Source organism: Candidatus Nanopelagicales bacterium (genome assembly GCA_037045355.1).
Classification (GTDB): domain Bacteria; phylum Actinomycetota; class Actinomycetes; order S36-B12.
On the sequence record JBAOHO010000026.1, the window covers coordinates 288,356 to 498,925 of the forward strand.

Annotated in this window: 194 protein-coding genes, 1 tRNA gene and 5 pseudogenes (1 of these 200 running past the window's edge); 109 read left to right on the plus strand and 91 right to left on the minus strand. The window is 65.2% G+C overall.

All coding sequences use genetic code 11. The features are described from left to right. The 3 genes in view from recD to recC are tightly spaced (each overlapping or abutting the next) and all read right to left on the minus strand, a layout consistent with a single transcriptional unit that may run on beyond the window. Positions 1-655, minus strand: the 5' portion of a protein-coding gene (gene recD, locus V9E98_14015) for an exodeoxyribonuclease V subunit alpha (GenBank protein MEI2718080.1). 1,247 nt of this gene lie to the left of the window's left edge; the window shows 655 of its 1,902 coding nt (coding positions 1-655); the start codon lies at positions 653-655; the stop codon falls past the left edge of the window. Beyond that, positions 652-3,999, minus strand: a complete 3,348-nt coding sequence (locus V9E98_14020; GenBank protein MEI2718081.1) for a UvrD-helicase domain-containing protein — start codon at positions 3,997-3,999, stop codon at positions 652-654. The genes recD and V9E98_14020 overlap by 4 nt, the downstream gene beginning before the upstream one ends. Beyond that, positions 3,996-7,505 carry an exodeoxyribonuclease V subunit gamma gene (gene recC, locus V9E98_14025; protein ID MEI2718082.1) on the minus strand — a complete coding sequence of 1,170 codons (3,510 nt, stop codon included), beginning with the start codon at positions 7,503-7,505 and terminating at the stop codon, positions 3,996-3,998. The genes V9E98_14020 and recC overlap by 4 nt, the downstream gene beginning before the upstream one ends. An 83-nt stretch (positions 7,506-7,588) precedes the next feature. On the opposite strand from recC, the gene V9E98_14030 reads away from it, so the two are divergent. Continuing rightward, positions 7,589-8,500, plus strand: a complete 912-nt coding sequence (locus V9E98_14030; protein ID MEI2718083.1) for an oxygenase MpaB family protein — start codon at positions 7,589-7,591, stop codon at positions 8,498-8,500. 107 nt (positions 8,501-8,607) lie between these two features. Next, positions 8,608-9,009, plus strand: coding sequence for a hypothetical protein (locus V9E98_14035; GenBank protein MEI2718084.1), 402 nt, complete (start codon positions 8,608-8,610; stop codon positions 9,007-9,009). 80 nt (positions 9,010-9,089) lie between these two features. Here the strand turns inward: V9E98_14035 and V9E98_14040 are convergent, their stop codons facing one another. From V9E98_14040 to V9E98_14050, 3 genes are all read right to left on the minus strand, one after another. Further along, on the minus strand, positions 9,090-9,860 hold the full coding sequence (locus V9E98_14040) for an SGNH/GDSL hydrolase family protein (protein MEI2718085.1): 771 nt from the start codon (positions 9,858-9,860) through the stop codon (positions 9,090-9,092). Between the two features lie 349 nt (positions 9,861-10,209). Next, a complete protein-coding gene (locus V9E98_14045; protein ID MEI2718086.1) occupies positions 10,210-10,884 on the minus strand; it encodes a type II toxin-antitoxin system prevent-host-death family antitoxin in 675 nt (224 codons plus the stop codon). Between the two features lie 200 nt (positions 10,885-11,084). Then, positions 11,085-11,798, minus strand: coding sequence for a DUF308 domain-containing protein (locus tag V9E98_14050; GenBank protein MEI2718087.1), 714 nt, complete (start codon positions 11,796-11,798; stop codon positions 11,085-11,087). A gap of 322 nt (positions 11,799-12,120) precedes the next feature. On the opposite strand from V9E98_14050, the gene V9E98_14055 reads away from it, so the two are divergent. Further along, a complete protein-coding gene (locus tag V9E98_14055; GenBank protein MEI2718088.1) occupies positions 12,121-13,002 on the plus strand; it encodes a PepSY-like domain-containing protein in 882 nt (293 codons plus the stop codon). Between the two features lie 366 nt (positions 13,003-13,368). Then, the gene (locus V9E98_14060) at positions 13,369-13,593 is read left to right on the plus strand and encodes a DUF1232 domain-containing protein (protein MEI2718089.1); all 225 of its coding nucleotides are present in this window, start codon (positions 13,369-13,371) and stop codon (positions 13,591-13,593) included. Positions 13,594-13,610: 17 nt separating this feature from the next. Here V9E98_14060 and adh read toward each other — a convergent pair whose 3' ends face one another. Continuing rightward, the gene (adh, locus tag V9E98_14065) at positions 13,611-15,134 is read right to left on the minus strand and encodes an aldehyde dehydrogenase (protein ID MEI2718090.1); all 1,524 of its coding nucleotides are present in this window, start codon (positions 15,132-15,134) and stop codon (positions 13,611-13,613) included. 81 nt (positions 15,135-15,215) lie between these two features. Beyond that, positions 15,216-16,529: a hypothetical protein gene (locus V9E98_14070; protein MEI2718091.1), complete on the minus strand. Its 1,314-nt coding sequence runs from the start codon at positions 16,527-16,529 to the stop codon at positions 15,216-15,218. Between V9E98_14070 and V9E98_14075 the strand changes: the two genes are divergently transcribed. From V9E98_14075 to V9E98_14090, 4 genes are all read left to right on the plus strand, one after another. Next, positions 16,528-17,352, plus strand: a complete 825-nt coding sequence (locus tag V9E98_14075) for a hypothetical protein (protein MEI2718092.1) — start codon at positions 16,528-16,530, stop codon at positions 17,350-17,352. The two genes, V9E98_14070 and V9E98_14075, sit on opposite strands and share 2 nt — an antisense overlap. A 66-nt stretch (positions 17,353-17,418) precedes the next feature. Beyond that, positions 17,419-18,042, plus strand: a complete 624-nt coding sequence (locus V9E98_14080; protein ID MEI2718093.1) for a TetR/AcrR family transcriptional regulator — start codon at positions 17,419-17,421, stop codon at positions 18,040-18,042. Between the two features lie 67 nt (positions 18,043-18,109). Next, positions 18,110-20,842, plus strand: a complete 2,733-nt coding sequence (locus V9E98_14085) for an aminotransferase class I/II-fold pyridoxal phosphate-dependent enzyme (protein MEI2718094.1) — start codon at positions 18,110-18,112, stop codon at positions 20,840-20,842. Between the two features lie 4 nt (positions 20,843-20,846). Then, a complete protein-coding gene (locus tag V9E98_14090; protein MEI2718095.1) occupies positions 20,847-21,365 on the plus strand; it encodes a hypothetical protein in 519 nt (172 codons plus the stop codon). Positions 21,366-21,390: 25 nt separating this feature from the next. Here V9E98_14090 and V9E98_14095 read toward each other — a convergent pair whose 3' ends face one another. The 3 genes from V9E98_14095 to V9E98_14105 all read right to left on the minus strand — a co-directional run bounded on the left by V9E98_14095 (position 21,391) and on the right by V9E98_14105 (position 24,757). After that, positions 21,391-22,509: a CoA transferase gene (locus V9E98_14095; protein MEI2718096.1), complete on the minus strand. Its 1,119-nt coding sequence runs from the start codon at positions 22,507-22,509 to the stop codon at positions 21,391-21,393. Positions 22,510-22,571: 62 nt separating this feature from the next. Further along, complete coding sequence (locus V9E98_14100) at positions 22,572-23,753, minus strand: acyl-CoA dehydrogenase family protein (GenBank protein ID MEI2718097.1); 1,182 nt, start codon at positions 23,751-23,753, stop codon at positions 22,572-22,574. Positions 23,754-23,854: 101 nt separating this feature from the next. Then, a complete protein-coding gene (locus V9E98_14105; protein ID MEI2718098.1) occupies positions 23,855-24,757 on the minus strand; it encodes a CPBP family glutamic-type intramembrane protease in 903 nt (300 codons plus the stop codon). A 117-nt stretch (positions 24,758-24,874) separates the two neighbouring features. On the opposite strand from V9E98_14105, the gene V9E98_14110 reads away from it, so the two are divergent. Beyond that, the gene (locus V9E98_14110) at positions 24,875-26,335 is read left to right on the plus strand and encodes an aminotransferase class V-fold PLP-dependent enzyme (GenBank protein MEI2718099.1); all 1,461 of its coding nucleotides are present in this window, start codon (positions 24,875-24,877) and stop codon (positions 26,333-26,335) included. A 60-nt stretch (positions 26,336-26,395) separates the two neighbouring features. Further along, positions 26,396-27,163, plus strand: coding sequence for a methyltransferase domain-containing protein (locus tag V9E98_14115; protein ID MEI2718100.1), 768 nt, complete (start codon positions 26,396-26,398; stop codon positions 27,161-27,163). Positions 27,164-27,172: 9 nt separating this feature from the next. Here the strand turns inward: V9E98_14115 and V9E98_14120 are convergent, their stop codons facing one another. Genes V9E98_14120 through V9E98_14130 form a run of 3 tightly spaced genes read right to left on the minus strand, consistent with a single transcriptional unit; the run spans position 27,173 to position 29,535 of the window. Continuing rightward, positions 27,173-28,048, minus strand: a complete 876-nt coding sequence (locus V9E98_14120) for a sucrase ferredoxin (GenBank protein MEI2718101.1) — start codon at positions 28,046-28,048, stop codon at positions 27,173-27,175. After that, positions 28,041-29,276 carry a cupin domain-containing protein gene (locus V9E98_14125; GenBank protein ID MEI2718102.1) on the minus strand — a complete coding sequence of 412 codons (1,236 nt, stop codon included), beginning with the start codon at positions 29,274-29,276 and terminating at the stop codon, positions 28,041-28,043. The genes V9E98_14120 and V9E98_14125 overlap by 8 nt, the downstream gene beginning before the upstream one ends. Next, entirely contained in the window at positions 29,251-29,535 is a 285-nt protein-coding gene (locus V9E98_14130) for a hypothetical protein (GenBank protein MEI2718103.1), read from the minus strand. Before V9E98_14130 ends, V9E98_14125 begins: the two co-directional genes overlap by 26 nt. A gap of 388 nt (positions 29,536-29,923) precedes the next feature. On the opposite strand from V9E98_14130, the gene V9E98_14135 reads away from it, so the two are divergent. After that, positions 29,924-30,697 carry a methyltransferase domain-containing protein gene (locus tag V9E98_14135; protein ID MEI2718104.1) on the plus strand — a complete coding sequence of 258 codons (774 nt, stop codon included), beginning with the start codon at positions 29,924-29,926 and terminating at the stop codon, positions 30,695-30,697. Between the two features lie 93 nt (positions 30,698-30,790). Here V9E98_14135 and V9E98_14140 read toward each other — a convergent pair whose 3' ends face one another. Continuing rightward, complete coding sequence (locus V9E98_14140; protein ID MEI2718105.1) at positions 30,791-32,317, minus strand: MFS transporter; 1,527 nt, start codon at positions 32,315-32,317, stop codon at positions 30,791-30,793. Positions 32,318-32,484: 167 nt separating this feature from the next. Between V9E98_14140 and V9E98_14145 the strand changes: the two genes are divergently transcribed. Then, a complete protein-coding gene (locus tag V9E98_14145) occupies positions 32,485-32,916 on the plus strand; it encodes a DUF805 domain-containing protein (GenBank protein ID MEI2718106.1) in 432 nt (143 codons plus the stop codon). A gap of 11 nt (positions 32,917-32,927) precedes the next feature. On the opposite strand, the gene V9E98_14150 is transcribed toward V9E98_14145, so the two are convergent. From V9E98_14150 to V9E98_14170, 5 genes are all read right to left on the minus strand, one after another. Continuing rightward, complete coding sequence (locus tag V9E98_14150) at positions 32,928-33,365, minus strand: nitroreductase family deazaflavin-dependent oxidoreductase (GenBank protein ID MEI2718107.1); 438 nt, start codon at positions 33,363-33,365, stop codon at positions 32,928-32,930. Positions 33,366-33,404: 39 nt separating this feature from the next. After that, positions 33,405-34,064, minus strand: coding sequence for a GAP family protein (locus tag V9E98_14155; protein ID MEI2718108.1), 660 nt, complete (start codon positions 34,062-34,064; stop codon positions 33,405-33,407). Between the two features lie 29 nt (positions 34,065-34,093). Beyond that, positions 34,094-34,777, minus strand: a complete 684-nt coding sequence (locus tag V9E98_14160; GenBank protein MEI2718109.1) for a class I SAM-dependent methyltransferase — start codon at positions 34,775-34,777, stop codon at positions 34,094-34,096. Beyond that, positions 34,774-36,267, minus strand: coding sequence for a sigma-70 family RNA polymerase sigma factor (locus tag V9E98_14165; protein MEI2718110.1), 1,494 nt, complete (start codon positions 36,265-36,267; stop codon positions 34,774-34,776). The genes V9E98_14160 and V9E98_14165 overlap by 4 nt, the downstream gene beginning before the upstream one ends. 103 nt (positions 36,268-36,370) lie before the next feature. Further along, positions 36,371-37,003, minus strand: coding sequence for a hypothetical protein (locus tag V9E98_14170; GenBank protein ID MEI2718111.1), 633 nt, complete (start codon positions 37,001-37,003; stop codon positions 36,371-36,373). A gap of 212 nt (positions 37,004-37,215) precedes the next feature. Here V9E98_14170 and V9E98_14175 point away from each other — a divergent pair, with 212 nt between their 5' ends. After that, on the plus strand, positions 37,216-39,048 hold the full coding sequence (locus tag V9E98_14175; protein ID MEI2718112.1) for a hypothetical protein: 1,833 nt from the start codon (positions 37,216-37,218) through the stop codon (positions 39,046-39,048). A gap of 49 nt (positions 39,049-39,097) precedes the next feature. Here the strand turns inward: V9E98_14175 and V9E98_14180 are convergent, their stop codons facing one another. Then, positions 39,098-40,075: a GGDEF domain-containing protein gene (locus tag V9E98_14180; GenBank protein ID MEI2718113.1), complete on the minus strand. Its 978-nt coding sequence runs from the start codon at positions 40,073-40,075 to the stop codon at positions 39,098-39,100. Between the two features lie 146 nt (positions 40,076-40,221). Between V9E98_14180 and V9E98_14185 the strand changes: the two genes are divergently transcribed. Continuing rightward, complete coding sequence (locus V9E98_14185; protein MEI2718114.1) at positions 40,222-40,725, plus strand: hypothetical protein; 504 nt, start codon at positions 40,222-40,224, stop codon at positions 40,723-40,725. Between the two features lie 122 nt (positions 40,726-40,847). Next, entirely contained in the window at positions 40,848-43,031 is a 2,184-nt protein-coding gene (locus V9E98_14190) for a hypothetical protein (GenBank protein ID MEI2718115.1), read from the plus strand. Positions 43,032-43,045: 14 nt separating this feature from the next. Here V9E98_14190 and V9E98_14195 read toward each other — a convergent pair whose 3' ends face one another. The 6 genes from V9E98_14195 to V9E98_14220 form a co-directional block, all read right to left on the minus strand. Further along, the gene (locus V9E98_14195; GenBank protein MEI2718116.1) at positions 43,046-43,615 is read right to left on the minus strand and encodes a TetR family transcriptional regulator; all 570 of its coding nucleotides are present in this window, start codon (positions 43,613-43,615) and stop codon (positions 43,046-43,048) included. Then, positions 43,612-43,770 carry a rubredoxin gene (locus V9E98_14200; GenBank protein MEI2718117.1) on the minus strand — a complete coding sequence of 53 codons (159 nt, stop codon included), beginning with the start codon at positions 43,768-43,770 and terminating at the stop codon, positions 43,612-43,614. The genes V9E98_14195 and V9E98_14200 overlap by 4 nt, the downstream gene beginning before the upstream one ends. After that, positions 43,767-44,945, minus strand: a complete 1,179-nt coding sequence (locus V9E98_14205; protein ID MEI2718118.1) for an alkane 1-monooxygenase — start codon at positions 44,943-44,945, stop codon at positions 43,767-43,769. Before V9E98_14205 ends, V9E98_14200 begins: the two co-directional genes overlap by 4 nt. Before the next feature lie 83 nt (positions 44,946-45,028). Beyond that, positions 45,029-46,510, minus strand: a complete 1,482-nt coding sequence (locus V9E98_14210) for a biotin carboxylase (protein MEI2718119.1) — start codon at positions 46,508-46,510, stop codon at positions 45,029-45,031. A gap of 79 nt (positions 46,511-46,589) precedes the next feature. Then, a complete protein-coding gene (locus tag V9E98_14215; protein MEI2718120.1) occupies positions 46,590-47,843 on the minus strand; it encodes a serine hydrolase in 1,254 nt (417 codons plus the stop codon). A 27-nt stretch (positions 47,844-47,870) separates the two neighbouring features. Then, positions 47,871-49,547 carry a SulP family inorganic anion transporter gene (locus V9E98_14220; GenBank protein ID MEI2718121.1) on the minus strand — a complete coding sequence of 559 codons (1,677 nt, stop codon included), beginning with the start codon at positions 49,545-49,547 and terminating at the stop codon, positions 47,871-47,873. 73 nt (positions 49,548-49,620) lie between these two features. Here V9E98_14220 and V9E98_14225 point away from each other — a divergent pair, with 73 nt between their 5' ends. Next, positions 49,621-50,427, plus strand: a complete 807-nt coding sequence (locus V9E98_14225; GenBank protein ID MEI2718122.1) for a sulfite exporter TauE/SafE family protein — start codon at positions 49,621-49,623, stop codon at positions 50,425-50,427. A 7-nt stretch (positions 50,428-50,434) separates the two neighbouring features. Here the strand turns inward: V9E98_14225 and V9E98_14230 are convergent, their stop codons facing one another. The 4 genes from V9E98_14230 to V9E98_14245 form a co-directional block, all read right to left on the minus strand. Then, on the minus strand, positions 50,435-51,589 hold the full coding sequence (locus V9E98_14230) for an ATP-binding cassette domain-containing protein (GenBank protein MEI2718123.1): 1,155 nt from the start codon (positions 51,587-51,589) through the stop codon (positions 50,435-50,437). Further along, the gene (locus tag V9E98_14235) at positions 51,586-52,374 is read right to left on the minus strand and encodes an ABC transporter permease (protein MEI2718124.1); all 789 of its coding nucleotides are present in this window, start codon (positions 52,372-52,374) and stop codon (positions 51,586-51,588) included. Before V9E98_14235 ends, V9E98_14230 begins: the two co-directional genes overlap by 4 nt. Positions 52,375-52,376: 2 nt before the next feature. Then, entirely contained in the window at positions 52,377-53,036 is a 660-nt protein-coding gene (modA, locus tag V9E98_14240) for a molybdate ABC transporter substrate-binding protein (protein MEI2718125.1), read from the minus strand. 125 nt (positions 53,037-53,161) lie between these two features. Beyond that, complete coding sequence (locus V9E98_14245) at positions 53,162-53,566, minus strand: TOBE domain-containing protein (GenBank protein MEI2718126.1); 405 nt, start codon at positions 53,564-53,566, stop codon at positions 53,162-53,164. Positions 53,567-53,676: 110 nt separating this feature from the next. Here V9E98_14245 and V9E98_14250 point away from each other — a divergent pair, with 110 nt between their 5' ends. The 4 genes from V9E98_14250 to V9E98_14265 all read left to right on the plus strand — a co-directional run bounded on the left by V9E98_14250 (position 53,677) and on the right by V9E98_14265 (position 56,531). Further along, positions 53,677-53,835, plus strand: coding sequence for a DUF5993 family protein (locus V9E98_14250; protein MEI2718127.1), 159 nt, complete (start codon positions 53,677-53,679; stop codon positions 53,833-53,835). Further along, positions 53,835-54,479: a disulfide bond formation protein B gene (locus tag V9E98_14255; protein MEI2718128.1), complete on the plus strand. Its 645-nt coding sequence runs from the start codon at positions 53,835-53,837 to the stop codon at positions 54,477-54,479. The genes V9E98_14250 and V9E98_14255 overlap by 1 nt, the downstream gene beginning before the upstream one ends. 77 nt (positions 54,480-54,556) lie before the next feature. Then, positions 54,557-55,684, plus strand: a complete 1,128-nt coding sequence (locus V9E98_14260) for a serine hydrolase domain-containing protein (protein MEI2718129.1) — start codon at positions 54,557-54,559, stop codon at positions 55,682-55,684. 28 nt (positions 55,685-55,712) lie between these two features. Next, on the plus strand, positions 55,713-56,531 hold the full coding sequence (locus V9E98_14265) for a sulfotransferase (protein MEI2718130.1): 819 nt from the start codon (positions 55,713-55,715) through the stop codon (positions 56,529-56,531). A 16-nt stretch (positions 56,532-56,547) separates the two neighbouring features. On the opposite strand, the gene V9E98_14270 is transcribed toward V9E98_14265, so the two are convergent. Next, positions 56,548-58,149 carry an FAD-binding oxidoreductase gene (locus tag V9E98_14270; protein MEI2718131.1) on the minus strand — a complete coding sequence of 534 codons (1,602 nt, stop codon included), beginning with the start codon at positions 58,147-58,149 and terminating at the stop codon, positions 56,548-56,550. Between the two features lie 86 nt (positions 58,150-58,235). Here V9E98_14270 and V9E98_14275 point away from each other — a divergent pair, with 86 nt between their 5' ends. The 3 genes from V9E98_14275 to V9E98_14285 all read left to right on the plus strand — a co-directional run bounded on the left by V9E98_14275 (position 58,236) and on the right by V9E98_14285 (position 64,808). Then, entirely contained in the window at positions 58,236-59,471 is a 1,236-nt protein-coding gene (locus V9E98_14275) for a serine hydrolase domain-containing protein (protein MEI2718132.1), read from the plus strand. 103 nt (positions 59,472-59,574) lie between these two features. After that, positions 59,575-61,536 carry a trypsin-like serine protease gene (locus V9E98_14280; protein ID MEI2718133.1) on the plus strand — a complete coding sequence of 654 codons (1,962 nt, stop codon included), beginning with the start codon at positions 59,575-59,577 and terminating at the stop codon, positions 61,534-61,536. A gap of 179 nt (positions 61,537-61,715) precedes the next feature. Beyond that, positions 61,716-64,808, plus strand: a complete 3,093-nt coding sequence (locus tag V9E98_14285; GenBank protein MEI2718134.1) for a S8 family serine peptidase — start codon at positions 61,716-61,718, stop codon at positions 64,806-64,808. 88 nt (positions 64,809-64,896) lie between these two features. On the opposite strand, the gene V9E98_14290 is transcribed toward V9E98_14285, so the two are convergent. After that, positions 64,897-65,736 (minus strand): hypothetical protein, encoded by an 840-nt coding sequence (locus tag V9E98_14290; GenBank protein ID MEI2718135.1) that lies wholly within the window; start codon positions 65,734-65,736, stop codon positions 64,897-64,899. A gap of 231 nt (positions 65,737-65,967) precedes the next feature. Here V9E98_14290 and V9E98_14295 point away from each other — a divergent pair, with 231 nt between their 5' ends. Then, a complete protein-coding gene (locus V9E98_14295; GenBank protein ID MEI2718136.1) occupies positions 65,968-66,756 on the plus strand; it encodes a hypothetical protein in 789 nt (262 codons plus the stop codon). A gap of 37 nt (positions 66,757-66,793) precedes the next feature. On the opposite strand, the gene V9E98_14300 is transcribed toward V9E98_14295, so the two are convergent. The 3 genes from V9E98_14300 to V9E98_14310 all read right to left on the minus strand — a co-directional run bounded on the left by V9E98_14300 (position 66,794) and on the right by V9E98_14310 (position 72,288). Continuing rightward, positions 66,794-68,431, minus strand: coding sequence for a hypothetical protein (locus V9E98_14300; GenBank protein ID MEI2718137.1), 1,638 nt, complete (start codon positions 68,429-68,431; stop codon positions 66,794-66,796). Between the two features lie 138 nt (positions 68,432-68,569). After that, positions 68,570-70,474, minus strand: a complete 1,905-nt coding sequence (locus tag V9E98_14305; GenBank protein MEI2718138.1) for an ABC transporter ATP-binding protein — start codon at positions 70,472-70,474, stop codon at positions 68,570-68,572. 80 nt (positions 70,475-70,554) lie between these two features. Beyond that, positions 70,555-72,288, minus strand: coding sequence for an ABC transporter ATP-binding protein (locus V9E98_14310; GenBank protein MEI2718139.1), 1,734 nt, complete (start codon positions 72,286-72,288; stop codon positions 70,555-70,557). Positions 72,289-72,444: 156 nt separating this feature from the next. On the opposite strand from V9E98_14310, the gene V9E98_14315 reads away from it, so the two are divergent. Beyond that, the gene (locus V9E98_14315) at positions 72,445-73,104 is read left to right on the plus strand and encodes a hypothetical protein (protein MEI2718140.1); all 660 of its coding nucleotides are present in this window, start codon (positions 72,445-72,447) and stop codon (positions 73,102-73,104) included. Positions 73,105-73,213: 109 nt separating this feature from the next. On the opposite strand, the gene V9E98_14320 is transcribed toward V9E98_14315, so the two are convergent. Further along, complete coding sequence (locus V9E98_14320) at positions 73,214-75,181, minus strand: hypothetical protein (protein ID MEI2718141.1); 1,968 nt, start codon at positions 75,179-75,181, stop codon at positions 73,214-73,216. A gap of 345 nt (positions 75,182-75,526) precedes the next feature. Between V9E98_14320 and V9E98_14325 the strand changes: the two genes are divergently transcribed. The 3 genes from V9E98_14325 to V9E98_14335 are packed head-to-tail and all read left to right on the plus strand — an operon-like array spanning position 75,527 to position 78,149. After that, positions 75,527-76,420: an ABC transporter substrate-binding protein gene (locus V9E98_14325; GenBank protein MEI2718142.1), complete on the plus strand. Its 894-nt coding sequence runs from the start codon at positions 75,527-75,529 to the stop codon at positions 76,418-76,420. 23 nt (positions 76,421-76,443) lie between these two features. After that, positions 76,444-77,373 (plus strand): amino acid ABC transporter permease, encoded by a 930-nt coding sequence (locus V9E98_14330; protein MEI2718143.1) that lies wholly within the window; start codon positions 76,444-76,446, stop codon positions 77,371-77,373. Beyond that, on the plus strand, positions 77,370-78,149 hold the full coding sequence (locus tag V9E98_14335) for an amino acid ABC transporter ATP-binding protein (protein ID MEI2718144.1): 780 nt from the start codon (positions 77,370-77,372) through the stop codon (positions 78,147-78,149). The genes V9E98_14330 and V9E98_14335 overlap by 4 nt, the downstream gene beginning before the upstream one ends. A 4-nt stretch (positions 78,150-78,153) precedes the next feature. On the opposite strand, the gene V9E98_14340 is transcribed toward V9E98_14335, so the two are convergent. The 5 genes from V9E98_14340 to V9E98_14360 form a co-directional block, all read right to left on the minus strand. Continuing rightward, positions 78,154-78,669, minus strand: coding sequence for a hypothetical protein (locus V9E98_14340; protein ID MEI2718145.1), 516 nt, complete (start codon positions 78,667-78,669; stop codon positions 78,154-78,156). A gap of 33 nt (positions 78,670-78,702) precedes the next feature. After that, positions 78,703-79,089 (minus strand): hypothetical protein, encoded by a 387-nt coding sequence (locus tag V9E98_14345; GenBank protein ID MEI2718146.1) that lies wholly within the window; start codon positions 79,087-79,089, stop codon positions 78,703-78,705. A gap of 10 nt (positions 79,090-79,099) precedes the next feature. Continuing rightward, the gene (locus tag V9E98_14350) at positions 79,100-79,594 is read right to left on the minus strand and encodes a sulfotransferase domain-containing protein (protein MEI2718147.1); all 495 of its coding nucleotides are present in this window, start codon (positions 79,592-79,594) and stop codon (positions 79,100-79,102) included. A 218-nt stretch (positions 79,595-79,812) separates the two neighbouring features. Next, entirely contained in the window at positions 79,813-81,687 is a 1,875-nt protein-coding gene (locus V9E98_14355) for a serine hydrolase domain-containing protein (GenBank protein MEI2718148.1), read from the minus strand. A 120-nt stretch (positions 81,688-81,807) separates the two neighbouring features. Further along, on the minus strand, positions 81,808-82,749 hold the full coding sequence (locus tag V9E98_14360) for a carotenoid biosynthesis protein (GenBank protein MEI2718149.1): 942 nt from the start codon (positions 82,747-82,749) through the stop codon (positions 81,808-81,810). A 138-nt stretch (positions 82,750-82,887) separates the two neighbouring features. On the opposite strand from V9E98_14360, the gene V9E98_14365 reads away from it, so the two are divergent. The 4 genes from V9E98_14365 to V9E98_14380 all read left to right on the plus strand — a co-directional run bounded on the left by V9E98_14365 (position 82,888) and on the right by V9E98_14380 (position 90,124). Continuing rightward, positions 82,888-85,479 carry a PAS domain S-box protein gene (locus tag V9E98_14365; protein MEI2718150.1) on the plus strand — a complete coding sequence of 864 codons (2,592 nt, stop codon included), beginning with the start codon at positions 82,888-82,890 and terminating at the stop codon, positions 85,477-85,479. 169 nt (positions 85,480-85,648) lie between these two features. Further along, positions 85,649-86,152: a DUF6790 family protein gene (locus V9E98_14370; protein MEI2718151.1), complete on the plus strand. Its 504-nt coding sequence runs from the start codon at positions 85,649-85,651 to the stop codon at positions 86,150-86,152. Between the two features lie 88 nt (positions 86,153-86,240). Continuing rightward, a complete protein-coding gene (locus V9E98_14375) occupies positions 86,241-88,685 on the plus strand; it encodes a PAS domain S-box protein (protein ID MEI2718152.1) in 2,445 nt (814 codons plus the stop codon). 137 nt (positions 88,686-88,822) lie between these two features. After that, a complete protein-coding gene (locus V9E98_14380) occupies positions 88,823-90,124 on the plus strand; it encodes a UTP--glucose-1-phosphate uridylyltransferase (protein ID MEI2718153.1) in 1,302 nt (433 codons plus the stop codon). A gap of 91 nt (positions 90,125-90,215) precedes the next feature. Here the strand turns inward: V9E98_14380 and V9E98_14385 are convergent, their stop codons facing one another. The 6 genes from V9E98_14385 to V9E98_14410 form a co-directional block, all read right to left on the minus strand. After that, positions 90,216-90,719 (minus strand): hypothetical protein, encoded by a 504-nt coding sequence (locus tag V9E98_14385; GenBank protein ID MEI2718154.1) that lies wholly within the window; start codon positions 90,717-90,719, stop codon positions 90,216-90,218. Further along, complete coding sequence (locus V9E98_14390; GenBank protein ID MEI2718155.1) at positions 90,697-91,764, minus strand: hypothetical protein; 1,068 nt, start codon at positions 91,762-91,764, stop codon at positions 90,697-90,699. The genes V9E98_14385 and V9E98_14390 overlap by 23 nt, the downstream gene beginning before the upstream one ends. A gap of 44 nt (positions 91,765-91,808) precedes the next feature. Beyond that, positions 91,809-92,726 (minus strand): ABC transporter ATP-binding protein, encoded by a 918-nt coding sequence (locus tag V9E98_14395; protein MEI2718156.1) that lies wholly within the window; start codon positions 92,724-92,726, stop codon positions 91,809-91,811. 17 nt (positions 92,727-92,743) lie between these two features. Continuing rightward, on the minus strand, positions 92,744-94,162 hold the full coding sequence (locus V9E98_14400) for an NAD(P)/FAD-dependent oxidoreductase (GenBank protein MEI2718157.1): 1,419 nt from the start codon (positions 94,160-94,162) through the stop codon (positions 92,744-92,746). 159 nt (positions 94,163-94,321) lie between these two features. Next, on the minus strand, positions 94,322-95,593 hold the full coding sequence (locus tag V9E98_14405) for a diguanylate cyclase (GenBank protein ID MEI2718158.1): 1,272 nt from the start codon (positions 95,591-95,593) through the stop codon (positions 94,322-94,324). Beyond that, on the minus strand, positions 95,590-97,074 hold the full coding sequence (locus V9E98_14410) for a glycosyltransferase family 2 protein (protein MEI2718159.1): 1,485 nt from the start codon (positions 97,072-97,074) through the stop codon (positions 95,590-95,592). The genes V9E98_14405 and V9E98_14410 overlap by 4 nt, the downstream gene beginning before the upstream one ends. A gap of 145 nt (positions 97,075-97,219) precedes the next feature. On the opposite strand from V9E98_14410, the pseudogene V9E98_14415 reads away from it, so the two are divergent. Then, a pseudogene (locus V9E98_14415) lies at positions 97,220-97,423 on the plus strand (4a-hydroxytetrahydrobiopterin dehydratase). A gap of 51 nt (positions 97,424-97,474) precedes the next feature. Continuing rightward, a complete protein-coding gene (locus V9E98_14420) occupies positions 97,475-97,825 on the plus strand; it encodes a VOC family protein (protein MEI2718160.1) in 351 nt (116 codons plus the stop codon). Positions 97,826-97,832: 7 nt separating this feature from the next. Here the strand turns inward: V9E98_14420 and V9E98_14425 are convergent, their stop codons facing one another. Further along, a complete protein-coding gene (locus V9E98_14425) occupies positions 97,833-99,167 on the minus strand; it encodes a hypothetical protein (protein ID MEI2718161.1) in 1,335 nt (444 codons plus the stop codon). A 798-nt stretch (positions 99,168-99,965) separates the two neighbouring features. Next, positions 99,966-100,418 (minus strand): hypothetical protein, encoded by a 453-nt coding sequence (locus V9E98_14430; GenBank protein ID MEI2718162.1) that lies wholly within the window; start codon positions 100,416-100,418, stop codon positions 99,966-99,968. A gap of 56 nt (positions 100,419-100,474) precedes the next feature. Between V9E98_14430 and V9E98_14435 the strand changes: the two genes are divergently transcribed. The 5 genes from V9E98_14435 to V9E98_14455 all read left to right on the plus strand — a co-directional run bounded on the left by V9E98_14435 (position 100,475) and on the right by V9E98_14455 (position 106,525). Further along, positions 100,475-102,082: a putative Ig domain-containing protein gene (locus V9E98_14435; protein ID MEI2718163.1), complete on the plus strand. Its 1,608-nt coding sequence runs from the start codon at positions 100,475-100,477 to the stop codon at positions 102,080-102,082. Between the two features lie 162 nt (positions 102,083-102,244). Then, entirely contained in the window at positions 102,245-102,514 is a 270-nt protein-coding gene (locus V9E98_14440) for a hypothetical protein (protein MEI2718164.1), read from the plus strand. 416 nt (positions 102,515-102,930) lie between these two features. Next, positions 102,931-104,583, plus strand: a complete 1,653-nt coding sequence (locus V9E98_14445; GenBank protein MEI2718165.1) for a hypothetical protein — start codon at positions 102,931-102,933, stop codon at positions 104,581-104,583. A gap of 31 nt (positions 104,584-104,614) precedes the next feature. After that, positions 104,615-104,812 (plus strand): hypothetical protein, encoded by a 198-nt coding sequence (locus V9E98_14450; protein ID MEI2718166.1) that lies wholly within the window; start codon positions 104,615-104,617, stop codon positions 104,810-104,812. Between the two features lie 120 nt (positions 104,813-104,932). Beyond that, positions 104,933-106,525 carry a metallophosphoesterase gene (locus V9E98_14455; protein ID MEI2718167.1) on the plus strand — a complete coding sequence of 531 codons (1,593 nt, stop codon included), beginning with the start codon at positions 104,933-104,935 and terminating at the stop codon, positions 106,523-106,525. A 74-nt stretch (positions 106,526-106,599) separates the two neighbouring features. On the opposite strand, the gene V9E98_14460 is transcribed toward V9E98_14455, so the two are convergent. The 3 genes from V9E98_14460 to V9E98_14470 all read right to left on the minus strand — a co-directional run bounded on the left by V9E98_14460 (position 106,600) and on the right by V9E98_14470 (position 108,123). After that, positions 106,600-106,956 carry a hypothetical protein gene (locus tag V9E98_14460; GenBank protein MEI2718168.1) on the minus strand — a complete coding sequence of 119 codons (357 nt, stop codon included), beginning with the start codon at positions 106,954-106,956 and terminating at the stop codon, positions 106,600-106,602. A gap of 40 nt (positions 106,957-106,996) precedes the next feature. Further along, positions 106,997-107,494 carry a hypothetical protein gene (locus V9E98_14465; protein MEI2718169.1) on the minus strand — a complete coding sequence of 166 codons (498 nt, stop codon included), beginning with the start codon at positions 107,492-107,494 and terminating at the stop codon, positions 106,997-106,999. Between the two features lie 101 nt (positions 107,495-107,595). Next, positions 107,596-108,123 carry a DUF4440 domain-containing protein gene (locus V9E98_14470; GenBank protein MEI2718170.1) on the minus strand — a complete coding sequence of 176 codons (528 nt, stop codon included), beginning with the start codon at positions 108,121-108,123 and terminating at the stop codon, positions 107,596-107,598. A gap of 201 nt (positions 108,124-108,324) precedes the next feature. Between V9E98_14470 and V9E98_14475 the strand changes: the two genes are divergently transcribed. Continuing rightward, positions 108,325-109,809 carry a serine hydrolase gene (locus V9E98_14475; protein ID MEI2718171.1) on the plus strand — a complete coding sequence of 495 codons (1,485 nt, stop codon included), beginning with the start codon at positions 108,325-108,327 and terminating at the stop codon, positions 109,807-109,809. A gap of 96 nt (positions 109,810-109,905) precedes the next feature. Further along, complete coding sequence (locus V9E98_14480) at positions 109,906-111,198, plus strand: MFS transporter (GenBank protein ID MEI2718172.1); 1,293 nt, start codon at positions 109,906-109,908, stop codon at positions 111,196-111,198. A gap of 36 nt (positions 111,199-111,234) precedes the next feature. Here the strand turns inward: V9E98_14480 and V9E98_14485 are convergent, their stop codons facing one another. Both V9E98_14485 and V9E98_14490 read right to left on the minus strand, forming a co-directional pair. Next, positions 111,235-111,375, minus strand: coding sequence for a hypothetical protein (locus V9E98_14485; protein ID MEI2718173.1), 141 nt, complete (start codon positions 111,373-111,375; stop codon positions 111,235-111,237). Between the two features lies 1 nt (position 111,376). Then, positions 111,377-111,628, minus strand: coding sequence for a hypothetical protein (locus V9E98_14490; protein ID MEI2718174.1), 252 nt, complete (start codon positions 111,626-111,628; stop codon positions 111,377-111,379). Between the two features lie 179 nt (positions 111,629-111,807). On the opposite strand from V9E98_14490, the gene V9E98_14495 reads away from it, so the two are divergent. Then, positions 111,808-112,437, plus strand: coding sequence for a fasciclin domain-containing protein (locus tag V9E98_14495; GenBank protein ID MEI2718175.1), 630 nt, complete (start codon positions 111,808-111,810; stop codon positions 112,435-112,437). Between the two features lie 163 nt (positions 112,438-112,600). On the opposite strand, the gene V9E98_14500 is transcribed toward V9E98_14495, so the two are convergent. Together V9E98_14500 and V9E98_14505 are read right to left on the minus strand one after the other, a co-directional pair. Continuing rightward, positions 112,601-112,810, minus strand: coding sequence for a hypothetical protein (locus V9E98_14500; protein MEI2718176.1), 210 nt, complete (start codon positions 112,808-112,810; stop codon positions 112,601-112,603). A 43-nt stretch (positions 112,811-112,853) separates the two neighbouring features. Beyond that, a complete protein-coding gene (locus tag V9E98_14505) occupies positions 112,854-113,027 on the minus strand; it encodes a hypothetical protein (GenBank protein ID MEI2718177.1) in 174 nt (57 codons plus the stop codon). 280 nt (positions 113,028-113,307) lie between these two features. On the opposite strand from V9E98_14505, the gene V9E98_14510 reads away from it, so the two are divergent. Then, a complete protein-coding gene (locus V9E98_14510; GenBank protein ID MEI2718178.1) occupies positions 113,308-113,799 on the plus strand; it encodes an anti-sigma factor in 492 nt (163 codons plus the stop codon). Between the two features lie 64 nt (positions 113,800-113,863). On the opposite strand, the gene V9E98_14515 is transcribed toward V9E98_14510, so the two are convergent. Further along, positions 113,864-114,076 (minus strand): DUF5302 domain-containing protein, encoded by a 213-nt coding sequence (locus V9E98_14515; protein MEI2718179.1) that lies wholly within the window; start codon positions 114,074-114,076, stop codon positions 113,864-113,866. A gap of 83 nt (positions 114,077-114,159) precedes the next feature. Here V9E98_14515 and V9E98_14520 point away from each other — a divergent pair, with 83 nt between their 5' ends. The 5 genes from V9E98_14520 (at position 114,160) to V9E98_14540 (ending at position 120,811) form a co-directional block, all read left to right on the plus strand. Next, complete coding sequence (locus tag V9E98_14520) at positions 114,160-115,803, plus strand: nitrilase-related carbon-nitrogen hydrolase (protein ID MEI2718180.1); 1,644 nt, start codon at positions 114,160-114,162, stop codon at positions 115,801-115,803. Between the two features lie 87 nt (positions 115,804-115,890). Next, on the plus strand, positions 115,891-116,577 hold the full coding sequence (locus V9E98_14525) for a response regulator transcription factor (GenBank protein MEI2718181.1): 687 nt from the start codon (positions 115,891-115,893) through the stop codon (positions 116,575-116,577). 7 nt (positions 116,578-116,584) lie between these two features. Next, positions 116,585-117,127 (plus strand): heme NO-binding domain-containing protein, encoded by a 543-nt coding sequence (locus tag V9E98_14530; protein MEI2718182.1) that lies wholly within the window; start codon positions 116,585-116,587, stop codon positions 117,125-117,127. A 21-nt stretch (positions 117,128-117,148) separates the two neighbouring features. Then, a complete protein-coding gene (locus V9E98_14535) occupies positions 117,149-118,825 on the plus strand; it encodes a response regulator (protein ID MEI2718183.1) in 1,677 nt (558 codons plus the stop codon). A 186-nt stretch (positions 118,826-119,011) separates the two neighbouring features. Further along, positions 119,012-120,811, plus strand: coding sequence for a fibronectin type III domain-containing protein (locus tag V9E98_14540; GenBank protein ID MEI2718184.1), 1,800 nt, complete (start codon positions 119,012-119,014; stop codon positions 120,809-120,811). An 88-nt stretch (positions 120,812-120,899) separates the two neighbouring features. Here the strand turns inward: V9E98_14540 and V9E98_14545 are convergent, their stop codons facing one another. Together V9E98_14545 and V9E98_14550 are read right to left on the minus strand one after the other, a co-directional pair. Further along, positions 120,900-122,516, minus strand: a complete 1,617-nt coding sequence (locus V9E98_14545; protein ID MEI2718185.1) for an alkaline phosphatase family protein — start codon at positions 122,514-122,516, stop codon at positions 120,900-120,902. A gap of 43 nt (positions 122,517-122,559) precedes the next feature. Further along, positions 122,560-122,632 (minus strand) — tRNA-Thr (locus V9E98_14550). Between the two features lie 75 nt (positions 122,633-122,707). Between V9E98_14550 and V9E98_14555 the strand changes: the two genes are divergently transcribed. Next, the gene (locus tag V9E98_14555; GenBank protein MEI2718186.1) at positions 122,708-123,493 is read left to right on the plus strand and encodes a Pr6Pr family membrane protein; all 786 of its coding nucleotides are present in this window, start codon (positions 122,708-122,710) and stop codon (positions 123,491-123,493) included. 13 nt (positions 123,494-123,506) lie between these two features. Continuing rightward, entirely contained in the window at positions 123,507-124,403 is an 897-nt protein-coding gene (locus V9E98_14560; protein ID MEI2718187.1) for a DUF6159 family protein, read from the plus strand. A gap of 51 nt (positions 124,404-124,454) precedes the next feature. Here V9E98_14560 and V9E98_14565 read toward each other — a convergent pair whose 3' ends face one another. The 3 genes from V9E98_14565 to V9E98_14575 form a co-directional block, all read right to left on the minus strand. Then, entirely contained in the window at positions 124,455-124,790 is a 336-nt protein-coding gene (locus V9E98_14565; protein ID MEI2718188.1) for a hypothetical protein, read from the minus strand. A 13-nt stretch (positions 124,791-124,803) separates the two neighbouring features. Then, entirely contained in the window at positions 124,804-126,591 is a 1,788-nt protein-coding gene (locus V9E98_14570; GenBank protein ID MEI2718189.1) for a M1 family metallopeptidase, read from the minus strand. 241 nt (positions 126,592-126,832) lie between these two features. Further along, a complete protein-coding gene (locus V9E98_14575; GenBank protein MEI2718190.1) occupies positions 126,833-127,663 on the minus strand; it encodes a DUF6544 family protein in 831 nt (276 codons plus the stop codon). Positions 127,664-127,879: 216 nt separating this feature from the next. Here V9E98_14575 and V9E98_14580 point away from each other — a divergent pair, with 216 nt between their 5' ends. Both V9E98_14580 and V9E98_14585 read left to right on the plus strand, forming a co-directional pair. After that, complete coding sequence (locus tag V9E98_14580) at positions 127,880-128,368, plus strand: DUF2505 domain-containing protein (GenBank protein ID MEI2718191.1); 489 nt, start codon at positions 127,880-127,882, stop codon at positions 128,366-128,368. Positions 128,369-128,389: 21 nt separating this feature from the next. Continuing rightward, the gene (locus V9E98_14585; protein MEI2718192.1) at positions 128,390-129,148 is read left to right on the plus strand and encodes a CPBP family intramembrane glutamic endopeptidase; all 759 of its coding nucleotides are present in this window, start codon (positions 128,390-128,392) and stop codon (positions 129,146-129,148) included. An 18-nt stretch (positions 129,149-129,166) separates the two neighbouring features. Here the strand turns inward: V9E98_14585 and V9E98_14590 are convergent, their stop codons facing one another. Then, the gene (locus V9E98_14590; protein MEI2718193.1) at positions 129,167-129,688 is read right to left on the minus strand and encodes an inorganic diphosphatase; all 522 of its coding nucleotides are present in this window, start codon (positions 129,686-129,688) and stop codon (positions 129,167-129,169) included. Between the two features lie 150 nt (positions 129,689-129,838). On the opposite strand from V9E98_14590, the gene dacB reads away from it, so the two are divergent. Genes dacB through V9E98_14615 form a run of 5 tightly spaced genes read left to right on the plus strand, consistent with a single transcriptional unit; the run spans position 129,839 to position 134,861 of the window. Continuing rightward, a complete protein-coding gene (gene dacB, locus V9E98_14595) occupies positions 129,839-131,191 on the plus strand; it encodes a D-alanyl-D-alanine carboxypeptidase/D-alanyl-D-alanine-endopeptidase (protein ID MEI2718194.1) in 1,353 nt (450 codons plus the stop codon). A gap of 18 nt (positions 131,192-131,209) precedes the next feature. Next, positions 131,210-132,253 carry a zinc-dependent metalloprotease gene (locus V9E98_14600; protein MEI2718195.1) on the plus strand — a complete coding sequence of 348 codons (1,044 nt, stop codon included), beginning with the start codon at positions 131,210-131,212 and terminating at the stop codon, positions 132,251-132,253. Continuing rightward, positions 132,250-133,209, plus strand: coding sequence for a tRNA lysidine(34) synthetase TilS (tilS, locus tag V9E98_14605; protein ID MEI2718196.1), 960 nt, complete (start codon positions 132,250-132,252; stop codon positions 133,207-133,209). The genes V9E98_14600 and tilS overlap by 4 nt, the downstream gene beginning before the upstream one ends. Positions 133,210-133,227: 18 nt before the next feature. Next, positions 133,228-133,770: a hypoxanthine phosphoribosyltransferase gene (gene hpt, locus V9E98_14610; GenBank protein MEI2718197.1), complete on the plus strand. Its 543-nt coding sequence runs from the start codon at positions 133,228-133,230 to the stop codon at positions 133,768-133,770. Beyond that, positions 133,767-134,861 (plus strand): amidohydrolase family protein, encoded by a 1,095-nt coding sequence (locus V9E98_14615; GenBank protein MEI2718198.1) that lies wholly within the window; start codon positions 133,767-133,769, stop codon positions 134,859-134,861. The genes hpt and V9E98_14615 overlap by 4 nt, the downstream gene beginning before the upstream one ends. Here the strand turns inward: V9E98_14615 and V9E98_14620 are convergent. Together V9E98_14620 and V9E98_14625 are read right to left on the minus strand one after the other, a co-directional pair. Further along, complete coding sequence (locus V9E98_14620) at positions 134,850-135,317, minus strand: nitroreductase/quinone reductase family protein (protein MEI2718199.1); 468 nt, start codon at positions 135,315-135,317, stop codon at positions 134,850-134,852. The genes V9E98_14615 and V9E98_14620 overlap by 12 nt on opposite strands. A gap of 30 nt (positions 135,318-135,347) precedes the next feature. Beyond that, positions 135,348-138,080: a hypothetical protein gene (locus tag V9E98_14625; GenBank protein ID MEI2718200.1), complete on the minus strand. Its 2,733-nt coding sequence runs from the start codon at positions 138,078-138,080 to the stop codon at positions 135,348-135,350. Between the two features lie 107 nt (positions 138,081-138,187). Here V9E98_14625 and V9E98_14630 point away from each other — a divergent pair, with 107 nt between their 5' ends. The 5 genes from V9E98_14630 to V9E98_14650 all read left to right on the plus strand — a co-directional run bounded on the left by V9E98_14630 (position 138,188) and on the right by V9E98_14650 (position 144,625). Then, complete coding sequence (locus V9E98_14630) at positions 138,188-139,657, plus strand: DUF222 domain-containing protein (GenBank protein ID MEI2718201.1); 1,470 nt, start codon at positions 138,188-138,190, stop codon at positions 139,655-139,657. Positions 139,658-139,783: 126 nt separating this feature from the next. Beyond that, complete coding sequence (locus V9E98_14635) at positions 139,784-142,276, plus strand: ATP-dependent Clp protease ATP-binding subunit (protein MEI2718202.1); 2,493 nt, start codon at positions 139,784-139,786, stop codon at positions 142,274-142,276. Positions 142,277-142,368: 92 nt separating this feature from the next. Beyond that, a complete protein-coding gene (locus tag V9E98_14640) occupies positions 142,369-143,166 on the plus strand; it encodes an A/G-specific adenine glycosylase (protein ID MEI2718203.1) in 798 nt (265 codons plus the stop codon). Between the two features lie 27 nt (positions 143,167-143,193). Further along, the gene (locus V9E98_14645; GenBank protein ID MEI2718204.1) at positions 143,194-143,949 is read left to right on the plus strand and encodes an SDR family oxidoreductase; all 756 of its coding nucleotides are present in this window, start codon (positions 143,194-143,196) and stop codon (positions 143,947-143,949) included. Between the two features lie 49 nt (positions 143,950-143,998). Next, positions 143,999-144,625 (plus strand): hypothetical protein, encoded by a 627-nt coding sequence (locus V9E98_14650; protein MEI2718205.1) that lies wholly within the window; start codon positions 143,999-144,001, stop codon positions 144,623-144,625. On the opposite strand, the gene V9E98_14655 is transcribed toward V9E98_14650, so the two are convergent. The 3 genes from V9E98_14655 to V9E98_14665 all read right to left on the minus strand — a co-directional run bounded on the left by V9E98_14655 (position 144,612) and on the right by V9E98_14665 (position 148,149). Next, on the minus strand, positions 144,612-145,805 hold the full coding sequence (locus tag V9E98_14655) for a phage tail tip lysozyme (protein MEI2718206.1): 1,194 nt from the start codon (positions 145,803-145,805) through the stop codon (positions 144,612-144,614). The genes V9E98_14650 and V9E98_14655 overlap by 14 nt on opposite strands. Before the next feature lie 69 nt (positions 145,806-145,874). Continuing rightward, complete coding sequence (gene radA, locus V9E98_14660; GenBank protein MEI2718207.1) at positions 145,875-147,308, minus strand: DNA repair protein RadA; 1,434 nt, start codon at positions 147,306-147,308, stop codon at positions 145,875-145,877. 13 nt (positions 147,309-147,321) lie between these two features. Continuing rightward, on the minus strand, positions 147,322-148,149 hold the full coding sequence (locus V9E98_14665; GenBank protein ID MEI2718208.1) for a hypothetical protein: 828 nt from the start codon (positions 148,147-148,149) through the stop codon (positions 147,322-147,324). Between the two features lie 34 nt (positions 148,150-148,183). Here V9E98_14665 and V9E98_14670 point away from each other — a divergent pair, with 34 nt between their 5' ends. The 12 genes and pseudogenes from V9E98_14670 to V9E98_14725 all read left to right on the plus strand — a co-directional run bounded on the left by V9E98_14670 (position 148,184) and on the right by V9E98_14725 (position 159,494). Continuing rightward, complete coding sequence (locus V9E98_14670) at positions 148,184-149,113, plus strand: Ppx/GppA phosphatase family protein (protein MEI2718209.1); 930 nt, start codon at positions 148,184-148,186, stop codon at positions 149,111-149,113. A 200-nt stretch (positions 149,114-149,313) separates the two neighbouring features. Next, positions 149,314-149,911: pseudogene (locus V9E98_14675) on the plus strand (hypothetical protein). Between the two features lie 78 nt (positions 149,912-149,989). Next, positions 149,990-151,471 (plus strand): HAD-IC family P-type ATPase, encoded by a 1,482-nt coding sequence (locus V9E98_14680; GenBank protein MEI2718210.1) that lies wholly within the window; start codon positions 149,990-149,992, stop codon positions 151,469-151,471. Further along, entirely contained in the window at positions 151,468-152,439 is a 972-nt protein-coding gene (locus V9E98_14685; GenBank protein ID MEI2718211.1) for a sugar phosphate isomerase/epimerase, read from the plus strand. The genes V9E98_14680 and V9E98_14685 overlap by 4 nt, the downstream gene beginning before the upstream one ends. Before the next feature lie 4 nt (positions 152,440-152,443). Next, positions 152,444-153,034: a TetR family transcriptional regulator gene (locus tag V9E98_14690; GenBank protein ID MEI2718212.1), complete on the plus strand. Its 591-nt coding sequence runs from the start codon at positions 152,444-152,446 to the stop codon at positions 153,032-153,034. A gap of 94 nt (positions 153,035-153,128) precedes the next feature. Then, entirely contained in the window at positions 153,129-154,058 is a 930-nt protein-coding gene (locus V9E98_14695) for a proline dehydrogenase family protein (protein MEI2718213.1), read from the plus strand. 2 nt (positions 154,059-154,060) lie between these two features. Continuing rightward, a complete protein-coding gene (gene proC, locus V9E98_14700; protein MEI2718214.1) occupies positions 154,061-154,858 on the plus strand; it encodes a pyrroline-5-carboxylate reductase in 798 nt (265 codons plus the stop codon). A gap of 3 nt (positions 154,859-154,861) precedes the next feature. Beyond that, on the plus strand, positions 154,862-156,058 hold the full coding sequence (locus tag V9E98_14705; protein MEI2718215.1) for an acetoin utilization protein AcuC: 1,197 nt from the start codon (positions 154,862-154,864) through the stop codon (positions 156,056-156,058). 68 nt (positions 156,059-156,126) lie between these two features. Further along, the gene (locus V9E98_14710) at positions 156,127-156,225 is read left to right on the plus strand and encodes an AURKAIP1/COX24 domain-containing protein (protein ID MEI2718216.1); all 99 of its coding nucleotides are present in this window, start codon (positions 156,127-156,129) and stop codon (positions 156,223-156,225) included. A gap of 4 nt (positions 156,226-156,229) precedes the next feature. Further along, on the plus strand, positions 156,230-157,324 hold the full coding sequence (locus V9E98_14715; protein MEI2718217.1) for an SDR family oxidoreductase: 1,095 nt from the start codon (positions 156,230-156,232) through the stop codon (positions 157,322-157,324). A gap of 2 nt (positions 157,325-157,326) precedes the next feature. Continuing rightward, positions 157,327-158,265, plus strand: coding sequence for a lysophospholipid acyltransferase family protein (locus tag V9E98_14720; protein MEI2718218.1), 939 nt, complete (start codon positions 157,327-157,329; stop codon positions 158,263-158,265). A 62-nt stretch (positions 158,266-158,327) separates the two neighbouring features. After that, positions 158,328-159,494 carry a L,D-transpeptidase gene (locus tag V9E98_14725; protein MEI2718219.1) on the plus strand — a complete coding sequence of 389 codons (1,167 nt, stop codon included), beginning with the start codon at positions 158,328-158,330 and terminating at the stop codon, positions 159,492-159,494. Here the strand turns inward: V9E98_14725 and V9E98_14730 are convergent, their stop codons facing one another. Then, complete coding sequence (locus tag V9E98_14730) at positions 159,495-160,367, minus strand: HAD-IB family hydrolase (protein ID MEI2718220.1); 873 nt, start codon at positions 160,365-160,367, stop codon at positions 159,495-159,497. Between the two features lie 42 nt (positions 160,368-160,409). Between V9E98_14730 and V9E98_14735 the strand changes: the two genes are divergently transcribed. Genes V9E98_14735 through ilvA form a run of 3 tightly spaced genes read left to right on the plus strand, consistent with a single transcriptional unit; the run spans position 160,410 to position 163,352 of the window. Continuing rightward, positions 160,410-161,909, plus strand: a complete 1,500-nt coding sequence (locus V9E98_14735; GenBank protein MEI2718221.1) for an AMP-binding protein — start codon at positions 160,410-160,412, stop codon at positions 161,907-161,909. Beyond that, on the plus strand, positions 161,906-162,148 hold the full coding sequence (locus V9E98_14740; protein ID MEI2718222.1) for a glutaredoxin family protein: 243 nt from the start codon (positions 161,906-161,908) through the stop codon (positions 162,146-162,148). The genes V9E98_14735 and V9E98_14740 overlap by 4 nt, the downstream gene beginning before the upstream one ends. Then, a complete protein-coding gene (gene ilvA / locus V9E98_14745; GenBank protein MEI2718223.1) occupies positions 162,141-163,352 on the plus strand; it encodes a threonine ammonia-lyase in 1,212 nt (403 codons plus the stop codon). The genes V9E98_14740 and ilvA overlap by 8 nt, the downstream gene beginning before the upstream one ends. On the opposite strand, the gene V9E98_14750 is transcribed toward ilvA, so the two are convergent. The 5 genes from V9E98_14750 to V9E98_14770 form a co-directional block, all read right to left on the minus strand. Further along, positions 163,345-164,145, minus strand: coding sequence for a DUF4190 domain-containing protein (locus tag V9E98_14750; GenBank protein ID MEI2718224.1), 801 nt, complete (start codon positions 164,143-164,145; stop codon positions 163,345-163,347). The two genes, ilvA and V9E98_14750, sit on opposite strands and share 8 nt — an antisense overlap. Further along, positions 164,142-164,939, minus strand: a complete 798-nt coding sequence (locus tag V9E98_14755; GenBank protein ID MEI2718225.1) for an ABC transporter permease — start codon at positions 164,937-164,939, stop codon at positions 164,142-164,144. The genes V9E98_14750 and V9E98_14755 overlap by 4 nt, the downstream gene beginning before the upstream one ends. Beyond that, entirely contained in the window at positions 164,936-165,904 is a 969-nt protein-coding gene (locus V9E98_14760) for an ATP-binding cassette domain-containing protein (protein ID MEI2718226.1), read from the minus strand. Before V9E98_14760 ends, V9E98_14755 begins: the two co-directional genes overlap by 4 nt. A 14-nt stretch (positions 165,905-165,918) precedes the next feature. Continuing rightward, positions 165,919-166,404 (minus strand): transcription elongation factor GreA, encoded by a 486-nt coding sequence (gene greA / locus V9E98_14765; protein ID MEI2718227.1) that lies wholly within the window; start codon positions 166,402-166,404, stop codon positions 165,919-165,921. Between the two features lie 61 nt (positions 166,405-166,465). After that, a complete protein-coding gene (locus tag V9E98_14770; protein ID MEI2718228.1) occupies positions 166,466-166,909 on the minus strand; it encodes a DUF4307 domain-containing protein in 444 nt (147 codons plus the stop codon). 96 nt (positions 166,910-167,005) lie between these two features. Here V9E98_14770 and V9E98_14775 point away from each other — a divergent pair, with 96 nt between their 5' ends. The 7 genes from V9E98_14775 to V9E98_14805 all read left to right on the plus strand — a co-directional run bounded on the left by V9E98_14775 (position 167,006) and on the right by V9E98_14805 (position 172,045). After that, positions 167,006-167,224 (plus strand): hypothetical protein, encoded by a 219-nt coding sequence (locus tag V9E98_14775; GenBank protein MEI2718229.1) that lies wholly within the window; start codon positions 167,006-167,008, stop codon positions 167,222-167,224. Then, entirely contained in the window at positions 167,221-167,973 is a 753-nt protein-coding gene (locus V9E98_14780) for an SURF1 family protein (protein MEI2718230.1), read from the plus strand. Before V9E98_14775 ends, V9E98_14780 begins: the two co-directional genes overlap by 4 nt. Before the next feature lie 9 nt (positions 167,974-167,982). Next, a complete protein-coding gene (locus tag V9E98_14785) occupies positions 167,983-168,342 on the plus strand; it encodes a DUF3817 domain-containing protein (protein ID MEI2718231.1) in 360 nt (119 codons plus the stop codon). Positions 168,343-168,436: 94 nt separating this feature from the next. Then, the gene (locus tag V9E98_14790) at positions 168,437-169,198 is read left to right on the plus strand and encodes an isoprenyl transferase (protein MEI2718232.1); all 762 of its coding nucleotides are present in this window, start codon (positions 168,437-168,439) and stop codon (positions 169,196-169,198) included. Positions 169,199-169,224: 26 nt separating this feature from the next. Beyond that, positions 169,225-170,220 carry a permease gene (locus V9E98_14795; protein MEI2718233.1) on the plus strand — a complete coding sequence of 332 codons (996 nt, stop codon included), beginning with the start codon at positions 169,225-169,227 and terminating at the stop codon, positions 170,218-170,220. Beyond that, positions 170,217-170,888 carry a TIGR03943 family protein gene (locus V9E98_14800; GenBank protein ID MEI2718234.1) on the plus strand — a complete coding sequence of 224 codons (672 nt, stop codon included), beginning with the start codon at positions 170,217-170,219 and terminating at the stop codon, positions 170,886-170,888. The genes V9E98_14795 and V9E98_14800 overlap by 4 nt, the downstream gene beginning before the upstream one ends. Beyond that, positions 170,885-172,045 (plus strand): YibE/F family protein, encoded by a 1,161-nt coding sequence (locus V9E98_14805; protein MEI2718235.1) that lies wholly within the window; start codon positions 170,885-170,887, stop codon positions 172,043-172,045. The genes V9E98_14800 and V9E98_14805 overlap by 4 nt, the downstream gene beginning before the upstream one ends. On the opposite strand, the gene V9E98_14810 is transcribed toward V9E98_14805, so the two are convergent. Beyond that, positions 172,008-172,739: a hypothetical protein gene (locus tag V9E98_14810; protein MEI2718236.1), complete on the minus strand. Its 732-nt coding sequence runs from the start codon at positions 172,737-172,739 to the stop codon at positions 172,008-172,010. The genes V9E98_14805 and V9E98_14810 overlap by 38 nt on opposite strands. Before the next feature lie 5 nt (positions 172,740-172,744). Next, positions 172,745-173,824, minus strand: coding sequence for a hypothetical protein (locus V9E98_14815; GenBank protein MEI2718237.1), 1,080 nt, complete (start codon positions 173,822-173,824; stop codon positions 172,745-172,747). A gap of 97 nt (positions 173,825-173,921) precedes the next feature. On the opposite strand from V9E98_14815, the gene V9E98_14820 reads away from it, so the two are divergent. Beyond that, positions 173,922-175,235, plus strand: a complete 1,314-nt coding sequence (locus V9E98_14820; protein MEI2718238.1) for a PhoH family protein — start codon at positions 173,922-173,924, stop codon at positions 175,233-175,235. Between the two features lie 79 nt (positions 175,236-175,314). Here the strand turns inward: V9E98_14820 and V9E98_14825 are convergent, their stop codons facing one another. After that, positions 175,315-176,976 (minus strand): fumarate hydratase, encoded by a 1,662-nt coding sequence (locus tag V9E98_14825; GenBank protein MEI2718239.1) that lies wholly within the window; start codon positions 176,974-176,976, stop codon positions 175,315-175,317. Between the two features lie 28 nt (positions 176,977-177,004). Between V9E98_14825 and V9E98_14830 the strand changes: the two genes are divergently transcribed. The 3 genes from V9E98_14830 to V9E98_14840 all read left to right on the plus strand — a co-directional run bounded on the left by V9E98_14830 (position 177,005) and on the right by V9E98_14840 (position 178,244). Continuing rightward, entirely contained in the window at positions 177,005-177,697 is a 693-nt protein-coding gene (locus V9E98_14830) for a DUF1707 domain-containing protein (protein ID MEI2718240.1), read from the plus strand. A gap of 243 nt (positions 177,698-177,940) precedes the next feature. Beyond that, on the plus strand, positions 177,941-178,066 hold the full coding sequence (locus tag V9E98_14835) for a hypothetical protein (protein ID MEI2718241.1): 126 nt from the start codon (positions 177,941-177,943) through the stop codon (positions 178,064-178,066). Then, entirely contained in the window at positions 178,041-178,244 is a 204-nt protein-coding gene (locus V9E98_14840) for a hypothetical protein (GenBank protein MEI2718242.1), read from the plus strand. Before V9E98_14835 ends, V9E98_14840 begins: the two co-directional genes overlap by 26 nt. Positions 178,245-178,365: 121 nt before the next feature. Here V9E98_14840 and V9E98_14845 read toward each other — a convergent pair whose 3' ends face one another. Next, the gene (locus V9E98_14845) at positions 178,366-178,638 is read right to left on the minus strand and encodes an exodeoxyribonuclease VII small subunit (GenBank protein ID MEI2718243.1); all 273 of its coding nucleotides are present in this window, start codon (positions 178,636-178,638) and stop codon (positions 178,366-178,368) included. Continuing rightward, complete coding sequence (gene xseA, locus V9E98_14850) at positions 178,635-179,933, minus strand: exodeoxyribonuclease VII large subunit (GenBank protein MEI2718244.1); 1,299 nt, start codon at positions 179,931-179,933, stop codon at positions 178,635-178,637. Before xseA ends, V9E98_14845 begins: the two co-directional genes overlap by 4 nt. Positions 179,934-180,006: 73 nt before the next feature. On the opposite strand from xseA, the pseudogene ispH reads away from it, so the two are divergent. Further along, positions 180,007-180,777: pseudogene (gene ispH / locus V9E98_14855) on the plus strand (4-hydroxy-3-methylbut-2-enyl diphosphate reductase). A 184-nt stretch (positions 180,778-180,961) separates the two neighbouring features. On the opposite strand, the gene V9E98_14860 reads toward ispH, so the two are convergent. Both V9E98_14860 and V9E98_14865 read right to left on the minus strand, forming a co-directional pair. Next, on the minus strand, positions 180,962-181,429 hold the full coding sequence (locus tag V9E98_14860) for a DUF6542 domain-containing protein (protein ID MEI2718245.1): 468 nt from the start codon (positions 181,427-181,429) through the stop codon (positions 180,962-180,964). A gap of 142 nt (positions 181,430-181,571) precedes the next feature. Then, complete coding sequence (locus V9E98_14865) at positions 181,572-182,858, minus strand: DNA recombination protein RmuC (protein ID MEI2718246.1); 1,287 nt, start codon at positions 182,856-182,858, stop codon at positions 181,572-181,574. Between the two features lie 73 nt (positions 182,859-182,931). Here V9E98_14865 and ychF point away from each other — a divergent pair, with 73 nt between their 5' ends. After that, the gene (gene ychF, locus V9E98_14870) at positions 182,932-184,014 is read left to right on the plus strand and encodes a redox-regulated ATPase YchF (GenBank protein MEI2718247.1); all 1,083 of its coding nucleotides are present in this window, start codon (positions 182,932-182,934) and stop codon (positions 184,012-184,014) included. 50 nt (positions 184,015-184,064) lie between these two features. Here ychF and V9E98_14875 read toward each other — a convergent pair whose 3' ends face one another. Further along, entirely contained in the window at positions 184,065-185,213 is a 1,149-nt protein-coding gene (locus V9E98_14875; protein ID MEI2718248.1) for a site-specific integrase, read from the minus strand. Continuing rightward, positions 185,210-185,746, minus strand: a complete 537-nt coding sequence (locus tag V9E98_14880; protein ID MEI2718249.1) for a hypothetical protein — start codon at positions 185,744-185,746, stop codon at positions 185,210-185,212. Before V9E98_14880 ends, V9E98_14875 begins: the two co-directional genes overlap by 4 nt. A 105-nt stretch (positions 185,747-185,851) precedes the next feature. Between V9E98_14880 and V9E98_14885 the strand changes: the two genes are divergently transcribed. From V9E98_14885 to V9E98_14895, 3 genes are all read left to right on the plus strand, one after another. Further along, positions 185,852-186,064: a helix-turn-helix domain-containing protein gene (locus tag V9E98_14885; GenBank protein ID MEI2718250.1), complete on the plus strand. Its 213-nt coding sequence runs from the start codon at positions 185,852-185,854 to the stop codon at positions 186,062-186,064. A 351-nt stretch (positions 186,065-186,415) separates the two neighbouring features. Continuing rightward, complete coding sequence (locus tag V9E98_14890; protein ID MEI2718251.1) at positions 186,416-186,610, plus strand: hypothetical protein; 195 nt, start codon at positions 186,416-186,418, stop codon at positions 186,608-186,610. Positions 186,611-186,740: 130 nt separating this feature from the next. Continuing rightward, positions 186,741-189,821 (plus strand): putative transposase, encoded by a 3,081-nt coding sequence (locus V9E98_14895; GenBank protein ID MEI2718252.1) that lies wholly within the window; start codon positions 186,741-186,743, stop codon positions 189,819-189,821. 418 nt (positions 189,822-190,239) lie between these two features. Here V9E98_14895 and V9E98_14900 read toward each other — a convergent pair whose 3' ends face one another. The 3 genes from V9E98_14900 to V9E98_14910 form a co-directional block, all read right to left on the minus strand. Beyond that, the gene (locus V9E98_14900; protein ID MEI2718253.1) at positions 190,240-190,596 is read right to left on the minus strand and encodes a hypothetical protein; all 357 of its coding nucleotides are present in this window, start codon (positions 190,594-190,596) and stop codon (positions 190,240-190,242) included. Positions 190,597-190,675: 79 nt separating this feature from the next. Then, complete coding sequence (locus V9E98_14905; GenBank protein ID MEI2718254.1) at positions 190,676-190,876, minus strand: hypothetical protein; 201 nt, start codon at positions 190,874-190,876, stop codon at positions 190,676-190,678. 659 nt (positions 190,877-191,535) lie between these two features. Then, positions 191,536-191,880: a hypothetical protein gene (locus tag V9E98_14910; protein ID MEI2718255.1), complete on the minus strand. Its 345-nt coding sequence runs from the start codon at positions 191,878-191,880 to the stop codon at positions 191,536-191,538. 925 nt (positions 191,881-192,805) lie between these two features. Between V9E98_14910 and V9E98_14915 the strand changes: the two genes are divergently transcribed. From V9E98_14915 to V9E98_14930, 4 genes are all read left to right on the plus strand, one after another. Continuing rightward, positions 192,806-193,618 (plus strand): hypothetical protein, encoded by an 813-nt coding sequence (locus tag V9E98_14915; GenBank protein MEI2718256.1) that lies wholly within the window; start codon positions 192,806-192,808, stop codon positions 193,616-193,618. Between the two features lie 404 nt (positions 193,619-194,022). Next, entirely contained in the window at positions 194,023-195,399 is a 1,377-nt protein-coding gene (locus V9E98_14920) for an IS1380 family transposase (protein MEI2718257.1), read from the plus strand. A 212-nt stretch (positions 195,400-195,611) separates the two neighbouring features. Next, a complete protein-coding gene (locus V9E98_14925; protein MEI2718258.1) occupies positions 195,612-197,621 on the plus strand; it encodes a hypothetical protein in 2,010 nt (669 codons plus the stop codon). Beyond that, positions 197,596-197,979, plus strand: coding sequence for a hypothetical protein (locus V9E98_14930; protein MEI2718259.1), 384 nt, complete (start codon positions 197,596-197,598; stop codon positions 197,977-197,979). The genes V9E98_14925 and V9E98_14930 overlap by 26 nt, the downstream gene beginning before the upstream one ends. 698 nt (positions 197,980-198,677) lie before the next feature. On the opposite strand, the gene V9E98_14935 is transcribed toward V9E98_14930, so the two are convergent. After that, positions 198,678-198,956, minus strand: coding sequence for a nucleoside triphosphate pyrophosphohydrolase (locus V9E98_14935; GenBank protein ID MEI2718260.1), 279 nt, complete (start codon positions 198,954-198,956; stop codon positions 198,678-198,680). Between the two features lie 357 nt (positions 198,957-199,313). On the opposite strand from V9E98_14935, the gene V9E98_14940 reads away from it, so the two are divergent. From V9E98_14940 to V9E98_14995, 12 genes and pseudogenes are all read left to right on the plus strand, one after another. Further along, positions 199,314-199,775 (plus strand): hypothetical protein, encoded by a 462-nt coding sequence (locus V9E98_14940; protein MEI2718261.1) that lies wholly within the window; start codon positions 199,314-199,316, stop codon positions 199,773-199,775. A gap of 1,053 nt (positions 199,776-200,828) precedes the next feature. Then, positions 200,829-201,356: a hypothetical protein gene (locus V9E98_14945; GenBank protein ID MEI2718262.1), complete on the plus strand. Its 528-nt coding sequence runs from the start codon at positions 200,829-200,831 to the stop codon at positions 201,354-201,356. Continuing rightward, positions 201,353-202,162, plus strand: coding sequence for a hypothetical protein (locus V9E98_14950; protein MEI2718263.1), 810 nt, complete (start codon positions 201,353-201,355; stop codon positions 202,160-202,162). The genes V9E98_14945 and V9E98_14950 overlap by 4 nt, the downstream gene beginning before the upstream one ends. Positions 202,163-202,326: 164 nt before the next feature. Then, entirely contained in the window at positions 202,327-202,485 is a 159-nt protein-coding gene (locus tag V9E98_14955) for a hypothetical protein (protein MEI2718264.1), read from the plus strand. Positions 202,486-202,511: 26 nt separating this feature from the next. Beyond that, positions 202,512-203,168 carry a recombinase family protein gene (locus V9E98_14960; protein ID MEI2718265.1) on the plus strand — a complete coding sequence of 219 codons (657 nt, stop codon included), beginning with the start codon at positions 202,512-202,514 and terminating at the stop codon, positions 203,166-203,168. Positions 203,169-203,227: 59 nt separating this feature from the next. Beyond that, a pseudogene (locus V9E98_14965) lies at positions 203,228-203,410 on the plus strand (hypothetical protein). A 169-nt stretch (positions 203,411-203,579) separates the two neighbouring features. Then, the gene (locus tag V9E98_14970) at positions 203,580-204,047 is read left to right on the plus strand and encodes a dual specificity protein phosphatase family protein (protein MEI2718266.1); all 468 of its coding nucleotides are present in this window, start codon (positions 203,580-203,582) and stop codon (positions 204,045-204,047) included. Between the two features lie 346 nt (positions 204,048-204,393). Beyond that, positions 204,394-204,702: a hypothetical protein gene (locus tag V9E98_14975; GenBank protein MEI2718267.1), complete on the plus strand. Its 309-nt coding sequence runs from the start codon at positions 204,394-204,396 to the stop codon at positions 204,700-204,702. A gap of 445 nt (positions 204,703-205,147) precedes the next feature. Then, complete coding sequence (locus V9E98_14980) at positions 205,148-205,312, plus strand: hypothetical protein (GenBank protein ID MEI2718268.1); 165 nt, start codon at positions 205,148-205,150, stop codon at positions 205,310-205,312. Positions 205,313-205,501: 189 nt separating this feature from the next. Continuing rightward, positions 205,502-206,443: a hypothetical protein gene (locus V9E98_14985; GenBank protein ID MEI2718269.1), complete on the plus strand. Its 942-nt coding sequence runs from the start codon at positions 205,502-205,504 to the stop codon at positions 206,441-206,443. Positions 206,444-206,502: 59 nt separating this feature from the next. Continuing rightward, positions 206,503-206,883, plus strand: a complete 381-nt coding sequence (locus tag V9E98_14990) for a hypothetical protein (protein ID MEI2718270.1) — start codon at positions 206,503-206,505, stop codon at positions 206,881-206,883. After that, a complete protein-coding gene (locus V9E98_14995; GenBank protein ID MEI2718271.1) occupies positions 206,880-207,956 on the plus strand; it encodes a DDE-type integrase/transposase/recombinase in 1,077 nt (358 codons plus the stop codon). The genes V9E98_14990 and V9E98_14995 overlap by 4 nt, the downstream gene beginning before the upstream one ends. A gap of 164 nt (positions 207,957-208,120) precedes the next feature. Here V9E98_14995 and V9E98_15000 read toward each other — a convergent pair. The 3 genes and pseudogenes from V9E98_15000 to V9E98_15010 all read right to left on the minus strand — a co-directional run bounded on the left by V9E98_15000 (position 208,121) and on the right by V9E98_15010 (position 210,214). Beyond that, positions 208,121-208,516, minus strand: a pseudogene (locus V9E98_15000) (recombinase family protein). Positions 208,517-208,760: 244 nt separating this feature from the next. Further along, positions 208,761-209,837: a DDE-type integrase/transposase/recombinase gene (locus V9E98_15005; GenBank protein ID MEI2718272.1), complete on the minus strand. Its 1,077-nt coding sequence runs from the start codon at positions 209,835-209,837 to the stop codon at positions 208,761-208,763. Next, positions 209,834-210,214: a hypothetical protein gene (locus V9E98_15010; GenBank protein MEI2718273.1), complete on the minus strand. Its 381-nt coding sequence runs from the start codon at positions 210,212-210,214 to the stop codon at positions 209,834-209,836. The genes V9E98_15005 and V9E98_15010 overlap by 4 nt, the downstream gene beginning before the upstream one ends. Between the last annotated feature and the right edge of the window lie 356 nt (positions 210,215-210,570).

Here is a 210,570-nt window from a genome sequence, read left to right on the forward strand (position 1 = left end):
CCACGATGCCCGCGATGGTGGTCGTCTTCCCCGTTCCGGGACCTCCGGCAAGGATCGTCAGAGGTCCGGCCAAGGCGGTTGCGACGGCGAGGCGCTGTCGATCCGGTGCGCCACCGGGGAACAGGAGTTCCAGCGCCGTGCGTGCTGCCTGTGGATCCAAGGGCGGTGGCGGGTGGAGGAGCCGTTCGACCAACTGGTCGCGGATGGCAGTCTCGCGCTGCCAGTACTTCTGCAGGTAGAGCCGCTCTCCCGCCCAGCGCAAAGGTCGATTCTCGCCTCCAGATTCCCCGACAGCGACTGCCGGAGAATCGCTCAGCGCCCTTGCCCAGAAGTCGAACTCCGGCCACGGGAGCTCGGCAACGGCGGTGCCGTCGTCCGTCATGTTCTGGGTCCGCTGCGCAGCCTCGAGAGAGATCGCGATGGAACCGTGACGCAGTGCCCGTACGCACAAGGCGGCGGCGAGTGCGACGGCCTCATCGTCCCGGTCCGGCCCGTTACCGGTCGCGATGCGCACGAACGCATCGCCCGCCTGGACGTCGGCGGTGGTGAGGACTCCTGAAGTGTTGAAGTCCGCGAGCAGCCCGCGGGCCCGCACGCTCCGGGAGCTGTCCGTGGGAGTCGTCAGGAGTCGGGACAGCGGCAGATCGGTTTTCATGACCGGCCCCTCAAGAGGTCGGAGACGTCGGCGATGAGGGCGGGCGGTGGGCGCCAGTCGAAGACCCCGTACGGACTGTCGCCGTCGACTTCGGTGTCAGCGCCGCACATGCCCCTGACGAACAGGTACAACACGCCGCCGAGGTGAGTCGCGGGATCGTAGTGCGGTAGGCGCCACCTCAGGTAGCGGTGCAGTGCCACTTGGTAGAGCAGCGCCTGCAGGGGGTAGTGCGCCGTCATCATGGCGTCCGCCATCGCAGCGCGGCTGTAGTCCTGCGCGTGCAGGATGCGCCGGGACAGCGATCCGCCGATCCAATTGGTCTTGTAGTCCGCGACCACGAACCGGGGGCGGGCCGGTGTCCCGACCCGCAACACAGCGTCGATACTGCCGGCCAAGAAGCCCACGAGGCGTTGCCCGGTGAACGGGTCGGTGGTGAGGTGATCGGGATATGCCCCAAGGTCGTCATCGGTCGGCAGGTGGTCGCTCAGGCAGCCCGCGAGATCGGCCACAGTCGCGGGACGTCGTGGGTGGTCGCCCCCAGCAAGCGGTAGTTCGAAGTCCAGTTCGGTCAAGCGATCCCCTGCCGCAATGGCGGAGAGGTCGCGGTTGTCGGTCAGCGGACCGAGTGGTGTCGTCAGGCTGGGCATCATGGCCGTCGCCAGAGTCGCGGGGTCAAGGTCGGGTATGGGACGGTCGCGCAGCGCGTCTGCCGCGCATCTACACAGATGCGCCGCAGGGTCGGCGACATCGGGGTCGAAGGTCTCGTAAATCTTGTGGACGATGAGGCCGAACGTTGTTCCGGTCGGTAGATCGGCCATGGGTGAGATCTGTCCGACGTGTGTCCGGGGAGCAAGGCTGGGATCGTCGGTCACCGCCCCCTCGGGTTCGTCGTCCTTCCGCAGGTGCTCGGTGTCATCGAGGTAGGCGGACTCATGTGCCGCTGCTGTGATTGCTGAGTAGGAAGTCCGCCGCCACGAAGTGTCGACGGTTCGGGAGTAGGTTGCCGCAGTCAGTGGGGGAGCTGGCGCGGGACTCGAGACGGACGGGGCGGCAGCCGGGGGGCTTGCCACTTCGACCGGGAAGCCAAGGGCCTGCTCGACTTGCGCCAAAGTCAGTGTGTAGGTCTGGCTGGGAGCCTCGTGTCCTTCGAGCCGGGCCCCCAGCAGGCGCTGCAAGGGGGAACTCGCTGTGGTCCGACTCGGCAGCCACCACATCGTCACCCGGGAACTGGCGCGCGTCATGGCGACGTACGCCTTACGCAGGCTCTCCCCCGAGTCCTCAAGGAGGTGTCGCTGCCGGTTGTGGCTCCAGTGAGGACCGGTGCGGCCGCGGACATCGAGCACTCTGCGCCCGCTGTCGTCGTGGAGACGCAAGGTGTCAGGGTCCCGGTCGACCCACCGCGACCAGAGGAACGGCAGATAGGTGATCGGGAACTCCAGGCCTTTGCTGCTGTGGATGGTCAGAATCTGGACAGCATCGGCACCGATATCGAGGCGTCGCGCGGCTTGCTCACTGTCGCGGGCGCTGTCGGCGATCCGCTGCCGGAGCCAGGTGATCAGACCCGCGAGTCCGCGGACGCGGGACGCCGCATGGAGTTCCTCGGCAATGTGACGGACATCGGTCAGCATCCGCTCCCCATCGGGACGCGCGAGGATGGTCGGCGTCATCCGCGGGGCCATGCCGCCCAGCACCCCGGCGATCCCACTGTCGGGGAAGCGCGCTGCCCAGGTGCGCAGGTCGGCGGCAGCGCGGTCGGCCACGTCTGCGTTCAGCACCAGATCGGCGAGTTGGTAGCCGAGTAGGGGGGTGATCATGGCAGTACGGACAAGTTCCGGGCGCTGGGGATTCGCTAGGGCGTGCAGCACGGTCAACCAGTGCTTGGCCGCGGGGGTGCTGAACACGTTCTGTGTGCCGGTCACGACCGCGTTGATTCCCGCGGTTCGCAACGCGTCGTGCACGCGGTCGGCGTCCGCGTTGCGATCGACGATGACCGCGATATCACGCGGTTCGACGGGGCGTTCTCCGTCCGCTGTGACGATGGTTGTTCCGCTGGCGATCATGGTGGCGATGTCCTGGGTCAGGTCGTCACTGACCAGGGCCCGAAGTGTCTCCATTCGCGCGGAACCGTCCACATCGGGCAGCGTCCGAACCCGTAAGGGGGCCGGGTGAACCCCGCCGTTCACCCGCCGGCGATGATGGCGAGAGGTCACGGGTCGGACGCGGATGCGCGGGTCGCCGAGGTCGATGTCACGGAAGAGGTCCGAGACTTCGGCGACGAGTTCGCTGTCGGTGCGGTGGTTCACCATCAGCGTGGCTTGTCGATCAGCGCATCTCTGCGCTGTCAGGTAGGTCGCGACATCCCCGCCGCGGAATGCGTAGATCGCCTGCTTGGGGTCGCCGATGAGCACCAGGGTGCTGTGGCCGTGGAACGCACGCTGCAGGATGCGCCACTGCAGTGGATCAGTGTCCTGGAACTCATCCACCATGACCACCGAGTAGCGCTCCCGCAGCAGGCGGCAGGCGGTGTCGCCGGTGACGGGATGGTGCACCGCGGCATCCACCCGGGTGATCAGGTCGTCGTAGGTCACTGACCCGGCCATGCGGCGACGCCGCAGTGACTCAGCGCGTACCCGCTCGGCGAACATCTGGCGATCGGCGCACACTTGACCAGCGACCACGGGTCCCGCGTCCAGCGACGCGAGGGGATCGCCGAGAGCTGCCCGGGCGATGCTCTTCGCCTTGGCGAAGTTCATTCCCGCGGGTGGCTCGTCGTCGGGATAGGTCGCCAGGTACATGTCGGTGACGACTCCGTCATCGAGGTCGGTGGTGTCGGTGATGAACGACTCAAGGGGATCGGTGTCGGCCGTCAGGCCCAGCGCAGCCAGGGTCTCTTGACAGAAGGAGTGGGTGGTCGCGATCGAGGCCCGCTCGAATGTCGCCAAGGCGTCACGGAGGCGCTGCTGCCGCTCGGCACGCATAGGCCGTGATCCTCTGCGCAGCACCTGGACGATCGGATCGTCACTCGGTCGCTCGTCGGTGAGATCACGCACTGTGCTCGCCAGCCGTTCTCGCACTCGCTCGCGCAGCTCGCGGGTCGCGGCTCGGGTGAACGTGATCAGGAGAAGTTCCGGCAGGGAACAGGCACCCTCGGCGATGTAGCGAACGGCCAGCCCGGCCATGGTGTACGTCTTTCCGGTCCCCGCGCTGGCTTCGAGCAACAGTGTTCCGCTGGGCAGGGTCCCGGTGAGGTCGTACTCCTCGGGTTGGAGGTTGTACTCCTCGGGTTGGAGGTCGATCTGCTCCGGTTGGAGGTCGGACTGCTCGTTGCCGGTGGCGCCGTTCATGCGTGGTCCTCGCCGGCAAGCAGGGGGCGCCACACAGTGAGGGCCGAGTCGGCGAGTCCACCCTGTCCGTCGCTGCCCGGGGTGGCCAGGAGATCGAAGGAGTCGCGGGTCCCCCACAGCAGCGTGACAGCGGGATCGGCCGCCTCGTGACCGGGCTTGCCTTCGCCCGACTGCCACAGGTGACGAGCGGCCGCCAGCGCTCGATCCGGTCCCCCTCGCAGGTACTCGGTCGCGTAGCGCCTGCCCACCTCGGGCATCAGCGGGATCGGGACGGTCCCGCCCCGGGCCATCAGCCCGGTCAACTGATCGAGTGCGACCACAGCCTGTTCGGCGGGGATCGGCCGGAATGTCCATCGCGCCACCGGATCGGAGTCGCTGGAGCCTCGGGCGAACACGGTCGCCGATAGGGGCGCCGATAGGGGCGCCGAGAGGGGCGCCGATAGGGGCGCCGACAGGGGCGCCGACAGGCTCGTGGATGGTGGGTCGGGGCTCATCGCGGATACCGCCAGGAAACGTACCCACAGCCCGAGGATGCCCTTGGCTTTCAACCGGGAGTACGAGACCTCGATCAGTTCTGTCGCTGTGATCCCTGAGACCACCCCGGTCAGGCGGCTTCCACTCGGAAGAGCGACGCGGACCGGGATCTCGCTGGTCAGGTCGCTCGTCGAGTGGCGTTTCGCGTGCTCCGCGATGGCCCACGCCTCTCGACCGATGTCGAGGAACACTTGACGTCCGATGGCGCCTGGGGGCAGATCGCCCCTCAGGGACTCCGCTCTTTCGATAGCCGCCGGTTCGTGGTTGTGCAGCAGGTCCCGCAATACCCGGTCGCCGACCGTCCACCGGGCCAGACCGTCGAGCTCGACGCAGAGCTGATCGGGCGCAGGATCGTGGTCGTCACCGATCACGACTCCGAGTCGCTCCCGGACGAAGAAGCCCGGCGGGTTGGCCAAGAAGCGAGCCAGATCCGCGACATCGACATCGAGTCCGGCACTGGCACCGGCACCGACACCCGCACCGGAACTGGCCGTCGACTCGGACAGTGCCGGGATCGGAGATCGCGCGGGGGCGCCGCCGGGGGCGCTCAAGGCTTGGGCCCCGGCGAGAGCGACCCGATCGTGGCTGAAGATCCGTTCGGGCATCAGCGCTCCGTCAGTGAAGTTGGCGGGGTCGAACGGCTGCAACGGATGCCGCACGGGGATGTCCGTCGGCGCCACCCCGGTGACGTGGGCAACGGCGTCGATCAACTCCGCGACAGGTTCGGCCGGGGGGCGAGCTCGGTTGGTGTGCGGATCGCGGCCGGTGTACGTCACCACCAAATGACCCCGTGCCGCCATGATGGCGTCGAGGAGCAACTGCCGGTCTTCCGCCGCTGGGTCGCGTTCACCGATCCGAGGTGTGACGGCGGTGATGTCGTCGCCATCGCGGACCGATTTTCGGGGGAAGAGGTCGTCGTCGAGTCCCAGCAGGCAGACCACCCGATAGGGCACCGCCCGCATCGGGGCCAGCGAGCAGACGGTCACGCCACCGGTGCGGAAGTTGCTGCGCGTGGGCCGGCCGGCGAGCAGATCGGCCGCCCAAACTCTGATGTCACCTGAGTCCAGACTCGCGGTGGTCCCGGCGCTGTCTGTGCGCAGGGCGGCAACGGCAGCGAGCGCCGCGGGCATGTGCCACGACTGAGTCCCTTCGCTGATCGCTGCCAGGCCGTGGCTCAGCAGGTCGGCCCACTTGCCGGGTGGATGTGACCCCCGCAGTTGTCCCGACAGGCCGCGCAGCCGGTCGAGCAACTCGGCCAGGGCACCCACTAGGTCGGTGTCGGCGCCGGTGAGGGCTCCGTAAGGCAGGACCCTGCTGCAGTCGTCGAGGTTCTGGTCGGTCATGGCGATCCCGAGCAGAACGCGGTTCACCCCGGAAACCCATGTGTTCTGGGCGATGGGAACTCCGAACCGACGCCGGTCATCGGTGTCAAGACCCCACCGGATGCCCGCGCTCGGAACGAGTTCGTTGAGTCGCTGCAAGTCGGTGTCGCTGAACGCGAACTTGGCTCGGACGGCAGGAAGTGAAGCGAAGTCCAGCACGGCACTGGCCTCGAACCGGCCGTGGACCATGCTGAGTAGCCGATCGAGTGCGACGAGTACGTCGTTGTTCTGAGCTGATGTCCGATCAGCCACTCGGACTCGCAGGTTCGTTCCCGGGTCGTCGGGACCGCGCCCTGCGACATCGAAGGTCGCCGTGACGAGCGGGGCGAACGCGGTCACGTCCGGGCACATGATGATGATGTCGCGGGGCTCCAAGGTGGGGTCGGACTGCAGCAGCGCGAGGAGGGTCTCGCGCAGGACCTCTACCTGGCGGGGGCGACCGTGGCAGTCGTGGATCTGGACTGTGGTGTCTGGCGGCGAGGTGTCCGGCATCTCGCCGGTCGTGGTGGCGGACACTGGGATGTCGGATGTCGTGGGATCCGCGAGCACACCACCTGCGTGGGTGTGGGGATCGTCGGCCCTGATCGCGGCTTGGAGTTGTCCCAGGGCCCCGGCGGCGGTGGGAGTGGGGTCGGACTCGAGTGGCCCGGTGGCCGCCCCGATGGTGGCGTTCAGTCGCCAGGTCAACTCCCCGGAATCTTGGCCGAGGGATCGGAGCAACGGATGATGCGCATGCCGCAGTGCGGGACTTTCTCTGCGGGGGGGCGGGTCGCCTCTGACGACTGATGCGGCGATTGAGCGCCACCGGGCCGGAGAGGGGTCTGGAACCCATAGGTGGACGTCGCGCTCCAGTGCCAGTGCTCCGAGCACCCGCAGGTGCAGTTCCGGGATCCGGGTGGGGCCGAAGATCGACAGACGCGCGGGCAGGGTGTCGGCCGCCACGGGAACGCGGTCTGAAGGCGGCGGGATCGCGATCCGCTCGACCAGAGCACGCCACAGGTGGGGCTGCCACGCGTGATCCGCACCGACAGCCGCTCCGTATCCGTCGCTCTGGCCGCCGCGCGACCAGTCGCGCAGCATGTCCGGCCGCTCCAGGCCGTAGCGGTGGAAGAGTCGCGCGATCCGGCGGGCCAGGGCCATCCTTCGCCCGGGGCGGGTGGTGTCGGTGGCGGACTGCCCGGTGGCGGACTGCCCGGTGTCGGACTGCCCGGTGTCGGACTGCCCGGTGTCGAAATGGAGGTGGGTGCGCAGAGGCAACGCCCAGTCCCGGTCGAGCGACGATGTGATGGTCTCCAGCAGCGGCCAGGCCATGCGCTGCGGCAGCCAGGTGTCGTCGCCGATGTCCAGGACCTGGTTGGCCAGGTCGTCCAGTGACCAGAATTCCAGGTTGGCGCAGACGCCGTCGGTCGCGTCCTGCTGAGAGATTCCGAGCAGCTGGCCTAGTTGCTGCGACAAGAACCGCTCGACTCCCCGCGTGGGGACCGCGACTATGTCCGGCGTGAACGGATCCGATGGGGGCTCTGCGAGGAAGTGGGCAATCTCCGACACCAAGAGGTCGGCGCGGGAGTTCGGGTGCAAGTGCAGCGGCATCACTGTCAACTTAACCCTGATCAAGTTCTCCTCGGTGGAGCCCGCGAAGTGCGGACCTGTGGCCCTCATGCCAGCCTGTGCCTGTGGCCCGGTCGATCCTGGAACCCCTCGCGGCATCTGTACGCCAGGTGCTGGCCGGCAGCGACGATGGCCGGTCCACGGCGGTGACCGGGATCGAGGATCCGCCGGGGGCACCGGGTTGGTTCACCCCTGGGGATGCCGTGTGGACAGTCCACGGTTCGGTGGCGACGTTCCTCGGCGGTATCCGCTCGCTGCTGCTTCAGTCACTGCATCCCTTGGCTCTCGCCGGAGTGGAACAGCACTCGAACTACCGCGACGATCCCTTCGGGCGCCTCCAGCGCACCGGCGCGTTCATCGCCGTCACCACATACGGTCCGGAGAAGCTGGCTGATCGGACAGTGGCTCGGGTGCGGGGCATGCACCGTCGGGTTTCCGGCGTGACGCAGGACGGTAGGGCCTACACGGCCCAGGATCCACGGTTGCTCGAATGGGTCCACGTCGCCCTGGTGGATTCGATGCTGACGGCCTACCTCGAGTACGGTCACGACGGCCGGATCGACCCTGACGAGTATGTGCGCAACATGGCCGTTGTCGGTGCGGCTACAGGCGTCACGAACCCACCTTGCACCGTCACGCAGTTGCGTCGGTCGATCAACGGCTTTCGATCAGAACTCAGCGGCGGGCCAGACGTCCAACAGATGAAATCGTTCGTCATGGCTGCCCCACTTCCGGTGGCACTGAGGCCTGGCTACGGTCTGCTCGCACGAGCCGCACTGGATACCCTCCCGGACTGGGCGGTGATCATGCTGGGGGAGAGGCCAGTGCCCGGACCTGTCCGTCGCGCTCGAGCGGTTGTGGCGGACTCTGCCCTGCGGACCCTGTCATTCGCCCTCGTGCGCTCGCCCGCCCAGATCGCCGGAGAGCGGCGACTGCAGGCGGCGGCACCTGCGTCACCAGTGACCGTGAGTCCCTGATCGCAGGGCTGCGCTCAGTTCCCCGAGCGTTGTCGCCCCCGGAAGCCGGCGTCAGCGACCGCCAGGGAGTCGTTCACCGCGGGACCTGGCGGGCTACAGTCGCCGGGATGAACGTTGTGCTGTTCGCGTTCGTGGTCGTTGCCGGGCTGCTGGGGCTGGCGGCGCTGGTCGGCTTCACACTGAGTCGCACCGTTGTGCGGGGAAATGCCGAGAAGGCCCGCGCTTCTCTGGGTCCTGGGCACCCGCAAGATCACGAGGAGTCCGCAGCCATGCTCGCACCGGACTCCTCTTTCGGGGTCTTACGCCTGACTGTGGCTGACCTGCTCTACGCGGACGGGGCGGGGACGATCGTCACGATCGACCGAACCTCCATCATGGCCGCGGCCACCGTCGATTCAGGTTCCGCGGGGCGCGCTTTGCGCCGCCCGGCGCTGGCCATCAGTTCCGATGATGGGGCCTGGGTGTTCGCCGTCGGAGACGTGCACGAATGGTTGCGGCGACTTGAATGAGGAGACTCGGACGGGTCTCGACTGCTGGTTCGACTGTCCGGGGACAACCCTTGTGCGACACCACGGTTGCGCCGAACCCTTCAGCCGAGCGTGGCGGCGGGAACCGGTCGAGGGTACTTGGGCTGAACTCCATCGCCCGAGCTGCGGCCCAGGATGCGCCGTCCGATCCAGGGGGCGAGGTGGGTTCCCATCCATGCGGCATCCGAGCCGACCCGGCCGACAACCGAGGGAGGATTCTCGTGGGGCAGCGGGGCGCGCCAGTCCCATGTCGGTATTCCCAGGTCCTCGAGAACCGCCGCGGCCACCCGTTCATGACCGGACGAATTCAGATGGAGGCGGTCCGCAGCCCACAGCCGTGGATCATCGAACACCCACGCGTACCAGAAGTCGGTCACTGTGCATCCGTGCCGACGGGCGAGATCGAGGATGACGTCGCGGTAATCGCGCAACCGGTTCTCGACGGCGCCCAGTGCCTTGGACCGGCGCGACGGTTGCCCGAACGTGACGATCACAACGTCCGCGCCACCGGATCGAGCCTGCGCCAATCCTGCGTCCCAGGCGGTGGTCATGGCCGCGAGATCCCAGTGGGGCCGCAGGGCGTCATTGACGCCACCCGCGATGGAGATCAGGTCCGGCTCCAGGGCCAAGGCGGTGGGCAGTTGGTCAGCAAGGATCGGTGCCAGCAGTCGGCCACGGATCGCCAGGTTGGCGTACTCGAGATCCGGGTTGGAGCGAGCCAGTTCGCCGGCCACCCGGTCGGCCCAGCCGACGTGACGGTCCCCGGAACCCGGATCCTCGAGTCCTTCGGTGAACGAGTCACCGATCGCCACGTACCGCCGCCACTGCGACATTCTGCCTCCTGTCGACGATTCTGCGGAGAGCCTAGTGCCCGTGCCGGGCACCCCTGGAACGTGCGTTCATCGGAAGCCGAGATGCCAGGCGGATGACGATTGCAAAGCGCGTCTTTCGTGAGGAGACCCTTTCGTGAGCAGGACCTTTCGTGGGCAGGACCTTTCGTGAGCAGGACCTTTCGTGAGGAAGACCCGGTAGTCCTTGCGGGCGGGCACGTGGTCAGGGACGTCGTGGAGCGGTCATGGAACGTCGTGGATCGCTGTGTCGAGATGTCCCCGGTCACGTCGGTCACGCTGATCGTCGCCAGTCGGACGGTTGGGCAGTTGCCAGGCAGCGACCCCTGCCCTATCACCCCTCGGCGATCGGGTCGAGGTAGTCCAGTCCCACTGCTGTCAGGATCTGTTTCAGGTGGCTGTCATTGGTCACCACCACGGTCCCGCTCCCGAGCAGAACTGCGGAGGCCACGTGGATGGCATCGAGGGTCCTGACGTGTTCGCTGATCGACTCCGCGGTCGTCAAGACCGCCTCGGTGATGGGAAGAAGCGCGAGATTGTCCAGGATCTCGTCCGCCTCGGGTAGTGGATGACCCTCCCGGCGTAGTACCCGGATCAGTTCGGTCTGGAGGAGTCGCGATGACACCAGACCGTGCATGGCGCTCGCTGTCGCCCGGTCGAACCAAGCTCTCGCTGCGGGGGTACCTGCCAGTGCATGGACGGCCACCGAAGTGTCGAGGTAGTACCGCCGGGTGATCGTTTGTGTCACCTGTCGGAATCCATGTCGGCAAGCAGGTCGGCGATAGTTGCCGCCGTCTTTAGCTGCCAGGCACGTCGACTCGATAGGTGGGCGGGACGGGGGTGGTTTCGCGGGTATCAGTGCGAGCAAAGTCCGGTTGCTGTCGTCGGGTGGCACCAGCTTCGCAACGGGGCGCCGATGTCGGGTCACCACGTAGGTCTCCCCAGACTCGACGTCTGCCAACGCCTCGGTGGGGTTCTGGCGCAGCTGTGCGACAGTGATGGTCTTCATGGGACAAGGGTAGGGAAGAGATCTACCTAGATCTACTTTCGAGACCGCTATTCGAGGATCCGTTCTCAAGGGCCTTGGCGAAGCCAAGGCATGCTGTGCGCCACCCGAGACCGAAACTGCGACCGGGAATGACTCTGCCCAGACCCCAATGGCGGGCCCGGGCAGAGTCGCAGAGTCGCCAATGAGTGGCGAGGGGTCAGCTACTTCGCCAGGATCTTGCCGAACCTGCGGATCTGGAATGCGCGGATGATGTTGATGATCCCCTCCATCAGGGCCCAGGCACCGGCGAAGATCAACAAGGTGTAGGCCCTCTCGATGAGGAACTGCCCGGACACCCAGAACGCGATGATGATCATGATGATCGCGGCCACGAGGCTCAGCCACCACAGGTCGTTGTTCCCCTTGGTCGAGAACGCCTCGATAGCCCAGAAGACTCCGACCAGGAGGAACAGGAAGCCCAGCGAATCCGCGAGGGCGAGGAATGTCGCACCGGGATTGAACAGGGCCCAGAGGCCGGCGAGAACGAACAGAATGCCGAAGAGCACCCACACCCACTTCCAGCCCTGGACGACCGACGCGAGCACGAACTGTTGGATGCCGGTGAAGAGGAACATCGCGCCGACGACGATGCCGACTGTCGCGGCCGATTCCGTGTTGAACTGGAGTACCACGAGGGCGATGATCAGCCAGGCGATCCCGATGACGAGCCACAGCCACCACATCTTGGCCATGCCGCTCAACTCCGCCTTGACGTCGGCGGCCAGCGCGGCCCGCTCCTCGGGACTGGCTTCGACCGCCTCCTCCATCTCGATGAGGGCCTCAGCAGGGTTCTCGACCCGGCTGGTGTTGTCGTCCGGGGCGGTGGTTTCGCCCGGCCTGGTGTTCTCGTCGGTGTGGACGCTGTCGTCTGCCATGGGTTTCGACTCCTTGTCTCGTGCTTGGGCGGCCGGCGCTTGGTCCAGCCGTGACTGCTCGTTCACATCTAGCAGGGTCGGCCGGTAGGTCTGGCATGCCACGCCGCCGCCGACAACGACAGTCGGGTCACGAATTCGGGTCACCAACTGCGTCAGGGCATGAGTGGAAGGACTCCTCGGAACGAGACAATGTTGTCAGCCCAGAAGCGAGCGAGCCAGGAAGCGAGCAGCCAGAAACAGTGGAGGGGACCCGAATCGGATTCACAGCCGATACTCAGGTTGGCGCGGGATGGTCAGGTCATCGACAACACGAGGAGTAGACATGGAGACCAAGTCGATCGCGATCGTGGCCGGTGCGGCCGCTGCCGGTGGAGTACTGGCGCTGGCGGGTTTGAACCTGGCCACTGCGGCCACGGGTTCCCAGGATGCTGTCATGGGTCAACGTGCCCCGATGGCCGGCCAATACGGCATGGGCCAGGGAGGCCCGGGCGGACCGCATGGCACGCCGGTGACCGGTGAGGCGGCGGACAAGGTGACCGCAGCGGTGCAGGCGCAGTATCCCGACGCGACGGTGATGTTCGTCGAGGAAGAAGACGGCGGTTATGAGGCGCATGTGCGCAAGTCCGAAGGGACGATGGTCCATGTGACGTTGGATGCCGACTTCCAGATCACGGGCGAACACACGGGCCCCGCGATGGGCCCCGGCGGTCCGGGCGGACCGCATGGCACGCCGGTGACCGGTGAGGCGGCGGACAAGGTGACCGCAGCGGTGCAGGCGCAGTATCCCGACGCGACGGTGATGTTCGTCGAGGAACAGGACGGCGGTTATGAGGCGCATGTGCGCAAGTCGGACGGGACGATGGTCCATGTGACGTTGGATGCCGACTTCCAGATCACCGGCGAACACACCGGCCCGGCTATGGGTGGTCCCGGCCGCATGGGTCCGGGGCACCACGGGAAGCCGGTGACTGGCGCCAAGGCCAAGAAGGTGAGGGCGGCCGCGAAGGCCGAACTGCCCAGCGCCACTGTCATCCGGGTCGAGAAGGACCGCAACGGATACGAGGCTCATATGGTCAAGACCAACGGAACCCACGTGCTGGTGTCCGTCGGAAAGGGATTCCGGGTGACGGACGTCGAGACGTTCCCCGCGCCCGGTCAGATGGGCCGGTCACCGGCAGTCGAGTCCGATCCCGCCTCGGCCTGACGCCGACTCATCCGCAGCAGCCCCCGCCGCAGCATCCACCGCCGGCGGGGGCCTCGGGCGATCCCAGACCTCTCACGGCGCCGGCCACGGAGAGCAGGCGAACGGTGTCCGGATGGCCGCTCGGGCACGTCGCCGGATCACCGGAGTCCTTCATCGGTCGGGACTCGGTGAACGTGTCCCCGCAGGAACGGCAGCGGAATTCGTACGTCGGCACGGGGCCAGGGTATCCGGGGAAACGATGCCCCCCGGGGTTTCGGTCCCATCGGGCGCGGGAATCAAGAAGCGCATGGCACTGTTTCATGCAGTGGAGCGCGGCTGTTCGGGCGTGGAACTCGAGCACCGGGCCTTACCTGGGGAGTGTGGCGGATGTCGAGGTTGACGAAACCTGACCTGACGATCATCGTCCTGGCGCTGCTTTACGTCTTGATCCCGGTGGATTTCATCCCTGAGATCATCACGGGGCCGATTGGCCTGACCGATGACATGGCGGCTCTGGCTGTGATTCTGGCGACCGTGCTGCGGGCCCGCGATCGCGAGCCCGCAGCAGTAGTGGTCCCGGCCACTGTCACGCACGAGTCGTTCGAGCGCTGACCGAGTTCCGCTCAGGATCAGAAGAACCCCAGTTTCTGCGGAGCGTACGACACCAGCAGGTTCTTCGTCTGCTGGTAATGGTCCAGCATCTGGGCGTGGGTCTCGCGCCCGATCCCTGATCCCTTGTAGCCGCCGAATGCGGCATGTGCCGGGTAGGCGTGATAGCAGTTCGTCCACACGCGACCGGCCTGGATGGTGCGACCCGCCCGATACGCGGTGTTGATGTCGCGGCTCCACACACCGGCCCCCAGCCCGTACAGCGTGTCGTTCGCGATGTGCATGGCGTCGTCGAAATCGCTGAACGTGGTCACCGACACGACGGGCCCGAAGATCTCCTCTTGGAAGATCCGCATCGAGTTCTTGCCCTCGAAGATTGTCGGGGCGACGTAGTACCCACCGGAGAGGTCCCCACCGAGATCCACGGACTCACCACCACACACCAGACGGGCGCCCTCGTCCTGCCCGATCCTGATGTAGTCGAGGATCTTGTCGTGCTGCTCCTTGCTGGCCTGAGCGCCGATCATCGTGTCGCTGTCCAGTGGATCTCCTTGGACCACCAGTTTGGTGCGCTCGGTGGCATCGGCGATGAACTTGTCGTAGATCGACTCCTGGATCAGGGCCCGGCTCGGGCACGTGCAGACCTCGCCCTGGTTCAGAGCGAACATCGTGAAACCCTCGAGTGACTTGTCGTAGAAGTCGTCGTCCTTCATCGCGATGTCATCGAAGAAGATGTTGGGACTCTTCCCGCCCAGTTCCAGCGTGACCGGGATGATGTTCTCGCTGGCGTACTGCATGATCAACTTGCCGGTCGTCGTCTCGCCGGTGAAGGCGATCTTGGCGATCCGGTTGCTCGAGGCCAAGGGCTTTCCCGCTTCGAGGCCGAAACCGTTGACAATATTGAGGACGCCGTCCGGCAGGAGGTCGCCGACGAGGTCGATCCACCACATGATCGAGGCCGGAGTCTGCTCAGCCGGCTTGAGCACGATGGCGTTGCCGGCGGCCAGGGCCGGGGCGATCTTCCACACGGCCATCAGCAGGGGGAAGTTCCAGGGGATGATCTGGCCGACCACTCCCAGCGGTTCGTGGAAGTGGTAGGCGACAGTGTCGTCGTCGAGTTGCGACAGTGTGCCTTCCTGGGCGCGCAGGACCCCGGCGAAGTAACGGAAGTGGTCGATCGCCAATGGGATGTCAGCGGCCAAGGTCTCACGGACCGGCTTGCCGTTGTCCCACGTCTCGGCCACGGCAATGGCCTCGAGGTTCTGTTCCATGCGATCGGCGATGCGGAGCAGGATGTCGCCACGCTCGCCGGCCGAGGTGCGGCCCCAGACGGCTGCCGCGGCGTGGGCGGCATCCAGTGCCAGTTCGATGTCTTCCGCAGTGCTGCGGGCGATCTCGCAGAACGGCTTGCCGTTGACCGGCGAGATGTTGTCGAAGTACTGGCCTTTGACAGGGGCGACTCGCCGACCATCGATCCAGTTGTCGTAGCGGGACTCGTAGGACACGACGCTTCCCGGGGATCCGGGCGGGGCGTAAACCGTCATGTGATGACCTCCTGATCGGCCGGTTGTTCCGGTGCCCGTCAAGTTAGGCCGCGCGACGTTGCAGCAACGTTGCAGTTTCTCCTATCGAGGTCGGGAGTCTCCAGATCGCGGAGTGGGCAGCCCGAACAAGGCGTTGACCCGGTCGATCCGCGCCAGAACGCCGAGGCGTTTCGGGGAGTCCGTGGGAAGAGCTCGCAACGCGGCCCGCAGGACATCGAGGTCGTCCCTGCCGTCTTCGTGGGTGGCGAATGACAGAAGGACGTTCGGGTCAGAGCCGGCCAAGGCGGCGCGTCGCAGCCGAGCCCGGACTTCACCGCGCAGTTCTGCCACAGCGGGGGATTGCGAAGACGGCAGGACCGGTCCGCGGTAGGCACGAAGGGCACCTGAGATGTCGCCCTGATCCACGGCGGCGAGCACCTCACCGACGTCGGTCCGCAGTTCACTGGTGAGCCGATAGGGACGGGATTGCACCATGCCCGCCCCCACTATTCGGCGCAACCTCGTCATCTCGGCTCGCACTGTTACCGGGGAGACGTCTTCCTCGCGCAGCAGTAGCGCGAGATGGTCCCCGCTCAGACCGCCCGGATTGACAGCCAGGAGCAGGAGGAGCTCGGAATGACGGCGACTGAGCTGCCGAGATGTTCCCAGGGCATGCAGCACGGCGCGGTCGCGGCCCAGGACTTCGAGGCGCGCAGTCTCCGCCGTCCGCGGCTGCGGTAGCGCGAGCATGCTTTGCTCCACCGCGACCACCGTCGAGCGAACCATGGCGAGCGCGATGGCTGAGGCGACGTGTTCACCTCCCGTCACGTCGATCACGCCGATCACGTCGCCGGTCGCCGGGTCGTGGATGGGGACGGCGGTGCAGCTCCAATGCTGCACGGCCCCGACGAAGTGCTCATGTGTGTGGATCTGCACGGCTTGATCGATGGCCAAGGCCGTTCCCGGTGCGTTGGTCCCGGCGGCTGCTTCGCTCCACAGAGCCCCCTCGTTGAAGCCCATCCGCTCTGCCCGAGTCAGCAACTGTCGATCCCCGTCGACCCACAGCAGGCGTCCGTCCGCGTCGCCCAGCGCCACCAGGTGCCCGGCTTCGACCGCCGCGTCTGTCAAGAGCGATCGAATCATTGGGAGGGTCGCAGCGAACCTCACTGATTCCCGGGCATGGGACAGTTCGTCGTCCGTCAGCACCACAGGAGCGGCAGCAGCGGCTGGATCGACGCCGCGCGCAAGACTCCGGCGCCACGACTCGGCGACGATCGCGCGCACTTGGGGACTGGCGATCCGACCCCGCGAGACGAACTGCTCATGGGCTCGCGCAACGTGCTCACCGGCCCTCGTGACCTGCTCACCAACGCGCGCCATGGCGGCCGGTACCCCTCGGGTCGGGCGGCTCGACATGAACAGACCATACGCCTGGGTGGACTCTCATCCATTGGGAAGTGGATCGGCCAATCGGGAAATGGGGGACTGCTGGCTGCGCACTGATGGGGACTGCTGGCTGCGCACGGATGGGGACTGCTGGCTGCGCACGGATGGGGACTGCTGGCTGCGCACGGATGGGGACTGCTGGCTGCGCCAGTATGGGGACTGCTGGCTGCGCCAGTATGGGGAAATGAAGTTGTATGCGGACACCTCAGCGCGACGGCATCGGCAGATACTGGCCGACCTCGGATTCGTCCTGTGGTCCCTCGTGTGGATCTGGCTCGCGACTCGCTTGTTCGACTTGGTGTTGCTGCTCGGGGCGCCGGGGGAGGCGATCGAATCCGCCGGGACCAGCCTGGCTGAGAATATGAACAGTGCGGGTGAAGCCATCAATGGGCTGCCGGTCGTCGGCGACACCGTGCGAGGACCCTTCGACCGAATGAGCGACGCAGGGGCCAACATCGCGGATGCCGGTCGCGGTCAGGTTGAGGCTGTCACTCGGCTGGCGTGGTTCACGGCCATCATGTTGGCGGTCGGGCCCATCGCGACACTGGCTGTGATCTGGTTGCCGCTACGCGTCCGGTTCGTGCGCAGAGCGGCGGCGGCGCAGCGGTTCGTCGACTCTGACGATGATCTCGACCTGTTCGCGCTGCGGGCTCTCGCGCGTCAACCTTTGCGTGTTCTGGCCGGAATCGATCCCGATCCGGCGGGCAAGTGGCGCAGACGAGATCCGGCGATCGTACGCGCGCTGGCTGAACTGGAACTACGTGACGAGGGATTGGCCCCACCGCGGCGATGACCGTGCATCCAATGCCTGTCGACGATTCCTCGCCTATCGTGTTCTGGTAACGGGGAGGAGTCGGTCATGCAGGAAATGGCAAAGTCCGGCCGTCAGCGGCGTCGTCCGGTGCAGCAGCGTTCCAAGAAGACCTTCGAACGGATCTGTTCCGCTGCGTCGGAGATCCTGGCTCAGGACGGACTCGAGGCCCTGACCACGAATGCTGTAGCCGCACGGGCCGGGGTGAGCATCAACGCTCTGTACTCGTACTTCCCGGACAAGTACGCCATCATGCTGGAGTTGTTCCGGCAGTCCGAGCAACGCAGAGAGGAGGCGCTGGCCCCCTACGTGAGGGAAGCCGCGGAAACCAACGACTGGAGTGCCCTGATCAGGCGGACCACGTTCGCCGCGGCCCGCCTGCGTGTGCAGGACTCCGACTACCTCGCATTGCGCCCCGTGATCAGCGCCGTATCAGAGTTGCGTGCGGCCCAGCGCGAGGTCGATGACGGCACGGTGCAACGGGTGGCGGGACACCTGCAGCGACGAAAACCGACGCTGAGCAAACAACGCGCCCATCGGGCTGCAGTCGTGGTCAGCATCACCCTCACCGCCGCACTCGACGAGGCCACGCGGGACGGGCGGGTGCAGCGGGCGCTGTTGGATGAGGCGATCCGGATGGTGGAGCTGTACGTCAGCGACGTTTTGAGTTGAACGCTGACCGGGAGGCTACGACGAATCGGTGTGACTAGGCTCGGAGCTATCGACCAGGAGTACGTCCATGTCCACTGCTCAAGCCGAATCCACCCCCGACCTCGCTGCCGAGACGATGCCCGAGGTGCACGTCAACACAGCCCAGTTGCGTTTCGACCACTGGGCGCGAATTCGCGAGGCCGCCGACCGGATGCGCGTCGAACCGGAGTCGGCCGACGAGATCATCGCTGAGATCAACCATCACCTGGCGGTGCTGGAACCGTTCGAAAGCTTCTTCGCCTTCCCCGGTATCGACGAGATCCAAGTCATCCGGCGGCTCATGGCGGGACGCGATGTCGAGCTGCTGGCGGCCGAAACCGATCGGCTCGACATCCTCTTGAGCCAGTTGGGCGATGCTGCCGCGATCCTCGATGATGCTTTCGACTTGACCCTGGATGTCGACGACCTGCTCGCCGAGGGCAAGCGTCGCCACTACTTCACCGTGTTGGTGGCGGACACCCTGAGCCCGCGGCAGTTGCGGGAGATCCGCCGCGACATGCACGAGGCCCGGACCCGGGACGATGATTTCGTCTTCGAGTTGCTGCAAGTCCCCTCGGTCGAGGACGCCATGGCGGCCGTGGCCGCGAATCCGCAGATCCAGTCGGTGTGGATCCGCGGTGATCTTCCGTTGCGTTCCGAACGCCCCCTGGCGATATTCCGGGATCGAGCCAATCTGCTGCTGCGCATTGAACGTGCGATCGGAGTTCACCTGCACGGGCCGATGCTGGCGCGGGCCATCAGCGACCTGCGACCGGAGCTCGATCTCTATCTGACGCTGGATGCCGAAGGTCACCTCGCCGATTCGGAGGACCAGTCCGTCTTCCGGCGCATCTTCTACCGTCGCGAGCACCCCAGCGAGATGCACATGGCGACGCTGGACGGGGTCCGCAGCAGATACCGAACGCCGTTCTTCGACGCGCTGAAGAAGTACGCCCAGCGTCCGATCGGCAACTTCCACGCCCTGCCGATTGCACGCGGGAACTCGGTCTTCAACTCCGAGTGGATCGAGGACATGGCGGAGTTCTACGGAGAGCAGATCTTCCTCGCCGAGACCTCTGCGACCGTCGGAGGCCTCGACTCGCTGCTGTCGCCCACCGGAACCCTGCGCGATGCCCAGGAGGCCGCCGCCCGCGCCTTCGGGGCGAAGGAGACCTTCTTCGCCACCAACGGGACGTCGACTTCGAACAAGATCGTGGTGCAGGCACTGTGCCGCCCGGGCGATATCGTCCTGATCGACCGCGACTGCCACAAGTCCCACCACTACGGGCTGGTGCTGTCGGACGCCTACCCGGTCTACCTGGATGCCTACCCGTTGCCCGAGTACGGCATCTACGGCGGGGTTCCGGTGCGTGACATCAAGGAACAGTTGCTCGCCTTCAAGCGCGCGGGTCGGCTGGATGAAGTGCGCATGCTCCTGCTCACCAATTGCACATTCGATGGCATCGTCTACCACCCCATGCGGGTGATGCAGGAGGTCCTGGCCATCAAACCGGACATGGTGTTCCTGTGGGACGAAGCGTGGTTCGCCTTCGCGCAGTTGCATCCCACCCTGCGTCGGCGCAATGCGATGTGGGCGGCCACGAATCTGCGCAACCTGCTCGACACCCACTACTACCGACGCCAGTACGCAGAATGGCGGCAGTGGTTCGACACCTTGGACCCGGACGATGACGCCACATGGTTGGACAACGCACTGCTGCCTGACCCCAATGAGGTCGCGGTGCGTGTGTACGCCACGCAGTCCACCCACAAGTCCCTGTCCGCACTGCGACAGGGATCGATGATTCACCACTGGGATGAGCACTTCGCGTCGGATGTGTCCGAGTCGTTCCATGAGGCCTATTTCACCCACACGACGACATCACCGAACTACCAGATCTTGGCGTCGTTGGATCTCGCGCGCCGGCAGGTCGAACTGGAGGGGTACGGACGGATCAGCAACGCGATGCAGATGGCGTTCGTGGTGCGCGATCAGGTGGCGACCGATCCCCTGCTGAGCAAGTACTTCAGCGTGCTCGACCCGGATGACATGATCCCGGCCGAGTACCGGGAATCAGAGCTGAGCTATCGAGATAAGGCGGGCATGCGTGGTCCAGTCGACGTCATGCGGGCGTTCTTCACGGATGAGCTCGTACTCGATCCGACCCGACTCACTTTGTACATCGCCAACACCGGTATGAGCGGCGACGACTTCAAGGTTGGTGCTCTGATGGACCGTTTCGGAATCCAGGTGAACAAGACCGCGACGAACAGTGTCTTGCTGATGACGAACATCGGGACCACGTGGTCGTCCATCGACAACCTGCTGTCAGCCCTGAGGGACATCGCCCGTCAGTTGGATGAGGACGAGCTCGAGAGCAGTCCGGCCGAGTTGGCCATGCACGCCGAGCGCGTGCGGGCGTTGCGGGACGACGTGCCGCCACTGCCGGACTTCAGCGAGTTCTATTCGGCGTTCCGACCGAATCCCGCAACACCGGAGGGCAACATTCGGCGCGCGTTCTTCCTTGCCTACAAGACGGAGAACCACGACTACGTCCCCCTGGGTGACGCGCTCGCCATCATCGAGTCCGGCAAGGTCCTGGTGTCGTCGAAGTTTGTGATCCCGTACCCGCCGGGATTCCCGGTCTTGGTGCCGGGTCAGGTCATCAGTCGGGAGATCATCGAGTTCCTGCAAGAGCTCGACATCGAAGAGGTGCATGGGTACCGGCCCGAGCTCGGGCTGGCGGTCTTCTCGGAAGCGGCGCTGGAATCGGTCGGTTGACCAGGTGGACAACGCGTCGTTCGCTGCGGATGTAGCCACCTGGCAGTCGGCGTACGTCCTGATCGGGGGCATGGCGGCGACGCTGACTGGTCTGCTCTTCGTCGCTGTCTCGATCAATCTGCGCACCGTGATGAGTCGCGCCAACCCGGAACTGCGACACAGCGCCATCCGCACGTTCAATCAGTTCGTGCTGATCATGGAATTGGCGATCGTGTTTCAGATCCCGCAGCAGGTTCCGGTCACGCTGGGGGCCAGTGTCATCGTCTTGTCGGTCGTGGCGCTCGGGATCATCGTCACCGCGACCCGGGAAGCGGGGACTGGCAGCGCGTCATCGCTCCGGACCTCATGGCCGAGTTACGCGCTCTTCCTGGCGTTCGCCGCGGTCGGGGGCCTGATCACGACCGGGCAATTCGAGTTGCTGTTCGTCATGGTCTCGCTGGTCATCGGAACGTTGATCTCGGCTGTGTTCAGCGCCTGGCAGTTGATGGTGGAAGTCGGCCAGGACGATCAGGCAGCGGCGTGAGCGAGGTCCGGGTCGCGGCTTCGGGTCACAGATCAGACGGCAGGTCCGGTGGAGGCGTGTCGTAGCGTGCGGGAGTCCGCGAGTACCGCACGGGGTGGGCGACTTGAGGTCGGACATCGCCGAGGGAGTCGACCAGTTCGACCACGGGATCAAGCCCCAGATCGGCGGCCAGGTCGAACGCTTCCGCGATCGTGTTGACCGGCCCAGCCGGCACGCCCGCCTGAGTGAGTTCCGCCAGCCAGGTGGCAGCAGGTCGGCTGGCGAGGATCTGCTCAAGGGACGTGACCAGTTCGGGTCGATGGGAGACCCGGGCTGCGTTGGTCTGGAATCGCTCATCGGACGCGAGCTCCGGATCACCGATCACCGTGCACAGGGCCGCGAACTGCCGGTCGTTGCCTGCGCAGATCATGATCTGGCGATCGGCGGTCGCGAACGTCTCGAAGGGGGCGATAGACGGGTGTTCGTTGCCGCGCATGTGCGGCACGACGCCCGCCCCGACGTGCGCCTGGGCCTGGTTGGCCAAGGCGGAGAGCAATGACTGCAGCAGGTTGACCTCGACGATTTGGCCTTGTCCGGTGATGTCTCGGTGTCGCAGCGCGGCCAGGATTCCCATGCCGGCGTGCAAGCCGGCGATGATGTCGACGAGGGCTACTCCGGCCTTGCTCGGGTGGGCGGCGTCCGGCCCGGTGATGCTCATGAGCCCGCCCACAGCCTGAACGACAGGATCGTAGCCCGGCATCCCGGCACCTGCTCCAGCGCCGAAACCGCTGATAGAGCAGTAGACCAGCTGCGGCCTGAGGGATCGGAGCTCGTCGTACCCCAAGCCGAAGCGTGCCATTGTCCCGGGTGCGAAGTTCTCGATGACCACATCGGACCGCAGCGCCAACGATCGGGCCGACGCCCGTCCGTCGCGTGTGGCCAGGTCGAGCGCCACGGACGTCTTGTTGCGGTTGACCGACTCGAAGTAGGTGGCCCGGCCGCGGTCGTCGAACGGTGGGCCCCAATGCCGAGTGTCGTCGCCCGTGCCCGGGCGCTCCACCTTGATGACCTCGGCACCCAGGTCCGCCAACAGCATCGTGCAATAGGGGCCGGCCAGGATCCGGCTGAAGTCCGCGATGACGATGCCGTCGAGCGCTCCTGTCATCGGCGGTAGGCCTCCTGTCATCGGCGGTAGGCCTCCTGTCATCGGCGGTAGGCCTCCTGTCATCAGCGGTAGGCAGGGATTCCGGTCAGCGCTTGGCCGACCACCAAGGTGTGCATCTCGTTGGTCCCCTCGTACGTGAACACCGACTCGAGGTTGTTCATGTGCCGGATGACGGGATACTCCAGCGTCACGCCGTTGGCTCCGAGGATCGAGCGGGCCTCGCGCGCGATGTCCAGCGCCACTCGGGCGTTGTTCAGCTTGCCGACGCTGACTTGTTCGGACCGAATCCGGCCGGTGTCCTTGAGTCGGCCCAAATGCAGGGCCAGCAGCATCCCATTTCCCAACTGGACTGCCATGTCGGCGAGTTTGCGCTGGGTCAGTTGGAAGCCTGCGAGGGGGCGATCGAACTGGTCGCGGCTCAGCGAGTAGTCGACCGCAGTCTGCAGGCAGTCGCGGCCCGCGCCAAGGGTCCCGAACACAATGCCGAAGCGTGCCTCGTTCAAGCAGGACAGTGGTCCCTTCAAGCCGGTGACTTCGGGCAGCACGGCGTCGGCGGGCAGGCGCACTGAGTCGAACACCAACTCCGAGGTGACTGACGCGCGCAGCGACATCTTCTTGTGGATCACGTTCGCGGTCACGCCGGGGGTGTCCATGGGAACGACGAAACCCCGGATCCCCTCATCGGTCCGGGCCCACACAACTGCCACGTCGGCGACATTCCCGTTGGTGATCCACATCTTGGATCCGTTGAGGACCCAGTCGCCGCCTTCGCGTCTCGCTGACGTGCGCATGCCTGCCGGATTGGACCCGAAGTCGGCCTCGGTGAGGCCGAAACATCCCAGCGCCTCGCCTGTCGCCAAGCGGGGCAGCCACTGCTGTTTGTGCTCCTCGGAGCCGAACGTGTGAATCGCGAACATGGCCAGCGACCCGGTGACGCTGACCAGGGAACGGATTCCCGAGTCACCGGCCTCGAGTTCGAGGCAGGCCAGGCCGTAGGCCACCGCGCTCATCCCGGCACAGCCGTAGCCGGTCAGGTGCATCCCGAGAAGTCCCAGATTCCCCATTTCGCGGGCGAGTTCGCGGGCCGGGAGCTCGCCGGACTCGAACCAGTCGGCGATGTCCGGTTTGATCCGGTCGTCGACGTAGCGACGCACCGTGTCGCGGATGGCCCGCTCCTCGTCATCGAGGAGGATGTCGATGTCGTAGAGCTCGAAGGGGGTCTGGGGGACAGGGGGCTGGGGCATGCACTACACCTCCGGGATTGCCCCGACCATACCTGATCACTATCGGAATCGTTATCCGAAAGCGCTGGAACCGTGGGCCAAAGGCGATGTGATGTGCTGAATCAGTGGACCGCCCGGATCTCAAGATGCTGATACCGCAGAGCCAGGCGCACGCCGACGACGATCAGAACCAGTGTCACCACCGGACTCGCCAAGGGTCCTGCGGCACCCCCGGACAGCCAGCTCGCCGATGTCGGGACGAGATGGAGGACCGGGTCCGGACCGCCGATCGCGGCCATGCCCAGAAGTGTGGATTCCAGCCAACTCCAGCCGGCCTGGAGCCCGACCACCAGCCACAGGGAGCCGCGCTTCAGGGCCACCAGGGCGAGGACAACGCCCACAAGGACGAGATTGGCCAGTGTCATGACGTCGATGTCGCCGCGCGCAGCAGCCCGCACGATCGCCCACAGAACCGCCTGCCCGGTGATCGCCGCCCATGCGCTGATCTGGAGCCCGGTCACCTGCAGCAGGAATCCCCGAGACAGCGCCTCTTGCACAGCAGCGAGGAAGAGCCAGACGACAACCATCACGAGCGCGGGCAGGAGCGCCCCCCAACGCACAGGGCCACCCTCGGCAGGGGTCAGGTGGACCGATCCAAGCATCAGCAGCACGACGACGATCCCGAACGCCACCGCGGCCCCGAGACCGAAACCACGCAGCACGTCCCTCCTACCCGCGCCCAGGAATCCCACAGTGCGAGTGGGGCGCTGCTCCCACCACTTGATCCAGGCGACGATCAACGCCAGCAGCACGGCGTGCAGCAAGATGACCGGGATCTGGCGCACCAGTGAGAGAGACGCGGAGTCGAAAGCGGGAGCCACCGGACTGACGATCAGGGCGGCGATGATCACCATGAGGAACGCCAACGGGTACGCGAGCCACCAGCGGGTGAGTCTGACGGCGATCCCCGCGGCCTGGACCAGCGCGGAACTCACGATCGAGATCTGTCCGGGGTGACGCGTCATCTGATCCTCTGGCGGGCTGCTTCCGGGGTTGGGCGACGCCTACGGTAACCCGGACGCCGTCGGGAGTCGGAATCCGATGTGCGGTAGGACTGGGGGATCACCTGCGAGGAGGACGTCATGGGTCTGCCACCACTGCCCGAACAGGGCATCTCACCAGCCGAGACTTTGGCGGGTATCGCCGAGTTGCGAGCGCGCGACCTGGATTTCACCAAGGCCACGAGTTATCACTTCGACACCGGCGAGGAAGTGGTGCGTGAGGTCTCCACGGCGGCTGCGGCCACCGCATGGGGACGCAACGGGCTGGACCCCACCGCCTTTCCCAGCATCGCTGCCATAGAGAACGATCTGGTCGCGGCCGCGATCGAGTTACACGGTGGCGGCCCGGACGCCGTGGGCACGGTCACCAGTGGCGGGACGGAGTCCTGCATGCTGGCCGTGCTCGGCGCCCGCGAGCGGTGGCGGCGCAACCACGAGGGAACACCGCAACTGCTGCTCCCCGTCACCGCTCACTCGGCGTTCCGCAAGGGGGCGTATCTGTTCGACCTAGAGGTCGTCGATGTACCCATGGACGACCATTTCCGGGCGGATGCCACCGCCATGATCGACCTGATGTCGGACCGCACCGCACTGGCCGTCGTATCTGCGCCGAGTTATGCGCATGGGGTGCTGGATCCGGTGAGCGAGGTAGCGGCTGCAGCCGCGGACCGGGACATCCTGTGCCACCTGGATCTGTGCATCGGGGGTTGGGCGTTGCCCTTCGTCCTCGAGGCGGAAGGCCGTCCCCCGGTGGACATGTCCGTCCCCGGGGTGACCTCGACGTCGATGGATCTGCACAAGTACGGCTACGCGCCCAAAGGTGTGTCGATCATCCTGAACGCCAACTCCGAGTTGCGCGCCTTCCAGTGGTTCGCCGACGCCGCATGGCCCGGCTATCCCCTGATCAACAACACGCTCCTGAGCAGCCGATCGGTCGCGCCCGCTGCCTCCGCATGGGCGGTGTTGCATGTACTTGGCAGGGAGGGACTGCGGCGCATGGCGCTGCAGGCGCGGGCCGGGGTGTTGCAGTTGGCTGAGGGGGTGGAGCGGATTCCAGGGCTGGCAGTGGTGGCAGCACCTGAGGCGACTCTGCTCGCCGTCACCGACACAGGTGCCCCTCAAGGTCCCGATGTCCGCATCGTGGCCGACGAAGCAAAACGGCTCGGTTGGTCGCTACAGGTGCAGCCCGCCCGCCATGGGGGGCCGTCCAACATCCACATCACCGTCTCGGCCGGCATCGCGGCCCGGGTCGACGAACTGCTTGACGTCTTGCGCCGCGCGTCCGAAGCCGCTACCGGCCAGGGTCGGGCCGATCCAGACCCCCAGCTCGCTGCGGCGGCGGGCATGATCGACGTCGCCGCTCTGGACCAGGACGCCGTTGCGGGGCTGCTGCAACTTGCAGGTTTCACCGGTGACGGGGGCGCCGTGGGGTTGCCCGACGAGATGGCCGGAATCAACGCCTTGATGGAGTCGGCACCGCCGGCGCTGGTCGAGGTGCTGCTCAAGGCCGTGTTCGGCGAGGTGTTCACGCCACCCCGGTGAGCGCCCGCGATCGGGGCAGCCGCGTGGCGAGACAGGGCGCGGGTGCACCATGCTCAGGTCGTGACCGATCACCGCACCGACGCCGCCGTGAATGCCGACCTGTGGCGTCACGTCAACCAGCAATACACGGACCAGCAAGCCGACGAGATGTGGTCCCGCCCTGACATCGGTTGGGGGATCTTCTCGATCCCCGACTCCGATGTGGGTGCGATCGGCGATGTGGCCGGCCTCGACATCGTTGAGTTGGGCTGTGGCACCGCCTACTTCTCGGCGTGGCTGGCGCGTCGTGGCGCTCACCCGGTCGGCGTCGATGTCTCGGCCGAGCAACTGGCCTCGGCTGCCCGGTGTCAGCGGCAGTACGGCCCCTCTTTCCCGCTGGTGCTCGCTGACGCGGTGGCAGTGCCGCTGTCCGACGACTCGTTCGATCTGGTGATCAGTGAGTACGGTGCGAGCCTGTGGTGTGATCCCGCCGGCTGGATCGGCGAGGCCGCCCGGTTGTTGCGGCCCGGAGGTCGTCTGCTCTTCCTCACGAACAGCGTCTTGGTCACCTTGTGTGTCCCTGAGGACGAGGGTCCGGCAACCGAGGTACTGCAACGCAGTCAGCCCGATGTCCGCCGAATCCATTGGAGTGACGGCGGGATCGAGTTCCACCCCTCACATGGCGAACTGATCGAGATCCTGAGTCGGCACGGATTCCGGGTGGAACGCTTGCGTGAACTCTATGCTCCCCCGGGGGCACAGGAGCATTCCTACTACCAGATCGCCGTGCCGCAGTGGGGAGAACGCTGGCCGGTGGAGGACCTGTGGGAGGCGACGCTCAGGGGATGACGAGTGTGGTCATGCGTCCAGGGCGCTCACCCGTTCGGCGCGGTGTTCCACCATCGTCACCGGCCTCTCGTGTGCGCAGGTGAATCGCTGGTCAGGAACCCGATGCGCGACCACATCGACCTGCAGGGTCAATCCCGACCCCGCCAGGGTGATCCTCCAGTTCGCGGGAGCGACCCGCTCGCTGCTCATGACAGTGAATGCATCGATGCCGCGCAGCCCGGTCTCCTCGTAAGCAGCTGCGCGGGCTGCCTGCACCGGCGCCGGGTCCGTTGAGCGACCGCGCAACAGCGACAGTCGCACATCCCCGCGCTCGGTGGCCGCCACCACCGATCCCGCATCGAGCGGACCCACGTAGCCGTAGTAGAGGCTGTGGGGAAGGACCAGGACGTTGGCCGCGAATCTATCCCCGCCCAAGTGCGAACACTCCCACGAATGGTCGGGGCGCAGTTCGGCCAACTCGCGGGCAACGGGTCGACCGGCGATGGCGCAGCAACGGTCGTGCCGCCCATGTGTGCACACGAGATAGATCGGCTGGTTCATCGCAAACCCCTGCGACCAGTCGTGTTCCAGAATCTCGCCCAAGTCCCGGTAGGTGCCCCACGACACCTGGCGTGTTTCCGAGTTCACGAACGCGAAGATGGCCGGCGCTCCCGTCGCGGCGGCGCGCCCGTGCCGACGTATCAGCAGCGGTCGAGCCCCCATGCGACGGGCGCGGGCGGCCAACTCCGGGCCGGCCGGATCATCAAGGTCGGCGAGGGCGCCTTTCGGCCACGGTCCGCCATGTTCCACCAGCAGATAGCCGGTGGCAGGAGCCGCTGTCGCGCTCAGCGGATCTCCCCGCTCGCGCGCGGCGGCACCGCAGCGGAAGGGTGTCGAATCACTCAACGGGAACGACCAACGACTCGACGAGCAGGCGGTGGATCAGAGGGGTCGCATCCGCAGATCCCGGGGCGGTCGCGGAGCAGAGAACTCCTCCGTCCAGCAGCAATCGAAGGGCGGGCTCGAAATGCTGTGGCGCCTCCACGCGGTGTGCTCCGGCGGTCACGGTGACCCGGTCGGCCGAGACATGTATCTCAGGACGTAACCCAGTGCGCCAGCGCACCGCAACCGTGGCCGGGTCGGCCTGCAACTGTCCCAGGATCGGGATCGGTTCGCATGGGGTGTCCTGGTCGAAGCCCTCCACCAGCACTGCCGCCACCTCGGTCGGCGCAAGGGCGGACACCGCAACCGAGATCTCCTTCAGGATCGGTTCGACCATGGCGGTCAGCGCTTCATCGGACGAACCGGCTCCCAGAGGAAGGTTGCGCCGCAGCTCCGGGTCGCGAGCGACTCGATCAAGTGCCGCTCGCGTCACGTCCCGGCCGGACAGGGTGTGGACGCCGACAGTGAGGTGGATCGATACGCCCGCTGCGGTGGCCGCGCTGTGGAGCCAGCCGCGCGGCAAGTACAACGCGTCACCCGGGGAGAGGTCGGTGGCCAGGAACGGCTCCTCAGCGGCGCGGTCAGCGACAAGGCCCCGGTACTTCTCCCACTCCTGGCCCGGCAGTGGGTGTTCCGTGACGGGGTTGTGGAGGGTCCAGTGCTTGGTGCCCGCCACTTGGAGAACGAAGACATCGTGCGTGTCGTAGTGCGCGGCGAAGCCCTGCGATTCCGGCGGGGTCACATAGGCATTGATCTGTATCGGATGCCCGATCTCGTGGGTCAGTTCTGCCGCGAATTCGCGTAGTGGCGGCCAGACCCGGTGCAGCGCCTGGAGGACAAGGGTCGCGCCCGCGGTCATGAGGGAGTGGATTTTGGCGCTGTCCGCCTGGTCTGCGATCCGCGCGCCAGCGCCACCGCCTGACGTGTACTGCGCCGCCGGAAGGACACTTCCGCCCCGGGCCATGCGCAAGAACGGAGTCCGCAGACCCCGGACGGCGATCACCTCATCGACTGCCGCAGCGCTGAACAGGTCCCCGAATCCCGCGGTGTGGGACAGCAGTGGTCGCTGCCCCCAGTAGTTCGCTTCGAACTGGGCGAGGTCGATGTTCAGACACCGCATGACGGCAGGCCGCAGGGTGACCTGAGGCCCGCCGTCACTTGTGGCATCAGGCGCCTGCGTCGGCTCCGCCATCCGCGCCTCCGTCGGCTCCGCCGTCCGCGCCTCCGTCGGCTCCGCCATCCGCGCCTCCGTCGGCTCCGCCGTCCGCACCGCCGTCGGCTCCGCCGTCCGCACCGCCATCGTGGCCGGCGCCTCCGTCGGCTCCGCCGTCCGCGCCGCCGTCGGCTCCGCCGTCCGCGCCGCCGTCGGCTCCGCCATCATGTCCACCTGGGTTGGCGCCGCCGTCGGCGACTCCCTCGCTGCCGGTGATGCCTTCGTCGTCAATAGCCATGGGTGTCCCTTTCATCGATCTATCGCAGCCTAGGGCGGCTGCCTGGCACGTGCCACCCTGCGATTGCCTCCGTCGGGCGATTTCCTTCGTCGGGCGATTTCCTTCGTCGGGCGATTTCCTCCGTCGGGCGATTTCCTCGGTGGGCTCCGCGCAGGTTGGCGCGATCGGAAGAGGTCCACAGGCGCGGTTGGCCCGGGGTGCCCAGCGCAGGCTCCACGCGCGTGATGGCCCATCGACGGGCGACACTATCGACCGTGACACTGAGGCCGATCACATCACCTTCGCAGGGGGACCCGCGGTGGGAGAGCGTCGGAGCGAGACCGGCGGGAAGTGGCCTTCGAAGGAAGGCTCGGATGTGTGCCCGGATGGAGGCGCGAAGGGAGGCTGTGTGGCCCGACGAATCGTCGGCGACTACGGGATTGACGCGCCCTACCTCCCGATCTTGAGCGCGGTGGCCGGTGCGGGTCTGCTTGGCTACGGACTCTTCGCGGGCGGGAGCCCGATCGTGCTGGTCATTGCGGCCATCCTGTTCGCCCAGGCGGCATTGAGTCTGTACGGGGCCAAAGGTGACAAGCTCACGGTGTGGCGTGAACTGGTCGATGGCCTCCAGTTGGTGGGAAATGAACGGGTTCTGGATATCGGTTCCGGTCGCGGCCCGGTCCTCATCACGCTTGCACGTGAGTTGCCTGGAGGGCGAGCTGTCGGCGTCGATGCGTGGACTTCCCGCGATCACAGCGGCAATGGCGACGCGGTGATCCTGGCCAATGCTGCGGCGAATTCGGTGGCTGACCGAGTCGCACTCGTCTGCGGGGACGTGCCGGCTCTGCCGTTTCCCGACGATTCGTTCGATGTCGTCACAGCCGGAAGTGTCATCCAAGGGTTGACGGACTCGATGAACCGGGACCGAACGATCCGTGAGATGTTCCGAGTCACCAGACCCGGCGGACAGATCCTGATCGTGGACATGAAGTACTCCGATCAGTGTCAGAAGGTCTTGGTGGGTGCCGGGGCCTCGCAGGTGGAGTGCCACGGATTGGGTGTGCGGGTGATTCTGTCCCGGCCTTTTCTGGTGTCCCGGCCCCTCTTCTTGTCTCGAGTGGTGCGCGCTGTCAAGCCGATGCGACCCCGATTGATCTCACCGGAATCCAAGTCCCGTGGTTGACAAGGACTTCGCTCAAGTGCGAACTGAGGGCTCAAGTGCGAACTGAGGGCTCAAGTGCGAACTGAGGGCTCAAGTGCGAACTGAGGCTCGGGCTCAGTGTTTGGGTAGTTCGGCGACCTCGTCGTCCTTGCCGGGCAGCAGTCGCCAGGTGACCACAGCTCCGATCACAAGAATGGCGGCACCCACGAGAGTCGTCACGCTGAGCGCATGGGTGAAGGCGGTCTGGACAGCGGTCACTACTTCTTCGGCCAGCGCCGGGGGAGCGGCGGTAACAGACTCGAAGGCCTCGCCAGGGGATTCCTCGGCCGCTGCCGCAATACGTTCGGGTACACCACTTGGCAGTCCCAGTGTCGCCTGGTAAACCGCCGTGAGCACGCTGCCGAGCAGTGCAATTCCCAGTGCGGTCCCCAGTTCGTAGCCGGTCTCCGACACTGCCGACGCGGCACCGGCGCGGTCTTTCGGAGCCACTGCGAGCACTGTGTCCGACGCGATTGTCAACGCCACACCGTCTCCCGCCCCGATCAGGATCAGGGGGATGGCGAACAGCAGGAAACTCGGGCTCTCGAGCAACAGAGCGACAGCGGCCATGCCCACGCCGATCGCGAGCAACCCGACGGCGGTCACAGGTCCTCGACCGAATGCGCGCATGAAGCGACCGGCGACCAGAGCGGCGATCAGAGCCGCGAGTGTGGCGGGGAGTTCGAACAGACCAGCTTGCAGCGGCTCGAGTCCGAGAACGAACTGGAGGTACTGAGAGAAGAAGAACAGCGCTCCGGCCAACCCGAACACCGAGAGGAGCATTCCCAGAACGGCACCGGTGAACGGGCCGCTGGCGAAGAGCCGGACGTCGACCAGAGGATGCTTCAGCCTGCGCTGACGCAGGATGAACCAGACCAAAGCGGATGTTCCTACGACACCTGCAACGTAGTAGGGGGCGGAGGGTCCGTGTACTGCGGTCTCCTTGATCGCGTACACGATGCCGAGGATCCCGACCATCGACAAGGCGACGGAGAGGACGTCGAGAGGTCCGGGGTCAGGGTCTTTGGACTCACGCAAGGTCGGCAGCCCGATGAGCAGCACCAGCGCCATGATCGGGACGTTGATCAGGAAGACCGAGCCCCACCAGAAGTTCTGCAGCAGGATGCCGCCGAAGAGGGGACCCGCAGCCGCTCCGGCGGCACCCATCGCACTCCAAACGCCGACGGCGAAGCTGCGCTCGCCTTCATCTGTGAACGTGCTGCGCATGAGCGCCAATGTGGAGGGCATGAGGGTGGCCCCCGCGACTCCGAGCAACGCGCGCATGATGATCAGGGTCTCCGCGTTGGCGGCATAGGCGGCGGCGATCGAGATGACGGCGAACAACGTGCCGCCCATCAGCAGCATGCGTTTGCGGCCCCAGCGGTCTCCGAGGTTCCCCATCGTGATGAGGAGCCCGGCCAGGACGAACGAGTAGATGTCGCCGATCCACAGGATCTGGGTGGCCGTGGGTTGGAGGTCCTTGACGATACTGGGGGTCGCCAGGCTCAGTACGGTTCCGTCGACGGCGACCAGGAATATCGCCAGGCACATCGCGGACAACGCCCACCAGCGCCGGGGATCCCGGGGGTGTGCTTCGGTCATCGGTGCGCTCCACGAACGGCACTGGGCGAAGTGCCGCAGGGGGATGGTGGCAGCGAAGTTCCCCCATACGCAATGCGGGACATGTCATGATCAAGCGAGGGGCCATGATCAGGGAGGGGCCATGATCAGGCGAAGGGCCATGATCATGTGAAAGGCAAGGAGGAACCATGGGTTTCGGACAGTCGATCTCATCGGGGTTCAGCAAGTACTTCACGTGGAGCGGTCGGGCGTCACGCAGCGAGTTCTGGTACTGGATCTTGTTCACCATCATCGTGTCCATCGTCGCCTGGATCCTGGACAGCATGTTCGGGCTCCATGTCTACAAGTTCTCTGATGTCGGAGCAGACGGCGGGATGGTCATGGTCCAGTACGCGAGCGTCGGATGGATCCAGACCTTCACAAGCCTGCTCCTGTTCCTGCCGACGATCGCCGTCACGGTCCGCCGCCTGCATGACACCGATCACTCCGGTTGGTGGTGGTGGTTGCAGCTGCTGAACTTCCTGTGCTTCATCGGCACGCTGATCTTGATCTTCGGTTTCTGGATCAAGCCCGGCGACCCCGCCGAGAACCGCTACGGGCCGCCACCGACCACAACCTGATCTGGGGCCGCTCAGTCCGCCCGGGTCAGTACCAACACCGGTATGACCCGGTCGGTCTTCTGCGCGTAGTCGGCGTATGGCGGGAAAGCCGCCACACACCGCTCCCACCATTGCTCCCGTTCCGTCCCTGTGACCTCACGCGCGTGGTAGTCGTGGCGCTCGGGGCCGTCCTGCAGTTCGACAAGAGGATGACTCACGAGGTTCTGATACCAGGCGGGGTGGTCCGGTGCTCCTCCCTTCGAGGCGACGACGGCGTACTCGCCGTCGTGTTCGACGCGCATCAGGGGCGTCTTGCGCACCCGCCCCGACTTGGCGCCGAGTGACGTCAGGATGATCACCGGCAGGCCCTGCATGGTGCCACCCTCGGCGCCGCCGGTGCGTTCGTAGTCGTCCACCTGCTGGCGAACGAAGGGGGTGGGGCTCGGTTCGTATTCTCCGGTCAGCGGCATGGGTTCAGTGAAGCGTGTCTACGCCGTCGAGTCGCGCTGTCAGGGTTTCAGTCCGCTGTATACGAGTAGAGCGGCGAACAGGAAACAGATTCCGGCGTTGATCTGCTGGGCGTGCGCGGTCGTGAATCGGTTCAAGGAAGCAAGCGCCGGATCGGCATGGGAGCCCGCAAGTGTGAGCAACAGGACCGGGAGCAATGCGGGGGCGATGGCGCACAGCAGAATGAGGCCCATCATCGTGGCGATCGTGCTGCTTGTCGCATCCGAGTTGATGGTGATGTGAACGGCCGGGAGGATCAGGACGAGTGAGGACAGGTTGCCCCACATGGCGGCGAATCCGATGCCGAAGAAGTCGCGGAGCGGCGCCTTGGCCAGTTTTTCGTCCCGAGCCTGGATCTTGGCCGGGTCCCGCTTCTTACGCAGTGCGTGGACGCCCAAGAAGAGCAGGCCGGCGGCGGCGACGAGTTTGACGATTCGTTCGACGTCCGACTGGTTGGACGAAGCAAGGACGATGCCACGAGCGATAGTGGCAAGCACGACCATGTAGATGACGGTCGTGACGAAGACGCCTGCGGTGTAGGCCCAGCCGCGGGGAACGGGCCGACTCTTGCCGGCCAGGATCAGTAACTGGATGGTCAACAGAGCCGGGCTTACGGCGGCCCCAAGCGCGAGAGGGACGACGGTCGGCCAGACGCTAGTCATTGTGGGACCAGACTACGGAAATCGGGGTGTCAGTGGCGGTCGGCCCGCCGGGCAACGGTCCACAGGAACTGCTGGGTCCCCCCAGACGGCGTGGTGTGCATGGCAGGGGATGACGAGAGAACCTCGAACTCGGCTCCCAGCAGTTCCGCTACAGATGTCGAGTCGTAGCGCCTCACCGGAAGTCCGGAACAAGTCGTCGGGCCGTCGGGGCCGAACACGCCGAGGATCACGGTGGAGTCCACATCCGTGGCGGCGCGCAGCGCTCGGACATAAGCGGCCCGATCCGACTGCTCGGTCAGGAAGTGAAGCACGGCGCGGTCGTGCCAGATGTCGTAGGTGCGCTGCGAACTCCAGGAGCGGATGTCCGCGGTCATCCATGTGACATCGGCGGCAGCGGAGCCGAGACGGTCGCGTGCGATCGCCATGCCGGCGTCGGACACGTCGAGCACTGTGATGTCGCCACATCCAGCTGCGATCAGATCGTCAACCAGTGTCGAGGCGCCACCGCCGACGTCGACGATGCTGCGGCCGGCGGGGTCGCCGATCAACTCCATCGAGTCGCGGGCGTGGACCTGGTACCAACTCTTGGCGGTGTCCCCTGGTGCGTAGGCGCTATCCCAATGGGCGCGCGCGGCGCCTGGATCCCAATGGGCGGCGCGCGCGGCGCCGGGATCCCAATGGGCGGCACGCGCAGCGCCGGGGTCTCCGGTCATTTGATCACCGGCCCATCGTCCGGCTGGTTCGCGGTGGCAGGGGGTGCATCGGAGACCTCCGGTCGCTTGGTGGGCCGGGGTGTCGGGTCCGGCTCGGGCTGTTTCGTCTGTTCTGGTTCGGGTTCCGGGTCCGGCTGTTTCGTGGGTGGATCGGGCTGCGGTGGATCGGGGTGCTTGGTCGGCTCGTCGGTCCCAGGCGGTGTTTCGGGTTCCGCATCGGGAGCGTTGCCGTTGCCGTTGCCGTTGCCGTTGCCGTTGCTCGGTGACTTGGTCTTGGTATCCGACGGGCGTTTCGCGGGGTCCTCGTTCGTCGGGGCAGACGACCTCCCAGTTGATGTACTCCCGGTGGATGTACTCCCGGTTGATGTACTCCCGGTGGATGTAGTGGTGGCGGACGGCGAGGCCGTGGCCGAGGACGCTTCGGTGGGGGTCGGAGAGGGGCTCGCTGCGTCCCTGGTTGGCGCTGGATCAGTCCGGGAGGGGTCCGTCGGAGACTGTGTCGCTGACGCCGCCGGACCCGTCAGCGCCATCATGGACGGCTCGGGCTGCGGCTGGGAAGATCCGCGCCACCATGCCCCTCCGACCACAATCACCACCACGGCTGCCGCGCCGGCCGCGATGAGGGGGCCACGCGAAGAAGAAGCGGTGGCTTCTCGGACAGGGCGGGGGAAACCGTCGGAGGTCCATGAACCCACGTCCGCCATGACTCCGGGGTCGAGGTGAGCGAGCATCTCGTCGGCTCGGGCCCGGGACAGTGAGGACAGTGCGATGACGGCGGGCAGGCTGAACGCCGACACGTAAGCGGTGGCTCGTTTGGTCCCCCGCTCGGAGCAGTCCGGGCAGGTCTTGGCGTGTTTGGCGACGCGCTTTCGGATCAGCGGGGTCCACTCGCGCTCGAAGCCGGCCAGGGCGGTGGCCAGTCCGGTGCAGGACCCACGGTCACGGGCGAGGAGTAGTCCGGTGACCGATGCTGTCAGCGCAGCTTTGGCGCGCGATATGCGCGCTCGGGCAGTGGGTTCGTTGGCGCCCATGGCGGCGGCGACCTCGGATACGTCGAGGTCGTGGCGCAGCGCCAGCGCCAGCGAATCGCGGTCGGCTGGGGCCAATCCCGTGAGAGCGGCTTGGACCAACGCGGAGGACTCGCCGCGTTCGAGTTCCGCGGTGGGGTTGGAGTCAACGGGGATCATGGCCAGCGTCTCGTCGTCGTGGGCGAAGCGGCTGCGCTCCCGCACCACGGACAGACAGCGGTTGCGGGTGATGGCGAACAGCCAGGGTCGAAGTCGGCTGGGATCCCGTAGTCGACCGATGTTGGCCACCGCCGACATGAGGGATTCATGCGTGGCGTCCTCTGCCGCGCTGCGATCCCGGACGACCGTGACCGCGTAGGCGAACAGCCGCTCGGCGTAGTGGCGGTAGAGGAGGTCGAAGCCTGCGCTCCGGTCGGAGCGTAAGGCCTCGACGATCCGGGTATCGGTGGCTGCGTCGGGCACGCCGGTCTCCTTCCCGCGGGATCAGCATAGGGTCCGTGCGGACCGGTCGAACATGCCGAACGCGGTGTTCCGACTCCTTCGCCGGAACACCGCCTCGACCTGGTCACTGCTTGACGACACCCTCGATCAGTGGCCAGCAGCCGTCATCCCCGGTGGCGTTGCGGTAGTCGGAACCGGACTGAAGCGGAGGCTGGTAGAGCAGCGTGTTGTCCCCGCCTGACGAGCATCGCACTGCCGACGTCTTGGTCGAGACCATGCTCAGGCGCCAGCCCTTCTTGATGTGCATGTTCACCGGGAACTTCTCGACCCGGTAGGAATCGTTGTCCCAGTTGGCGTCGCCCTGGCCGACCACAGTGATCTCGGGTCCGGTCGCCTTGACCTTCGCCTGCCATTCGCCGGCGATCTGGCGGGCTTTGACCAGTTGCAGCTGGAAACTGCCGGCAGTGCCGGAGATGACCCGGACCTTCTTGAGTGTCCCGGTCACCGGGGACTTCTCGCCCCCGTCCGGGCGGCCGTAGGCCTCGTTCATCACGAACGAACACGTTGCTGCGAGATTCAGCGGATCGCAGTACAGGCCCGGCACCGAGTTGGATGGTTGCACAGTCGCATCGAGGGTGGATCCGAACTTCACCTTGGGCCCGGCCTGGGCGGCGCCTGGGATCAGTGTCCCGGCGAGGGTCAGGGCGGCGGCGGTGCCGGCGATGGCGATGGACCGCTGAGTGGTGGACTTCTTCATGGTGTGGCTCCTTGGACCGGGGCCCCGGTTGGGCCCTACACAGGAGAGACATCCGGCTCACCGGAAGCGAAACACTTTTCCCGAACAGTTCTCGGCGGGTTTCTGGGCCATACGTCGTGGCCGGGACCTTGGTCCCCCATCCCGGCCCGAAACTGTAACTGTGAGTAAGACAAAGACTACGCTGAGAAGCGAGACGAAAGTCGGTGGTCGTCATGCACTCACGCGCGGTTCTGGTCGGAAGTGCGGTTCTGCCGCTGGCAATGACGTTGGCGGTGCCCGCGCAGGTGGCGCAGGCTGCCAAGGACGTCAGCGGACAGTTGACCGGTGCCGGGTCCGGCATGACGGTGCTGGCGCTGGCCGACAACGGCACGTCGGTGAGCGCCACGGTCGCCGGCAACGGGCGGTTCACGTTGAAGCCGGGGAAGTTCGCCAACCAGATGTTCCCGGGTCGAGGGTCGGGCCCCACTTTGCACTTGCTGCGAAACGGCGAGTACGTCGGTCCGGTCGTGCTGGGCAAGTTCACCAAGAAACCCCAGAAGGGAAAGAAACCCCAGAAGGGAAAGGAACCCCAGAAGGGAAAGGAACCCCAGAAGGGAAAGAAATCGGTACAGGGCTACACCCGACTGGCAGCCAAGCAGGCCAAGGCCGTGAAGCTGGGCAAGATCGCGTTCAAGAAGAAGGGCTACGCCGTGGTGACCGGGAAGCTGGCCACCAAGTTGCTGGATACCAAGCGGACCGTTCCGTTGATCAACGGAGTGCCGGCCGGAGCCGGTAACCAAGGGGCCGCCGGTCCTATCGCAAGTTCGCGGGCCATTGTGCTCGGTCGTGCCGCTGGCGAGGCGATGCCGGCCAACGCCAAGACCCTCGGTGCCGACGCCGACAAGGACGGCGTGCCCAATCTCGCCGATGTCGACATGAACGGCGACCAGATCCTTGACGCTGCCCAGGCCGAGAGCGCCCTGCCGGTCGCCACCGGCGGCACGCTGACGGGCGACGAGGTGTTGGCGGGGCGCCCGCAGACCGTCGTGCAGTTCGCCAAGATCCTGAATTTCGACGCCAACCAGGCCATCAATACCAACCGCAACCCGACGCTGAGCTGGGCGACGCTGCAGCAATACCTCAGTTCGAACCTGCAGATCGAGGCGTTGGCCGCCCGGGGTGATCTCAGCAGCCTGCTGTGCGAGGGCAACCCTGCCGGATGTGCGGCGGGTGAGGCGCTCGCTTCCCTGCTGATGGACTGCCGTCAGTTGAGTTACTGCCAGGCAGGTTCGGCTGCAGTGATCGTGGCTGAGCCGGGGACCGGGCTCGACCGGCAGCCGTTGTCCGTGCTGCTCAACTCCCAGGGACTCATCGACGTTCCCATCGATACCCATAGCGCGCCGGGTGGCGGAACCACGCCGTTCGAGCGCGGCTTCCAGCTGAGTTTCTTCCCGCGCGTCAGCGAGTCGACCGAGTTGGGTTTGGTGGGCGACTCCTTCGAGTTCATCTTCCTGGACGGTCAGGGCAACGAGCTCGCCCGCAAGGCGAAGGTGCTGACCAGCTCCGTCGTGACTCCACTTGAGTGGAAGTCGGTCGGCGGTAACACGCAGGTCACAGAACAACCTCAGCAACTGACACCGGAGCAGGTGTCCGCGCTGCGGATGGAGTTCTACCGGCCGCAGCGTCTGGCCGATGCTTCCGGGGCCCAGCCGCTCATGGCTGACCGCGGTGGCCTCCAGTACAACGTGTACATGATGAGTGAGGGCCAGGGCAGTCAGTTCTACTGGTGCCGCAGTTCCCAGGTGACCCCCGTCAGCGGTGACCTGGTGAAGGTCGTATCCCCAACGGGGATGAGTGGCCGCGACGAGCCCCTGTACGACCGCAATGTCGATCCAGTCAACGGCGAATCTCTGGCCTACACGCTCGATGTCGGTGCTTGCCTGGCAGATCCCGCGATGGGCCCGGGGGCACCTCCCCAGGCTGGCAGCATCGTCACGATCGAGATCGAGTCCCAAGACGGCGACGGCAACCGGACCCGGACGCAGGCGAAAATCCTGGCTCCCTGACCGGGCTCACGCTGGCGCGATCGGGACGCGGTTGATGGGCTGGATGCGGTCAGCGGGCGCGCTTGCGTTCGTACAGCGCCTCATCGGCTCTATGCACCGCGACGTAAAGATCCTCGGAGGGATCCCAGTGAGCGAATCCGATGCTCCACGCTCCGGGGCGACGCACCGCAACACGGGCCGCCAGTTGCCGTGCCTCTTCGGGTTCGACTCCCGCGAGCACCACGACGAACTCATCACCACCGAATCGGGCGACGATGTCACCCCGGCGTACGCTCGTGCGCCAGTCGTCGGCGACGTCGATCAGTCGCTGGTCACCGACCGAGTGTCCCTCGGTGTCGTTGAGTGCCTTGAAATCGTCCAGGTCGAGGATTCCGACCGTTACCGGCGCCCCTGAGCGTTGCGCAGACGCCCGGATCTGCTCGGCCATCAAGTCGAGGCCCCGACGGTTCAGCAGCCCGGTCAGGGTGTCCTGCAACGCGAGTTCCCGCAGTTGCCGCGCCATCAGCGCCACCATCATCGACACGGTGGTGACCACGATGGCCACCAGCAGGAAGTAGATCGGTCGCAGATATGCCGGGTTCGCCAGCAGGCAGAACAGGTAGACCGACAGCATCAGGACCAGTTCCGCGAGGAACCGGTCGTATGGCCTGAAGTAGGCCGCGAACACGGCGAACAGGATCAACCCGAATCCGACAGTGACCAGTCCTGTGTCGTTGGCCAGCAGGAAGGTTCCTCCGCCGGCTACCGCGATCCCGATGACCACAGCGACATCGAGAGCCCAATCGCCGCGAGAATGTCTTGCCGGGAACCAGAGCAGGATCGCCAGAACCAACATGACGACACCGGTGAAGATGTTGTAGTGACGCAGTGGGTCACCGCTGGTCATCAGTGCGGCGAACGCGAACGCGAACGACGCGATGATCGCCATGACGCCCGCGAGGATCATGTAGGGCAGCGGTGGACGCGGGAACCGATGACCGGATTCGGGGTGACTGATGTTCTTCTCTCTTCCGGGGGCCTGAGGCACGTCGTATCGGCGCGTCTTGTTGTCGGCTCGCCCCCCGCGCTGTGGGCACGGCAAGAGCCTCACCTCCAGGGTACGTGGCGCGAATGTCGGGGAGTACCGTCGGAAGTGACCGCCACAGGGCTGTGACCAACATGGGGGTGAAGATCATGACCGCACCGGCGCCCGGACCACAGGACCCCGCCCAGCAGTCGGAACCGCAGGCCACTGAGCCGCAACTTGACGTTGTTCGTCGGCGCCGCAGCGAGTTGCGCGCCGCCATGGCCGACTTGGAGGCCGCCATGGCCACTCCCGCCGGCCCCGACCCGGCAGGATGGCTACAGGGTGTCCGCGACCGGGTCGAGAAACTGCGGACTGCCCTCGACCGTCACGTCGGTGTCCACGAAGGTCCGGATTCCTTCCATGCCGACGTCGTCCGTCATCAGCCCCACCTCGCGGCGCGGGTGCAGTGGTTGCAGCGCGACCACACCAGGTTGTCCGATGCTCTGGGCAGCGTGGAGCGGGAGTTGGATTCCGCGACACCGGCCGATGAGTCGATGGACCAGGTCCGCGCGCTGGGCACTGATGTGCTTCACCTCTTCGTCCGCCACCGGCAGCGAGGTGCGGACGTCGTGTGGGAGGCCTTCAACTACGACGTCGGCGGTGAGACCTGACCTCACGCATCCACGGATGAGGTAGTCGGTCGAACAGGGTCCGGGCGATGGGAACTCATCTGCTCCCAGTCCTTACAGACATCGAACACTCAGGTACCGCGATCCGGGTGCATGCTGGCCGTGTGACCATCGTGCGTCCGATCGCAAACGCGGTTCTGGCGGCGATGATAGCGGCGTGGGCACTCGCAGTGCCGGCGTCGCCGGGGTCGGGCGCAGAGCCGGGCCGATTGGGCACGAACCTGGCCCGCATCAACTATTACGACGGCGCCATGATCTTCGCCGATATCGTCAAGCAGGCCGGCGAGTGGATTCCCCAGCGAGAAGGTGGTGCTTGGGGATCAGGCACTCCGCTGCAACTGCGTCCCGACGGCTGGCCGCAGTCGATCGCTGACGGGCAGTTCGCAACAGTGGTCCTCGCCGAGAACCACTACCCTGCGGGCCGGTACTCCGTCACGTGGCGTGGTTCGGGCGAGTTCGACATCAACGACAAGCGGTTCGCAGGCTCCGGTGGGTCCGGGCACGTTGATCTGGACGGCACATCGATCGTGCTCTTGAACCTTCGTCAGACGGATTCCACAGACCCCCTCCGCGACATCTCGGTACGGGCGCCGGGTACCCCGGCCGATGCCGTCTTCCATCCCGACTACCTGGCCCAACTGGCCCCCTACTCGGTCGTGCGCTTCATGGATTGGCAACGCACCAACAGCACCTTTGCCGATCCGCAGCGGACCTTCCGGTGCGCGAGCCGGGTGACTCCCGGCTACTACTCGCAAGGGACCAGCGCGGGGGCAGCTGTCGAGACCATGGTGGTCTTGGCGAATGCCCTCGACCGCGACCCGTGGTTCACGATTCCGCACGAGGCGTCCGACGATTGGGTGCGCTGCCACGCGCAGGTGGTCGCGACCACGTTGGCGCGGCACCTGACCCCGCGATACGAGTTCTCGAACGAAACCTGGAATCCGACCTTCCGCGCATTTCACGATCTCAGCGCCGAGGCCGCGGCGGCAGGACTCGGCGGAGGTGACCGATTCCTCGGCCTGCAGCAGCGTGTTGGCCAGCGACACAATGCCGTCATGGATCTCGTGCAGACACAGATGGCGGCGAACGGTCGACCATTCATTCGTGTCCTCGCGGGGCAAGCGGCGAACTCGTGGGTGGTGGAGCAGCGCCTCGCGACTGCAGGGACGAAGGCTCGCACTGACGAGATCGCGATCGCGCCGTATCTCGGAGTTGGAGGCAACCCCTTCGACGCGGACGAGGCCGCCGCATTGGCCCGACTGGATGAGACTTCGGTTGTCCAGCGTCTGACCGCGAACCAGTCTGGCGAGGTCGATCCGTGGATTTCTGCCCACGAGGAACTCGCACGCACGTCGGACAAGGAATTGGTCGCTTATGAGGGTGGTCAGCACCTTGCCGGACACCCGGACAGTGCTGCGCTCACGCGACTGTTCATCTCGGTCAACCGATCGTCCGCGATGGGGGAGCTCTACGACACCTATCTCGAGCGATGGCGGGCGGCGACCGGGAACGCCTTGATGATGCATTTCACGGATGTGGGTCCGTATTCCCGCTTCGGGTCCTGGGGGGCGTTGGAGACACCCGAACAGGCGCCTACGACCAGTCCCAAGTATGAGGCACTGCTGCGCTTCGCGGGTACGCTGCGCCCCGACCCGGCCCCCTCTGGATCACCTCCCATCGATCCAGATCCGAGTACACCCGGGAATCCTCCAGATCCTGAGCCAGGAGCCACGCCGTCTCGCCCGGTCGGAATGTCGATAGCCGGCGGACGGTTCTCCCGTTCGCGGCACGTCGTGCTCTCGGTTCGATGGCCGAATGACGCAACAGGTGCCCGCGTCGCTGATCGGTCCGACTTTCGTGGTGCTCGCTCGCTGCGATCAGGTGCCCAGCCGCGGTGGACTCTGCCGCGGGCTGAGCGGCGGGTTGCCCGCCACCGGCTGTTCCTGAGGTTCCACGGTTCCTCTGTCGTCCGTACCTTCTCCGACTCAGTGATGCTGGACCGTGCGCGTCCTCGGCTGGCGAGGGCGACGGCGAAGTGGGGAGCCGGAGCGGTGACCATCAACAGTCGAGCGACAGATCAAGGTAGCGGACTGCGGTCGCTCCTGGTCGCGGCGAGGCCCGGTTCGCGCGCGGTGGCCAATCCCGACAGACCACCCGACACTTCGTCTTTCGAGGGGCGCTACCAGCCAAGGGTGCGGGTCGGTGGCCTGCCGCGTGGCCCCCTGGAGGTTCGGGTTGTGGATCGGGCGGGCAACAAGAGTCTCCCGATGCTCATCCGTCCGACGTGACCGCAAGGTGGAGGTCAAACCTGCAGGAGCCGGTCGGCGATCCAGCCGATGTCGGTCGCAACCACTGCGGGCGGGCCCCCGGGTTGCATCACTTGGCTGAACACCAAGCGCACGACCGCGGCCACGCCACGGTTCAGAGTCGCGGCGTCGACCGTCGCGTAGTTGGCCTGGATTTGCCGGACGACAACTGACGTCGCTGTCTCGAACAGTGGCTCAGCTTGCGTGGTCAGCAGTGGCAGCAGTTCACCAGCGCCTCCATGGGCGCTGGTGACCACCGCCCGCAGCACCGGATTGTCCCCGGCGCGATCCAGCACGGAGAGTGCGGCCCGGGCCACATCGTCCCGGAGTGCTCCCCGGCCACCGAGTTCGGCGGCAACCACACTCATGAAGCCCTCGAACTCCCGGCCCACGAGCAGTTGCGCCAGATGAGGTTTGGACCCCACCTCGTTGTACACCGACTGCCGCGAGACCCCCGCGTGTTCACCGATTCGGGCCATCGTGACATCGGACCACGAGTGGTCGCCGAGCAGATCGGTCGCGGCATCCAGGATTCGGGTGAGCAGGAGGCTGTCGGAAGTGGTCATTCCGGAAGGAAGTCGACTTTCTCGCGCACCCCGCAGTCGGGGCAGCACCAGTCGTCGGGCACTTGATCCCATGAGGTGCCCGGAGGGAATCCTTCGCGCGGGTTGCCGATGGCCTCGTCGTAGACGTAGTCGCAGCTGTCGCAGCGGTATCTCATGTGGTGGCGTCGCTGACGGTCGGGTAGGCCTGCATCACGCGTTCTCGCTTGCCGGGTTGGATGTTCGCCCGCGAGATGTCACCGTCGAAATGAGCGAGTACGCGCGGATCCATGGTCCTGCGCCACAGCGGGGGGAACAGTGCCAGCACGATCATCCCCGCATATCCCGTCGGGAGCACCGGAGCCTCCTGGTAGTCCCGCAATGCCTGATATCGGCGGGTGGGGTTGGCGTGGTGGTCGCTGTGTCGTTGTAAGTGGTACAGCAACACGTTCGTCGCGATGTTGTTGCTGTTCCAGCTGTGCTCCGGGCGAACCCGTTCCCACCGTCCTGACGCCTCGCGGCGACGCAGCATCCCGTAGTGCTCCAGGTAGTTCACGATCTCGAGCAGTGCGATACCCACCACAGCCTGGATCAGGAGGAACGGCAGAATCTGCACTCCGAACGCGATCAGTAGCAACCCCCACAGCACCGCGGACATGAGCCACGCGTTGAGGACGTCGTTGCGAATCGACCAGTGGCTCTCGTTACGGCGCCGGAATCGGGGCTGCTCCAGCCGCCACGCGTTGCGCAGGCTGCCGATGACGGTGCGGGGGAGGAACGCATAGACGCTCTCGCCGACCCTGCTGCTGGCCGGATCGTCGGGGGTCGCAACTCGGACGTGGTGGCCTCGATTGTGCTCGATGTAGAAGTGGCCGTAGAACGACTGCGCCAACGCGATCTTGGCCAGCCACCGCTCGACTTTCTCCTTCTTGTGCCCCAACTCGTGGGCGGTGTTGATGCCGACGCCCGCCACCGTGCCCACGGTCAACGCCAATCCGATCTTCGCGAACAGGGACAACGAGTCGCCGGACCACAGCCAGCACGACCATACGAGCGCTGTGTACTGCAAAGGGAGGAACAGGAAGGTGATCCATCGGTAGTAGCGGTCTTCCTCCAGCGATTTGATCAGTTCGTCCGGCGGATTGGCGCGATCCAAGCCGGCGAGGAAGTCGATCGTGGGGATGATCACGAACAGAAGCACTGGGCCGATGTACCAGAAGACAGGCCACCCGGTCAGGTAGGCCAGTCCGCCGCCGAGGAAGGGAAACAGCGGCACGATCAACCCCAGCAGCCACAGGTGTCGCTTCCAGTCCGTCCAGGTGGCCGCGTCGGCCGGCACGGCTGCTGCGCTCATGGTGCACCTCGTCAGTCCTCGTCAGTCCCGGTCGATCGCGAGGTTTACATGAGAGCACTATTTGTAAAGCGCGTCAAGGATCCCTACTTCGCCACGGGCAAGGGAATCATCGGCTCGGGGTGATGGACCGGCTCGCCGACATACTGGTGCCGGATTCCAGCGATGTAGTCGCGGGCCAAGTCCGTCAGCCCGGCATCGGTCTGCATGCGGCCCTTCGTGACCAGCACCCCGAGGTCAGCGCCGTGGAACCGGTAGTCCCCGGGTGCATAGACCCTCATGAAGAACGCGTCATGTTCGTCGGTCAGCTCGTGCCAGTCCGACGACACCCGCATGAAACGCAGTTGCCCGTCGGCGATGCGGTACGTGCCCGTCGCCGGCGCTGCCAGGATGCGTTCCACGTCGTCTCCCGGTTCCTTCATGATCAGTTGCGACCACAGATCGACGGCCGCCAACTCGCGCCAGCGTTCGTTGATCTCATCGACGTCGATCTCGTAGTCGATGTCCATGAATTCCAGAAGGTGGAAACACACCAGCGGCAGGTCCGCGTATGCCCCGACAGTGGTGTTGGTCATGGAGGTGACGCCGGAGATCCGCGGGTTGACCTCCCCCATGTAGACCTCACCGTCGTCGGTGTCGATCAGCACGTCGAACTCGAAGAAGCCGCGGTAGCCCTCGTCCCGCAGCCGGTCACCGAACCTGCGGACGAGGTCGATGGCACGGGTGCGCTGTTCGTCGGTGATCGCTTCGGGGAAGACGTCGTTGCCGCACCAACCGCCCTTGTAGGGAGTGAGTTCGGGGTAACCGGTGAGGTCGGTCATGAACGGACCCACGATGGTGCCGTGCCGGGTCAGTACTGCCTCGACGGCCGCTGCTCGGTTGTTGATCCGTTTCATGATCTTGACGGGCTGACCGATGATGTCGTCGGCGAACCGGTCCCAGTCGTTCTCGGACTTGATGAAGAAGGTGGTCTTGCCGGAGTCGCCGTATGGCGTCTGCACGACGAGGTCGGCGCCCAACCCGTTGAGTTCGGCGATCTGGCTGAGTTGTCCCCATGACTCGACGGCATCGGTCAGAAGATTGGGCACACTGGGCGCGCCGGCCTCGTTGCCCATCTGGGTGGTGACGATCTTGGAGTCCAGGCGGCGGCGCAACTCGGCGGGCGGCAGGATCAGGTGGTAACCGAGTTCCTGGCAGATGGTCTCGGTCTCCTCGTCGAAGAACACCATCGCCACCATGGGCCGCTGCCCCGGCTTGGTCCGGCCGGCGATGTACGACTGGACCTCCTTGTCCCGCAGCAGGTAGTTGTTGATCTCCTCGGCGCTCGTGAACTCCACGTAGGGCTTCTCGAGGGGGGTGAACACGCGGGGGTGAGCGCCGTCCCACGAGTCGTAGTAGGTGATGTAGCGGAAGTTGCGGACCCAGCGGTCGACACCCAGCAGATTGAACGCCGTGGCACCCACGAAGAAGATCGGTTGGGTGTTGGTGCGGAAGAACGCGCGAATCTCGGACATGCCGTGCAGGACGGGTCGTTCACGATTGGCCAACACCTTGCCGAGGGAACTCATGCACGCCTCCGAGGGACTGGTGTGACTGTAACGGCGCAGAGTTCGCGACGCGCGCTCTCACATGAGCGTGGATCAGAGGTCAGTGGTCGCGACCGGCGGCCAGTCCCGGTGGCCCCTCGTGATGGCTGTCGAAGTCCACGGAGAGCCCGGACAGGTACGCGCCGATCGTGTCGAATGCGGCGATCGTCTCGCTCAACATGCTGGGGTTCTGCGCGTCCGGCCAAGTCGAGAACTTGGCAGCGACCGTGCGGGTGCCCGGATTCACGTAGAGCATCTGACCGTAGATGCCCAGACCCAGCAGGACGTCACCGTGGCGGCGGGGCAGGAACCAGAACTGGTTGCGGTACCACCCGCCCGGTAAATAGGGACCGGAGCGGGAATGGTGGAACGCCTCGCGGATGTCCGGATCGACGCGCCAGGACGCTTGCAGCCAGTCGCTGGGGACGATGTCCACGCCGTCGAGGCGCCCCATGTGCAACAGCATCTGTCCGAAGCGGGCCAAGTCCCGGGTGGAGGCGCACATGCCGCCGTCGTGGATTCCGGTTCCGACGGAGTCGCAGGTGAGTTCCGCAGGATACAGCGCTCCGAGCGGGGTCCAGATCAACTGGCCGATCAGATCGGCCATGCGCACTCCGGCGGACCGCTCGCACACCCAACCCAAGACGAGCGTCTCGGCCGACCGGTAGTCGAAGATGCCGCCATGGTCGCGCTCGCGGCTCAGGGTGCTCAGATACTCGTAGATCGAACGGGGGATTTGGTCGTGTGACGGCGGACGCCAACCGAAGGCCTCCTCCATCACGTTGACTTCCGCTTCGGGGTCGGTGTACTCCTCGCTGAACCGGACCCCCGAGCGCATGTCCAGGACGTTGCGGACCGTCGCCCCCGCGTAGCCGGAACCTTCGAGTTCGGGCACGTAGGCGGTCAACGGGGCGTCATCGTGCAAGACACCGCGGTGGATCAGAATTCCGGCGACACAACCGACCACCGACTTGGTCACCGACATCAGCAGATGGTTCGTGAACGGCCCGGTATGTCCGAAGTACTGCTCGTAGCGGATCCGATCGTCATGCATGATCACGATTCCGTCGGTGTACGTGTCGTGCAGCAACTCGAGGAACGGAGCTGTGGTGCCGTCAGTCCGCCCGACTGGCATGTCGGAGATCGCGGCGTCCGGCTCGAAAGCGACTGGATGAACGTACGACGAGTTACGGATGGTCTGCGTGGGCACGAGTTCGCGCAGGTGGGAGAAGGCCCAGCGGTTGAACGGGGGATCCTGCCAGTTGCCCAGTGTGACGCGCACGTCCGGGTGGGGAGGGAACCCCTGCATGAGCATCTGCTGAGTCTAGTGGCCGACCCCGGCCTAGGATTGGTCGGCTGCTGATTCCTCGGCGGGCTCCTCAAAGCGCTGCACATAGGCGGCGACAGCCACCGGCAGTGTGGCGTACATGTTCTCCTCGCCCACCACATCAGCGACGCCGTGGTCACGCATCGGTTCGAGCACGTCGTTCTTGACGCGGGCCAACCACAACTCGATCCCCTTCTCGTCCAGCTTGTCGTGCAGTTGCTCCAAGATCTCGAGCGCCGTGGAGTCGAGTTCGACGTTGGCCTCCATGTTCAAGATGACGACGCGTGTGTCGGCGTCGGTGGCCTGGGTCACCTTGTTGTAGAAGTCGTACGCGTTCATGAAGAACAGCGGAGCGTCGTAGCGGAAGACCACGAGCCCCGGGATCGTGACCGCTTCGGCGAAGTCATCGACGTCGTGCATGCCGGCGCGATCGGGAACGTACCCCAGAATTCCGTCGTGAGGTCGGGCCAGCCTGGCCATGAACTCCGCGATCGACAGGGCGATCGAGATGATCACCCCGGGCAGGATCCCCAACACCACGACACTGATGGTGCAGATCGCGGCGATCGAGGCCTCCCGCTTGCGGAATCGCAGCAGCGCCGCCCATTCCTTCGGTTCGATCAGTGTGATCGCCGCGAACAAGATCACCCCGGCAAGGCCGGCGATCGGGACTGCTGCGATGACTCCCGGGAACAGGAGGGGACCCGCGAGCAGTACGACGAGCACGAAGATCGAGTAGAAGCGGCTGGTCGCGCCAGAGGCGCTGGCCAAGGCCGTGCGTGAGGAGGACGTCGACATGGGATATCCGCCGGTGAGGCCGGTCGCGACCTGGACCCCGGCCAGTGCCTTCATCTCGGATGAAGGTTCCGGTGGCACATCGTCGGCGAACGCCCGGGAGTTCACCATGACGTCGGTGTAGGACACGACCGCGATACTGAGGGCGGGAACGATCAACGCCGAGACTGCATCGACGGTGATGGCGGAAAACTGTGGGACGGGCAGCGACAGGGCCACTGGTCCGACCTTGGGGACATCCCATTGCAGGCCCAACACAATGGACAACAGCAGGGCGATCAGCGGACCTGGGATCTTGCGGGAGATGACGCGCAGGATGAGCGACACCCCGAGCACGGCCATGGCTATCGTCACCGACTGCCACTGCGGCGTCTGCCAGACGGTTTCCCAAAGGCCCACCAGCGACGACGTGTCGACCTCGAACCCCAGCACCTTGGGCAACTGCGACATGATCATGAGGACGGCGACGCCGGTGAGGTACCCGACCAGGATCGGCTTGGACAGCAGGTCTGCGAGGAATGAGGCCCGCAGCAACCAGGCTGCCAGCAGGATCAGGCCGACCAGGATGCTGGTGATCGCCAGCGCGTTCAGGACCGGGATCCCCATCGTCGCCGCCACGGGTCCGACGGCCGCCGCCGCCATCAAAGCCACGGTGGATTCCGGGCCGACCGACATGTAGGTGCTGCGACCCAGAATCATGTAGACGATCAGTGGGACGGCGGCGACGGCCAGTCCAGTGGCCGCATCGATCCCGGCCAGGGAGCCGTAGGCCATGGCCTGGGGGATCATGTACGCCCCGACCGAGACGCCGGCGAGGATGTTGCCGGAACTCAGCACCGACCGGCGGAACCTGGCTGACAGGCCCTGAGCGGGTCCGGTCGTCGCCTCAGATGCCATGACGGCAGACTAGAGATGAACAGAGGGTGAACAAAGCCGAATGGCCGTTTGCCCATGGCACTAACGTAGCGGCGTGCCACCCTCGCGCCCCCCGACGAGCCGGGTCGCCTTGGCAGGGTTCTTCGGCGGGGGTCTCTCCGGGCTGTTCGGAGTCGGCGGCGGCATCGTCATGGTCCCGTTGTTCGTGCTGTGGCTGGGGTTGGGTCAGAAGCGCGCCATCACCACCTCGCTGGTGGCGATCATTCCGATCTCGATTCTCGGAACCCTCGGCTACGCGTTGGGTGATGACGTCGACTGGTGGCTCGCCATCGCCCTCGGCGCCGGCAGTATCGTCGGCGGTCAGGTCGGCGTTCGGTTGCTCCCGCGGATCCCGGTCGTGGCGCTCCAGGTGTCCTTCGCCGCGCTGTTGCTCTACTCGGCGTATCGTTTGGCCTTCCCCGCCGAGATAGCCGAAACTGACCTACCCCCGGACGTGGGGATTTGGCTCATCCTGATCGTGGGTGCCGTGGCCGGCATCCTCGCGGCGCTGCTGGGAGTCGGTGGGGGGATCATCCTGGTTCCCGCCATGGTCTTGATCTCCGGGCTCGACATCAACACCGCGCGGGGGACGAGTCTGATGGTCGTGATCATCACCGCGGCAACGGCGACCATCTCCAACATTCGCGCTCAACGGACCGATACCCGGGTTGGCGTCGTTGCGGGGGTGGTGGGAGCGCCTGCGGCTTTGGTGGCCGCGATCGTGGCGCAATGGATACCCGAACGTCAAGCCGCGCTGCTGTTCGCCGGCCTGATGGTCGTTGCGGCCGTGCAGTTGCTGGTTCGCGCCGTTCGGCGCAGGGATGGATCTGAACCGGCGGACGCTGAGGCTACCTCCGCCTGACGGCGGCTTACGTCCGGTTCGCACCGTAGATGCGAACCTCAGCCGCCTTGACGACGAGAGAGACGGTGCGCCCCACACTGAGGCTGAGGCGGGCCACCGATTCCGGTGTGATGTCAGCGGCGATCTTCTCCGTGCGCACCCGCACCAGATTCCCCTGGGGCTCCAACGCCGTGACGACTGCGGAGAAGGTGTTGCGCGGGCTTCCCACCGGAGGTTGGGTGTAGATCGCGACGGCGGAGGGCGGGAACACCGCGACCGCGCTCGCCCCGACAGGAAGCATGTCGTCGGTCTGACCGTGGACGACTGTTCCGGCGGCGTGCCCGGTTTCTGAGGAGTGACTGGGTTCTGAGGAGTGACTGGGTTCTGGGGAGAGAATGGTTTCCGCGGTGTGACTGGGTCCGTCACCGGTGGTGATGAAATCCGACCCGGACAAGACCCCGCGCAAGAAGTTCAGGCCACTCAGGCGGGCGGCGAAGGCGCTGCGCGGGTTGCGCAGCACCTCGTCCGTGGGGCCCTCCTCGACTACTCGGCCGTGATCGAGAATCACGATTCGATGAGCGAGCAGGGCGGCGTCCAGCACTTCGTGAGTCACGATGATGGCGGTTCGCTCGGCCAGGACCCGAAGCAGTGTGTGGCGCACTTGCACTGCGGTGGAGACGTCCAGCGCCGCAAGAGGTTCATCAAGCAACAGCACCCTGGGTTCAGTGGCCAGGGCCCGGGCAAGGGCCACTCGCTGCGCCTGCCCGCCGGACAGTTGCCGAGGCCTGCGATCGGCCAGCTCGCCCGCATCGACCTCGGCGAGCCAGCGGTCTGTCGCGCGGCGGGCAGAAGCTCGCGAGACCCGACGACAACTCGGCCCGAAGGCGACGTTGTCCTTCACAGTCAGATGCGGGAAGAGCAAGGGTTCCTGGGCCAACAGGGCGAGGTTGCGGCGATGGGGTGGCACGTGAACTGGACTCGTCCCCTCGGTGACGCGGGTCAGCAGCTCGTCATCGATGGTGACAACGCCGTGGTCGGGCCGAAGGAGTCCCGCCACCACCTGTAGCACGGTGCTCTTGCCCGACCCGTTTCCCCCCAAGAGGGCCGTCGTCTCCCCAGTGGCGACCGCAAAGGAGATGTCGACGTCCCGGGCGGTGACGCGACACTCCACGGTGACGCTCATCGCCGCGCCGTCCGAGTCGCGAGGCCGATCACCAAGACCGCCACGAGCACCAAGAGCAGTGACAGCGCGACGGCTGCGTCGGGGTTGGTCTCACGCTGGAGGTAGATCTCCAACGGGAGGGTTCGGGTTGTCCCCGCGAGACTCCCGGCGAACGTGATGGTGGCACCGAACTCACCAAGGGCCCGCGCGAAGGACAGCACCAGCCCGGCGGCGAGCGCGGGCAGCACCATCGGCAGGGTGACCCGACGCAGGACGGTCCCCGGCGGTGCGCCGAGGGTGGCTGCCACCTGGTCGTAGCGTTGCTCGCTCGATCGCAGGGCCCCTTCGAGGCTGATGACCAAAAAGGGTAGGGCGACGAAGGTCTGAGCCAGCACCACGGCGGTCGTCGAGAACGCGATCTGGACTCCCAGCACTTCGAGTGACTGGCCCAGTAGTCCGCGACGACCGAAGGTCGACAACAGTGCGATGCCGCCGACCACCGGGGGGAGAACGAGCGGGAGGAGCACCAGTGAGCGCACCAGAGTCTGCCCAGGGAACTGCAATCGCGCCAGGACCAGTGCCATCGGGACCCCCAGGACGAGGCACAGCGCGGTCGCGGCGGCAGCGGTCCGCAGACTGAGCCACAGCGCCGTCAAGGAGTCCGGAGACGTGAGCAACGTCGGCAGTTCGGTCCATTCGACCGTGGTCAGCATCCCGAGCACAGGCAGCGTGACGAGAAGCGCACCCGCGACGGCAGGCAGAAGGGTCCAGATCGGCAGGTCGAGCCGTGCGGCGGGCAGTGCCATGACTACGGTCCCGAGAAACCCGCGGCGTGAAGGACTCGCCGGCCCCTTGGTCCCAGCACCCAGGTCTGGAACTCTTGGGCCAACGTGGGCTCACCGGTGCTCGACAGCACTGCGATCGGATACGAGTTCACGGCGTTGTCCGGTCGAGGTATCGCGATACCGCTGACGGCGCCGTTCGCGTTCTTGATGTCCGTCACATAGACAATCCCGGCATCGGCTTCGCCGCTGGCGACCTTGCCCAGGACATCGCTGACAGCCTGCTCCTCACTCACCGGAGTCAGGCTTGTTCCCGTCCTCTTCTCAACGGTGACTGTGGCTGCGCCGCAGGGGACCTGCGGTGCACACACGACAACTTTCACGTTGGGATCGCCCAGGTCGGCGAAACTGCCGATCCCTGCCGGATTGCCCGGCGGTACAGCGATCGCCATGGAGTTGCTCGCGAACTCGTGCGCTTCTCCCGCGACCAACCCACCCGTCACCGCTTTGCTCATATTCGCCTCATCCGCCGAGGCGAAGACGTCAGCTGGTGCACCTTGCTCCAGTTGCGCGACCAAGTCGGCCGAGCCTCCGAAGCTGAAACGCAGGCGGGTCCCTGGATTCGCCTGCTCGAACTCCTGGCCGATCGTCGTGAACGCCCTCGTCAGTGACGAAGCCGCGAACACGGTCAACTGATTGTCCGGATCCTGAGAAGGGCTCGAGTCACCAGTTCCGGAGCATGAGGTCAGCAGAAGGGCCAGCGGTAGCACTGCCCCAACTGCCCTGCTGAGAGCCGGTCGCCTTGTTTTCCTCACGCGCTGTTGCCTTTGGTCTCGACGATGACGGTGGTCGATTTCACGACCGCGACCGCGACGGATCCGAGTTCGAGGCCCAAGTCGTCGACGGCTTCGGCCGACATCAAGGACACGACTCGGTAGGGGCCGCATTGCATTTCAACCTGGGCCATCACCGCATCGCGCTTGATGTCGGTGACGAGCCCGACGAAACGGTTCCGGGCTGAACTGAAGACTCCCAGCGGATCGGGTGGGGGAGTCGCGCGTTCGCGCGCGTATCGAGCCAGTTCGAGCCCGTCGATGACTTTGCGTCCTGACCCATCGACATCGGCCGTCAGGCTTCCGATGTCGATCAACCGCCGCAGTGTGTCGTCCGAGACACCCAGAAAGGCGGCTGCATCGCGAATACGCAGTTGCGGCATAGTGTCACACTACAGACCGCAAGTGCGCACTTGAACACAGGCTTCAGCCCACATATGAGGAATATTGGATTTGTGAGTGGTAAGGGGAGGCCCCCCGATAGATTCCTGGGGTGGACATTCTCATCTTGGTGGCTCTGCTGGTGCTCGCGGTTGCCATTCAGCGAGGGGCCCGGCGTGGGCTCATCATCGGTCTGTGGGTGGTGACCGTGGTGGCGGTGATCGGTCTGTTCCGATTCCACGTGACCTCTGGCCTGGATCTGAGCTTCTGATGGCGACCGACTCGGCCAGTACCCCGACGGCAACGAAGGAAGACTCCCCAGGTGTGTGGTCCGCCATCACCTTCTGGGGCGCGGTGCTGTGGATCCTCGCCTACTGCGGGGTGTTGCTCAGCGCCTTCGCCGTACAGCTCATCGGTGAGGAGTTCCCGTGCCCGCTGTGCATGCTGCAGCGGTACGCGATGATCCTGTGCACGCTGGGCGCATTGTGGATCGTGATGCAGGCACGACGGAATGAACTGACTGCGGCCCGCTACGCACAGGGTCTGGGCATGGGCATCATCGGCGCTGTCGTTGGGATGGTCATCTCGTCACGACAGGTTCTGCTCCACATCCTCCCGGGTGACCCCGGCTACGGTGATCCGATCCTGGGGTTGCACCTGTACACGTGGGCCCTGCTCACCTTTGTCATCGTGATCCTGTACTGCGGTGTCGCCCTGATGCTGACAACCCGGGCCGTACCGCGTGCCCCACGCGAGGGGTCGGTCCTGCGGACAGTCTCGACGATTGTCATCTGGCTGTTCCTGCTGGTGCTGGCCGCGAATGTCGTCGGCATTGTGCTGTTGGAGGGATTCGCCTGGGTGCTGCCCGACGATCCCGACAGTTACAACCTGATCGACCAACTGGCGGGGTCTTGACCCTGATCCGCCGAGGACCGATGGATCAGGGTCTCACCCGGTCCGGGTCGCCCTACCGCGCCCACTACTGTGAACGGATGATCAGGAGACTGGCGGCGCTGGGTGTCGTGGCTGCGTTGGGGTTGGTGGCAGGTTGTACGACGCAGCCGGAGGCTCAGGACGCTGCGATGCTGCCCGCTGAGACGACTGCGGCCGTGACGACTGAGTTGCAGCAGACCCTGGAGAAGTACGGAGCCCCCGGTGGTGTGGTGGCTGTGTGTGTGCCGGGATACCAGGAGTGGTCCGTCGCCGAAGGGGTTGCCGACACCGAGACGGACACCGCCATGACCACCGACCTCGTCTGGCCGCTGCGCAGCATCACGAAGTCGTTCACCGTGACCCTGCTGCTGCAACTCGCCGATGAAGGCAAACTGAGCCTGGACGATCCGATCAGCAAGTACGTACCCGATGTCCCGAATGGCGACCGCATCACGTTGCGCCAACTGGCCGACATGACATCCGGAGTGCCGGAGTACACCACTGACGCCCTGGTCGAGGACATGAGCAAGGACTCAGCGCAAGCCTTCACGACCGAGGAGCTCATCGCTTACGCACTCGCCGAGCCGGCGCAGTTCCCGCCCGGCAAGAAGGCCGTGTACGTCAACACATCGACACTGCTGCTCGGCGAAGTCGTCGAGGAAGTGACCGGGCAGCCGTTCGACCAAGTGCTCTCCGAGCGCATCTTGGTGCCTCTTGGCCTGACCGCGACGCGATATGTGACGACCCCCGATGACTGGAGCGGCCCCCATGCCACGGGATATCAGCCCGGTGCCAAGGGAAAGCTGCAGGCTTCGTTCAACAACTTCACCATCTTGGGACCAGCGGGGGCAATGACATCCACGCTGCCCGACCTGTGCCGCTGGGGCCGGGCACTCGGGGCCGGCGAGTTGGTGAGCGAGCAGACCCAGATGGAAAGGCGCGAGGGACAGCCGCTGGACTCGGGACCGGAGTACGACGAGTACGACGTCGGAATGGGCGAGCTCGCAGGTTGGATCGGGCACACGGGTGAGGGCCTCGGCTACACCGTCCTCACCATGTACAACCCGGACACGGGAGCTGTCGTGGCGATCGGAATGAACATCTCCAACGCGAAGCATCACCCGCCCACGAAACTCATGAGAGCCATAGCCCCGGTGTTGGATGAGGTCCCACCGGCCACCAGCTGACCGGATTGCGGCTGCTAGCGTGCCCGACGTGGGTGAATCGCCGCGGCTTCCGAGCTTCGTGATCGTGGGAACCCACAAGGGTGGAACGTCGAGTCTGCTGCAGTTCATGTGCCGACACCCCCAGGTGGCTCGACCGGCGCGCAAGGAACTCCACTTCTTCGACCGCCACTTCCAGCGCGGCCTGGACTGGTACGTGGCGCAGTTCCCGGCAGGGCGCAAGATCACAGACGTCGGTGAAGCCACGCCCTTGTACATGTACGACCCGGTGGCCAGACGGAGATTGGCCCGAACCCTTCCGCACGCCCGGATCATCGTCACGTTGCGGGACCCCGTGAAACGCGCCTACTCGCACTACTGGCACGCGCGCCGATATGGCAAGGAGAACCTGTCTTTCGAAGCCGCGCTCGCGGCCGAACCCGAGCGGATCGTCGGTGCATCGAGGCGCAGCCGAGCGAGCTTCTCGTACGTGGACCGAGGCCGGTATCTGGGCCAACTTCTCGATCTCGAGCAGCGGTTGGGGCGCGATGCCCTCTGCATCACCAGTCTCGAGCAGACCATCGCGGATCCAGCGACCGAGATCACGCGAGTGCTCGAGCATCTCGGGTTGGATTCTTCCCGACTGAAGTCCACGACGATGCCACGGGCCAACGCCTACGCGTCTCTGACGCCCGCTCAGAAGCGACGGCTCGCCAAGTCCGGCCGCAAGCTACCCGCCGACATGAGCCGCAGTTACCCCCCCATGGACCCGGAGACCGCTGCCCGGCTGCGCGCCCAGTTCGCTGAGGACAACGAGCAGTTGCGCGAATGGTTGGGGTGGGGCTCACTGCCCTGGCCCGTCGGTCCTTGATACGCCTCTCGGGGTGTCACCAGCCGAGGACTCGGGGGTTCATGATGCCGACGGGGTCGAGCTCGGCCCGCAGACTGCGCATGGCCGCCCCGAAAGGTCCTGGTCGTTCGCGGCGATACCACGGGACATGGTCGCGCCCGACCGCGTGATGATGTGTGATCGTTCCACCGGCCGACTCGATCGCTTCGCCCGCCGCCTGTTTCACGGGCCACCACTGCCGATCCAGTTCGCCCGGTGTTCCACGCGCCAGAACCGTGAAGTAGGGCGCTACACCATCGGGATACACATGTGTGAAGCGGCAGGACACGCTCGCGGGAGTGAGACCCTCCGCCGACAGTGCCGCCCCCACTGACGTGGACACCGCGTCGTACAAGTCGAAGAACCGGTCCCAGGTGACGGCGGTCTCGAAGGTCTCGGACACGATGCCATACGACATGAGCACATCTCGGTAGAACGGCATGCGCGTGAAGCTGTCCCGCCAGGAATCGGCGGCGGATTCGGATCGTTCTTTGTCGCTGTCTGTGCTCCCCATCGAGGTGCCGTGATGGTCGCGGCAGCATTCCAGTGCCCTGGCCAGCGCGGGGCTGACGTCGTGGTCCGCGGACTCGAACCCCATGACCAGCACCTCGTGGGTGCCGTCGGCCACCAGCGAGTTGAGTGCCTCGACGCGGTCCAGCAACCGGAGGTTGCTGGGCTGCAGCCCGGACTGGGCGATCGCTCGTACCGCCGCCACCGCGGCCGGCAACGAATCGAACTGAGCCGTGGCCCGGGCTCGATAGGTCGGGCGTGGCTGCAGCCGCAGCCATGCCTCGGTAATGACGCCCAGCGTCCCCTCCGACCCGAGCAGGATGCGATCCGGGTCGGGACCGGCGCCCGAGGCCGGAAGGCGGCGAGACTGCCATACGCCGGCCGGTGACACCATCCGCAGTGACTCCACGAAATCGTCGATGTGAGTGGGACCGGTCGCGTAGTGACCGCCGGCGCGGGTCGCGATCCACCCACCCACCGACGAGAACTGGTAGCTCTGCGGATAGTGGCGCAGCGCAAGTTCATGGGGGCGCAGTTGATCAGCGAGCGCCGGCCCCAGGACACCGGCCTGCACGCGTGCTGCCCGCGACACAGGGTCCACCTCGAGCACCTGGTCGAGGCGCTGCAGGTCCAGCGAGATCGAGCCCGTGTAGTCGTCGTCGATGTCCGGGGTCACACCACCGACCACTGACGAACCACCACCGTAGGGAATCACCGCCACCCGGCTCTCCGACGCCCACTCCAGGACCCGCTCGATGTCCGTCTCGTCACGGGGGTAGGCGACCGCATCCGGGCTGTGGGGCGCGAGACCGAGGAACGCGCGGGCGAGGTCGGGGAACGACTTGCCCCACGCGTGCGCGAGGCGATCAGCCCGGGCGGTGGTCATGCAGGAGCTCAGTCCGTCAGGTATTGGTACTCGCGGGTCGCGCAATACGACGGCGGCGGGTTCCACCGCGGGCCGCGGGGCGTGGTCGACGCCGAACCGGTGCCGGGCGACCTGTGCGATCAGGTCCCGCTCGGCGGTGCTCACCGGATCCGGTCCTTGCGCGCCCCAGGCCGCGAATCGGTTCAGGCGTGGCGTGAAGGTCATGTGGGAAATGCTAGACCCGGATCCACCGGTCCTCGGAGGGACCTTCGGCTCTCGAAACACAATCGACCTTGCCCGTACCGTGGAGTATGAAGCGTTTCCGACCTCGTCCCGTCGTCGCAGCCGCACTGGTCGCAGCCGCGTCCCTGCTCATCCCCACAGGGGCTGGAGCGGCGCCGGAGGATTACTCCGGTGACATGTGGTTCGACACCAACGGCCTCACCTCCACCCAGGTGACCGAACTCAATGACGGCCTCGAGGCCGCGCTGGGCGATGTGCCGGGGGGCGTGACCGCGGGCCTGTGGGTGGGCAACAAGGGTTACTGGGTGGGTGCGGTCGGTGAGGCGGACATCAAGAAGGGCGCGCCGATGCGCCCGGAGTTGCAGGTGCCCATCGGTTCGGTGACCAAGACGCTGACCGGGACCATCGTGCTGCAACAGGTTCAGCGTGGTCGGCTCCGACTCGGTGATCCGATGTCGAAATGGTTCCCGACGTTCCCCAAGGCCGATCAGATCACGATCGCGATGCTGCTGAACATGTCCTCGGGTATCGCTGACTACGTCAACGGCAACATCGCACGCCTGACGGCGCAGCAGCGCGCTCACCCGAAGAGGCGGGTGTCGCCCGGCACCATGATCTGGGGCGCCGCACGAATGCCACGCGACTTCGAGGTACCCGGATCGCAGTTCGCCTACTCGAACACCAACACCATCATCTTGGGCCGCATCCTCGAGAAGAGCACCGGCAAGTCCTACAACCGACTGTTGAAGAAGCGGATCCTGGAGCCGCTCGGCATGTACCGCAGTTTCCTGGACATGTCCGGCGACCTGTGGCCCCGGCACGCCCAGACCTACTCCACGATGTACGGCGAGATCCACGGCAGCCCGCCGCTGCTGCGCACGACCAACTGGTCGCTGTCGATGGGTTGGTCGGCCGGCGGGCTCGCCTCCACCGTTGCCGATCTGCGCACCTGGGCAGAGGCCATGGGGACGGGACAGGGGGTCCTGAAGCGCGCCACTCACCGGAGCCGCAGCGGTGACTGCGTTGTCAGCGGCACCAACGGGGTGCTCAACCAGGAGTACTGCCTGGGCGTCGCGGTGCTTCGTGAGGTGAGCAGTGGTGACGTGGTCTCGTACTGGCATAACGGCACCATGCTCGGCGCGACGAGCTATGTGGCCTACTACCCGCGTACCAAGGCCATCCTGGTCGTGCAGTCGAATCAGGACGCACAATACGGTCCGTCGGATTTGACGATCCCCGACCAGTTCTTCGGAGCCGTGTTGCAGGAGGTTCCCGAGTTGTTGGGATTGGCTTATCCGACCTGACCGACCTGACCGACCTGACCGACCTGACGCCGTAGGCGCTGCGGAGAGATCGGCTCAAGGATTCGATGACTTCAGCCGATCCTGGGCGTGGTGAGGTGAAGGGATGCTGACGGGAGTCGTACGGGGGCTCGTGGGTGCGATGGCGCTGCTCTGCGCCCTGCCGTTGGTCGCAGCGGGCGATATGGGCCTCGAGTCGCCCTCACGAGACGCCGATATCCGCGTCGTCAACGGCGAAGTGGCGGCAATCACCGACGCTCCGTGGCAGGTCGGCCTCCTGAGCGCGGCCGTCGCGGATGATTACACGGCTCAGTTCTGCGGTGGCTCCATCGTTCACCCCGAGTGGGTGGTCACGGCGGCGCACTGCGTGGATTCCGCGTCCGCGCCCCAGGTCCAAGTCCTGACCGGCAAGAGTTCCCTTGCTGCCACGGCCGGTGACTCCGGCCCCCGCGTGAACGTTGCGGCCATCTATGTCCATCCTCTGTGGAATGCCACGGTGTTCTCCCACGACGTCGCCGTGCTGCGCCTGGAGTCGCCGCTGACTTTGGATGGCGTCAACAGAGCCTCGATCGCGCTGCCTCGTTCGCAGGACGCCATGTGGCCGACGGCAGGAACGCCGGCCCTGATAACGGGTTGGGGCTCGCTGTCGTTCGGAGGCCCGTATCCCACGGAACTTCACAAGGCCACCGTGGACGTGCTCACGGGACCGGCGGATCCGATGTGCGGCAACTACTCGACCTCCGAGTATCTGAACTCCGTCATGCTGTGCGGGGGCACCGTCGCCAGTCCGGTCAAGGACACCTGTCAGGGTGACAGTGGTGGTCCGTTCGCCATCAATGTCGGCGGATCGTGGCTTCTGGCGGGCATCACGAGTTGGGGCAATGGCTGCGCTCAGGAGGGGTATCCGGGGGTGTACTCCCGTGTCACGGCACTCACATCCTGGATCGACGACTACGTGCCGTTCTCCACGCCCGACGCCGTCACGAATCTGAGCGCGGAACCTGGCGATCGCCGCGCCACTGTGACGTTCACGGCGCCGGCGAATCCCGGTATGAGCCCAGTCACGGGATACGAGTACTCCGTCGCCGGTGGCAGTTGGACGACAGCCGGCACCGCCGCTTCACCGGTCACTGTCTCCGGACTGGTGAACGGTACCGCTGTGGACATCCGGTTGCGGGCCGGCAACGCCCAGGGTCCAGGTGCCGCTTCAGCCCCGGTGTCTGTGACCCCCCGCACCACACCTGGACCTCCCACCGGGCTCGCGGCGGTTCCGGGCAACCGGTTGGCCTCCGTGTCGTTCACGGCACCCGCCGACAACGGCGGCAGTTCCATCACCGATTACGAGTACTCGATCGACAACGGCGGTTGGGTTTCTGCGGGAAGCACGTCGGCCCCAATGACGATTCCTGGACTGACCAACGGCTCGTCCTACTCGTTGCGGATCCGGGCGGTCAACGCTGCCGGGGCAGGTACTGCTTCGGTCCCTGTTGCGGTGACGCTGTCCCCCGATCCACCCCCGCCGGCTGCCCCCTCAGTGCCGAGGAACGTCACCGCTGCCTCGGGGGATCGTCGGATCACCGTCGGATTCACACCGCCAGCCGATGACGGCGGCTCGCCCATCACCGACTACCAGTACATGCTGAACGGATCGAACTGGGTTTCCGCGGCCACTACTGGATCGCCCATCACCCTTTCTGGTCTGCGAAACGGGACTGCAGTGAAAGTGAAACTGCGGGCGGTCAATGCCGTTGGCCCAGGGCAAGAGTCCTCGTCCGTGACCGCCACCCCATTCGGTCGGCCCGGCAAGCCGGGTACCGTGCGGGGCTCCAGGATGGGCAGGGCCAAGGTGAACCTGCGCTGGCGTTCCGCGAGCTCGAATGGGGCCACCGTCACTTACACGGTGCAAGTGCGACGTAAGCGGACGTGGTCCACCGTGGCGAAGACCACCCGGATCAGGTGGACAGGCAAAGTTCCGGGCGCCCAGCACCTGCGACCTCTCGTCATGCGGGTGGGAACCCGGAACGCGGCCGGCTCGGGACCCCATTCCGCAACGGTGCGGATTCGCTGATCGTCCTGTCGTCCGACTATCGCCCAACCCGGTTCAGAGCGACACCCGGATGGTCTACTGCTCAACTCCGACCACCGGGCGACCGATGAATTCACTGGGAGAGTAGTTGATGCTGTCCCGAACTCGGAGCGGTGGAGATGATCGGTCGGTATCAGCCCCAGGGTCGAACGGTACGTGCCGTGATCGGCTTCTCGGTGGCTGCCTTGGTGTTCGGTCCGGTGGGGCCTGGATGGGCGCAGGAGCCGCAGCAGCCGTCTTCTGTGGGGGAGTCTTCTGTGGGGGAGTCGTCGTCTGACGGTCAGGGGTGGGATGTGCCGCGGGAGTCGACGGAGGCTGCGCCGGGGGAGATCGTGGACGAGGCGATCGATGGTGGGCGGTTGCGGTTCGTGACGGCTCGCGACGTGGCGGGAGAGCTTCGTGTGACCGCGTACCGCGCGGCCGACGAGGCGGATGCATTGCGCTTGGTGACGCAGCTGCAGGACGACCCCTCACTCGTGGCCGTGGAACCCGACGTGAAGGAGGCCTCCATCGTCGCCGCGGACGATGGGCCAGCTGACGTTACCGTCGCGGCAAGTGATCCGAAACGCGGCGATCAGTGGGCATTGGATCGGTTGGACGCTGAGGCGGTCTGGGATGTGTCCCAGGGTGCTGGGGTCACGGTCGCTGTCTTGGACACCGGGGTGGCGACTCATGAGGATTTGGCGGAGTCGCGGATCTTGGCGGGTGCTGACTTCACCGATGGGGACGCCGACGGAACTGGTCGTGACGACGGCCATGGTCACGGCACTCATGTCTCCGGAATCATCAACGCCTCGCTGAACAACAACACCGGGATCGCCGGTCTCGCCCCCAGCGCCGACATCCTCCCCGTACGTGTGCTGGACAGCGGCGGCAGCGGCTACTGGTCGTGGGTCGCAGGCGGCATCACCTGGGCCACCGACCACGGTGCCGACGTCATCAACATGAGTCTCGGGGGCGGAGATTCCGAGGTCCTCGAGGTGGCCGTGCAGTACGCGGTGAACGCCGGAGTCACAGTCGTGGCGGCAGCGGGCAACTCCCGGTCGTCCGGCTCGCCCGTCTCCTACCCCGCCGCCTACGACGGCGTCACCGCGGTAGCGGCCACGGACAACGCCGACGACTACGCATCGTTCTCCAACGAGGGCAGTTACGTAGACATCGCGGCGCCCGGGGTGGCGATCCTGTCGACCCTCCCCGGCAACTCCTACGCTTCGTGGAGCGGAACCTCCATGGCCACGCCCTATGTCGCTGCGACGGCCGCTCTGATCCACTCCAACGCTGCCGGGCCTGCCGATGCCGATGCTGTCCTCACCGGCACTGCCGAGGACTTGGGGCCAGTCGGTCGCGACAACGACTTCGGCTATGGCCTCGTGGATCCGATCGCGGCTCTCATGGCCGTCAGCGAACCCGGCGATCCCCCCGCCACTCCGACCGGCGTCACAGCCGTCGCCACCGGTGCCCGCTCGGGCACGGTCGGTTGGACCCACGATGGCACCGGGGTGTTCCGCTTCACCGCCACGGCAACCCCCACCGGCGGCGGTGACTCCCAGACCTGCACCGCCTCGGCGGCCGGGCTCAGTTGCGGGTTGTCCGGCCTCAGCCCCGCGACCACCTACGACGTGACGGTCCGAGCCGGCGGTCCCGGCGGTGAATCAGCTGAATCCACACCGGCCACGCTCCTGACCGACCCCGCACCTGCAGATGCCGGCGACACCTTCGACACCGCGACAGTCCTGCCCGACTCCTGGTCGGTCCAAGAAACCCTCTACGACGCATCGGATATCGACTACTGGTCGTTCACCACCACTGAAGGTGCCGTTGTCCGCGTGGCGTTGACGAACCTTCCCGCCGACTACGACCTCGCGCTCTTCAACTCGTCAGGCACTCTCATCGACGCCAGTTGGAACGGTGGCACCACCGACGACGTGATCACTCGCAGCATGCGCGCCGGCCGTTATGTGGTGCTGGTCGAGCCCTACGACGAACCCGACCCGGATGCTCCCTACTCACTCGATGTGACCATGACGCCGTGGACCACCCCCTCCGCACCCACGGGCCTGACTGCCACCCCCGGCGACCGGAGCGCGGAGATCAGGTTCACCCGGGGCAGCAATGGCGGGCGGCCGATCCGCAACCACGAGTTCAGCGTTGATGGCGGCCCTTGGACACCCCTGGCACCGGCTGACAACCGGTCGCCGGTCGTCGTCCCGGGTCTGGTGAACGGAACCACGCACAGTATTCGCTTGCGTTCCGTGAACGTCGTCGGACCCGGAGCGGAGTCGTCACCCGTCTCCGTCACGCCACGAACCGTTCCAGGTGCTCCCACGGGATTGTCCGCAGTGCCCGGTGACTCTCAGGCGCAGGTATCGTTCACCGCGCCCGGTGACGGAGGCTCCGCCATCACCAACTACATGGTCAGCATCGACGGTCGTGCGTTCCATGCGCTCGACCCTGTCGACGCGCTCTCTCCGGTCACCGTTCCCGGCCTCGGCAACGGGATCGAGGTCTCGATCCGGCTGAAAGCCGTGAACGCGGCAGGCACCGGCCCTGCGTCGCAGCCCGTCAGTGTCACCCCACGCGCTTCGACCCCGGCATCAGAAACGGTCCCGGCTCCGGATCTGGCGGTGTCACCGCCGAGCACCGGGTCACAGCCTGCGCCGTCCATCGGCCTGCAACCCGCGCCGGCGCCCGCGCCTGCGCCAGCGCTGCCCGCCCCGCCGAGCGGTGTGATCGTGACTGATTTCCCCGCCGCCGGGCGCACGACCATCCGAGTCCAGTTGCCTGCCGTCTCGACTGCCACCGGGTACGAGTACCGGGTCTACCGTTCGGACCGGAAGCCCCCGGCGTGGAAGCCGCTCACCGACACGACACTGGTTGCCGACGATCTGTCCGGCGGTTCGGAGTACACCGTGCAGGTCCGCGGGGTCAACGCCGGCGGCGCCTCGACCCCGGTCACCCAGACGTTCGTCATGCCCACCAAGCCGGATCGCATCCGCACGCCGCGCGTACGTTCTGGCTCGGCGGGCAAGGTGATCGTGACCTGGGCGGCAGGTGCCGATGGCGGCACCTCAATCACCGAGTACCGGGTTCGTGTGTCCAAGTCCAACTCCCGCGCTTTGTTGAAAGCGGTCACCACGTCACAGGAGCGGATCGTTCTCAAGCGCCTGGCGACCGGTGCTCATCACATCTCGATCGCAGCGCGCAACAGCCAGGGTGAGTCCTCTCCGCGGACCATCACGGTCATCCAGCGCTGACGAGGCATCCAGCGCTGCCGAGGCATCCAGCGCTGACGAGGCATCCAGCGCTGCCGAGGTTGACGGGCGGAATCCACGGGGGCGTCGATCAGCCGAACTCGGACTCCGCCAGTCGGGGACAGTCGCCCCAGTCCTGGCTCGGGTAGTTGTCCTGCAGTCGGATCAACGCACCGTCGAAGTCGTCCGGTCGCACCGAGATTCCCAGGTGTGTGAAGGGTGTGGCGAACATGCTCAGAGCTGCCACAACGCCCATGGTGAACACCAGGCAGGACCCGATCAGGACAACTGCGGTGCGGCGCCTTCCCGGCAGGCTGACGATCATCAATCCGGCGAACACCATCACACCGAGATCGATGACGATCCATACGATCGTGGGGAGTGTGAAGACCGAACTCAGGATGCGCTGCTGGCGAGCCTGCTGCGCATCCTGGAACGCCTGCATGGTTTGGGCTTGCGCCTCGATCTCGGACGGTGTCGCGGTACTGAGTTCGATGATGTCCCCGCGCACCTTGGCCGACCAGGCGGCCGTATTCTCGTCGCCGGTCAGGTCGCCGCTCTCAGCCGCTGCCCAGGAGTCCGTCGCGACCGAGCGCATCAGACACATCGTGTCGCGACGCAGGCCGTCTGCCTCCGTCTGAGGGAAGAAGTCGGCACTCTCGTAGACGTTCACCAGCGCGAGGGCTTCGTCGCGCGCACTCGATGATGCGTCCTCATAGACCTCGACGGAGAAGAACAGCAGCAGGCCCAGCATGATGCCGAGGACTCCGCTCACATACGCGAGGGCGTCCGTCAGAAACCCCGTGGCAGAGTAGGTGTTGTCCTCGGGGAGTTCGTTGCGGGCCAGGTACCGCGACAAGGCGAGCCCGAGAGCGATGCCCAGCAGGGTGCTCAAGAGCAGGCCGACCCAGTTGAGCACCACCAGAGTCACGGCTGAATCCTGGCATACGGGTAGTACGTTGATCCGGTGAACTTCGAGATCGAGCCGGTGGTCACCTCCGGCTCGCATCTCCCGACAACCCCAAGTGCGACACTGTCGCGTGATGACCCACACCCGGCGTGACGCCCATTCTCCGCCTCGCTCAGAGGCGGCATAAGCCACTCGCGGTCCGAACGCGCGGTGTGATCTCCTGGCGACCCGACGATTGGTGTAGGTGGGCGGATGCTCGAGGCAGCGATTTTTGCAGCGATCGCACAGTCCGCACTGGTTGTCGGTGCGGTGCTCGTCTGGCGGTTCCACACACTCACTCGCCCGCTTTACGTGGGGGCGCTCATGGCATTCGGTGCCGGTGCCGTGCTGTCCGCCCTCAGCACCGACCTGGTCGCCGTCGCCTACGACGAGGCCGGTGCCGGACCCACGGCATTGGGTATCGGGGTCGGTGGGTTGGGCTACTACCTCATCATCATGTCGCTGGACCGGGCGGGCGGCCGTGAGAAGCCCGCGGCTCCGGTTGAGCAGTCACTGAAGGCAGGATCTGAAGAAGAACCGGAGGTGGCTGGCGCGTCGGCGACGGAGGCCCGCAACCTGTTCGTCGGCATGATCATCGACGGTGTGCCGGAGTCCGTCGCCATCGGGCTCACGCTGCATCTCGCTGCTGTCGGGGTCTCCGCCGCACTGGTGGGTTCGGTCTTCATCGCGGGCCTGCCAGAGGCGATCGGTGTCGCGGCCGCCTTGCTGGCCGGGGGTTATACGTTGTCGCGAATTCTGGCGCGCTTCGCGGTCGTTGTGATCATCGGGGCCGCCTCGGGCGCCCTGGGGTACCAGGTTCTGGTGAATGTCCGACCCAGCCTGATCGCGATCATTCAGTCGATCGCCGCCGGCGCCCTCTTGGTGGTCGTTGTCAACGAAATGGTTCCCATCGCGATCCGAGGCGTCCAGCGCTGGGCCGGGGTGCTGGCTGCCGCTGGTTTCGTGTTCTCCGCCGCCTTGACGTGGGCGACCACCGCGTGACTGCCTGCTGGTCCCGCTCCGTTCGCTGTCCTGTGAGTCAGCTGAACGAGACGTTGACCCGGGTGACGTCCTGGCCCAACAGGGAGTAGGCGATCAGTTTCTTCGGATCGTTCCGGTTCCACTTGTGGTAGTCGATGATCAGCGAAGCACCCGCGGGCAGGGTCGTCTCCACGTGGGCCAGTTTGGTCCGGGCCTTGCCGTTCTTGTAGAACTCGAGTGATGCATCCGCGGTGACCTCTGCCTTCTCCTCATCGACGGGAGCCAGGATCACCTGCTTCTGTTTGGGGATCAGTCCCCCGCCGATGGTGTTGGCACTCTTCGACCGTGCCCGACCGGAGACGGCCACCACGTTCCGCTCGCCGTTGTCGGCGAACTGCAGCAGTCCCGGGCCGGGATTCTGGCTGCGGTACACCACGATGCCGTTCTTGGTGTCGAACCCGACCTTGCCCACTCCGCCGGCCGGGATTTTCGCGACGCCTGTTCCGAGCGAGTAGGCGCCGGTGGTCGCCAGCACTGACAGGGGTAGGGCCCGGTTCGATTCCTTGTTGTTCACCTTGAGGATGAAGGACTTCTCCTTGGGTAGCTCGTAGGTCGGGAAGGTCCAAGGTGTGCCCGGCTGCCACGGGTTGGACGGCTTGATCGTCTTGAGTTTGGGGAATGGCTTACCGTCCAAACGGGTCACCTTGGTCTTGATCGGGACCTTGGTAATGACCGGATCGATCTGGATCGTGGTGGTCGTGGCGTTGATGCAGAACGGGCAGGGCTGTTGCGCGGCGATGAAATCGGTGGGGACAACGCCGATCCGTGACAACTTGTCGTCGGTGTCGGGGTCTGACGGGTTCACGTTGAACGCGTACCGTGCTGTCTCCTTGACAGTGTCAAGGCGCACAACCCGCGTGAAGTCGGGGTAGTTGTTGTCATAGATCGCCACGTCATAGCGACCGTTGGCGCCTTCGTAGAGCGCGTAGGGCGTGACTGCGTGCCCGCCGATGCCCGAGTACATGATGAACACCGGAGGCACGGCGCCGGGCGTCAAGGCTGTCTTCAGGGTCTCCACAACCTCCGACGGCGGTGCCAAGAACCGATTGGGGGAGTCGGTCCACTGCTGTGCCATGTTCCGGGCGATCTCGCGGGAAATCGACTCCTCGAGGCGCAGGTCGTAAGGGGTTGCGGCTCCCACCTGGAACTGTTCGGGCCTAAGTTCGCGGCCGTACAACAGCGCCACTGTGGTCGCGAAGCCGTAGCAATGGCCACCCGCCATGCCTGCGTTGGTCTTGTCGCGCCACAACTTGCCCGGAGTGCTCAGCGTGCACGGTCCCGTGGCGTTGCCCTCGAGACACACCTTCTTACCCATCAGGGAACGCATTCCCGCAGCATTGAGATCGGTCGTGCGCAGTGGTGATCCGAAAACTCGATGATTGGCGCGGTCGGGAACGCCGGTGTTGAAGAAACTGAAGCCATCCGCGTAGGGCCGGAATCCGGAGTCGGCGATCAAGGTCCCGGACGGAGTCGACCAGTCCTGGGCAGCATTCTGCTTGTTCACGCTGGCCACGTACTTCTGCCACATCTTAGGATTTGCAGCCGCCGGGATGTTGTCGCCGTCGGCCGCCCAAGCGACGGATGGGCTCATGGCACCCAACATCAGAACACCGGCGATACCCAGGGCAATTCTCATGCGCTCAACATGCCTGTATTGCGAGCTGAACTCAAGTCCGCTGAGGGACAGAGCCAAAGCCCAGCCCCGGGGTCGCGGAAGCCCATGTGTGGGGTCGCGGAAGCCCGGTGTGGGAGTGGCTGGTGGCTTTCGCAAGGGTCACGGTGCGGTGATGTCGGCCACCTCGTCGAAGCTCGACTGGAACTGACTCTCGTAGAGCCGGGAGTAGAAGCCACCGGCGGCGAGCAACTGCGCGTGAGTGCCCTGCTCGACGATGTGGCCCGAGTCCATGACCAGAATCGCGTCGGCGTCGCGGATCGTGCTCAGACGGTGTGCGATCACGAAACTCGTGCGACCTTGGCGCAGATTCGCCATGGCCTGCTGGATCAGGACCTCGGTCCTGGTGTCGACCGAACTCGTGGCCTCGTCCAGGATGAGGATCGGAGGATCGGCCAGGAACGCGCGCGCGATGGTCAGCAGCTGCTTCTCTCCGGCCGACAGGTTGCTCGCTTCGTCATCGAGGACAGTGTCGTATCCGTCGGGCATGGTGCGCACGAAGTGATCGACGTGAGCGGCGCGGGCGGCGGCCAGGATGGCCTCCTCGGTGGGTTCCTCATCCCCATACGCGATGTTGTCGCGGATGGTCCCACCGAAGAGCCAGGTGTCCTGCAACACCATGCCGAAACAGCGCCGCAGGTCGTCCCTTGTCATCTGCCGGGTGTCTTCCCCGTCGATGAAGATGTGGCCGGCGTCGATCTCGTAGAACCGCATCAGCAGGTTGACGACTGTCGTCTTGCCGGCTCCGGTGGGACCCACGATCGCGACAGCGTCCCCGGGCTGGACCTCGAGGTTCATGTTGTCGATCAAAGGGACGTCTGGCGTGTAGCGGAACGACACCCCATCCAGGCGGATGTGACCGCGTGGTCGTCCTACTCGTGCGGGTTCGGTCGGGTCGGGATCCTCCTCTGGCTCGTCGAGCAGTTCGAAGACCCGCTCCGCGGAGGCGATTCCCGACTGCAGCAGGTTGGTGATGCTCGCGAGCTGGGTGATCGGCATCGTGAACTGACGAGAGTATTGGATGAACGCTTGGACATCTCCCAGTGACATCGCGCCGCTGGCGACTCGCAGACCGCCGATGACCGCGATCGCGACGTAGTTGAGGTTGGACACGAACATCATGGCCGGCTGAATGATCCCGGAGATGAACTGGGCTTTGAAACTGGTCTCGTACATCTTGTCGTTCGCGGCGTCGAACTCCGCGATGGCCTTGTCCCTGTGGCCATAGACCTTCACCAGTTCGTGGCCCGTGTACATCTCTTCGACGTGACCGTTGACCACGCCTGTCCAGTGCCACTGCCCCGTGAACTGCTTCTGCGAACGCTTGGCGATCGCGATGGTGAGAAAGAAGGACAGCGGAACCGTGAGCAGCGAAATGACCGCGAGCAGCGGGCTGATCCAGATCATCATCAGCAAGACACCCACGACAGTGAGGATGCTGGTGATCGCCTGGGTGAGGGCCTGCTGCATGGTCGTTGCGATGTTGTCGATGTCGTTGGTGACCCTGCTGAGCAGGTCGCCGCGCGGATGGGTATCGAAGTACCGCAGCGGGAGTCGGCCCAACTTGGTGTCCACGTCCTCGCGCAGGCGGAACATGGTGCGTTGGGTGACGCCGGCCATCAGGTAGTTCTGACCCCACGAGAACACCGAACTCACGAAGTAGACGACCACGACCAGCGCGATCACCTGACTCAGCAGCGCGAAGTCCACGCCGTCAGTCAAGGTCATGCTGGCGAGCATGTCGGCTTGTGTCGTCTGACCCGTGGCCCGCAGCTGCGCGATCGCCTGGTCCTGGCTCACACCGGGTGGCAGTCCGCGCCCCACGACTCCTGCGAAGACGATGTTGGTGGCGTTGCCCAGGAGTTTCGGACCCAGCACCGCGAAGAAGACACTGGCCACGGCCAGGATGAGCACAACGGCGATGATGAGGCGCTCGGGTCGCAGTCGTCCGAATAGGCGACCCAACGATCCTCGGAAGTTGCGGGCTTTCTCGGCCGGCAGTGTCATGCCCAGGCTGCCAGGTCCACCTCCGAAGGGCCCACCGGGTCGACCCATGGCCGGGCCCGATCGGGCGGGCGCCCCTGTGCTCATGACGCCGCCTCACTCGCCGTCAGCTGCGAGTAGACGATCTCTCGGTAGGTCTCGCACGACTCCATCAGGTCGGCGTGGCGCCCTACTCCGACCACGGTGCCGCGATCGAGTACCACGATCTGGTCCGCATCCATGATCGTACTGACGCGCTGCGCCACGATGATGACGGTGGCGGCTTGGGTCTGCACCTTCAAGGCCGCGCGCAGCCGCGCATCCGTCGAGTAGTCCAGTGCCGAGAAACTGTCATCGAAGATGTAGATCGCCGGTCGGCGCACCAGTGCTCGGGCGATTGCCAGTCTCTGGCGCTGCCCCCCGGACACGTTGGCGCCGCCTTGATCGATCTCCGACTCGATGGTCTCGGACATCTCACTGACAAAGCCGCGGGCTTGGGCGGTCTGCAGAGCCTGCCACACGTCCTCATCGGTGGCATCGGCCGCACCAAAGCGAACGTTGCTCGCGACCGTTCCGCTGAACAGGAATGACCTCTGCGGGACGATTCCCATCCGTGCCCATAGGTCTTCTTGGTGCAGCTCTCTGACGTCGACGCCGTCGACGTGAACCGCGCCGACTGTCACGTCGTAGAGCCGTGGGATCAGATTCACCAAGGTGGTCTTGCCGGCGCCTGTGCTGCCGACGATGGCAGTGGTCTGGCCGGGAGACATGGTCAGGTTGACGCCACACAGCACTGGGTCCTCGGCGCCCGGGTACCGGAACTCGACGTCCCGGAACTGCACGACGCCACGAATCGGTGGTGAAGGTACCGGGTCGACGGGGTCACTGATCTGCGGTGTCGTCGCCAACACCGCCTGGATTCTCTCCGCTGAGGCCGCCGCCCGGGGCACCATCACCATCAGCATCACGGCCATCATGACGCTGAACAGGATCTGCATGATGTACGCCAGGAATGCAGTCAGGTCTCCGACCTGCATGTCGCCACTGTCCACGAGATGACCGCCGAACCAGATCACGGCGACCGACGACAGGTTGAAGACGAGCATCAGAGAAGGCATGAGTAGCGCGAACAGGCGCGTGACACGCAATGCAGTGTCCGTGAGGTCGTCGTTCGCCGCTGCGAACCGCTCCTCCTCGCTGCGCGTGCGCACGAAGGCGCGGATCACCCGGATCCCGGCCAGGTTCTCGCGGAGAACTGAGTTGATGCGGTCGATCTTGACCTGCTGCACTCGGAACAGCGGAACCGCCTTGGTGACCATGAGTCCGATCACCAAGGCCATGACGGGGATGATGACCAGGAGCAGTGCGGACAACTGGACGTTCGTCCGCAGCGCCATGATCACACCGCCGATGGCGGTCAGCGGCGCGGAGATCATCATCGTCAGACCGAGCAGCACCAGCATCTGGACCTGCTGAACGTCGTTGGTGTTCCGAGTGATCAAGGAGGGTGCCCCGAACGTGTTGACCTCACGAAGGGAGAAGGTCTCGACCGAACGGAACAGAGCACCACGGACATCGCGGCCGAAGCGCATGGCTGTCCGCGCGCTGTAGTACACGGCAACGATTGAAACGGCACCCAGGATCAAGGTGATGACGAGCATGAGAGCGCCCGTGCGCAGGATGTATCCGATGTCTCCGGTCACCACGCCGAAGTTGATGATGTCCGCATTGAGGAACGGTAGATAGAGGTTGGCGATCGACTGGATCGCGACCAGGACGACCACGATCATCAGCGCGCGCCGGTAGGGCCGCAAGAAGTCGGCGATGAAGCCGATCATCGGGAACGAGGTTTGGGCACAGGCGAATTTCCTTCACGTCTCAACGACATGTTCAGGGTAGTGCCCCGAGTGGGAGTCCCTCGTCGCTTGCCTCTGGGTCCGGGTTTGGTGGGGGGACGGTTCGCATCTGCTTACCGTCCCAGACAGACTGAGTACATGAGTTCAAGCGGGAAGGTCAGCGCCAAAGCCACGGTGTCGCACAAGAGTGTCGTCGGCAAGGAGGTGACGGTCGCAGATCGAGCGATCATCAGCGGCCGGCCCAAGCTGTGGGGCAAGGCAGTGGTCGAAGACACCGCGCGCATCTCTGGCAAGGCCCATGTCAGCGGGCATGCGACGGTCTCCGGGGCGGCGACGGTTCGCGGAAGCGCAAAGGTGTCGGGTCATGCCGTGATCACCGACGACGCCGTGGTCAAGGGCAAGTCGAGTGTCCTCGGTAGGGCGGAGATCTCGGGGAGTTCAGCCGTGTCCGAGCGGGCCGAGGTCCGAGGTCGGGCGCAGGTCCGCGACAGGGCCCACGTGTCGGGTCACGCGGAAGTGCGCCAGTCCGCAGTCGTCCGAGACAAGGCTCAGGTGACCGATAACGCTCACGTGTCCGGAGACGCCGTCATCTCGGGAAGCGCGGTCGTGGGCCGAGGGGCGCATGTCTCGCAGACCCATCACGTGCTCACGGCGACGGTTGACGGTGAGGATTGGACGGTCTACCGAACCCGGAAAGACGGTATCGGTGCCACCCGAGGTGACCGCGGTGTCAGACGCCGCGACATTCCCAAGCAGTTGAAAGTGCTGGCGCGTGAGGCATGGGCGGGTGGCGCTTGATCGTGTCCGAGCCTTGGCCCGGGCGCTGGTTCATGTTCGAGCATTGGGCCGTGGGCCGTTGACTATTGAGCAAGGTGCCTGTGAAACGCGATGGCCGGAGGGCCGCGCTCTATCCGGTGGTGTCCGCCAAGGCCTGTTCGAAGTCGCGAGCACCCTTCTTGAGCCGGTAGGTGTATTGGGGGCGTTGCCAGGGCTCCCAGTTGATGACGCCGACCGGCTGAGCCCCGGAGCCGGTGTTGACCGTGAGCGCGATCGTCTCTACGGGGACACCTGTCGGTGTGCCATCTTTCGGCACGAGCCCGGTCTTCGACGAAGGGTCAGCGATAGCCAGCATCGACCAAGGGACTCGCAGGGTGATCACGTTGTCTTCGGTGTTCCAGGTGGCCAGCGATTCGTACTCGTCATCCTGGGGATCCCACGTGCCACGAATGAGGCGCCCGACGTCCAGGAACTCCGCCGGGAACGTCTCATTGCGCACGGTGACCGAGCGGTTCAGAGTGAGTCGTTGCAGATTCCAGCCGTCGAGATCCGGGGGCAGCAGGTCATCGGGTTTCAGTCCGTCCAGGGTCACCGGGTCCAGAGCGGGAGTGATGTAGGCGTCAGCGGTGCCGTACTGCGGATCCAGGACGATCGCGATGTCATGTGTCGCCGGTGACTGGGGGTCGTTCGGGAGCGGCTGCCCCCCAGGAACCACATCGAATCCCAGCACCACAGGAGATTCGGGAGGCTCGTTCAGCGTGAGCCGCAGGTAGACGTACGACGCATCTGTGTCGACGGCTACTTCGCGGACGTTCTCGGGCGCTTCGTGGATGACCCGCCAACCCGTGCTTACAGGGTCACCGGCGTAGATCCCGAAGGCCTGCTCGTTCGTCAGAGGGTCGTGCCACAGTGATCGACGCTCGGAGTCGACGACGCTTTGGCGGACGGCGGTGTTCCAGGTGAACTTGAACCACTCGTCGGCCCACATGAATAACAAACCGCCGGCCAGCCCGACGTCCTTGATCACCCGAAGCTGTGCGGCGTTCATCGCCATTGCTTCCTGCTCTGAGTGATTGCCTTGATCGCGACCGTTGGTGCCCAGATGCGCAGACCCGAGAGAACTGGGAACCCCGAACTCCGTGACCATCAACGGGATATTCGCTCGTCCGTAGTGCGTCCTGAGGTCGTTCAGATAGCCCGCCCACGGATCGGGCTGGGACGCGCCGGGCGGGACGTAGGACGTGTACTGCTTCGTGTGCCGCAGGAAATCGGGGTAGTAGGGGTAGGAGTGGTAACTCGCGAAGGTTCCTCCCGGCCACCGCTTGGTCGGCAGAACATGATTCGCATCCACGCTGACGAGGTCCTCGGTGGGATTGGGTTCGTTTGAGCCATGGTCGAGCGGATCAGCAGTCGGCCAGTTCACAAAGGCGATCGGTACGCTGCGACCACGCCTCACCTCGGCGGATGCGAGCTCGTCCATCCGCGCCGCGATCCAGCTCTCGGTCGAGTTCACCTGGGTCTTCGTCGTCGACGTCGTGAAGTACTTGCCGCGGTAGGGAGGTTGCGATCGGTTCTTCTTCTCGCTCTTGTGGATCGCGTTGGGATCCCATTCGACACCTATGATCCAGGCCGCCACCCAGGGGGAGACATCCGCGGTGTAGGAGCCGCCGGCGCGACCAACGTCCAACTCCCGTTCAAGATCGCCGCTCACCGCGTCACTGAGGTCGTGCAACTCACGGGTGAAGGCCGCGGTCGGCTTCGGGTCGTAGAGATCGTGGGACTCGAGGTAGGACTCGTCCGGCAGGTAGACCCCGTGCAAGAGATAGATCGGATAGTCGGGATGGGCGAGGTTGTAGTCGCGCAGGGCTTGGTAGAACGCGGGCTGGTGCAGGGTGTACACCCTGAGGAATCGCACACCGAAATCGCCCATCTGCTGGATCCACTGCTGGTACTGCTCGGGGGACATGGCCACCTCACCCGGGTTGTGTCCCGGGATGCTGGTGCCGAGGTTCACCCCACCCCAGAAGTCGATGGGGCCGCCGGCGGTGTGCAGCACCAGACCCGAGTCCGGGCCGGTGCCGGTCTGTTCAGCGAGCACCGAGAGCTTGTCTTGAGTGACAGGTGCCGGGTTCCAGTCGTGGGCCGGATGCTGGACGGGCTCCGGTTGTGATTGGCCGCACGAGGTCATTGACAGCCGCGACAGTGGCGATGAGCATCAGGACGAATGGCTTGCGCACGATGACCACCCCATTCAGGGACCACCCCCCACTCAGGGACCACCCCACTCAGGGACCACCCACTCAAGGACCACCCCGGTCGGTCGGCTTGTCTTCCACGCTAACAGCGGTGCCAGCGTGTTCTCGCAGCGGGAAAGCCGCGCGATTGCCCCCTTCTAGTAGTAGCGTGAGGCACGGTCCGCATCAGATCCTCGAGGAGTTCCCCCATGCGCTTGTTCCGTATCGCTGTTCCGGTCGCGGTGGCGGCCTTGGCCTTGTCGGCGTGTGGTGGCGGTGGATCATCCTCCGGTGATGCGTCGGGCTCCGCTGCTCCCTCGGTCGCGGCCGACGAGGCGTTGGCCGCCAAGGTGCCCGACGCCATCAAGTCCTCGGGCACGCTGACCTTCGGGACCGACGCCAGTTACGCCCCCAGCGAGTTCATCGGTGAGGATGGCTCGACCATCGAAGGCTTCGACATCGATCTGGGCAAGGCCATCGCCGCGAAGCTGGGACTGACGGGTGAGTTCGAGAACGCCGGCTTCGACTCGCTCATCGTTGGCGTCCAGAACGGCAAGTACGACAGCGCCATGTCGTCGTTCACGATCAACCCCGAGCGGTTGAAGCAGGTCAACATGGTGAGCTATTTCGACGCCGGCACCGCTTGGGCGACTGCCGCCGGCAACCCGGCAGGTGTGGCGATCGACAATGCCTGCGGCAAGACGGTGGCGGTCCAGAAGGCAACGGTTCAGGTCGACGACATCGAAGCCAAGGACAAGGCCTGCACCGGCGCCGGCAACCCCGCCATCAACATCCAGCAGTACAACCTGCAGTCCGACGCCACCACAGCCGTCGCGAGCGGCAAGGCTGACGCCATGCTCGCGGACTCCCCAGTGGTCGCCTACGCGGTGAAGCAGTCCGGCGGGAAGCTCGAGCAGCTCGGCGACGTGTACGGCACCGCGCCCTACGGCGTGGCCATCCCGCTCGCGGAGAAGGAGTTCGCCGAGACGGTGGCATCCGCGATCGATGCTCTGATCGCCGATGGCACCTACCAGGCCATCCTCGATCAGTGGGGCGTGGCCAACGGCGCCGTTCAGAAGGCCGAAGTCAACCCGAAGAGCTGATACCCGGCGAGAGCGAGGTACCGGTGGGCAACGACAAGGTCGACGAACCAGTCGGCAGCAAGCCGCCCGCGATCGAGGCGATCCCAGTTCGGCACCCAGGTCGATGGGTGGCCGCGGTTGTGGTCCTCATCGGCGTGGCGATGTTCATCAACAGCCTGGTCACCAATCCCAACTGGGGCTGGCCACTGATCGGCGAGTGGATCTTTTCGCCACCGATCCTCAAGGGGGTCGGGGTCACGATCCTGCTGACGATCCTGGCCATGATCATCGGTCTGCTGTTGGGTGTGGTCCTCGCTGTCATGCGGCTCTCGCCGAACCCCGTGACGAGCAGTGTCGCGTGGGTGTTCGTGTGGGCCTTCCGCGGGACCCCCGTGTACGTGCAGTTGTTCTTGTGGGGATCGATCATCGCTCTCTACAGTACTGTGTCCCTGGGAATCCCCTTCGGTCCCGAGTTCTTCACCTTCGACACGAAGACCCTCATCCCGGCGTTCGTGGCAGCGCTGCTCGGACTCGGCCTCAACGAGGCTGCCTACATGTCCGAGATCGTTCGGGCGGGGATCCTCAGCGTCGACGAGGGGCAGGAGGAGGCCGCGACGGCAGTGGGTATGAGTCGGATGCAGACTCTGCGCCATATCGTCCTGCCGCAGGCCATGCGCGTGATCGTGCCGCCCACCGGCAACGAGACGATCTCGATGCTCAAGACAACGTCACTCGTCATCGCCATTCCCCTTACGACCGAACTGTTCTTCCAGGCCAGCGCCATCGGCAACCGACTGTTCCAGCCCTTCCCCATGGCTGTCATGGCGAGCATGTGGTACCTCGCCCTCACCAGCGTCCTGATGGTCGGGCAGTACTACCTGGAGCGCTACTACGCGAAGGGTGCGATGCGCCAGTTGCCCCCGACCCCGATCCAGAAGTGGAAGCGCCGCCTGCGACTGGGGAGCGCGTCATGAGTACACCGACAACGGGCCAGCACAAGGTAGTGGCCGAGAACGTCCACAAGTCCTACGGCCGCAATGAGGTACTCAAGGGTGTCAACCTGACCATTGACGCGGGCCAGGTCGCGTGCATCATCGGGCCTTCCGGCGGAGGCAAGTCGACGTTCCTGCGGTGCATCAACCATCTCGAGAAGATCGACTCCGGTCGTTTGTCGGTCGATGGTGAACTCATCGGATACAAACAGCGTGGCGCGAAGCTGCATGAGATGAAGGACAAGGAGGTCGCTGAGCAGCGCCGCTCCATCGGCATGGTGTTCCAGCGATTCAACCTGTTCCCTCATATGACCGCTGCCGAGAATGTCATGGCAGGGCCGGTCGTGGTGCGGGGCGACAACAAGAAGGAGGCCCGTGCTCGGGCGCTTGACCTTCTGGGCAAGGTCGGACTCGGCGACCGCGGCGACAGCTACCCCATGCAGTTGTCCGGTGGCCAGCAGCAGCGCGTTGCCATCGCACGGGCGCTGGCGATGGACCCGGACCTGATGCTGTTCGACGAACCCACTTCGGCACTCGACCCCGAACTTGTCGGTGATGTCCTCGATGTCATGCGGCAACTGGCCCAGAGCGGTATGACGATGATTGTCGTCACGCATGAGATCGGCTTCGCCCGAGAGGTCGGCGACGTGCTGGCGTTCATGGACCAGGGGATCGTCGCCGAACTGGGCAACCCGCGCGAGATTCTGGCGAATCCCACCAGCGCCCGGTTCCGGGACTTCCTGGGCAAGGTTCTGTAGCGCGTCAGTGCGGCTTGAGTGCCAGCTGGAACGCAAGCACGATCAGCCCGGCCCCGAGACCCGCGACGATCGCCAGTATCAGCCGCCAACTGCGCAGCCCCACCCGCCAACCGGCCACACCGCCCCAGAACCCCAGCGAGACAACTCCCAGCACCAGCATGGACCTCAGGGTGTCGGAGGGGCTTTGCTGTAACACCAACGATGCGAGCGCCAGGACCACCAGCGGGGGCACGGCGACGAGCGTGAACTGCGCGAAATCCCAGGCGAGGGTCCGCCACTGCCGCCGAGCCGTGATGCCACCTTCGACGACGGTCAGGTCGAGGAAGTCGGCGAAGGTGTGGGCTGTCGCCAGCGCGATGGTCGGTCCGATGACGACAAGTGCGATGCCGCCAGGTCCTTTGAGATCCTGCCAGCCGTCGTAGACGACCAGCAAGGACATCAACGTCACCGTCGTGTACACCCAGGTGCGGACATTGATCCGGAAAGGCCCGACCGAGAGTGGGCCCACTTCGGACGACACACTGAGATTTCGGGCCGCGATTCGCTCACGGATTCACTCGTGTGCTGCGACTGGGTCGGTGGCCGCTGGGCTCGGGTTTGGGTTTGCGAGGGAATCCCATGGCAGTTTGGCCCAGCCTGTCCATTGGAGCAGTCGCCGGTCGGATTCGGCGAAGTGCTCACGCAGCCGCTGCCGGGTAGCCGCATCCATGGGGGGACGCTCACGGTCGCGCACCACGTAGTCGCGACGCAGCAGTCGGCGCCACAGGGATCCGACGCCGTTCTGCTTCAACTGACGTTCTTCGCTGCGGGTCATCGAACGGTAGCGGTTGACTTCAGGCATCACCGGTTCGTCCACTTCGTCGGGCTCCAACCCAACGTGGGTCATCACGCGTGCCAGTTCGGTCTCGGGGGACGAGTTGAGATCCTCGAGTGTGGTCACCAGCAGCGCCTCACCGTAAGCCCTCCCGAGGGGGCGCAACTGGCGGATGTACCGGCCCCGGTCCAGGTAAGAGAACCGGCGTCTGAGCAGGGGATCTCCCGTCGGCGAGTCGGGCCGGCTCGGCAGCGATGGCCTGCTCGAAGGTGGGCAGGGTTTCCTGGTTGCGCCGTGAGTGCCAGTAGTGGGAGTACGCACGCGCAACCGGATCCCGCAGGACCATGATGATTCGGGCCTCCGGCAGGGTTCGCCGCATGCGCCGGCGGGCTGTGGGGTTGTAGCTGTAGACGGGCGTCGATTCCCCGGTTATCTGACCGGGCTCGAGCTGGGGGAACTGGGCGCTGTACCACTCGACGCCCCGGCGCCAGTGCTGATCGAAGAAATGCAGTTCCTTCTGATCCGGTCGTACCACGCGAGGGTGCAGAGCCAGGGCTTGGAACAACGACGTCGTGCCGCACTTCTGGACACCGGCGATCACGAAGGTGGGCACCACGCGTGTCGCGTTCACGTCCGGTCCCATCTGCGGCTGCCTTCCATCGCTCAGTCTTCTCGGAAGTCTCCCTGGCCGCAGTATCCGTGAGCCTCCGGCGGTGACGGGCGGGACAGCATCGTTACCGATTCGGGATCGGCGGCCGGGCAGCACGGCCGATAACTGCGTCATGATACCGCCGGGAACCCACGCGCTCTTCCCAGGGGCGGGGATACTCGTTCGCGGACAGCGACGGCCTATGGGACTGGCGTGTAGGTGACCCCCATGTACTCGATGCGATCGCCCTTGAGCCACACGATGTCGCCCTTGCGTCGTCCGCCTGCGCCGGACAGGCCGAAGGTGAACGCGTGATCGGATGAGAGCGGTCGCAGCACCTGCCGCTCGGGGGACTCAGTCGGCCCCAACTCGAGCAGCGAGAGTCCCGGCGAGACCTTCAGCCGCAACTGGGTCGGGATGAGGTCTGTCGCGAACTTGGGTTTCAGTGTGACTTGGTAGTCGCCGGCAGCGGCTCGCCAGCGGCGCGGAGGAGATTGCGGCGGAACCTTCTCGCCCAAGATCTGGCGGTTGACTTTGGTGCCGCCCCCGTTGCGGGCGACCACAACCCGGCGTCCGGCGATCGTCTGGAAGGCGATCTGCAGGTTGGGGTCGGAATCCGTTCGCCACCACTTGTCGGACATCTGCGTGAACGTGGCATTGGTGACTTCGCCACCCTTGACGAGCGACAGTTGCAGGCTGTCTCCGTCGACGTTCACGGTGGAGTAGCCCACGTACCCGGCATAGATTCCCTGGGCCTCGCGCAACTCGACGTCCGTCGGTGTGCGCGGTCCGAGGTCGGGCAACGAAACGGGCGGTGGCTTGGTGACGCCGGTCTTGGCGGTGTACGCCAACTCCAATGCCCGGCTGGCGATCGCGTCAGCGACTGCGCTACCCCCCACCGTGTTGGTCGACACGAACACGCCGAGTTCGCTGGTCGGGTTGGACCTGCAGCATCGAGAAGTTCCGGGTCGTGGCGCCGTCGTGGCCGAATGTTCGCCCGAGCCAGGAGTCCTTGCAGGAACCACGACAAACCGATGTGGACCTGTTCGTCGATGGCCAAGTCGGTCTGAGCGGTCGTCATCCGCCGAAGCGTCCGCTCCTTCAGGACCCGCCCCTCCGCGCCCCTCCCAGCACCGGCTGGCGGAAGTCCCCTTGCCGGCAAGGGTCCCCCCGCCGACAAGGGTGCGCAGGTAGTTCGCCATGTCCTGTGCCGACGACAGGATGGAGCCCGCCGTCCATCCGTTGACGTATTCGCGCGGATCGGCCTTCATATCGCCGGTGGGCTGACCGTCGGGGCCTACCGCGGGCGAGTAGTTGCGGGTCATCGTGCGGCTGGGCGCGAGAGTGTCGTCGAAGGACGACGAGGGCATGTCCATGCGACCGAACAGGGTCCGAGCCGTCCGGTCGGCGTACGGCTTCCCGGTCACGTTCTCGACGAGGGCCTGCAGCAGGACGTAACCGCTGTTGTTGTAGGCCCACAGTGTGTTGACGCGGCGTTCGGGCGGCATGTTCGCCAGTGTTCCCATCAGCCATTGGTGGAAGTTCCGGTCGGGTTTCTTCATGGTGATGAGTCCGTAGAAGATGTCGCCGGGCACACCCGAGTGGTGATCGAGGATGGATCGAACGGTGATCGTGTTGTTCCGGAACCGTGGAAGCAACTTCAGAGCCGGAACGTACTTGGTGATGGAGGCGTCCAGATCGACTTTCCCCTTCTCCACCAGTTGCATGACCGAGATGGCCGCGAATGTCTTGGACAGTGAACCGATGTGGAAGAGCGTGCGCGCATCGACAGGCCGCCGATCGCGTCGGTCGGCCCAGCCGAACCCGCGGGCCATGATCGTACGGTTGCCGTCGACCAAAGCGACGGTGGCGCCCACGACACCCGACTCGGCCATCATCGCGGGTATCTCACTGTGCAGCGTCGCGACAACTTGTTCGTAGTCGACATCGTCCGCCGCTCCCACCGCAGCAGTGTGATCCGGGAGGTCGGCCGGGGCGGGTGCTGCTGCCAGGGAACTCGCCACCAGGGCGATGGTTCCGATAGTGAGGGCGAGAAAGCGACTACTCACAGTCATGGAGAACCTCCAGAGTGACATCTTCAGTCTAGTACCGGGGGGGAGGCGAGCCCGCCCGGAGCAGGCTGTTCCGGCTGTTCCGGTTCGGTGGGAGCGCAGCCGTGCCAACGGTCGGGGGAGTCAGGTGGGTTCGGGAGTGGTCGACTGCTTGTGCTGTTCCAGAACGGCGGGGCCGGGCCAGGACCACAATGCCAACAGCCCCACCACGATCGTCGGACCCATGGTGAACGTCCCGATCAGCACAGCCTGGATCAATCCCGGATCGAACCACGACATCTCGAGCAGGCCACCGAGGAGCGTCAGATAGAGGAATCCATAGATCAGGATGGGGACGGCAGCAGCAGACCGGGTGGTGATCCGGGCCGGGCGCGAGGCGACCATCACGAAGATCGTGGTGATCGTCAGGGGGACAAGGACCCAGCCGACGAAGTTCTCCAGGGGGATTCCCGCTCCGCCCTGCCAGGACTCGAGGTCCGGAAGGTAGGGACCTCCGTCGATCCACCACCACCAGGCCGGTGACCCCAGGACCTCTTGCCAGACACGCGACACGGCCAATGGATCCGCCATCAGATCCCAGGCGGCCGTCACGACTCCGGTGGCCAGCCCTTGCAGCAGTGCATACCCGAGGCGAGGGAGCCCATCGGCGGGCAGAGGGGAGTTGCGGCGTGCGAGCCAATCGACCATGGCGAAGGCGCAGTACACCACCGTCCCCCATACGAACACGATCAGGATGGGAACCCCACCGACACGGGGACCGAGGCCGTCTGTGTAGTGATAGTCGCCGAAGATCAGTCCGTAGTTGTCGCCCAGGAACTCGGCACCGAAGGCAAGTATCGCCGTTAGCCCGAAGAACACGACAGTGTCCCGCCCTCCGCGTACGACCGCGCTGTGCCAGACACACATGACGTAGAGTGCCGTGCTCCCCATCCCGGCCACCTGCATCTGGAGCGCCGCGTTGCCCGTCAGGTAGGTGAAGGCGAAGACGCCCACCGTGAGTGCCATCAGGGCAACAACGATGATGACCATCACTCGGGTGGTCCTGCGGTGGGCAGTGTCGATCATCTCGCCTTCAGCGTAGGCCGTGGCGGAACCGGGGGCCGGTGGGCCCGGGCTGAAGGGAGATCGGCGTGCCAGATGCGAGCAGATTCGGCATCCTAGAAGTGTCCAGAGACTGAGTGAGCACGGCATGGGAGGCGGCTGATGGTAGGCGCCGGAACCTCCAGAGAGACCAGAGGCGCTGCCACCGCCGACCAGGTGGCCCGACTGGAGCGTCGCCTGGAAAGGGAACGCAGGGCACGACGCCAAGCGGAAGACCTGCTGGAGAAGAAATCGCACGAACTCTGGCAGCAGTCGCAGGCTTATCAGATGCTCGCCGAGAACGCCTCCGATTTCGTCTATCGGACGTCCGCCGACGGCACGATGTCGTGGGTCTCTCCATCTGTGGCGACGCTCGGATGGGAACCCGCCGATCTGGTCGGAATGCCCACCCGCAACCTGGTGCATCCTGACGATCAACCTGATCTCGACGCTCGGCGCCGTGCGTTCCTCAGCGCGACGAGCAAAGCCCGGCAGATCACCGGGTACTTGGTCCGAGTCTTGGCGAAGGATGGCACCTACCACTGGATGTCGAACCGGGTCACTCTGCTCACCGATGCCGATGGATCCCCTGCCGGTCTCGTGGGTGGTCTCACATTGGTCGATGAGCTTGTCGAGGCGCAGAGCCTCCTGCGGGCCGGCGAGCAACTGCTGCGTCTCACGATCGATTCGGTGTTGGACCCCTTGGTCCTTCTCCAGGCCATTCGCGACGATGCCGGCCAAATCTCGGACTTCCGCTACGTGGACGTCAACCAAGTCACCAGTGAGTACCTGTCACTGAGTCGGGATGAGTTGATCGGGTCAAGTCTGCTGGAACGTTCGCCGGGCGTGCGCGAGAGCGGCTTGTTCGACCTGTATGTGGCGACGATGCAAACCGGGGAACCGACCATCGAGGATGATTTCCACTACGACAACGAGATCCTGGGAGTCGCGCGTTACTACGACCTAAGGGCCCAGCCGGTGCCTGAGGACCGGCTGGTGCTGACTTGGCGAGACGTCACCGAGCGCCATGAAGCAGCGGACCGACTGCGCGAGAGTGCCATTGCCTACCGACTACTGGCGGAGAACAGTACCGATGTGGTCCTGCGGGTGGATATGGACGGGGTGATCGGCTGGGCCTCACCTGGCGTCCACAACATGCTGGGACGCGACCCGGACAGTTTGATCGGAACCACCAACATCGAGCTGATCCACCCCGATCATCGAGAGACTGTCCGGCTCGAGATCGAGACGGCACGCGGGCGGGGAGAAGACACGAGATTCCGTTTCCCCGTCCTGCGCGCGGACGGCTCATCGATTTGGGTCGAGTCCGCAGGAAGGCAGGTCATCGACCCCCAGAGTGGGGACAGTTTCCGGGTGGTTCGACTACGTGACATCGATGCCGAACATCGCACTCAGATGGAGCTGATGACCACTAGCAAACGACTGCGATCGACGCTCGACTCGCTCATCGACCCGCACATCGTGCTGCGTGCCGTCCGGGAACCCGACGGCTCGATCACCGACTTCAGCTACGTCGACGCGAATCCGGTCGCGCTCACTTACCTCGGTCGAGACCGAGAGGAACTGTTGGGGCACGGTGTTCGTGAGGTATTCGGTGAGGGCGAAGGCCCCGCGAACATCCTCGAGTGGTGCAGTCGGGCACTGAGGACGGAGGAACCGATCGTTCTGGACGACGTTGCGATGGTGTCGGCCGTCAAAGGCATCCCGCGGCGGTTCGACATCCGGGCCATGGCGTTCGGGGGCGACTCGGTGAGTTTCACCTGGCGGGACACGACAGCCCGATTCGAGGCGGGGCAGCGTGTGGCTGACTCCGAGCAGTACTACCGACTACTCGCGAACAATGTCTCCGATGTCGTGCTGCTATCCCGTGACAAGGTCATGAAGTGGGTGTCGCCGTCGCTGACTCCCTCACTTGGCTGGGCGCCGCAGGACTGGGTCGGACATGAGATCACCGAGTTCACCCACCCGGATGACGTGGTCATCGTCGGTCGGTGCCGTTCGGAGGTGGAAGCAGGCAGCAACAAGATCGTCCGCCTCAGGTTCCGTCACCAGAACGGCTCCTACCACTGGGTCGAGGTCAACGCCGCTCCCTTCACCGATGCCGACGGCAATGCCGGAGGCATCATGGCCTCGTTCAGGATCATCGACGAACAGATCCGAGTGGAGCAGCTGCTGCAGTTCCAGGTACGCCACGATCAGCTCACGGGACTGCTGAATCGCGACGAGATCATGCGTCGGTTGATCGCAACGCTGAACCACGAAGAGCGCCAGGGTCGGCGCACTTACCTCGCGTTCATCGATCTGGACAATTTGAAATCAGTCAACGACGACTACGGTCATGCCGCGGGCGACGAGTTACTCCGAGTGGTCGCGGCCCGCATTCAACATGCCCTGCGTGACGGGGACATGACCGCGCGAGTCGGTGGCGACGAACTCCTCATCGTCCTGCAAGGGGTGCGCGGCCCAGACGATGCCGTGGCGGTGATGCGCGCCGTTCTCGAGAAGGCAGCCGGCGATCACGTTTTCCGCGATGTGGTGCTGCGGCCGAGGATGAGCGTCGGACTCACCGAAGTTACGCGGGGCGAGGACGTCGAGGAAGCAGTCACGCGCGCAGACGACGCGATGTATCGGGCGAAAACCGCAGGCGGCAACCGCGTCGAACTGGCGCATGGACCTCACTTCGACGCTCGCTGAGCAGCAGTAGTCACCGAGAACCCTACTTCTGCCCTTCCACCGCATCTATCACTGCGCGAAGCACCATGCTCGTCGGCCACTATGACGCTAGCGACAAGGGGTCCGACGAGCCGAACCCTGTGACTTCGCCAAGGGCTAGCGTGGGGGAAGGGACCAACCAGGGAGGATCATGAGCACTGCCGCACCGGCCGTCACTGCCGACCCTCGGCCATCCGCATGGGTGATGTACGCGACCTATGTGGTCGGTGCGGTCGGGCTGTTCCTGGGTTTCGGCGGTGTCTTCGGCGATCCCCCCACTTTGCGCTGGGCCACCTTCCTGGCGGTGGGACTGGGCGGGCTGCTGTCGTTCGTCCGGCACAGCCTGCTGCACCGATCCGATGCCGCACGAATGGGGTGGGACTACGGTCGACGCAACAACTTCCAGATCGAGGTCGGGCTCGCCAACCTCGCGTGGGGGCTCGTTGCAGTACTCGCCTCAGTACTGAACTGGGGTCTGGGTGTGCAGGCCGCGATGTTCCTGACATTCGGCTGCTACCTCACGTCAGTTGCGGTCATGCAGCTCGTGTCCCCTGGTGGCCAGCGCCGGTCACTCGGACCCATGATCGCCATCGCGACTTTCGGTATCTTCCTGCTCGTGGTGGGTGGTCTCGGGATGGCGGCGACGAACCCATGATGGTCGGCTTCTCTCCCGCTCGCGGCGTCGTCGGGCCGCACGAATACCCCATGGGGGCGCCAGAACACTCTGATCGTGTAGGTCGGCTGTGAACAAACCACAGGAATTGGCTGGGGACCCAGGGGTTTCGTACTGGCGTGACCTACTGGACGCTTCTGCCGACGCGGTCATCGAGTACGCACCGGGTGCCATCGTGGTGTGGGCGACTCCGTCCGTACGCACGGTGTTGGGGTGGGATCCGAACGAGATCGTGGGGAAGAAGTTCGATGCCGTCGCGCATGAAGACCAAGCCGCGGTGGAAAGGATCAATGCCGAAGTCGTCCGGAAGCGGCTTCCCAAAGCGCGATACCGCGTGAGGTCGGTCTGCCGAGACGGGTCCTTGAAGTGGACGGACACTTTAGTGCGGTACCGCTGGACCGAGACGGGCAAGTTGGCATCGATGGTTGCCGCCATCCGCGACATCTCGGATCTGGTGGCTGCCGAGGACGAAGTGCTCCAGGCCGACCAGCGTTTCCGGTTGGCGATGCTGCACGCGGCAGTGGGGATGGCCATTGTTGCGCCGAATGGAGGATTTCTGGAAGTCAATCCGGCACTCTGCCAGATGCTCGGTCGCAGTGACCAGGAACTGATGTCAGCCACGTGGCAGGCGTTGACCCACCCGGAGGACCTCGGAGTCGACCAGGTCCTGGTGTCCGATGTCCTGGCGGGGCGGCGAGATTCCTACCGATTGTTGAAGCGCTATCTACGGCCCGACGGTGCGGTCGTGTGGGGTGACCTGTCGGTTTCCTGTGTCCGGGAGGGCTCCGGAGAGGTCAAGTACTTCATCTCCCAGATCACCGACGTCACTGTTGCGGTGGAGTCCCGTGAGGCCCTGGCCGACTTCGAGGAACGCTATCGGCTGCTCGCTGATCACAGTTCCGACGTCGTCATGCGACTGCGCAATGACGGCATCATCGACTGGGTGTCACCGAGCGCCCAGCAGGTCGTCGGGCTGGATCCGGAGGCGATGGTGGGCACGCCGGCGCAGAGTCTCGTCGCACCTGAGTACAGGTCAGTGTTCCAAGAACAAGTGCTTGCCTCGCGTGCTTCAACCACGAGTTCCCCGATCCCCTTGCCCATGAGGATGCCGAACGGATCCACGCACCAGTTCGAGATCGTCGGGTGGCCTGTCCTCGACGGTCATGGCAATGCGCAGTTCCAGGTCTTGCGCATGCGTGACGTCGAGGGAGAGTATCGGGTGGGTCGTGAGGTCGTCGTCGCTCGCGAGACCCTACGGGCGGTCCTGGACTCGCTCCTGGATCCCCATGTTGTTCTGCGAGCCAAACGGGATGCCGACGGCACGATCACGGACTTCGTCCACCTGGAGCTCAATGCCGCCGCCTCGGAGTACTTGAACCGCGCACCGGACGAACTGATCGGACATGGGATCCGGGAACTGTTCGGGACCGGCGAGTCCACCGAGAACCTCATGAGATGGTGCACGGCGGCTCTCGAGTCACGGGAACCTGTCGCCATGGAGGACGCGTTGATGCTGTCGGTTATCCGAGGCATCCCCCGTCGCTTCGATGTGCGGGTCATGACTTTTGCTGAGGACTGGGTCAGCCTCATGTGGCGCGACGTGACCGAGCGATTCGAAGCCAAGCGCCGACTGGCTGACTCCGAACAGCGTTTCAGGCTCATGGCCGACCGGTCCACCGACGTGGTGGCGCTGGTTCGAGATGGCGTGTTCCGATGGCTGTCACCCTCGCTGACTCTCGCGCTCGGTTGGACGCCGGATGAGTGGATCGGTCACGGGTACGAGCAGTTCGTCCACCCCGATGACCTGGAGGTGGCCCAGCACAGGCAAGCGGAGATCGAAGCCGGGGCGACACGAATCACGCGCCTGCGTCTGCGTCATCATGACGGCTCATTCATCTGGGTCGAGGTTCACGCCGCTCCGTTCACCGGCATGGAGGGGGAGTCCGAGGGCATCATCGCGTCCTTCCGCCTCATCGATCACCGTTTCACCCCCGATCAGTTGGAGGCTTTCCAGGAGCGCCACGACGAACTCACCGGGCTGCTCAACCGCGATGAGGTCCATCGGCGACTCACGGTCATGCGCAGCCATGAAGCTCGGACCGGCAATCGGGCGTTCCTCGGGGTCGCGGACGTGGACAATCTGCGCTCGATCAACGACAACCATGGGTACGCGTTCGGAGATGAACTGTTGCGGCAGGTCGCCCGGCGAGCGCGGGAGTGCGTGCGAGACGGGGATCTGATCGCGCGCGTGGGGGGCGATGAGATCTTGCTGGTCCTGGATGGCATCCGCACCACGGATGACGCACTCAAGGTGCTGAACAAGGTCTTGGCGGCCGTCAATGAGAGTTTCGAATTCCGAGATGTCATGCTGCAGCCACGAATGAGTATCGGCATGACCGAGATCGCTTCCGGTCAGGATGTCGAGGCGGCTCTCTCCCGCGCCCAGGAGGCCCTGCGTCGCGCCAAGGAGAAGGGCGGCAATCACGTCGAGATCACCGTGGTCTCCCGCCCATGACGAGAACTCGCGTCTGGATGAGCCTGCTGTGCAGGAGATGTGCAGGAGAGTGGTGTCACCCGCATGGGGCCTCAGGCACGATGTGATGGGCACGATCGGTAACGGATGACGGCGCAGGCCGACGAAGGAGAGCGGACATGAGTCAGGAAGGACTGCGCGCCGCGCAAGACCGCATGAGGGCAGCCGGGGTTGCCCCCGAAGCAATCGATGTCTTCAGTCACTACTACGGGGAGTTGGAGGCGGGCGTCACGGGTCTCATTCCCGAGGACACGATCGAACCACTGCTCGACCCACCGGCGCTCGCGGCGATGGCGCCTGACCCCGAATCCGCCCAGCGTGCGTTCAGCCAGACGGCCATGATCAAACTCAACGGTGGCCTGGGCACCTCGATGGGAATGGATCGTGCCAAGTCGCTACTGCCAGTGCGCGATGGTCAGACGTTCCTGGACCTCATCGTGCAGCAAGTCCGCAGCGCCCGCGCCGCGCATGGTGTGACGCTGCCGCTCATCCTGATGGACAGTTTCCGAACCCAGTCGGACACTCTTGAGGCGCTGGCCGGACATCCCGGTATCGAGGTGGACGGACTACCGCTCGACTTCCTGCAGAACCTCGAGCCCAAACTCCGGTCGGATGACCTCACCCCGGTCGACTGGCCAGCGGACCCCGACCTCGAGTGGTGTCCGCCCGGACATGGTGACCTCTACACCGCAATCCTTGCCTCGGGGGTGCTCGACGCGCTGCGAGACCAAGGCTTCCGGTACGCGAGCGTGTCCAACGCCGACAATCTCGGTGCGGCACCAGATCCGGTCCTGGCTGGATGGTTCGCGACGACGGGCGCCCCCTATGCGGCTGAAGTGTGTCGCCGGACCCCGGCGGACCGCAAGGGTGGCCACTTGGCGATCCGCCGATCCGATCGTCGCCTCATCCTGCGTGACACCGCCCAGACCCCGCCCGACGAGATGCACTTCTTCACCGACGAGCATCGCCATCCGTTCTTCCACACCAACAACCTGTGGTTCGATCTCGACCAGCTGGCCGGAGCGCTGCGTGATCGTGGGGCCGTTCTCGGTCTGCCCCTGATTCGCAACGTCAAGACCGTCGACCCCACCAGAGCCGACAGTCCTGAAGTGGTTCAGATCGAGACCGCGATGGGTGCTGCGATCGAGGTGTTCGATGGCGCCACAGCCGTCGAGGTTCCGCGCAGCCGGTTCCTGCCGGTCAAGACGACCAATGATCTGATGCTGCTCCGGTCGGATGTCTACGAGCTCACCACATCGGGGAACTTGAGCCTGGCCATGGATTCCGCGCCACTCGTCGATCTGGATCCGCAGTTCTTCCGCACGATCTCCGACTTCGACGGACCGCTTCCCCTCGGGTGTGCCTTCGCTGCGGCGCGCGCGACGTTTCACTGTTCGGGGAGACTGGACGTTCGGGAGTGACGTCGTCGTCGAGGGTGATGCCGAGCTCTCCGACCCGGGCGAGCCTGCCCAGGTCCCGCCCGGCAGTGTCCTCTGAACCAGCCGGGTGTCGTCACATCAGGTCCCTGCGTCGGAACCCGACGAACCCGACCGTGATCAACACCGCGCTGATCGCGCTGATCCACATGAGCCCGGTCCAGTCTGGTTCGACGCTCGTGACATTGGGGACGTGCCAGAAGGGACTGACGCTGAGAATCCAGTCCCAGAGGTTGAACAAGGGGCCGAGGATCGTCAGGGCGAAAGCGGCCACCAAGCCGAGCCAACCGATGATGCGGACTCGCGGAACCGCCCCTACAACGGCGAGGCATAACGCTGTCAAGGTCCAGACCGCCGGGATGGTGGCCAGGCTCTGCACGAAGACGTCAACCGTCGAGATGCCGGCGTTCGAAGCAGCTGCGACGGCGCCGATGATGAGTCCGCCGAGCATCATGGCGATCGCGGGTCCGACGAATGCGATGACCGCGAAGCCTGCCAGGTATCGGGAGCGAGCCAACGACCCCGCGAGCAGCTGGTCCATCCTCTCGCTGGATTCCTCAGCCGGTACTCGCATCATCACTTGCACTCCGTAGACCCCCGCGATGATCCCCACCAGGCTGAGGAGCGTGGCGAGGAAGGCGAATGTCAGGTCCGGTCTGGGAGACGGCCCCGGCAGCCAAGGCACGGGCGATATTCGGATTGCTGGCGATGACCTCGCCGACCGATGTCGCCAGCACTCCGAAAACTACGCCCAACACCGCGAATGCGAGCGTCCAGGCGATGATCGAGCCACGGTTCAGCCTGATGGCCAATCCGAACGGTCGCGCCACCCAGCCGCCGTGCGCGGGTCCCCGTCGGGGCGGTATCAGGCCCATCCCGAAATCCCTTCGGGACTGCAGCGCAAATGCGAGCGCCAGCATGGCCAATGTGAAGGCCAGCGACAGGAGCAGGGGGTTGGGATCGTTTTCGGTCGCAGGTTGTACTTGTTCCAGCCAACCGAAGGGGGTCAGCCACACCGCCCATTCGGGGGCATCGCCGGCATCGACATAGCCGCGGGCGACGAAGAGGGTACCCATGACGCCGATGGCGAGGGTACTGGCGCTCCGGGAATCGGATCCGATCTGTGCGGCGACAGCCGCAACGGCTGCCCACATCAGTGCAGATGAAGTGAAAGTCGCGGCCAGCATGGTGGTATCGCCAGGATTCCCACCCACCACAACGGTCACGATCGTCGACATGACTCCCAGAAGCACGGCGGCCAGGGCGGCCATGAAGACGGCGACCGCCAGGCGGGTCGGACGACTCATGACACCTGAAGCCAGCAACTCCGCTTGTCCCGAGTCCTCATCGGCACGACTGTTGCGAACAACGATGAGGATCGCCATCAACCCGGCGAAGAACGCGCCGAGCATCCCAGCGCGCCAACTGTTGAATCCCTCCGCCGTCATCAGATCGCGTGCCGGCCCGAAGATCAGACTGAGGGCAGGGTTGGCACTCACGGTCAGCGACAGCTCGTTGCGCTCGGCCGGGTCGGGAAAGACCCAGCTGTACGCGAGAACGGACGACGCGGACAGCGCCGAGATCAGGACCACCCACGGCATGATGTTGGGCAGATCCTGTCGCATCGCGACTCTCAGCAAAGGCCGCAGGCCGGTGAGGTGTCCCCGTCTCATCGCTCCCGCCCAGGGGTTTCGTCGTCGTAGTGCCGCAGGAACAGGTCCTCCAACGAGGGCGGTGTCACCGTCAACGACGAGATCCCGAACTCGCTCAAGGTCGCCATCGCGCTGTTCAATGCGGAACTGTCGAGCGACGCGGTCAACTCGTCGCCTGCCAGGGTTGCCCCTTCGCGGAACGGTAATCCCTCGAGGCTGGCCGGCGGGGAGTTCAGGACTGCCCGAATCGTGGTCCGCGCGTGACCACGTAGTTGTGCCAGGGTCCCGGTCTCGACCGTTCGGCCATCCCGGATGATGCTCACGGTGTCCGCGAGCGCTTCGGCCTCGCTGAGGATGTGGCTGCTGAGCAGAACGGTCCGTCCTTGTGTTTTGGAGTGAGCAATCTCCTCCTGGAAGACGGACTCCATCACCGGGTCCAGCCCGGACGTGGGCTCATCGAGCAGCAGGAGTTCCACATCTGCGGACAACGCCGCGACCAATGCCACTTTCTGGCGATTGCCTTTGGAGTACTGCCGACCTCGCTTGGTCGGGTCGAGATCGAACCGCTCGATCAGTTCAGCTCGTCGGGTTTCGTCAAGGCCACCCCGCAGGTTGCCGAGCAGGTCGATGGCCTCCCCTCCGGTGAGCCCGGGCCAAAGATTCACCTCGCCGGGCACGTAGGCCAAACGGGAGTGAAGCTCCACGACGTCGCGCCAGGGGTCACCCCCGAGCACGGCGACCCGGCCACCATCGGCCCTCAGCAGGCCCAGCAGAATGCGCATTGTGGTCGACTTGCCGGCCCCATTCGGACCGAGGAACGCGTGAACCTCTCCCTTCTTGACGCACAAATCCAGCCCGGTCAGGGCGGGGAACGAACCGTATGACTTCGCAAGCCCCTCGATCTCGATGGCGGGGTCTGATGCAGGTGTGCTCACACTTGCATGGTCCCGCGTCAGGGCCGTCCTTGTGCGTTCAGCCCGGACAGGATCTGTGCGGCTGCTCGGCGGCCCGAGCGCAGTGCCCCATGGACAGTACTGGGGTAGACAGGGTCCGTAGCTTCGCCGGCGATCAGGACCGGGTTTCCAGGCGGTGACTCTCCCAGCCTGCGATGGTCTGCCATCGTCGCCCCCGGGGGACGGATGGAGTACGAGCCCCGCGTCCAGGGTTCCGAGCGCCATCGCTTGACGGCCACGCCCTCAGGGTCCGGGAGCCGCCAGTTCGTCTGGTGCCGCAAGTCGCGCATCACTCGGTCCGCCACTGCCGCATCATCGTTCGTCTCGACCCAGTCGGCACCCGCACCGGCGGTCAACCCGACGAGGACGGGCTTCGAGGTGACCCGACTCAAGTCCCACCACTCAGCGACCGGAGCGAAGGAGTCGCCCGCCAGGCCGAAGTAGTCCGGCCCGTGGGGCCACGCGCGGCGGTGGAAACGAAGGGCTACCTTGTTCAACAATCCCATGTCCAGTGCCGCCAGGGCTGTTCTCTGGCGTGGCGACAGGTCTGGATCGAACCGCATGGTCCGCAGCAGGGGAATCGGGACGGTCACGATCGCTTGGGTGGCGGAGAACGTCACACCCTCTGCGGTGCGTACGGCAACGCCGAGGGGACCGTGGTCGACCTGAGTGACGATCGTGCTCAGCCGTACATCGATGCCTTCCGCCAACCCCTGCGCGAGTTGGACGTACCCCCCGGGAAACATCGCGGACCTTCCGGCGAACTCACCGTCCTCCCAGAAGTACCAAAGAGAGAGCCGATTGGGGTCCGCCGCATACTCGTCCTCGATCTCCGAGCGCAGGAACCAGCGTGGCCCAGGAGCCAGCGAATCGATCGGATTGCCGGTGGCAGCGAATCCTCGAGCCAAGCTCACATCGGCGTCCGGGATGTGTTCGCCCCATGCGAGGGCCCGTCGGAATGCGTGGCGATACTTCCGCCACGCCCGATTCTGTTGCGACCGGGACCATCGGTGGGAATCGGAATACAACGCCAGAGACTCTCCAACTCGGATTCGCTTGATCGCGAAGTCGTCGGCAAGTCGGGTCACCGGATTCCCCTTCGTGCCCTCGAGCCACGATGCCCCCATGTCGACCGGAACGCCCAGAGCGTCACTGGTGTCGAGTCGACCGCCGATCCGGTCGCGGGCTTCGAGAACGATCACTGACCGTCCCCGTCGGTGCAGTACACGAGCGGCCATGAGACCTGCTGCGCCGGCACCGATGACAATCACGTCCGCGGCCGTCCCCGTGGCACGGGTTGCCGTCGCAGCTCGCGGCGACAACATGACCTGCCCGCTGCCCGCGGCGACTGCCAACGATCCGAGCCCGACGACCTGCAGCAATCGCCTGCGGCTCAGCGCCGGTTGTTGTGAAGGCACTCGGTCATCGTCGCCGTCGCCGACTCGAAGCACAACGCGATCGCAGCGGGATCACCCCGCAATCCCCAGGAGCTCCCCCCGAGATCCCCCCGGAAGCCCCCCAAGTGATCCCGGCGGCTCGCGCGGACCCGCAGGCACCGTCTCCGGGCTACGACCGGGTCACGGACTCGAGGGCTCAGCGGACGGATGATCTCCTGTGGCCGGAGCGTGGGTGACCTGGCGCTGAGCCTCGTCGAGCATCCGCTCGAAAGTTGTCTCCTCCGGGTTGGCCGATGTCGTGCCCACGCGAACCGTGACGGGCCATTTGCCGAGCGCCACGCCGGTCAGGCGAATCCCGTCGTTGAGGCGCTCCGCCAGTTGCTCCGGGTCGGGGCGCCGCCCAACCCCCACGGCGAGGAACTCGTCGCTGTCCCAGCGCGCGAGTAAGTCGCCTCTGCGGAGGTGGTCGCCTACCGCTTCGGCGACCGTGCGTAGGACATCGTCGCCGTAGAGATTCCCGTACTGCTTGTTGGCCAGACCGAGGTTGTTCACGTCGACATAGATCACGCACACCGGTTGTCCCGTTCGCTCCGCATTGGCCGCGAATCCGGGTATCAGAGTCTGAATACCGTGGCGGGTGAGGACGCCGGTGAGAGGATCAGTCGAGGCGACAGCGTCGGCCCTGCGTTCCTGGTCCACCAGGGCATTGACGGCCGAGATCCGGATCTGGAGCAGCACCGCACCCACTAGGAGAGCGGAGGCGCCGAAGATGATCAGACGCACGTCGTCCGTCGCATCCACGCAGAGATTCGCGATCACGATGATCGAGAGCATGAGCGCGGCCCCGATCAATGCAGGTCGCCAGCCCAAAGCGATGGGCATGAAGCTGGTGAGCATCAGCAACGTGTAGCCGATTGGCAACTGCGAGTTCGACACTATGGCGTCGGCGCAGAGCAGGCAGACCAGCCAGGTGGCGGCTGCCGTCCACAGCCAGATCATCGTTCGACCACGCACTGGACGGTGGGCCAACACCACGGACGTGATCATGAAGACCACTCCAGTCGCGAGTTCGAAGACCAGGAACTCGTGGATTCGCAGAATCGTGGAAGCCAGCGCGATGAGGATCACCAACCCGCCCATGAGGGCGAATGCCTGTGGCATCTGTTGCCGGGCCACACGCAAGCGCATTGCCTGGTAGGGATCATCTGACTCGGGGACCTCGGGGACCGGTAACTCACTCATGGCGGCGTCTTCCTGGATCTTGACTCCCACGCGGTTGAGGGAACTGCGCACTTGTGCGGGGTGGAATTGGTGAGGCCAGGGGATGACCTTGGCCAACGTCAGGCCTACGTAGATCACGGTGTTGAACGCGACGACAGTGGCGAGCAGCATGAACCACCACGAGTACAGGACTTCTTGTGGAAGCAGCAGCCCGGTCGGGGTGGCGCTCATGCGCGGCCCCCCTCGGCCTGAGCGTGCTGGACATGACCCCAGGTGGGGCTACGGCCGATCGTGATGTCGATCAGGCACTTCACGAACACGACCTGTAAGAACATGTCGTAAGCGATCTCCGGGAGCATCACTGCCGCGAGCAGACGCGCTTTCCAGCCTCCCTTCCACACGGTGATCACGCGTTCCGCGACGAAGATCAACCCGACGATGACCCAGAACGGGAACCAGACCCATTCGTTGACCGCGACCAAAGTGATCGCCATCAGCACGATGGCCAGGTTCAACGCAACCGTGCCGAATCCGATGCCCACCTGCTGTCCCCAGTACCGCAATGTGGCTCGGGTGAGTCCGTAGGCGCTGAGGTTCTCGAGGGCACCCCGTTGCCAGCGCTGACGCTGCACCCACAGGTTGCGCCATGTGGGCATGATCTCCGTCGTCACAAGGCACTCTGGCGGCGACGTCATGGTGGCACCGAGGGACTTCAGTGCAAGGGTCAACTCGTTGTCCTCGGTGAGCGCGGCGGTGTCGTACACCTTGCCGGATTCGCCGGGGATGAACACGCCTCGAGCCGCCGCCACGTCCAAGAGGGCTTCGGCGCGGAACATCGACGCCGTACCGGTGAGCACGAATACCCGGCCGTGCCGGGCCCGGATCTGCAGCGAGTAGCGCGTGTATTCATTGCGCTGGAACTGTCCGATGAGGCCGTGTCCGTCCTCGCCGTAGAAGACACCCCCGACAGACGTGAGTTCGGGATCCTGCTCCATCCGTTTCGCTGCGACCTCCAAGTAATGGGGTCCGAGGCGGGTATCCGCATCCATCACGAGGATCACGTCACCGGCACCCATCGTGGGCAGCAGATGGCTGAGCGCTTGATTCAGTGCACCGCCTTTGCGGTGGAAGTTGTTCACGGTCTCGAAGGTCTCGTGGCCGAGTTCGCGGGCCACCGCAACCGTGCCGTCGGTGCAGTTGTCGGCAACAACCACCACACGGTCCGGACTTCTGGTCTGTTCATCCAGCGCCATCAGCGTTGCCGGGAGCGAGAATTCCTCGTTGTGGGCCGGAACCAAGACAGTGATGGTCACGTGCCCCGGCGTTCCAGGTGCCACGGTGGGTCGATACTTGCTCAGCAGCGAACGCCGGGGGTTGGTCGTCATCAAAGCGCTGATCGCCTCGAAGGTGATGGCGATGATCCCGATCGCCGCTATGAACGCGACCGCAAGGAGTAGCAGTTGCTCAGGGGGAATCTCTTCGGACACCAGAGGATCGACCGGGCCCACCTGGATCTCCGTGGGCGGCTTGGGCTGTTGGGTCCCCGCGAAGTACAGGCCAACGGTGAAGACGAAGCCCGTGATGAGGATGACCGCGGTGACCACCACGGCGACGACCATGCGTCCGTTGATCAGAGCAGGGCTGGCGCTGCGACGGGGCAGAGCGGGGGGTGCTTGCGCGAACGGCTGGCGAGTGGGAGCGTCGCTGCTCATACACACCCTCTCTGGCTCTTGGTCTTCGGGGCCGCGGTCGGGAACGGTTGTCCGGCTGAACATCGACAGTATGGCCGTACATTCGGAGCCATGATCGAGCGACTCAAATTCCCGCCAGTTCCACGAGTCCGATGGCCTCGATGATTGGCGTGTCCTGTACGGCAGGGCCTGCGCCTTCTTTCGCGCCGATTCCTTTCGCGACGGGGTGGCCCTCGTGGCGGCCATCGGCGACCTGGCCGATGCCGCCGATCACCACCCCGACATCGATCTGCGTTACCACGGGGTCACCGTCTGCCTCGTGACCCACGAGGCCGGCGGACTCAGCGTTCGTGACGTCGAGCTGGCTCGCCAGATCTCGGCCGCTGCCCGCGTTTTGAACGTGACGCCAGATCCCTCTTCCGTGCAACAGGTCAACGTCACCGTCGACGCCGCAGTCCGTCAGGATGTGATGCCGTTCTGGCGCGAGCTCCTCGGGTACCGAGTGGACGGCGAGGAGGACCTCGTGGACCCGCAGGGGCGCGGACCGGGCCTGTGGTTCCAGCAGATGGAGGTCCCCCGCGGCGGGCGCAACCGGATTCACGTCGATGTCGCCGTTCCCCATGATCAAGCCGAAGCCCGGGTCGCGGCGGCCATCGCCGCCGGCGGGCGGCTTGTCACCGACCAGCACGCACCGGCGTGGTGGGTCCTGGCCGACAGCGAAGGCAACGAAGCCTGCGTAGCGACATGGATGGGTCGCTGGTGGGAGGAATAGCAGTCGGTCAGCGGATCAGTACCGGGACCTCATCGACTCGCAAGGCATCCGTCCTGTCGCAGTCGTTGCCGGGAAGTCGACACACAGTGGCACGGCGGGTCAGCGGGAACCGCACCCGGGGGTTGTCCTTGTCATTGCCGGCCTCGGCCCAGGCGATCCAGAACGGGCGGTTGCCTTTCTCGAACGCGCAGGTGACGATCTTCCGCTCAGGCAGGCATCCGGTGAATCTGGCACCCACCACCCACCTGGAGAAGGTCGCCAGGGCGCGTGTCGCCGTGGCGCCCGGCGTCGTCTGGATACCGGGGAACGAGTTGTACTCGGGGGTCGCGAAGTACCAGTAGTTGCGGCGTAGGTTCAGGCGCCACCCGTCCAGATAGGTGCGCACAGCCCACGCGGCAGCCCGGTCACCGGTGATGCGCCCGTTCGGTTCCCCTCCCAGCAGGCCGACGTAGTAGTTCACCTCCGTGTCCCACAGGGGCTTCGAAGGAGCATCCAGATTCGCAAGAGTGCGCCGGAACATGGCGATCTGTTTGCGCCTTTGCGCGGGACCGCCCTCACCTCTGGGGTAGAAGTGCCCGTTGTAGACCTCGGTCGGCCATCCGGCTCGCTTCAGTTGGCGCAGGTAAGGCACGGCGAAGTTCTGGTAGTAGTCCTCGCGGTGAGTCTGCATACTCGCCATGCTCACGACTGCCTTGGGGTCCTCTTCCTTGACGACCCGCCGGACGATCTCAGTCATCTCGAGCATCTGCTCGGGTGTCCCCTGCCAGAACTGTGGTGACGAGGCCTCATTCCAGACCTCGTATGCGCCGATCTGGCCCTTGTAGCGCCGCACCACGGCGCGCACGTACTCCTCGTAGTACGCCATCGATTTGGGAGGCGCCGAGCTCTTCGGCCCGAACACCTCGACGGACGGATCGGCGGGTGAAGTGGCCGCCCACTCAGGGGTCCCGCAGAACGAGTAGAGAAGGCTCGTTGCCCCCCACTTTCGTTGGTTGCGTACGGCGAGGTCGAACAGATCCCAGTTGTAGGTGCCCCTGCTGGTCTCGACATCACGCCACAGGGGGTAGCAGTTCATGCGGAATCCGCCGGAACGTGTGCGGGGGTTCGAGTGGAACGAGTGGATCGTCATGTCGGACTTGGTGATCTCGAAGGGTGTCCCTTCGGCCTGGGGTCCGGTTTCCGTCGGGGTCGGAGTTGGCGTCGGCGTCGGCGTCGGCGTGAAGGGAGCGATCGTCGGGGGAGCCGACAGTGGCGGGGGTGCCGCTGGTTCCACGGGCGCCTCGGAACATGCGCTCAGTGCGAGCAGGGCGGCGGTCGCGCAGGTTGCTGCGACACGAAGCACGGCGCCTCCACGGATCGTTCGGGACGCCTGACTATAGGCAGGAGAAGGTTCCGAGATGACACCTCGTGACGCGAACGCAACCTTCCATACCTGACGTTCGACCTTCCATAGTTGGTGCCACCGGGGATCTTCGAACGATGATGGCCGCCGCGCGGCCGTAAGTTGGACGGTGGAGGGTTCGACGTCGGCCTCTGCTCACGGCCGGGGCGCGGTGCCTGTGGCGCCGAAGGGCGGACCCGGGGAGTGATCATGCCTTTCCGAAGTCTCAGCGAAATCATCGGCGCAACGTCGTCGTTTGCCCTTGTGGCCGGGATGGCGGTTGTTGCCGCAATGCCAGCGCAGGCAGCGTCTGGAACTACCTACACTGTCGATCGCGTCTCGTTGTGTCGTAACGCTCAGACTCCTGCTGGTGGAACCACCTTCGAGGAGGCTCTCGCCAAGGCCAACAGCAACCCAGGGAAGGACACCATCGAGTTCGCGCCAGGGCTGGGTGCGGTGGATGTGTCGACGTGTTACCGCTCGGGCATGAGGTTCGTGTTCGCGGGTGACGCGACACAGTCGGTGGACATCGTCGGCAACGGGGTCCAGATGGAGGGCCGGCAGGAGTTCAGGCTCTGGCTGGAAACCAACCCCACGGACAGGTGCCCGCGGAACTACAGCCAGGCGCAGTGGATCCGGCATTCAACCGGGTTCCTCCAAGTGGGCACCTACGGCGCCGACAACAGTGACGTGGCCGTGTCCATCAGCGACATGAGGTTCCACAACTTACCGTCATTGGTGCGAGTGGAGCACAACGCGTCACTGGCCATGAACGGGATAGTCGCAGACGAGATCAACGACTTCAACGACACGTGCGACGAACCGGCCGTTGCCACCGACTCGACAGGCGCGAATATCACGCTGGCCGCGGTCTGGATCACCAACAGTCACACACCGGGATCCGCCAAGTCCGAGTTCAGCGGTGGCGCCCTCGTCTACGGAGGTTCTCCCGGCAGCGGTTCCCGCGGCAATCTGGTGTTCGACGAGGTGTACCTGGCCGGCAACGAACAGGGTAGGGCGATCAATTGGTACGGCGGTTCGACCACGATCGTCAGCAGCCAGTTGGTGGACACCGGGGGGATGATCCTCGAGGCGGACAATACGCAGATCGTCGAACAGTGCCTTTTGGGCCACCGGACTGCACCGATACGCCATCCAGCCCCAAGGGCAGATGAACCGCATTCTGTCGTCCAGCGGCAGCATCGACGTCAAGGCAAGCACGTTCTACTGCGACCTACCCGACATGTGAATACTGCAGTACTTCAGGCATGGGGTTCTTCGCGCTGGGTCCGGCGCGGTTCAACTTCTCGAGCAGCGCGGTCGGAGCCAATGCTTCGCTGGCCGGGGGCGGACCCGTGCTGTTCGGCAACACCGCGGCCTTCACCTCCGACGCCCTCACTTGGGTCCAGCCGACGCCCTCCCAGGACGCATCGGCCCTGCGTTCGATCCTGCCGCTGGTGATCACCCACCCGCCGGGGCTGAAGCCGGATTCGTGGAACCAGGGCCCCTACCTGTCGGCAGTCACGCCCCTACTGGGCGCACCTACCGGTCCGGGCGTCTTGATCGACGCCGTGCCCGATGCCAGCGGCGTCAACAAGTTGATCAACCCGATCGACGGCTCGACGATCACCACCGATGTGCTGGGCAATGCCCGGGTGGACGCCAACGGCAAGCGCAACATCGGCGCAGTACAACTGACCTACGCGCCCGAGTTATCGGTCGGGGATCCCACCAAGTCCACGCTGACCGCACGTTGGACCCGGCCCCTGGATCCACCCTCTGGACCGATCACCGGGTATCGGTTGTCGTATCGCGTCAAGGGGTCTGGGGCACCGTTCACATCGGTCGCGTTGTCCGGTGCGGACACGCTGCAGACAGTGGTGACCGGGTTGATCCCGGACACGGACTACGAGTTCGTCGTCGTAGCCGTCAACGCCTCCGGTGACGGTCCGCCGAGTGCCACAGTGACGGGCCGGACCTCTCCCGATCCGCATCTGGATTATGCCGATGGCAAGGGCAGGGTGGGGACCAAGTTCGATCCGTTGGATCCGCATACGCGTGACGTCTCGGCGCCGCGGATCTACACGTCTTTCGACGGGGACCTGCCTCCGGGGTTGAAGTTGAGCCGGGACACCGGTGAGATCGCCGGGACCCCGACCAAGGCCGGCAAGTACGTCTTTCAGGTCGCAGTCACGGGTGGCAACAACGCGCAGGCCACGACCACGGTGACGATCACGATCTCGGAGAAGCCGGCTCCGGCCGATCCGCACCTGGACTATCCCGAGGGCAAAGGCCGAGTGAGTAAGAAGTTCGACCCCTTGGATCCGCAGACCCGTGATGTGCCCGCGCCGCGGACCTACACCGTGTCCGATAGGGATCTGCCTCCGGGGTTGAAGTTGAGCCGGGACACCGGTGAGATCGCCGGGACCCCGACCAAGGCCGGCAAGTACGTCTTCAAGGTCGCAGTCACGGGTGGCAACAACGCGCGGGCCACTGCCACGGTGACGATCACAATCTCAGACCCCGACTATCCGACGCTCAGCTACCCGGCCGGCGAGGGGGAGCAGGGCACCAAGTTGGTGCCGTTGGACCCGCACGTGTCGGGTCTGACCGGGCAGTTGAAGTTCGCCATCGTCGACGGCCGGCTGCCCGATGGCGTGACGATGGACGAGGACACCGGGGAGATCACCGGCACTCCGAGGGAACACGGAGCTTTCACTATCAAGGTCAAGGTCACGGGCCGGGAGGGATCCGCCACCACCACGACCACCGTTGGAGATCCGGCGCGTCGGCAACGCCGTACCTGTACTACCGCACGATCAACGGCACCGTCGGTAAGCGAGTCAAGAACGCCCACCCGCACCCTGGGGGGCTGACCCGAGTGGTCACCTACGCCCTCACCTCGGGGGCCTCCCGCGGGACTGAAACTGTCGGAGAGCACCGGGGTCATCTCGGGCACGCCGAAGAAGGTCGGCAAGTCCCAGGTGACGGTGACCGCGACGGGATCCAACGGGTCGGCGTCGGCCACCGTACCCATCGTGATCACACAAGCAGGTTCGGCCCTGCAGGTCACGGCTCGGCCCGAGGGAAAGGACCTGCCGGTCAACAGGTCGACCAAGGTCGTCTCGAAGGTCAAGGCCACAGGCAAGGTCGTCGTGAAGACCGCTTGTCAGGTCAATGGGGTGCAGGGTCGGCCGACACTGCAACACAGTGGTCGGGACCAAGGACGCGGTCACCGTGACACCCACCTGCAACGACCGGGTCACCTACTCGGTGCGGATCACCGCAAAGACCAAGGGTGCACCTAGACAGTCGTGGTCGCGGACATGGGATGTCTCGAAGCGACCATTCACGTCATGCCGGTCCGGGGGGACTGGCTGACGAACGGGCTGTCGCGGATCAGCCGAACATGCGCCCGAAGAAGGAATTCTTGCGCGCAGCCTCACGGTCAGCGGCCGTGCACTTGCAGCGCTGCGTCTTCGGAACCCCACGGAGTACCTCGTTCTTGTGACGTCCGCACCCGCCCCACGTGGTCTTCTTGCAGATCTTGCAGGTCTTCTGATGGCACATGGGTGGCAGTCCTCCGGGAACGATTGCACTGACGCTGGGAAGTATACCCCGTAGGGTATTGGTCGCCGGGCCAGTCGAGCGGCGCTTCCGCTACGGCGTGTGACGCCTTACCGTGGGTCCAAAGATCGTGGCGGATCACCCCCGGAGGACCCAGATGAAACTGTCCCGACTGGCTGTACTGGGCGGCGGCACCGCGATCCTGGCGGGGTCCCTGATGGCGCCCCCGGTCCTGGCCCTGGCGGACCCGGGAGATAGCCGGGGCGACTCGCCCGAGGTGACCGTGTCCGTCGACACGCGCACGAACGACGCGGGAGTGACCACCTTCTCGGGCGACGTCTCCGACGGTCCGGGTCGCGGCATGGTCTACCTGCAGGAGCGCACTGCTCGCCAGGGAGAACCGGACTGGCGCACGGTCCTCACCTCGGACTTCACCCCCGACGGGTACCAGTTGCGCTACCCCGCCGACGAGGGCGTCTACCGGGTCTCCGTGCCGCTGGAGACCTGGTACAACACCACGGGCTGGTACGACCGGGAGCATGGCGAGGCGTACGGCGGTCCTGCGTCGGCCGCTTCGAAGCGTGTTCGCATCGAAGCTGATTCCGGCGCGGACTCCGGTCGGCGGTGGGTCGTGGGGCTCGGCGACTCCTACATGTCGGGTGAGGGCGCCAGCTACGCCGGCTATGGACCTTGGTGCGGAAATCATCACGACAATGTGCTGCCGTGGAAAGACTGCAAGAAGTACGACCAGGATGACCGGTGGTGGATCAGCGCCTTCGGTTCTTCCCTGAAGCAGACCTACCCCGGTGACTACGCCCAGCCGATCGCGCAGCCAGGCTTGGGCAACGATGCCGGAAAGTACAGCGTGGATCTGTCAGGCGTGAAATGTCACCGCAGTTCATCGGCGCTGATGTTCTGGAACCGACCCGACTACGCAGGGATGAACTTCGCGTGTTCCGGAGCGGTGGTTGACACTCGGCTGTCGTCGGGCAAGCCGGGCATCGACTTCGTGGAAGAGCAGACCCAGAAGTATGGGCGCATCGTCGGTCAGGCATTGCAGTTGCAGAGGTTCGCGCAACAAGTGCAGAGCAAGGGCGACTCGGTGTCCGTCGTCTCGCTGTCCATCGGCGGAAACGATGTCGGTTTCGCCGATATCGTCTCGGACTGCGTCAAGCGCTTCTTGGTGCCCACGCAGGCGGCGTGTTGGAAGAAGGACAGCGGCAGTGAAGCCCGCAAGGCCTACAACGACGGCAATGGTCTGACCAAGGCGAAGGACGCAGTTCTGACCGCGGGCCGCAACATCGTGAAGGCGCTGGATACAGCAGGTGCACGGCGAGGTGACTACACCATTGCGGTCCAGAGTCCGCCTATCGGATTGCCCCCCGCCTCGGAGTTCGAGTCGGACTTCGGTGGTGACTCGGGGTACGGCCGGCAAGGTATCGGCGGCTGCGGCTTCACCGACGGTGACCTCAACTTCTTCAATGGCGACTTCGGAAAGTTGCTGCGCAAGCGCATGATCGAGGGAGCCTCAGCCCTCAAGAAGGAGTTCCCGGACGTCAAGTTCACAGTCGTCGATGCCACCAAGGCCGTATCCGGACACCAGTTGTGCAGCAAGCAGGTGTCCTACCCGGCGACCCGGAAAGACGGCAACAACACGCTCACACCAGGCGTGGTACGGCGATTGGGGTGGCCAGCGGGGAACCTGGATGACGCCGATCATCGTGACGTGTATGGGGTTCGATTGGGGACCGGTGTGTACCAAAGACACCAGTCCGGCGGTCCTTTTCCCCACACTGTGGCGCGCAGTTGATGGCAGTGGCGCGTACCGCTCTCCGGAGTGGGTGGACGGCGTCGACCAACTGAAGCAGTTGCCGGCCCATCCCAACTTCTGGGGGCAACGGGCCCTGGCAACCTGTCACAGCGCGGCCGCCACGGATCCCGCGGCCGTGGGCAAGGTCATGGCGTGCTCACCCGGCAGGAACGGACTCGATGCGTATGGCCGTCCCGCCATGAAGGTGGAAGTCGACTCGCCGCTGTGACGGATGCTCGCAGCTCGATGGCAGCGGATCGTTGAATCGCGGCTGTCCCGGTTACCATGGCGAATCGTCCCAGGGCGGAACTGCCCGATTTCCCATCGTCGAACGAAAGGCCCGCGGCGCATGCGACCTAGCACGTTGACGTCGCTGGCACTCGGCCTGGCGCTCACTGCGACGTCGCTTCCCGCCGTTCAGGCTTCGGTCTCGTCCGAGCAGGTCATGGTCACGGGTGGTGCCGCTCCTGCCATAACCGCCGTGACCGCCGTGACTGCCGTGAAGGACAAGGGTGACAAGGGGAGCGGAGACAAGCGCGTCCCCACCGGTAAGTTGCGCGTCAAGGTCAAGAAGTCACCACAGGCGGCAGCCAAGGTGTCCATCACCGGATCTGACGGATTCAGTGCGCGGACGGCCAAGTCCATCACCTTGCGGGAACTGGCCGTCGGTCGATACAGCATCCGGGCGGAGAAGACCCGCGCTCCGGGGGGCAAGGTCATGGTCAGCGTCTCCCAGAAGAACGTACGGGTCCGCAAAGGTCACAAGAGCAAAGTGCGAGTGGCCTACCGGTACAAAGCCAGGCCGGTGAAACCCACGACCTTGGACGTCACTCCGCCCGCGCCCGTGAGCAACCTGAACGTCGGTCAGGTGACCGACGCGAGTGTGGCGATGTCATGGCGCAACCCCGGCAACGGCGACCTATCCGAGGTCATCGTGCGTCGTGCCCAGGGAGATTCCCCGCCCTCCAGCCCCAGCGATGGGGTCGCGGTGTCCCTTCGTTCCCCGACCGCGGAATGGGCAGTTGACGAGGGGTTGTCTCCGGGCACGTCCTACACGTACTCGGTTTTCACTCGGGATACCGGCGGCAACGTCAACCCAGCCGGGACTTCCGCGCCGGCACGCACGGCGACCCAGCCCACAGGGGATCAGGTCGCTTTCGCTGTCGGCGACATCGCGGACTGCGAACTCGGAGCCCTCGCCGACACCTCATCGTTGCTCGCCGCAATCTCCACAACGGAACCGTTGCTGGGGCTCGGTGACATGGAGCAGACCGACGGCACTCCCGAGAAGTTCCGGGACTGCTACGAGCCCTTCTTCGGACGCTTCAAGGAGCGCACGTGGGCAGTGCCCGGCAACCATGAGTACAACTCGGGGGCCGTGGGCTATTTCGACTACTTCGGGCCCCGACTGGGTACCGAGAACAACCCCTGGTATTCGGTCGACATCGGCGAATGGCATTTCGCCATGTTGAACAGCAACTGCTGGGCAGTGGGAGGGTGCCAGCCGAAGTCGCGGCAGTACCAGTGGTTGAAGCGGGATCTGGCCGCACATCCACGGCGTTGCCTTGCTGCCGTCTGGCATCAGCCGATGTACTCCAGCGGCGACAACGCCGAGGGCAATCGGGGGCAGGTCAGTCCTTTGTGGCGGTTGCTGATGGACTATGGCGCCGACCTGCTTCTCGTTGGCCACCAGCATTCCTATGAGCGGTTCCCCCGTCTGGACGACGCGGGCACGCGCACTCCGGCAGGTATTCGCCAGATCATCGTGGGCACCGGGGGTGCTCCATTGCGGAGTTTCCGATCCCGTAGCCCCCAGTCGGAGTTCCGGCAGAACGACAGCCATGGACTTCTGAGACTCAGGCTCGGGGCCGGCAACTACTCCTGGAGCTTCTTGCCCACCGTCGTCGATGGTCCGCGGGACTCAGGGTCCGATTCCTGCTGACCCTCTGGCGGGCGCAAGCCCCGGACATGCGCGAGCCCCGCCGGATGGCGCATCCAGCGGGGCTCGCGGTGTGATCAACTCACGCAGGCGTGCTTCTTGACCTTCTTCGGCAGGGTGGTGTTGTTCGGCTGGCAGAGTTTCGCTCTCCGCTTGGAACTGACAGCCTTCCACTTGCCGCCGTTGTCCTCGACGAGATACGCGCCCTCGTCCTGGCCGTCGATCGTCACGGCGCCGGAAGCCCAGTAGCCCTTGCAGTACTTGCTGAGGATCTTGTAGTTGTCCTCAGGTCCCGCCTTGTTGAGGGCTTTGGCGATCGCCCGGTTGGTGCACGGCGGCGGAGCGGTTCCCGCACTGGCGGTGGAGACCACAGCAGCGGAGGGCAGCACGAGTGCGGCACCCGCTACCAGGACGGCGGTCTTGGTCAACTTCATAGGTCCTCCCAGAGGGGTTAGTCGGTGGATCGAACCTACCTCAGCCGCGCCTCCCACAGCCCTTTCCCACCGGCGGAAGTTCGAGCAACCGGCGCATGTACTCCGGTGCCGATCCGGCGCTATCCATCTTGTTCTTCCACGATGGTTTGACTCGATGAGTGTCACGCGAGCCGTAGTACCCGACGCCCGACACGAAGCGCTGGGTGATTCGATCGGCAGGCTTGTCGACAATTTCGGGCCACGGCACCTGCTTCATTCGCTGCGCGGCGTGGTCGTATGCCTCGGTCATTTCCCGGAATGCCTTACGCGCGAACCCGGGCACAGGTGCCCCGATCGTTGTCGACCCAGTGCGTTCCCACCTGTCGAGGCTGCGGTTCATCTGCTCGTACTCGACGTTCAAGGGGCACAGGATGCTCAGGTACTGCTCGGCGTAGACCTCTCGATCGGGCACGACGGGCACCCTGCTCTCGGCGCCGGAGGTCACTGACACAAGAAGCACCGAGGCGAGGGCGGTCGCTGACAGGGCTGAACGGCGCATAACTCGGGCTCCTTCCACCCCCACGGTAACCCCGGCGATCCGATGTAGATGAGCCGTTGAACTCTCAGGTTCCTCGCCGGTTGGTTGCGGGTGTGCCCGTGCTACTTCTTCTTCGGATCCTCGGACGAGTGATGGGTGGCGATGAGCCAGTCGCCACCCCGCTTCACGAAGACGAATGTGAACCTCGCGGGAACCTTCACCGTTCCACCGGACTCATTCGTGTATGTGAACCGGTACAGGCCCGTGGCGTAGCCCATCCCTCCATCGCGGCCGGTTCGGATGCGGTTCGTCGCGACCGTCAGATCCGGATTGCATGTCAGTCCGTCGAAGTAGTCCGTGATGTCGGGACGGCCCTGGATGTACTTCGTGAACGTGGCCAGCAGGATCGCATTCCTGGTGTAGAGCCGTGAGACGAGTGAGCCATCACAATCCGCAGTCTCGAGCGCCGCGATCCAGGACACGTATGCCTGCTCCACCACGGGCACTCGGGCCTGTGGTGGCGGATCGGCGAGAGCTGGAGGGGTCACGAGGACCAGTCCGGTCGCCGCTGCGATCGTGGCCAGAGTCCGATTTCGCACGGCGAGCCCTTCGCGAGTGGAGTCGCAACGTACCACCGGCGAGGTCTTCATCGGTGGAATGGTGGAGACGAATCCACCGATCGGCCGGGGCAGGAACCGGCAGCGACACGCCGCCCGGCGGGCGCGCACGCTACCCGCCGGCTCCGAATCGCACCACTGGGACGAAGGAGATGCGAGGGGGCCATTGTCCCGCATGCTTCGGGCGCCCGGTTTCGCTAGCCTGCGACAGCGCGCAGACAGAAGCCTGTGGAGGTGCCAGTGTCGACCGAGACAACAACGCCGAAGGACTCGGGGCCTTCGAAGCAAGGCGGCGCGGGGCGCTGGATCAAGCGCATCCTGATCACCATCGTCGTCCTCATTGTCCTCCTGCTGGCGGTTGTCATCGGAGCACTGCTGTATTTCCAGATTCCGAGCAACAGCGCGGGTTTGGCTGCGCAGAGTGTCTGCTCGGGGACCTTCGTCGCCGGCCGCGACCCCCAAGAGGTGTTCACCGACGACGTGCTGCCGCAGAGTCCGGCCCTGAGCGTCATCTCCATCGATGTCGATGAGGCGGGCCGGTCGGTGACGGCCAAGTTCTTGGGGGTCGTCGGTCGACAGGCCTCGCTCCTTCCGAACCGTGGTTGCGTGCTGGACCTACCAGCGGATCCCGCTGCAGTTCCGTATTCGCCGGCACCGCGCAGTCCGGAACTCTGGCCACAAGGGGATGCCGCGTTGCCGGTCAAGGATTGGGACTCCAAGATCGACGCCGCCGGCCTTCAGGAAGTCATGGACCAGGCCTTTGTCGGTGCCGGCGACCCGAATGCGGCCAACGCTCGCAGCATGGCCGTGGTCTACCGAGGACGGCTGCTGGCCCAGAAGCAAGCCGAGGGCTTCGACGACTCGACTCCGCTGCTGGGTTGGTCCATGACCAAGACGGTCAACGGGATGCTGTTCTATCAGAAGGCCACCGAGATGGGCCTTGACCTCAACACCAAGGTTGTCGATGCGTTTCCGGCCGACCGGGAGCCGCCCTGGGTCGCGCAATGGCGACAGGACGATCGTCGGAACATCACCGTCAACGATCTTCTCTTCATGAGAGCCGGATTGGACATCGCCGACGACTATGGGCCCTTGGGCAAGGTCGTCAAGATGCTCTATGGGCAACCGAGCATGGCCGACTACGCCGCGAGTCAGCCTCTGGTCGATCCGCCCGGCACCCAGTGGGCCTACAGCACCGGGGTTGCGGACATCATCAGCCAGGTCGCCCAAGGCATGTTCGCGACTGACGAGGAGTACTGGGCGTATCCGCAGAAGTCATTGTTCGAGCCCATCGGAGTCACGACGGGAACCCTGACGACCGATACCTCGGGTACCTGGGTCGGCGGCTCATACCTATGGGCGGACACCGGTGACTGGGCCCGAATGGGGCAGGCGATGCTGGACGACGGTAAGTGGGACGGAAGTCAGGTGCTCGAACCCGGCTGGTGGGACTTGGCCGGGACGCCCGCGATGCCTGACGGACCCGGACACGGGTACGGAGCTCAGACCTGGATTCCCGGTAGCCCCATCGGAGGCGAGTGCAACACCGCCACCGATGTTCCGAAGGACACCTTGACGATGGAGGGCCACTACGGCCAACTGGTGGCCATGATCCCGTCTCGCGACACGGTCATCGTGCGGTTGGGCTGGACGATCGACAAGACTCAGTTCGACAAGTGCCAGTTGATCAGTGACGTGTTGGAGACGCTGCCCGAATGACACCGGCGCATACCCCGCCAGTATGCGAGGCGTGGTCGTGCCGGTGAGTGAGTCGTGTCGGTGAGACGTCAGTCGATTCGGTAGGAGAGGTTCGCGGTGGCTGAGGACCCGGACTCACCACTGGAATACCGCGGGATCGTCACTTTCGCCCGGTCGCTTCCTCGCCCGACTCGAATGTTCATGGTTGCCGCGGCCATCAGCCAGATGGGCAACACCGGTCTCATCCTCGCGACCGCGACGATTTCGGCGGACGCAGCACCGACCGCTCCCCAGGCGGCCACTTACACAGCGGTGATGTTCTTCCTCTTCTTCGCGTGGTCGGCGCTGGCAACACCCTTCACGGGTCGATTGACGAGCTGGCTGGGGGCGCTTCCGGCCTTTCTGATGATCCAGGTCGCATCCTTCGCCGTGTGGGCGGCGATCGCCCTGCTCATCGGCTTGGGGATCCCCGGGTACCCACTGCTGCTCATCTCGTCTGTGGTGTTCGGGGCCCTTGCCGGATGGAACATGCCCCTGAATCAGGTGGCACTCAGCAGCTACGCGCCCACCGCCGATCGAGCGAGATCGATCGCGGTGATGGGCGCCGCGCAGGGGGTGGGCTCAGTCGTCGGGGGCCCGCTGGCGGGCTTGATCGTGGACTGGGTCGGGCCGATCTGGGTGTTGGCGTTCAACGCGGTCTCCTCGCTCCCATTGGCGTGGCTGATTGTCGCCGTGTCGCCCGTGCAGACCCCGCAAGCGCCAAGCCGTGCAGGTGGTTCGCTGCGAGCGGTCTGGAACGCGGTCCACTCGAAGACGGCCATTCGATCGGCTGTGGTCGTTGCCACGACCAGTGCGCTTCTGATCGGACCGATGACCCACATGGTCGTGCCTTTTGCCCGGGATCTGAATCATGAACTTGCTCTGCATGCCGGACTGCTCCTCGGGGCGTTAGCGGCCGGACACATGGTGTCGCCCGTACTTCTGCCTCGGCTTCGGCACGCGAATCACGGCGTGGCTTCTGTGCGGGCGTATGTCATGGCGGCATGCGCGATGGTGCTCGTTGCAGTGGTGGCCACAGTCCTGGACGGAAGCTCGGAGCTGATCATGCTCATGATGATCCTCATCGTCTTCGCCGCTGGCTCGATGACCGGACGCGCCTATCTGATCAACTTCGTCCAGACGGAGAGCGACGAAGAGAAGCGCACGAGTCACCTGGCCGCGTACTTCCTCGCGGTGACCGTGGGAGTCATGGTGGGGTCGCTCATCTGGGGCCAGTTGTTCGCAACTGTCGGGTCGGCCTGGTCGATGGTGATATTCGGAGTCGGAACCCTGCTGACGATGATCTTCTACTGGCGAGCTCTGCTGCGGGGGGACCGTAGTCCTGGCAGTCAGTCCGTTGGCAGTCAGTAGTCCTTTGCTGCGAGGTCGCCGGGCGAGAGTGGGGAATCAGTCCCTCGCCGCGGCAAGCTCCGCAGCAGCCAGCGCGAGGACGTCGTCGGCGTGACTGACGGCTATGAAATGACCGCCTTCGGTCACTGGATGCCAGATGGCGCCAGGCGTTCGGTCGGCAATCGACTTGTTGATCACCTCAGGCACCAAGGTGTCGGTGGTGCGCGGGGTTGACCGCTTTCAGGATCGCCTTGCGATACGTGCTCTGGAAGTCCTTCGCAGTCACACCGAGGACGTCGTACATGAGGGTGAATCCGGGATGGAAGTGAAGCGCCAGGCGACCACCCAGAGCATCTTGGCTGCTCAGATCCGCTGCGGCCCAGTTCGCCCCGAAAGCGCCGTAGCAGCCGTCGGCGATGTTGGTGTCGTGTACGAGACGTGCGGGATCCAAGTACGCGGCAGCGGTCAGCGCCCACGGCCCCCCTTCCGACCAGCCGGGGAGGTGGCAAGGCGACGAACAACCCCGGGAGAAACTTGGGCAAATCTGCTGCATCTAACCTGGCGGTCCCGTGCGAATACAACAATGAGCCTCCGGAAATCCCGAGGGGGCAGAGACGAAGGAGACACACAATGAACAAGCGACTTCTCGCCGGCGGGACCGCCGTTGCCTTGACCGCCTCGATGGGCGTCGGTGCGATCGGTGCCACATCCGCGCAAGCTGCCGGCAAGACCCCTCTGGCAGAGGTTCTCGTCGATGGCGACTTCGACAAGAATGGCAAGGATTACGACATCGTGACAGATGCGGTCCTGGCCGTACTCGGTGACGATCCCGCTTCGCCGGTCAGTCTGCTGACCAAGGGTGGCCAGCGGGCCACGGCGTTCCTCCCGACCGACGCGGCCTTCAAGCGTCTGGCCAGTGCCCTCACCGGCAAGCAGGTCAAGTCCGAGAAGAAGGCGTTCGAGGCTGTTGCAGGTCTGGGCTTGGACACTGTGGAGGAGGTCCTGCTGCTCCATGTGGTTCCGGGTGCGACGATCACCGCCAAGAAGGCGCTGAAGTCCGACGGCGCCAAGTTGACCACTGCGCAGGGCGAGAAGCTCGAGGTCATGGTCAAGCAGGCTCACTCCGACACCCCTCGGGTGTTCATCAAGGACCTGAGCAACACGTCCTCTGACGCTCGGGTGTTCGAAGTGGACATCAACAAGGGCAACCGCCAGATCGCTCATGGCATCAACGCGGTGCTGCTGCCGCAGGCGCTCTGATCGAGAGCGTCATGACAGCACTGATGCTGTCGGAATCAGCGCCCCCCACGGTGTGGAACCATGGTGCGATGACCGACTCGGATATTCAGGAACTGGGCGTGCGCCTGGCTTCCGGTGACGAGTCGGCCCTCACCGAGTCCTATCGCCGTTGGGGGGCGCTGGTTCACACCCTGGCGCTGCGCTCGGTCGGTGATCCGGGCCATGCGGCGGATATCACGCAGAACGTCTTCATCTCCGCGTGGCGGAACCGGAGTTCGTTCGACAACAGCCGAGGCAACGTTCCCGCCTGGCTGACGACGATCGCCAAACGGCGCATCGTGGACCACCACAGAAAAGCAGGTCGAACCCGGGAGGTCTCAGTGCTCGAGATCACCCAGCCCACTATCTCAGGCCCGGAGACTGCTGGAGTTCCCATCTCACCCAGCGAAACCGAAACAGACGCTGTGGTTGATCGTGTGGTCCTGCTCGACGAGTTGAATCAACTCGGTGAACCGGCGGGCTCGATCATGCGGTTGGCCTTCTTCGACGACCTCACCCACCAACAGGTCGCCGAGCGATTGGACCTCCCGCTGGGCACCGTCAAGAGCCACGTTCGGCGCTCCCTGCTGAAGAATGCGCGATCAGGCTGGAGGTGGCCCATGCCGCAGCACTGTGATCCCGACGCGCTGGCGCTTGCCGCCATGGGAGAACCCGACCTGTCGCCGGCCGACCGGGACCACCTGGCGACGTGCGATGTCTGCTCAGCAGAGTTCACCTCCCTGCGTCAGGTGGTGAGTCGGATGCGCGAATCGCGCGACATCGAACTGATCGATCCGCCCAATGCCGTGTGGCAATCCATCACAGCATCCATGAAGAACGGAGCCCGTCTCGTTGGGCGATCGCCGCCGATCCCAGGCGCCCGCGTCATGGACGAACTGGCTTCCACTCGGTGTCGCGGCAGCAGTCGGTGCGGTGCTCGGGGGACTGGTCACGGGGGTTGCCACCGTGGATCGGCAGGATGCCCTGCCGCCCTCACAGGTCGTGGCGCAAGCTCAGTTGGCGGCTCTGCCCGATGGAGTCGACACTGTTGGTCGCGGCTCGGCGGTCTTCGAGAAGGACGTCGACGGCGACGACTTGCTCGTGGTCAACACGAGCGGACTGGAGAATCCGCAGGGGTTCTATGAGGTCTGGTTGCTCAATCCCAAGACGTCGGGCTTGATCGCTGTCGGGACCGTCGGATCGGGCGCACAGGAGGTTACCTTCCCGGTGCCGGCGGGCATCGACCCTGCTGAGTTCTCGGTCGTGGACATCTCGGATGAGCCCCTCGACGGCGATCCCACCCACTCAAAGGTGAGTGTTCTGCGCGGCGCACTCGTCACATGACGCGGTTCTCTCGTCACATGGCTGAGAGGCACCGACCACCGAAGGGGTTGCCTACCGGTTGGGATCAGCCACCGGCCTTGCGGCGGAACTGACGGCCGCCGCCGGACTTCCCGTGGGTGCGTTGGTTGGTGGAGTGCGCATCGAGGTGCGCGTGGCCGGCCTGCTCCGCTTCGTGTTTACGCTCCAGCGCTTCCTTCATCTTCGCTTGGATGTCGGCGTTGGGCTCGTCGTGAGATGCGGCGGCGGTTCCTTCGGGGTCACGCGGGGTTTCGTCCATGGGATCAGTATGCCCGCCGGTGCACGGCCAGCGCCGAGCGGCGATACCGTGGAAGTGGGTGACGCCAGAACTGGGAGCGCGACGTGAACACGGCCATGCCGGACAACCTCCAAAACCCCGATAGCGATTCCCTGAACCCCGGCGGCACTCCGCAGGCTTTCGAGGCGAACAGCGCTGGGCGCTTGTGGCTCGGTATCGGATTCGCATTGGTCAGTGCGGTACTGCTGGTGGTGACATGGCAGGCCTACGGCAATCTGTGGTGGCTGACGCCAGTCGCCTTCGTCCCCATGTACGTGGCGCAGTACCGACTGCTGCCGCGTCGGTGGTCGGGACTGGCGGTGGGTATCGCCGCTGCGGGGTTCTGGGGTGCGCTGTTCGCCCAGGGGTCCACAGTGCTCCCACTGCCACTCGTGGCTCTCGGTGCGCTCGTCGCCGGGGGCCTGTGGTGGTTCCTGGGAGCGTTTCAGCGGCCATTCAGCGAGCGCACCGGTTACCGCTGGTTCATCGTCCAGATGCCGGTGTTCTGGGTTGGGTTCGATCTGGCGATCCAGAACAACGAGATCACGGGGACCTACAATTGGATCGCCTACCACCTCAGCGCCGCACCAGCTTTGATTCACGGCGTCAGCGTCATGAGCACCCCGGCACTCAGTTTTCTCCTCCTACTCATTAACGCGGCCATCGCTCTGGGGGTGCTGCGCGTGATCGATGCGCGCGGCTGGAGTCGCGGCGCTGTACCGATTCCGGCGCCGGTTGTGAAGTGGTCGACCGCCGTGACGGCCGGTGTGACGCTGATCTGGATCGTGACCAGTGTCGTCATCTACCAGCAGGTCAGCCAGAGGATGGGTCCGTCGGTCCGGGTCGCGACCGTTCAGCCCGGGCTCGCGAATGTGGCCACCGGACTGGTCGTCGTGGGGCCAGCAGATCCCGATCGGCCCGAATCGGAGCGGATCGATGCGCAGAAGCGGCAGCTGACGACCCTGACCAAGCAGGCCGCAGCTCGCGGCGCCCAATTGGTGATCTGGCCCGAGGAGATCTTGTCCTACGATCCCAGGGTCCAGCACACGCAGTGGATCCCGGACCTGGTACGGGAAACCGGGGTGTACCTCGTGCAGGGGTTCGTCATCGATCCGAAGAACTTCCAGGCACCCAACACCGCCCTGACGTGGGGTCCCGATGGAACTGTGGTGTCCGAGTACCTGAAGACCGAACGTGTGATCGCTGAAGGGGAGGCATTTCCACCCGGCACGCTGTATCCGATCACGACCACTTCGTTCGGTCGACTCGGTGTGATCATCTGCTTCGACATCGACTTCCCGAATGGCCCCGCCAGGCGCGAGACCTTGTCCGGAGCTCAGATCATCGCAGCACCGAGCATCGATTTCGCCTCTGGCGCGATCATCCGTACGGCCTCCACGGTCTTCCGAAGCATCGAGAATCGTGTCGGTTTCGCCAAAGCTGACATGGCGTGGGACTCCGTCATCGTGGCGCCTAACGGACAGGTCATCGCGCGCACTCTCAAGACGGATCCGCGCGGGGGAGAGGCGATCCTGGTCGAGGACCTGCCGCTGGGACCAGCCGATTCGCCGTTCACCTTGTACGGCGGCACGCCGTTCCAGTGGTTGTTGAACGTGGCATGGGTGCTGCTCGTGGTCGTCATGTTCACGACGTGGCGACGCACCCGTGCCGCGAACGCGGCGGACAGTCGGGCATCCGAGAGCAAGTAATCGCTCGCGGCCTAGGTTCGAGGATTTGAGGCGCGGGCGAACGTCGCTGGCGGTCAACGAGGCGAAGCTTCGGATAGTTTGGCACTGATGAAGCCCAAGGCCCTACTGGTAGAGGATGCCCCCGAGTTCGCGCTGCTCGGTGAGAAGTTGTTGGTGCGCGAGGGCTATGACGTCATGCACGTCACGGACGGCGAAACCGCTCTGACTCGGGCCCGCGAGGTGCACCCGGATCTCGTCCTCCTGGATGTCTCACTCCCAGGGATAGACGGGTTCGAAGTCTGTCGCCAACTTCGCGAGTTCTGTGATGCCTACGTCATCATGGTGACCGCACGAACCGACGAGATCGACAAGGTCGTCGGATTGTCCGTCGGCGCTGACGACTACGTCGTCAAGCCGTTCTCGCTGCGTGAACTGGCGGCCCGGATCGCCGCAATGCGGCGGCGCCCCCGGCAGCAACTCAATCCCGATGTACGTACCTTCGGTGGACTCACCATCGACACCGGGGCACGCGAGGTGGTTCTGGACGGTGAGCCGGTGGCGCTCACCCGCATTGAATATGAACTGCTCGAAAGGCTGTCGTCGGCGCCCCGCAGATCGTTCACGCGGGTCCAACTCCTCGAGAGTGTCTGGGGCGCCGAATGGTACGGCGATAGTCATGCCGTCGATGTTCACATCGCGAACCTGCGCCGGAAGTTGCACGAGAGCGGTGGCGAGCCGCGCTTCATCCACACCGTCCGCGGCGTGGGATTCCGGTTCGAGACTCCGAGCGGGTGAGGCGCAGATGAAAGGCATCCTGTTCAACCTCGTGGAGCAGATCGTCACTGAAGATCACGGTGCGGACATGTGGGACGACCTCCTCGACGATGCCGGTCTGTTCGGCGCCTACACCTCCATCGGCAGTTATGACGACGCCGAGATGATGGCCATCCTGGATGCCGCCTCGCAGCGCCTGGATGTCCCCGTTCCCGAGGTGGAGCGACACCTAGGCCGCCGGGCTCTACCGCTGTTCCTGGAGCGCTATCCCGAGCTCCGTGGTGATCACACCACCTCCCGTGGGCTGATCATGACCCTCAACTCCTTCATCCATCCACAGGTCCGGATACTGCACCCGGGTGCCGACGTCCCCGACTTCGACGTAGCGGAGATCGAGAGTGACTCCATCGAGATGACCTATCGGTCAGGCAGGCGTCTGTGCTTCTTCGCAGAGGGTTTGCTTCTCGGTGCAGGCGACGAATACGGCGAGAATATCGCCGTCTCGCAGTCCACGTGTATGCATGACGGTGCTGATCACTGCGTGCTCCAGGTCATGTGGGAATCACCGTGACCAGTGTCCGGTGGCGACCGTATGGCACGCCGTTTGGCGCGCGAACATGTTGCGCGGGTCCAGGCGGAGGAGATCGCCGAGTCCCGATTGCGGGAGTCCTTTGCGCGGCAGCAGGAACTGGACCTGGTCGCCCGGGTCGCAACCTTGGCCAACGCCAGTACCGACCTGCGCGGCACGTATCGCGATGTCCTGCCCATGGTGGTCGAACACGGCAACTGGACAAGTGGCCATGTGCTGCTGCCGGCTGCGGATGATCCCACTGTCCTTCGTTCGTGGGGCTTGTGGTTCCACACGAATCCGGTCATGGGAGCCCGGCTTGAAGCCGCCAGTCGCGACCGCGAGTTCGCCCTGGGTGAGGGCCTGCCCGGGATGGCGTTTCGGGACGGGCCGACATGGGAGCCTGACTTCTCGAGCTCCGTGACGTTCGTACGTCGCGACGTGCTCGCCGCCGGAAGTGCCTGCGCCTTCCCGGTCGTGGTGAAGTCGGACGTGGTGGCCGTGTTCGAGTGTCTCAGCCTCATCCCGCGACCCATTGACGAACGATTCCTGCACGTATGCGGCCTGGTGGGCACCGCCCTGGGACGGGCAGCGGAGCGGGATGTCGCTGCGTCCCTCGATCAGGCGGCCCGCCAGACACTGGAGAACGCCGTCACGGAGCGAACGCGCGAACTCGTCGAGGCGCGACGTTCCATCCAAGCGGGCGCGAGAGCCCGCCAAGCGTTCCATGCGGCGCTCAGTCACGAACTGGGCACTCCGTTGCATGCATTGCGCGCCGCTCTCGCCGGCGCCCATGACGCGTCCGATGACGATCTGCAGCGGCTCTTGGTCATCGCCGAGGAGGCCGCTGACGAGTTGCAGGACCGGGCCGCGAAACTCGTGCACAACGCCGAGCCGGAGTTGACGGACGAACCGCCCCAAGTCGTCGAACCATCCCAGATTCTGGAGCCAACGGTGAAGGCATATCGCAGGATCCTGGGCGACACGCCACGGAACCTCTCGGTCACGATCGACGAAAGCGCTGACCAGGCGGTATTCCTGGACGAGTCTGCTCTGATTCGCGGTGTCGAGGCCGTTCTGGCCGCCGCGCTGCTGGCGTCCGACAGCGGCGACATCGACATCTCGGTGCGGATGTCACCCACCGACATCCTTGTCGAGACCGGATTCCCCGGCACAGAGATCGAGGTGCCGGAACTGGCCCGGCAGTCCGCTGAGAACGCCGACGGCCAGATCACCTCGGCCGGCTCCGAAGGACGGACAACCATTACCTTGTCCATCCCGGGCGTCCTACCCGCCGCACAACGCCAGGGAGCCGTTGATCGGGTGCTGCTGGCGGACGACACCGCGATCATGCGCCAGCTCGGCAGCGCCATGGTGACTTCACTCGGACACCCAGTCGACGTCGTCAGCAACGGGGCCGAGGCAGTCGCGGCCCTGGCGGACACCGACTACGGCCTCGTGTTGATGGACCTGTCCATGCCCGAGTTGGACGGCTGGGAAGCGACGCGGCACATCCGGGCCGGAAAGGTCGGCCCAGGCGCCGCCGCGACCCCGGTAGTTGCCCTGACTGCTCACACGTCAGCCAAACACCTACTCCGAAGCCGGCTGGCCGGGATGGACGACGTCTTGACCAAGCCGTTCACCAAGCAGCAGTTGGCGGGGATCCTGGATCGTTTCCTGCCACCCAGCGCTGCTTCTTGACAGTTTCCTGAGGATCCCGAGAACGGCGGCAGAACTCCGCGGGTGTTCATGTACGTGCGCACTTCTGTGATGCGATCCGACGTTCCGGATGTTCAGGTTTCCTGAACGAAAGTCTGAAGCGGGCTTGAGGAAACCTTGATTTGGCCATCTCATCCTGAATACATCACAAGCTCGAGGAAGGCTGACATGAGTTCAACACCCACGACCCGCCTGAGGTGGCGCTCCGGGATAGCCGGCGTCGCTGCCACCGCCACGATCTTGGCGACGGCGGCTCTGCCCGCCACGGCCGCCGTCTCCACGGTGACGGTGCCCGGTGGCCTGAAGGTTGCCCGTTCCGCCGACATGAACCAACTCCAGGTGACGTGGCGTGCCGTGACCGGTGTCGACCACTACACGGTCAACGTGTTCGACGGCACCAAGGACCGATCATTCGTGGTGCCCGCCACCGCCACTTCACTGGATATTCCGGTGTCCGGGGCTTGCACCCGGTACAACGTGACCGTCACCGCCCACGACGCCGAGGGCAACAGTGCCAAGACCAACGCCTACCTCGTCGATCGACTGGCTCCGGGTGGAATCACCGGCCTGACAACCCAGCGCGCGGCCGACACCGCAGTCCTGGAATGGAAGGCACCGGCCAGCGAGGGGGCTTCCCCGATCAGTGGTTACCGCGTCCAGGTCAAGGAGATGGCCTCCGGCAAAGTGCTCGTCGAGCGCAACTCGCCCGACGCGGTTGAGAAGTTGTCGGGCCTGAACCCCGACCGTGTCTACGTCGCGAAAGTGACCCCCGAGAACAAGTACGGATCGTGTTTCACCAGCACGATCGCCCTGGGGAACAGCCAACCGGAGAGTCCGCAGGCGTTGACCGCTGTCCGCAATCCCAGTAACCCCGATGAAGTTCAGTTGTCGTGGAAGGCGCCGTCCTGGAATGGCTTCGGCAAGATCGTGCGATACGAGGTGGGTTACCGATCCCCAGCTCAGCCCAAGCCACAGTGGGACTCGGTCGGCCTCGACACGGCGAAGAGCCTCAAGCTCGACTCCCAGAAGACGTGGAGCCTGTGGGTCCGAGCAGTCAACGACTCCGGCAAGGTGAAACTGAGCAAGGAGTTCAAGATGCAGCGCCAGGGCGGTGCACTCACGCCGGAACTGGACCCGCGGGTGGACCTCACTGAGACGGACGGCATCGTCAACGTCCGCTTCACCGGACCCGTAGGTTCGAGCGCGGCCTACCCCAAGATGAACGTGGCGATCGCTCCCACGCTGGCCGGGCGCGGGTTCCGTGACAGTCACACGGTGAGCAACGGTGCCGGTGAGGTCGAGTTCGACCGGGTCCCGTGTGGTGTGTACTCAGTCGTGGTGACAGGACTCAGCGCCAACGGCACAAAGGAGTTCGGACGTAAGGTCATCAACCGGTGCGACACCGGTCAGGTGACAGCCAACCTGTGGAAGCTCGTCTACGGCAAGGCCGACATCCTGGGCAACGCCGTCGACATGAAGTACGGCAACGAATCCCGTGTCATGAGCACGACCAAGCGCACATCAGAGGACATGGTCTTCACGACCCGGGCGACGCTTCGCTCCGGCTGGGGCTACGGAATCTGGACCCGAGCCAGCGTCCCCAGCGGCGCCTCGGTCAGCGGTTACTCGTTCCAGTACGACCCCGGCTACGAGAACGTGAACAAGTCCTTCGGCAAGGCGCTGCTGCTGCGAGTATGGAACAAGGGGAGTGAATGCGGGACGCCCATCGCCAAGGTGAAATGGCCTGCCGGTGTAGCCGTCAACGACACCCATGACATTGTGGTCGTGGCCCAAGGCGACAGCCTCTACGCCTCCATCGATGGCATCAAGTTGTTCGATGTGCCCAGCCTCAAGCAGGCGCTGGCCGACTCGAAGTGCAACTTCCCGGAGCCCCACGGAACCGAGGTCGGCTTCCGCTCCTGGAACAGCAACAGTTCCGCAGTCTTCGAGAACACAACGCTCAACTGAAGGCTGAACTGAAGGCCAACGCTAGAGGGTGACAGCCTGAGGCCCCGTCGGGATTCCCGGCGGGGCCTCAGTTCGCGCCAGAGACAGGTCAGTCTTCAAGGCTCGAAAGGAGTTCGCCCGCGAGCTTCCGCAGCGCTTCGGGCCCGGGTCCGAGGGTGGGGAAGTAGTGGGCCATCGCGAGCACACAGACATCCCAGGCCAACTGGGGGCTCAGCTCGAACCCCGGTTCGTGGACTGCGGCCGGCAAGGCGATGCCCCTCTGTTTGGCCAAGTCGATGACCGCGGGCAAGATGGCCTGTCCCAGTGGGCTCAGTTGCCGTTGCAGGAGTTCGAAGTCCAACTGGTACTTCGGGACCGGATTGGCGGCCGGGGCTGCCCAGTCATCGGGGTCACGTGCCTCTGCGCGGCTGAAGACATGGTCGAATGTGCGCGCAGCGTTGTCACGTTCGGTGAACGGTTCACCCAAGTCCCACAATTTGCGGAGCGTGGCCAGCATCGACGTGTGGCGGTATTCGTCGTTGTAGACCGATCCCGATTCCACCCACGGCGACACGACGATGGCGGGGACGCGGTAACCGGAGCGATCGAAGGAGAAGCCCAACTGCCCGACAGGTGCTGCCGGATCAGGTGGCGGGACAGGCCCGGGCGCGACGTGGTCATAGGTGCCGCCGGGCTCGTCCCACCCAATGAACAACGTGGTGTTCCAGACGTTGGCGCCGGTGGCCGATCGCATGGCCCGATAGGTGGTGTAGATCTCGTCGAGGAAGGCTTCACCCGCCAGGATGGACGACGGTTGCTCCCCGGTCAGGTCCAGACCCTGAACCAGCGCCCGGCTGCACGCGGGATGGTAGTCGCCGTGCCCGATCAGGAGGTTCGGCTCGATCAAGGCGAAGTCAGGTAGTTCGCCGTTGGCCGCATCTTTTTTGAACTGCGAGAAGGGCGCTACGTTGGTCGCGGCACGGTCGCCGATACGGGGCCAATGGATGACCGCTGTGAACGACACCGGGTCGGGTTCGCGGACGTAGATCTTCCACGTGCGGCCAGTCTGATCGAGTCGGTCGAACAGGGTCTCGGCTGTGTTGTCCTTGGTCCAATGGGTGACGGGCGAGTTGATCGTGCCACCTGACGAGGTTCCAGCGGTCCAGAAGGAACGGTTCATGAACGTCTGCGACGGCACTTCGCAGAACCAATGGTCGAACACCCCGAAGTCGCGAGCGAGTCCGTTGAGCACGGGGGCCTGCTCGGGAGTGAAACCGGTCATGATGTGGCGGTATTCGTCAAAGGTCGGCTGTCGACCAACTTGAGCGGTGAAGAAACTGATGTAGTCGGCGACGAAGCCCTGCATGTTCGGCTCGGTTCCGGGCGGCGGGACGTTCCACGGCGCCGACTGGGCGAACTGGAATCGGTTGTGCTCGTCCATCGTGTTGAACAACTGCGTGTTGGTGTGGAACCACTCCTCGCCCGAGTCGGGGTTGGGTGAGTCCATGTCGGTGGCGACGACATACTCGACCCGGCCACTGCCGTCGGGCGGCTGATTCTCGGCCCATGAGGGAACGGGGTTGGACAGGTCCTTACCGATCACGCCCTCGAAATCCTTGCCATCCTGCGGCCCATACAGACGCCCGAGGAGGTTGTCGAGCGAGCGGTTCTCGAAGATCACCAGGATCACATGGTCCATGGCCTCGCCGGCGGAATGCTGCGTCATTGCTCCTCCAGCGGTCACGGATTCTGCTGCGGTGGGATCGCGGAGCCGCCTGTCGGAATCGAACCGACGACCTATTCATTACGAGTGAATCGCTCTACCGACTGAGCTAAGGCGGCGTGCCGCCCGTCGGCGACGGCCTCAGTATAGGCATTGGGCAGACATCTCCGAGTCGGGTGCGCGAGCATCTGACCATGCCTGTCGCAGACGCCGCCGAACTGGAAGTTCCGGACACACTCACGCTCGCCCCGAGCGGTGCCTGGGTGACAGTCGCGAAGTTCTACCACGGGCTGATCGCACTGATCGGAACCTGCACGCTGGGCCTGAGCATCTACCTATCGATCACGCAGCCGGAGAACGGCGGTCCGCTGAACGCGGTGATCTTCACCCTGAGCTACTTCACGGTCTTGTCCAACATCCTGGCCATGGCCACCAACTGGGCGATGTTCGCGAACCCGGTGCGCGACAGTGGGGCGTTTCGATGGATGAGGATGACCAGCCTCGTCATGATCGTGATCACCGGACTCATCTACGCGATCGTCTTGGCCCCCATCTCCCACCCGGAGGGTCTCGGCGTCTACACGAACATGGGCTACCACTACATCGTCCCGTGGGCGACGCTGTTGGGTTTCCTTCTGTTCGGACCGCGCCCCCGGTTCACGTGGGATCTCGTTCCCAAGATGATGATCGTCCCGGTGCTCTGGCTGCTCTACACACTCGTCCACGGCGCGTTCCTGACTCAGCCACCCCCCAATCCGCCCGAGACCACGACGTTGGGTGAGCCTCAGCACTGGTATCCGTATCCCTTCATCGACGTGAACGACCCCTCACCGCTGATCCCGGGTGTCGCGCTCGAGGGGTATGCGGGAGTTGGTGTGAATCTGGTGGTGATCGTGATCCTCGGTCTGGTGTTCGCCACACTGTTCTTAGGGCTGGATCGACTCTTGAGTGGATTTAAGAAGCCGACGCCGTTGCCGTAGGTAGGAGGACGTCATGGGCTCGTGGGGCGCCAGCAAGGCAATCACCAAGGACACCTGGGGTGTGGTCAAACGTAATCCCTACATGTTCTGGTTCCCCGTCGTCGCCGGTGTGGTGGCGACAGTCGCGGTCCTCGTCATCGCCGGGACCGGCTTGGGCGTTCTCGGCATCACCACCGTCACCAGTGACGTCACCTCAGCTGCGAGCGGTGGTGAACTGCCCACCAGCACGCTGATCATCGGGATAGTGATCCTGATCCTTGCCGCTTACGCGGGAACGCTGATCACCCAAGTGTGTATGGGTGGGCTCGTGCACTGCGCCAACGAGGAGTTGAACGGCCGGTCGTCGTCCTTCGGTGCGGGAATCGCCGCCGCGTTCGGTCGGTTGCCCGCCTTGCTGGGATGGGCCGCGATCCAGACCGCGGTTGGCTGGTTGTTGTCCATGATCCAAGGCAACGGCGGCGACAACATCATCATCACCATCCTGCGGGCGATTCTGGCCTCCCTCGCGGCCGTGGCCTGGTCGGTCATCTCCTTCTTCGTGTTGCCGATGATCATGCTGCGGGGGAAAGGCCCCCTGTCAGGGATCAAGGAGTCCGTGAAACTCATCAGGGCCACGTGGGGCATGCAGATCGCGGGCGGAGTGCGGATCGGCGGTATGATCCTGCTGATCGCGCTGCTGCCGGGCATCCTCGCCCTCGTGGCGGGAGTGTTCCTCGCGGCCGGGGATCAGTTGGTCTTGGGTATCCCGTTGGCCGCGATCGGCATCGTCGTCATCCTTGCCGGACAGGTGCTGATCAGTGCGTTGAGGGCGGTCTTCTCGGTGGCGCTTCTCCACTTCGCGGAGCAGGGTCAGGCCATCGGCCCCTACAACATGGGCGAACTTCAGTCCGCGGTGCGAGTCAAGAGCTGAGCCCCAAGTCCAAAGGGCAAGTCATCGCAGGTGGCTGACTCGTCATCACCATCACAACTGGCAGGGAGACCGGCGCAGGATCCTGCGCGGCACTGGAGACCCAGGCCCGCAGGCCTTCCGCAACTGGCTCCGAGTGAGTAGAGCCCAGTTGGTCCGGTCCCGCTTGCCCTTGGCCGCCTTGACCAGGAACTTCGCCTTGTGCCCGGTGCCAGGGGTGATCACGGTGCCCGCCGCCCATTTCCGGGTGCACTTCTTGGAGGTGATCTCACCGCGGACAGCCTGATTGATGGCCTTGACCGTGCACGGTGGCCCAGCCGAGGCATGGACGGGGGCTGGGGTGACACCCGCCAGAAGCGCCACCAGAAGGGCCGAGACGATCGTGCGCATCAGCCGGCTCCGATCAGCGCGGTTCACAGGCGCGCAACGTGAACTTGTTGGGCTCGAAGGAGTCAGAGATACGCACACCCAAGAACGAGCCGGCGAGGATCTTGTCGTCCTTACGGTCGAACACCAGACACGACTTGTACTGCTCGGGGAAGAACAGACCCACCCGCGTCTCGAAATCCACGAAGTAGCGGACTTGCGACCCGTGCTTGACGACCGCGACGTCGGTGACATCGAGCTGGTCGAGCGGGGTCCAGCTCTTCTCGGCGCGACTCATGGCGGCCAGCGGTCGACCTCGGGGATCCCACACGAAGTCGCTGGCGGCGTCGAGCAGATAGGGACCCATCTGGGTGACGACCGCCCCATGCGTGGGCGGCTCCGGCAGCCGCTGCGCATCAACGGAGTAGACCCATTTGTCGGCCCACCCGCTCAGATCCTGCGCGCTGGATTCCTCCGCGCGGCTGATGATCTCGGCTGTCGAACTGGTGCGCCCCGCTGGCTCCAGCGCCAGGTCCCGCATTATCCGCCAGAACGCCGCGTCGCCGACTTCGTGGCGCAGCGCGTGCAGCGCGGCCTGTCCGCGGTAGTACGGCGTCGTGTTCAACAGATACTTCATGGTGGGCTCGTGCAAGGACACGCGGCCGAACTGTCCGCGCCACGGTGCGCCCCAGCCGTCCCATACGTACTGCTCGTGCACGATGTCCCCAAGGGCACGGCTGGTGCGTTCTGCTGTCTCGACATTCTCGAGGTAGGTGGCGAATCCCTCGTGCAGCCAGATGTCGCTGGCGTTGTGAGCAGTGATGGTGTTTCCGAACCACTGATGGGCCTGTTCGTGCAGGACTGTGGCTCGGCTCGTGTTCCAGGCTCCCGAACTGTATGTCGGGCGACCGGCAGTCTCCATGGCCGAGTTGGCGCCGTCGACGACGATGGCGCCGGTCGACTGGAAGGGGTACTTGCCCAGACGCGGAACCAGCCAGCGCAGGGCGGCGGCTGTCCGGCGCCGCATGGTCCCGACGGTGACACCGGCCCGCAGAGCGACGGCGGTGAAGGCCGGGATCCCTGAGATGGGGTCCGTTGAGTAGGCGAAGCGATCGAATGCCACCACCTGGATGTACGGCTGGATGGGGGTGTTCATGCGCCACGAACTGGTCGTGTTGCTGCCGCGACGGTCGATGCCCTGGAAGGTGCCGGTGGAGACGCCGAGCAGCCCTTTGGGTGCGGTGAGTCGCATCTGCCAGGTGGCCTTGTCGTAGAACACGTCGTTGCTGGGCAGCCAGGTGGAAGTCCCGGTCGGTTCGGTGTAAGTCACGGAGCCGTTTGTGGTCCGCAACCAGCCGTACTTGCCCCGGCCCGAGGTGTCCTGGACAGGCCGAGGTTCGCCGGAGTAGTGCACGACCACCGTGAAGCGGGATCCGGATTGGATGGTTCGCTTGGTCGCCACGATGAGTTTGTCGCCTGAATGGCGGAAGTCAGTGGGGTTGCCCCGGACTGAGACGTACTTGATGTCGAGCCCCTTGCGGGCATCGAGTGAGAACTGTCGCAGGCCCTGGTCTGCGGTGGCCTCGATCTGCACCTCAGCCGCGGCGATTCCGTGGGTCTTGGCGTCGTAGGTGAGATCGACGTCGTAGTGGGAGATGTTGTATCCGCCGTTGCCCTGGGGGCTCAAGTAGGGGTCGAGTCCGCGCGGCGAGCCTTCGAGCGGGCTGCGCGCCTCGACCGCCGATGCAGGCGCGGCGACGAGGGCGCACGCGACGGAGAGAGTGGTGGCCACTGTCAGCCATCGAATCCCCATGGGCGCGAACATGCGCGAGCCTTTCCGCGGACAACAGGACCCGCCCCGTGTCACCTGACCACCCTAAGCGACGATCTACTCTTCCGACCCCAGGCCGGAAGTCTCGGTTTCGCCCCAATATGGGACGCGTGGGAACGCGAGCGGGTTTCACCCCAGTGCTACCCGCAGTGTCCGGTGACAACCGTGGCGATCAGGTGACGCTGCTCTGGATGGCTGCGGGCGAAGCCCGGATCCGGTGCGCCTCGAGACCGGGTCAGAGGTGAGAGCGCAGGACCTCACGCGCGGAATCCAAGGCAGGAGCCACGTCGGCGTCCAGGGCCGCGGGTTCCATACGCATCCGGAACCAAGGGCGTTCTTCGTCCAGCCATCGCACTTCCACCAGGCCGGGAGCCCACTGACTGTTCACGGCGCGCCATTCGCGGTAAGACACGCGCCAGCCGGCGCCGGCAGTCCCCTCGGGGTTCTTGGCGCGCCAGGGAACCTCGAAGGTCTGCGGCAAGCCACTTTCGGGATCACAGGTGACAGTGGCGGTCACGGGGGCGGCGACGTCCTGCCCCGCCACATCCAAGGTGAGGGTGTCGTCGCTGGTCTGGGTCCACTTCACACCGGACAGTGACCAGGTCGCCGGAACGAGCATTGCTTCGGACCACAGGAACGACACACCGTCCGAGTCCAGGCCGGGCCCCAAAGTCACTGTGTCATGGGCCCGCTGCAAGCCACGTCGATCGACGTAGGCATCCATGCCCCGCACCACGGGGCGGCCGAACCACGTCGCCCACACTTCGGCAACGAACTCCTGTCCCAAGTGATGGCTGGTGCGGTAGCTCACGGGGAGCCAGGGGGAGCGACCGAGTCGGATGCGACCCGTGCCCACGAACTCGGCGGTGGTGGCGACGGGGACCAGTCCCTCGTTCGTGGTTGTGAGCCACTGGTGCAGTAGGTCCGGCCATTCGGGGTCGGGTGCGCCGAAATCGATGTCCGCCCTCGCCTCGGATCTGCCCGGCACCGGGGCAGGGACTCCGAGTCCCGCCGCTCCTACGCCGAACAGGGCTGCGGCTCCGGCCAACAAACGTGCGTCAGGCATCTTCTCCCACTTCTTTCATACTGCTCGGACTTCTGTCACAGTGCTCGAATCTCTGCGGGTACGTGTTATACCCGGCGCGGTATCCGAGCATTGTTACCCCGCATTCGCCGGGATAAGCAGGAGCGTCACTGCTCGGCATGCAACCGTTACCGGATTGCCGGGATACTTCCTTCCGTCAGCAACGCACCGTGTGTTGCGCCCCAACAGGAGGACCACGTGGCCACCAAGTTCTCGAACACCGACCACTACAGCGCGACACCGGCGCAGATCATGGCAATGCTGTCGGACCCGGACTACGCCCCGGGGAAGTACCAAGACCTCGGTGATGTGTCCTTCACCGTGGAGAACCACGAGCCCAACGACGGGGGACTCAACGTCACCGTCGACCGCGAAGTCGCGTCGAACATGCCCGATCTGGCGAAGAAGGTACTGGGCGAGACCACCAAGATGAAGCAGACCGAGGTGTGGCGCGCCGACGGCGACGGATACGTCGGCAACATGACGATCGAGGCGTCCCCTGTCGTGATCGCGGTGAACAATACGATCCGACCGGCCGGTGACGGTAGTGACTGGACCTCCGACTTCGAGGTGAAAGCCTCGGTCCCTCTCGTGGGCGGCAAGATCGAGAAGATGGTGGTGGAGGAGACCAAGCAGTCCCTGGTCAAGGAACTCGCCTTCAACGAGAGTTGGCTCGCTAACCACTGACGGGGGCGCCCGACGCCGCACATGTCCTCACTGACCCGCCGTGACTACGGCGCCGAAGTCGTCGTAGTCCTGTGGGTTTCCCTGGGTGCGTCCGCCATCCGAGCGGGTCTGGCGCTGGTGGAGCGGCTCACCGCGGGCGTTCCGCTGGCTGACCAGACGGCCACACTCGTTGCGCCGGTGACACCAGACCGACCGTGGTTGGACTTCGCCTACCAGGTGTCGTTCATCGTGCTCCCCCTCGGAGCCGTGGCCTTGGTGTGGTACCTGCTTCATCGTTCGGGGGACTCGTTCGCCGTCATCGGATTCGATCTGACCCAGCCGCGCCGCGATCTGGTGCGTGGAGTGGCGCTGGCTGCGATCGTCGGCGGCGCCGGACTGATCTTCTATCTGGTGGCGTTCCGCGCCGGTTTAAGTGTCTCGATCGCGGCCGCCGAGGTATCCGGGATGTGGTGGCAGTGGCCGGTGCTGCTAGCGCAGGCGCTGATGAACTCGGTGCTCGAGGAAGTGGTGATCTTGGGATTCGTCCTGCTTCGCCTGGAGCAGGCCGGGGTGAGCCCTCGATGGGCGATCGTCATTGCCGCCTTGATCCGGGGCGCGTATCACCTGTACCAAGGCTTCGGCGGTTTCGTCGGGAACGTGGCCATGGGACTGCTGTTCGGGTGGCTGTTCTACCGCTGGCGGCGTGTGGGTCCGATGGTCGTCGCGCACTTCCTCATCGACGCAGTCGCCTTCGTGGGGTACGCGATGGTGGCGGACCGGGTCGCCTGGCTGCCGGGATAGCCGTCGTGACCGCAGACCCTACTGGGCGGAGGACTCCGCGGGCGTTGCGCCCTCGGTCTCGTGCTCCTCGAACCGCTTGCGAGATGCCATGATCTCGGCCTCGGCTTCGCTGCGACCCACCCAGGTCGCGCCCTCGACGGACTTGCCGGGCTCGAGGTCCTTGTAGACGTTGAAGAAGTGCTGAATCTCCAGGCGGTCGAATTCCGACACATGGAAGATGTCGCGCATGTGTTCCTTGCGCGGATCGCTGGCCGGGACACACAGCACCTTGTCGTCGCCGCCTGCTTCGTCCTTCATGCGGTACATACCGACCGCGCGGCACTTGATCACGCACCCCGGGAACGTTGGTTCGTCCAGCACCACCAAGGCATCCAGGGGATCGCCATCCAGGCCGAGCGTGTCATCGATGAAGCCGTAGTCGTGGGGGTACCGTGTCGAGGTGAACAGCAGTCGGTCCAGCCGGATCCGGCCCGTCTTGTGGTCAGCCTCGTACTTGTTCCGACTCCCGGCCGGGATCTCGATCGTCACGTCGAAGGTCATGGGTTCCACGTTGGGCTCCTTATCGGCTCACTCAGGGTCACCCTGCTCCAAATCGAGCTGCTCAGGGTCGGGCTGGTCAAGAGTCATCTTGGGGGATGAAGAACACTTGTCGCCACCAGAAGGGCCAAACCGAGCGTGGGCGGTCGCGTCATGAGACTGGGTCGAGGATCCATCCTGGGGTTCACTCTGGCCGCGGTCGTCGCAGTTCCGGCAGCCATCGCGCCGGCAGGTGCCGACGATGACGAGGCCCCGGTGGTGTTGACCGCGGTGGACCGCAGTAGTGGCCCGGAACAAGATCCCGCCCAGGTGGCGGCGCGCGTGGACTCGCTGGCCAAGTCGAAGAAGATGGGCGACAACGCAGGCACTCTCATCATCGACGCCGAGACCGGGCGACCCCTTTACGACGACGATGGCGGGCTGGCTCTCATCCCCGCGTCGACCAACAAGATCCCCACCGCCGCGGCTCTGCTGCACTACGGCGGGCCCAACCGCACCCTCCAGACCCGGGTCACCACATCGGGGACAGACATCTACCTCGTGGGCGGCGGCGACCCGCTGCTCACGTCGCGCAAGGTCAAGGCTCGCCCGGGCGAGCCGGTCTATCCCCGACCTACCTCACTACGTCAGTTGGCGGCGGATACCGCGGCGGCGCTGCGGACGCAGGGGTCGGCCACAGTGGCTTTGCGCGTGGACGACAGCCTGTTCGAAGGCCCCGCCTGGGAGCCGACCTGGCCGGAGTACTACCGCACGCAGGGCATCGTCGCCCCGGTGTCGGCGCTGATCGTCGATGACGGCCGTGTCGGTGGGGAGTGGGGTCCGATAGCGGAGGATCCCGCGATCGCGGCCGGCGATGTGTTCGCGGACCTGCTCAAAGCGCGTGGCGTCAAGGTCAGCGGGGTCAAGCGGGACCGATCACCGGAGACCGCGCAGGAGATCGCGTCGGTATCGTCCGCCCCCGTCTACGAGATGGTGGGGCAGAGCCTCAACACCTCGGACAACCAGACCGCCGAGAACCTGTTCCGGCTCGCCGGTCGTTACGCCGGGTTCGGCGGATCCTTCGACGGCGGCGGCAAGGCCGTCACCAAAGCGCTGGAAGAGATGGGTGTCAGTACGGTCATGTCCTCCTTCCGAGACGGCAGCGGTCTCTCGCGGGAGGATCGCCTCACCCCGAACCTCCTCACTGAACTCCTCCGTCGCGTGGTTCGGGCGCAGGACGGCCTGTGGCCGATCGCCAGCGGACTCGCCGTGGCGGGAGTCAGCGGAACGCTCGAGGGCCGGTTCCGGACCATCCAGACCGAACCCGCGGCCGGGTGGCTGCGCGGCAAGACCGGGACCCTGAACTACGTCAGCTCACTGGCGGGCTTCGTGCAGTCCGAAAGTGGACGCATGCTCGCGTTCGCGTCGATCGCGAATGACGCGAAGTCGCCGTTCGAGGCGGCGGCTCAGATCGACGAGATGATGGCCGCAGCTGCGGCCTGCGGCTGTCCCGGCACCTCTCGTTGACCCGCGTAGGCTCAGCCCATGTCGATGGTTGACTGGGACACCGCCACCGCGGTCGGGCGTCGCTTCGTGCCACCAGGACCTGCGGTCACAGCTGCCGAGGCGGAGGAAGTCGTCGAGTCGCTCACGGCGGCAGCAGCGGCAGCAGTGATCCCTGTGCGGCAGACCACACGACTGGTGGCCGACCCGGGCACTCATCGAACGGTGGTCGTCGACCGGCCCGCCTGGATCGAGTCCAACATCGCCGGTATGCGCTTACTCACGAGTTCGCTGGAGCGGCGGGTCGACGAACGGCGCGACCCGAACTCGTTCTCCGCCACCGCGGGAGGCAAGGCCACCGCTCTGCAGCTCGGCGGCATGCTGTCGTGGGTCGCCACCAAGGTCTTGGGTCAGTACGAAGCGATCACTGGTCCAGGTAATCCGGGCCGACTGCTGCTGGTGGCGCCTAACATCGTCGCCACGGAACAGCAGTTGGACGTGCCCCACGACGACTTCCGCATGTGGGTCTGCCTGCACGAAGAGACCCATCGAGTCCAGTTCGGCGCTGTTCCCTGGCTCGAAGACCACTTCACCGCGGAAGTCGACACGTTCCTCGCCGGCGTCGAGCTCAGCAACGCCGACGCCCTGCGGCGGGTTGCGGCCATCGCCGCCGCTGTCTTCGGCGTCTTGCGCGGCGGCTCAGGAGTGAGCATCATCGACGCTGCCCAGACCCCCGCCCAGCGCCAGGTATTCGAACGGATGACTGCCTTCATGTCCCTGCTCGAAGGTCATGCCGACTACGTCATGGACGCGGTGGGGCCCGAGATCGTCCCCTCGCTCCCGGTGATCCGAAGCCGCTTCGATCAGCGGCGCGAGAACCCCGGCGCGGGCGATGGCCTGCTGCGGCGCCTGATGGGTATGGACGCCAAACTGCGGCAATACACGGAGGGTCGCGCCTTCGTGTCTGGAGTCGTCGACCGGGAAGGGATCGAGGGCTTCAACCAGGTGTGGGCCGGACCCCAAAACCTGCCCACCACCGCCGAGATCGCCGATCCGGGTGCCTGGGTCGATCGCGTCCTTTCATGAGTCGTCGGGTCGGTCCTGCTCTTCATCGACTCCGTCGGGCCGTCGAGACTGAGCTGGCCGATTGTGCGGCTGATCGTTCCATCCTCGTTGCTTGTTCGGGAGGGCCGGACTCGGTGGCCCTCGCAGCAGCGGCCGCGGCCACCGACCGTCGCATCGGCGCCGTGGTGGTGGACCATTCTCTCCAGTCGGATTCAGCGCTCGTGGCCACTCGGGCCGCGGACACGTGTCGGTTCTTCGGCCTGGACCCCGTCGATGTCCTGGTCGTCGATGCGCACGGATCCGCTGTTGGTCCCGAGGCTGCTGCCCGTACGGCGCGGTACGCGGCGATCGACAGTCTGGCGGCCGGCCGCGACGACGCCGTGGTTCTACTGGGGCACACCCGCGACGATCAAGCCGAGACGGTGTTGCTGGGCCTGGTGCGCGGCTCGGGAACCCGCTCGTTGGCCGGGATGCCCCGAGCGCGGGGCCGGTACCGCAGGCCGATGCTCGACATCCCCCGCTCGGTCGTCGCGGCGGCGCTGGCCGAATGTGACGTGGGGACCTGGTCAGACCCCCACAACTCAGACCCACGATTTCTGCGTTCCCGGGTGCGGAACACCGTCCTGCCCGTGCTCGAGGAACAGCTGGGTCCGGGTGTGACGCAGGCGCTGGCCCGCACCGCCGAACTCGCCCGAGATGACGCCGACGCCTTGGATGAGTGGGCCCGGCAAACCGGCGCGGAACTTGCGGGCGCCGGCTGGCCGGTCGCGCGGATCGCTGCGTTGCCCCGAGCGATTCGAACCCGGGTCCTGCGCGGTCTCGCGTTGGATTCAGGGGCCCCGGCGACTGACCTCACATCGAGTCACGTCGCCGACATCGATCGCCTGGTGACCGCCTGGCGCGGCCAGGGTCCCCTTCATCTGCCGGGGCGCGTGGTTCTCCGGCGCGAGTGTGGCAGGCTCGTGGTCGACGGATGAACCCTGGAACGGAGCGTGATGGAGCCAAACGACATCGCGGGTGAACTCGCGGAAGTCCTCATCGACGAGGCCACCGTGAACCGGCGGGTCCGGCAATTGGCCGCGGACATCGCCGCGGACCATACCGGCGACTCGTTGTTGTTCGTCTGCGTCCTCAAGGGCGCGGTCATGTTCCTGGCCGACCTGGCGCGGGCGATACCGGAATCCGTCGAGATGGATTTCATGGCTGTGTCGTCGTACGGGTACGGGACCAACTCGTCGGGCGTGGTCCGCATCCTGAAAGATCTCGACAGCAACATCGAGGGTCGTCACGTCATCCTCGTCGAGGACATCATCGACTCGGGGCTGACCCTCAACTGGTTGCTGCGCAATCTGTCTGCCAGGAACCCCGCCAGCCTGGAGGTGTGTGCGCTGCTGCGCAAGCGGGAGGCGCTGAAGGTCGACCTCGACGTCAAGTACCTGGGATTCGACATCCCCAACGCCTTCGTCGTCGGGTACGGACTGGACTACGCCGAGAAGTACCGGAATCTGCGAGTGATCGGGACGCTGCCCCCCGCATGAGCACGGTCCTGGCGCCTGATCGGATCATCACGCCGCACGCCTCCGCCCGGTGGATCGCCGTCACCGACGGCAGGATCGAGGCGTTGGGAACCGACGAACCGCCTCCCGGAGCCGAGCGCGTGTCCGGCACCATGGTCCCCGGGTTCGTGGACATCCACTGCCATGGCGGCGGGGGCGCCGCCTTCGAATCCGGCGACCCTGAGCAGGCCCGCGTCGCGGCTGACTGCCATCGCCGACATGGCACCACAACTGTGATCGCCTCACTCGTGTCGGCGTCCACCGAGAACATGGCCCGCCAGATCACCGCATTGGTCCCGCTGTGCCGCGCAGGGGTCATCGCTGGGATTCACCTCGAGGGGCCATGGCTCGCCGATCGCTTCCGTGGGGCGCACGACCCGACCCAACTGAGGGATCCCTCGCCGGGCGAGCTGGAGACACTGGTGGCGGCGGGTGAGGGCTATGTCCGGATGGTCACTCTTGCCCCCGAACGCCCAGGGGCCATCGCCACCATTCGGGAATGTCGGGCGAATTCGGTCGTCGCGGCCATCGGCCACACTGACGCCACCTATGAGCAGACCATGGCGGCAATCGACGCCGGCGCGACGGTCGCCACTCACTTGTTCAATGCCATGCGTCGTGTTCATCACCGACATCCCGGTCCCATCCCCGCTTTGACCGAGGATCCTCGGGTCACGGTGGAGTTGATCGCTGACGGAGTACACATGGCACCTCCGCTGCTTCACCTCGCGGAGCGGGCGGCGGCCGGGCGGGTCGCGCTGGTGACAGACGCGATGGCTGCAGCCGGGGAGCCCGACGGCGCCTATGTGCTGGGAGGGCTCGCGGTCGAGGTGATCGACGGGGTCGCCCGACTCGCCGACGGCGGTGCAATCGCGGGTTCGACGCTGACCCTGGATCGGGCGGTACGCCTGTTCGCCGAAGGCGCGGGTCTGGAGGTGGCCGTGGCGGCCGCTACGGCCACGCCGGCTCAGGCGTTGGGACTCGATGCCGGGGAACTGGTTGTCGGCGCCCCGGCGGACTTGGTACTCCTGGACGACGACCTGTCCGTTGCGCGCGTGTGGTCAAGCCGCTGACAGGGCGAACAACTTGATCTCTCGGCCCGCTCGGCCCCGATAGGCCAGGTAGGCAGGCCAGATCTCCGACATGGCTTGCCAGATCCGCTCGCGCTCGTCGGGGTCGGTCACCATGCGCGCGACCATCTCCTGGGGCAGATCCTTGATGGTCACAGTTGCCTTCGGGTCAGCCTCCAGATTCAGTGCCCACGCCGGGTGGTTCTTCTGCCCGAAGTTCGACCCGACCAGGATGAGGTCACCGTCGAGTTCGCCGTAGAGCAACGTGACGGTCCGCTTCTGGCCGGATTTCCGCCCGGTGGTGGTCACGAGGCACTGGGGAAGTCCGTAGTTGCCCAGCAATCCGAATTTCCCTCCGGTCCTCTGGATCACCTTGGCATCGAGCGGAGCCACACGGGCCGCTGTCCACGCGAACCAGCGCTGATGTCCCAACCACCGCATCACATCCCGGTATTGCATGCGGGAACCCTACCGTCCGAAGATCGCGCGTCATCCGCGCCGCCCGATGATGAGGTCGGCGACCAGCCCCGTCCAACCGGTTTGGTGGGTGGCGCCCAGCCCGGCCCCGTTGTCGCCATCGAAGTACTCGTTGAACAAGACGTGGTCGCGCCACCCCGCTGCGTCGAGCAGCTCATGGTTGCCGTTGCACGGCCGCCGCCCCGCGGAGTCAGGCAGGAACAGCGAGATCAGTCGGGTCCGCAACTCCTGTGCGACCTGGTTGAGCGTCATCGAGTGTCCGCTGCCGGTCGGGCACTCCACGGTGAAGTCATCGCCCAGATACATCGCGTATCGTTCCAGCGATTCGATGACGAGGTGGTTGATGGGGAACCATACCGGCCCCCGCCAGTTCGAGTTCCCCCCGTACATGGCGGTGCGGGACTCCGCCGGTTCGTAGTCGATGCTGTACTCCTGCCCGTCGATCTGCAGCGAGAAGGGATTCGCTTCGTGCGACTTCGACAGCGATCGCAAACCGTAGGGAGACAGCAGTGAGTCCTCGGACAGGGCGTCGGCGAGGACGCGCTGCAGTCGGTCGGGGTCGACCACGGTCAGCAGAATCCGCCAGTGCCCAGCCTCGCCGTCCCACTGCGTCGCGACGAACCCCGAACGTTCCGTGTCGGCCTGGGCGACATCGCGTTTGCTCATGAACTTGAAGAATCGACGCCGCAGCTTCTGCGCCTGCTCGAGGTGGGCGATCCCCGGGATGTAGGCAGCGGCGAGAACCGGGATCAAGCCGACGACGCTGCGCACCCGAAGCGGCTCTCGGGATCCGTCAGGGAGTACGAGTTGGTCATAGAAGAAGCCATCGTCGGGATCCCACATGTTGACGTCCGCCATGCCGTCCGTGATCGCGGCGAAGTGCTCGAGGAACTTCAAGGCCATGTCGCTGTAGACGCTGTCGTGCTCGGCCAGCCGCAGTGTGATGCGCAGCATGGACAGGCAGTAGAACGCCATCCACGATGTGCCGTCGGCCTGCTCGAGGCGGGCACCGGCTGGGACGTTCGAACGATCGATGGGCCCGATGTTGTCCAACCCCAGGAAACCGCCCTCGAAGACGTTGTTGCCCTTGGTGTCGACCCGGTTGATCCACCAGGTGAAGTTGACCAGGAGCTTGTGGAACACCTTCTCGAGGAAGTCGAAGTCCCAGGCACCATCGATCTCGAACACGCGGATCGCTGCCCAGGCGTGGACCGGAGGATTCCGGTCGTCGAAGTTCCATTCGTACGCCGGTATCGCTCCGTTGGGGTGCATGTACCACTCCCGCAGCATCAACAGCAGTTGGTACTTGGCGTACAGCGAGTCCACGTGAGCGAATACCACGGTGTGGAACGCGAGGTCCCAGGCGGCGAACCAGGGGTACTCCCAAGGGTCCGGCATGGAGATGACGTCGTAGCAGTCGACGTTGCGCCAACCCTCGTTACGGATGTGCTGGTGCTCGGGCGGTGGAGGCGGCTCGTCCGGATCACCATCGAGCCAACGGGCCACGTTGTACCGGTAGAACTGCTTGCCCCAGATCATCCCGGCGAACGCCTGGCGCATGACGCTGGCCTCGGGCTCGCTGATGTCGTCGGGCGCCAACTGCGAGTAGAACTCGTCGGCTTCGGCCAGTCGTTGGTCGAGAAGTTTGGTGAAACCGTGCTGCGACGACGGATGGTGTGCCGGGTGTTCCGGGGATTCACCCGCCAGGCGTAAGCGGAACTCGACCGTCTCGCCCGGCCCCACCTCGCTCGTGTACCACCAGGCAGCTTTCGTTCCCGTGCGATTGGGGTTGACCGTGGCCGTGCCGTTGACCACGTGATCGCTGATGCCGTCCTTCGGGTATTCGCTGCGGTTCGGCGAACCCCAGAGCGCGAGGTCGTTGGAGGTGTTGTCGCAGAACAACGGCACGGGCTGGACACCGGTGTCGGTCTCCGCGGCCTGGAATCGATACACCCCCGCCCGCCAGTGCTGCGCCATGATCGTGCCCGCGGACATCGCCTGAGGTTGATGCCACAACTGCGGAAGTGCGGACTTGCGGCCCCAGTCCCACGTATTGCGGAACCACAGGTGAGGCAATACGTGGATCGTGTCGGCTTCGGGGCCCCGGTTGGTGACCAGGATCCGCATGCAGATGTCCGTGGGCGTGGCCTTGGCGTAGTCGACCGTGACCGCCCAATACCGGTCGTCGGCGAACACCCCGGTGTCGGCCAGCTCGTATTCGGGTTCGCTGCGGTCACGCTCGGCGTTGGTGGTCAACAGGTCCTCGTAGGGGAACGCCGCCTGGGGGTAGTGGTAGCGCCAGGACAGCCACGCATGACTCGGGGTGGCGTCGGTGAACCACCAGTACTCCTTGACGTCCTCGCCGTGGTTGCCCTGCGGTCCCGCCAATCCGAACATCCGCTCCTTGATGTGGTCATCGCGGCCGTTCCACAACGCGAGACCCAGACACAGGTCCTGGCGCAGGTCCGACAGGCCCGCCATCCCGTCCTCGTTCCACCGGTACGCCCGCTTGCGTGCGTGCTCGTAGGGAAAGAAGTCCCACGCGTCACCGTTGTCGGAATAGTCCTCCCGGACCGTGCCCCATCCCCGCTCGGCCAGGTATGGGCCCCAGTGGTACCAGGGGCCCGCTTCCTCCGGTCCCTCATCGAGCCGTCCCACTTCGTCCATCCGGGCGGCCTCGCCCGTCCGCGGCGCACTGCGTTCAGGGGCTGGGGAGCCGAAGAACGGGTCGGGGTGATCAGTCATGGGATGATCCTGGCCCGAACCGGCAGATGATGCGAGGGGGTCCGGTCTCCGCGCGGCGCCAGACGACGAACGGCGGAACTGTCGGGGGTGCTGGGCATGATGGATCCATGATCGAGGTGACGCGGACGGGGCCGGCGGGCCTGGTGTTCCCGCGCGGCCCGTCGGTGGTGGAGCGGCGGTGGGGTCGGCAGTTGTGGGTCGAGTCGCGGCCGTCGTGGACCCAGGCGGGGTGGTGGGACGCTGAGTTGAGTCCGCGGGTCCGAGAACTCCTCGCCGTTCCGCTCGGGGAGCAAATGATGTCACGGTTACTGACACTGGGCGGCGAGGCGTCGGGGGAGTGCGGTTGGGTCCATCCGGTGACGCTGCCGGAGGACCGCATCGGTGTGGCTGGGTCTCCGTGCGCCTGCCAGATCGTCCTGGCGGCAGCCTGGCAGGCGGCGGCCTCGTGGACGACGTTGCGCGCCGACCGTGCCGTGGTCGCGGCGGTGGGTTCTCGACCGGTGCGGGTGGCGCTCCGGCCGGGACAGCCGCAGTGGGGATCGATCACCGATCCTGCGGTCGAAGAGATTGTGGTGGCCCTCCGGTGCTCACCGGCGAGTATGCGCAATCTGATCCATCGGGTGCGCGCCGTGACTGTCCTTCCCGTGCTGTCGGCCGCTGTGTCCGAAGGACTTCTCATCGGATGGCACGCCGGATGGGTGGCGGCGGACATCAGTCACCTGAAACGAAGCGACCGGGTCGACGTCGTCGACGCTCTGGTCGCTCGGCTCCGCGAACGGCACACTCAAGGCTTGACAACGTGGACCTTCACGGACGTTCGCGCCTGGGTGCGGCGCTTCGTCGCTCGGTCGGACCCGGATGCCGGCGGTCGTCGGCGCCGCTGTCACGCCGGGCGAGGAGTCCGACTGCGCATCGATGGTGACGGGCAGGCGAGTGTCATCGCCACACTTCCCGAGGACACCGCCACCCGCATATTCCGGCGCCTGACGGCCATGGCTCATGCGCTGGGCGCTGCAGACGCCTCACTTCCGCCCGATCAGGCGCGCAGCCTCGACCACCGGCGCGCGGATGTGTTGACCGATCTCATCCTCGACCGCCCTGCGGTCGCCGGCGAACCCGCCGGCGAGGTGGCGGTCGTCGTGGACCTGGCGACCCTGCTACGGGCTGCCGAGCATCCCGGCCGGGTACCGGGAGCCGAGCTCGTCCCCGCGGAGATCGCCCGCCAGATCGCGGCCGATCGCCGCTGGCGGGCCTGGATAACCGACCCGGACGGCACGGTGCTTGCCACAGGTACCCGGAGTTACCGCCCCTCGGCGGGGCTGGCCAGGTTGATCCGGGCTCGCGAGCCGTACTGCCGGATGCCCGGATGTCGCAACTCACACACCGATCTCGATCACACAGTCCCCTATCCGAAAGGTCCAACCAGCGGTCAGAATCTCGGGGCGCTGTGCCGACGGCACCATCGCATGAAGACACACGCCCGATGGCGACTGGCCAACGATCCGGACGGCTTCACGTGGTTCACACCGGCCGGGATCACCCATGCCGACCGTCCCGACCCACCGCTGCGCGACTGACTCGCCTGTCTGTGGATGTCCGCCTGTTCACGCTTGGCGTACTCGATAGGCGTGATATTCGGGAACGGCTTCCGGCGCACGGCGTTAGCATCCTAGGAACCGCCTGAATCTCCAGGAGTGTGAGCGATGTTCGAACGCTTTACCGACCGTGCCCGGCGGGTTGTGGTGCTGGCCCAAGAAGAGGCCCGCATGCTGAATCACAACTACATCGGCACGGAGCACATCCTGCTGGGTCTGATCCATGAAGGCGAAGGCGTCGCGGCCAAGGCGCTGGAGAGTCTGGGCATCTCACTCGAGGCCGTTCGCTCTCAGGTCGAGGAGATCATCGGACAGGGTCAGCAGGCTCCCTCCGGACACATCCCTTTCACCCCACGTGCCAAGAAGGTGCTGGAGCTGTCTCTGCGCGAAGCTCTGCAACTCGGCCACAACTACATCGGCACGGAACACATCCTGTTGGGATTGATCCGCGAGGGCGAGGGCGTCGCCGCACAAGTCCTGGTCAAGTTGGGCGCGGATTTGAGCCGGGTGCGCCAGCAGGTCATCCAACTGCTCTCCGGCTATCAGGGTAAGGAGCCCGCTACGGCCGGAGGTCCGCAGGAAGGAACCCCCTCGGGCTCACTCGTACTGGATCAGTTCGGGCGCAATCTCACGCAAGCCGCGCGAGAGGGGGCTTTGGACCCGGTCATCGGTCGGGACAAGGAGATCGAGCGCGTCATGCAGGTGCTGTCCCGCCGCACCAAGAACAATCCCGTGCTGATCGGCGAGCCCGGGGTCGGCAAGACAGCGGTGGTGGAGTCACTGGCGCAGAAGATCATCGTGGGCGACGTCCCGGACACTCTGCGCGACAAGCAGCTGTACACGCTGGATCTCGGCGCGTTGGTCGCCGGCAGCCGGTATCGCGGCGACTTCGAGGAACGCCTGAAAAAGGTCCTCAAGGAGATCCGAACCCGCGGCGACATCATCTTGTTCATCGACGAGATGCACACGCTCGTCGGGGCGGGTGCCGCCGAAGGCGCTATCGACGCCGCCAGCATCCTCAAGCCCATGCTTGCTCGGGGTGAACTGCAGACCATCGGGGCCACCACCCTCGACGAATACCGCAAGTACGTCGAGAAGGACGCGGCACTCGAACGCCGCTTCGCTCCGATCCAGGTGCCCGCACCCGACGTCGATATGACGGTCGCGATCCTGCGAGGATTGCGCGACCGCTACGAGAGCCACCACAAAGTCACGATCACCGATGAGGCCCTCGCAGCCGCAGCGCGCTTGTCCGACCGCTACATCAGTGATCGTCAGCTTCCGGACAAGGCGATCGACCTGATCGACGAAGCGGGTTCGCGTCTGCGGATCCGGCGCATGACCGCCCCTCCGGATCTGCGGGAGTTCGACGATCGCATCGCGGACGTGCGCAAACAGAAGGAATCCGCCATTGATGCCCAAGACTTCGAGGCCGCGGCGAACCTGCGTGACAAGGAGAAGCAGCTGATCGCCGAGAAGGCGCAGCGCGAGCGCGAGTGGAAAGCCGGCGACATGGACGTCGTCGCTGAAGTCGATGAGAAGCTCATCGCCGAAGTCCTCGCGCTCATGACCGGTATCCCCGTCACCGACCTGTCCGAGGACGACACCGCCCGCCTGTTGCGGATGGAAGAAGAACTCCACCGCCGCGTCATCGGTCAGGAGCAGGCGATCAAGGCCTTGTCCAAGTCCATCCGCCGCACCCGAGCGGGCTTGAAGGACCCGAAGCGGCCCTCCGGGTCGTTCATCTTCGCGGGACCCTCCGGGGTCGGCAAGACCGAACTGTCCAAAACCCTGGCCGAGTTCTTGTTCGGCGACGAAGACAGCCTCATCGCGCTGGACATGTCCGAGTACTCCGAGAAGCACACGGCCTCGCGTCTGTTCGGATCACCTCCGGGTTACGTCGGATACGAAGAAGGGGGCCAACTCACCGAGAAGGTGCGCCGCAAGCCCTTCTCCGTGGTGTTGTTCGACGAGATCGAGAAGGCTCACCCCGACATCTTCAACTCCTTGTTGCAGGTGCTTGAAGAGGGTCGCCTGACGGATGCTCAGGGTCGTGCGGTGGACTTCAAGAACACTGTGATCATCATGACCACCAACCTGGGCAGCCGCGATGTCTCCAAGTCCCTCGGCTTCGCGCCGTCGGACGACGACGTCGGCGCCTACGAGCGGATGCGCGGCAAGGTGCAGACCGAGTTGAAGCAGCATTTCCGCCCGGAGTTCCTCAACCGCATCGACGACACGATCGTGTTCCACCAACTCACTCGCCGGGAGATCGTCGCGATCGTCGATCTGATGGCGGCACGGTTGGACGAACGCCTGGCGGAGCGCGACATGAGCGTCGAGTTCACCACTCCCGCCAAGGAACTGCTCGCTGAACGCGGGTATGACCCCGTCCTGGGCGCGCGGCCCCTGCGCCGCACGATCCAGCGGGAGATTGAAGACTCCCTGAGCGAGAAGATCCTCTTCGGCGAGATCCACCCGCACAGCCTGATTGTGGTCGACGTCGAGGGGGAGGGCGACGATGCGATCTTCACGTTCACGCCGCAGCCCAAGGTCGAACTGCCCGACTCGCCACCGGTGGAGACCGTAGAACCCGAGTGACTCCAGCGACCTGGCTCTCTTCACTGGATGCTTGGTTTGCTTCGGCTTCCCGGGATCTTCCATGGCGAGTAGAGCCGCGGGATCCTTGGGGTGTGCTCGTCAGTGAGGTCATGCTGCAGCAGACTCCGGTGCTACGAGTCATCCCGGCCTTCACCTCGTGGCTGCAGCGCTGGCCAGACCCCGCGGGTCTGGCGGCGGACCCACCCGGCGAAGCCGTGCGGATGTGGGGCCGACTCGGATACCCCCGGCGCGCCCTGCGTCTTCATGCGGCGGCGATCGCAGTGGTCGCCGACCATGACGGTCGCTTGCCGGATAGCCACAGTGAACTCGTCGCTCTTCCCGGAATTGGGGACTACACGGCTTCTGCTGTTCTCGCGTTCGCCTTCAAGCGTCGGATCGCCGTTCTCGACACCAATGTGCGTCGGGTCCTCGGTCGGTTCCTGGACGGACGGGCACTTCCTCGATCGTCAGCCCCAAGTCGTGCCGAGCGCGACCGGCTGTCCGCGATGCTGCCGTCCGATCCCGCGGCGGCAGCCAGGGTGAGCGAGGCGATCATGGAACTGGGGGCAACGGTCTGCCTGGCTCGCACCCCCCGGTGTGAACACTGTCCTGTGCGGTCAGGGTGTCGCTGGTATGCAGCCGGTCGGCCACAGAACCAACACCCGGTGGCCAGGCAAGCCCGGTTCGAGGGCAGCGACCGGCAGGTCCGCGGCTTGATCCTCGCCCTGCTGCGGGAGTCGGACCACCCGCTGCCGAGCGCGGAGATCGACGGACTGTGGCCGGATTCCCACCAGTTGTCCCGGGCGCGGGATTCGCTGCTGGCGGACGGGCTCATCGTTCGCGCCGGGTCTTGCTTCTCGCTGCCGCTGGGGCAGGATGCGGCCAGATAGACAGTAGGAGGACCAGTAGGAGGAAATGTGGACAGTCAGCGTCATGTCGGACGGACCGCGCTGGTGACCGGGGCCGGGTCGGGCATCGGCCGGGCCACGGTCCTCGAGTTGCTCGCGGAGGGGGCGGTCGTAATCGGTGTGGACCTCTCCGACACCGGGTTCGCGGATCTTCGGCACGAGGCGGGGGCCGCGGCGGACCGACTCGAGATCCGGCAGGTGGATGTGACGTCGGCCGGCGAAGTGGGAGCCCTGGTGGCGGACCACGAACGCATCGACGTTCTGGTCAACAACGCCGGGGTGATGGATCACTTCCTGCCTGTCGGCGAGGTCGATGATGCGACCTGGGATGCGGTCCTGGCGGTCAACCTCACCAGTGTCATGCGCCTGACTCGGGCGGTCCTTCCGGTCATGGAGGGCAACGGGGGCGGTGCCATCGTCACCGTTGCCAGCAAGGGAGCCCTGTCCGCCGGGGCGTCAGGGGTGGCGTACGCAGCGTCCAAGCACGGGGTGATCGGCGTGGTGAAGCACACCGCGTGGTTCTACGGTCCTCGGGGAATCCGGTCGAATGCCGTGTGCCCCGGTGCGGTGGCCACCGGGATCGGCGCTTCGGCCATGCCTCGCAGCGAGTGGGTCATGGCCCGGGCTCAGCTCGCGATGGCGAGCATGGGGGAGATCGCCGAACCCGCGAGCATCGCAAGTGTCATCTCCTGGTTGGCATCAGATGAGGCGGGCAACGTCAACGGTGCGGTCGTGACGGCCGATGGCGGCTGGGACGCCGCTTGACCGACCCCGGGTGTACCGGATCGGGCCTCCGGGAGTCTACGGTTAGTCCGTGAGTTCGGTCATGAAGCCCGTCGGGCCCGAGGATCCCCAGGTCTATTGGCGGCGCCGGGCCCTGGTCGGAGGCATCGTCTTGCTGGTTCTGGTGCTCCTGTGGCTGATCTTCCGACCCAAAGGCGAGCCTGATCCTGAGCCGGTGGCGGCCCCCGCATCACCCTCCGTCATCGCCAGCACCCCGGCCTCCCCGCTCGCCTCTCCGAGCGGGTCGTCGTCGAGTTCGGCCAGTCCCTCGGGGTCTTGCTCCGACAGCGACATCGACGTCACCGTCACCACCAGTGAGCCGAGTTACTCCGGAGACACCGAGCCTGAGCTGACCATGGCCATCGCCAACACTGGAACCGAGCCGTGCCAGCGGGATGTGGGGTCGGGGGCCAACGAGATCATCATTTCGTCGGGCGGCGTCAAGGTGTGGTCGTCCGACGACTGCAGCGATTCATCAGAATCCGACGTCGTCACGCTGCGCCCGGGAGAGAAGGCGAGCGTCACCGTGAGTTGGCCGCGCGTCAGCAGCGATGCCGGGTGCAGCGGTGAGGGCACTCCGGTCGAGCCCGGTGCCTACGACGCGGTTGGACGCAACGACAAGGTCGAAAGCTCCGAGACTGCCTTCACTCTGCAGTGAGTCCTTTCACCGGCGGGACTTCCTCGCCGGTGATCGCGGCCAGGTAGTCGGGATCCACGCCAGCTGCCAACAGTTCCTGGTCCACACTGACGTGCACATGGTCGAAGTGGGTGTTGGTGCAGTCGCCATTGTTGTAGCCGTCCTGGCGCCAGTTCGCGATCGGCGTCCAGGAAACTTCCTCGTCGCGGTATCCGGGGCTGCGGACATGGTCCTGCCAGATCAGGTAGTCGAGGTTGAACCTTCTCGCGTTGTCGATGAGGTACCGCGTGAGCCGCGTGCCGACCCGCAGGTCCTCCTCGCTCGTGGTGCGTGAACCCGAGTCCGAGTTCTCGCAGCCCGCGGGCATCATGAAGTCGATGGCGTGCTGCCAGTCCGGCATGTGGCCGTTGTAGGTGCCATGCGTGATGATGTGCGGGAAGTTGATGTACGCACACCGGGACATCCGCTTGGCGTTGTCGCTCATGTCATCCCAGTTGAAGCCAGTTGCGCGGCGGAAGTAGGACTTGAACGACTGCGGCACCACGGGGCATCGGGTCATCGTGACGTCCGGAGGGGTGCACTTGATGCGATGGCCGTACGTCGGGCGGTCGTCGCTGGAAGGCAGTTCCCTGGCGCTGAACCGCTCCAGCCACTGGCCGGCCTTGATCGGCGCGTTCACCTTGGCGGTGGCGGCGTCCTCCGAGGCGGGATCGAACTGGCGCGCGAACACGCGGGCGGCCTTGTCCGCAGCTGTGAGGGCCTTGAACTTCTTGGCGCGCGACTCGCGCCAGGTCGCGGTCATCTCGTCCATCAGGTGAGTCACCTGGTGCTTCATGCTCCAGCGGTTGTTGCCCTTGGCCTCTAGTGCGGCGGTGTAGGACTTCCAACGATCGCGGGGCCACTGCGCCAGGCCGATACGCTGCCCGGACGTCGCAAAAGCGATAGGGCTGACCCCGGAGACGTGGTCGAGGTACCCCAGGACGCCGGCACTCGCTGCCGGCGAGAACCCGGCGTTGCGCAGTCGCTTCCACACGTACAGTGCCCGACTCTTCGCCCCAGGCGTGGTCGTCGTCGCCGCACACACCGAGGGCGTTTTCGGCTTCTTTCCGGCGCCCGCCGGGACCCCAGCCGCCATCGATACGGTCACAGCGAACGCTGCGGTAGCGGTGATCAAGACTCGTACGAACCCGGTTCTGCGCATGCGGCGGAACCTAGCGAGGTCACGCGACGTCGGCAGCCGAGTTGTCGAAAACGTCCGGGCTGTGCAGGTTTACCGCTTGATTTCGTCCCAAAACCCCCCAAATGTGTCCGATATGCGGCTATTCGTCCCGAGTGCGGCCATGGCGTGTTCCAGGCGCCGCAACGGGATCGTGGCTATCGGCGTGCCGGTCGCGTCAGTCGAATCGGGCACGAGTGCGGTGGTGTACCCCAAGCGGGCCGCCTCGTTGAGCCGCTGCGCCATCGAGTGACACGGTCTCAGGTCACCGGACAGGGCGACCTCTCCCAACGCGACGAGGTCCGTGGGCACGACGGTGCCCGTAGCCGCAGAGAAAATGGCGAGGCACGTCGCCAGGTCAGCGGTGGGATCGGTGATCCGCAGGCCCGCGACGGTGGCGACGTAGAGATCGGACCGGCCGAATCCCACCTCGCCCTCTCTCTGGGTCAGGGCCGCCAGCATGCTCACCCGCGACGAATCCAGCCCAGCGACGATGCGTCGACCGCTGTCCTGATCGGGGGCCCGGGGGGAGAGCAGCGACTGAATCTCCGCGGAGATCGGTCGGCGGCCCTCGAGAGTGACCGTGGCGCAAGTTCCCGCGACCGGGACCTCACGCACCGAGCGGAACAATTGGGAGGGGTCGGCGAGCTCTGACAGGCCTCCATCCGTCTGCTCGTAACAGACAACCTCGTCGGCTGGTCCGTAGCGGTTCTTGACGGCGCGCAGGAGGCGTACCTGAGTGTGTGGTTCGCCTTCGAATGTCAGAACCGTGTCGACCAGATGCTCCAGGGCCCGGGGACCGGCGATGGAGTTCTCGCGCGTGCTCTGCCCCACGAGCAACGTCGGCACCCCCCGTGCTTTCGCCTGACGGGTGAGGACCGCCGCGACCTCGCTCACCTGAGAGATACCTCCGGCCCGCCCATCGATCTCAGGAGACGCGAGGGTCTGGACCGAGTCGACGACGATCAGTTGAGGATTGTGATGCTCGATGTGACCTAAGACTGCGCCGAGGTCGGTCTCATCGGCGACAAGGAGGCGCTCATTGCCCGCCCCGATCCGTTCGGCACGCACGCCGATCTGCTCGGCGGATTCCTCGCCGGAGATGTACAGCACAATCGCGTCAGCGAATCGCTCGGCGAAACGATGAGCGACGTCGAGCAGGAGCGTGGACTTGCCGACCCCCGGTTCGCCCGCGACCAGGACGACTTGCCCCGCGACCAGTCCGCCCCCGAGTACGCGGTCGAACTCACCAGCACCGCTGTGGATTCGCGGTGTTCGCTGTGCGGTGACGGTGGTAATCGGTTGCGCCGGGCGAGTGGGTGCACCCCCGCTGCCCCGCTTGGTCTTGGTCCCGGTCAGAGGCAGGCGTTCCGACTGATGTTCGACCATGGTGCCGAACTCCTGACACCGTGGGCAGCGCCCCACCCACCGCACGCTGGAGGAATGACACTTCGAACACACGAAGGTGCTGGTGGGGGACTTGGCCACGGTGGCCCTCCGATCAGGCGGTTGTCCCGACCCTAGGTGCCGGGTCCGACATTTCGGGTGAGGCGGGGTGTGGCGCCAGCGCCGAGTTGGGCAGTGACCGACCGACCGGCGTGAGACTCAGGGCGCTGCGAGCGGCTTCGTGCGCCTCGCAGTGGATCACCAGTTCGTCGTACGCGGCCTCGCCGATCATGGCCACGAGTTCAGCCCGGCTGGACCGGTAGACCGGTTGGGTCCCGACATGGGCCTCGGTGTCGGACGAGCAGTACCAGTCGAAATCATGTCCTCCGGCACCCCACATGGCCCGGACGTATTCGGTGATCGTGATGACGAGGGTGCGCGTATCGTCGTTGTGCTCCACCCACGTGTAGTCCCTTCTGATGGGCAGTTGCCAGCACACGTCGGGTTTGGTGTCGATGGGGGATTCGCGCTCGTGCTGTGCCAACAGATGCAGCGCGCACCCCGCGCCGGCGGGAAACGATGGTGAGTTCTGGAAGATGCAGGCGCCTTTGCTCACGCGGGTCTTGCGGTCCCCGTCCCCGTCGGTCTCGACCCAGTCCGACGTGCGGAGTTTGCCGCTGGGCTTCTGTTCCCACTCGGCCCCGGTCAGGCGCTTGACCCAGCGTCGGACGCGTTTCTCATCGTCCTTGTCCGCGAAATGGGCGCCATGCGAGCAGCATCCCGCCTGCGGTACGGACGCATCGATGCCCCGGCATCCCCGACCGTAGATGCAGGTCCACCGGGACGTGAGCCAGGTGAGATCGGCGCGAATGACCTGGTCGGCGACGGCGGGGTCAGGAAACTCGATCCACGCGCGGGGGAACGTGTCGGCAACCTCGGGCACGGCGTCACTCTACGCGGGCGGGTACCGTTTCCCCATGCGTCTGGGTGTGATCGACATCGGTTCGAACACCGTGCACCTGCTCGTCGTCGATGCGCACTACGGCGCGGCGCCCATCGCGGCGCATTCCCACAAGATGGAACTGCGGCTGTCCGAGCACCTCACTGAGTCAGGAGCCATCGATTCAGCAGCGACACAGTCTCTGATCGACTTCACGCTACGGGCCCAGGTGATCGGGGAGGATCTCGGTGTCACCGACATGGAGGCCTTCGCGACATCCGCGATCCGGGAGGCGAGCAACGGCGAGGATGTCCTGCGTCAGGTCCGCAAGGCCACCGGAATCGCGACGACGACCGTGACCGGCGACGACGAGGCGCGGCTGACCTTCCTGGCCGTGCGACGCTGGTTCGGCTGGTCCGCCGGACGGCTGCTGGTGCTCGACATCGGTGGCGGCAGCCTCGAGATCGCGATCGGGGGGGACGAAGAGCCGGACCTCGCCTTCTCCATGCCCTTGGGGGCCGGCCATCTCACGCGCACGATGCTCTCCGGGGACCCGCCTGACGAGGACTCCGTGCGGGAGTTGCGCCGCCACATCCGAGCCGAGATCGCAGGCTCCGTGGGCCGCATCCAGCGCCTGGGTCTTGCGGAGCGAGCCGTCGCCACTTCCAAGACCTTCAAACAGTTGGCACGCATCGCCGGAGCGGCGCCCTCCAGCGAGGGCCCGTTCGTGCGCCGCACCTTGAGCCTGACCGACCTGAGCGCTTGGCTGCCCAAGTTGGCTGCCATGACCACCAAGGAACGCGGCGGCCTGCCCGGGGTCAGCGTTGGGCGTGCACCTCAGTTGGTCGCGGGTGCGCTGGTCGCCGAAGCCGCCATGGAGTTGCTCGATGTCGATGAGGTCGACATCTGCCCCTGGGCGTTGCGCGAGGGCGTGATCCTAAGACGCCTGGACGGACTGAATCAGTGAACGCATCATCGGTGGCCACTGTCGAACAGGTCGTCCCGGCCGCCGGCGAGGGGTTGACCGACGAGCAGGTGGCGGCTCGCGTCGCCGCCGGCCTCGCCAACGATGCCCCCGACGCTCGCAGTCGCAGCCTGTCCGACATCATCCGGGCGAACACCTTCACCTGGTTCAACGGCCTGTTGGGCACGTTGTGGGTGGTCATGATGCTCGTCGCGCCGCCCAAACAGGCGCTGTTCGGTCTCGTCATCGTCTTCAACACGGGCATCGGGATCATCCAGGAGTACCGAGCCTCGCGGGAACTCGCCAAACTCAGCCTCATCGGCGAGGTCAAGCCGACCGTGGTGCGAGCCGGGCGAGAGATTCCCGTCAGCGTCAAGGAGATCGTCCGCGACGATCTGATCCTGCTGTCCGCCGGTGATCAAGTGGTCGTCGACGGAACCATCACCGAGTCCCGCGGACTGGAACTGGACGAGAGTCTGCTCACGGGCGAGGCCGACGCGGTCGACAAGGTCGCCGGGCGATCCCGCGATGAGCGGCTCGTTCGTGGCCGCGGGGTCCGGTGTCATGGTCGCCACCAAGGTCGGGTCCGAGTCGTTCGCCGCGGGCATCACCGCCGCCGCCAAGGAGTACACGCTTGCCAGTTCGGAGCTGCGCGACTCGGTGAACAAGTTCATCCGCACGGTGTCGTTCTTGATCGTGCCGATCGGGATCCTCCTCGTCATCAGCCAACTGCGGGCAGACCAGCCGCTGGATCTGGCGATCCAGGGCAGCATCGCCGGGATGATCACGATGATCCCCGAGGGGCTGGTGCTGCTCACGAGCATCGCCATGGCCGTCGCGGTGGTCCGGCTGGCCCGCCGCAAGGCCCTCGTCCAGGAGATGCCCGCGGTGGAAGCGCTCGCGCGCACCGATGTCGTATGTGTCGACAAGACCGGCACCCTGACCGACCCTGGCATGGCGTTGCGGCTCGTCACCCCCCTCGCGGGGGCCGATGAACAGCAGGTGCGTCGCATCCTCGGGGCACTGGGCAGCGCGGACCCGCGTCCGAACCCCACCATGGACGCGATCCGGCGGGACTGCCCGGATCCGGGTTGGACCCTGGCGGACTCCGTGCCCTTTTCCTCCGCGCGCAAGTGGTCGTCCGCGGACTACGCGCAGGGGTCATTCGTCATCGGCGCTCCCGAGATGCTGTTCTCCGACCTCACCGCTCGGCCCTGGTGGGCTGCCGCGGAGCACTACGCCGACGATGGCGCTCGGGTGCTGGTCCTCGCGCAAGCCGGGCAGCCGCCCCGGGCCGACCAGCCGTTGCCGACGCTGCAGGAACTGGCGGTAGTCGTCATCGATCAGAAACTGCGCTCCGACGCCGCGGAGACTGTTGCGTTCTTCGAGGAACAGGGCGTGGCGGTGAAGGTCATCTCCGGCGACAACGCGGCCACCGTCGGCGCCATCGCGGGGCGTGCCGGAGTGCCAGGCGCGGACGACCCCTTCGATGCGAGGAACCTCCCGACCACCATCGACGGCATGGGGACACAGCTGGAAAGCCACAGCGTCTTCGGCCGCGTCACCCCTGATCAGAAGAAGTACATGGTGGACGCGCTCCAGCAGCGTGGTCACACCGTCACCATGACCGGTGATGGGGTCAATGATGTCCTCGCTCTGAAGCGTGCCGACCTCGGCATCGCCATGGGTTCGGGAGCACCCGCCACCCGAGCCGTCGCCCAGATCGTGCTGATGGACAACAAGTGGTCGACCCTTCCCCAGGTAGTGTTCGAGGGGCGCCGGGTTCTGGGGAACATCGAGCGGGTGTCGGACGTGTTCCTCACCAAGTCCATCTACGCAATGGTCATCAGTCTCGCCACCGGGGTGTTCGGAGTGGCCTTCCCCTTCCAGCCAATCCAGTTGACCCTCGTGTCGTCGCTGACTATCGGCATCCCCGGGTTCTTCCTCGCCCTCATGCCGAACACCGACCGCTTCCGTCCGGGGTTCTTCCGCCGGGTTCTGCTGTTCGCGGTTCCCGCCGGCGTCGTGTGTGCGGCCAGCGCTTTCACCAGTTACATCGTCGTCAGCGGCATGGACAACGCGGAGGTCCAGTCGCAGACGTACGCGACTTTGACGCTGCTGATCGTGGCTTTGGGGGTCCTGCTGCAATCCGCCCGACCACTCAACCTGCTGCGGATCGCCGTTGTTGCAGCCATGGCGGTGGCAGTCCTCGGAGTCGTTCTCATCGGTCCGCTGGCCCGGTTCTTCTCGATGACCGTGACCGTGGGGCCGCAACTGATCGCTGCCCTCGCGATCGGGGCCGTGGGAGTCGCCGTCATCCTGGCCATCACCCCCGTGATCGATAAGTTGCGCCGCCAGTGAGTCCCGCTCGTCGGCCCCGCGCCAAGACAGCGTTGCGTTCCACCCGTTCCCCGGTGGTGCGGGTCCCCGACGCCAAGGTGGCGCTGTCCACCGCCTCGGTGTACCCGGAGTCGACCGCTGCCGCTTTCGAGATCGCCGGGAGACTCGGCTACGACGGGGTCGAAGTCATGGTCATGAACGATCAGGTGAGCCAGGACCCCGACGCGCTCAAGCGACTGTCCGACCACTATGCGATGCCGATCCTCGCGGTCCACGCACCCTGCCTGCTGGTGACCCAGCGGGTGTGGGGCACGGATCCGTGGGGCAAGCTCGTCAGGGCTCGCGCAGCAGCGGAGAAGCTCGGTGCGGCGACTGTCGTCGTCCATCCCCCGTTCCGCTGGCAGCGGGAGTACTCGCGGGACTTCGTCGTCGGGCTGAAGCGTATGGGCGAGGAAACTGACATCCGATTCGCGGTGGAGAACATGTACCCGTGGCGAGCCCGTTCGCGTGAAGTCGCCGCGTACGCGCCGGGATGGGACGTGCGGCATTCCGACTACCCACACACCACCTTGGACCTTTCCCACACCGCTGTGAGCCAATCCGACCCCATGCGAGTGGCCGAGGATCTCGGCGATCGCTTGGCGCATATCCACTTGGCCGACGGATCGGGTTCGGCCCGCGACGAACATCTGATCCCGGGGCGTGGTTCTCAACCCGCCGGCGATCTGCTCGAACTCCTCGCCCGCCGCCAATTCGATGGAACTGTGGTCGTCGAGGTGTCGACGCGCAAGGTCTCCTCCCGGGCTGAACGTGAGGCGGACCTCGCCGAAGCGCTCGCTTTCGCCCGCCTGCACCTCGCTGTCTCATCCACAGAACGTCGAAGAGGACCAGAACCCCGAAAGGGACCAGAACCCCGAAAGGGACCAGAACCCCGAAAGGGACCGGAACCCCGAAGGGGGCGCGAGAACCGAGACGGTTCCCTAGAGTGAGGGGGTGGCCAGGGACGAAGTAGCCGACGCCGTCTTGGACTCCGCGCGCGTGGCGTTCAACACCCGCGGATATGCCCGCACCACGATGCGCGGCGTCGCGGCAGCCGCCGGAGTGGCCCCGTCGGTGATGCGCAAGTACTACGCGAACAAGGAACAGATGTTCGCCGCCGCGATGAAACTGCCCTTCGATCCCTCGAGTGCCGTCCCGCAACTGTTGGCTCCGGGGCTGGACGGCATGGGCGAGCGCCTCGTACGAGGCACCTTCGACGTACTCAAGGACGACGAGACCCGGCAAGAGATCGTCGAACTGTTCCAAGCGGGCGCCTCAGCGGGCAAGGCGGCTCAATCTCTGCGGGAGTTTCTCGAGGAGTCCGTGATCGACCGGATCGCCGGCGCGGTGGGCATCCCCGATGCCCGCATGCGCGCAGCGCTGATCTCCAGTCACCTGATGGGACTTGCGGTCATCCGCTATGTCGTTCGGCTCGAACCGCTGGCGTCGGCCTCCGAAGACGAAGTCGTACGGATCTACGCTCCGATGATCCAAGACCTGCTCGACCCCACCAAACCCGTCAAGGGGCTCAGCCGCGGCGCATGAGAAGCGGACCTCAGCCCTGACCCCTGGACCGTTCACGCGCCAATGATGCGGCCAGGCATTAGCCTTCGGAGTGGAACCCGATATGGGAGGGCCAATGCTGCGTCAGGCGCTGCTGACTGTGTCGCGCAACGACAAGATCAAGGAGATGTCCGTCGCGCTCCCGGTGACGAGAGACGTCGTGCATCGTTTCGTCGCCGGTGAAGGCGCTCCGGACGCAGTGGCGGCGACGGCCGAACTCGCCGCAACCGGAAGGCTGGCGACCATCGACCGACTCGGGGAAGACGTGCTCGAGTTGGCCGATGCCGAGCAGACCCGAGACGACTATCTCGACCTGCTCGACGGCCTGAACGCCAACGGCCTGACCTCGGACGCCGAGGTGTCCGTGAAGTTGAGCGCAGTCGGGCAGGCGCTGCCGGGGGACGGCGAGAAGATCGCGTTGGAGTTCGCCCACCAGATCGCCGCAAAGGCGCACGGATACGGAACCACCGTCACGCTGGACATGGAGGATCACACGACCACGGACTCCACCCTGGGCATCCTGCGCGAACTGCGCCGCGACTTCCCGGCGACGGGCGCGGTGATCCAGGCGTATCTGTACCGCAGCGAGGCGGACTGCCGCGACTTGTCCGGCGCGGGCTCGCGGGTGCGCCTGTGCAAGGGCGCGTACAAGGAACCTGAGGAAGTTGCCTACCAGTCCAAGCACGAAGTCGACCTGGCGTTCGTGCGCTGCATGAAGATCCTCATGGCGGGCGACGGCTATCCCATGATCGCCTCCCACGACCCGCGGCTAGTCGATATCGCCCAATCACTCGCGATTCACAATGACCGCCCCAAGGGTTCGTACGAGCATCAGATGTTGTACGGAGTGCGCCCCGAGGAGCAGCAGCGGTTGGCGGACTCGGGCGAGAAGATGCGTGTCTACATTCCCTACGGCCAGGACTGGTACGGGTACATGGTCCGCCGCATGGCCGAGAAGCCCGCCAACATGGGTCTTTTCCTCAAGTCGCTCTCGTCGAAGAAGTAGTCGTGGCTGATATCGCGATCGTCGGGGCCGGGGTGATGGGGGAGACCCTTCTCTCAGGCCTTCTGCGGGCCGGTCGACAACCGGACGACATCGTCATCGCGGAACGGCGAGATGACCGCGCCATCGAGTTGACGGACCGCTACGGCGTCAGCGTGATGACCAACGGCGAGGCCGCCGCTGCAGCAGACACTGTGATCCTGGTCGTGAAGCCGCAAGACATGGCTGCGGTTCTCGCCGAGATCACCGATCGGATCCGCAGTCATGCGCTGGTGATCTCGTTGGCCGCGGGCATCACCACGCGGTATCTCGAGGAGCGATTGCCCGCGGGAACCGCAGTGGTTCGAGTGATGCCGAACACCCCCGCCCTGGTCGATGAGGGAATGGCTGCGATCTCCGCCGGATCCTCGTGCGACGAGCAGCACCTCGACGAGGCCGAGTCCTTGTTGAAGTCCGTGGGACGGGTCATCCGGGTGCCCGAGAAGCAGCAGGACGCAGTGACGGCGATCTCCGGCAGCGGGCCCGCATACATCTTCTTCGTCGTGGAGTCCATGATCGAGGCCGGCGTCCATCTGGGGTTGCCGCGCACCACGGCGACACAACTGGCGGTGCAGACCGCGTTCGGCAGCGCCAAATTGCTGCGCGAGACCGGGCAACATCCGACTGTCCTGCGTGAGCAGGTCACCAGTCCCGGCGGCACGACGGCCGCAGCCTTGCGCGAGTTGGAATCCCACAGTGTCCGCGCGGCCTTCCTCTCGGCGCTGCAGGCCGCCCGGGACCGTTCCGAACAACTCGGATCCTGAGCCATGAGTGAGCAGGTCGTGATCTCCTGGTCTCAGGCACTGCGGGCCTATGACTTCGGTCCCGGTCATCCGCTCAGCCCGATCCGAGTCGAACTCGCCTGGAAGCTGATCGAGGAGTTCGGGCTGCTGGATGCGGATCACGTGCACATCAACAACGACATTCCGATCGCCCCCGACGACCTGCTGCTGCGTGTGCACACTCCGGACCTGATCAATGCGGTGCGCCGGGGGGGACAGGAACCCGACTTCAGTGATCTGAGATTCGGACTCGGGACCGCGGACACGCCTGTGTTCCCCGACATGCACACTGCCGCGGCCCGCGTGTGCGGCGCGACCCTGGCTGCAGCGCAGGCCGTGCACTCCGGTGCCGCAGAACATGCCGTGAACATCGCCGGAGGACTGCACCATGCGATGCCCGACCGATCATCCGGGTTCTGTGTCTACAACGATCTCGCAGTGGCCATTCAATGGTTGCTCGACAACGGCGTCGAACGAGTCGCCTACATCGATGTCGACGTCCACCATGGCGACGGCGTCCAGGCAGCGTTCTGGGATGACCCGCGCGTGCTGACGCTGTCGATCCACGAGAGCCCGGCGACGCTGTTCCCGGGCACCGGCTGGCCGACCGAGATCGGCGGGCCCAAAGCGCTCGGGACCAAGGTCAACCTCGCACTACCCGCTGGGACCGGGGACCAAGGATGGCTGCGGGCCTTCCACGCGGTGACACCCCACGTACTCGGAGCCTTTCGGCCGCAGATCATCGTTTCCCAGCACGGCTGCGACTCCCACTTCGAGGACCCGCTGGCCAGCCTGGCCGTTTCGATCGACGGGCAGCGAATGGCGGCGGAAGCCGTGCACCGGTGGGCGCATCGGTTCGCCGGCGGTCGATGGGTCGCTACCGGCGGCGGTGGCTATGAATGGGTCGACGTGGTCCCCCGCTCGTGGACGAACGTCGTCGCCATCGCCACCGACCAGGAGATCGATCCCGGCGCCAACCTGCCGGAACCGTGGCTCGATTATGTCCGCAACCTCATGGGCCGGGTCGGGCCGGCGCACATGACCGACGGTTACGAGCCCTGGCCCAAGAACTGGGACCTCGGATACGACCCCGCCGATCCCATCGACGCGGCAGTTGTGGCCACCCGCAACGCGGTGTTCCCTTACCTGGGCCTGGCCACCGACAGCTTCTCGGGCTTCTAGCCTGGTGGTCGGTCACCGGTTCCCGGCGGGCTACCCTGGGGGTCGATCATCGAGTTGTGAGGTTGGGCATGGGCTCTGTCGTCAAGAAGCGCCGCAAGCGGATGGCCAAGAAGAAGCACCGCAAGCTGCTCAAGCGCACCCGCGTCCAGCGTCGTAACAAGAAGTAGCGCCATGGGTCAGGTTGTCCTCGTCACGGGTGTGTCCCGGTACCTGGGTGGCCGCATGGCGCGCCTGCTGACCGAAGATCCCAGGATCGACCGGGTCATCGGCGTGGACGTCATTCCGCCTCGCGCGGACATCGGACGTGCCGAGTTCGTCCGGGCCGACATCCGCAACCCGATCATCGCCAAGGTCATCAACGCCGCGAGTGTGGACACCGTCGTGCACATGGGTGTCATCGCCACCCCGGTCCAGGCCGGGGGTCGGATGTCGATGAAGGAGATCAACGTCATCGGCACGATGCAACTGCTGGCGGCGTGTCAGAAGTCCCCCAGTGTGCGCCGACTCGTCGTCAAGTCGACCACGAGTGTCTATGGTGCGGGCCCTCGGGACCCGGCGATGTTCGCCGAGGAGATCGAGCCGCGGCACTCGCCGTCATCGGGGTGGGCCAAGGACTCCGTCGAGGTCGAGGCGTACGTGCGCGGCTTCGCCCGGCGCCGTCCCGATGTGACGGTCACGACCCTGCGGTTCGCCAACTTCATCGGTCCCAGCGTGCAGACACCGATGACGAGTTACTTCAGCCTTCCTGCAGTCCCGGTCGTCATGGGATACGACGCTCGGCTGCAGTTCGTCCACGAGGACGATGGGCTACGCGCCATCCACGAGGCAGCCGCAGAGGACAAGCCCGGGCTGTACAACGTGTCCGGCGACGGGATCCTGCTGCTCTCGCAGGCGATCCGACTTGCAGGTCGGGCGCCTTTCCCCCTGTTGCCACCACTCATCGGCATCGCCGGTCGAGCGATGATCAGCACTGGATTGGCCGACTTCAGCCCGGAACAGGTGCGGTTCTTGACCTACGGGCGAGGAGTCGACACGACGCGCATGCGGGAGGTGCTGGGTTTCGAGCCCGAGTACACGACTCAGGAGGCGTTCGAGTCGTTCGTCGCGGCCCGCGGTCTGAACCGCATCGTTCACCCCGACCGCGTGCGGTCGGCGGAACAGGCCCTGTCTTCTGTCATGACGTCGGGAATGTCTTCCATCGTGGCATCGGGAGTGTCCGTCCTTCGTGGCATCGGGAGTTCCGTCCGGTTGGACATCGGGAGGTAGTGGTGCCTGACGCGCGCGTCATCCACATCGACGGCTCGGAGCCTGAGACGTCGGACGATGAGTCTGCTTACGAGCCGCTCCCGGGGGCCCCGGTGGATCAGCCTTCTTGGGAGCAGCGCGTAGCAGGGGTGCTGCAGTTCATGCGCCGACGGGTGACCGGTGAGTACGACGTCGATGAGTTCGGCTTCGATCCCGAACTGCAAGAGCGCGTGCTGCTGGCGCCCTTCCGTCCGCTCTACGACAAATGGTTCCGGGTCGAGACTCGCGGCCTCGAGAACGTGCCGGATGCCGGCGGTGCTCTGGTGGTGGCCAACCACTCCGGCACCATCGCACTGGACGCGGTCATGACCCAACTCGCCTTACTCGACCACCACCCCGCGCACCGTCACCTGCGCATGCTCGGCGCCGACCTGGTGTTCCAGACACCGTTCGTCGGGGAGTTCGCCCGCAAGTCCGGGTCCACCCTGGCCTGCGCCCCCGATGCGGAGCGGCTGATGAATCGCGGCGAACTCGTCGGAGTGTGGCCGGAGGGCTACAAGGGAGTCGGCAAACCGTTCAGTGAGCGGTACAAACTGCAGCGCTTCGGTCGGGGTGGATTCGTCGCCGCTGCCCTCAAGACCGGAGTTCCGATCATCCCGACCGCCATCGTGGGCGCCGAGGAGATCTACCCGATGCTGGGAGACGCGCGCACCGTTGCCCGCATCATGGGGCTTCCCTATTTCCCGCTCACCGCGACGTTCCCCTGGCTCGGGCCCTTGGGCCTGGTCCCGTTGCCGAGCAAGTGGATCATCATGTTCGGAGACCCCATCGACACCACGTCGTTCCCCGAGGGGTCCGAAGAGGACCCCATGCTCGTGTTCAACCTCACCGATCAGGTCCGCGAGACCATCCAGCAGCAGCTCTATCGCCTGTTGGTGCAACGCCGTTCGGTCTTCTTCTGAGGCGTTCTGCTCGGGGTCGCTTTCCCTGGGCGGGAGAGTCCGCGTCAGGTAGCGTTGCCGGTATGAGTTACGTGCTGCGAGGTCTCGTCGGGCTCGCGATCGCCGTGACGGGCGCTGTGGTCCCGGTGAGTGCCCAGGCGGCGGAGGGCTCCATCACGGTCTCCGTCGAACCAGGGCGGCTGACCGCGGCTGAACAGGTCCGCGTCAAAGGGACAGTGACACCCGCGCCGGGTGGCCCCGTGCAGGTGCAGGTCCGCACACCGTCAGGGTGGACGGCAGCCACCAGTATGGCCACCGATGCCGACGGTTCATTCGCAGGTGACGTCACCCCAGTGTCCTCGGACTCCCGCGGCGCGTCCGCGCTGAGAGTGGTGGAGCCGGACACGGGAATGACCAGCGACTCCGTCTCGCTGGTCATCAGCGCGGCGTTGGACGTCCCCGCACTGGACGTCGATTACCTCGGCCGGGAGCGAGTCACCATCGGTGTGTACCCGCGGGCTTACACCGGTGAGATCACAGTGCGGGACCGGGCTGGACGGACCTTGGGTTCTGCCCCGGCAGCCAACGGCCGGGCCCGACTCGACCTCACCGCTCAGGACTTGGGACGCCAGAAGGTGTCAGTCCAATCCGCAGCCGATGGGGACCTTGTTCCCGGCAGTCAGAAGGCTGTCCTGCGCAGCAACTGGGTCCGCCTGCAGCGAGGCAGCACTGGTCCCGTCGTCGCCGGGCTCCTGCGGAAACTGCGGTCGTTGAACTTCCACACCCCGCCGGTGGGTGAGCGCTTCGATGCGCCGGTCGGCGATGTTGTCATGGCCTTCAAGAAAGCGGAGGAACTGCCCCGCAACGAACGCATGGACCGTCGGGCCTGGCGCACACTCGCCGACATGGCACCGATGAAGCCACGATTCCGTGGCGGTAAAGGAGTTCACATCGAGGTCGACAAGACCCGTCAGATCCTGATGCTGGTCAAGAACGGTCAGGTCAAGGGCACTCTGCACGTCTCGACAGGGGCCACCGGCAACACCCCCGAAGGTCGATTCCGGATCTACGAGAAGGGCGTCGGTGCCCTCTACCGATTCATGGGCTTCCAGGGCAACTTCGGAATCCACGGGTACATCCCGGTCCCGCCGTATCCTGCCTCTCACGGCTGTGTCCGCGAACCCATGTGGGCGGCCGATTGGACATACCAACGCAGCCCCGTCGGCACGCGCGTGATCATCTACACCTGATCAAGCCCTGCGACGTGCCACGACCACCCCGGCGGTGACCCCGGTTGCCGCCGCGGCCACTGCGGTCGCGATCACGGGGATCCCCACCCGGGTGACCAGACGCTTCCGGCGGAAGTTGAAGACGGGCCAGCCGTTGTCCCGGGCTTGTTCCCGCAACTCCGCGTCGGGATTGACCGCGACGGGATGTCCCACCGAGCTCAGGAGCGGTAGGTCGTTGCTGGAATCCGAGTACGCGTAGCAGCGGGCGAGGTCCAAGTCGTCACGTTGTGCCAGGGCGCGCACGGCCTCCGCCTTGGCGACCCCATGCAGCGGATGGCCCACCAGTGCGCCGGTGTAGCGACCACCGACGATTTCCGACACGGTTCCCAAAGCACCGGTGAATCCGAGCCGAGCGGCGATGACGTTGGCCAGTTCGACAGGCGTGGCCGACACGAGCCACACGGGCTCCCCAGCGTCGAGGTGGCGTTGGGCGAGATCCAGTGTCCCGGGCCACATCTTGTCTTTCATCAGTTCGTCGAAGACGGCCTCGGCGAGATCGTTGACCTCGGCCACGGGCTTGCCCTTCACGAACGCCAGGCCACTTTCCACTGCCTGGGCCATGTCGTCGAGGTCCTCCCCGCCGAGCAGTGCGAACCGCAGCTGCGCTGCGGCGAATCCCGCGATGTCCCGGCCGGTCAACAGCCCGCGCGCTGCTGCCCCGCGGGCCAGATGGAACATGCTGGACCCGCGGATGACGGTGTTGTCGATGTCGAAGAAGGCGGCCACCGCGGGATCCACACCCACCGCCGGTTCGGGGCGGCTCGGCGCGGCATCCGCTGCCGCCTGGCCCGCGCGGCGATACGACTTGAGCAGTCTCCGCGGCCGGCGTTGCACAGTTGCAGGCTACCGTCGTCGCCCGTGTGCCACACTCGCACCGTGGTCACCAACTTGGCCGACCTGGTCGGCGAATCGGCGAGCCGTTTCCCCGCTCACGTTGCCGTGCTCGACGGCGAGGACTCCATCACCTACGCGGGTCTGGACGATCAGATCTCGGCCATGGCCACCGGTCTGCGCACGCACGGCGTGCAGTCCGGTGATCGGGTGGCCTTGCTACTCGGCAACCGGATCCCCTTCGTCGTCGGGCTCTACGGGATCCTGCGTGCCGGCGCGATCGCTGTGCCCTTGAACACCTCCTCCACCGCAACCGAGATCGAGTTCGCGTTGGGCCTGTCGGGCGCCAAGGCTGTCATCTGCGACTCGACGACATCCGAGGCGGCCAGAGCTGCGCAGATCGGGTCATGTGTGCGCATCATGGCGGGGGCCACACAGTGGGCCGCGCTGACCCGGACAACGGATCCCAGCGTCTTGCCCACCGAGACGGATCCGGAGTCAGTCGCTGTCCTCCTGTTCACGTCAGGCAGTACCGGCAAACCCAAAGCGGCAATGCTGACGCATCGATCCCTGCTCGCCAACGTCGAGGCTCTGCTGTCGCTGTCCGACCCGGCCGCCGTGACTGCGCAGGATCGGGTGCTGGCGGTCCTTCCGCTGTTCCACGTGTACTCCCTGAACGCGGTGCTGTCGTTGGGGCTGGCCGCCGGCGCCACAGTTGTCCTCAGCGATCGCTTCTCGGCCGCCGGTACGGTCGAGCTGATCCAGAAGGAGTCGGTCACAGTCGTGGCCGGGGCCCCTCCCATGTATGTCGCATGGAGCATCGAGCCACACCTCAGCCGAGCACTTGCCGACGTCCGCCTCCTGACCAGTGGTGCGGCTCCACTGCATCCGGCGCTGTTCGACCAGATCCGCACTCGTACCGGAAAGTCCGTGTGGGAGGGATACGGCCTGACCGAGTGTTCTCCGGTGGTTACCACGTCTCTGGCGTCTGGGGTCGCCAAGGCCGGCTCCGTGGGCGCACCTCTGCCCAACCTCGAGGTCCGGGTCGTCCCTGGCGATGATCCGCCCCAGGACGACGCATGGGTGGACGAGGACGAGACCGGCGAGATCTGGGTACGCGGCCCCTCGGTGTTCTCCGGCTACTGGCCCGCTGGCGAAGGTGGCCCGGACGACAACGGTTGGTTCGCCACCGGTGACATGGGCTACTTCGACGGCGACGGAGACCTCCATCTGGTCGACCGGCGCTCCGATCTGATCCTGGTCAGTGGGTTCAACGTCTACCCGCGTGAGGTCGAGGACGTCCTCAACCAGCATGAGGGCATCCGCGAGTCAGCGGTCACGGGTGTGGCCCACCCCTATTCAGGCGAAGCGGTGAAGGCATTCGTCGTACTCGAGCCAGGTCACACCCTGGCACCGGAAGACATCGTGACGTGGTGCGAGGTGCGACTGGCCCGCTACAAGTGCCCCACCATTGTGGAGGTCGTGGACACGTTGCCCCATGCGGTCACCGGCAAGTTGGCGCGGGCGAGACTGCGAGAAGCGTGACCGCGCGCGTCGTTCTTTTCGGCAAGCCCGGTTGCCACCTGTGCGACGTGGCCCGGCAGGTGGTGGAGATCGTGTGCGCCGAGTCCGACACGGACTTCGTCGAGACCAACATCTGGGACAACCCCTCGGATGCCGATGCCTACGCGGATCGAATCCCGGTCGTCGTTGTGGACGGGATCGAGATCGCACACTTCCGGGTAGACCCGGCCCGGTTGCGGGCGGCGATCGCCGATGGCTGAGATCACATTGGCCGACATCCGTGCGGCCGACGACCTTGTGCGCCAGGTCGCTCGGCGAACGCCACTGCTTCCCGCGCACTGGATGGAACCGCTGGTGGGTGGTCCGATCCATCTCAAGGCAGAGAATCTGCAACGTTCGGGCTCCTTCAAGTTGCGCGGGGCTTATGTGCGGTTGGCCCGCCTGAGTGCCGCGGAGAGGGCCAAGGGAGTCGTCGCCGCCAGCGCGGGTAACCACGCCCAGGGAGTGGCTGTGGCGGCCAGCGACCTCGGGATCCAGAGCACGGTGTTCATGCCGCGCACTGCATCTTTACCCAAGGTGATGGCGACCCGCGCCTATGGAGCACGAGTCGAGCTCACCGGAGAGACCATCGAGGATGCGCTACAGGCGGCAGCGGAGTTCGTTGCCCGTACGGGCGCGGTGATGATTCATCCCTTCGATCATCAGGACATCATCGCGGGGCAGGGATCCGTAGGCCTCGAGATCGTGGAGCAACTGCCGGATGTGGCCACTGTGGTTGTCCCCGCGGGCGGTGGGGGCCTTCTCTCCGGTACTGCTGTCGCGGTGAAGGCCTTGCGTCCGCAGGCACGGGTCGTTGCGGTCCAGGCCGAACGGTGCGCGACGCTGGCCGAGTCCTTCGTGGCGCATCGGCCCGTTCCACTGGATCACATCCCGGTGACCATGGCGGACGGCATCGCCGTGGCGGTGCCGGGGACCCTCACCGTCGCGGTGGCGGCAGCGTTGGTCGATGAGGTCGTCACGGTCGATGAGGAGCAGATCGCCGACGCCCTGCTCCAGACACTGGAGCGGGCCAAACTCCTGTCGGAGCCCGCGGGTGTCGTCGGCGTCAGCGCTGTCCTGGCTGAACCGGAGCGGTACCCGCCGCCGGTCGTGGTGGTGCTGTCCGGAGGGAACATCGACCCCGTGCTCTTGAACCGGGTCGTTCACCATGGCCTGGCCACCGCGGGGCGCTACGTGGCGATCACGGCCCGGGTGCCGGACCGACCGGGATCCTTGGCCCGATTGCTGGGTGCAGTCGCTGAGACCGAGGTGAACGTGCTGGACATCAGCCACCTGCGGAGCGATCCGCGGCTGGCTGTCGGTGAGGTGGAGATCGTCATCCTGCTCGAGACCCGCGGGCCGGAGCATCGTGATGCTGCCCTGGCCCACCTTGCCGCAGCGGGCTACACCCTGGCCATCAATTGACCGGCAGGGGACCGCTGAACCATGTCACGTCGTACGTGTACGGCGCGGGCAGCACCTTCAGCGACACCATGTCGGAAGGCAGGGGGGGAGCGGGAGTGGGGGACGTGGGGGGACTGCTGCCATCGCCCAAGGAACTGGGGTCGTAGCAGTAGCCGGTGACGGTGATCGTCTCGGTGGCTCCGGCCGCCAGCATCTGTCCTGCCGGAGGTCGAGGGGTGTCCTCGGGGCCTCGGCAGGTCGAGTTCTCCTCGAGGTAGTAGAAACTCGCGCCCGGCTCCCACGCGATCGGTTCATCGCTGGTGTTGGCGAAGGTGATGGTGCTTTGCACACCGACGGTGAAGCCGCCGATGTCGGCGAGATCGGAAGGGATCGTCGCCGGTACGGGAGGTGCCGCGGAGACGACCATCCCGTTCGGATACTGCGATGGGGTACCGAAGGGAACAGCGGTCTGCGCGGTGGCCCCTCCGGCGGTCAGTCGCTCTCCACCGCCGTACATGCTGGTGTAGAAGCGGTCTATCGCCCAGCCCACGACTAGTACCCAGATGATCGCCGCCACGATGCCGACGATGCCGAGGATCAGACCTGTACGGGCCATGCCTCTCCCGGGGCGGACGTCGTCCTTCGTGCGCAGCATCGCGACAATTCCGAAGATGACGGCCAAGGGGCCCAGGAGCAGCAGTGTCGCGAATCCCAGGTAAGGGACGAGCCCGACGATGAGCGCGATGATGCCGAGCACCAATGCCGTGACGGCGAATCCGTCCCGGCGAGGCGAGGGCGCGGGTTGGTCCGTCATCGCGCGGCCGCCTTGCGGTAGCGCGCGACCCCCAGCGGCATGAACACGAGGAGAATGGCGAGACACCACAGAATCGTCATCAGGATCGGGTTCTGCATCGGGAACCACACCCCCGGATCGTATCCCGCCGGGAGATTCCCGAACAGGTCCCGCAGCGCCAATGCCGCACACGACACCGGGTTCCAGGCAGCGATCGGCTGCAGCCAGGACGGCATCGACTCCAGCGGAACGAAGACATTGGAGACGAAGGTCAGTGGGAACAGCCAGATGAGGCCGGCGGTTTGTGCGACTTCCGGGCTGGCCACGCTCATCCCGATGACGGTGCCGATCCACAAGAAGGCGTAAGCGAACAGGGCCAGCAGGGCGAAGCCCGCGATGATGCTGAGGGCCGACGAGTGAGTCCGCCAACCGACGATGAGCCCGGTGATGGCCATGGCGAACACCGTGATGGCGCCGAAGCCCAGATCTGCGATGGTGCGCCCCGCCAACACGGCGCCCCGCGCCATGGGCAGCGATCGGAACCGATCGATGATGCCGCCCTGCAGGTCGGTGGACATGGCGACGGTCGTCGTCGCGCAGGAGAATGCGATGGTCTGCACGAAGATGCCGCCCATCAGGAACTCGACGTAGGAACCACCGGGAACCTCGATCGCGCCCCCGAACACGAACCTGAACAGCAGCACGAACATGATGCTCTGGATGATCCCGAAGACCACTGAGTCGGGGACTCGCATCAATCGGGTCAGGTTGCGGCGCGTGATCGTGAGGGTGTCGCCGACCGCTGTCGTGATCATGCTTCGTCCTCGCTCTCGGTGCGCTGTCCCGTCAACGTCAGGAAGACATCGTCGAGAGTCGGGCGGTGCAGGCCGACATCGGACACCGCGATGTCCTGCTCGTCCAACTGCCGCAGCACCTCGAGCAGTGTCTGCGCGCCTCCTGTGACCGAGACCCCCACCGTACGTGTGTGCGGCTCGACGTGCGGCTCGTCGTTGCCCAACCTGGCGAGGGTGTTCCGCGCGGCATCCAGGCTCTCACTGGACGCCACGACCAACTCGAGGCGTTCGCCACCGACCTGGCTCTTCAACTCGTCACTGGTGCCGCGGGCGATCACCCGGCCGTGATCGACCACGGCGATAGTGTCGGCGAGCCGGTCCGCTTCCTCGAGGTACTGCGTGGTCAGCAGCAATGTCGTGCCATCTCGGACCAGCCCCTCGATGACCTCCCAGAGGCCGAGTCGACTGCGTGGGTCCAGCCCGGTGGTGGGTTCGTCGAGGAACAACACCGGCGGGTGGGCGACGAGTGCGCCCGCGAGGTCCAGCCGCCGCCGCATCCCGCCGGAGTAACCCTTGACGGGTCGATCCGCGGCGTCCGACAGGTCGAACCGGTCCAGCAATTCCGCCGCCCGTTCAGCCGACCTCTTCTTGCCCAGGTGGTAGAGGCGCCCGATCATCTGGAGGTTCTCCCGGCCGGTCAGGTACTCGTCGACCGCGGAGTACTGACCGGACAGGCCGATTCGGCGGCGGACCTCATCGGCGTCGGCGACGACATCGCAGCCGGCGACGGTGGCGGTGCCTTTGTCGGGGATCAGAAGGGTCGTCAGCACGCGGACCGTTGTGGTCTTGCCGGCGCCATTGGGGCCCAGCAGGCCCAGTACGGAACCCTGCGGGACCTCCAGGTCCACTCCGTCCAGGGCGCGGACTTCTCCGCTGCGGGAGGAGTAGACCTTGACCAGGTCGTGGGCTTCGATCGCAGCTGTCACCATGCTCCTTGCGGTCACGGGGTGTAGTCGGTCACCGATACGATCTCGATCTCCATCACGGTCCCGTTCGGCAACTTGTACGAGGCCCGATCCCCCACCTTGCGCCCATCGACAGCGGCGCCGAGCGGGGAGGTGGGCGAGTAGACCTCGATCGAGGCATGGGCGGCCTCCTCGCGGGAGGCCAGCAGGAAGGTCTCGTCCATGTCCAGTGACGGGAACCGGACCGTGACCACCTTGCCGTGAGCCGCTTCGTCGTGAGCGGAGTCGGGGGACCCCACCTTCGCTTTGTCCAGCATCGCCTTCAGCTGCTTGATGCGGGCCTCGTTGTGACCCTGCTCGTCCTTGGCCGCGTGGTAGCCGCTGTTCTCCTTGAGGTCGCCCTCCTCGCGGGCGAGTTCGATCCGCTTGACGATCTCGGCTCGTCGTGGGCCCTCCCGCTCGGCCAACTCGGCCTGGAGCGCGTCGAAGGCTTCCTGCGTCAACCACGTCACGTCACTCATCGCCCGCCCTTTCGCTGCGATGAGGCTACCGGAACGCCGCCGCTCGCCTGCGATGTCCGGGTCACGGGATCGCGACGCCCGGGGGGAAGTCCGGAGGTGGCACCCGCAGTGGTTCGCCGACGGGTTCACACCCCAACACTGCGACCGACGACGCTCGGAAGACCGTCGGCAGTTGCACGGTCGTGGTGCTGGGGACCGACCCGATGGTGAACTCGCGATAGCCGAGGTCGGTCGAGCGGGCATCCTGGGCCTTGACCGCGCAGGTCACGGCCCCGGGGGCGGAGCCGCGCACATCCAAGTCCACGGCCACTGAACGATCCGCCGCTCGCCACGACAACACCCGCCCTTCGACATCCGCTCCAGTGGCCAACGAGAGGGCGGCGAATGCCGCAGCCGCGAGATAGGCGGTCACAACGGCGCCAACCAGCAGTCGTCGCGGCCACGGATTGCGGTCGGTGCCGTACCGGGCGGCCAGCATCCGATCGCGCTCCAGAGTCGTCGCCACCCCTCACCTCCGATTGGTCCTGGACGCCGGGCCTGAGACAATGACGCGTCGGATCCCGCCACCAGTGTGCGGGATTCACCGTAAGGAGTGATCGCGGTGTCGGGTCTTGGCGCATTCCTGCCTCTGGAGGAGCCGGTTGATCCCGCCCGCTACGTGGACCCGTCGGTCGTCGGTCCCGGACTGATCGGCTTCGTCCTGTTCGTGGGGCTGGGTGTGGCGACCTTCTTCCTGTGGCGATCCATGAACAAGCAGCTGAAGCGAATCGACTTCGACGAGGGTCCGCAGAAACGGCCTCCGAACGCCCCGTTCACATGACCCCCGCAGCCCGTGTGCTGCTCAGCCCGGCCTGGCTGCTGCGCTCGGCGCTGGCTCTGATTGGGGTCGCGCTGTGCGTCCTATTGTCCTGGTGGCAGTACCAGCGCACCCAAGACCAGATCGCGGTCGCCGAGGCGGCCGTCGCCCAGTTGCAGCCCTTCGAAGCCGCTGTCCCTGCTGATGCCGCTGGGTTGGACGCAGGACTTCTGGGCCGTCATGTCTTGGTGACTGGTCAAGTCGTGCCCGGCGCCCGGTCGTACATTCGCTCCCGCCTGTCGTCCGATGATGAGGTGGGTTACCTGGTCGTCGATGGGGTCAGGCTGGCGGACGGCCGGGTGGTGGCGGTGTTACAGGGGTGGGTTCCGGACCCGGAATCCGCTCCGCAGTTGGCCGGACGCACGGTAACGGTCACGGGCCGGATCCAACCCTATGAGAACTTCTATCCCGGGGCTCCTGTCTCGGCCGAGGAGCCACTGGTCACCATCACGGCCGCGGGGCTGGACACTCAATGGCCCGCAGACACCCCCGGGGCCGGGTACGTGGCTGTCACGGGCACCCCCGCTGCCACTGGTTTCGGGCCGGTCACGCCGCTGGTGGGAACCGACCCCGACGTGCCCTTCCCAGTTCAGAACATCTTCTACACGGTGCAGTGGCTGATTTTCGCCGGGGTCATCGTCGTCATCTGGGGCCGTTTCCTGCGGGAGGACATCCGAGCGGCCCGCGCTGTCGAGTCCGAGGCGAGAGGTTAGCCTCGGACGGTGGTCACACAATCCGCTCCCCCTCGAACTGTCCCCAAGGGGCTGTCCGGCGCGCTGCTGCGCTTCCAGATCATGGCTTTCGTCACCGGCGTGGTGCTCGGGTTCATGACCGTGATCGGGCTGCCGTACAAATACATCACCGGTGAGGTCACCACCTGGTACAGCCTCGGCTGGATGGCCCACGGGTGGCTGTACATCGCATACGTGGCGGTATCGCTCGACCTGGTGTTCCGGCTGCGCTGGCATCTAGGCCGAGCCCTGTTGATCCTGATCGCGGGCACCATCCCGTTCATGAGTTTCGTCGCCGAGTGGTGGGTGACCAAGCGGGTCAAGCCCATGCTCTCCCCTCCTGCGCCCTGAGTGTCCCGCGCCAACCCTCGGCGCGGGACACTAGCCTGGAGAACGGTCGGAGGGAATCGGTCGGAGGGAAAGTCGGTCCGGAGGAAGGTGCTGCGTGGGCCTACGAGACGCGATCTACACCGCATACGCGGGTCGCGTACGCAGCCGACTGGATCACAACCGGATTCCGCGGCACGTGGGGGTCATCCTCGACGGAAATCGACGGTGGGCGACCGTCAAGGGATCCTCCAGCGAGACCGGGCACAGGGCGGGCGCGGCCCGCATCGCGCAGTTCCTCGGATGGTGCGAGGAGGCCGGAGTACAGGTCGTCACCTTGTGGTTGTTGTCCACTGACAACCTGCAGCGAGATCCCGCCGAACTGGCTCCGCTGCTCGGAATCATCGACGAGACGGCGCATGACCTTGCCGACCGGGGGCGGTGGCGGGTGCATCCGGTGGGGGCGTTGGATCTCCTGCCCGACGAGTTCGCCGCCTCCTTGAAGGCCGTGGACGAGCAGACCGCCGAGGTCCAAGGGCTGACGGTCAACATGGCAGTCGGCTACGGCGGACGGCGCGAACTCGTCGATGCTGTGCGCTCGCTGCTCTACGAGCATCACGAGCGGGGCACGACACTGGAGGACCTCGCGCAGTTCCTCGACGCGGACCACATCGCCGAGCATCTGTACACCAAGGGGCAACCGGACCCCGACCTCGTCATCCGGACCTCCGGAGAACAGCGGCTGTCCGGTTTTCTGCTGTGGCAAAGCGCCCACTCGGAGTTCTACTTCTGTGAGGCGCTGTGGCCTGACTTCCGCGAAGTGGATTTCCTGCGGGCGCTGCGAGCTTATGCACAGCGGCAGCGTCGCTACGGGGGCTGAGCAATCGCGGCGCTTACCCTTCTCAGGTGGCGACCTCGACCGAACCGCTGGTTCAACCTCCGCCCACTCGGGGGTACCGTCCCGGCGGCGTCGAACTGTTGGCCGGCGCCGCCATCGCACTGGTGCTTCTGCAGCCGCTCCTCGTGCAATGGTTCGACGCGCCGGGCCTGCAAGCAGCCACCACCATTTTTGTCGCCATCGTGCTGCAAGCCCTGCCCTTCCTCGTCCTGGGAGTGGTCCTCTCTGCGGTCATCGCCGCCTACGTCCCGGAATCGTTCTGGCGCCGCGCGCTACCGCGTCGGCCCGGTCTCGCCGTACCCGTAGCCGGTTGCGCTGGGGCGATCGTGCCCGGCTGCGAGTGCGCCTCCGTACCGGTCTCCGGATCCTTGATGTCGCGGGGCGTTGCCCCGGCCGCAGCGCTTGCCTTTCTCCTGTCCTCCCCGGCCATCAACCCTGTCGTGATCGTCTCCACCTGGGTGGCGTTTCCCGGCAACCCCCAGATGGCGCTCGCCAGGTTCGCTGCGTCGCTGCTGACCGCGCTGGCCATGGGATGGCTGTGGCTGCGGTTCGGCAAGGGTGAATGGTTGCGCATCCCCAGCCGCCGCCACCCCGCCGACGCCTCCAAGTTCACGGTGTTCCGCACGAGCGCCAGCCATGATTTCCTGCACGCCGGCGGATTCCTCGTGATCGGGGCCATGGCGGCGGCGATATTGAACGTCGTCGTGCCCCGGGAATGGCTCGAAACGCTCGCGGACAACCCCTTGTTGTCGGTCGTCGCCCTGGGGCTGCTGGCCGTGCTGCTCTCGATCTGCTCCGAGGCCGACGCGTTCGTCGCCGCCAGTCTCAGTGAGTTCGGCCCCACCGCGTTGTTGGCGTTCATGGTGGTGGGCCCCATGGTCGATCTCAAACTCATCGCGCTCCAAGCGGGGACGTTCGGTCGCCGGTTCGCGGCCCGGTTCGCACCGACCACGTTCGTCGTGGCGATCCTGATGTCCGTCGGTATCGGGGCGGTGGTGCTGTGAGACGCGACGTCCAGGGCATCGTGCTGCTCCTGGTGGGTGTCATGGTGCTGCGTCTGGCGGTGGGAGAGCAATTCCTGTTCTACGTCGCCGAGGGCATGCGGCCGTGGTTGGTCGTGGCTGCCGTGGTCCTGGTGGGCCTCGGTGGGCTGACGCTGTGGGATGCGTACACCGACGAGGACCACGGTCACGCCGGACCGCGCATCGCCTACCTCCTGCTGTTGCCAGTGCTAGCTGTCTTCGTGGTGGCCCCATCGGCACTCGGTGCCTTCAGCGCCGAGCGGTCGACGCCGTCCGCGCCACCCGCAACCGCCGACCTGCCCCCGCTGGCCGACGACCCCGCCGAGATCCCGCTTCGGGAATACGTGATCCGGGCAGTGTGGGACGCGGGTCGGACCTTGCGCGGACGCGAGGTCACGATGACCGGCTTCGTCACACCGGATCCCGCGGGAGGCTGGTGGTTGTCTCGTATGTCCATGGCCTGCTGCGCGGCTGATGCACAGGCATCGCGCATCAAGGTCGTGGGAGCGTCGGAACTTCCGGCCGACACCTGGGTGACCGTCTCCGGTCGTTGGGTTGAGGGCGGCGGGTTGGCAGACCCCGATGCTGTGCCACTGCTCGAACCGACCGACGTTGCTGCTGTCTCCCGTCCGCGCAACCCCTACGAGTGACCGACGTGACCGCTCACCACGACGACGACTGGTCGCTGCCACCAGAATTGCGCCGATACGTCTTGTGGGTGCTGATCCCGTTGGTCGTCGTGACGGTCGCCGGGGTCGCATGGCTGTGGCCACGGGGCGAGAATCCCTCACTCGGCGAGGTGAACTACGAGTCGGGATCAGTGACCGAGATCTCCGAATGCCGTCCCGCGGCCCCTGACTGCAGGCTGGTTCTCGTCACCATCACCGATGGCCCGGCCAAGGGTGACTTCGCGGCACTGAACGTCCAGTCGGCCGAGAGTGGACCCCAGATCGAAGTCGGCACCGACGTTTGGTTGACCGTCACGGACATCGAAGGCCAGCGGACCTATTCCTTCGCCGACGTCAAGCGGGACCGCGCCTTGCTCCTGTTGGCGGTGCTGTTCTCGGTCGCGGTAGTACTGCTGTCGCGATGGAAGGGAGTCGCCGCACTCGCCGGGCTGACCGTGTCGATTCTGTTGTTGGTCTACTTCGTGCTCCCTGCCCTTTTGCAGGGCACCGCCCCGCTGGCGGTCGCAGCCTTCGGTGCGGCCGCCATCGCCATGGCGACCATGGGCCTGGCCCACGGATTCACCATCCGTACTGGGGTCGCCCTGATCGGCACTGTCATCGCTCTGCTGCTCACCGCAGTGCTCGGGGCGCTGTTCACCGCTGCGGCGCAGTTCACGGGGGTCGGCGGAGAGGACGCCTTCTACCTGCAGAACGCGCCCATCGACTTCGCCATCGACTTACGGGGGCTGTTCTTGGCAGGACTCGTCATCGGTGCACTGGGTGTCTTGGACGATGTGACAGTCACACAGGCAGCGGCTGTGTGGGAAGTGCGGCGCGCCCGCCCGCACAGTTCCTTGCGGGACCTGTACTCGGCCGGGATGCGCGTGGGCCGCGATCATGTCGCGGCGACGGTCAACACGTTGGTCCTGGCCTACATCGGCGCGTCTCTCCCCCTGTTCTTGATCCTGGTGATGTCGCAGGCGCCGCTGGGACAGGTCCTGACGAATGAACTCATCGCCGCCGAGGTGGTGCGCTCCCTGGTCGGTGGTCTGGGCATCATCGCAGCCGTACCGATCACGACACTGGCGTCGGCGTGGATCCTTACTCGCCGAACCGCGGTTCCCACGCCGGATCACTGAGGAGAGCCTCGTCGACTGCCCGGCGGGCCACAGCCAGGGACTCGGAAATCTCCGCGACCCTTTCTTGGGCGGACTGAAGCATGATCCGATCGTGCCAGTTCCACACTGTCACTCCCAGTGCCTGTCCCACCAGACGTCGCAGGATCTGCGACGGCAGTCCCCGAGAATCCCACACATCGCCGCTCTCGCCGTGTCGCTGCACGAAGAGGTACTCCGCGCCACCGGCCCGGGCCAGGCCGTCCAATGAACTGATGTCGCCGATGCGTGGCACGCCGCGCTCCTCGAACCACTCGGTGACCCGGACGCCGACCGGAAGGAGGTGCAAGTGGGCATGGGCAAGGCAACAGAAGGAGTCGTCGGGATCCGTCCCTGTTCCGTGTTCGAAGACCATGGATCCACGGGCCCCATGAGCCCCATCCGGGGATTGCGCCGCCAGCCCCGCCAGCAAGGCGCTCACCATGTGCGCCGCCTGCTCGAGTCGATGCGCCGGCAGTAGCGCGGTCGAACGGGTGTGCTCGAAGGGAACCAGCAGAAGGTGGCCGGGGGCCAAGGGGGCGTTGTCGCTGAGAATCCGGAAGCCGTCGATCTTCGCGATCAGATAACTGGGTCGCTCGACGGAGCCGAGCTCGCCGTAGTGGTCCATCTGCTCGCACGCGTTGGAGCAGAACACGCAGGGAGTTCCAGTGTCAGGCATGTTCCTCAGTCCGCTTCCGGAGGGTAGGCGGCCAGCCACGTGAACGACTCCGCTGCGTCACCCGGGATCCGCCACGAGCGCACCACTCGTGCCTGGTCGAGATCCACGTCGTGCAGCGTAAGGGGCTGCTGGGTCCCCACGATCACATGCCCTTCATGGCCGCGGGTCATGCCCCTCAGGAACTGCCCGGGCACGAGAATGCGGCGGGTGACGAGGCCCGTCTCGACCAGGCACACCTCGCTCGTATTCGATTCGTTGAACCACACGCCAGTCGCTACGGGGAGCAGGTCGTGATTGGGGAAGTGCCTGGCTGGGCCGACCCACAGCACCTGCGGCTTCAGAGTCGATGTGAGGTCGACGGATTCGCCGCCGGGAGCAGTCCCCCCAGCGAGGGTCAGTCTGACGATGACGTGGGCCGACCGCCACTGTCCGGGAACTGGGTGCCACGCGTCCTCGCGGAACCGGACCCTTCCGGGATCTGACGTGGGGAGAGCGCCGCGTCGATCATGGGTGAGGGCACTGCCCAACGACACCAGAAGGTCGTCACCATCGCGCACGAGGGAGTTCAGGTGCGTGACATCGTGGACGTGGTCGGCCAGTACCGAAGGATCGCGGAAGTCCCCCAGCGCAGTTGGGTCGACCGGCTGGGGCATTGTCAGCAGCCTCTGCAGGCTGGGTGAGTCGGTGGGCCGCCAGCGCCACAGTTCGGTGCCGGTGCGATCTATTGCCAGGACGGTGTCGGAGTGCGTGGCCGTCACGGCCAGACCGCCGGGGACCCTGATGACGCAGTGGACACCGCCCATGAGGGGATGCTCGACCCGTCCGACGACCTCACCCGATCGCGCAGACAGGATGCTGATTCCCGTCGAGTCGGTCACGAGCAGTTGATCGCCGTCCACCGTCACGCAACGCAGCCCGCGTGTGCCCCCTCGCCGGTTCGGGTCGACCTCACGGAACCGGTTCTCGGGTAGCCGCGTATCGCTGACGACCGACACCTGGTCACCGGCGAGTTCGACCACGAGCATCCGCCCGCTGCAGGTGCCGGGCGGGACATGCCGGATGACGGTCGTCGCCACGATTCTCATCACTTCGAGCATGACACGGTCAGATGGTCACGGCGTGGCTCATCTGCTGCGGACGATGCCGCCCGTAGCGTCGGTTCTACGCGTGAGCGGAGGGCACATGACGGAATCGAGGGCGCAGACGCCGCGGCGGACCTACGTGTTGGACACCTCGGTGTTACTGAGCGACCCGCGAGCCATGACCAGGTTCGCCGAGCACGATGTCGTCCTTCCGCTGGTGGTGGTCACCGAACTCGAGGCGAAACGCACGCATCCGGAGTTGGGGTACTTCGCCCGCCAGGCTCTGCGTTTCCTCGATGACCTGCGCATCGAGCATGGACGCCTGGACGTGCCCCTGCACATCGGGGACTCCGGCGGCACGCTTCACGTCGAGCTCAACCACAGCGACGTTCAGGTCTTGCCGCCCGGATTCCGCCTGGGCGACAACGACTCCCGCATCTTGTCGGTGGCCCTGAACATGCATCGCGAAGGTCGCGATGTCGTTCTTGTCTCCAAAGACCTCCCGATGCGGGTCAAGGCTGCCGTGGTCGGGCTCACGGCCGAGGAATACCGTGCCGAGTTGGTCGTCACGTCCGGTTGGACTGGGGTCATCGAACTCGAAGTCTCGGGGACCGAGATCGACCAGTTGTACGATCGCGGCCTCCTGGAGATCGGTGATCATCCAGAAGTCGAACTGCTCCCCAACTGTGGTGTCGTGCTGATCAGCGAGAGGGGCAGCGCGCTGGGCCGGGTGCTCGCCGACAAGCGCATCCGACTGGTGCGCGGCGACATGGAAGCCTTCGGCCTGCACGGCCGAAGCGCGGAACAGCGGATCGCGCTGGATGCCCTCCTCGATCCCGACATCGGGATCGTCTCGATGGGCGGTCGAGCGGGCACCGGCAAGAGCGCGCTGGCTCTGGCCGCCGGACTCGAGGCCGTCGTCGAGCGTGGCAGTCATCGCAAGATCATGGTGTTCCGGCCGTTGTACGCCGTGGGTGGTCAAGAGCTGGGCTACTTGCCTGGCTCGGAGCACGAGAAGATGTCGCCGTGGGGACAGGCGGTGTTCGACACGTTGTCCGCGATCACCACTCCCGAGGTGATCGACGAGATTCTCAACCGGGACATGCTCGAGGTTCTGCCGCTGACCCACATCCGGGGTCGGTCTCTGCATGATGCGTTCGTGATCGTGGATGAGGCCCAGTCTCTGGAGCGCAACGTCCTGCTCACCGTCCTGTCGCGCATCGGCAAGGACTCCCGCGTCGTGTTGACCCACGACATCGGGCAGCGCGACAACCTCCGCGTGGGGCGCTATGACGGCGTTGTCGCGGTGATCGAGAAGCTCAAGGGCCACCCCCTCTTCGCCCATGTCACCCTGACCCGCGCGGAGCGATCCCCCGTGGCTGCGCTGGTGACGGAAATCCTCGAGGAACTCTGAGCCGGGACTCTCCTCCCTTCACGGGGTTCGGTCCCATCGAGGAGGACTTGGGTCGAAGAGGTACGAGCGTCCGGGAGCGCTACTGCGGGGGGCCCACAGGGATTCGATTGGCGATGGGTCGCAGTCGGTCGGCGAAGAAGTCATTGCCCTTGTCGTCGACGATCACGAATGCGGGGAAGTCCTTCACTTCGATCCGCCACACTGCTTCCATCCCCAGCTCAGGGAAATCGAGGACCTCGACCTTGGTGATGTTGTCCTGGGCCAGTCGTGCCGCTGGACCGCCGATCGACCCGAGGTAGAAGCCGCCGTTGTCCTGGCAGGCTTTCGTCACGGCGTTGGATCGATTCCCCTTCGCCAGCATCACGAAAGACCCGCCGGCCTTCTGGAATTGATCGACATAGGAGTCCATCCGTCCGGCCGTGGTGGGACCGAACGAGCCCGAGGGCATTCCATCGGGCGTCTTGGCCGGTCCCGCGTAGTACACGCAGTGATCGCGGAGATACGCAGGCATCTTATCGCCGCGGTCGAGCATCTCCTTGATCTTTGCGTGAGCGATGTCCCGCGCCACGACCATGGGGCCGCTGAGGCTCACGTGAGTCGCGACCGGGAGCTTGGCCAACGCGGCCCGGATCTCCGACATGGGTTGGTTCAGGTCGATCTCGACGATGGTGTCGTTGTCCGTCGGTTCGTGATCGGGCAGGTACTGGGCCGGGTCTGTCTCCAGTTGCTCCAGGAAGACACCTTCGCGGGTGATCTTGGCCAACGCCTGGCGATCCGCCGAGCACGACACGGCGACTGCGATGGGCAGCGAGGCGCCGTGGCGGGGGAGCCGGATGACCCGGACGTCATGACAGAAGTACTTGCCGCCGAACTGTGCGCCGATGTCGAAGTTCCGCGTCATCTCCAGGATCTGGGCCTCCGCCTCGAGGTCACGGATCGCATGACCGGCGATCGAGCCCCTCGTGGGAAGTGAGTCCAAGTAGCGAGTACTTGCGTACTTGGCGGTCTTCAGCGCGTCCTCGGCGCTGGTTCCCCCGACCACGACTGCGAGGTGATACGGAGGGCAGGCCGCGGTGCCGAGCTCACGAAGTTTTTCGTCGAGGAAGCGCATGAGGGCGTCGGGGTTCAGCACTGCCTTGGTCTGCTGGTAGAGGAAGGACTTATTCGCCGAACCGCCACCTTTGGCCATCACGAGGAACTTATAGGTGAGCGCGTCAGCCGGGGCGGTAGCGGCGTAGAGGTCGATCTGGGCAGGCAGGTTGGTGGCGGTGTTCCGCTCTTCCCACAACGTGATGGGTGCCATCTGGGAGTAGCGAAGATTCAACTGCTGATAGGCGTCGAAGACACCCCGGCTCAGCGGCAACTCGTCCGGGCCTGCGGTGAGCACATGCTGACCTCGTTTGCCCATGATGATCGCCGTGCCGGTGTCCTGGCACATGGGCAGAATCCGGCCCGCGGCAACGTTCGCGTTCTTCAGCAGGTCCAGGGCGACGAATCGGTCGTTCGGACTGGCTTCCGGGTCGTCGATGATGGCGCGAAGTTGCCGAAGATGCCCGGGCCGAAGCAGGTGTTGGATATCCGCAATGGCGTGGAAGGCCAGCGTCCGCAACGCCTCAGGCTCGACGTGGAGGAACTCGCGCCCCGCGGCTTCGATCACTCGCACGCCGGCGTCGGTCAGCAGCCGATACTCGGTGATGTCCTTGCCCAAGGGAAGCAGTGGCGAGTAGCTGAATTCGGCCATGGGGACAGCCTATGGGTACGGTCGGGTCGTGAGCGATGTCGTGCCGTCGGATCCCCCTCCCGATCCGTGGCGCATGCGGGCATCCGATGCCGATCGCGACGCGTACGTGGCGGCTCTGCAGCGGGCGTATCTGGAGGGGCGACTCACGAAGGATGAATACGACGAACGGACGACAGTTGCGTTGTCAGCGGGCACCTATGCGGACCTGGCGCCCTTGGTGTCGGACTTGCCACTGAGCCCCGGGGAGGTGCCCATGCCGCCGGCGCGGGCGACTGCGCCGGCCCCGAGCATGCCTGCTGTCACGTCCTCGTCGCCCATGGTCGCCGTGTTCTCCGAGGTGCGTCGCGACAGTCGCTGGACGGTGGCGGATGGGGATCTGGCGCTAGCGGTCTTCGGCAGCGTGAAACTCGATCTGACGCAGGCGCAACTGGGCGGTGACGACAACGAGATCCGCGCCAACGCGTTCTTCGGTCAGGTGGAACTCACTGTCCCCGGTGACATCGAGGTCGAGGTAGATGGTGTCGGGGTGTTCGGTGAGTACTGCCGCAAGGATCGCCGCACGGCGCCCACTCACACGGTCGGGCCTCCCCACACCGTCGCGCCTCGGCTGAGAGTCACCGGCATCGCCATGTTCGGTTCTGTCGAAGTGACCGTCGTTGACGAACCCGTGACGGGTCGGGATCGCGTGATCGATCCGCCAGGTCCGGCGATCGGCACATGAGCGGCAACAACCCGCTCCGGAAGACGGCCCGTGACATGGCTCTGTCGATGGGACTGATCGCGGGGATCATCGCGCTGGTTCTCCTGGTCACCTGGCGTCCCCAGCCCGATCCGGTCAGGGCTGTGGACCCCCTGCCGGTCGCGCAGCAAGCGTCGCTGGTTGCTGAGTATCCAATCCTGCTACCCGGAGTCCAGCCGGGTTGGCGTGCGACATCTGCCCGCTTCGAGCCGACGGCGGAGTCCGATGATGATTCCGGTGTGGTTCAACGGCTGGGTCACCCCCGACGACCACTACGTCGCCACCGTCCAGTCGGCCAACACCACACAGTCCTTCGTGGAGGAACATGACCATCGACGCTGTTTCGGCTGACGATGCACCTGACACGCCCGGCTGGGAGGCCTATGTGAGCCCCGGTAACGGGCAGCGATCGTTGGTCCGGGAGACGGATGGCGTCACCACCATCGTCACGGGGTCGCTCGATTGGGCAGGGCTGATTGCCTATCGGGATTCGCTGGAGCCGGCTGACTGTTCGCTGATCCCGTCGTGAGCCATCAGCGGGCGCCGCACGGGCGCAGACTTGCGGGGAGGCCTTGCGGGGAGGCCTTGCGGGGAGGCCTTGCGGGGAGGCCTTGCGGGGAGGCCTTGCGGGGAGGCTCAGTCGGTCTCGGTCAGAAGGGGACATCGGAGGACGGTTCGTCACCCGCGTCGGGTGCACCAGCTTCGGCCCGGGTGGCCGCCTGCAGCCGCATCTCGGCGTCATCGAGCCACTGCTTGCAGCGCTGAGCGAGTCGTTCGCCTTGCTCCCACAATGCGAGCGACTGCTCGAGCGAGGTGGAGCCACCCTCGAGTTCGCCCACGATAGTGGCAAGGGCGTCACGGGCTTGTTCGTAGTTCAACTGTGCCGGATCCGCTGCGAGCAGGTCCTGGATGTTGTCGCTCATCGTTCCTCCCGGGAATTGGCAACGGTCACGCTGAAGTTGCCTCGCGCCACCCTGACGTCCAACGCGAGGCCAGGAGAGACGACATGTGAATCGGTGATGAGAGCGCCCGCATCATCCCGCACCACGGCGTAGCCCCGGTCCAGGGTCGCTTGTGGGGATAGGGCATTCAACCGCGCAAGGTCCGCGGTCAGTTGGTGACGCAGCATCTGCAGGCGGTGGGGCGCATCCCGCCGCAGCGCGGCATGAAGTGCCCCATCGAGGAGTTCGCGCTCCCGCTGAACGCGTGAGCGCAGCGCGCGTCGTGAACGTCCGCGCAGGTCCAGCACCAACTCCGACTGCCCGGCCAGGATCTGGCGGGGACCTGCCATGACCGGCCGTCCGGTCAGGTTCGCGAGCGTGAGTCGTTCCCGCTTCAGCTGATCCGCCACCAAGGTTCGAGCTCGGGACATGGCCTCGCCGAGAATGGCAGTCTCGGCCAGGAGGTCCGGGACGATCGCCTTTCCGGCTGCGGTAGGCGTGGACGCTCGAAGATCCGCCACCAGATCCAGGAGCGGATTGTCCTCCTCATGGCCGATGGCCGAGACGATTGGGGTCCGGGCCGCGAACACGGCACGAAGGAGTGATTCGTTGCTGAAGGGCAGGAGGTCCTCGACCGAGCCTCCGCCGCGGGTGACCACGATGACATCGATATCCACCATCGAATCGAGTTCCACCACTGCTGATACGACCTCGGGGACGGCGGCCGGCCCCTGCACTGAGACTTCGCGCACCTCGAACTGCGTGCTCGGCCACTGGCGACGGGCGTTCACCTCGACATCGCGCCGGGCCGCACTGTTGCGCCCGCAGATGAGTCCGACGCGGCGGGGGAGAAACGGCAGGTCGCGTTTGTGCTCGTCGCGGAACAGGCCCTCCTGGGTCAGGGTCCGACGCAACTGGTCCAGCTGCTGCATGAGGGCGCCGAGGCCCACGGCACGGAATTGGGTGGCACGCCAGGTCAGGGAACCGTTCCGGTCGAAGTAGTTGAGCTTGACCTGGGCCACCACTCGGTGACCCTCCTCGAGGGAACTGGCCCGAGCAGTACTTGCCGTGGTCATGACGGGCACGGACAGATCAACATCAGGGTCGCGCAGCGTCAACCACACAGTGGCCTGACGCTCGCGCATCTGCGTGATCTGGCCCTCGATCCACAACTGCCCCAGGCGGCCAATCCACTGGCGCACCATGCGAGATGCGGTGCGCACCGGCACGGGATTGTCGCTCGTTGCGCCCGGGCGCGGGGCAGGGGCGTCGGACATAGGCGAAGCGTAGTACTGGGCGACGACACCGCGGCCAGAGGCGCCGAGGCCCTGCTCCACCTACCATGGGGCCATGACTGACTCGGGCAAGCATGTCCTGTTGGCGGCTCCACGCGGCTACTGCGCCGGTGTAGAGCGAGCTGTCGATACGGTCCAACGTGCGCTGGAGCGGTACGGCGCACCGATCTACGTGCGCAAAGAGATCGTTCACAACCGTCACGTCGTCGAGACACTGCAGAATCGCGGGGTGGTCTTCGTCGAAGAGAACGACGAGGTTCCCCGCGGTGCGACGGTGGTGTTCTCGGCCCATGGGGTGGCGCCGGAGGTTCATGAGCAGGCGCGGGAGCGGAGTCTGCTCGCCATTGATGCGACCTGTCCGCTGGTGACGAAGGTGCACAACGAGGCCCGTCGTTACTCTCGCGAGGGCTACCACATTCTGCTCATCGGACATGAAGGTCACGAGGAGGTTGTCGGGACTGCGGGTGAGGCCCCGGACGACATCACCATCGTCGACGGACCAGAACATGCCCGCACCGTCGAGATCGCCGAAGGGCCGGTCGCGTGGCTGTCTCAGACGACTTTGTCGGTGGACGAGACTCTCGAGACCGTGGCTGTGCTCCGGGAGCGGCGGCCTGACCTGATCGACCCCCCGAGCGATGACATCTGCTATGCGACCCAGAACCGGCAGCAGGCGGTCAAGTTGATGGCGCCGCGCTGCGATCTGTTGATTGTGGTGGGTTCGCTGAACTCCTCCAACAGCGTTCGCCTGGTCGAGGTGGGGCTTCAGGCCGGCGCGTCTGCAGCTGTCCGGGTCGATGGGGTGGGGGAACTCGACGAATCAGCACTCGAGGGCGTCTCGACTGTCGGGGTGACCAGCGGCGCCTCGGTGCCGGAGGTCCTTGGTGAGCGAGGTCATGCAGTGGCTCGCCGAGCGGGGCTTCGGCGACGTCGAGACCGTCACCGCAACGCAGGAGACCGTGACGTTCGCGCTGCCCAAGGAACTGCGGCAGGCCCGCAAGGGGGCGGCCTCAGCTCGCTGAGGACTGTGCGCGGCGGGCGAACTGCCGTCGCAGGAGCAGGACCAGGGCCATCGACACGACAGCGGCCACTTGAGCCGGAGCCGTCGCGGTCAGATTGGCCATCACCATCGTGATCTCACGGGCCAGTCCGGGCCGTGTTCCCAACAGGGTGAACTGCCCTGCTGTCACGATGACGAGAAGCATCACCAACGGAGGGAAGCACACCGGGAACCAGGAGAGTCGTGGTGCCGACTTCAGAGCCGCAACGACTGAACCTGCGATCAGTCCCCACCCTGCCAGTGCTGGGATCATCGTCGCGCCACTGATCACGTAGCCGATCACACATCCCACCAACGTGGGCACAAGGATGAGCAGGAATGCCCCGCGGCCGGTGATCCCGGGTCGACGCGGCCCGGTGTACGTCGGGACTGCTGGTTCAGGCACCGAGGGCCGTTCGGCGAGGTCTGTCTCTGACACCCCCCCACCTTAGGTGGGGTTGTGCCCGATGCCGCGCAGCCGTGACCTGGTGTCTCAGGTGACTCGATGTGCTGCTTCGTGAGTCGGTGACCGGCCCGACCGGCCCGTCGCCTGTCGGCACACCCACACTCACAGATCCGGGCTACGCGGCGCTGCTGTCCCGGGGTTCGCCCGTTCGATGCGGATCGGACATGTCGAGCTGGGGATCGCGGATGTCGGTGGAGTGATCCGGCCAGATCGCTTCGTTCAACGTCCGTGGGGCCTCTTCCACCGGCTCCAGGGCGGGGATGGGTTTCTCGGCGATGCTGAGGTTCTCCATCTTGCGGCCACTGGGCAGGACCCGGGTCTCGACGGAGCCGACCAAGCCGTTGTAGTCGACAACCGCGCGGCCCAGCGACTTGCGCAACTTCTCGAACTTGTCCGCCATGGTCAACATCCGACCGTAGAACTCAGCGCCCAACTGCTGGATTTCGCGCGCCTGATCGGCGGCTTCGACCTGCTTCCAGGAGTGAGTGATGGTGTGGAGCATCGCCATCATCGTCATGGGAGTGGCCAAGAAGACCTTGCGATCCAGACCCAGTTGGACGAGGTCGGGGCGGATCTCCAACGCCGCCCCGAGCAGGCTCTCGCTGGGGAGGAACATGATGACGAACTCAGGTGAGTTGTAGCGGCGCCAATACTCCTTCTCGGACAGTTTGTGGATGTGCTGTTGGACCAGGCGTGCGTGTTCGCTCAGAACGGCTTGATCGTCATCCGAGCCGTCCATGCGGAGGAAGGCGTCAAGGGGGACTTTGGAATCCACGATCACGGAGCGACCCCCCGCCAGCGTGATCACCATGTCGGGCCGCAGCACCTTGTCGTCCGAGGTGGTGTGGTCCTGCTCGACGAAGTGGACGTGCGGGAGCATCCCGGATGATTCGACGAGGTTGCGCAGCTGCATCTCCCCCCACGCGCCGCGTTTGTCGTTGCGCGAGAGAACGGTCGACAGGCGCCGCGCCTCGATGCGGACGTCGGCTGTCGCCTGACCGAAGTCCTTCACCATCTGGGCGACCCGCTCCTTCAACTCCGTCTGCGCCCGGACCTGTGCTGCGTCGCTGGTCTGCACTCGTTCGGTCAACTCTTTGAACGCCACCCGCATGGGTTCGATCTTCTTGTCGAGTGCCGAGTTCTGCTCACGCTGCCAGTCGAGATCGGTCTTCACCTGCTCATGGGCGGCACGTTCGGTCTCCAGTTGCCCCTGCGTGCGCGCCAACTGCTCCCGGAGTTGGGCAACGCGAGCGGCGGCCTCGGCGGATTCGGCCGCTGCGGCAGCCGCGGCCGCTGCGGAATCCCCATGAGCGCGGGTTTGGGCGATCAGATAACCGGTCACGGCGGCGCATGCGGTGAGCGCCACGATCACAAGCAAGGAGATGAAGCTGAATTCGGTCATGGGTTCACTGTGCCGCAGGGGTCCGACGGATCCTGGCAGCCGCGCAGGAGCACGTCCTGCGTAGGATCGGGCGGTGGCTTCGCTCACCATCGGAATTGTCGGTCTGCCCAACGTGGGCAAGTCCACGCTGTTCAACGCCCTGACCCGCAACCCGGAGGCAGCGCTGGCTGCCAACTACCCGTTCGCGACCATCGAACCCAACACGGGCGTCGTTCCAGTTCCCGACGATCGGCTTCCCCAGTTGGCGGAGATCTTCGGCTCGCAGCGGATCTTGCCTGCCACCGTCACCTTTGTCGACATCGCCGGAATCGTGCGCGGAGCCAGCGAGGGGCAGGGACTGGGGAACAAGTTCCTGGCGCATGTGCGGGAATCCGATGCGATCTGCCAGGTGCTCCGCGCCTTCGAGGACCCCGATGTCGTCCACGTCGAGGGGCGCGTCTCCCCTGCCGACGACATGGACACTATCAACACCGAGTTGATCCTGGCTGACCTGCAGACACTGGAGAAGGCGATACCCCGGCTGCAGAAAGAGGCGCGCAACGACAAGTCCCGCGCCCCCGCCCTCGCCGCCGCTGAACAGGCTCAGAAGGTCCTTGACTCGGGCCGGACGGTCTTCGCGGCCGAACTCGATCCCGAACCGCTGCGTGAGTTGTTCCTGCTCACCGCCAAGCCGTTCATCTACGTGATCAACGCGGACGAGGCCGAGCTGGGGGACGAGGAGTTCCGCTCTCGGATGCAAGAGCTGGTCGCGCCGGCCGAGGCAGTCTTCCTGGATGCGAAGATCGAATCCGAGCTGGCGGAGTTGCCCGATGACGAGGCGATGGAGTTGCTGGAGTCCGTTGGCCAGACCGAGTCAGGGATCCGAGCGCTCGCCCGCGTCGGGTTCACGGCCTTGGGGCTGCAGACCTATCTGACCGCCGGACCGAAGGAATCGCGGGCCTGGACCATTCCCGTCGGCGCGACGGCGCCAGAGGCTGCCGGTGTCATCCACACGGATTTCCAGCGGGGATTCATCAAGGCCGAGGTGATCGGGTTCGACGAAGTTGTGGCGGCGGGTTCCATGGCCGCCGCGCGCGCTGCCGGCAAGGTACGGGTCGAGGGCAAGGACTACGTCATGGCCGACGGGGACGTGGTCGAGTTCCGCTTCAACGTGTGAATAAGTCCGGTTCGGGGGCGATTTTGAGCGTGAAATGCGGCGATTCGAGATCATGTAGCCCGCTGGTAGCCCGCAGGAAGTTCCACCGAGCCAATCAAGGCAGCGACTGCAGATCTGGCCTTGTCGTCCGACGTGGGCCAAAGATGGCTGTAGGTGTTGAGCGTTACGGTGGCGGTTTTGTGGCCCAGATACCGCTGTACCGTCACCACGTCACAACCTGCGGCGATGAGTCCAGAGGCATAGAAGTGCCTCAGGCTGTGCAGTGTGTATCCGACCACGTTGGATCGTTTGCACGCCTGTCGCCACTGGTGGCCGACGGTGTTTTGGTGCACCGGGCGGTGAAGAGTGTCGTTGGGGAAGAGCCACGAGTCCGGCTGGCCGAGAGTGAACTCACCGACGTGGTCGGAGAGCATCTCCAACAGTGCGTCGGGAACCGGCACGACTCGTTCTGATTGACACTTGGGGAGTCGGATCTCTAACTCGCCCCCGCTGAGACGTTGCACTTGGCGGCGGAGGTGAATCTCGCGAGCGAGAAAGTGGACATTCTCTACCTTGAGTCCGGCTACTTCGCCGAGCCGGGCACCGACGAATGCCGCCACGGCGAAGAAAGATCGCCACCGAGGGTGCGAGCACTCAAGGATTGCAGAGACCTGAGTTGGCGTGGGGATAGCCATCGCCGCGTCTTTTCGACGTTTGGGCGGCAACTTCACTCCGATGGTGGGGTCACGCTTGATACGGCGTTCTTCGCAGGCCGCGCGAAGAACTGTTCGAACGTTGGCGAATCGGGTGGCAACGGTTCCCGGAGCCAGACCGTTTGTGTCCATCTGCTTGATCCATGGCTGTATTGACCGGCTGGCAGTTACCGAGCGCAACGGTATGTCTGCGAACGGTGCGCTCTTGACCGCCAAGTCCATCGCCAGGCGGGTGCCATGCTCCCAGACCTGATGCTGCGACCAGGACAGATAGAACTGTCTCAGTGTCAGTTCGGACGACTGCGGATCGACCCACTCTCCGGTGACGAGATCCGATGTCTGCTGATCCAGCCACGCCTCGGCGTCCTTCTTCAAGTCGAAGTTGCGCATGAACTCCTTGCCCGACTCAGGGTGGCGATAGCGTGCGCGCCATACCCATCCCGTCACCTCCCCCGCCCGGTTCCGCTTGGCCCGCTTCTTGACGCTCTTGGACACGTTTATCCTCATAGTCGCTCCTGGGCGCGGCCCTGAGTACGGGAGAGTTGCGCCATGAAGCGCTGAAGGGCTTCCGCCACTTCCCCCTGGGCAATGTTGGCCTCGTCGAGCATGTTCCGTGCCAGACGCGTCAACTCCTCCTGGTTGGCCTCTGGGACTTCCGACCAGGTATCGCTCCGCAACGCCTTCATGCGTGCCAGCAATCGGTCGATTTCGGCGGCGATCTGCCCCAACTGGTCAATCGGACTCGACAGGTCGACAACTATCGCGACGAGTTGTCTCAGGTGCGTGCCGTGGACAAACTCACGAACGTCTGTATAGCCGAACGCCTGGACGATCGCGTCGGCCTCGTCAAGGTCAAGTCTCCTCCGGGGCTTGGCGTACTTGATCTTCCAGATCGTTGACGCTGAGATTGGGTAAACTTCACTTGCGCGGCTTGCTAGCCTCGCATCGCTCCAGTCTCGGTGCTTCTGCTCGGCTGCCATGCGCTCGGCGAACTCGGCGCTCAGAGACGCATCGGGGATGTCTTTTCTTCGTGGTGGCATCAGTGCTATCCCATCCGGAACGTAGGATTGATCCGCAACGGTTGACGTTGACTGAGTCTACGTGGTTCCATTGCGGGTGAGCAGAAAATACCGCATTGGAGCGACATGCGTGAACTCGACACCACTGAAGCCGCCTCCGCCTACATCGGCGCAGCCGTCGGAACACTCCGATACTGGAGGCACCGGGGCCTTGGCCCACCGTCCTTCAAGGTCGGACGCCGAGTCCTCTACCGGCGCGATGACCTGGACAAGTGGCTCGACGCGCAATACGCAGCGACCGTTCAAGGTGAGTTTCTTGAGACCCCCCCGATTGCATGAGCCGCCGTTGGTCTACGGCCCGTGCCGATTCTGGTGGGACACCGCGGTCCTCAGTGTCGGAAGTCGTGGCGCTGCTCCAGATCGACCGCAAGGGTGGGGCACCGGAGTTGTATGCGATCGACCCTCGCAGGCCCACTTCCTGTTGGGCGTTTGGGCTGATTGCGTCAGACTCCCAAACGGCAAGGAGTTCGATCTCGCGAGAGGGCTGCTGTGAGAGCCCCAGTGGATAATGGGCGGCTGGGCAGTTCCGGCATATCCCTTCTAATGGGCAATAAACACGCCTCGCATATGGAGGGCTCCGCGGCTCCTGAGGAAACTCAGGGTGCACAGTGGGGAATAGACACAGTCCGGGTGGGTGTACCTGTGGACCTGGACAACTGCGACCTCGCCTCGCTGCTGTTCACGCATTCCGGCTCCACTAGTACCGGCTCTGACAAGCACGTGGGTAGCCGCAGTGTCGGTGACGCCAAGGTCTATGTGAACGTCTCCAGCCTGTGGTCCCAAGCGTTCATCGAGTTCCGGGCACCAGGACTCCTGACATGGTGACGGTCGAGGCGGGGTTGGCTGTCGGTTTCTGAGCGTGTTGTGGCGTTGTTGGAGCGGTTTGGTCGCTCCCTGTGTGCAATAATGGATGCATGACATTGGCCGTGTTGTGGTGGTGTGGATGATGAGCGTGATGACCGATCAACCGCCGCTGCCGATGGCCCCGGAATCGCCGTGCGTGGACATCGGCCCAGCCGCGGCATTGGTCGAGGACGCCGACGGGGGACGGGTGTTCCTGCATGGCCAGGTGTGCTTCGCGTGGGACGCCGGCGATGTGACGCTGCGCCGGTTGGCGGCGGTGCAGTTGGTCCGGATTCGGGCGGCGCGGGTGATGGATGTGGCTGCGGCGTTCGGGGTCGATACCGCGACTTTGCGGCGGTGGGGGTACCGGTTGGTCGATGCGGGGGCGGCGGGCCTGGTGCCGGCTCGCTTGGGCCCGAAGGGGCCGTCGCGACTGCTGCCCGACGTGGTCGCCGAGATCCGGTCCCGTCGTGCGGCAGGGGCCAGTCTGCGGGCCATCGCCGCCGCGACCGGGGTGTCCACCGGCAGCGTGCGCAACGCCCTGACCGACACCGACACCGACACCGACACCGATGATGGTGGGTCATCGGATGTGGTTGGTGGGGCGGCGTTGTTGCCGGTGCTGCCGGACCCGGTGGACCGGTCGGGGGAGCGGGCGGCGGCCCGTTGGGGTTTGATCGAGGCGGCGCCGCCGGTGTTTGCTCCGGCCGCCCGGGTGCCGTTGGCCGGTCTGCTGCTGGGCCTGCCCGGTGTGCAGGCGTCCGGGCTGTTGTCGTGCGCGCGGGCGGTGTTCGGGGGGTTGCCGGCGGGGTTCTACGGCCTGGACACGATGCTGGTCGAAGGGGTGCTGCGCGCGTTGGCCGGCCAGCCGAGGGCGGAAGGCGCCACGAGGATCGACCCGGTCGCGTTCGGCCGCATCCTGGGGTTGGACCGGGCCCCGGAGGTCAAGACCATCCGCCGCAAACTCGGGCACTTGGCCGCCACCGGGAAGGTCGAGGGTCTGGTCGCGGCGATGGCCGCCCACCACGCCCAGTCACGTCCAGACGCTGCGGCTGTGTTGTATGTCGACGGTCATGTCCGCGCCTATAGCGGCACCCGGAAGATCGCCAAGACCCACCTGGCCCGGTTGCGGTTCCCCGCCCCGGCCACGGTGGAGACGTGGGTGTCCGACGCCGACGGCGACCCGGTGTTCGTCGTCATGGCCGACCCGGGGGCGTCCCTGGCCGGGGAACTGCGTCGCCTGCTGCCCCAACTGCGCACGATCGTGGGTGATGACCGGCGGGTGCTGGTCGGGTTCGACCGTGGCGGCTGGTCGCCCACCCTGTTCGCCGACATGATCGCGGTCGGGTTCGACATCTTGACCTGGCGTAAAGCCCCCGCCGACAACGTCGACCCTGCCCTGTTCACCGACGTGGCATACGTGGACGCCCACGGCCGGTCCCACACCTGGACTCTGGCGGACACGACCATCACCTGGCCCATCGCCGATGGGCCGCGGGCCGGGCAGACCCTGCGACTGCGGCAGGTCACCCGCACACGCGCCGATGGCCATCAGGCACACATCCTGACTAGCCGCACCGACCTCACCCCCGGTGAGGTGGTGTTCCGGATGGGGTCGCGGTGGCGGCAGGAGAACTACTTCCGCTACGCCCGCATCCACTTCGACCTCGACTCCCACGACTCCTACACCACCACCGGCGACGACCCAGAACGGATGGTGCCCAACCCGGCCAAGAAGCCCGCTCACGCCGCCGTGGTGGCCGCCCGCGCCAGGGCGGATCGGGCCAAGGCCCGCGCGGACGCCAACCTGCTCGCACTACACACCCCCGCACCAGGTCAGACCGAGGTGATGGTCACCAACATCGACCACGACGCAGCCACCGCCGACTGGTTCGCCGCCGAGGACGAACTCGGCCGAACTACACGACGCTCACCGGGCCATCCCCACCCGGCTGCCGCTGGGACAGGTCCACCCCGGGCAGCAGGTGCTGGACACCCAAACCAAACTGCTCACCCACGCCATCCGCATGGCCGCGTTCAACACCATCACCGCGTTGGCGCGGGCCGTGGTCACCGACACCGGCTACTCCCGCGCCCGCGACGAAGCCCACACCTTCATCCGCCACGCTCTGCTCTCCAGCGGCGACCTCGACCCCGGCCCCCGCACTCTGACGGTGCGCCTGGACCCGATGCCCACACCCCGCGCCACAGCCGCCCTGGCCGAACTGTGCGACCAGCTCACCGCCACCGGCACCTACTACCCCGGCACCAACCTGCAACTGCGCTACCAGGTCAAACCCCACCGCTGACCGCGCAACAACTTCTGCACCAGGTCAGGAGCCCTGGGGCACCCGGCGTCGTGCGGCTCGGGCCCATGGGCCTCCTCCCGCCGCATCTGCTGATAGCCGTCCTAACGGTGGTACTGCATGAGTTACCTGAGTTGGCTCTCACGTTCGATCAAGGCGACGGCCATTGGGAGGAAGGCTGGACTCATCAGATTCCGATTCAGCGCTTGGACCTCGCCGCGCAGTTTGTGTTGCCATCAACTATCGCACCCTTCGTCCGCGATCAACTCAGCGCACGCACGGGGCGGGGTCGCCCCACCACCCACCAGTACCAAAAAGGAGATGGCTGGACACTCGAGCACACGACCACAACCGCGGGCAAGGACATGGTCTACGACAAGTCAGCCGAAAGCAGGCTCGATACTCCTGGTGTATACCGCTTCGAGACGCGACTGAGGAAGCCACGTCTCGTCAAGCACGACCTCAGGGCGCTCGCCGATGTGAACGAAGCAGCCGCCCAACGGGCTCTTCGCGCCCGGTGGGAAGCGACCCGCTGGGGTGAGCCCCTGATGGCTCCCGCGCCTCTTGGGAACGTGCTAGCCAACGTCGCCAAGCCGGACCGAACGCCGGTACTGGGATACCTCTACGCAGCCAGTATTGGAGACTTCACCGCCTTTCCCGACCGTGAAAAGCGAAGACTTCGATCCTTAGCCGAGAGTGCCGGACTGAAGGAGGGAGTACCACCCATCTACGCCTTGGGAGAGTCCATCCGGATCGATCTCGCTTCGGGCCGCACTGAGCCTGCTGAGGGGAAAGCAGACCTCCCCCAGCGGGGAACGAAAGGCGAAGGTGGCGATTCGCCCCCGCACCTGGGTGAGACTGAGTTATCGACCTCGACAGCCTCGTGAGGATTGCAGCGACCCATGGTCGTTGCTCGGGCGGGTGACTGCGACGAGTGGGGGTCCAGAGGACGGGCTGTGCGTAGGTCATAGCGTCTGTGCCCACCTGGCCCGCTTGAGGAATCCCGCGAGTCGTATGTTGGCAACAGCCCTCCAGGTCGCGGAAGTTGCCGCTTGTGACCAACCTGGTGCGCCCGGATGTGGTCGCTCACCTGGTCTCGCCCCCGAAGTGCCGTGGGCCGGGGATGTTCTCCCAGCCGTACCATCTTGGAATCTGGCACGGTCGGTCGGTGATCATCGAAGCGTTACCGTTTGTCGATGAGTCGCTTCAGGGGTTGTGGCCATCCGCAGTTTGGCTGCCCCCACACTCGCCTGTTGTTTCCATCGAGTGCTCCGGGAGTCGTCATGGGTGTGCGCCATGCTGGGGTCACTCGGATGCCCATCGGTGGCCCGGCTCGTAGCCATTTGCCCGGCACCACGCGTCATTGGCCTCCCAGAAGTAGCGGAAGGCTGCCGAGATCTCTTGATGGCTTAAGTAGCGTGGCGACCGGATGTATCCGAGGGCGACGACCTCTTGCACTGAGGTAAGCCAGCCGGTGTCGGTGGAGTCCGCTCCCGCACACCATCCCTCGGCTTGGGAGACCGGGTTGCCGTAGGGGTCCCTGTAGGAGCGCTCTTCCATTCCTTCGAACTGCCATCCTTGATAGGCCTCAAAGAGGGACTGGCCGAGGCTTTGCGGTGAGGATGGGTCAGCCGTGACGGGCGCGAGGTCGTCTACCGACATGGGCTCACAATCGAGGGGTCCCGTTCCCTCCCAGCAGAAGTAGTCAGGCAGCGCGTCGGGTGCTGGCCGTTCTGTTCCTTCAAAGCACCAGTCTTTCCTTGCCGACGACGTTGCAGTAGTACCGGCCCCCATCGATCAGAGTGACGATTCCTGACCAGTTGGGAGAGGCCGAGTACTGGGGTTGTTGGGTTCGTGTGGTCAGGACGATGATTAGGAGGGCCGCGAGCAGCGCAATCAGGGCTCCGGACGCCCAAAGAACCTTGGCCTTGTTGGCCCTCACCTTTGTTCGCTTGGCGAGGGGCTGTTTCGCGGGTTCCTGAGTCGAGGGACTTGCAGTTCTCTGCATCGCGGTCGAATCACTAATGTGGTGCCACACGTTGTCGGACCCCAGAATGTGCCCGTTGGCTTCGTCTCCCGGATGGTAGACCGTTGGGGTCAGGGCCTCTCCACAGCGCGGACAGACTCGCCAGTCCTTGCCCTGAACCGGCCTGTCGCATGAAGGGCAGGCGGCGAGGCTTGCTGACTCATAGTCGGAAGGTGGATCCTGCACGCCGTCGATCCAGGCGGACCCACTCCAGGTGCGGACTGAGTCAGTCCAGTGGCTGCCGTTCCACCAGCGCAGGACCCGTTCTCCTCCAACTGCTGCGTCGCTCCAGGGATCCTGCTTCCATTCGCCCTCCCGCTTTCCCCACACGCTTGGCCCCATCCGAGTCGCATGGCCACGGAAGCCGCAGCGGCAACTGCGTCCTGAAGGAGGCGCATCCCCCTCATGGAGATCCTAGGTCCAACATCAAGGAATGGCGGCGATGGCTGCGGTCCGCTGGCTGAACGGAGATTGAGCCTGGCGTTGGGACACACATGTCGACCCTTCTGAGGAAGTGAGCATGCGCGCCTGTTTCACATGAAGAGGCCTGCCAGATGAAGCGGCAGTTCCAGGGACTATCTCGCGGCCTCCAAGTCCGCCGCAGCCTCCTGAAGATGAGAATCCGCAACTAGTATTGGGTTAACCGCCCCAAGGGGAAATTCACCCTCCAACTGTGTGACGGCGGCATCGTAGAACCCTGCGGCTTTGTGCAACGGGTCGGAGAACCTGCCATCGGGACTGTCAGGCACGGCAGCCATCATGCGCGCTGCTTCGGCAAAGTCCGCATGAGCGGTGATGTAGTCACCAGAGTTGAACGCGAGAGCCCCGCTCCGTACGACAGCATCAATATTGTCGGCGGCGGCTTCCGCGGTGGGGAGGTATTCAGCCCAGGTCTCGGGGCTCTGTTGTGGCTCGGCCACGTCTGGCTGTATGGAGGCGTCAGGAGTTGGTGGCGGTGCCGACTGGCTGTTCGCGACTAGAACCGTGACCAGGATTGAGGCGAGGATCGCAATGACGCCTCCGACTACCCAGGGGACCGCACTACCTCCGGTTGCGCCGTTCCGCTTGCCGGAAACAGGCCGAGGGTTATGTGCTTTCGGCGCAGATACGTGGGTCTGAAGACCTGAGGCGGGGCCGCCTATCCGGTGCCACACATTGTCGGACCCCAGAATGTGCCCATTGGCTTCGTCTCCTGGTTCGTGCCGCCCCACGGCTAGCGTTTCGCCACAGTGCGGGCAGATTCTCCAGTCGGATTCGAGTACCGCAGCGCCACAGTGAGCGCATACCTCACGCGTTGAGTGTTCAGAGCCTTCTACGGGTGTTGTTGGCCCTTGGAGGTCGGCGGGGTCGTGTCCGCGTGGGCCGCGAGTGGGTTCAGCCAGTGGCAGGGACTTGCTCTCCCATTGGGTGCCGTCCCAGATCCTCACGGAGTCCGACCATGACGATCCGTTCCACCAGCGCAGACGCGCCTTCTCGTCACTGACCTCTGATTGGGAGACGAGATACCAACCCTCGGTGGTGGGTGTGGTGTCGCTCATGGCTGCCTCCCCGCCAGGCGCGCTGATGCGCTGTCGGCGCACACCTCATTCTGCCCGATCGGGTGTGAGCGACGCTGGGCGCAGACGGAGGCAGAGCGAGATTCCACCGCGTCCCTGACGGTGGATCACCGTCGATCATCATCTTCTCCGCTGATCGGTTCAGGCGGTAGGCATTGCCAGCAACGCCTCAACTCGTCAAGAGAAGACAACACGCTGAACCCCTGCCATCGTGGAAAGGGAACTTCGACCTGAGCCAGCGCTGCAGACGGTGGCTCAGGAGCGAACAGGCACGGGGAGGTGTGGGCTCTTGACGCAATGGACCTACATCTGGGCTGATGAACGAGTCGCTGGACCCATGACCCTGACCGAGTTCCGCCGCATTGAATCTTCTCTAGGCCCCGAGGCTTGCGTCTGGCACCCCGACGACGGTTGGCTTCCCGTTTGGCTGGCCTTCGCGCCCCCTGAAGGCGAGGAATCCACGAACTGGCCATCCGGCGATCCCGACGCACCTCCGCCGCCCCCACCGCACCCCCCAAGCGATGTTGCTGAGGTCACGCAAGACAAGGCGGAGAGCCCGCATGGGTCGGGGGGGATCAACCGCCGGGCGCTGATCATTACCGGGATAGCGGTGCTTGTGGGAGGGGTCTTGCTGGCAGTGGGCATCGGCACCCTCATGAACCAGTCAGGGACAGCGGGCTTAGCGGGGTCAGCCTCTCAGGCCACAACCCCACCCTCTGCAGCCCCAGACTCGACCTCGGCGGACGGGCAAGAGGACATTCCTGTCGAGGGCTACTGGACCGGAACGATGGCATCGGGCCGATACCGCTTCGAGATGGTTATCCGCGAGCGGTCGGACAACACCCTTCGCGCCCGGATGACTCAGACCGACCGAGAGACTGGCTACTCGGGTACCGAGTTCCTCTCTGGCCGTCGTTCCGCAGATGAAATCCGGTTGAAGGGATATCGCTGGAGTCTCGACACGCCCCCAGGGTGGTCGCTAGACACCATCGCTGCACGGATCTACCAATCTGCGGATGCCTATCGGCTGTCGGGTACCTATACGTGCCCCACCTGCTCCGGAGCCCAAGGCATTAGCGGCAGGCTCCAGATCGACTACTAGCGCTAGGAACTGGAAGTGACTCGATAGTCCATTGTCTGCCTGAGGCAGTACCGGCCCCAGAATCCTGGAGGGACTTTCGTCCCTAATCACGCGGCTTCTGCACGCTTCATTCGCCCAAGCCTCAAGGGGCTACGTAGAGTGAAGAACAGGTCACCGGGCGCGATGACCAGGGCAGTCATCGGCTGTAGGCAAGTGAGATGGGGGCAGCGAAATGCTGTTGTCGCGTGGAGGTCTTGGTTCAGGAGTCATCGCAGGCTTGGTACTGGCCGTGGGCATGCTTATCCCGGATGCACCGATGAACTGTGATGGTTGAGGCTGCGTCGTAACGCGGAAATGCCCTTCAACGCTGGGATTCTGGGAGTTCTTCACGCTTCCAGAGCCACACGAAGGAGGGCATCTCGCAGATGCAACTTTCTCATGCCTTGCCGGTGATGTCAGCAACGTTCGATGAGCCGAATCTGGTCGTGTCGTCGGGTCTGGTCCCCGCGGTGGGGTTGGCGCAGCAGGTCGGTATCGCTGAGCTGGCCGATGACCTGGTCACCGTGCCCGGCCCGGCGGGTGCGAATGCGGGTGCGAAGGTCATGTCGCTGGTCGCGGGCATGGCCACCGGCGCGGACAGCATCAGCGACCTGCAGGTGTTGCGCCACGCCGCGATGGGGCGGGTGTTCACGCAGGTCAAGGCGCCGTCGACGATCGGGACGTTCCTGCGCGGGTTCACCTTCGGACATGTGCGCCAACTGGATGCGGTCGCCTCGCGAACCCTGGTCGGCCTGGTCCAGGCCACGCCCCTGCTGCCCGGCATCGAGTCGGGGTGTGTGATCGATATCGACGACACCGTAAAACCGGTGTTCGGCGCCGGCAAGCAGGGCTCAGAGTTCGGTTACACCCGGGTGCGGGGGTTGAACGCGCAGTTGGCCACGATCAGCACCGATGCTGCGGCTCCGGTGATCGCGGCCACCCGGTTACGCCGTGGCGCCAGGAACAGCGCCGCCGGTGGGGTGCGGATGCTCCGCGACACGATCGCCACCGCGCGGCGCTGCGGAGCGACCGGTCCGATCCTGGTGCGTTCCGATTCGGCCTATTGCACTACGGCCATCGTCGCCGCTATCTCCAAGGCGGGGGCCCGGTTCTCTGTCGGGATCGCCCTGAATGCTGCGGTGCGGCGCGCGATCGCGGCCATCGACGAGACCGCGTGGACCCGTATTGACTACCCGCAGGCCATCGTCGATCCCGAGACTGGGGAACTGGTCAGCGCCGCGGAGGTCGCCGAAATCGGCCATACCGCGTTCATCTCCAAACCGAAGGCCCAGCAGGTGACGGCGCGGTTGATCGTGCGCCGCATCCCGGAACTGAACAAGGCCAAACTGGCCGGCCAAGATCCGCTGTTCCCGCTGTATCGGTATCACGCGATCTTCACCGACAACCCTGCGCCGCTGATCGCCGCGGAAGCCCAGCATCGTGGTCACGCGGTGGTGGAACAAGTCATCGCCGACTTGAAGAACTCCGCCCTGGCCCACCTGCCCTCCGGGCGGTTCTCGGCGAACGCCGCGTGGCTGGTCGCAGCCGCGATCGCGTTCAACCTCACTCGCGCGCTCGGCGTGACGGCCGCCGGCCGGTTCACCAAAGCCACCACCGCGACCATCCGAGCGCGCATCATCAACACCCCCGCGCGGGTCTCGCGATCCGCTCGACGGATCCGGCTGCACCTGCCCTCGAACTGGTTGTGGGCCACCAGCTGGCTGCGCGCCTGGAACCACACCATGACCCCCGCCACCGTCTGAACCCGCCGCCCCCAGTCCCCGAACCGGAAGACAACCCAATACCGACCAGCCGACAACGTCGTCGGCGGCGCCGCCACGCCCCGAGGCCATCACTCACACCAGCGACTCGAACACGATCAACTCAGAAGCCCATCGGTGCATCCGGGCTTATGGCCCCTCCGGCCCTCGCAGACCAGGGCGATCTTGATGCTGGGTTTGGCACCGCGGGAATCGTGGAAACGGATGTCAATACTCAGGATCTTCCGGCGGCAGCGGAGTTGACGCCGGACGGTGGATTCGTGGTCGTGGGTCGGACGACGGACCACTCGACCAATGAGGAAACCATCGTCAAGTACACCAGCGCGGGGGCACTCGATCCCTCGTTCGGCTCTGGTGGGGTCGTGACGACTTCCCTTGGTGTCGCCAATGGGGAATGGGCCAAGGTCGCTGTTCAACCTGACGGGAAGATTGTGGTTGCTGGTTGGGTGCCCGGCGCTTCGTCGTCACGAATGTTGGTGGCCCGCTTCACCAGCAGCGGCTCGCTCGACTCGACTTTTGATGGCGACGGGGTCGTCCAACCGTATGCAGGGGGCACCTACGAGGAGCCGGGAGCACTTGCTGTTGCCCCCGGCGGTGAGATCTGGGTGGTCGGGTTGTCATCAACCGTGTCCATGGGGTCGCGACTGGCGGTCATGAAACTCGGATCTGACGGGGTACAGGATGCCGCCTTCGGCTCCGGAGGGTCCGTTGTCACGGACTGCGGGCTGAACGCAACCCAGCGGTCCGTTCCGGGCAACGGAGTGGTCCTCACCGGCGATGGCTCTGCAGTCATCACCGCGGGTGTGTCCAACGTGTCCGGCTGCCTGCTTAAAGTGGCGGCAAATGGTGCTCTTGATCCTTCATTCGGGACCGGCGGCGTGGTCAACAGCACGGACACCGAGTTCAAGGGCCTGGCCGTGCAGTCTGATGGTCGGATCCTGGTGTCCCAGACCTTCTGGTCGGATGTTCCCGGGACTCGGCATCGGATCACTCGCTACACCTCGGACGGTCGACTCGATACCACCTTCGGCACCTCTGGGCATGGCCTCAACCTCAACTACCAAGGTGTTATCCAGTCGTTCGCGGTTCAGCCCGACGACAAAGTAGTTGCTCTGGTGGCGGGCAACTTCAACACGTCCTCACTCGATGTCTACCGGCTGACCCGAAACGGAGTCGATGATACTGACTACCTCACCGGCTTCTACCGCTACGGTCCACTCCACCTTGATGTCACGCAGGAAGGCGTCGACGGCGACAGTTTGAGCCCTATCGATGTCCTTGTCAGCGGTACCGGGATCCTTGCGATAGGAATCGAGCGGTACAACGTCGATCCCTCGAACCCAACAAACATCTTCGTTGCGCGGATCGTGAACTCCGGTGTTCGGAATGACCCAGTTACTGCCGCGCTTTCGGCGAGCGCTGCCGTTGTGTTGACGGATGAAGAGGTGACGCTGAATGCGGGAGGTTCCACCACCTCATCTGGGGTGAAGACCTACACGTGGGATCTGGACGGCAACGGGTCCTTCGAAAGGAGTTCGGGAACCGATCCAACTGTGACTCGCTCCTGGGCCAGTCCAGGGACGGTAGTGCCGGTTGTGCAGGTGACCAGCGGTAGTGGTCGTACCGACACCGAGACCGTCAGTGTCACTGTCACACCTCGTCCTCCCTCAGGCGAGGTTGGGCTGACCGTGAACCAGGCCGCGAACTACACCCAGGACAAGAACGTGACCCTGGGCGTCGTGTGGCCGGAACACGCGACCTCGATGCGGCTCTCCAATGACGGTGGATTCGGTGCAGGTACGACGACAGTGATGGACCCCTCAGCGAGCGTTCCGTGGGTCTTGGACGATTCCGTCGCGGGTCTCGTACACGAAAGTCGTGTACTTGCGGTTCTCTGGCCCGGGAATCGACTCCACCCGCACCTACAGCGACGACATCATCTTCGACAACACCGCGCCCCGGGTCACTCAAGCCGGATACCAGGTCGCGGGCGCGTGGGTCATCGTCACCGTCAACGCCAACGATCCGGAAAGCGGCCTATCAAACATGGAAATCTCCCATGGGGCAGCCACCGTGTCCGTACCTCATGGCAGTCAGGTACTGATCCCCGCGGCCTCCCTGGGGGTGGCGCACGGCCAATCGCGGGCACGGCCAGGGGATGCGGTGTCGGCTCAGGCTTTGACGCTGCAACTTCGCGTCGGTGACAAGGCGGGGAACTGGAGCGGGTGGACCAGTCTCGCGGGAGATGGCACGACCACTGAGCCCACCCCGACGCCAGCCCCGACCTACCCGTCACCGACGCCTGCGCCGACTCCGAGCGCCACGATGAAGAAGGGCAAGACGCTAACCACCAAGGCTCTGCTGCGTCAGGCAGGGATCGCGCAACCGAAGAAATCGACGACCAAACTCGATCCCACACCGGGCAGTAAGAAGGTCTGCAAGATTCTGCCGAAGAGCGCCGGAATCAAGGCACTCAAGAAGGGCACCTGTCGGATCAAGGTGACCGTGAAGCCGCAGCGAGGGAAGGCGGCGACAACGCTCGTGACGATCACAGTGAAGTAGGAGCATCGGCGAGTCCGCGGGGGTGAGACAGGTCATGAGGAGCGGCGAGTACGCGACGAATCCAAAGCATGTCCTGGGCTGGTGGGAGTCCATCTATGGGCTGCTCAGCCAAGAACGGCGCGCGGAGTTCCTTGAACGCCCGGAGTTGGTGCAACTGTGTACCTCCTTCACGCCCAACATCGTGAAGCCCGCCCTTCGCAGAAGCAGCCTTCTCTCGGAGGCGCTGCGATGGGCCAAGGAGCACCGTGCCGACTTCCCCTCCCGGAGTAGCCCCGGGAATCGCAGCAGTCCTTCCAGAAGAATCCGGGAAGGGGCCGGCGACAAGGCAACCAAGCGTGCGACCCAACCCAGCACCAGAAGGAAGAAGAACCGTTTGGTCTCCTCCAGTGACCCGACATCGAGCCCGAGAAGACCTACCCGACGACGCACCGGGGGAGTCACTCGCTATGGGTCGGGGACCATTCGCAGCGCGGGAAACCCCGAGGATGTGCTTCCTGGCGGCGGCAAATGCCCTGCCTGCGGAATGGTCTACCGCTCAGACGGGCACTGTCGCTGCTCGTGAACGTCCCATCGGTCGCAGTACACCTCGAACCTGCCCACCATGACCTCGCTCGAATCTTCCGGAGAGACGCCTGGCGATAACGAGAGGTGTGGACGGATGCTCGCGGACGCAAGCCTCGCCACATCGCCTGGGACTCCTACGGGGTGCGGTAGTTGCTCATCCAGATCCGTTGCTCGAAGCCCCCTCGTGACTGCCTCTTGGCCGTCGCCGTCTGAACCACCTCATCAAGGCTGGCTCCTTCGACCTCTATCAGTGCAAGCAGTACTTCGTAGACATCGGCCATCTCTTCGATGCGGTCAGCGCCGTCGGCTTCGTGGAGTTCGCGTGATTCCTCGACCAGTTTCAGGTTCAGGGCTTCCCACATGTCGTCCTCGTCAAGGATGACGGTGTCGTACGTGGCCCCTTGAGCGGTCACGATGTCGGGGATCTGGTCGCGGACGAGTTTGCCGTCTGTTGGGAAGTGTCATGCCGGTAACTTACGCAAGGTGACGTGAGGAACATGGGATTGGCGGGTTCCTCGACTACGAGCCGACCGAGATCGACAACTTCCGCGGCATCGTCCTGTTCGGGATGAACACAGCCTCCTACAAGTTCGCTCTCGCGAAGTCGCTGATCGACCTCGTGCGAGCAGGGCAAGGACCGGGCCACCCTGGAGGAACTTGCGGTCCCCTTCTCGGCGCACCTGACCGAGCATCTGGCGCACTCACCACGGCAGATCAAGGCCACGTCGAGCAAGTTCCTCGATGCCTGCCGGGAGTTCAACCAGGGTGAGGTGGATCAGGGGGTTCTGATCGACACGACGGTCCGTCTCGGGTTCAACAACGTCATCGACGCCTTCCACAAGGTGGGCGGATCGGATGTCTCCACCCGGTTCTTCATCGACGAACGCAAGACCGCAACCCGCGGCATCGTCCTGACCGACTCGGTCCACGCGCTGACTGCCTCGGACCTGTACTCGCCGATTGAAGAGACCGAGGCCCGTTGGAGGCTGGTGGAATCAGCATGGGACCTCGGCCTGGATACGTCGCTGGTACGCGTGGACTCCGACCTGCACTACTTGCTGTCGAATGACCGGCGCAGCAACGATCACGTCCGCACGCGATGCCCTCAACGGGTATCAGCGGGGATCGTGCTTCTACTGCTACCGACCGATTGGCATCATCCCCGGGCGAGGCAGACCTCGCTGATGTGGATCACGTCTTCCCCCACGTGCTGCAACGCCGCGGGATGCTGACCAACCTCGATGGAGTGTGGAACCTCGTCCTCGCCTGTGTGCACCTGCAATCGAGGAGCCGATGGGCAAGTTCGACGCAGTCCCTGCGGCGAAGTACGTCGAACGCCTCAGCAGGAGGAACGAGTACCTCATCTCCAGCGCCCACCCACTTCGCGAGACTCTGATGGCCCAAACAGGTCCCGACCCCGCCTCACGGCGGGCCTACCTGCAGGCCAAGCACTCACCGAAGCGGGTCAAGCACACCCGGCGCGCTGGCAGACCGACGAGCAAGGTCTGCCCAACTTCTAAGTCCGAGACAGTCAGGTAAGCGTACGAGTGTGCGGTCCGCGGTCGCTGGTCGAACCCCGGGGGCGGGCGACCTTGAGAAGGCCGTCGCGACAGTGCACACCTCATGGACGGCGGCCCAGTTCCCACTAGGGAAAGCAGTGCAGTCCGCATTCAATGAGAGCCAGCGCCAAGCACCCGGATTTGCCGAAGGACCTTCGTCCCTAATCGAGGGCCACTTGCCTGGAATGAGCGTCTGAACCGCGCCAACTACGTAAAGTGATTTGCAGGTCACCTGACGCGATGGTCGCGTTATCAGCAGCGTGTGACGGGGGAGGGTTCAGGCCCATGGCCAAGATGCAGCGGACCCGTGAGATTCCCGTGGCGGTTGTGGCGACTTCGATCGCCGATCCTCCTACTTCGCGGATCAGGTCGTATTCGCGGACTGCGCGTTGCCGATTGCCTGCTCCTGCTCACTCGAGCCGACGTGGAGTGTCAGTCTTTCGCCGGGGTGTGGGGTCAGGTCTCGTCGGGTTGATCGTCGTGTTCGGTCTCGCTGCCTGTGGTGCCGGGGAGACGGTTTCCCCGCAGTCGCCCTCTCCGTCGCTGTCGGAGTCTGTGCTCTTGCGGCAAGAAACGCTGCAGCAGTACTTCAATCCACTGTCGAGAGGCACGGTGAATGGAGCCGAACTAGCGTCGGCCTCAGCGTCACCCGGAAGTCCCGCTGCGGCCTTTGCCGAACATCAGGCAAACATGATCGTGGCCGCTCGGTCGAGTCAACTAGGTCAGGTGTGGACCGTTTCGACCACAGTTGTCTCCGACTCTTCGGTGGACTGGACGGCTGGTAGCAACCAGTACTCCGACACGGCTGAGTTCACTGATTTCGAGTACGACAGGAGTGGTCGGCTCACAACGTGGCTGGTCTCTGGCAAGTATCCCCTCACGACCTTGGTGGGACGAGTCAATAAGACGCAGTCAATCGGCGGTACTGAGATCACTGTGAAGGATGCCTACCGAACAGCCACCGGTGACCTGCAGGTGACGTATGAGGCTGCTGCGCAGGGCAAATCGGGAAACATCCTCGTGGACGGCTACGTGAACAAGGGCCGCACGCGCAAGGGCAGTCCACAGGCTTACCAACTTGACCTCAGTCGAAGGGCGACGGCTGAGGGTGCCTCCGTCTTCCTTAAGTCGGACTGGGGCGGCGATCTGGTTTTCTCGTCGTTCTACCCGAACGAGGGCCAGGCGGAGATTCCGGTGACGGCCAGACCGTTCACTGACAGCGCGTCGAAACAGAAGAAGGGTGACGAGACATGAGGACAAGGACAACAGTCAGCGCTGGAGTGTTGAGCGCTTCGATGCTGCTGGCGCTGGCCGCCTGCAGTTCGGGAACGACCTCAACGAGTGGCGAATCCGCCGCAGCGTCGGGGGAACCCGCCGGTTCCGAGCAGGTACTGACGGACTACTTCACCGCATTCGCAACCCAGGACAGCGGGGACATGAAGCCCATGCTGAAGTCCTCCGCCCCAGGCTCTCCGGCCTTCCTCTACGCACGCCACCAAATCAACGGGGCACTGGCTGGAGAGTCCGCGAACGTATCCTCCGACCCTTCGGAGGTAACGGTCTCCGGCGATTCCGTCACTTTGGTCGATGAGGCCTTGCTTGACGAGGATTCGAGCGAGGCAGAACGTCAAGAGGCGACCACCGTCTACAAGGACTTCACCTTCGCCCCTGATGGCCGCCTCGACACCTGGACCTCCGAGCCAGGAGGCCCGCTGGCCCCTCGGGTGAAGGCACAGAGTGGGTCCGGGAGCAGTGGCAAGGTCACCGTCAAGGCTTCAACGTCCTACGTGACCAACGACGGTGACCTCGCCGTTACCTACACGGTGCGCAACAAGTCCAACGACAAGGCCCAGTTGACACCTGACGGCTACCTGAACCCCAACAGGAGACAAGTCGATGTTTCCACCTACACGGGGATGCTTGACCTCTCACCAGGGGCCTTCGCCGACGAACGCGCGTCCATCGATAACGGCCAGCCGGGAGGAAAACTCATCTTCCAGGTCTACTTTGTCGGCTCCACTTCCCCGATGACATCCATCACCGTTCCCATCGCCAAGTAGGGGCCACCCCATCGGGTAGAGCGCCGAGCGGCTGCGGTCTAGGAAGGGAGCAGAGCGCAGGTCATGGCTGTCTCTTGGGAGATCCCCGCTGGTCGGTAAGCCAGGCGGCTTGGCGCTCTGCATCTGAGGGTGCCGCCCTGGTCGGAGGTCGTAGAGTCCGGCACATGACCCACGATGACATCGAGAAGGCGATGCGCGCGCTTCACGAGGTGCTGGACCGGGTCGAGTCGGGGGAGTTGGACGCGACCGCGGGGATGGTGGCGCGGCTGGAGGGCGCTCTGGTCGCTCTGGACGCCCTCCTGGAAGGTACGGAGATACAGTAAACGACCGTTTAGTGTAATCTGGGGGTATGGGGACACCTGGGGAGTACCGGGTCATCGGCTATCTGCGGGTCTCGACCGCGGAGCAAGCAGACAGTGGGGCGGGCCTCGCGGCGCAGCGGGCACAGATCCAATCGGCGGTCGATTACCGCGACTGGACTCTCACCAGGGTCTTGGAGGACGCGGGCGTCAGCGGGAAGTCCCTGTCGGGCAGGCCCGCCCTTCAAGAGGCGCTCCATCTCCTCGCCAACCGTGAAGCCGACGCCCTCGTCGTTGCGAAGTTGGATCGCCTCTCCCGGTCCCTGCTCGACTTCGCCGGTCTGATGGAGCAGGCCCGCCATGAGGGGTGGAACCTGGTGGCGCTGGATCTCGGCATTGACCTGTCCACACCTGCGGGGGAGTTCCTATCGAATGTGATGGCCAGTGCTGCGCAGTGGGAACGCCGCATCATCGGGCAGCGAACCAAGGACGCTCTTGCCGCTCGTCGTGCCGCCGGGGTCACGCTCGGCAGGCCCCGAGTGCTGCCACAGGAAGTCGTGGCCCGCATCGCGAGCGAAAGGCAGGCGGGAGCGACGCTGCAGGGCATTGCAGATGGCCTCATGGCGGACGACGTGCCGACGGCTCGTGGCGGTGACCGGTGGTATCCATCGAGCGTCCGCTCGATCCTCTCCAGCGCCAGCAGTTGACCACCCACCGTTAGCGACCTTCGCGAAGGCGTCCGGGCAGGCCTTTGGGATTCGACGTATTGGGATGGGCCACACTTCGTGGCCGTACCAGTTGCCTGGTTGCGGAGTGGGACGCGCCATCCATCAGACTGCGATACAAGCCCAGGGTCCGTCGTCAGATTCCTTCACTGCCCAGCACTTCAGTCGGAAGCCTCGAAACAGCAGTCTGTGGCGGCGAGGACACCGATACCGTCGCTGCGATTGCCGGGGGCCTGCTCGGTGCCCGATACGGGGCCTCCGCGATCCCTGCCCAGTGGCGTCGGATCTTGCACGGCTGGCCCGGCAAACGAGGTCGAGACCTGATCTCCGCTGCCACCTTGATCGTCCGTCACGGGCAACCTGACTCCGGCGGGATGGCCCTCTCTCGCGACGATGGACTACAGCGGATACGGCGACATCCGCCAGATCGCAGCGCACCCCCACGATTCAGGAGTCATCCTGGCCGGAGTCGGTCACCTGGATCCGCTTCCGGAGGGCGTGGATTCCGTGGTGTCGCTGTGTCGTTTGGGGCGTGACCAGGTGCCCGCGGCGGGAATCGCACCTGAGGACCACGTCGAGGTGTGGTTGGTGGATAGCAGCGCCCCTGACGACAACCCGAACCTTGATTTCGTTCTTTCCGATACAGCGGACCTCGTCGAGCAACTCCGAAACGAAGGACGAACGGTGCTGCTTCACTGCGTGCACGCGGTTTCCCGAACGCCCACGGTTGCCGCCATGTACGCGATACACAAGCAGGCCGTGAGTGCTGAATCAGCCCTCAGCGGCATCCGCGATGACTTACCCCTCTCGGATCCCAACCGGTCATTCCTCGATGCGCTCGTTCGTCATCACCTGTCCTAACGGGATGAGGGCCGTCCCTGGCTGAGCGCCGCGATCTGCCGTACCGGACCCGACTACCCGCGATGCTGACTCTCAGTGGAGGGGAACCAGGCTCGTGGCGCTCGGTGGACCCGGGGATGGTCTCGCCCTTCCACCGGTCGTGGAGGTGTTTGACCAAGGCCTGGGTTCGTTCGGGACTTTGGTCCTCAATATGGGGCTGTGTCAGGCGCATCCGGTGGTTGCTGCCCTACCGTGAGTTGGCCAGACGCACTCTAAGTGGCGTTTACCGAACGGGGAAACGGGGTCGAAATGACGCGTACGAGTTGTCAGTCCATGCGTTTGTTGTTGCGGAGCGTTCGCTGCGCTGGTGGTGGCCCTGGGTGTGATCGCGTTCGGAGCCGGTGGTCCGGTGCAGGCCGCAGAAAGCGACTCGGGCGTTCCCGGTGTCACCGAAGCGGACGCGAATGTGACCGGTACGGTTTCCAGCACTAACGGCGCGGTGGCCAGCGGCTATGTGGAGTTCTACGCCTCATGTGAGGACTGGAATACCGGTAATGATGCGGGATATGCGTCGTTCTACGATTCCCAGCCGTACCAGGTGACGGTGCCGCCGGGGGACTACCGGGTGCGCATCTCGCCTGACAGCGGGTACGGGTGCAGTGAGGTCGTGGCATAACGCGAAATCGTCGTGCGCGGACGCCGATGTGGTGACCGTGGCTCCGGGAGCCAACACCCGCAACCTGGTGGCGACCGTCCGGCGTCGAATGTCACCGGCACGGTGTCCAGCAGCTAACGGCCCGGTGGCCGGCGGCAACGTGGAGTTCTACGCCTCGTGTCGAGGACTGGAACAACGGCAATGAGGCGGGATATGCGGTGGTTCTACGAGTTCTCGAGCCGTACCAGGTGACGGTGCCAGGCGGGGGACTACCGGGTGCGCATCAGGCCCTGGCGATGGTACGGGTGCAGTGAGGTCGTGGCATAACGCGAAATCGTCGTGCGCGGACGCCGATGTGCGTGACCGTGGCCCCGGGAGCCAACACCCGCAACCTGGTGGCGACCGACAGGCGTGAATGTGACCGGTACGGTGTCCAGCAGCAACGGCGCGGTGGCCAGCGGCTCGTGTGACGTTCTACGCCTCGTGTCAGGACTGGAACACCGACAGTGCGGCGGGATACGGGTCGTTCTACGGTTCCGAGCCGTACCAGGTGACGGTGCCGACGGCGGGGGACTACCGGGTGCGCATCTCGCCTAACGAGCGGTACGGGTGCAGTGAGGTCGTGGCATAACGCGAAATCGTCGTGCGCGGACGCCGATGACGTGACCGTGGCCCCGGGAGCCGACACCCGCAACCTGGTGGCGACCGCAGGCGTGAATGTGACCGGTACTGTTTCCAGCAGCTAACGGCGCGGTGGCCAGCGGCTATGTGGAGTTCTACGCCTCGTGTGAGGACTGGAATACCGGTGATACTGCGGGAGATGCGTACGTTCTACGATTCCCAGCCGTACCAGGTGACGGTGCCGACGGCGGGGGACTACCTGGTGCGCATCTTGCCTGGCGGCGGTACGGGTGCAGTGAGGTCGTGGCATAACGCGAAATCGTCGTGCGCGGACGCCGATGACGTGACCGTGGCCCCAGGAGCCACCCCCCGCAACCTGGTGGCATTGCCCGGTTCGAATGTGACCGGTACGGTTTCCAGCAGCACCGGCTCGATGTCAATAGCCCAGGTATCGTTCTACGCCTCATGTGATGACTGGAACAACGGCTCGTCAGCGGGGTCATCGTTCGCCTCAACGTCGTATCAGGTGACGGTGCCGACGGGGCAGTATCGGGTCCTCATTCAAGGATTGTTCGGCTCCACCATTCTGTCGTCGTGGCACGATGCGAAATCGTCGTGCGCGGACGCCACCGTGGTCACGGTCGCCGAGGGAGACAACACCCTGAATCTGGTGCTGCAGGTTACGCCGACGCCCACGCCGACGCCGACGCCGACGCCGACCGTGACGCCGACGCCGACCGTGACGCCGACCGTGACGCCGACGCCGACCGTGACGCCGACGCCGACCGTGACGCCGACGCCGACCGTGACGCCGACGCCGACCGTGACGCCGACGCCGACCGTGACGCCGACGCCCACACCGACCTATCCCACGCCGACGCCCGCACCCACTCCGAAAGCCACGGTCACGAAGGGTAAGACGCTGACGACGAAGGCACTGCTTCGTCAGGCGAAGATCGCCCAGCCGAAGAAGTCAACAACCAAACTCGCTCCGACTCCGGGTAGCAAGAAGGTCTGCAAGATCCTGCCCAAGAGCGCCGGGATCAAGGCACTCAAGAAGGGAACCTGTCGCATCAAGGTCACCGTGAAGCCGAAGCGCGGCAAGGCAGCAACAACCCTCGTGACAATCACTGTGAAGTAGGAGTTGTTCCGCGTCTGACTTCGTGACACTTTTCCGGTGTTTTCCTAACCAACATTTTGGTGCCGTCGACCGTGGAGTTGGAGGATGTCATGGTGTCGGTTTCACAGGGGTCCGAGCAGGGCCGGCGTAAGCGGAGGCGTCGGATTTTGTCGCCGTCGGAGAAGTACGAGATCTGGTTGCAGTTGCTGCGTGGGGAGGCCTCGATGGCTGAGGCTGCCGCGGCTCATCAGGTGGACCGTTCGGTGATCGTGCGGCTGCGGCAGGTGGCCCGGCAGGGCGCGTTGACCGCGTTGGCGGCGTCGCGGCCAGGGACGCCGCGTGATCGCGCGCGGGACTTGGAGTTGGAGGCGGTGCGCGCGGAGAACGCGCGGATGGCTGAGGCCATCAAGGAGATGGCGATCAAGTTGACGCTGGCCGAGGGAAAAGACAGCTGGGGTTGAGTGGCCCGATCCCAGCACGGGTATCTGAGGCCACGAAAGCGGCGTTGCTGGGTCTGGTCGCTCAGGCCCAGCGGCAGGGCTGGACCGCGGCGGCGGCATGCACCTACTTGGACCTGCCGACCCGGCGCTACCAGCGGTGGCGCACCCGAGCGGTCGCCGGTTCGCTGGCGGACGCCCGCCCGGGCGGGCACCCGGTGCATGGTCTGCTCGCCGACGAACACGCCGCGATCGTGGCGGTGTTCGACCAGTGGGCCGACATCGACCGCTCGCACCGCAAACTGGCTCACCGCGGCTCCTATACCGGCCAGTTTTGGGCGTCACCATCGACGGTGCGCCGCGTTTTGGCGTTATCCGGCAAGCGTTTCCGCCCCCCGCGCGGCGGCGGCGCCGGCGCGAAGCGGCCGGTACCGAACTGGGTGTCGTGGCAGCCAAACAGAATCTGGATTTACGACACGACGCACTTCACCCGCGCGCAGATGGCGTGTGTGGCTGTGCTCGACGTCGTGTCCAGGAAATGGATCGCCACCGTGGTCTCTGCCGAAGAAACCTCGGTGCAGGTGAAGCTGTGCTTCGAACGGGCCCTGGCCGCTGAAGGCCTGGACCTCGTCTTGGACCAACGCGCCGCTGAGAGGGCCGCCGGGGTGCACGGACCCCACCTGCCGATCCTGCTGGCCATGAGCGATAACGGCCCCCAGATGACCTCGGGCGACACCGCGCAGTTCATGGCCGTCAGCGCGATCGCCCAGCATTTCGGGCGACCCGGCACCCCCACCGACCAGGCCTGGGTGGAGTCCCACTTCGGCCACGTCAAAGGCGAACACCCCCACCTGGCCGTGATCCGAGACCCCGCCACCTTGCGCGCTGAACTCGACGTGGTGCGCACCCACCACAACACCGTGCGACTGCACGAAGCGATCGGCTACGTCACCCCCGACGACGAACACGAAGGCCGAGGAGAAACCATCCGCCAAGCCCGCCATGACGGGATGAAACGAGCCCGACTGCGCCGGATTGCATCCCGCCAAAACGACCGCCAGAATCAAACTGCCAAGAGGCACCCCGATGGTGGTTAGACAACCAGCCGAAGAGCGACATTAAGTCAGACACGCCTCAAGTAACCGCGTGAGGTTCACACCCACGACCGTGTACTCGGGCCGCATCGCTGGACTCCACTCGTACCTGGCCATGCTCGAAGCCCCGGGGGTGGGTCAAGGGTGATGATCAGGCTAGGGCGCGGTCAACTCGTTGCCCGACCCACACCCAGGGTGCGGGCGATCTGCGGGGTACTGATCCCGTCGCTCTTCATGGCCTTGGCGGCCTTGATGCGCTCCGGTGTCATGGCAGTGGGGCGTCCACCGACGCGACCGCGTTCTTTGGCGGCGGCAGAGGCCCGCTTTGGTTCTTTCTGAAATGAGTCGCCGTTCCATGTGCGCCAGGGCGGCGAATACGTGAAACACCGAGCTCGCCGCCCGGCGGTGGTGGTGTCGATGGCCTCGGTGAGGGAGCGGAACTGGATACTCGCGGTCGGCGAGATCGGCGAGATAGTCGTGACGAGGTCGGTGAGCGACCGCCCGAGCCGGTCGACGCGCCACACGACCAGCACATCTCCAGGGTTGAGGCAGTCCAAGCACGGCTGGCAGTTGGGGTCGCTCCATGGAGGAGCCGGACGCCTTGTCCGTGAAGACGCGAACGGCTCCGGCTGACTTCAACGCGTCAAGTTGAAGATCGGGGTTCTGATCGGTGGTCGATACCCGCGCGTAGCCGATGGTGTTGGCCATGATGTTCCTCCGTTGACGCCCCGCGCGAGTGGCGACGTTGTTGAGTGGCGGGTGCCCATTGAGGCGTGTCTGACTTAATGTCGCTCTTCGGCTGGTTGTCTAACCACCATCGGGGTGCCTCTTGGCAGTTTGATTCTGGCGGTCGTTTTGGCGGGATGCAATCCGGCGCAGTCGGGCTCGTTTCATCCCGTCATGGCGGGCTTGGCGGATGGTTTCTCCTCGGCCTTCGTGTTCGTCGTCGGGGGTGACGTAGCCGATCGCTTCGTGCAGTCGCACGGTGTTGTGGTGGGTGCGCACCACGTCGAGTTCAGCGCGCAAGGTGGCGGGGTCTCGGATCACGGCCAGGTGGGGGTGTTCGCCTTTGACGTGGCCGAAGTGGGACTCCACCCAGGCCTGGTCGGTGGGGGTGCCGGGTCGCCCGAAATGCTGGGCGATCGCGCTGACGGCCATGAACTGCGCGGTGTCGCCCGAGGTCATCTGGGGGCCGTTATCGCTCATGGCCAGCAGGATCGGCAGGTGGGGTCCGTGCACCCCGGCGGCCCTCTCAGCGGCGCGTTGGTCCAAGACGAGGTCCAGGCCTTCAGCGGCCAGGGCCCGTTCGAAGCACAGCTTCACCTGCACCGAGGTTTCTTCGGCAGAGACCACGGTGGCGATCCATTTCCTGGACACGACGTCGAGCACAGCCACACACGCCATCTGCGCGCGGGTGAAGTGCGTCGTGTCGTAAATCCAGATTCTGTTTGGCTGCCACGACACCCAGTTCGGTACCGGCCGCTTCGCGCCGGCGCCGCCGCCGCGCGGGGGGCGGAAACGCTTGCCGGATAACGCCAAAACGCGGCGCACCGTCGATGGTGACGCCCAAAACTGGCCGGTATAGGAGCCGCGGTGAGCCAGTTTGCGGTGCGAGCGGTCGATGTCGGCCCACTGGTCGAACACCGCCACGATCGCGGCGTGTTCGTCGGCGAGCAGACCATGCACCGGGTGCCCGCCCGGGCGGGCGTCCGCCAGCGAACCGGCGACCGCTCGGGTGCGCCACCGCTGGTAGCGCCGGGTCGGCAGGTCCAAGTAGGTGCATGCCGCCGCCGCGGTCCAGCCCTGCCGCTGGGCCTGAGCGACCAGACCCAGCAACGCCGCTTTCGTGGCCTCAGATACCCGTGCTGGGATCGGGCCACTCAACCCCAGCTGTCTTTTCCCTCGGCCAGCGTCAACTTGATCGCCATCTCCTTGATGGCCTCAGCCATCCGCGCGTTCTCCGCGCGCACCGCCTCCAACTCCAAGTCCCGCGCGCGATCACGCGGCGTCCCTGGCCGCGACGCCGCCAACGCGGTCAACGCGCCCTGCCGGGCCACCTGCCGCAGCCGCACGATCACCGAACGGTCCACCTGATGAGCCGCGGCAGCCTCAGCCATCGAGGCCTCCCCACGCAGCAACTGCAACCAGATCTCGTACTTCTCCGACGGCGACAAAATCCGACGCCTCCGCTTACGCCGGCCCTGCTCGGACCCCTGTGAAACCGACACCATGACATCCTCCAACTCCACGGTCGACGGCACCAAAATGTTGGTTAGGAAAACACCGGAAAAGTGTCACGAAGTCAGACGCGGAACACCATATAGGTGGAACACCTGGTTTCGGGCAGCAATTCCCGTGGGCAGGGTTTTCGGGCAGATCCGTCCGCTCAAGTGGACGTGACCGACAGAGTCATCGCAGGGTGCCCACAAACGACCGTTACAGGACGCCTGTAACTTCGCTGCTCAGTAGTCAGTGTGAATCACTGGGACGAGTGCACTGCTGGACTCCGGTTCTCGGGCTTGCGGTCGCGGGTTCCGTTCAGGGTCTACTTCTGCGCTGTCTGGCTTGGACAACTTCGGGGCCGGTGGCGTCCATGCCCGCAGGTTCTGCATCACCG

Coding starts and splice junctions, on each gene's coding strand:
- xseA (MEI2718244.1), bottom strand. CDS start 179,933: ATGTCCGACGCCCCTGCCCCGCGCCCGGGCGCAACGAGCGACAATCCC.
- V9E98_14815 (MEI2718237.1), bottom strand. CDS start 173,824: ATGAGAATCGTGGCGACGACCGTCATCCGGCATGTCCCGCCCGGCACC.
- V9E98_14100 (MEI2718097.1), bottom strand. CDS start 23,753: ATGCCCCAGCCCCCTGTCCCCCAGACCCCCTTCGAGCTCTACGACATC.
- V9E98_14380 (MEI2718153.1), top strand. CDS start 88,823: ATGAGTCAGGAAGGACTGCGCGCCGCGCAAGACCGCATGAGGGCAGCC.
- greA (MEI2718227.1), bottom strand. CDS start 166,404: ATGAGTGACGTGACGTGGTTGACGCAGGAAGCCTTCGACGCGCTCCAG.
- V9E98_14635 (MEI2718202.1), top strand. CDS start 139,784: ATGTTCGAACGCTTTACCGACCGTGCCCGGCGGGTTGTGGTGCTGGCC.
- V9E98_14875 (MEI2718248.1), bottom strand. CDS start 185,213: ATGAGGATAAACGTGTCCAAGAGCGTCAAGAAGCGGGCCAAGCGGAAC.
- V9E98_14150 (MEI2718107.1), bottom strand. CDS start 33,365: ATGCCGCTGACCGGAGAATACGAACCGAGCCCCACCCCCTTCGTTCGC.
- V9E98_14530 (MEI2718182.1), top strand. CDS start 116,585: ATGAAAGGCATCCTGTTCAACCTCGTGGAGCAGATCGTCACTGAAGAT.
- V9E98_14295 (MEI2718136.1), top strand. CDS start 65,968: ATGCTCGAGGCAGCGATTTTTGCAGCGATCGCACAGTCCGCACTGGTT.
- V9E98_14755 (MEI2718225.1), bottom strand. CDS start 164,939: ATGATCACGACAGCGGTCGGCGACACCCTCACGATCACGCGCCGCAAC.
- V9E98_14040 (MEI2718085.1), bottom strand. CDS start 9,860: ATGTCGCAGTGGCGGCGGTACGTGGCGATCGGTGACTCGTTCACCGAA.
- V9E98_14145 (MEI2718106.1), top strand. CDS start 32,485: ATGGGTTTCGGACAGTCGATCTCATCGGGGTTCAGCAAGTACTTCACG.
- V9E98_14725 (MEI2718219.1), top strand. CDS start 158,328: ATGAGTTACGTGCTGCGAGGTCTCGTCGGGCTCGCGATCGCCGTGACG.
- V9E98_14280 (MEI2718133.1), top strand. CDS start 59,575: ATGCTGACGGGAGTCGTACGGGGGCTCGTGGGTGCGATGGCGCTGCTC.
- adh (MEI2718090.1), bottom strand. CDS start 15,134: ATGACGGTTTACGCCCCGCCCGGATCCCCGGGAAGCGTCGTGTCCTAC.
- V9E98_14840 (MEI2718242.1), top strand. CDS start 178,041: ATGACCATCGACGCTGTTTCGGCTGACGATGCACCTGACACGCCCGGC.
- V9E98_14515 (MEI2718179.1), bottom strand. CDS start 114,076: ATGGACGAAACCCCGCGTGACCCCGAAGGAACCGCCGCCGCATCTCAC.
- V9E98_14710 (MEI2718216.1), top strand. CDS start 156,127: ATGGGCTCTGTCGTCAAGAAGCGCCGCAAGCGGATGGCCAAGAAGAAG.
- V9E98_14355 (MEI2718148.1), bottom strand. CDS start 81,687: ATGACTGTGAGTAGTCGCTTTCTCGCCCTCACTATCGGAACCATCGCC.
- V9E98_14970 (MEI2718266.1), top strand. CDS start 203,580: ATGGACTACAGCGGATACGGCGACATCCGCCAGATCGCAGCGCACCCC.
- V9E98_14215 (MEI2718120.1), bottom strand. CDS start 47,843: ATGCTCATGCAGGGGTTCCCTCCCCACCCGGACGTGCGCGTCACACTG.
- V9E98_14895 (MEI2718252.1), top strand. CDS start 186,741: ATGACCGATCAACCGCCGCTGCCGATGGCCCCGGAATCGCCGTGCGTG.
- V9E98_14325 (MEI2718142.1), top strand. CDS start 75,527: ATGCGCTTGTTCCGTATCGCTGTTCCGGTCGCGGTGGCGGCCTTGGCC.
- V9E98_14315 (MEI2718140.1), top strand. CDS start 72,445: ATGAGTTCAAGCGGGAAGGTCAGCGCCAAAGCCACGGTGTCGCACAAG.
- V9E98_14270 (MEI2718131.1), bottom strand. CDS start 58,149: ATGACCTTCACGCCACGCCTGAACCGATTCGCGGCCTGGGGCGCGCAA.
- V9E98_14310 (MEI2718139.1), bottom strand. CDS start 72,288: ATGATCGGCTTCATCGCCGACTTCTTGCGGCCCTACCGGCGCGCGCTG.
- V9E98_14335 (MEI2718144.1), top strand. CDS start 77,370: ATGAGTACACCGACAACGGGCCAGCACAAGGTAGTGGCCGAGAACGTC.
- V9E98_14020 (MEI2718081.1), bottom strand. CDS start 3,999: ATGAACGGCGCCACCGGCAACGAGCAGTCCGACCTCCAACCGGAGCAG.
- V9E98_14950 (MEI2718263.1), top strand. CDS start 201,353: ATGAGGACAAGGACAACAGTCAGCGCTGGAGTGTTGAGCGCTTCGATG.
- V9E98_14705 (MEI2718215.1), top strand. CDS start 154,862: ATGAGTGAGCAGGTCGTGATCTCCTGGTCTCAGGCACTGCGGGCCTAT.
- dacB (MEI2718194.1), top strand. CDS start 129,839: ATGAGACTGGGTCGAGGATCCATCCTGGGGTTCACTCTGGCCGCGGTC.
- V9E98_14105 (MEI2718098.1), bottom strand. CDS start 24,757: ATGACGCGTCACCCCGGACAGATCTCGATCGTGAGTTCCGCGCTGGTC.
- V9E98_14460 (MEI2718168.1), bottom strand. CDS start 106,956: ATGAAGTTGACCAAGACCGCCGTCCTGGTAGCGGGTGCCGCACTCGTG.
- V9E98_14130 (MEI2718103.1), bottom strand. CDS start 29,535: ATGGCTATTGACGACGAAGGCATCACCGGCAGCGAGGGAGTCGCCGAC.
- V9E98_14070 (MEI2718091.1), bottom strand. CDS start 16,529: ATGTCGAGCCGCCCGACCCGAGGGGTACCGGCCGCCATGGCGCGCGTT.
- V9E98_14200 (MEI2718117.1), bottom strand. CDS start 43,770: ATGAGATACCGCTGCGACAGCTGCGACTACGTCTACGACGAGGCCATC.
- V9E98_14780 (MEI2718230.1), top strand. CDS start 167,221: ATGACCCCCGCAGCCCGTGTGCTGCTCAGCCCGGCCTGGCTGCTGCGC.
- V9E98_14545 (MEI2718185.1), bottom strand. CDS start 122,516: ATGACGCAGCATTCCGCCGGCGAGGCCATGGACCATGTGATCCTGGTG.
- V9E98_14245 (MEI2718126.1), bottom strand. CDS start 53,566: ATGCCGCAACTGCGTATTCGCGATGCAGCCGCCTTTCTGGGTGTCTCG.
- V9E98_14075 (MEI2718092.1), top strand. CDS start 16,528: ATGAACAGACCATACGCCTGGGTGGACTCTCATCCATTGGGAAGTGGA.
- V9E98_14195 (MEI2718116.1), bottom strand. CDS start 43,615: ATGACCACTTCCGACAGCCTCCTGCTCACCCGAATCCTGGATGCCGCG.
- V9E98_14365 (MEI2718150.1), top strand. CDS start 82,888: ATGGTAGGCGCCGGAACCTCCAGAGAGACCAGAGGCGCTGCCACCGCC.
- V9E98_14435 (MEI2718163.1), top strand. CDS start 100,475: ATGGGGTTCTTCGCGCTGGGTCCGGCGCGGTTCAACTTCTCGAGCAGC.
- V9E98_14185 (MEI2718114.1), top strand. CDS start 40,222: ATGACCGCACCGGCGCCCGGACCACAGGACCCCGCCCAGCAGTCGGAA.
- V9E98_14495 (MEI2718175.1), top strand. CDS start 111,808: ATGAACAAGCGACTTCTCGCCGGCGGGACCGCCGTTGCCTTGACCGCC.
- V9E98_14455 (MEI2718167.1), top strand. CDS start 104,933: ATGCGACCTAGCACGTTGACGTCGCTGGCACTCGGCCTGGCGCTCACT.
- V9E98_14260 (MEI2718129.1), top strand. CDS start 54,557: ATGATCAGGAGACTGGCGGCGCTGGGTGTCGTGGCTGCGTTGGGGTTG.
- V9E98_14630 (MEI2718201.1), top strand. CDS start 138,188: ATGATCGAGGTGACGCGGACGGGGCCGGCGGGCCTGGTGTTCCCGCGC.
- V9E98_14655 (MEI2718206.1), bottom strand. CDS start 145,805: ATGCGCAGAACCGGGTTCGTACGAGTCTTGATCACCGCTACCGCAGCG.
- V9E98_14085 (MEI2718094.1), top strand. CDS start 18,110: ATGTCCACTGCTCAAGCCGAATCCACCCCCGACCTCGCTGCCGAGACG.
- V9E98_14565 (MEI2718188.1), bottom strand. CDS start 124,790: ATGCGCACGATCGTCTCGGCCCTTCTGGTGGCGCTTCTGGCGGGTGTC.
- V9E98_14900 (MEI2718253.1), bottom strand. CDS start 190,596: ATGTCGGTAGACGACCTCGCGCCCGTCACGGCTGACCCATCCTCACCG.
- V9E98_14060 (MEI2718089.1), top strand. CDS start 13,369: ATGTCGAGGTTGACGAAACCTGACCTGACGATCATCGTCCTGGCGCTG.
- recC (MEI2718082.1), bottom strand. CDS start 7,505: ATGCCGCTGCACTTGCACCCGAACTCCCGCGCCGACCTCTTGGTGTCG.
- V9E98_14955 (MEI2718264.1), top strand. CDS start 202,327: ATGACCCACGATGACATCGAGAAGGCGATGCGCGCGCTTCACGAGGTG.
- V9E98_14585 (MEI2718192.1), top strand. CDS start 128,390: ATGTCCTCACTGACCCGCCGTGACTACGGCGCCGAAGTCGTCGTAGTC.
- V9E98_14715 (MEI2718217.1), top strand. CDS start 156,230: ATGGGTCAGGTTGTCCTCGTCACGGGTGTGTCCCGGTACCTGGGTGGC.
- V9E98_14410 (MEI2718159.1), bottom strand. CDS start 97,074: ATGAGCAGCGACGCTCCCACTCGCCAGCCGTTCGCGCAAGCACCCCCC.
- V9E98_14370 (MEI2718151.1), top strand. CDS start 85,649: ATGAGCACTGCCGCACCGGCCGTCACTGCCGACCCTCGGCCATCCGCA.
- V9E98_14750 (MEI2718224.1), bottom strand. CDS start 164,145: ATGACGGACCAACCCGCGCCCTCGCCTCGCCGGGACGGATTCGCCGTC.
- V9E98_14055 (MEI2718088.1), top strand. CDS start 12,121: ATGGAGACCAAGTCGATCGCGATCGTGGCCGGTGCGGCCGCTGCCGGT.
- V9E98_14620 (MEI2718199.1), bottom strand. CDS start 135,317: ATGCAATACCGGGATGTGATGCGGTGGTTGGGACATCAGCGCTGGTTC.
- V9E98_14210 (MEI2718119.1), bottom strand. CDS start 46,510: ATGAGTTCCCTCGGCAAGGTGTTGGCCAATCGTGAACGACCCGTCCTG.
- V9E98_14555 (MEI2718186.1), top strand. CDS start 122,708: ATGCCTGTCGCAGACGCCGCCGAACTGGAAGTTCCGGACACACTCACG.
- V9E98_14920 (MEI2718257.1), top strand. CDS start 194,023: ATGCAACTTTCTCATGCCTTGCCGGTGATGTCAGCAACGTTCGATGAG.
- V9E98_14465 (MEI2718169.1), bottom strand. CDS start 107,494: ATGCGCCGTTCAGCCCTGTCAGCGACCGCCCTCGCCTCGGTGCTTCTT.
- ilvA (MEI2718223.1), top strand. CDS start 162,141: ATGGCTGAGATCACATTGGCCGACATCCGTGCGGCCGACGACCTTGTG.
- V9E98_14810 (MEI2718236.1), bottom strand. CDS start 172,739: ATGCCTGACACTGGAACTCCCTGCGTGTTCTGCTCCAACGCGTGCGAG.
- V9E98_14670 (MEI2718209.1), top strand. CDS start 148,184: ATGCGTCTGGGTGTGATCGACATCGGTTCGAACACCGTGCACCTGCTC.
- V9E98_14170 (MEI2718111.1), bottom strand. CDS start 37,003: ATGAAGAAGTCCACCACTCAGCGGTCCATCGCCATCGCCGGCACCGCC.
- V9E98_14615 (MEI2718198.1), top strand. CDS start 133,767: ATGAGCACGGTCCTGGCGCCTGATCGGATCATCACGCCGCACGCCTCC.
- V9E98_14680 (MEI2718210.1), top strand. CDS start 149,990: ATGCCCGCGGTGGAAGCGCTCGCGCGCACCGATGTCGTATGTGTCGAC.
- V9E98_14390 (MEI2718155.1), bottom strand. CDS start 91,764: ATGCGACAGGATCTGCCCAACATCATGCCGTGGGTGGTCCTGATCTCG.
- V9E98_14405 (MEI2718158.1), bottom strand. CDS start 95,593: ATGAGCGCCACCCCGACCGGGCTGCTGCTTCCACAAGAAGTCCTGTAC.
- V9E98_14175 (MEI2718112.1), top strand. CDS start 37,216: ATGCACTCACGCGCGGTTCTGGTCGGAAGTGCGGTTCTGCCGCTGGCA.
- V9E98_14535 (MEI2718183.1), top strand. CDS start 117,149: ATGGCACGCCGTTTGGCGCGCGAACATGTTGCGCGGGTCCAGGCGGAG.
- tilS (MEI2718196.1), top strand. CDS start 132,250: ATGAGTCGTCGGGTCGGTCCTGCTCTTCATCGACTCCGTCGGGCCGTC.
- V9E98_14445 (MEI2718165.1), top strand. CDS start 102,931: ATGAAACTGTCCCGACTGGCTGTACTGGGCGGCGGCACCGCGATCCTG.
- V9E98_14305 (MEI2718138.1), bottom strand. CDS start 70,474: ATGACACTGCCGGCCGAGAAAGCCCGCAACTTCCGAGGATCGTTGGGT.
- V9E98_14110 (MEI2718099.1), top strand. CDS start 24,875: ATGGGTCTGCCACCACTGCCCGAACAGGGCATCTCACCAGCCGAGACT.
- V9E98_14275 (MEI2718132.1), top strand. CDS start 58,236: ATGAAGCGTTTCCGACCTCGTCCCGTCGTCGCAGCCGCACTGGTCGCA.
- V9E98_14985 (MEI2718269.1), top strand. CDS start 205,502: ATGCGTACGTTCTACGATTCCCAGCCGTACCAGGTGACGGTGCCGACG.
- V9E98_14155 (MEI2718108.1), bottom strand. CDS start 34,064: ATGACTAGCGTCTGGCCGACCGTCGTCCCTCTCGCGCTTGGGGCCGCC.
- V9E98_14230 (MEI2718123.1), bottom strand. CDS start 51,589: ATGAGCGTCACCGTGGAGTGTCGCGTCACCGCCCGGGACGTCGACATC.
- V9E98_14360 (MEI2718149.1), bottom strand. CDS start 82,749: ATGATCGACACTGCCCACCGCAGGACCACCCGAGTGATGGTCATCATC.
- hpt (MEI2718197.1), top strand. CDS start 133,228: ATGGAGCCAAACGACATCGCGGGTGAACTCGCGGAAGTCCTCATCGAC.
- V9E98_14125 (MEI2718102.1), bottom strand. CDS start 29,276: ATGGCGGAGCCGACGCAGGCGCCTGATGCCACAAGTGACGGCGGGCCT.
- V9E98_14300 (MEI2718137.1), bottom strand. CDS start 68,431: ATGAGAATTGCCCTGGGTATCGCCGGTGTTCTGATGTTGGGTGCCATG.
- V9E98_14885 (MEI2718250.1), top strand. CDS start 185,852: ATGCGTGAACTCGACACCACTGAAGCCGCCTCCGCCTACATCGGCGCA.
- V9E98_14570 (MEI2718189.1), bottom strand. CDS start 126,591: ATGTTCGCGCCCATGGGGATTCGATGGCTGACAGTGGCCACCACTCTC.
- V9E98_14835 (MEI2718241.1), top strand. CDS start 177,941: ATGATGATTCCGGTGTGGTTCAACGGCTGGGTCACCCCCGACGACCAC.
- V9E98_14205 (MEI2718118.1), bottom strand. CDS start 44,945: ATGAGCGCAGCAGCCGTGCCGGCCGACGCGGCCACCTGGACGGACTGG.
- V9E98_14080 (MEI2718093.1), top strand. CDS start 17,419: ATGCAGGAAATGGCAAAGTCCGGCCGTCAGCGGCGTCGTCCGGTGCAG.
- V9E98_14820 (MEI2718238.1), top strand. CDS start 173,922: ATGACGGAATCGAGGGCGCAGACGCCGCGGCGGACCTACGTGTTGGAC.
- V9E98_14590 (MEI2718193.1), bottom strand. CDS start 129,688: ATGACCTTCGACGTGACGATCGAGATCCCGGCCGGGAGTCGGAACAAG.
- V9E98_14845 (MEI2718243.1), bottom strand. CDS start 178,638: ATGAGCGACAACATCCAGGACCTGCTCGCAGCGGATCCGGCACAGTTG.
- V9E98_14625 (MEI2718200.1), bottom strand. CDS start 138,080: ATGACTGATCACCCCGACCCGTTCTTCGGCTCCCCAGCCCCTGAACGC.
- V9E98_14865 (MEI2718246.1), bottom strand. CDS start 182,858: ATGACCGAATTCAGCTTCATCTCCTTGCTTGTGATCGTGGCGCTCACC.
- V9E98_14470 (MEI2718170.1), bottom strand. CDS start 108,123: ATGAAGACCTCGCCGGTGGTACGTTGCGACTCCACTCGCGAAGGGCTC.
- V9E98_14880 (MEI2718249.1), bottom strand. CDS start 185,746: ATGCCACCACGAAGAAAAGACATCCCCGATGCGTCTCTGAGCGCCGAG.
- V9E98_14050 (MEI2718087.1), bottom strand. CDS start 11,798: ATGGCAGACGACAGCGTCCACACCGACGAGAACACCAGGCCGGGCGAA.
- V9E98_14600 (MEI2718195.1), top strand. CDS start 131,210: ATGTCGATGGTTGACTGGGACACCGCCACCGCGGTCGGGCGTCGCTTC.
- V9E98_14160 (MEI2718109.1), bottom strand. CDS start 34,777: ATGACCGGAGACCCCGGCGCTGCGCGTGCCGCCCATTGGGATCCCGGC.
- V9E98_14220 (MEI2718121.1), bottom strand. CDS start 49,547: ATGGCATCTGAGGCGACGACCGGACCCGCTCAGGGCCTGTCAGCCAGG.
- V9E98_14045 (MEI2718086.1), bottom strand. CDS start 10,884: ATGAAGACCATCACTGTCGCACAGCTGCGCCAGAACCCCACCGAGGCG.
- V9E98_14035 (MEI2718084.1), top strand. CDS start 8,608: ATGAACGTTGTGCTGTTCGCGTTCGTGGTCGTTGCCGGGCTGCTGGGG.
- V9E98_14825 (MEI2718239.1), bottom strand. CDS start 176,976: ATGGCCGAATTCAGCTACTCGCCACTGCTTCCCTTGGGCAAGGACATC.
- V9E98_14525 (MEI2718181.1), top strand. CDS start 115,891: ATGAAGCCCAAGGCCCTACTGGTAGAGGATGCCCCCGAGTTCGCGCTG.
- V9E98_14140 (MEI2718105.1), bottom strand. CDS start 32,317: ATGACCGAAGCACACCCCCGGGATCCCCGGCGCTGGTGGGCGTTGTCC.
- V9E98_14255 (MEI2718128.1), top strand. CDS start 53,835: ATGGCGACCGACTCGGCCAGTACCCCGACGGCAACGAAGGAAGACTCC.
- V9E98_14540 (MEI2718184.1), top strand. CDS start 119,012: ATGAGTTCAACACCCACGACCCGCCTGAGGTGGCGCTCCGGGATAGCC.
- V9E98_14560 (MEI2718187.1), top strand. CDS start 123,507: ATGGGCTCGTGGGGCGCCAGCAAGGCAATCACCAAGGACACCTGGGGT.
- V9E98_14095 (MEI2718096.1), bottom strand. CDS start 22,509: ATGACAGGAGCGCTCGACGGCATCGTCATCGCGGACTTCAGCCGGATC.
- V9E98_14575 (MEI2718190.1), bottom strand. CDS start 127,663: ATGCCTGACGCACGTTTGTTGGCCGGAGCCGCAGCCCTGTTCGGCGTA.
- V9E98_14960 (MEI2718265.1), top strand. CDS start 202,512: ATGGGGACACCTGGGGAGTACCGGGTCATCGGCTATCTGCGGGTCTCG.
- V9E98_14235 (MEI2718124.1), bottom strand. CDS start 52,374: ATGGCACTGCCCGCCGCACGGCTCGACCTGCCGATCTGGACCCTTCTG.
- V9E98_14695 (MEI2718213.1), top strand. CDS start 153,129: ATGCTGCGTCAGGCGCTGCTGACTGTGTCGCGCAACGACAAGATCAAG.